The sequence below is a fragment of the Kitasatospora sp. NPDC057904 genome (assembly GCF_042887925.1).
Lineage (GTDB): Bacteria > Actinomycetota > Actinomycetes > Streptomycetales > Streptomycetaceae > Kitasatospora.
In genome coordinates, this window is the sequence record NZ_JBHVOL010000002.1 from 451,634 (window position 1) to 625,503 (window position 173,870).

General features: G+C 74.1%; 133 protein-coding genes and 1 riboswitch (1 of these 134 cut by a window edge). Of the genes, 72 read left to right on the forward strand and 61 right to left on the reverse strand.

The features are described 5' to 3' along the window. Positions 1–469, reverse strand: partial view of a LysR family transcriptional regulator gene (locus ACFVSN_RS07480; protein WP_387953913.1) — the 5' portion only. 437 nt of this gene lie to the left of the window's left edge; the window shows 469 of its 906 coding nt (coding positions 1–469); its start codon is at positions 467–469; its stop codon lies off the left edge, out of view. 133 nt (positions 470–602) lie between these two features. On the opposite strand from ACFVSN_RS07480, the gene ACFVSN_RS07485 reads away from it, so the two are divergent. Then, positions 603–1,316, forward strand: a complete 714-nt coding sequence (locus ACFVSN_RS07485) for a flavodoxin family protein (protein WP_380443946.1) — start codon at positions 603–605, stop codon at positions 1,314–1,316. Between the two features lie 96 nt (positions 1,317–1,412). Continuing rightward, positions 1,413–2,597, forward strand: a complete 1,185-nt coding sequence (locus ACFVSN_RS07490) for a HEAT repeat domain-containing protein (protein ID WP_387953915.1) — start codon at positions 1,413–1,415, stop codon at positions 2,595–2,597. Here ACFVSN_RS07490 and ACFVSN_RS07495 read toward each other — a convergent pair. After that, positions 2,587–3,678, reverse strand: coding sequence for a VWA domain-containing protein (locus tag ACFVSN_RS07495; protein ID WP_387953916.1), 1,092 nt, complete (start codon positions 3,676–3,678; stop codon positions 2,587–2,589). The two genes, ACFVSN_RS07490 and ACFVSN_RS07495, sit on opposite strands and share 11 nt — an antisense overlap. A 307-nt stretch (positions 3,679–3,985) precedes the next feature. On the opposite strand from ACFVSN_RS07495, the gene ACFVSN_RS07500 reads away from it, so the two are divergent. Next, positions 3,986–9,337 carry a glycosyl hydrolase family 18 protein gene (locus ACFVSN_RS07500; RefSeq protein ID WP_387953918.1) on the forward strand — a complete coding sequence of 1,784 codons (5,352 nt, stop codon included), beginning with the start codon at positions 3,986–3,988 and terminating at the stop codon, positions 9,335–9,337. 163 nt (positions 9,338–9,500) lie between these two features. Here the strand turns inward: ACFVSN_RS07500 and ACFVSN_RS07505 are convergent, their stop codons facing one another. After that, the gene (locus ACFVSN_RS07505) at positions 9,501–10,001 is read right to left on the reverse strand and encodes a DUF4265 domain-containing protein (protein WP_387953920.1); all 501 of its coding nucleotides are present in this window, start codon (positions 9,999–10,001) and stop codon (positions 9,501–9,503) included. Positions 10,002–10,138: 137 nt separating this feature from the next. Between ACFVSN_RS07505 and ACFVSN_RS07510 the strand changes: the two genes are divergently transcribed. Further along, entirely contained in the window at positions 10,139–10,747 is a 609-nt protein-coding gene (locus ACFVSN_RS07510; protein WP_387953922.1) for a hypothetical protein, read from the forward strand. Between the two features lie 49 nt (positions 10,748–10,796). On the opposite strand, the gene ACFVSN_RS07515 is transcribed toward ACFVSN_RS07510, so the two are convergent. Then, on the reverse strand, positions 10,797–12,272 hold the full coding sequence (locus ACFVSN_RS07515; protein ID WP_387953923.1) for an FAD-dependent monooxygenase: 1,476 nt from the start codon (positions 12,270–12,272) through the stop codon (positions 10,797–10,799). Next, positions 12,269–12,916, reverse strand: coding sequence for a PadR family transcriptional regulator (locus ACFVSN_RS07520; RefSeq protein WP_387953925.1), 648 nt, complete (start codon positions 12,914–12,916; stop codon positions 12,269–12,271). The genes ACFVSN_RS07515 and ACFVSN_RS07520 overlap by 4 nt, the downstream gene beginning before the upstream one ends. Before the next feature lie 154 nt (positions 12,917–13,070). On the opposite strand from ACFVSN_RS07520, the gene ACFVSN_RS07525 reads away from it, so the two are divergent. From ACFVSN_RS07525 to ACFVSN_RS07535, 3 genes are all read left to right on the forward strand, one after another. Continuing rightward, positions 13,071–14,012: a TIGR01777 family oxidoreductase gene (locus ACFVSN_RS07525; RefSeq protein WP_387953926.1), complete on the forward strand. Its 942-nt coding sequence runs from the start codon at positions 13,071–13,073 to the stop codon at positions 14,010–14,012. A 173-nt stretch (positions 14,013–14,185) separates the two neighbouring features. Then, positions 14,186–14,692, forward strand: a complete 507-nt coding sequence (locus tag ACFVSN_RS07530; RefSeq protein WP_387953927.1) for a DUF664 domain-containing protein — start codon at positions 14,186–14,188, stop codon at positions 14,690–14,692. 57 nt (positions 14,693–14,749) lie between these two features. After that, the gene (locus ACFVSN_RS07535) at positions 14,750–16,003 is read left to right on the forward strand and encodes a threonine/serine exporter family protein (protein WP_387953929.1); all 1,254 of its coding nucleotides are present in this window, start codon (positions 14,750–14,752) and stop codon (positions 16,001–16,003) included. Positions 16,004–16,065: 62 nt separating this feature from the next. On the opposite strand, the gene ACFVSN_RS07540 is transcribed toward ACFVSN_RS07535, so the two are convergent. Then, positions 16,066–16,779: an IclR family transcriptional regulator gene (locus tag ACFVSN_RS07540; protein ID WP_380446426.1), complete on the reverse strand. Its 714-nt coding sequence runs from the start codon at positions 16,777–16,779 to the stop codon at positions 16,066–16,068. 198 nt (positions 16,780–16,977) lie between these two features. Next, positions 16,978–17,120: riboswitch (SAM riboswitch) on the reverse strand. A 124-nt stretch (positions 17,121–17,244) separates the two neighbouring features. Between ACFVSN_RS07540 and ACFVSN_RS07545 the strand changes: the two genes are divergently transcribed. From ACFVSN_RS07545 to ACFVSN_RS07560, 4 genes are all read left to right on the forward strand, one after another. Then, entirely contained in the window at positions 17,245–17,541 is a 297-nt protein-coding gene (locus ACFVSN_RS07545) for a hypothetical protein (RefSeq protein WP_387593495.1), read from the forward strand. 219 nt (positions 17,542–17,760) lie between these two features. After that, positions 17,761–18,177 (forward strand): hypothetical protein, encoded by a 417-nt coding sequence (locus tag ACFVSN_RS07550; RefSeq protein WP_387953931.1) that lies wholly within the window; start codon positions 17,761–17,763, stop codon positions 18,175–18,177. Between the two features lie 5 nt (positions 18,178–18,182). Next, positions 18,183–18,857 (forward strand): hypothetical protein, encoded by a 675-nt coding sequence (locus ACFVSN_RS07555; protein ID WP_387953932.1) that lies wholly within the window; start codon positions 18,183–18,185, stop codon positions 18,855–18,857. Positions 18,858–18,883: 26 nt separating this feature from the next. Beyond that, positions 18,884–19,375, forward strand: coding sequence for a hypothetical protein (locus ACFVSN_RS07560; protein WP_387953934.1), 492 nt, complete (start codon positions 18,884–18,886; stop codon positions 19,373–19,375). Positions 19,376–19,959: 584 nt separating this feature from the next. Here the strand turns inward: ACFVSN_RS07560 and ACFVSN_RS07565 are convergent. Beyond that, on the reverse strand, positions 19,960–21,030 hold the full coding sequence (locus tag ACFVSN_RS07565; protein ID WP_387954206.1) for an NB-ARC domain-containing protein: 1,071 nt from the start codon (positions 21,028–21,030) through the stop codon (positions 19,960–19,962). A 61-nt stretch (positions 21,031–21,091) separates the two neighbouring features. Further along, complete coding sequence (locus ACFVSN_RS07570) at positions 21,092–22,492, reverse strand: amidase family protein (protein WP_387953935.1); 1,401 nt, start codon at positions 22,490–22,492, stop codon at positions 21,092–21,094. 176 nt (positions 22,493–22,668) lie between these two features. Between ACFVSN_RS07570 and ACFVSN_RS07575 the strand changes: the two genes are divergently transcribed. Further along, a complete protein-coding gene (locus tag ACFVSN_RS07575) occupies positions 22,669–23,265 on the forward strand; it encodes a hypothetical protein (protein WP_387953937.1) in 597 nt (198 codons plus the stop codon). On the opposite strand, the gene ACFVSN_RS07580 is transcribed toward ACFVSN_RS07575, so the two are convergent. The 7 genes from ACFVSN_RS07580 to ACFVSN_RS07610 are packed head-to-tail and all read right to left on the reverse strand — an operon-like array spanning position 23,238 to position 30,540. Then, positions 23,238–24,482 (reverse strand): acetyl-CoA carboxylase biotin carboxylase subunit family protein, encoded by a 1,245-nt coding sequence (locus ACFVSN_RS07580; RefSeq protein ID WP_387953938.1) that lies wholly within the window; start codon positions 24,480–24,482, stop codon positions 23,238–23,240. The two genes, ACFVSN_RS07575 and ACFVSN_RS07580, sit on opposite strands and share 28 nt — an antisense overlap. Further along, entirely contained in the window at positions 24,479–25,846 is a 1,368-nt protein-coding gene (locus ACFVSN_RS07585; RefSeq protein ID WP_387953939.1) for an acyl-CoA dehydrogenase family protein, read from the reverse strand. The genes ACFVSN_RS07580 and ACFVSN_RS07585 overlap by 4 nt, the downstream gene beginning before the upstream one ends. After that, positions 25,834–26,637 carry a tyrosine-protein phosphatase gene (locus tag ACFVSN_RS07590; RefSeq protein WP_387953941.1) on the reverse strand — a complete coding sequence of 268 codons (804 nt, stop codon included), beginning with the start codon at positions 26,635–26,637 and terminating at the stop codon, positions 25,834–25,836. Before ACFVSN_RS07590 ends, ACFVSN_RS07585 begins: the two co-directional genes overlap by 13 nt. Next, the gene (locus ACFVSN_RS07595; RefSeq protein WP_387953943.1) at positions 26,634–28,010 is read right to left on the reverse strand and encodes a B12-binding domain-containing radical SAM protein; all 1,377 of its coding nucleotides are present in this window, start codon (positions 28,008–28,010) and stop codon (positions 26,634–26,636) included. The genes ACFVSN_RS07590 and ACFVSN_RS07595 overlap by 4 nt, the downstream gene beginning before the upstream one ends. A 21-nt stretch (positions 28,011–28,031) precedes the next feature. Continuing rightward, entirely contained in the window at positions 28,032–28,751 is a 720-nt protein-coding gene (locus ACFVSN_RS07600; RefSeq protein WP_387953945.1) for a hypothetical protein, read from the reverse strand. A gap of 2 nt (positions 28,752–28,753) precedes the next feature. Continuing rightward, on the reverse strand, positions 28,754–29,380 hold the full coding sequence (locus ACFVSN_RS07605) for a 2OG-Fe(II) oxygenase family protein (protein ID WP_387953947.1): 627 nt from the start codon (positions 29,378–29,380) through the stop codon (positions 28,754–28,756). 41 nt (positions 29,381–29,421) lie between these two features. Further along, positions 29,422–30,540, reverse strand: a complete 1,119-nt coding sequence (locus ACFVSN_RS07610) for an aminotransferase class I/II-fold pyridoxal phosphate-dependent enzyme (protein ID WP_387953949.1) — start codon at positions 30,538–30,540, stop codon at positions 29,422–29,424. Between the two features lie 148 nt (positions 30,541–30,688). On the opposite strand from ACFVSN_RS07610, the gene ACFVSN_RS07615 reads away from it, so the two are divergent. Genes ACFVSN_RS07615 through ACFVSN_RS07650 form a run of 8 tightly spaced genes read left to right on the forward strand, consistent with a single transcriptional unit; the run spans position 30,689 to position 41,173 of the window. Then, positions 30,689–32,173 (forward strand): hypothetical protein, encoded by a 1,485-nt coding sequence (locus ACFVSN_RS07615; protein WP_387953950.1) that lies wholly within the window; start codon positions 30,689–30,691, stop codon positions 32,171–32,173. Continuing rightward, a complete protein-coding gene (truD, locus tag ACFVSN_RS07620) occupies positions 32,166–33,299 on the forward strand; it encodes a tRNA pseudouridine(13) synthase TruD (RefSeq protein WP_387953952.1) in 1,134 nt (377 codons plus the stop codon). Before ACFVSN_RS07615 ends, truD begins: the two co-directional genes overlap by 8 nt. Next, positions 33,296–33,940 (forward strand): 2OG-Fe(II) oxygenase family protein, encoded by a 645-nt coding sequence (locus ACFVSN_RS07625; RefSeq protein WP_387953953.1) that lies wholly within the window; start codon positions 33,296–33,298, stop codon positions 33,938–33,940. Before truD ends, ACFVSN_RS07625 begins: the two co-directional genes overlap by 4 nt. An 11-nt stretch (positions 33,941–33,951) precedes the next feature. Beyond that, positions 33,952–35,286 (forward strand): acetyl-CoA carboxylase biotin carboxylase subunit family protein, encoded by a 1,335-nt coding sequence (locus ACFVSN_RS07630; protein ID WP_387953954.1) that lies wholly within the window; start codon positions 33,952–33,954, stop codon positions 35,284–35,286. After that, entirely contained in the window at positions 35,283–36,626 is a 1,344-nt protein-coding gene (locus ACFVSN_RS07635; protein ID WP_387953955.1) for an MFS transporter, read from the forward strand. Before ACFVSN_RS07630 ends, ACFVSN_RS07635 begins: the two co-directional genes overlap by 4 nt. Beyond that, a complete protein-coding gene (locus tag ACFVSN_RS07640) occupies positions 36,623–38,002 on the forward strand; it encodes a hypothetical protein (protein WP_387953957.1) in 1,380 nt (459 codons plus the stop codon). The genes ACFVSN_RS07635 and ACFVSN_RS07640 overlap by 4 nt, the downstream gene beginning before the upstream one ends. Next, positions 37,999–40,011, forward strand: coding sequence for a methyltransferase domain-containing protein (locus tag ACFVSN_RS07645; RefSeq protein WP_387953959.1), 2,013 nt, complete (start codon positions 37,999–38,001; stop codon positions 40,009–40,011). Before ACFVSN_RS07640 ends, ACFVSN_RS07645 begins: the two co-directional genes overlap by 4 nt. 34 nt (positions 40,012–40,045) lie before the next feature. Continuing rightward, the gene (locus ACFVSN_RS07650) at positions 40,046–41,173 is read left to right on the forward strand and encodes a glycine amidinotransferase (RefSeq protein WP_380493804.1); all 1,128 of its coding nucleotides are present in this window, start codon (positions 40,046–40,048) and stop codon (positions 41,171–41,173) included. Positions 41,174–41,199: 26 nt separating this feature from the next. Here ACFVSN_RS07650 and ACFVSN_RS07655 read toward each other — a convergent pair whose 3' ends face one another. After that, the gene (locus tag ACFVSN_RS07655) at positions 41,200–41,934 is read right to left on the reverse strand and encodes an ArsR/SmtB family transcription factor (protein WP_387953961.1); all 735 of its coding nucleotides are present in this window, start codon (positions 41,932–41,934) and stop codon (positions 41,200–41,202) included. A gap of 64 nt (positions 41,935–41,998) precedes the next feature. Between ACFVSN_RS07655 and ACFVSN_RS07660 the strand changes: the two genes are divergently transcribed. Next, complete coding sequence (locus ACFVSN_RS07660; protein WP_387953963.1) at positions 41,999–43,492, forward strand: MFS transporter; 1,494 nt, start codon at positions 41,999–42,001, stop codon at positions 43,490–43,492. 152 nt (positions 43,493–43,644) lie between these two features. Here the strand turns inward: ACFVSN_RS07660 and ACFVSN_RS07665 are convergent, their stop codons facing one another. After that, positions 43,645–44,046 (reverse strand): nuclear transport factor 2 family protein, encoded by a 402-nt coding sequence (locus ACFVSN_RS07665; RefSeq protein ID WP_387953965.1) that lies wholly within the window; start codon positions 44,044–44,046, stop codon positions 43,645–43,647. Between the two features lie 114 nt (positions 44,047–44,160). Here ACFVSN_RS07665 and ACFVSN_RS07670 point away from each other — a divergent pair, with 114 nt between their 5' ends. The 4 genes from ACFVSN_RS07670 (at position 44,161) to ACFVSN_RS07685 (ending at position 46,535) form a co-directional block, all read left to right on the forward strand. Next, positions 44,161–45,033 (forward strand): LysR family transcriptional regulator, encoded by an 873-nt coding sequence (locus ACFVSN_RS07670; RefSeq protein ID WP_387953966.1) that lies wholly within the window; start codon positions 44,161–44,163, stop codon positions 45,031–45,033. A gap of 140 nt (positions 45,034–45,173) precedes the next feature. Further along, positions 45,174–45,656, forward strand: a complete 483-nt coding sequence (locus ACFVSN_RS07675) for an SRPBCC domain-containing protein (protein WP_387954208.1) — start codon at positions 45,174–45,176, stop codon at positions 45,654–45,656. Next, entirely contained in the window at positions 45,653–46,006 is a 354-nt protein-coding gene (locus ACFVSN_RS07680) for an ArsR/SmtB family transcription factor (protein ID WP_387953968.1), read from the forward strand. Before ACFVSN_RS07675 ends, ACFVSN_RS07680 begins: the two co-directional genes overlap by 4 nt. Before the next feature lie 55 nt (positions 46,007–46,061). After that, positions 46,062–46,535, forward strand: coding sequence for an SRPBCC family protein (locus ACFVSN_RS07685; protein WP_387953970.1), 474 nt, complete (start codon positions 46,062–46,064; stop codon positions 46,533–46,535). A 94-nt stretch (positions 46,536–46,629) separates the two neighbouring features. Here the strand turns inward: ACFVSN_RS07685 and ACFVSN_RS07690 are convergent, their stop codons facing one another. Further along, a complete protein-coding gene (locus ACFVSN_RS07690) occupies positions 46,630–48,972 on the reverse strand; it encodes an ATP-binding protein (RefSeq protein ID WP_387953972.1) in 2,343 nt (780 codons plus the stop codon). Between the two features lie 379 nt (positions 48,973–49,351). Between ACFVSN_RS07690 and ACFVSN_RS07695 the strand changes: the two genes are divergently transcribed. Both ACFVSN_RS07695 and ACFVSN_RS07700 read left to right on the forward strand, forming a co-directional pair. After that, positions 49,352–50,596 (forward strand): hypothetical protein, encoded by a 1,245-nt coding sequence (locus tag ACFVSN_RS07695; RefSeq protein WP_387954209.1) that lies wholly within the window; start codon positions 49,352–49,354, stop codon positions 50,594–50,596. Beyond that, positions 50,593–51,816, forward strand: coding sequence for a glycosyltransferase family 4 protein (locus tag ACFVSN_RS07700; RefSeq protein WP_387953973.1), 1,224 nt, complete (start codon positions 50,593–50,595; stop codon positions 51,814–51,816). Before ACFVSN_RS07695 ends, ACFVSN_RS07700 begins: the two co-directional genes overlap by 4 nt. Here ACFVSN_RS07700 and ACFVSN_RS07705 read toward each other — a convergent pair. Together ACFVSN_RS07705 and ACFVSN_RS07710 are read right to left on the reverse strand one after the other, a co-directional pair. Then, entirely contained in the window at positions 51,734–52,390 is a 657-nt protein-coding gene (locus ACFVSN_RS07705) for a response regulator (RefSeq protein WP_387953974.1), read from the reverse strand. The genes ACFVSN_RS07700 and ACFVSN_RS07705 overlap by 83 nt on opposite strands. Continuing rightward, on the reverse strand, positions 52,378–53,655 hold the full coding sequence (locus ACFVSN_RS07710; protein ID WP_387953975.1) for a sensor histidine kinase: 1,278 nt from the start codon (positions 53,653–53,655) through the stop codon (positions 52,378–52,380). Before ACFVSN_RS07710 ends, ACFVSN_RS07705 begins: the two co-directional genes overlap by 13 nt. A 217-nt stretch (positions 53,656–53,872) precedes the next feature. On the opposite strand from ACFVSN_RS07710, the gene ACFVSN_RS07715 reads away from it, so the two are divergent. The 4 genes from ACFVSN_RS07715 (at position 53,873) to ACFVSN_RS07730 (ending at position 58,334) form a co-directional block, all read left to right on the forward strand. Next, on the forward strand, positions 53,873–55,627 hold the full coding sequence (locus ACFVSN_RS07715; protein WP_387953976.1) for a ricin-type beta-trefoil lectin domain protein: 1,755 nt from the start codon (positions 53,873–53,875) through the stop codon (positions 55,625–55,627). Positions 55,628–55,815: 188 nt separating this feature from the next. Next, a complete protein-coding gene (locus ACFVSN_RS07720) occupies positions 55,816–56,607 on the forward strand; it encodes a hypothetical protein (RefSeq protein WP_387953978.1) in 792 nt (263 codons plus the stop codon). A gap of 167 nt (positions 56,608–56,774) precedes the next feature. Further along, positions 56,775–57,308 carry a SixA phosphatase family protein gene (locus ACFVSN_RS07725; RefSeq protein ID WP_387953979.1) on the forward strand — a complete coding sequence of 178 codons (534 nt, stop codon included), beginning with the start codon at positions 56,775–56,777 and terminating at the stop codon, positions 57,306–57,308. A 252-nt stretch (positions 57,309–57,560) separates the two neighbouring features. After that, entirely contained in the window at positions 57,561–58,334 is a 774-nt protein-coding gene (locus tag ACFVSN_RS07730) for an SDR family oxidoreductase (protein ID WP_380446449.1), read from the forward strand. 64 nt (positions 58,335–58,398) lie between these two features. On the opposite strand, the gene ACFVSN_RS07735 is transcribed toward ACFVSN_RS07730, so the two are convergent. After that, a complete protein-coding gene (locus ACFVSN_RS07735) occupies positions 58,399–59,313 on the reverse strand; it encodes a VOC family protein (protein ID WP_380493833.1) in 915 nt (304 codons plus the stop codon). An 836-nt stretch (positions 59,314–60,149) separates the two neighbouring features. Between ACFVSN_RS07735 and ACFVSN_RS07740 the strand changes: the two genes are divergently transcribed. Genes ACFVSN_RS07740 through ACFVSN_RS07750 form a run of 3 tightly spaced genes read left to right on the forward strand, consistent with a single transcriptional unit; the run spans position 60,150 to position 64,092 of the window. Then, a complete protein-coding gene (locus tag ACFVSN_RS07740; protein ID WP_380493835.1) occupies positions 60,150–61,205 on the forward strand; it encodes a ParB N-terminal domain-containing protein in 1,056 nt (351 codons plus the stop codon). Beyond that, the gene (locus ACFVSN_RS07745) at positions 61,202–62,440 is read left to right on the forward strand and encodes an NAD(P)/FAD-dependent oxidoreductase (RefSeq protein ID WP_387953980.1); all 1,239 of its coding nucleotides are present in this window, start codon (positions 61,202–61,204) and stop codon (positions 62,438–62,440) included. Before ACFVSN_RS07740 ends, ACFVSN_RS07745 begins: the two co-directional genes overlap by 4 nt. After that, complete coding sequence (locus tag ACFVSN_RS07750; protein WP_387953982.1) at positions 62,437–64,092, forward strand: AMP-binding protein; 1,656 nt, start codon at positions 62,437–62,439, stop codon at positions 64,090–64,092. The genes ACFVSN_RS07745 and ACFVSN_RS07750 overlap by 4 nt, the downstream gene beginning before the upstream one ends. Before the next feature lie 21 nt (positions 64,093–64,113). Here ACFVSN_RS07750 and ACFVSN_RS07755 read toward each other — a convergent pair whose 3' ends face one another. Continuing rightward, complete coding sequence (locus ACFVSN_RS07755) at positions 64,114–64,839, reverse strand: thioesterase II family protein (RefSeq protein ID WP_380448769.1); 726 nt, start codon at positions 64,837–64,839, stop codon at positions 64,114–64,116. 145 nt (positions 64,840–64,984) lie between these two features. Here ACFVSN_RS07755 and ACFVSN_RS07760 point away from each other — a divergent pair, with 145 nt between their 5' ends. Next, positions 64,985–66,862: a KedN5 family methylcobalamin-dependent radical SAM C-methyltransferase gene (locus tag ACFVSN_RS07760; RefSeq protein WP_387953984.1), complete on the forward strand. Its 1,878-nt coding sequence runs from the start codon at positions 64,985–64,987 to the stop codon at positions 66,860–66,862. A 75-nt stretch (positions 66,863–66,937) separates the two neighbouring features. Here the strand turns inward: ACFVSN_RS07760 and ACFVSN_RS07765 are convergent, their stop codons facing one another. Genes ACFVSN_RS07765 through ACFVSN_RS07815 form a run of 11 tightly spaced genes read right to left on the reverse strand, consistent with a single transcriptional unit; the run spans position 66,938 to position 84,042 of the window. Then, positions 66,938–69,277: an amino acid adenylation domain-containing protein gene (locus tag ACFVSN_RS07765; protein ID WP_387953985.1), complete on the reverse strand. Its 2,340-nt coding sequence runs from the start codon at positions 69,275–69,277 to the stop codon at positions 66,938–66,940. Continuing rightward, positions 69,274–69,564, reverse strand: a complete 291-nt coding sequence (locus ACFVSN_RS07770) for an acyl carrier protein (RefSeq protein WP_387588708.1) — start codon at positions 69,562–69,564, stop codon at positions 69,274–69,276. Before ACFVSN_RS07770 ends, ACFVSN_RS07765 begins: the two co-directional genes overlap by 4 nt. Beyond that, positions 69,564–76,055, reverse strand: a complete 6,492-nt coding sequence (locus ACFVSN_RS07775; RefSeq protein ID WP_387953986.1) for a condensation domain-containing protein — start codon at positions 76,053–76,055, stop codon at positions 69,564–69,566. The genes ACFVSN_RS07770 and ACFVSN_RS07775 overlap by 1 nt, the downstream gene beginning before the upstream one ends. Then, on the reverse strand, positions 76,052–76,333 hold the full coding sequence (locus ACFVSN_RS07780) for a hypothetical protein (RefSeq protein ID WP_380441052.1): 282 nt from the start codon (positions 76,331–76,333) through the stop codon (positions 76,052–76,054). Before ACFVSN_RS07780 ends, ACFVSN_RS07775 begins: the two co-directional genes overlap by 4 nt. A gap of 34 nt (positions 76,334–76,367) precedes the next feature. Further along, complete coding sequence (gene mdlC, locus ACFVSN_RS07785; protein ID WP_387953988.1) at positions 76,368–77,963, reverse strand: benzoylformate decarboxylase; 1,596 nt, start codon at positions 77,961–77,963, stop codon at positions 76,368–76,370. A 50-nt stretch (positions 77,964–78,013) separates the two neighbouring features. Next, positions 78,014–80,398: a xanthine dehydrogenase family protein molybdopterin-binding subunit gene (locus ACFVSN_RS07790; protein WP_380441056.1), complete on the reverse strand. Its 2,385-nt coding sequence runs from the start codon at positions 80,396–80,398 to the stop codon at positions 78,014–78,016. After that, on the reverse strand, positions 80,395–80,871 hold the full coding sequence (locus tag ACFVSN_RS07795) for a (2Fe-2S)-binding protein (protein WP_380441153.1): 477 nt from the start codon (positions 80,869–80,871) through the stop codon (positions 80,395–80,397). The genes ACFVSN_RS07790 and ACFVSN_RS07795 overlap by 4 nt, the downstream gene beginning before the upstream one ends. 18 nt (positions 80,872–80,889) lie before the next feature. Then, positions 80,890–81,759 (reverse strand): FAD binding domain-containing protein, encoded by an 870-nt coding sequence (locus tag ACFVSN_RS07800; protein WP_380441058.1) that lies wholly within the window; start codon positions 81,757–81,759, stop codon positions 80,890–80,892. Beyond that, positions 81,756–82,037 (reverse strand): hypothetical protein, encoded by a 282-nt coding sequence (locus tag ACFVSN_RS07805; RefSeq protein ID WP_380441061.1) that lies wholly within the window; start codon positions 82,035–82,037, stop codon positions 81,756–81,758. The genes ACFVSN_RS07800 and ACFVSN_RS07805 overlap by 4 nt, the downstream gene beginning before the upstream one ends. Positions 82,038–82,080: 43 nt before the next feature. Continuing rightward, positions 82,081–82,650: an aromatic-ring-hydroxylating dioxygenase subunit beta gene (locus ACFVSN_RS07810; protein WP_380441064.1), complete on the reverse strand. Its 570-nt coding sequence runs from the start codon at positions 82,648–82,650 to the stop codon at positions 82,081–82,083. Between the two features lie 30 nt (positions 82,651–82,680). Next, entirely contained in the window at positions 82,681–84,042 is a 1,362-nt protein-coding gene (locus ACFVSN_RS07815) for a Rieske 2Fe-2S domain-containing protein (protein WP_380493858.1), read from the reverse strand. 239 nt (positions 84,043–84,281) lie between these two features. Here ACFVSN_RS07815 and ACFVSN_RS07820 point away from each other — a divergent pair, with 239 nt between their 5' ends. Together ACFVSN_RS07820 and ACFVSN_RS07825 are read left to right on the forward strand one after the other, a co-directional pair. Further along, positions 84,282–85,526, forward strand: coding sequence for a cytochrome P450 (locus ACFVSN_RS07820; RefSeq protein WP_387588699.1), 1,245 nt, complete (start codon positions 84,282–84,284; stop codon positions 85,524–85,526). Positions 85,527–85,588: 62 nt separating this feature from the next. Then, positions 85,589–87,022 carry an aminobutyraldehyde dehydrogenase gene (locus tag ACFVSN_RS07825; RefSeq protein WP_387953990.1) on the forward strand — a complete coding sequence of 478 codons (1,434 nt, stop codon included), beginning with the start codon at positions 85,589–85,591 and terminating at the stop codon, positions 87,020–87,022. A 71-nt stretch (positions 87,023–87,093) separates the two neighbouring features. On the opposite strand, the gene ACFVSN_RS07830 is transcribed toward ACFVSN_RS07825, so the two are convergent. The 6 genes from ACFVSN_RS07830 to ACFVSN_RS07855 form a co-directional block, all read right to left on the reverse strand. Then, on the reverse strand, positions 87,094–88,428 hold the full coding sequence (locus ACFVSN_RS07830) for a condensation domain-containing protein (protein WP_387953992.1): 1,335 nt from the start codon (positions 88,426–88,428) through the stop codon (positions 87,094–87,096). A gap of 42 nt (positions 88,429–88,470) precedes the next feature. Then, positions 88,471–89,751, reverse strand: coding sequence for an MFS transporter (locus tag ACFVSN_RS07835; protein ID WP_380493865.1), 1,281 nt, complete (start codon positions 89,749–89,751; stop codon positions 88,471–88,473). Between the two features lie 97 nt (positions 89,752–89,848). Beyond that, complete coding sequence (locus ACFVSN_RS07840) at positions 89,849–90,934, reverse strand: diiron oxygenase (RefSeq protein WP_387953994.1); 1,086 nt, start codon at positions 90,932–90,934, stop codon at positions 89,849–89,851. Then, complete coding sequence (locus tag ACFVSN_RS07845; RefSeq protein ID WP_380441082.1) at positions 90,931–91,146, reverse strand: MbtH family protein; 216 nt, start codon at positions 91,144–91,146, stop codon at positions 90,931–90,933. The genes ACFVSN_RS07840 and ACFVSN_RS07845 overlap by 4 nt, the downstream gene beginning before the upstream one ends. A gap of 54 nt (positions 91,147–91,200) precedes the next feature. Continuing rightward, complete coding sequence (locus ACFVSN_RS07850) at positions 91,201–104,934, reverse strand: amino acid adenylation domain-containing protein (RefSeq protein ID WP_387953996.1); 13,734 nt, start codon at positions 104,932–104,934, stop codon at positions 91,201–91,203. 194 nt (positions 104,935–105,128) lie between these two features. Next, positions 105,129–106,589 carry a methyltransferase gene (locus ACFVSN_RS07855; RefSeq protein ID WP_387953997.1) on the reverse strand — a complete coding sequence of 487 codons (1,461 nt, stop codon included), beginning with the start codon at positions 106,587–106,589 and terminating at the stop codon, positions 105,129–105,131. Between the two features lie 319 nt (positions 106,590–106,908). Between ACFVSN_RS07855 and ACFVSN_RS07860 the strand changes: the two genes are divergently transcribed. From ACFVSN_RS07860 to ACFVSN_RS07880, 5 genes are all read left to right on the forward strand, one after another. Continuing rightward, entirely contained in the window at positions 106,909–107,382 is a 474-nt protein-coding gene (locus tag ACFVSN_RS07860) for a nucleoside deaminase (RefSeq protein ID WP_380441088.1), read from the forward strand. Positions 107,383–107,670: 288 nt separating this feature from the next. Further along, positions 107,671–108,201, forward strand: a complete 531-nt coding sequence (locus ACFVSN_RS07865) for a GNAT family N-acetyltransferase (RefSeq protein ID WP_387953999.1) — start codon at positions 107,671–107,673, stop codon at positions 108,199–108,201. A 185-nt stretch (positions 108,202–108,386) separates the two neighbouring features. After that, positions 108,387–109,331 (forward strand): ABC transporter ATP-binding protein, encoded by a 945-nt coding sequence (locus tag ACFVSN_RS07870; RefSeq protein WP_387588687.1) that lies wholly within the window; start codon positions 108,387–108,389, stop codon positions 109,329–109,331. Beyond that, complete coding sequence (locus ACFVSN_RS07875; RefSeq protein WP_387588685.1) at positions 109,328–110,686, forward strand: ABC transporter permease; 1,359 nt, start codon at positions 109,328–109,330, stop codon at positions 110,684–110,686. Before ACFVSN_RS07870 ends, ACFVSN_RS07875 begins: the two co-directional genes overlap by 4 nt. 57 nt (positions 110,687–110,743) lie before the next feature. Further along, the gene (locus tag ACFVSN_RS07880; RefSeq protein WP_387954001.1) at positions 110,744–113,587 is read left to right on the forward strand and encodes a bifunctional YncE family protein/alkaline phosphatase family protein; all 2,844 of its coding nucleotides are present in this window, start codon (positions 110,744–110,746) and stop codon (positions 113,585–113,587) included. Here the strand turns inward: ACFVSN_RS07880 and ACFVSN_RS07885 are convergent. Further along, entirely contained in the window at positions 113,577–115,019 is a 1,443-nt protein-coding gene (locus ACFVSN_RS07885; protein WP_387954003.1) for an aldehyde dehydrogenase, read from the reverse strand. The two genes, ACFVSN_RS07880 and ACFVSN_RS07885, sit on opposite strands and share 11 nt — an antisense overlap. Positions 115,020–115,302: 283 nt before the next feature. Between ACFVSN_RS07885 and ACFVSN_RS07890 the strand changes: the two genes are divergently transcribed. Continuing rightward, positions 115,303–115,728 (forward strand): Ohr family peroxiredoxin, encoded by a 426-nt coding sequence (locus ACFVSN_RS07890; protein ID WP_380493884.1) that lies wholly within the window; start codon positions 115,303–115,305, stop codon positions 115,726–115,728. A 108-nt stretch (positions 115,729–115,836) separates the two neighbouring features. Here ACFVSN_RS07890 and ACFVSN_RS07895 read toward each other — a convergent pair whose 3' ends face one another. Further along, positions 115,837–116,385, reverse strand: coding sequence for a CGNR zinc finger domain-containing protein (locus ACFVSN_RS07895; RefSeq protein WP_380448257.1), 549 nt, complete (start codon positions 116,383–116,385; stop codon positions 115,837–115,839). 237 nt (positions 116,386–116,622) lie between these two features. Here ACFVSN_RS07895 and ACFVSN_RS07900 point away from each other — a divergent pair, with 237 nt between their 5' ends. Further along, a complete protein-coding gene (locus ACFVSN_RS07900; RefSeq protein WP_387954004.1) occupies positions 116,623–117,678 on the forward strand; it encodes an alpha/beta fold hydrolase in 1,056 nt (351 codons plus the stop codon). A gap of 73 nt (positions 117,679–117,751) precedes the next feature. Here ACFVSN_RS07900 and ACFVSN_RS07905 read toward each other — a convergent pair whose 3' ends face one another. Next, positions 117,752–119,356 (reverse strand): tannase/feruloyl esterase family alpha/beta hydrolase, encoded by a 1,605-nt coding sequence (locus ACFVSN_RS07905; protein ID WP_387954006.1) that lies wholly within the window; start codon positions 119,354–119,356, stop codon positions 117,752–117,754. 365 nt (positions 119,357–119,721) lie between these two features. On the opposite strand from ACFVSN_RS07905, the gene ACFVSN_RS07910 reads away from it, so the two are divergent. Together ACFVSN_RS07910 and ACFVSN_RS07915 are read left to right on the forward strand one after the other, a co-directional pair. Beyond that, the gene (locus ACFVSN_RS07910; protein WP_387954008.1) at positions 119,722–121,356 is read left to right on the forward strand and encodes an ABC-F family ATP-binding cassette domain-containing protein; all 1,635 of its coding nucleotides are present in this window, start codon (positions 119,722–119,724) and stop codon (positions 121,354–121,356) included. A 162-nt stretch (positions 121,357–121,518) separates the two neighbouring features. After that, positions 121,519–122,181, forward strand: a complete 663-nt coding sequence (locus tag ACFVSN_RS07915; RefSeq protein ID WP_387954010.1) for a hypothetical protein — start codon at positions 121,519–121,521, stop codon at positions 122,179–122,181. Positions 122,182–122,336: 155 nt separating this feature from the next. Here ACFVSN_RS07915 and ACFVSN_RS07920 read toward each other — a convergent pair whose 3' ends face one another. The 3 genes from ACFVSN_RS07920 to ACFVSN_RS07930 form a co-directional block, all read right to left on the reverse strand. After that, a complete protein-coding gene (locus ACFVSN_RS07920; protein ID WP_380503443.1) occupies positions 122,337–122,663 on the reverse strand; it encodes a hypothetical protein in 327 nt (108 codons plus the stop codon). Between the two features lie 87 nt (positions 122,664–122,750). Further along, the gene (locus tag ACFVSN_RS07925) at positions 122,751–124,127 is read right to left on the reverse strand and encodes a DUF4331 domain-containing protein (RefSeq protein WP_380503440.1); all 1,377 of its coding nucleotides are present in this window, start codon (positions 124,125–124,127) and stop codon (positions 122,751–122,753) included. A 116-nt stretch (positions 124,128–124,243) separates the two neighbouring features. Continuing rightward, the gene (locus tag ACFVSN_RS07930; RefSeq protein ID WP_380503437.1) at positions 124,244–124,570 is read right to left on the reverse strand and encodes a hypothetical protein; all 327 of its coding nucleotides are present in this window, start codon (positions 124,568–124,570) and stop codon (positions 124,244–124,246) included. Between the two features lie 602 nt (positions 124,571–125,172). Between ACFVSN_RS07930 and ACFVSN_RS07935 the strand changes: the two genes are divergently transcribed. The 7 genes from ACFVSN_RS07935 (at position 125,173) to ACFVSN_RS07965 (ending at position 131,036) form a co-directional block, all read left to right on the forward strand. Then, entirely contained in the window at positions 125,173–125,904 is a 732-nt protein-coding gene (locus ACFVSN_RS07935) for a response regulator transcription factor (protein ID WP_380493896.1), read from the forward strand. Beyond that, on the forward strand, positions 125,901–127,436 hold the full coding sequence (locus ACFVSN_RS07940; protein ID WP_387954012.1) for a sensor histidine kinase: 1,536 nt from the start codon (positions 125,901–125,903) through the stop codon (positions 127,434–127,436). The genes ACFVSN_RS07935 and ACFVSN_RS07940 overlap by 4 nt, the downstream gene beginning before the upstream one ends. A gap of 132 nt (positions 127,437–127,568) precedes the next feature. Continuing rightward, positions 127,569–128,006 carry a hypothetical protein gene (locus tag ACFVSN_RS07945; protein ID WP_387954013.1) on the forward strand — a complete coding sequence of 146 codons (438 nt, stop codon included), beginning with the start codon at positions 127,569–127,571 and terminating at the stop codon, positions 128,004–128,006. Then, positions 128,003–128,344, forward strand: coding sequence for a hypothetical protein (locus ACFVSN_RS07950; RefSeq protein ID WP_387954014.1), 342 nt, complete (start codon positions 128,003–128,005; stop codon positions 128,342–128,344). The genes ACFVSN_RS07945 and ACFVSN_RS07950 overlap by 4 nt, the downstream gene beginning before the upstream one ends. Positions 128,345–128,609: 265 nt before the next feature. Further along, positions 128,610–129,263, forward strand: coding sequence for a serine aminopeptidase domain-containing protein (locus ACFVSN_RS07955; protein WP_387954015.1), 654 nt, complete (start codon positions 128,610–128,612; stop codon positions 129,261–129,263). A 157-nt stretch (positions 129,264–129,420) separates the two neighbouring features. Next, on the forward strand, positions 129,421–129,927 hold the full coding sequence (locus tag ACFVSN_RS07960) for an SRPBCC family protein (protein ID WP_380503424.1): 507 nt from the start codon (positions 129,421–129,423) through the stop codon (positions 129,925–129,927). 128 nt (positions 129,928–130,055) lie between these two features. Beyond that, positions 130,056–131,036, forward strand: coding sequence for a sulfotransferase (locus ACFVSN_RS07965; protein WP_387954017.1), 981 nt, complete (start codon positions 130,056–130,058; stop codon positions 131,034–131,036). Between the two features lie 106 nt (positions 131,037–131,142). Here ACFVSN_RS07965 and ACFVSN_RS07970 read toward each other — a convergent pair whose 3' ends face one another. Then, positions 131,143–131,577: a hypothetical protein gene (locus ACFVSN_RS07970; protein WP_387954018.1), complete on the reverse strand. Its 435-nt coding sequence runs from the start codon at positions 131,575–131,577 to the stop codon at positions 131,143–131,145. Positions 131,578–131,911: 334 nt separating this feature from the next. Between ACFVSN_RS07970 and ACFVSN_RS07975 the strand changes: the two genes are divergently transcribed. From ACFVSN_RS07975 to ACFVSN_RS07985, 3 genes are all read left to right on the forward strand, one after another. Next, the gene (locus ACFVSN_RS07975; RefSeq protein WP_380448557.1) at positions 131,912–132,334 is read left to right on the forward strand and encodes a BlaI/MecI/CopY family transcriptional regulator; all 423 of its coding nucleotides are present in this window, start codon (positions 131,912–131,914) and stop codon (positions 132,332–132,334) included. Beyond that, positions 132,331–133,281: a M48 family metalloprotease gene (locus tag ACFVSN_RS07980; RefSeq protein ID WP_387954020.1), complete on the forward strand. Its 951-nt coding sequence runs from the start codon at positions 132,331–132,333 to the stop codon at positions 133,279–133,281. The genes ACFVSN_RS07975 and ACFVSN_RS07980 overlap by 4 nt, the downstream gene beginning before the upstream one ends. 103 nt (positions 133,282–133,384) lie before the next feature. Continuing rightward, positions 133,385–133,960, forward strand: a complete 576-nt coding sequence (locus ACFVSN_RS07985) for a MarR family winged helix-turn-helix transcriptional regulator (protein ID WP_387954022.1) — start codon at positions 133,385–133,387, stop codon at positions 133,958–133,960. Positions 133,961–134,043: 83 nt separating this feature from the next. Here the strand turns inward: ACFVSN_RS07985 and ACFVSN_RS07990 are convergent, their stop codons facing one another. From ACFVSN_RS07990 to ACFVSN_RS08005, 4 genes are read right to left on the reverse strand one after another with little or no spacing between them, the layout of a single operon-like run. Next, the gene (locus ACFVSN_RS07990; RefSeq protein ID WP_387954024.1) at positions 134,044–135,501 is read right to left on the reverse strand and encodes an ABC transporter ATP-binding protein; all 1,458 of its coding nucleotides are present in this window, start codon (positions 135,499–135,501) and stop codon (positions 134,044–134,046) included. Continuing rightward, positions 135,498–136,349: an ABC transporter permease subunit gene (locus ACFVSN_RS07995; protein WP_387954026.1), complete on the reverse strand. Its 852-nt coding sequence runs from the start codon at positions 136,347–136,349 to the stop codon at positions 135,498–135,500. Before ACFVSN_RS07995 ends, ACFVSN_RS07990 begins: the two co-directional genes overlap by 4 nt. Continuing rightward, positions 136,346–137,344 (reverse strand): ABC transporter permease, encoded by a 999-nt coding sequence (locus ACFVSN_RS08000; protein WP_387954028.1) that lies wholly within the window; start codon positions 137,342–137,344, stop codon positions 136,346–136,348. The genes ACFVSN_RS07995 and ACFVSN_RS08000 overlap by 4 nt, the downstream gene beginning before the upstream one ends. Next, a complete protein-coding gene (locus ACFVSN_RS08005) occupies positions 137,341–138,900 on the reverse strand; it encodes an ABC transporter substrate-binding protein (RefSeq protein ID WP_387954030.1) in 1,560 nt (519 codons plus the stop codon). Before ACFVSN_RS08005 ends, ACFVSN_RS08000 begins: the two co-directional genes overlap by 4 nt. A 377-nt stretch (positions 138,901–139,277) precedes the next feature. Between ACFVSN_RS08005 and ACFVSN_RS08010 the strand changes: the two genes are divergently transcribed. The 7 genes from ACFVSN_RS08010 to ACFVSN_RS08040 all read left to right on the forward strand — a co-directional run bounded on the left by ACFVSN_RS08010 (position 139,278) and on the right by ACFVSN_RS08040 (position 147,250). After that, positions 139,278–140,267 carry a TauD/TfdA family dioxygenase gene (locus ACFVSN_RS08010; protein ID WP_387588648.1) on the forward strand — a complete coding sequence of 330 codons (990 nt, stop codon included), beginning with the start codon at positions 139,278–139,280 and terminating at the stop codon, positions 140,265–140,267. 63 nt (positions 140,268–140,330) lie between these two features. Next, complete coding sequence (locus ACFVSN_RS08015) at positions 140,331–141,320, forward strand: ornithine cyclodeaminase family protein (RefSeq protein WP_387954032.1); 990 nt, start codon at positions 140,331–140,333, stop codon at positions 141,318–141,320. After that, positions 141,311–142,651 (forward strand): Y4yA family PLP-dependent enzyme, encoded by a 1,341-nt coding sequence (locus tag ACFVSN_RS08020; protein WP_387954033.1) that lies wholly within the window; start codon positions 141,311–141,313, stop codon positions 142,649–142,651. The genes ACFVSN_RS08015 and ACFVSN_RS08020 overlap by 10 nt, the downstream gene beginning before the upstream one ends. 40 nt (positions 142,652–142,691) lie before the next feature. Further along, entirely contained in the window at positions 142,692–143,723 is a 1,032-nt protein-coding gene (locus ACFVSN_RS08025; RefSeq protein WP_387954035.1) for a cysteine synthase family protein, read from the forward strand. Between the two features lie 5 nt (positions 143,724–143,728). Further along, positions 143,729–145,150, forward strand: a complete 1,422-nt coding sequence (locus tag ACFVSN_RS08030; protein ID WP_387954037.1) for an MATE family efflux transporter — start codon at positions 143,729–143,731, stop codon at positions 145,148–145,150. A gap of 175 nt (positions 145,151–145,325) precedes the next feature. Next, positions 145,326–146,483, forward strand: coding sequence for a CopD family protein (locus ACFVSN_RS08035; RefSeq protein WP_387954039.1), 1,158 nt, complete (start codon positions 145,326–145,328; stop codon positions 146,481–146,483). Positions 146,484–146,524: 41 nt separating this feature from the next. Next, a complete protein-coding gene (locus ACFVSN_RS08040) occupies positions 146,525–147,250 on the forward strand; it encodes a siderophore-interacting protein (RefSeq protein WP_387954041.1) in 726 nt (241 codons plus the stop codon). Positions 147,251–147,369: 119 nt separating this feature from the next. On the opposite strand, the gene ACFVSN_RS08045 is transcribed toward ACFVSN_RS08040, so the two are convergent. Beyond that, the gene (locus ACFVSN_RS08045; protein ID WP_387954043.1) at positions 147,370–148,623 is read right to left on the reverse strand and encodes a hypothetical protein; all 1,254 of its coding nucleotides are present in this window, start codon (positions 148,621–148,623) and stop codon (positions 147,370–147,372) included. Positions 148,624–148,789: 166 nt separating this feature from the next. Between ACFVSN_RS08045 and ACFVSN_RS08050 the strand changes: the two genes are divergently transcribed. Genes ACFVSN_RS08050 through ACFVSN_RS08060 form a run of 3 tightly spaced genes read left to right on the forward strand, consistent with a single transcriptional unit; the run spans position 148,790 to position 151,231 of the window. Further along, entirely contained in the window at positions 148,790–149,455 is a 666-nt protein-coding gene (locus ACFVSN_RS08050) for a response regulator transcription factor (RefSeq protein ID WP_387588632.1), read from the forward strand. Continuing rightward, the gene (locus ACFVSN_RS08055) at positions 149,452–150,870 is read left to right on the forward strand and encodes a sensor histidine kinase (protein ID WP_387954045.1); all 1,419 of its coding nucleotides are present in this window, start codon (positions 149,452–149,454) and stop codon (positions 150,868–150,870) included. Before ACFVSN_RS08050 ends, ACFVSN_RS08055 begins: the two co-directional genes overlap by 4 nt. 34 nt (positions 150,871–150,904) lie before the next feature. Continuing rightward, the gene (locus ACFVSN_RS08060) at positions 150,905–151,231 is read left to right on the forward strand and encodes an SDR family NAD(P)-dependent oxidoreductase (RefSeq protein WP_387954046.1); all 327 of its coding nucleotides are present in this window, start codon (positions 150,905–150,907) and stop codon (positions 151,229–151,231) included. A 28-nt stretch (positions 151,232–151,259) separates the two neighbouring features. On the opposite strand, the gene ACFVSN_RS08065 is transcribed toward ACFVSN_RS08060, so the two are convergent. From ACFVSN_RS08065 to ACFVSN_RS08080, 4 genes are all read right to left on the reverse strand, one after another. Then, positions 151,260–151,850: a DUF3592 domain-containing protein gene (locus ACFVSN_RS08065; RefSeq protein WP_387954048.1), complete on the reverse strand. Its 591-nt coding sequence runs from the start codon at positions 151,848–151,850 to the stop codon at positions 151,260–151,262. 207 nt (positions 151,851–152,057) lie between these two features. Beyond that, positions 152,058–153,071, reverse strand: coding sequence for a LysR family transcriptional regulator (locus tag ACFVSN_RS08070; RefSeq protein ID WP_387954050.1), 1,014 nt, complete (start codon positions 153,069–153,071; stop codon positions 152,058–152,060). Between the two features lie 87 nt (positions 153,072–153,158). Further along, positions 153,159–153,512 carry a hypothetical protein gene (locus tag ACFVSN_RS08075; RefSeq protein WP_380503367.1) on the reverse strand — a complete coding sequence of 118 codons (354 nt, stop codon included), beginning with the start codon at positions 153,510–153,512 and terminating at the stop codon, positions 153,159–153,161. Positions 153,513–153,650: 138 nt separating this feature from the next. Next, positions 153,651–154,253, reverse strand: a complete 603-nt coding sequence (locus ACFVSN_RS08080) for a TetR family transcriptional regulator (RefSeq protein WP_387954051.1) — start codon at positions 154,251–154,253, stop codon at positions 153,651–153,653. Positions 154,254–154,322: 69 nt separating this feature from the next. Here ACFVSN_RS08080 and ACFVSN_RS08085 point away from each other — a divergent pair, with 69 nt between their 5' ends. From ACFVSN_RS08085 to ACFVSN_RS08095, 3 genes are all read left to right on the forward strand, one after another. Then, positions 154,323–155,057, forward strand: a complete 735-nt coding sequence (locus tag ACFVSN_RS08085) for an ABC transporter ATP-binding protein (RefSeq protein ID WP_387954053.1) — start codon at positions 154,323–154,325, stop codon at positions 155,055–155,057. Continuing rightward, entirely contained in the window at positions 155,054–155,824 is a 771-nt protein-coding gene (locus ACFVSN_RS08090) for an ABC transporter permease (protein ID WP_380446408.1), read from the forward strand. The genes ACFVSN_RS08085 and ACFVSN_RS08090 overlap by 4 nt, the downstream gene beginning before the upstream one ends. A 259-nt stretch (positions 155,825–156,083) precedes the next feature. Next, a complete protein-coding gene (locus ACFVSN_RS08095; protein WP_387954055.1) occupies positions 156,084–157,385 on the forward strand; it encodes a PQQ-binding-like beta-propeller repeat protein in 1,302 nt (433 codons plus the stop codon). Between the two features lie 111 nt (positions 157,386–157,496). On the opposite strand, the gene ACFVSN_RS08100 is transcribed toward ACFVSN_RS08095, so the two are convergent. Together ACFVSN_RS08100 and ACFVSN_RS08105 are read right to left on the reverse strand one after the other, a co-directional pair. Further along, complete coding sequence (locus tag ACFVSN_RS08100) at positions 157,497–158,279, reverse strand: S1 family peptidase (RefSeq protein ID WP_387954057.1); 783 nt, start codon at positions 158,277–158,279, stop codon at positions 157,497–157,499. A 242-nt stretch (positions 158,280–158,521) separates the two neighbouring features. Continuing rightward, positions 158,522–160,765: an RICIN domain-containing protein gene (locus ACFVSN_RS08105; RefSeq protein ID WP_387954059.1), complete on the reverse strand. Its 2,244-nt coding sequence runs from the start codon at positions 160,763–160,765 to the stop codon at positions 158,522–158,524. A gap of 448 nt (positions 160,766–161,213) precedes the next feature. Between ACFVSN_RS08105 and ACFVSN_RS08110 the strand changes: the two genes are divergently transcribed. Then, entirely contained in the window at positions 161,214–163,124 is a 1,911-nt protein-coding gene (locus tag ACFVSN_RS08110) for a putative Ig domain-containing protein (protein ID WP_380446404.1), read from the forward strand. Positions 163,125–163,201: 77 nt separating this feature from the next. Here ACFVSN_RS08110 and ACFVSN_RS08115 read toward each other — a convergent pair whose 3' ends face one another. After that, positions 163,202–164,176, reverse strand: a complete 975-nt coding sequence (locus tag ACFVSN_RS08115; protein WP_380444827.1) for a helix-turn-helix domain-containing protein — start codon at positions 164,174–164,176, stop codon at positions 163,202–163,204. 128 nt (positions 164,177–164,304) lie between these two features. On the opposite strand from ACFVSN_RS08115, the gene ACFVSN_RS08120 reads away from it, so the two are divergent. Together ACFVSN_RS08120 and ACFVSN_RS08125 are read left to right on the forward strand one after the other, a co-directional pair. Next, on the forward strand, positions 164,305–164,655 hold the full coding sequence (locus ACFVSN_RS08120; protein WP_380444828.1) for a hypothetical protein: 351 nt from the start codon (positions 164,305–164,307) through the stop codon (positions 164,653–164,655). A gap of 232 nt (positions 164,656–164,887) precedes the next feature. Continuing rightward, positions 164,888–165,799 (forward strand): phytoene/squalene synthase family protein, encoded by a 912-nt coding sequence (locus tag ACFVSN_RS08125; protein ID WP_387954061.1) that lies wholly within the window; start codon positions 164,888–164,890, stop codon positions 165,797–165,799. Between the two features lie 61 nt (positions 165,800–165,860). Here the strand turns inward: ACFVSN_RS08125 and ACFVSN_RS08130 are convergent, their stop codons facing one another. The 3 genes from ACFVSN_RS08130 to ACFVSN_RS08140 form a co-directional block, all read right to left on the reverse strand. Continuing rightward, positions 165,861–166,688 (reverse strand): NlpC/P60 family protein, encoded by an 828-nt coding sequence (locus ACFVSN_RS08130; RefSeq protein ID WP_387954062.1) that lies wholly within the window; start codon positions 166,686–166,688, stop codon positions 165,861–165,863. Positions 166,689–166,987: 299 nt separating this feature from the next. After that, positions 166,988–170,815, reverse strand: a complete 3,828-nt coding sequence (locus ACFVSN_RS08135) for a helix-turn-helix domain-containing protein (RefSeq protein WP_387954064.1) — start codon at positions 170,813–170,815, stop codon at positions 166,988–166,990. A gap of 44 nt (positions 170,816–170,859) precedes the next feature. Further along, on the reverse strand, positions 170,860–173,856 hold the full coding sequence (locus tag ACFVSN_RS08140; RefSeq protein WP_387954211.1) for a hypothetical protein: 2,997 nt from the start codon (positions 173,854–173,856) through the stop codon (positions 170,860–170,862). Between the last annotated feature and the right edge of the window lie 14 nt (positions 173,857–173,870).

Consider the following 173,870-nt stretch of genomic DNA (forward strand, 5'->3'; position numbering starts at 1 on the left):
CGCCGTTGATGCCACCGGCCGCCCAGCCGATGCCCAGGCCGATCGTCTCGGCGCGCAGGGCGGTGAGCTGGGCCGTGGTCGGCATGCACTCCGGCACGATCGTCACGTCGGGGAACCGGTCGCGCAGTTGCGGGAGGCAGCGCAACAGCAGCTGCTGGCCGGTGTATTCGGCGTGAGCGACGACGAGAGTGGTGCGGGCCCGGTCGCCGGCGGCCAGGGCGCGTCCGCGCTGCTGGAAGCGGCGCAGCTGGGCGAGGGTGGCCCGGGCGTCGGGCAGCAGCGCTTCGCCGAGGTCGGTCAGTGTCACCCGTCGGCTGGTGCGGTGGAAGAGCCGGCCGCCCAGAGCGCTCTCCAGCCGTCGGACGGCGTCGCTGACGGTGGGCTGCCCGCGGTGCAGGCGTGCGGCGGCGCGGCCGAAGTGGAGTTCTTCCGCGACCGCGACGAATGCTTCGAGTTCGATCCTGTCCACGGGGCCAGGCTAGCGCGATCGATCGGCGGGGCCGATCGCTGCATGCCGGAGTTCGGCGTTGATGCCGTGCCGCGGGCAGGCTGTGATGGTGGGGCAAGCAGGGCTTCCCCACGAACGGAAGTAGTGAACAGTCATGGCAGTCAACAGCGTTGACCGTGAGCACGATGCACCGACCGTCACCGTCACGGTGGTCTACCACTCGGTGCACGGGCACACCCGGGTGCTGGCCGAGCACCTCGCGGACGGGGCCCGGGTGGTGCCGGGCGCGCAGGTGCACGTCGTCGAGATCCGGGCGGAGGACGTCACGGCGGGCCGCTGGCGCGATCCGGAGGTGATGGCGCTGCTCGGCCGCTCCGACGCGATCGTCTTCGGCAGCCCGACCCTGATGGGCAGTGTGTCGGCGGTGTTCAAGGCGTTCATGGAGGCGGCGTTCACCCCGTTCACGACGCAGGCGTGGAAGGACAAGCTGGCCGGCGCGTTCACCATGTCCGCCTCGCAGAGCGGCGACAAGCTGACGGTCCTGGAGCAACTGGCGGTCTTCGGCGCCCAGATGGGCATGCAGTGGGTCGGCGTCGGCGACATGCCGGGCAACAACTGGAGCGGCGGCACCCGCGACGACGTCAACCGGCTGGGCTCGTGGCTCGGCCTGATGAGCCAGAGTCACGCCGACCTGGGCCCGGAGCAGGCCGGATCGCGTGGCGACCTGATCACGGCGGAGCGCTACGGCGAGCGGATCGCGCGGCTGGCGCAGCGCTGGGTCAACGCGGTGCCGTACGAGACGCCCCGGATGACCGAGCACGAGGCCCGCGACCTGTCGGCCGCCCTCCGGGCGACGGCCGCCGCCTGACCTGGTCGTTCCGCCCCTCGCCGGCTTCGGGGCGCGCCCGGCCCGCGGCCGTGAAAAGCCGTTGGCCGGGGGCGCCCCGCGTGGAACGATCACCGCATGACCGACGACAGCGCCGCCGTCCGCCGCCTGTGGGGCCGCCTCCTGTACGAGCAGCAGGCCGAACCGCTCGTGTGGGCGGAGGCGGTCCTGCGGGCCACCGGTCGCCCGCAGGCCGCCGTCGCCGCGGCGATGTCCGGCCGGATCGACGCCCTCGACGGGGCCGACCCCGCGTTCCTGCTGTTCCGTACGGTCGGCAAGCTCTCCGCCAACCTGTGCCGCAACGCGCTCTACGACGAGGACGTCGGCGAGCGGATCGGCCTGCTCGCCCTGCGGCTGGGCGGGCTCGAACCCTCGCTCGCGGGGCCGCTCGGGGACGCGCTCGGCCACATGCCCGACGGGCCGGCCTCCCTGGTCACCGTCCACGCCGCCGAGCTGCGGGCGGGCCGCACGGCCCGGATCCGGGCGATCGACGCGCTGCTGCAGTGGGCCGAACTCGGCCACCCGCAGGCCCTCGCGGCCCTGCACGACGTCGCCTCCGACCACCGCACGCAGGACGTCACCGTCTGGACGAAGGCCCTCAACCGGATCGCCCTCTTCGGTGACGCGGACCTCGAACCTGGCCTCCTGCGGGCCGTTGCCGACACCGGGCACCGCGGGGTGCGGTGGTCCGCGGTCGCCTGTGGCGAACTCGGGTTCCGGAGCGCCGTCCCACTGATCACCGCCCTGCTGGAACACCCCGACCCGCAAACCCGCGAGGGCGCCTGCGAGGCACTCGGCCTCCTCGGGGCCGGGACCGCCGTCCCCGCGCTCGCCACCCGGCTGAACGACGACAACGGGTGGGTCCGCACCGCGGCCGCCCGCGCCCTCGGCGACATCGGCGGCGACGACGCACTCGCCGCGCTCTGGCAGACCATGCTGGAGCGCCGGAACCCGAAGGCCGGTCACCTCGCCGCGGCCATAGCCGCCTTCGGCCCGGCAGTGGTCGACGACCTGATCGCCCTCACCGCCGACCCCGACCCGGACCTGCGCGCCCTGGCCTGTCGCGCCCTCGGCTCCACCGCCGACGACCGCGCGCTGCCGGTGCTGGAGCGCCTCGTGGCCCACGACCTCGCCAGGACCACGCTCGGCGGCCTGGTCGCGACCGCCGCCAAACAGGGCCTGCGCACCGCGCACCGCATGCGCCGGGCGGACTCGGCCGCCGGCCCGACCCCCGGCCCGACCACCGACCCGGCTACCGGATGACGAGCAGCCGGGTGCCCGGCACCAGCTTCCGGTTGACGGACGTCGACTGCACGAACACGGTGTACGACGGGTTCTCCCCCGGCTTCACCGTGACCTCCGACTGCGGCAGGCCCAGGAGCTGACGGGCCGCCGGGCCCGAGAACACCCGTCCCGTCATCTTGCCGGTGGCCGGGTCCTTCTCCGCCACGGCGAGTTGCTTGGAGCCCTGGATCTTCTCGCGCTTGGACAGCTCGTAGAAGGCGCAGCCGGTCTTGTACTCCTGCCCGGAGCGGGTGACGAACTCGCGGATCTGTACCTGCTCGTCGACCGGGATCAGCGTGTACTTGCCGGCGTCCAGGGCGTCGAGGCTGGCCTTCACGTCGGCCGTGCTCAGGTCCTGGCCCATGGTGAACAGGTTCTTCGTGCCGCGCACACCCTGCTCGCGCCCGCGCAGGAAGCTCGTGGCGGCCGACTTGACGGTGCCGATGGCCTCCTCGACGCCCTTGCTGGAGTCCGCGTCCCAGATCGCGATGTTGCCCGCCGGGAACCCGTACCCCTGGGCGGTGCGCTTGGCCAGGGAGTTCGGCACCAGGATCGCCGAGGTCCAGTGGTCGGGCAGGTCGTCCATGGCCTGCCGGATCCGGTCCGTCCACGAGCGCAGGACGGCGGCGCCCTCGGTGGCGTTCATGCGGATGTGCATCTGCCCGTTCTCCGAGCAGCCGGAGGCGTTCTCCTCGCCGTCGGTGACGACGACCTGGAGGAACGAGTGCTCGCCGTAGCCCTCCCAGATGTTCTTCAGGTCGTCGAAGGACTTCACGGCCGCCTCGATCAGCGCCGTCGCACCGTTGTCGACCTGGTAGAGCCCCTTGAGCGACGGCAGGTGCTTGACGTCCATGTCCCAGACCAGGTTCTGCACCTCGTGGTCGAACGCGTAGAGGCTGATCCGCGTCTCGTGCCCGAGCCGGTCCGACTCCTCCTGCAGCCCCTTCACGAACTCGTCCACCACCCGCACGAGTTGCCCCTCGTGCTGGCGCATCGAACCGGACTTGTCGACCACGAGCGACACGTGGTTGACCTTGTGCTTGATCCTGTTCACAGCCATGGTCCTACCCCTCTCCCAACGCCCGTCCGACGCCGTTCCGGCGCCCCCTCCGACGTTGGTTCCACACTATGGGGCGGCACTGACAATGACGCTCCGACCTGCGGTTCCACGGATTCTGACGACCCGTACACCCTGCGCCGGCGCCGCTGCCGACGCCCGCGTTGACGCGACGTCGACGTCCTGTGCACGTCAGCACGGTTTCCTCGCCCGGTCCGGTTCCCGTTCGGGAGCCGCCGGAAAGGACACGTCAGTGCACACCTCCGCACCACCACGGCCTCGGCGCCGACCACCGGGTCTGCTCCGCGGCATGGCCGTCCTCCTGTCGACGGCCCTGCTGTCCGCGGTCGCCCAGACCGTGGCGACGCCCGCGCAGTCCGCCGCGGCCGATCCCAACCCGGACGCCCATCCGGTGGTGATCTCGATGGGCGACAGCTTCATCTCCGGCGAGGGCGGGCGATGGGCCGGGAACGCGTTCACGGACGACGCGGGCGCCTGGGGAACGGACAGTTCCACCGCCGTCTACAAGAACATCCCCCGGGCGGACGGCAGCACCGTCGACACCTCGTACGACCCCGGGGGGAACAAGTGCGACCGTTCCAGCATGGCCGAGATCACCGGTGTCCAGATCCCGCACAGCCCTGATCCCGAGCGCATCAACCTCGCCTGCTCCGGCGCCACCACGGACAACATCACCTCGACGGTCCCGGGTTGGAAGGAGCCCACGTCGCAGGCCGACCAACTGGCCGCGATCGCGGCGGACAAGAGCCGCCGGATCAAGATGATCGTGGTGTCGATCGGCGGGAACGACATCCACTTCTCCGACATCATCGCGGCCTGCGCCGCTTCCTGGGGGGCGATCAACGGCGATCTCTGCAGCAAGGAGGGCGGCAACACCTCCAACACCTTCCGCCAGGACATAGCACGGGTCCAGGTCAAGATCGAGACGGCGCTGGCCGCGATCAGGAAGGCCATGACGGCCGGCAACAACTACACGCCGGACTCCTACCAACTCGTCCTCCAGTCCTACCCGAACGTCCTGCCGCCGTCGAGCCAGATGCGTTACTGGGAGTCGGTGTCCTACAAGCGCTGGACCTCGGGTCGCTGCCCCTTCAGGGACAAGGACATCGACTGGGCGCGGGAAACAGTCATCACGAGCCTGCGCGGGGCCCTGAAGCGCGCAGCGGCCGACCAGCAGGCCACGTTCCTGGATCTCGGCAAGCTCTTCCTCGGGCACGAACTGTGCAACACGGATGCCGCTCAGGCCACCAAGGACAACGCGACGAACCCCATCAAGCCGCGCGACGCCGAGTGGGTCCGGTGGATCCCGTTCAAGCCCGAGGACGCGAAGGCGAACTGGGGTGACATGCAGGAGGCCATCCATCCGAACGCGTTCGGACAGCGGGCGCAGCAGACGTGCCTCAACCTGCTCGCCGCCGTGATCACCGACCCCAGGCCGCAGGCCCCGGGGCCGAACTCGTTCGGGTGCACGTCGATGGGCAAGCTCGACGACCGGATCGCCTTCTACCGCGACACCCCCAACACCCCCGCGACGAACTCCTACGGCTGGCCTTACTACGAGAGCCTGAAGACCACCTCGAACCCGATGTGGATGAACAACGTCGAGGACTCCGCCCCGCTGGGCTCGCTGTCGATCCCCGGCACGCACGAGACCATGTCCCACTACGGCGGTGACGCCGTCACCACACAGGAGTGGGACAACGACCAGCAGACGTCCCTCGTCGACCAGTTGAACGCCGGCATCCGGTCGATCGACATCCGGGTCGACCCCGACGGCGACAGCGCGGACGACAAGCTCTGGTTGTGGCACGGGATCATGGGCCAGCACGCGGCGTTCGGCTTCGGCGTCCTCGACCCGCTGACCAAGTGGCTCGACGCGCACCCCACCGAGACGGTGCTGCTCAGCCTCAAGACCGAGAACACCGTCTACAAGACCGTGTGGCCGGACGTCCCGGACGACTGCGGCATCGTCGGCTCGCACCGGCCCTGCGGTCCGCGGCTGCCGCAGAAGACGGAGCTGTCCACCGCCGAGACGCAGCAGTTGATGGGTGACGAGTTCCAGAAGTACGTGGACCGCTACCAGCGGTACTTCTGGACGCCTTCGGTCACGCGCGGCCAGTCGGCCGACACGCCGCTGCTCGGCCAGGTGCGCGGGCGGATCGTGCTCAACTCCTTCCGCGGCCCGCACGGCGGCCTGTACGGCGAGTGGGGGCTGAAGACGGCCTCGGTGGACGCCCGCGTCCAGAACGACTACGACATCCCGACCGTCGCCGACATCAAGCCCAAGTGGGACAAGGTCCTCGCGCACCTGACCAAGACGCGCGCGGACACCGACGGCACCGCCCTCTACTTCAACTACCTGACCGGGGCCAGCGCCGGCGCCTACCCGTACAGCGTGGCCGGCGGCGCCGGGGGCACGTGGGGCGTCAACCACTGGGCCTGGGACTACTTCAAGAACTCCGACACCGGCGGCCGCACCGGCGTCATGATGATGGACTATCCCGGCGGCGAGCTGATCTCCCAGATCATCGGACACAACACGTCCGTCACGCTCACCCCCGCCGGCGGCGAGTCCGGTCGGCACAGCACGGACAACCGGGACTGGAGCGTCGGCCCCGGCGAGATCCGCAGCATGGTCACCAACAAGTGCCTGGACGTCGACCTGGGCAGCACCAACGGCCAGGCGGACGGGGCCAAGGTGCAGCAGTGGGGCTGCGGCGGCAGCAGGAACCAGCAGTGGACCCTGGACAACCAGTCCCGGGTGGTCAACGCCAACAGCGGCAAGTGCCTGGACGTCGACGTCCCCAGCGGCACCGTGCAGCAGTGGGGCTGCGGCCCGAACCCCAACCAGAAGTGGACCCACGCCGGGACGTGGCTGCGCAACCAGGCCACCCAGAAGTGCCTCGCCGTCACCGACGGCAACGACGGCTCGCGCGCCGTCCAGGTGGACTGCGGCGAGTCCCCGGTGGGCTCCGCCACGGACGCGGGTGACCCGTTCGACGCCACCCCGGACGACCGGCAGGCCAAGCCCGCCGCCTCCGGCGACTGCCGCCCGGACGGGATGACGCCCAGCCCGGGCGCCCGCTATTGCGACGTCTACGACACCAGCGGCCGGGAGTGGCTCGGCGGCCGGGACAAGCGCGTGGTCGGGTACTTCACCGGCTGGCGCACCGGCGCCAACGGCGAGCCGCGCTACCTCGTCAAGAACATCCCCTGGTCGAAGGTCAGCCACGTCAACTACGCCTTCGCCTCGGTAGGCCAGGACAACCGGATCGCCGTCGGTGACGAGGCGACCAAGACGACCTGGCCCGGTGTGGCGGGCGCCGAGATGGACCCGTCCCTCCCGTACCAGGGCCATTTCAACCTCCTGACCCGGTACAAGCGCCAGCACCCGCAGGTGAAGACGCTAATCTCGGTCGGCGGCTGGGCCCAGACCCAGGGCTTCTACACCATGGCCACCAACGCCGACGGCTCGGTCAACCAAGCCGGGATCAACACCTTCGCGGACTCCGTCGCCGCCTTCCTGAACCAGTACGGCTTCGACGGCGTCGACATCGACTACGAGTACCCGGCCTCGCTCCAGAACTCCGGCAACCCCAACGACCAGGGCATCGCCAATCCCCGCCGGGCCGGCCTCCAGGCGGGCTACGTCGCGCTGATGAAGACGCTGCGCGCCAAGCTCGACCAGTCCGGCGCCGCCAACAGCCGCTACTTCCTGCTGACCTCGGCGGCCTCGTCCTCCGGGTACCTGGTGCGCGGCGAGGAGAACCAGCAGGCCTTGCAGTACCAGGACTTCGTCAACGTGATGTCCTACGACCTGCACGGCTCGTGGAACAGTTACGTCGGCCCGCAGGCGCCGCTGTACGACAGCGGCCAGGACAACGAGATGGCCGCCGCCGGGATCTACAACGACACCGACCCGAACACCAAGGACTACCAGAAGACCGGCTACTTCAACACCGACTGGGCCTACCACTACTACCGGGGCGCGCTGCAGGCCGGCCGCATCAACATCGGCGTCCCGTACTACACCCGCGGCTGGCAGGGCGTCACGGGCGGCACCAAGGGCCTGTGGGGCACCGCCGAGGGCGACCAGTCCAAGTGCCAGCCGGGCACCGGGCTCGCCCAGAAGTGCGGCAACGGCGCCACCGGCATCGACAACGTGTGGCACGACACCGACGTCATGGGCAACGAGGTCGGGGCCGGCTCGAACCCGCTGTGGCACGCCAAGAACCTCCAGGACGGGATCCGGCCGGGCTACCTCCCGGACTACAGGGTGAACCCGAACCAGCAGGTCGGCGGTTACGAGCGGAACTTCGACCCGGCCACCCAGTCGACCTGGCTCTGGAACGACGCCAAGAAGGTCTTCATCTCCACCGAGGACGACCAGTCGATCAAGGCCAAGGCCCAGTACATCGCCGACAACGGCATCGGCGGCGCGATGATCTGGGAGCTCGGCGGCGACTACACCAAGCGCTCCAACGGAGAGTGGGGCATGGGCTACGACATGACCACCCTCGTCGACCAGACCCTGCGCGGCTCCGGCGCGCCCGGCGCGGTGCGCAGCGACCAGGCGCTCCCGCAGCAGACCCTGGACGTCAAGGCCGAGCTCGCGGACTTCCCGTCCGACAACGCGCAGCTGTGGCCGATGCAGCCCAAGCTGCGGATCACCAACAACACCGGCCAGACCCTCCCGGCCGGTACCGAGCTGTCCTTCGACATCCCGACCTCCACTCCCCCGCTGATCAAGGACGAGGCCTGGCACGAGATGACCGGCGCCGTGGCGCCCGGCCGGACCGGCCCGAACGTCGGCGGTCTGAAGGCGGACTTCCACCGGGTGACGATCAGGCTCGGGTACTGCGAGGACGTCCCGGCCGGGAAGGCGCGGGACATCGGGATCAAGTACTACCTGCCGATTACCGGCCCGGCCAACTTCAAGATCAAGGTGAACGGCACGGAGTACGGGCTCGCCCAGGACGCCCGCAAGGGCACCACCCCGGCCACACTGGGCGCCACCGGCGGCTCGTCCTGCCAGGCCGAGCCCTGGGACCCGGCCCGCACCTACAACCCGGCCTTCGCGCCGTTCGCCCTGTGGAAGACCGGCGACCTCTGGAAGATCCAGGACTTCAACAGCGGTAACGTGATCGACCACCCGGGCAGCTGGACCACCGCCCACCTGGTCGACTCGCAGAACGGCAACGCCAACCAGCTCTGGAACGTCAGCGAGGAGGGCGGCCCCGGCTGGTACCGGATCAAGAGCACGACCAGCGGCCACGAGCAGTGCCTCGGCGCAGACCAGCGCCTCGGCAGCCTCACGGTGCGCGACTGCGACTGGAGCAACGGCCAGTGGTGGCGCTTCCTCGACGCCCAGGGCAACGCCTTCAGCGGCGGCGTCCCGAAGGACGGCAGCGCGTACGGGCTGACCTCCTACGCGGGCTTCGTCGCCGAGCCCAGGAACAGCGGCGCGCAGCCCGGCACGGCCATCGTCGCGGGCGACCCGGACGGCGCCACGCGCACGGTGGTCTCGTACAACGGCTACTACTGGAAGGCGCGGTGGTGGACCAAGGGCCCCGACAACCACGGGACCCCGAACACCAGTGACCCGTCCGACAGCTGGTCGCGCCTCGGCCCGACGGGCTGAGCCCGACCCGCACGACCCGCACGACCTGCACGACCTGTGAGACCTGTGAGACCTGCGAGACCTGTGACCCGTGGGGCCGCATCCACCCGGATGCGGCCCCACGGCCTTTCGGAGGTCGGGGCGCAGCACGGTCCGTGCTCCGGCCGCTCGACCGGCCCCGCCGTCAGTCGTCGTCGGCGGCCCCGTCGTGCGCGGCCCAGGCGGCGGTGACGCAGCCTTCCTCCCAGTCCCACCGGCCCTCCGCGTCGCCGCGCTCCAGCAGGGCGCGGATGCCCGGCAGGTCGGCCGAGGGCGGGACGTCCAGCGCGACCATCCCGAACCGCTCGACGCCCTCGCCGGTCGCGCCGAGCCGCTGGAACTCGTCCAGCACGGACTGCCGGGCCCCGGCCGAGCCGCCGTCCTGCAGCACGATCAGCCGGATGGTGCAGTGGTCCGAGGCGTCGACGGTCTCCTCCGCCCAGCGCACGCCGTCGTCGTCGACCTCGACCCGGACGACGTCGCCGCTCGCGACGCCCTGCGCGAACCACGGGGCGTTGGCGACGCGGACCGTCCCGTCGCCGAGGTCCTCCGCCCACAGGCTCTCGACGCCCACCGGCGGCCAGCCGTTCTCGTCCACGTCCAGCGGGTAGTGGACCTTCACGTGGTTCTCTTTGCTGTTCGTCACGTCACCATCATGACCGTGCTCCGCGCGGGGTGAACGGCGCGACATCGGGTCCGCGGCCCCGAGCACCGATCCGAAGGTCGGGCAAGGTGCCGGGACACGATTGGTGCGTGGTCTTCGGGGCCTGGCAGGATCACCGGATGCACCGCTTCCACTTCCGCGGCTTCCGGACCTGGGCCTGGCTCCTGCTCCTGATCTGCGGGGCCGCTTTCGCCTTCGTGCAGGACGACCGGCCGCAGTACACGGCCGCGGCCGTGGGCGCCCTCTGTGCTGCCACCGTCCTGTTCGTCGTGTCCGAGCTCCGGCAGCCCGAGGATGCGCCGGCGACCACCGGTGCCACCCCGGTGGTGACACCGGATGCCGCTGCGGACGGAGGGATGTCCGGGTCGAAACGGCCTACGGGCCTTCAGGAGCCGGAGGTCTGCGCCTTCTGCGGCATCCGGGAGCCCCGGACCGCACTCGGCGAGAGGTTCGAACTGCCCGAGGGGTGGTTGGCCCTGGAGATCGATCGCCGGGCCGCCGAGGTGCTCGACCGTACGTACTGCTCCGAGGAGCACATGCGCCTGGATCTCGCCGGCCCGCTTCCCGCTCCGGTCCCCGCCCAGGACGAGGAGCCGTGGGACGGCGCCCCTCTGACCCTCGGTGACCGTCTGGGCGGCCTCGCGTTCGGCGCGGGACTGTGGCTCCTGGGCGGGTTCCTGTTGCTCGGCTGCGTGCTGGCGGTGCGGTTCCTGGTCGGGCTGCTGTAGCCGACGAACCGCTGTAGCGGACGGACCCACCTGCGGAGGCGGTCGACGATCAGGGTGTTCCGTACCAGTGCCGGAGCGCCTGCCGGAGCCCGTCGGTCTCGTCGTCATCCTCGGTGGTGCGTAGCCAGGCGGTGTGGCCGTCGGGGCGCAGGAGGACGGCGTCGAGGTCGGGGTGGTCGGGGCAGGTCGCGGTGACGAGGCCCACGCGGTCCGCCCATCCTGCGGCAGCCGCGCGGACATCCGTTCCCCCCGTCAGGTCGAGCAGGACGCCGCGCCCCGGGGCGAGCAGCTCGCTGAGGCGGGTGCGGCCGTGGCCGGTGGTCAGGGTGAGGTCGGGGGCGAGGCGGCCCAGCCAGGGGTGGCCGGTGTCGGGGCGCGTCTCGTAGCGGGTGTCCAGGCCGGTGACCGTCTCGGCGAGGGCGCGGTTGCCGTCGGGGTGGTGGGCGACGCGGGTGAGCAGGTCGGTGAGCGGGGCGAGCCGGTCGCCGAGCGCGCCCGGCTCGCCGAGCAGCACCTGGGCGCGGGTGTTCGCCAGCACGTGCGCTCCGGCGGCGTGGCGTTCGGCGTGGTAGCTGTCGAGCAGGTGGGCCGGGGCGGTGCCGCGGACGGTGGCGGCGAGCTTCCAGCCAAGGTTGAACGCGTCGTCCAGGGCGAGGTTGACGCCGATCGCCCCGGCCGGCGGGTGGATGTGCGCGGCGTCCCCGGCGAGGACGATCCTGCCCCGGACGTACTCGGCCGCCTGCCGGGCGGCGTCGCCGAAGCGGGTCAGCCAGCGCGGGGCCCGCAGTTCGACGTGACGGCCGAGCGCTTCGTCCACGGCGGTCTGCAGCAGGTCGAGGGTGACCGGGGTGTCCTGGTCGGCGGGCGGCCGGCGGTCGGTGGTGATGACCCGCACGTAGCCGGGGCGGGGTATCGCGAACACGCTGCCGCCGGGGCCGGTGGTCACGCCGAACGGCAGCGCCTGCGGGTCGGCGAGCTCGACGTCGCCGAGGAGGGAGAAGCGGGTCGCCGCCGTGCCGGGGAAGTCGATGCCGGCCCGTTTGCGGACGGTGCTGCGGCCGCCGTCGCACCCGACCAGGTACGCAGCCCGGATGCGGTACTCGCCTCCGTCGGCGGACACGGTGGCGGTGACGGACTCGAAGTCCTGTTCCAGCGCGAGCAGTTCGTGTCCGCGCCGGATGCCGGCGCCCAGGTCGAGGGCGTGCTGCTCCAGGACCTCCTCGACCCGGGTCTGCGGGATGCCCAGCGAGTACGGGTGGCCGGTGTGCGCGCCCGCGAGGGTGAGCGTCACGGGCAGGCCGGAGAACGCGGCGTGCGGAACCTGCCAGCCCTCGGCGATCAGCCGTTCGGCGAGGCCGCGCCGGGCCAGCAGGTCCAGGGCGCGGGCGTTGAGGTTGAAGCCGCGGCAGAAGTCCGGCCGCCGCGGGTGACGTTCGAGCACGACCGTGTCGACGCCGGCGAGCCGCAGTTCGCTCGCGAGTAACAGCCCGGCCGGGCCGGCTCCCACGATCAGCACCTCGGTCATCGGGTGGTGGTTCCCTTCTCGTCCGTCGGGTCGGACCAGGTCCAGCCCTGCTCGGTCCGTTCGGTCCGTTCGGCCCCGGGCCAGGCGAGGCTGCCGGCGCGGATCTCGGCGATCGTCCGCCGCGTCCAGGCCAGTTCGGCCTCCCAGGCGTGCAGCGCGCACTCGACCTCGATCATGAACAGCCGGGGGACGCCGCCGGAGCCGACCGTGTCGGCCAGCACCGCGCCCGTCTCCTCGATCCGCCGGGCCAGGTGCTCCGCCCGTTCGGCGAGCGCCTCCGCCGCCCCGTCCGGACCGAGCGCGCCGAGGTAGGACACCGCGGCCATGAACTTCGGGTACTCCGCGACGGGCGTGCGCAGCAGTTCGTCGATCCACTGGACGAACTCGTCCTGGCCCAGGCCGGTGACCGCGTACACGGTGCGCTCCGGCCGCCGGCCGTCGCGCGCCGTCTCGACCGGCTCGATCCAGCCGTGCCGCACGAGCGACTCGACCGTGTCGTACAGGGAGCCGGAGTTGACCTTGAAGCTGCTGTCCTTGTGCCGTCCCCGCAGGGTGGAGGCCATCTCGTACGGGTGCATCGGCTGTTCCTGCAGCAGGCCCAGCACGGCCAGCGCCAGCGTGTTGGAGATCTTTCGTTTCGCCATCGAGGTACTCGCCGATCTCTAGTCGGTCTCGGTTAGCCGGATCCAACTATACGGATCCGGCTAACCGATGTGAACCACCGATCGCGCGGCGCGAGATATTTGAACGCGTTCAATTGAGGCGCTAGGCTCGAAACCCGAAATGAGGGGGGAACCCATGAAGATCGTCATTCCCGGCGGCTCCGGCGCGCTCGGCACCCTGCTCGACCACCGCCTGACCGCCGCCGGCCACCGCGTCGTCGTCCTCAGCCGCCGGCCAGCCGGGCCCCGCCAGGTCTGGTGGGACGGTCAGCACCTCGGAGCCTGGGCGACCGAGGTCGACGGCAGCGACGTGGTGCTCAACCTCGCCGGGCGCAGCGTCAACTGCCGCTACACGGACGAGAACCGGCGGGCCATGATGGACTCCCGGGTGCTCTCCACCCGGGCCGTCGGCCGGGCCATCGCCGCCGCCCGGCGCCCGCCCGCCGTCTGGCTCCAGATGAGCACCGCGACCGTCTACGCCCACCGCCACGACGCGCCCAACGACGAACTCGACGGCGTGATCGGCGGCGCCGAGCCCGGCGCCCCGGCCTCCTGGCGGTACAGCATCGACATCGCCCGCGCGTGGGAGGACGCCCAGGCCGAGGCCGACACCCCGCACACCCGCCGCCTCGCGCTGCGCACCGCCGTCGTCCTCGGGCCGGAGCGCGGCGGGGCGTTCGACTCGCTCTCCTGGCTGGCCCGACTCGGCGCCGGCGGGCCGATCGCGGGCGGCGCGCAGTACGTGTCCTGGATCCACGAGCGGGACTTCGTCCGCGCCGTCGAGTTCCTCGCCACCCGGGACGACCTCGCCGGCCCGGTCAACCTCGCCGCCCCGCACCCGCTGCCCCAGCGCGAGTTCATGCGCGACCTGCGGGCGGCCTGGGGCATGCCGCTCGCCCTGCCCGCCACGCGCTGGATGGCCGAGCTCGGCGCCTTCGCGCTGCGCTCGGAGACCGAGCTGCTGCTGAAGAGCCGCCGCGTCGTGCCGACCAGACTGCTGGACGCGGGCTTCGCCTTCGAGCACCCGGACTGGCCGCAGGCCGCCCGCGACCTGGTGCGGCGGCTGCGCGGGCGGTGACGGCCTCCGTCGCCCAGGCCGCCCAGGCCGCCGGGGCCGCCAGGACAGGACTGCCGGGGCCGCCAGGGCCGCCGAGTGGCTGGGAGGTCTGCGGCGGGACATGCTCGTCGGGACATGCTCGTCGGGGCGGCCGAGCCCCGGACGACCCCGATCGGGAGGCGACAGTGACGGGTGTGACCAGCGCCGATCTCCTCGTGGACGCGTTCGGCCGGATCCGGGAGGAGGTCGCCGGCGTCGTCGACGGCCTCTCCCCCGAGCAGCTCGCCTTCCGGGTGCGGGATCCGGCCAACTCGATCGCCTGGCTGGTCTGGCACCTCACCAGGATCCAGGACGACCACGTCGCCGACGCGGCCGACCGCGAGCAGGTGTGGACCGCGGACGGCTGGGCCGAGCGCTTCGCCCTCCCGTTCGCCGCGGCGGCCACCGGCTACGGGCACCGGCCCGCCCAGGTCGCCGAGGTCACCGCCACCGCCGAGCTGCTGCTGGGCTACCACGAGGCCGTCCACGCCCGGACGGTCGACTTCGTGCGCAGGCTCAACGGCCCGTCCCTCGCGCGCGTCGTCGACGAGTCGTGGGACCCTCCGGTCACCCTGGGGGTGCGACTGGTCAGCGTGATCTCCGACGACCTCCAGCACGTCGGCCAGGCGGCCTACGTACGCGGGCTCCTGGGCGGGGGCTGACCGCCCGGAAGAAGGGCACGGTCGGACCGAATCGGGCGGGATGGGACGATACGTGCCATGTCACGCACGTCTCCCCCGGTCCGGGGCACCGCCGCCCCGCCCGACCCGCTCCGCCGCCTCCTGCTCGAACTGGGCGACGCCTTCCTGGGCGGTGGTCTGCCCGTCCATGACGTCGAGGAGGAACTCCACGGCCTGGGGCGGGCGCTGGGGGCTCCCGGGGTGCAGGTCGCCGCCCTGACCAACGGGCTGTTCGTCTCGCTGGGCACGGACGACGCCACCGCGTTCCGGCCCGTCGGCGCCGCGCTGCGCTTCGAGCAGACGGCCGACGTCCTCCACCTGGTGCACCGGCTGCGCGCCGGCGGGCTCGACGGGCCGCGGGCGCTCGCCGAGCTGGACGCGATCCGCCGGGCGCCGGCCCGCTGGCCGACGTGGGTGGCGGACCTCGGGGCGCTGCCGGTCGGGGTCGGGGTCTGCATGTTCCTGCAGCCGGCCGCGGCGAACGTGCTGGCGGCCGGGGCCGGCTCGCTGGTCGTCGCGGGACTGACCGTGCTCGCCCGGCGCCTGCCGTCCCTGCGGCCGCTGCTGCCCGTCACGGCCGGGTTCCTCGTCGCACTGCTCGTCCTGGCGCTCGCGCAGGCCTCGCTGCTGGACGGCCCGCTGCGGACGATCGTCGCCACGCTGGCGATCCTGCTGCCGGGCGGGCTGCTGGTCACCGGCCTGTCGGAGATCGCCGCGGGCTCGGCCAGCGCCGGGACGGCCCGGCTGGTGTCCGGCGCGGTGCAGCTCGCACTGTTCCTCGCCGGGGTGGCCGCCGCCACCACCGCGATCGGCATGCCCGCCTCGGCGCTGGCCAACGTGCAGGTGGCCAAGCCGAGTTGGTGGGTGATCGGGCTCGGTCTCGCGATCGCCGTCGCGGGCGTCGTGATCAACGTGAACACCCCGCCGAGCGCCGTTCCGTGGATCGTCGCGGTGATCGCGGTGAGCGTCACCGTCCAGGTCGTCATCGGCTCGGAGCACGGCGCGGCGATCGGCGGCCTGGCCGGGGCGGTCTCCGCCGCGGTCGCCGCCACCCTGGTGCACTGGCTGCCGGGCGGCCCGCTCTGGCAGGTGCTCTACCTGCCGGCGTTCTGGATCGTCGTGCCGGGCTCCTTCGGCCTGCTGAACACCGCCCAGATCGAGGTGGGCAACGGGGCCCAGTCGGTGCTGGCGGCCGTCTCGGCGGTCTTCGGGGTGTCGATCGGCACCCTGATCGGCTCGGTGATCAGCCGCATTCCCCGTCCGACGCTCCTCACGCCGGCGCCTCGGACCTGAGCCGACGCCCCGGGCCTGGGCCTCGGGCCTGAGCCGACGCCCCGGGCCCGGGGCCGGGCCGGTCACGGGTGGCGCAGCGCCTCGGTGAGGTGGTTCGCCGCCTCGATGACGGCCTGGGACAGGCGCGCGCCCGGGTGCCGGGTGAGCCGTTCGATCGGGCCGGAGACGGTGACCGCGGCCACCACCCGGTTGGACGGCCCGCGCACCGGCGCCGACACGGACGCGACTCCGAGCTCGCGCTCGCCGATGGACTGCGCCCAGCCCCGCCGCCGTACGCCGCTGAGGGCCGTGGCCGTGAAGCGCGCCCCCTGGAGCCCCCGGTGGAGGCGCTCCGGCTCCTCCCAGGCGAGCAGGATCTGGGCGGCGGCGCCGACCTTCATGGGGAGCGTGACCCCCACCGGCACCGTGTCGCGCAGACCGGAGAGCCGCTCCGCGACGGCCACGCAGATCCGGACCTCGCCCTGACGGCGGTACAGCTGGGCGCTCTCGCCGGTGACGTCGCGCAGGTGCACGAGCACCGACCCGGCGGCGGCCAGCAGCCGGTCCTCCCCCGCCGCCGCCGACAGCTCGGCGAGCCGGGGGCCGAGGACGAACCGGCCCTGCAGGTCCCTGGTCACCAGTCGGTGGTGTTCCAGCGCGACGGCCAGCCGGTGGGCGGTGGGGCGTGCCAGGCCGGTGGCGGCGGCGAGTCCGGCCAGGGTGATGGGCCCGGACTCCAGGGTGGCGAGGATCGCGGTGGCCTTGTCGAGCACGCCGACGCCGCTCGTGAGCTCCATGGATGGGTACTCCAGTCTCGAATCCGCGGCCGACGGGTGGGTTCGGCGCGCGGGGGCTCCCCGCGGGGAGCGCGGGGGTGGTCAGCGAGAACGGGCCGGAGAAGTCGGCCGGATGCCTGCGCCGGGCACGAGACGGGTACGCGGAAGGGCCGGGGCGGGAAGCGCCCGGGCGAAGGACAGCACAGAGAGCACCGTGTCTCCTCATCTTTCCCGCGCCACGTTGGCGACAGGCCGGAGTTGGCACTGATCCCGGACGGCACGGCGCGTACTTCGGACGCCGGGTCGAACGGGGAGTTGCCGGGGCTTCGTAGGGCCGGTCCCTCCACCCCTCTGGATGATTCGCGAGGAACGATACAAGACTCCCCGCCCCGCCCGCCAAACTCCCCCCACCCCGTACACCTCCGCTTCGTGGGAGCACGGCTCCCGCCGGGCCCGGTCGGCGGGGCTCTGGCATGATCACCAGCCATGACAGACCTCGCGTTCGACGCCCTGCTCTGCGACCTGGACGGCGTCATCCGCTTCTACGACGGCGACGAGGTGACGCGGCTCGAACGGGCCGCCGGCCTCGCCCCGGGCACGACGACGGAGATCGCGTTCGCCCCCGAGCGCGACCTCCCACTGCTGCTCGGGCGGATCACCCGCGCGCAGTGGGCCGCGTCCATCGCCGAGGCCCTGGCCGCCCACGTCCCCGCCCCGCAGGCCGCCGAACTCGGCCGGCTGGTGGCGCCCGTCCTGGGCGAGGGTGGCACGGCCGCCCCGTAGAGCGTCCGCCTGACCATTCGTCACATTCCGTTCCACTCAAGGAAGATCACCGAAACCTCCGTTCCGAATCGGGGCGCTCGCGTCGCGGATCCGGACATCTGTCACGGTTTCGAAGCGGCAGTGCCACGACTTCGCATATCCCTCACCGAGCCGCGACCGGAGCTCTACCGTTTTACCGACGGTCCCCTTCTCGACCGTCCCCGAGCGGAGGGCGAGCACATGAACGGTCGCCAGGGTCCGGTCGTGCGGTCGGGGGTGGTCGCCGTGGCGCTGTGCGCCGCCGCGGCCTGCTCGTCCGGCACGAGCCAGGCCCACGACGGCGTGCAGGACCTCGTGACCGGTACCGGGTTCGACACCGGGCAGCAGCGGGTCACCGGGGCCTCGACCACGTTCCCGGTCGGCCAGACCGCCTACGTGGCCTTCATCACCGACGCGGGCGGCGCGGGCGGGACGGTACAACTCGACCTGGTCCGCGGCGGGCAGTCCGAACCCGAGGCACGCAGCCTGCCGGTCACGGTCGCCCAGGGCCGGCACGTCTACACCAAGCGGATCGACCTCGCCATCGCGGGGAGCGTCCAGGTCCAGGCGCTCTACAACGGCGTGGTCGTCAAGTCCCTCTCCCTGAAGGTCGGGTGAGGACCATGACGATCCGACCGGCGGGCGGCGCGGCGCCGCTCCTCGTGACCGTCGCGCTCCTCACCCCCCTCGTCGGCTGCAGCAGCTCCGGCCACGCGGCCGCCCCTCCGCCGAAATGCGACACCTCCTACGTCTACACGAACGTCAAGGACGGCGGCACGGCACTGGAGGTCGTCGACGCCCAGATGTCGCAGAACCAGACCGGCTCGACGGAGACCTGGTCGGTGAGCACCACCCGCGAACAGACCCTCTCCATCCAGGAGTCGGAGAGCACGACGGTCAAGGCCCACGTCGCCGTGGCGGGCACCGCGCTCGTCACCGGCGCCTCGGCCTTCGTCCCCGCGGCCGAGGGCCAGGCGAACGCCGTCTTCGACTACGAGCACCGCACCGACTCGTCCGTCTCCCGCACCTCGTCCAAGTCCACCAACACCAAGGTCGCCATCCAGGTGCCGCCCGGCACCACCGCCTACGCCCTGTACGGGGTCGTCATGAAGTGGACGACGGGCACCGTGCGGACCGACGCCTGCGGCGGAAGCACCGGCGGCGGCGAGACGAAGACCTTCATCCTGCCCGAGGCCTACACGTGGTGCAGCTGGTTCGTCGGGCCCGATTCCTTCACCGACGGCAACCAGAGCCCGTGCGAAGTGGTACCCGGGCAAGGACCGCAGAGCCTCAACTGAACACCACCAGAGAAGGGTTCGGACCCGTGCAGCCCGTCAAGATCAGCGTCCAGTCCGGAGCGCTCGCCGCCATCGGCGTGATCGCGTTCATCGACAGCTTCCTCCCGTGGTACACCGTCTCCGAGAAGTCGGGCGCCACGGGCCTCCTCACCCAGTACGCGGCGAGCGGCAACGCCTGGGACGTCGGCGCCGGCGCCTGGATCCCGATGGTCGCCCTCGTGGCCGTCGGCGTCATGGCCGCCCTCCCCGCCATCGGCCGCGGCCTGCCCGCCCGCCAGGGCCACGCCACCAATCTCGTGCTCGCGGTGATCGCCACAGTGATCGTCCTGCTGCGCTGGCTCACCTACCCGTCGATCCCCGTCGGCCAGTCCGCCTTCATCGACGCCGGCGCCGACGTCGGCACCTACCTCGGTGTCCTCCTCGGCCTCGCCGCCACCGGCGCCGCCTACCTCGGCTTCACCGCCAACGGGGGCACCCTGGACAGCTTCACCAAGATCTTCCGCACCCCGCCCGCATAGGCGGTCCTCTCGCAGGCAGGCCGGGGAGTCCTCGACTCCCCGGCCTTTCCGCACGCCCGGGTCAGGCCGCGATCGCGCGCGCCGCCCGTCGGGTCTTGATGTCGCGGTCCAGCGCCTGCGTCGATCCGGTGTCCGGCCGTGGACGGGGGCTGCTCTCTCTGCGGGTGGGGGCCGGAGGCGGGAGCGGGGCCGTCGCTGTCGTGGAGGGGCGTCGGTCGGTCCGTCCTCCTGGGGGTGCGGGGCTTCCGGCAGGTTCGGAGGTGTCGTCGACGTCGCCGAGCTGCCGCACCAGCCGGTAGCGGTCCCCCAGGAGCTGGTCCCGCATCATCATGCCCCGCCCGCTTCGTCCGCCTCGTCGTCGAGGACCGTCCGGTCCTCCGCCGACTCGCCCATGCTCCCCGGCTGCCGGCCCTTGGCCCTCTCGGCCCCTTTGGCCCTTGGCCCTTGGCCCTGCATCATGCCGTACACGCCGGATTGACGCGGGCGAACGGCCGAAGATCGACCACTTGGGGGCGAGTGATCGTCACCGGAGGGGGTGGGCGGCCTCCGGCGGATCCGCCCTGCGACGGGAGGGGCCTTCCTGCCTATGGCGTGCCGACGGTCCGGTGGACACGTGGCGGGTGGTCTCCGGTCGAAGGGCGGCACAGGCGGCGTTCCAGGTCGGCGAGGTGCCAGGCCGGTCTCGACCGCAGGCGGGACGCGACGGCCGATACCGCTCCAGGGGCGTACCCGCAGGCTCTGAGGATCCGCCCGGCGGCCTCGGGCTCGGCGGCGACCCGGCCGGCGCCTACCACTCTGGTCAGGAGCAGCAGCGCCTCCTCCTCGGTGAAGGCGTCCAGTCGGTGCGGTTCGGCGCTCTCCAGGCCGGTCATGGTGTGCCGGCCGGTGATCAGCACCAGGCACGTCGGGGAGGCCGGCAGGAGCTCGCGGACCTGGGCGGTGGTGGCGGCATCGTCCAGCACGACGACGGCCCGCTTGCCGTGCATCCGCTCGCGGAACAGGGCGGCGCGCTCGGCCGGTCCGGTCGGGACGTGCTTCGCGGGGACCTCCAACTGCCGCAGGAACATGCCGAGTACGGCAGCCGGATCGGCCGGTGGGTGCTCGGGGTCGCTGCCGCGCAGGTTGACGTACAGCTGGACGTCGGCGCACCGGCCGTCGCGGACGAGGCGGTGTGCGGCGTGCAGGGCGAGTTGGGTCTTCCCGATCCCGGCCGGGCCCTCGATCGTCGATACCACGGCTGCCGCTCTGCCGAAGTGACCTATGAGCGCTGCGAGTTCGCGCTCGCGACCGGTGAACGTGGCGAGATCGGCGGGCAGTTGCCGCAGGACGCCGACCGGTCCGCCGGCCCGCGCGTCGGAGTGCACCCGCGTGCAGGCCGCCCGCCAGCGGGCCGCGTCGGCCTCCCCCACGCCGAGTGCCCGGACGACGGCCAGGACGAGGTCCTGGTCGAGCCGGCGGCGGTCCGGCTTGAAGACGTCGGCGACGGTGCTGTGGGAGACGGGCTGCGGTGGGCGCAGCAGCGGCCCGACCCGCTTGGCGAGCGTCCGGAGGGACGGCCCGCCCGCCCAGAGCCGCAGCCCTTCCAACGCCCGGATGAACTCGGCCAGATCGGCGGCGCCCGCCGGATCCGGCGCGCCCGTCCGCTCCTCCCGCATCACGGGGCGAGTGTAGGCGCCCGGTCCGACATCCGGGAGCGGGTGGGACCGGGGATGGCCTTCATCGGGCCTCCCCGTGACGACCGGTCGGATCGTGCCCGGTCGCCGGGTCCGCCGCCTCGGGCCGCAGGAGACCGTCGATCCGCGCCGCCACCGCGAGCAGGTCCCGGTCGGCCGTCCGCCGCCCGATGAGCTGGACGCCGACGGGGGCGGAGCCGGCGACCGGGAGCGGGACCGTCAGCGAGGGCAGGCCCGCGGTGGCCGCCGGAGAGGTGTTGCGGATCAGGGTGGGGAACGTCGGCACGTCACGGCCGTTGAGGGGCAGGGAATCCTCGTACCGGTGCAGCGGCCGGGCGCACACCGGTACGGTCGGGCTCAGGATCGCGTCCAGGCCGTGGGCGGTGACGAGCTCGTCGTACGCGGCCTGCATCGCCTGCCGCTCCGCAAGCGCGCCGCGCAGGACGGCGGGGCCCGGGTACCCGGGGGCGGTGGGCAGTGCGGTGGCCTTGAGCGTCTCCGCGATGACCGGGTCGGCGACCGCGTCGAGCACGTCGGCGGGTGTGAGCCCGGTGCGGTGCCCGTCGAGGTAGCGGCCGAGCGCGGCGCCGAACTCGCCGAAGACGAGCGGGAACCCGACCCGGGAGTCGTACGCGGCCAGGTGTGCCGTGTCCACCGGGACCCACTCCACCCCCGCCGCCGTCAGGCGGTCGACGGCCGCCTCCCAGGCGATGCGGACCGGGCCCTCCAGGTCCTCGGTGAACACGTGCCGCGGCAGGCCGAACCGGGGCGGGCGGCCCGGGTCCCGCGGGATTCCGCTCTCCCCGGTGACGAGGGTGTCCAGCGCGATGAGCCGGTCCAGGCTGCGGGCCAGCAGCCCGGGGGTGTCCCGGGTGGTGGACAGCGGCGTGACACCCGCCGAGGGGTAGCGCCCGGCACTGGGGCGCAGGCCGTAGATGCCGTTGAGCGCCGCCGGGATGGTGACGGAACCGCCGGTGTCCGTGCCGAGCCCGGCCTCGGCGACCCCCGCGGCCACCGCGGCCGCCGTCCCGCCGCTGCTGCCGCCCGCGAACAGGGCCGGGTCGGTGGCGTTGCCGACGGCGCCGAAGGTGTGGTTGCACGAGGTGGCCCCCAGGGAGAGCTCGTGCATGTTCGTCTTGCCCAGGACGATCGCCCCCGCGGCACGCAGCGCCGCGACGACGGGCGCGTCGGCTCCGGGGACGAAGCCCGCGAGCGCGGGTGTGCCCGCGGTGTTGGGCAGGCCGGCGACGTGGATGTTGTCCTTGACGACCAGGCACCAGGGCTCCCGGCTCCCGTGCGCGTCATGGCGGGCCGCCTCCGCGAGCGCCTTCCCGGCGTCCAGGGCGATGAACGCGTTGAGGTGCCCGACGGCGGCGGCCCGGCCGAGCGCGGCGGACACGACCTCGTGTGCGCGGCGCCGGCCCGCGGCTCCCGGTTCGGCCATGGGGTCGTCTCCTTCGCACTCGCACGTGTCGAAGGCCGTGCTACCCGCTCAAGCCGCGGTCATGCCCGGGACCACGGCGTAAGCCGTACCGCGACGCGCACCGGTGCACACGGGGAGCGCTGGTTCCACCGAGGCCTTTCGGTCCGAAATGGTCGAGGCCTTGGGACAATGGAGGCATGACGAATGATCAGTTGATGCGACAGCAGGACGAACTCCAGGTCGAGGCGGACGAGGTGAACAAGGATCTGGGGCTGGACGAGTTGCTCGGGCGGCTCGGGGACCCGGTGCGGGTGGGGAGTGCGGCGCTGGGGCTGATGGTGCGCCGGGACCTGGACGTCACGGTGGTGTGCCCCCGGCTCGACGCGGGTGTGCACGAGGCGGTGGCCGGGATCGGGGCGCGGCTGGCGATGCACGAGCGGGTGCGGCAGGTGCGGTTCCGCAATGACACCGGCGCCTGGAACACCGATCCCGGCTACCCGGACGGGCTGTACCTCGGACTGGACTACCGGTCGCCGCGGGGCCACAAGTGGTCCCTGGACATCTGGTTCGTCGACGAGCCCGAGCGCCAGCCGGACCTGGCGCACCTGCGGACGCTGCCGCAGCGGCTCACCGCCGAGGCCCGGGAGGCGATCCTGCTGATCAAGCACGCGTGGGCGGAGAGCCCCGAGTACGGCCGGAGCGTGCGCAGCTGGGACGTCTACCGGTCGGTGCTGGACGACGGGGTGCGCACGGTGGCCGGGTTCGATCAGTGGCGGGCGTCCTCTTCGGCGTAGCCGCTGTCGGCGCGGGTGTCGTCGTAGGCGATCGAGGTGTGCGTCCGGATGAAGTCGAGCCGGGCGCGCACCTCGGCCTCGTCGCGTCCGCCGACGGCGTAGGTGACCAGGCCGGCGCCGGAGTAGCCGGAGGCCTTGAGGAGGTCGCCGGGCTTCGCGGTGGCGCGCCGGCTGATCAGCCAGTCGCGCGGTACCGCCTCGTCGTCGATCGCGGCGAGGCGTCCCGGCCTGCTGTACAGGACGAATTCACCGCCGGCCCGGTGGGTACGCGGGTAGCCGGTGGTGGGGCGTTCGCCGAGGGCCAGGCGAACCATGGCCTCGTAGAGGTTGACGCCGGTGAGGGCCTCGACGACCGGGACGACGCCGGCTCCACCGTTGCGGGCGGCCACCTCGTTGAACACGAGTGCGCCGTCGGCGAGTTCGAAGACTTCGAGGTGGAGCACGGCGTCCGTGACGTCGAAGGCCTTGACCACCCGCCGGGTGAACTCGGTGGCCCGTTCGACCAGGTGCGGGTCGTCGACGGTGACCGAGAGCATCGGCTGGTTGTCGACGTGGGACAGCGTGCTGGTCAGGTAGCGGAAGACGACGCAGGCGAGGAGCTCGCCCCGGTGCACGGCGACGTCCACGTGCAGCATCCCACCGTCGACGAACTCCTCGGCCTGGTGCCCGCCGAGGTCGTGACCGTCCAGCGCGGCCAGCGCGGCCCGCGAGTCCACCAGGTGGATGCCGGCGGACCCGCTGCCGAGCCGGGGCTTGAGCACGATCCGTCCGTGGCGGTCGAGGAGGCCGGCAGCGTCGGCGGCACGGTCGACGGGCAGCCAGTCGCACACCGGCAGGCCGCCCTCGGCGGCGGTCCGCTTCATCTCGGACTTGTCGCGGAAGGGCAGGAGCCGGGCGGTGGACGGGCCGGGGACGCCGAGTCGCTCGCGCAGGCGGGCGCCGGGCAGCAGCAGGTTCTCGCTGAAGGCGAGCAGGTGGTCCAGGCCCGCCTCCTGGTGCACCGCCCGCACGAGCGCGTCACGCAGGGCGGTGTCGGACAGGCGGACGCCGAGGACCTCGGCGCACTCGCCGGGCCGCGCCTGGCCGACCAGGGCCGTCCGGGTGAGCAGGGTGACGCGGTAGCGGTCCGGGTCGAGGACGGGCGAGCCGTCGGGCAGCCTGAACCGGTCGTAGCCGACCCGGTCGAGCAGGAGGACGTTCTCCCGGCGGGCGGTCACGGGGTCCCCTCCGGCGCGGCGGCCGGGACCGCCACGGGCGGAGCCACGGGCGGAGCCACGGGCGGAGCGGCGTGCGAAGCAGTGGGCGGAGCGTCGGCGAGAGCCAGGTCGGCGAGCACGTCGGCCCACTCCTCCGCGGGGGCGTGGGGTCGCATGAACATCGTGGCCCGGACGTCCCTGGCGAGGCGTCCGAGCAGGTGCCCGGCGCGGTAACTGCCGCCCCCGCACAGCTGCATGGCGAGGTCGACGGCGTGCAGGGCGGCCCGTTCGACCACCGTGCCGGCCGCGATGCAGGCGCGCATGAGGTCGGGCCCGTGTGCGTCCGCGTCGTGGGCGTCCACGTCGAGCAGCAGGCAGCGCAGGACCCCGCGGGCCGAGACGAGGGCGGTCTCCAGCTCCGCCAGGGCCGCCGTCGTCCCTGCCGCGCCGGTTCGCCGACGGCCGGGTGTGCCGTCGCCCGCGCCGGAGGAGCCCTGGCCGTCCCCGGAGAGGGCGGCGAGGGCCGTCCGGTGCGCGGCCTCGGCGATCCCGAGCGGCACGCCCAGCAGCGGGGCGGCCACCCGCACCTTGCCGCCGAGGGCTCCGGTGCCCGGCCGTTCTCCCCAGCGACCGCGGAAGCCGACCGCCTCCCACGGCAGGCGCACCCGGTCGAACGCCACGGTGCCGCTGCCGGAGCCGCGCAGGCCGTGGCCGTCCCAGCTGTCGTGGACCTCGACTCCCTTGAGGTCGCCGGGGATCAGCACCGAGCCGATCATCGGACCGTCGGGGGTCTCCGCGCGTAGCCGGGTGTAGAAGTGGGTCGCCACGGGCGAGAGGGAGGCCATGGCCTTCCGCCCGGTGACGGTCCAGCCCCCGCCCTCGGGGACGGCGACGGTGGCGGGGAGCCAGGCGCTCGTCCCGGGTTCGGTGACGGTGGAGCAGACGATCATGCGGCGCTCGCCGATCGCCCGGGTCCAGCGGCGCTGCGGGGTGTCCCGGGCGGGCGCTGCCGCAGCGGTGCGGGCGAAGTGCATCGACAGGGCGAGGTGCATGAACACCGCGGTGGCCACGGAGGCGTCGGCCTCGGCGAGCCTGGCCGTGACGACGCCCAGGTCGTGCACCGAGTCCAGGCCGGCTCCGCCGTCCGCGACCGGCACGCAGGCGGCCAGCAGGCCGGCCTCCTCCAGGCGTCGCACGCTCGGCGCGGCGAAGCGGCCGGCCCGGTCGTTCTCGGCGGCCTGGTCGGCGAGGTGGCCGGCCAGGCCGTCGACGGCCGCGCACAGGCGCTGCCCGGCGTCGGTGACGGGTCGCGGGTGGGCCGTCAGCGTCGGTGAGTGGGCCGCCGGCGGGGAGACCGTCGGCGGAGGGGCCGTCAGTGGGGACATCGCTGTTCCTGTCCGTGTCGTGGGCGGGGTGTCAGTGGGGGGCACGGCTGTTCCTGTCCGTCCGGTGTCCGGGCGGTCGTGGTCAGCGCCGGGCGCACCGCGTCCAGCGCGTCGGCGATCCGCCGCAGTGCGGGATGCGGGCCGGGGCAGTCCGACCGGTCCGACTCGTCGAAGCGGTCCAGCCGGTCCAGGACGGCGGTGCAGACCCGAGCGGGCGCCTCGTTGACGGTGGCGGCCTCGCGCCAGCGCGCCGGGAGGTGGTGGCGGCCGGCGGCCAGCTGGTGGTTGCTCAGGGCGAAGTCGTCGACGATGGCGGGCCGGTCCACCCCGAGGGCCCGCAGCAACACGGCGACCACGACACCCGTCCGGTCCTTGCCCAGTGAGCAGCCGATGATCACGGGGCCGGCGGCGGGCAGCAGCCGTGCCACGCGTTCGGTGGCCTCCAGGTACCGGGGCAGTGTGCCGAGGTGGCGGCGCAGCTGGTCCTCGGGGGTGTCGCCGTGGTCACCGGGGGCCCGGTCGCGGACCGGGAGGCGGTGCCACGTCCAGCCGAGGGCGAGCAGGTGGTCGGGGCCTCCGTCGCGGTCGACCTCGGGGTCGGTGCGCAGGTCGACGCAGGCGCCCGGGCCGAGGAGCCCGGTGAGCGCCTCGGCGCCGGCCGGTGACAGGGCGGACAGGGCGGAGCTGCGCAGCAGGACGCCGGGGCGCAGCCGAGCGCCGCCGGTGGTGGGCAGCCCGCCGAGGTCGCGCAGGTTGGGCAGGTGGTCGGCGAGCAGCTGCCGGTCGCTCACCGGGGCCGTCCGGCGTCGGCGGCGGGCGGGCGTTCGACGACCCGGAGGCGCTCGGTGGTGGGGATCCGTTCCGTGGCCGGGGTCCGGTAGTCGTCGCCGCCGTAGAGCAGGGCGAGGAATTCGCCCGGCTCGCGGCCGGTGGTGGCGCGGACGGCGTCCGGGTCGACGAAGGTCTGCCGGTTGTAGGCGCTGAGCTGGGCTTCGGTCATGTCGGCGCGCATCAGCTCGTAGGGGGTGTAGAGGGTGGGGCGGACGCGTGCGCCGAGGTCCTTGACGGCGGCCATGGTGTGCCGGGCGCCTTCCGGGGTGGTGCCGGGGAGACCGACGATCACGAAGCAGTTCAGCTCGATCCCGTGGGTGCGGCACCAGCGGGCGACCTCCTCGGTGCGGGTCTCGGCCCGGCGCTTGACTCGGGGCAGTCCCGGTTCGGCGTTCTCCTCGAAGGTCTCGACGCCGACGCTGATCCGGATGCAGCCGGCGGCGGCCATGCGCCCGACGAGTTCCTCGTCGAGGTGGTGCAGGGTGGTCGCGCACTTCCACGGGTAGCGGCGCGGTTCGGCTTCGAGGGCGGTGCACAGGTCGAGGACCCAGGACCGGTTCAGGGTGAAGGTGGGCGCGTAGAAGGCGACGTACTCGAAGGGCAGCCGGGCGAAGCTGTCGCGGATGTAGTCGACGGTGCGCTCGACGGTCAGCCGGCGTTCGCGCAGCCCCTGCATGGGCGGGACGTCGCAGAAGCTGCAGCCGACGGGACAGCCGCGGGCGACCGGGGCGACGAGTTCGAGCCGTTCGGGGATGCCGCAGAACTTGTTCTCGTCGGTGCGGTAGAGGTTCTCGTACGCGGTGTAGGGGATCTCGGAGACGTCCGGCAGGGCCCACTCGTCGGCGGGCAGCCAGGTGCCGGGGGCGCTCGGCCCGTGCCACTCGCCGGTGTGGCGCAGGTGCACGCCCGGCAGGCCGTCGACCGGGGGGCGGCCGTCGCGCGCCCAGTCGAGTGCGGCGGCGGTGCCGGCCTCGTAGTCGCCGCTCGCGACGACGGCATCGAGGTCGAGCGTGTGGAAGAAGCCGGGGTTCTGGTAGCCGAGCCGGCCGACGGTGACGAGCAGGGCGTCGGGCAGCAGCGCGCGAGTGTAGTCGGCGGCCCGGCGCACGCCTTCGACGACGTCGTACTCGTTGACGATGACGACGGCCTCGTAGCGGCCCTGGTGGAGGCGGTCGGCCAGTTCCTTCCAGGTCCGGTTGAGCGCGCCGGCGTCGAGCGCGTCCACCTGGTGGCCCTTGGTGCGCAGGTAGGCGGCGACGGTGAAGACCGGCAGGTGGTGGCCGGCGTTGAAGTAGCTGGGGACGTGGGGTGGCCACAGGACCAGTACGCGCACGGTGGAGCTCCTTGTCGGGGTTCAGACCTCGCCGACGGCGTCGAGTTGACGGACCGTCAGAATCGTTGCGGACACGCCGGCCCGGCGCAGGTGCCGGCGCAGCCGGGCGCGGCGCCGGTGGGCGCGGCCCGGTCCGACGGCGATGACGAGGGCGGCGTGGGGGTTGTCGCGGGTGTGCTCGATCGCCGGCCACAGGGAGCGAGCCCGGAACCGGGCGATCTTCCACAGCAGCCGGGGGAAGTCCTGGGTGGCGGACACCGGGTGGCCCGCCTCGGCGCGGGCCCGGACCAGGGCGGGCAGGCCGTCGTGGTGGCCGCGGCGGATCGCCAGGGCGCGGCGCACGGCGCGGGCGGCGCAGGTGCGCGGCCGGACGTCGAGCAGCACGACGAGGTCGGCCCGGGCCATCCGCACGGGGATGGTCGGCAGGTGGTTGCCCTCGATGATCCAGCGGGGGCCGGCGGCGAGTCGGCGCTGCGTCCGCTCCCAGGCCCGCGGGTCGGGGCGGGTCCAGTCGGCCGCCCAGTACAGGTCGTCGAGGTGGTGCAGCGGCAGTCCGGTGGCGCGGGCCAGGCGGGCGGCCAGGGTGGTCTTGCCGGAGCCGGGGCTGCCGAGGACGAGGATCCGGGCGGACCGGTCGACCGTGGCGGGCCACGGCGGGTCCGTGGGGAGGGCCGGATGGTGGGTCGGCTCGTGGGCCGGACGGTGGCTCGGCTGGTGGGTTCGCCGGCGGGCCGCGGGCATGATCAACGGAGCCCGTGCAGGACGAGGGAGCGCCGCTCGCGGCCACGGCCGGCCGTCACCGCGCCGACCTGGTGCCAGGACCGGTCGGAGCGGACGAGCAGCGCGGAGGCGCCCAGCTGCGGCACCACGCGGTCGTGGACGGCGGTGGGGTCGTCCCCGTCGAGGATCTCCAGGCAGCCGCCCCAGCCGACCTGCCAGCCGGGGTTGAAGTACAGGACGTGGCTGAAGAGCTTGTCCGCCCGGTCGGTGTGCGGGCCGAGCCAGTCCGTGTCGGCGTGCCGCACCAGGCGGATCTCGACGGCGGCGGCGACCGGCTGGTCGAGCAGCGCGGCGACCTGGCGGCGGTAGGGCTCACCGGCCAGGTCGACGACCAGCCCGCGCCAGAGCGCGGGCAGGCCGGCCGGAACGTCCCGGCCGGGGCCGAGGAGCGGACGGGAGTAGTTGCGGTAGGTCTTGTCGCGGCCGGCCCCGGTGGCGTCGAGGCGCACGTAGTCGTCCTGCGGGAAGGTCGCGGCGAGCTCGGCCGCGGTGTCCTCTCCGTACAGCCGGCCGGGCGCGGTGGCGAGCCAGCGGTAGGGCGTGGTGCGGCAGGCGGCGGTGTCGGTCCAGTCGGGAGCGAGCACGGGCATGTCAGCGCTCCCGGCCGATGGCGGTCCTCGGCACGGACATCTCAACCCACCTGCTCGACGGCGGACTTCAGCACCGGAAGGAACCGCTCGATGGTGGCGGTGTCGGCGATGGTGAAGCGCAGCCAGCCGGCCAGGCCGGTGAGGTCGGACAGGTCGCGCACGCGGTAGCCCGCATCGGACAGTGCGCCGGTCGCGCGGCCGGCCGCGGCCGCGGACGGCAGGCGCAGCGACAGGAAGTTGCCCCCGGACGGGGCGACGGGCAGGCCCCAGGACCGCACCTCGGCCGCCGCGCCCGCGCGCACCTCGCGCAGTTCGCGCCAGACCGCCTCGAACCGGTCGTGCTGGTCGATGGCCACCCGGAGGGCCAGCAGGGCCGGTGCCGACACCGCGTGCTCCAGCGGAACGGCGGCCAGCTGGGCCAGCAGCCCGGTCTCGCCGCACAGGACCGCGACGCGGGCGCCGGCCAGGGCGTGCGACTTGGAGAGCGACTGGACCACCAGCACGTTCCCGCCGCGGCGGGCCAGCTGGGCCGTGAGCGGGCCGTCGAAGACCTGGTAACAGCTGTCGATCACCAGCAGGTGTCCGCGCTCGCGCGCCAACTCGGCCAGCCGGTCGAGCTGTTCACCGGTCAGGCGGCCGCCGATCGGGCCGTTGGGCACGCTGACCGCGATCAGCGCGCCACGGCTGGCGGCCGCCGCCTCGATCAGTGCGCCGGCCTGCGCGTCCAGGTCCAGGCCGGTGGTCGCCACCGGCCGGAGCGACAGGCCGAGCAGGTCCGCGGTCTCCGTCCACGCCGCGTAGTTGGGATGCTGGAGGATCACCTCGCCCCGGCCCGCGGTGCGGCGGGCGAAGTAGGCGCAGACCAGGCGCAGCGCGGTGTCCGAACCGGGCGTGACGAGCAATTCGTCGGAATCGCACTGCACGTACGCGGAAAGTGTGTCGATTGTGGACCTACTGTGCGGATACTGCCGCAACAGGTCCGGCGTGAACTCCCTGGCGACCGCGTCGAGAAGCCTTTCCGCGGCGGGATGGACCAGCTCGTTGCTGCTCAGATTGAGCCGGGCGTCGTGCCCCCGCCGGTCGAAGAACGCATGCCTTACCTTTTCACCGTCGACGACGGTCAATTGTCCCCCAAGTTGCCCGGCCGCATTCACGGCCATCCAACCGGACGCTTCCGTCCGATTCCCAGGCAAGCACAGCTTCACATCCAAGTCAACGCGCCTCCGGATCGCGTAACAGTGGTTCACAATCAGTGTGGGGATGGCCAGTTGACGACGCAGGATCCCTGTTGACGATCACCACGGGCACATGTCAAGCTCCGTTGCCGACCCAACGGGGGGAGTGCTTCAGTTGACCGCACCGCAGGCTCTGCTATCCGTCCGCAATAACGACGCTCTGGTCGCCGACGGAATATCCCGAATCGCCGGGGAAACCCTTGTGTCCGGATTCAAACATTCACTGGTGACGGTGGTGTCCGCGGCCCTGGCGGCCCGCGCTCCGGTACGCATCGACAACTGTCCGGACATCGCCGAGACCGAAGTGCTGGCCGAAATCGTCCGGCGGCTCGGCGGACGGGCCGACCGGACCGGCGGCTCCCTCACCGTGGACGCCGACGGTCTGCACACCGCCGAGCTGCCCGCCGACGCGGCGGCGATCCACGGCTCCGTGTACCTCCTGCCCGCGCTGCTGTCCCGGTTCGGGCGGGCGTCGGTCGCCGCCACCGGCGGCTGCCGCATCGGCGACGACCCCGGCGGGCAGCGACCCGTCGAGCAGTACGTCGGCGTGCTGGAACGCTTCGGCGCCCAGGCCGCCGTCCTCGCCGACGGTGGCCTGCGGGTGACCGCCGACAAGTTGCTCGGCTGCGAGATCGACCTGCTCGACCACACCGCCGACCGCGCGCTGCGCACCGGCCCGCACTACTCCGGGGCGACCAAGATGGCGGTCCTCACGGCGGCCGTCGCCGAGGGCGTCAGCATCCTGCGCAACCCGTACCCCAAGCCGGACGTCACCGATCTCGTGGACGTCCTGCGGAAGTCGGGCACGGACGTCACCGTGCGCGCCGACGGCGCCCTGGTCATCGCCGGGCGCGGCGGCCGCGGCCTCGACCGGCCGGCCCGCCATGTCCTCGTGCCGGACCTCATCGAGGTCGTCACCTGGGTGTGCGCCGGCACCCTGCTCGGCGCCGGTCCGCTCACCGTACGCGGCACCGGGATGCGACGGGCCGTCACGGCCCTGGCCCCCGAGCTGGAGGTGTTCGACCGGCTGGGCGTCGACCTGAGCCTCGGCCCCGGAGCCGACCGGGGCGCCGACCGCTCCGACGGCGGCGACGTGCTCACCGTGCGCCCGGCGCAGCGGCTGCGCCCGGTGGACGTCACCGTCGCCTCGCACGGCGTGTTCAGCGACAGTCAGCCCTTCCTCGCCCTGCTCGCGGCGCTCGCCGACGGCCCGTCCACCATCACCGAGACCGTCTGGAGCGGCCGTTTCGGCTACGCGCCCGGCCTCGCCGCGCTCGGCGTGCAGCTGCGCCAGGACGGCCGCACCCTCACCGTCGACGGCCCCTCGGCCCCGTCGCGCCCGGCACCCCCGGTGCACGCGCCGGACCTCCGGGCGGCGGCCGCCCTCCTCCTCGCGGCCCTCGCCGTGCCCGGCCCCACGGTCGTGACCGGCACCCACCACCTCCGGCGCGGCTACCCCGACCTCCCCGCCGCCCTGCGCCGGCTCGGCGCCCGCGTCCGCCCCGCCGATCTCACCGATCTCACCGGACCCGTCCAGAATGGAGACGCGCGTGCCTGACCAGGCCGTGCTCAAGCAACGCCCGCGCGACTTCCTCGTCCGCGAGGCCATGGTGGTCGAACACACCGGTCCCACCGACGCGCACTGGCGCTACCTGCTGCTACGCAAGAGCGGCTACACCACCATGGAGGCGATCCGCCTCGTCGCCGCCGAGCTCTCCCTGCCCACCGCCGACGTCACCTACGGCGGACTCAAGGACGAGGACGGCATCACCGAGCAGCTGATCGCCGTGCCCGCCGGGGTCCCGCTGCCTGGGCTCGGCCCCGAGGGCTGGCGCGTCGCCGGCCGCGCCGACGACTGGCTGGACCTGCACCACCACGGCTACGGCGCCGAGCCGCTCGCCATCGGCCGGCTGGAGGGCAACGGCTTCCGCATCACCGTGCGTAACCTCGCCCCCGAACGCGCCGAGCGGCTGGCCGAGTTGCGCAAGCACACCATGTTCTTCCTCAACTACTACGACACCCAGCGCTTCGGCGTGCCGGGCGGACCCAAGCGCACCCATCTCGTGGGACGGGCCATGCTCGCCGGCGACTGGGACACCGCCCTGCGCGAACTCGCCGGCCTGCGCGCGCCGGAGAGCCCGCAGGCCGCCCAATGGCGGGGACCGGCCGAGGAGTTCTTCCGGACCCTCGACCCGCGCAACGCCTCCTTCTACCTCGCCGCACACGCCTCCGCCGACTGGAACGCCGCACTGCGCCGGGTGGTCGACGACACCTGCGACCCGCACACCGTCACCGTCGAGCTCGACGGCCTGGAGTACCGCTACGCCGACCGGCCGCTCGCGGTGCTCGCGACGGCTCCCGAACTCCCCTACGCCAAATACACGTTCACCGACGGCATCCCGGCGGCCCGGACCTCCGCGCGCCCCACCGTCGTCCAGACCACCGTGTCCCTCTCCCCCGCGGCCCCCGACGAGCTCAACCCCGGACGCAGCCGGATCGGCCTCGGCTTCTTCCTCCCGTCGGGGAGCTACGCCACCGCCGCCGTCCGCCAGTTGCTGGCTCACCAGGCCACGGCCTCCGCCACTACGGCCTCCACCCCCACGGCCATCACCAGCACGGCCACCGCAACCACGGCCGCCACCAGCAGCACGGCCACCGAACCCAAGGCAGGAGAAGTCCGTTGATCAGGACCGAGCAGGAATTCGAGCAGATCACCGAGCCCTTCGCGATCCACCTCGCCCACGGGGTGCTGACCGACGACCGGATCCGCACGCTCTTCGCCACCGCCCCCGTCGACGGCTACGAGCCGGTCAAGGTCACCGACCCCGAGCACGACAAGCAGTACGCGATGAACCTGCTCTACCTCCAGGAGCACAACGAGCCGCGCCCCGCGGCCGCCGGTCTCTCCCCCGCCTGGGCCGAGCTCCTGGCGTCGCTGCGCAGCGAGGAGTTCGTCGGCTGGCTGGAGCGCGGCACCGGACTGCAGCTGCGTGAACTGCCCACCGACATCGCCATCTACACCTACCGGGCGGGCGACTTCATCTCCGTCCACAAGGACAAGCCGTACAAGGCCATCACCGCGATCCTCTACCTCAACCCCGAGTGGCCCGCCGACGGCGGCGGCGCGTACGAGGTGCGCACCAGCCCCGACCCGGCCGTTCCGCCGGTGCGCCGGATCCCGCCGACCGGCGGCCAGTTGCTCGCCTTCCCGCCGTCCGAGACCTCCTGGCACTCGGTGTCCGAGGTCGCCGCCGGTGTCACCCAGACCAGGCTCACCGTGCAGCTGGAGTACTGGCTGGTGGACAACCCCAAGCGCCGCTACTGATCGGACGGCCGATGACTCTCCTGCTGCTCAACCGACGGCCCCTGCTGGACCGCCTCGCGGCCTGGTTCCCCGACTGCGCCGAGGAGTTGGTCGTCGTGACCGACCCGTCGGCGCTCGGGGACGCCGGGCCGGCCGCGTGGTCCGGGCGCTTCCGGCACCTGGAGGTGGTCGACGACTACGCGGCACCGGAGACCGGGGAACTCGTCGAGCGCCTGGTCCGCGCGCACGCCGTCGAGCGCATCCTCACCACGGCCGAGAGCGACGTGCTGCGCGCCGCCCGTCTACGCCACCGCCTCGGCCTGCCGGGCCAGACCGAGGCGAGCGCGCTGGCGTACCGGGACAAGCACGTCATGAAGACCCTGGCCGGCGCGGCGGGCGTGCCGGTCGCCCCGATGCGGATGGTCCACGCCGGCGCCGAGCTCGCGGACTTCGCCGACGAGCACGGCCTTCCCGTGGTCGTCAAGGCCGTCGACGGCGTCGCCTGCCTGGGCCAGCGGGTCCTCACCGACCCGACGTCACTGCGGGAGCCGGCCGGCCCGTGGCCGGCGCCGCTGCTCGCCGAGGCCTGGATCGAGGGCGACACGTTCCACGTCGACGGCGTGATGGCCGGGGGCGCGGTGCTGTTCGGCCGCCCGTCCCGGTACCTGAACAGCCAGTGGCTCACCCACCACGGCAGCGCCCCGCTCGTGAGCGGCATGCTGGCCGCGGACGACCCGCTGTTCGCCCGGCTCCAGCGGGCCGTCCGCGACGTGGTGCGGGCGCTTCCCGCTCCGGAGGGGGCGTGCGCGTTCCACGCCGAGTTCTTCCGCACCGCCGACGACCGGATCGTCCTGTGCGAGATCGCCTGCCGGGCCGGCGGCGGCAGCATCGTCGAGGCGTTCGAGCTCGCCACCGGCGTCAACCTGCACGGCGCCTCCCTGCTCGGCCAGGCCGGACGCACCGCCGACCTCCCCCGACCGGGCACGGTCGTCCGGCACGGGTACGCGACGTGGTACCCGCCCGTCGAGACGGCCACCCTGCGGCGGCTGCCGCAACACTGCCCGCTGCCCGGCACCGTCAAGTACGTGCCGAGCGGGCGGGTCGGGCACCGCTACCACGGGCCCGACTCGCCCTCCCACCGCGTCGCCGACCTGTTCTTCCGGCTCCCTGACGACGGCCCTGACGACGGCCCGGGCGACCGCCTGGTCGGCGGCCCCGGCAGCACCACGGACGGCGTCCTGGGCAGCACCCCTGGCGACCGGCTGACCGATCGCCTGCGGGAGGTCGACCGCTGGTGGGCCGGCGCGGCGCGGTGGGACTTCGGGAACGCGGCCGAGGCCCCCGTGGACGGGCCGGGGCCGGCGTGAGCGGCGACGCGGCCCGCACGGCGGGCGCGGCGGGCCCGGACGGCGACGCGACGGCCGACGCACTCGTCAGCCCGGCCAGGACCCGCCTCTACCTCGCTGCCCGCAGCATCGACGCCGTGGGCAGCGGTCTGTGGATGCCGATCTCCCTGTTCTTCTTCGTCCAGGCGCAGGGTCTGCCCGTTGAGCAGGTCGGCGCCGCCCTCACCGCGGGAGCGGTGTTCGGCCTGGTCGCCGGCCCCTTCGGCGGCTCCCTGGTCGACCGCTTCGGGCCCGGTCCCGTGGTGCTGGCCAGCAACGTGGTGCGGGCGGTCGGCTTCCTGCTCTACCCGCTGGTCGGGGCGATCTGGCAGGTCGCCCTGATCGCGGCGGCAAACTCGGCGGGCGACCGCGTCTTCTGGACCGCGAACACGCCGCTGCTCGCCCGGCTGGCCGGGGAGCGCAAGCTCGTCGGGGCGCTCGGCACCATGAGCATCGTCCGGATCGCCGGGCTGGGCGTCGGCGCCGGGCTGGCCGGCCTGGTCGGGCGCAGTACCGCCGGGCTGCACGCGCTGGCGTGGGCCAACGGCGTGAGCTTCGCCCTGGCCGCCGTCCTGGTGTGCGCGGTACTGCGGGTGCGGGGGCCCGGGCCGGGTACTCCGCGAACCGACGACGAGAGCGGTGGCGACACCGCCGGCGGACCGGCGCGGAACTGGCGGACGGTGCTGCGGGACGGTCCGTACCTCGTGCTCTGCCTGATCCAGGTGCTGTTCACGTTCGCGGCCAACAGCCTGACGGTCGCGCTGCCCCTGGTGGCCGTCCGCACCCTGCGGGGGCCGGTGTGGCTGGCCGGCGCGTCCGTCCTGGTCGGCAACATCGTGCTGATGGCCGCGGTGAAGCCGGCGATCGCGTACGGCCGCCGCACCTCCCGCCTGCGCGCGCTGACCGCCGCCGCCGTCCTGTTCGCCGTCACGTTCCTGCTGATGGCACCCGCCCAACTGGCCGGGCCCGCGCTGGTGGTGCCGCTGGTGCTGCTCGTCTCCGCGCTCGGCGTGACCGCCGAGGCGCTGTTCGGGTCGGTGATGAGCGCCGCCGCTTACGAGGCCGCCCCGGCGGGTCTGAAGGGGCGGTACAACGCCCTCTTCCAGACCGCCTACGGCGCGTCCGGCGCGCTCGCACCGGCCGTCTTCACCGCCCTGCTCGCGGTGGGCAACCCGGTGCTGTGGCTGGCCCTGGTCGCCTCCAGCGCGCTCACCGTCCCGGTGCTGCGGGTCGCGGCCGCCCGGCTGCCCGGCGCCCACCTCACCCCGGCGCCGTCGTCCATCGTCCCACCGGCCCCCGCCCCACTCCCGGAGAGCACATGAGCGCCAAGAGGAAACACCGGCCGCAGCCCGTCGGGGAGGTGGCGACGAAGGCCCTGCGGGACTACTGGTCCGGCCGCTCGGCCGTCCTGCTGTGGCCGTCCTTCACCCGCACGGCCCGGACGGTGATGGACCAGCTCACCGCCTGCGGCGCCACGGTGGCCGGGATCGTCGTCGCGACCGACCCGGCAAAGGACACGCCGGTCGTCCCGGACGTCTTCAGCTGCGCGGAGCGGGGCCTCGACGTGCCGCCGGGCGACTTCTACGCCTGGCTGGCCGACTCGCCGCCGGCACTCGGCTCCTGGCTGGAAACGGTCGACCCCGGCCGCACCTGGACGGCGCTGGGCGACAACTTCCTGGAGACCGGCGACCTGTTCGGCCGCGCCGTGCACGGCTGGCGCCGGCCCGCCTGGTCCGAGTGGGAGGACAAGACCCGGATCGAGACCCTGTGGCAGGCGGCGGGCGTTCCGTCCCCGCGCCACGTCGTGACGGGGGCGGACGACCCGGCGCTGGCCGGTCACGCCCGGGACCTCGACCGGGGCTCGGGGGTCGTCGTCGCGATCGACTCCAGCCTGGCCCACTACGGCAACGCGACCGGGCTGCGGTGGGTCCGCGATCCGCAGGGCGATCCGCAGGCGCTCGCCGACGCGCTCCGCTGGGCGGGCAAGCGCGCCCGGACGGTCCGCGTGGCCGAGTTCGTCGAGGGCACGCCGTGCAGCGTCCTCGGCATGGTCCTGGCGGACGGGGTCGCGGTCTTCGACCCGATCGAGATCGTGACGCTGCGCGACCGGCACAGCGCGCGGCTGACCTTCTGCGGCTCCTCGACCCGATGGCGGCCGGAGCCCGCAGCAGTCGAGGGGATGCGAGAGCACGTCCGGCGGGCCGGGCGCCGGCTGGCCGCCGACGCCGGCTTCCGCGGGATGTTCAGCGTCGACGGCCTGCTCGGCGAACACGGCTTCCTCGCGACCGAGCTGAACCCGCGCCAGGCCTCCGGCCTGGGCCTGCGGGCGGCCTGGCCCCAGTTCCCGGGCTACCTGTTCCAGCGCGCCGCGCAGGAGGCCGTGCCCGGGGTGGCCGATCTGCCCTGGCAGGACGTGGAGACGACGTTCCGCGACGCCGTCCGCCGATACCCTTCGCACAGTGTGACCATTCCGCTGCCGATCGAAGCGGACGAGGCCCACTGCGCGAAGGTGGTCGCCCGCGGCCTGACGCAGACCGCGTTCTACCGGCCCGACGGGCGGGGCGTCCGCCTCACGAGCCTCGTACCGCTGCCCGCGGACGGCCTCATCGGCCCGGGTGCGGCCGCGCTCGCCGGGCTGCTCGGCCGACCCGAACTCGAAAGCCCCGCCGACCGATCCCCTCTTGGAGGCCCCCGATGACCGGGCTGCCGCACTCCGCGCACGTCGTGATCGTCAACCGCTGGTCGCGCGCGGACTTCGCCGACTACGCGCGCTACGTCGACCACCGAGAGCACCGCGTCGGTTACGTCACCACCGCGGCCGGACGGGCCGCGGTGCCCGCCGGCGCCGCCGAGGTCGTCCAGGTCGCCGACCTCGACGACCCGGCCGAGGTGCGGACGGCGGTCGCCGCCCTCGCGGAGCGGCACGGCGCACCGGACCGGATCGTGGCCATGCAGGAACTCGACCTGCTCACCGGCGCGGCCCTGCGGGAGGAGTGGGGCTGTCCGGGACCGCGCACCGACCAGGTGGTCCCGTTCCGGGACAAGTACACGATGGCGACCCGGGTTTCGCAGGCCGGTCTGGCGGTGCCCCGGTTCGAGCGGGTCACGCACGCCGCCCCGGTCCGCGCCTTCGCCGGGGCCGCGGGCTGGCCGGTCGTCCTCAAGCCGCTGGCCGGCCGCGGTGCCAGCGGGGTCCTGCGCCTGGAGAGGCCGGCCGACCTCGACGTCCTCACCCCCGCCGGATCCTTCGAAGAGCCCTACCTGGTCCAGGAGTTCAACCCGCACCCGACCTACCACGTGGACGGCCTCTTCACCGGCGAACGGCTCGCCGACCACCGCGTCTCCCGCTACGTCAACAACTGCCTCGCGTTCCGCGCCGACGGCGTCCCGCTCGGGTCCGTCGAGGAGGACGACCCGCGGCTCCTGCGGAGCGTCGCGGAGTTCACCACCAGGGCGCTGGCGGCGCTGACCGACCGGCCGACCGTGTTCCACCTGGAGCTCTTCGTCGACCGGGCCACCGGGGACTGCACCTTCCTGGAGGCCGCCGCCCGCGCCGGCGGGGCCGAGATCCCGGTCCTGTGGCGCGAGTCGCACCGGGGTGACCTGCTGGCGACGCTGGCCCGGACCCAGCTCGACCTGCCGGTCGCGGAGATCGAGAGCCTCGACGAGGGCGTGACCGTCGATGAGGGCGGAGACGTGGGCGGAGACGTGGGCGGAGACGTGGGCGGAGAAGGCGCCGGAGAAGTGGGCGGCTGGCTGATCGTGCCCGCCCCTCGGCTGCGCCCGTGCCGCATCACCGGCAGCAGCTCGATGCTCGACCGCAAGGACGGGCCGTACGCGGAAACGTTCCTGCCTGTCGGCCGCGTCCTGCCGTGGACCGCCCCCTACCACCAGCACGTTGGCGGCCGGTTCCGCTTCCGCGGCCCGTCGAGCGACGCCGTCGAGGCGGGCATCCGCGCCACCGCGGCGGACTTCCGGATGACCGTGGCACCCGAGGTGCCGCGAAGCCCCCGCGGCACGGGCCCCGGGACCATCGCCCCCGACGGCTCCGCCGTGGACTTCTTCGCCGCGCTGCCCCCCGGCACCGGGACGGCCGCGGTCGTCCACGGCGCGATCCCCGAGCGCGGCTCCGTCCTGGAACTCGGTGCCGGCGCCGGCCGCGTCACCCACCCGCTCGTCGCGCTGGGCCACCGGGTGGTCGCCGTGGACGAGTCCGCCGAGATGCTCGCCCGCCTGACCGGCGCCTACCCCGGCCCGGCCGGTGGGGCCGGCACGCGCGAGGTCGAAACCGTGCTGGCGCGCATCGAGGACCTCCGGCTCGACCGCACCTTCGACGCCGTCCTGCTCCTCTCCTCGCTCGTCAACTACGTGTCCCGCAAGCCGCTCCTGGACGCCTGCCGCCGCCACGTCGCGCCCCACGGCGCCGTCATCGTCCAACGCACCAACCCGGCCTTCTTCGAGGAGGTCGGCCCGGCCGAATGGGAGAACCGCGGCACCCGCTTCCGCAACTACGACGTCGAACGGCTCGACGACGGCATCGTCTCCTGCACCAAGGAGTACCGCATCGGCGAGCGGACCTGGACCTTCTCCGGCGTCTTCCACCACCTCGGCGACGACGAACTCCCCGACGTCCTCGGCGCCTCCGGGCTGCGCTTCGACCGCTTCCTCGACGAGCGGCGCACCTACGTCCTGGCCCGCCCGGCCTAGCGTGTCTTCATGAAAGGAACCAGGTAACACCTCCATGATCGTGAACTCGTGGAACGAGTGGGACCCGCTGCGCGAGATCGTGGTCGGCTCGGCCGACGGCGCGCACTTCGAACCCACCGAACCCGGCAACCGGCCCACCGTCCGCAACGCCCCCGCGGGCACTCCCTTCCCGACCGGCCCCAAGTCACCGGAGGCCATCGACCGGGCCAACGAGGAACTCGCCGGCCTCGCCGCCCTCCTCGAATCCCGCGGGATCACCGTCCGCCGCCCCGAACCGCACGACTTCGGCACCCCCGTGCGCACCCCCGACTTCGAGGTCCCCAACCAGTACTGCGCGGTCTGCCCCCGGGACGTGATGATCACGGTCGGCCACGAGATCATCGAGGCCACCATGTCCCGCCGCGCCCGCTACTTCGAGTACCGCCCCTTCCGCAAGCTCGTGTACGAGTACTGGAACGCCGACCCGCGCGTCACCTGGACCACCGCTCCCAAACCGTCCATGGACGACGACATGTACCGCCAGGAGTTCTGGGACTGGCCGATCGAGGAACGCCACCGCCGGATGCACTCCTTCGAGTTCTGCATCACCCAGGACGAGGTCGTCTTCGACGCCGCCGACATCAGCCGCTTCGGCCGCGACCTCATCGTCCAGGAGTCGATGACCACCAACCGCACCGGCATCACCTGGCTCAAGCGCCACCTCGAACCCCGCGGCTTCCGCGTCCACCCGGTTCACTTCCCCCTCGACTACTTCCCCTCCCACGTCGACTGCACCTTCGTCCCGCTGCGTCCCGGCCTCGTCCTGACCAACCCGGAACGCCCCCTCCTGGACCGGGACGCACGCCTGTTCCTCGACAACGACTGGGAACTGGTCGACGCCCCGCAGCCCACCACCGGCAACGACGAGATGCCCGACTTCTGCCAGTCCTCGAAGTGGCTCTCGATGAACGTCCTCAGCCTCTCCCCCACCACGGTGGTCTGCGAGGAGCAGGAGAAGCCGCTGCAGGACCTCCTCGACAAACTCGACTTCGAGGTCCTCACCGTCCCGTTCCGCAACGTCTTCGAGTACGGCGGCTCGCTCCACTGCGCCACGTGGGACATCCACCGCGAGGGCGCGCGGGAGGACTACTTCCCGAAAACCACCTACCGGCCGCTGGTCTGACGGCAGCACGCGCTGTGCTGCCGTCACTACCGACGGAACAGCCGGCTCGCCAGCGCCTCCTCCCCGGCCGGGGTCAGGCGCAGGGCGCGGGTGTTGGCGGCCAGGGTGATCCAGCCGGCGGTGGTGAAGGCGTCCAGGAGGTCGGCGCCGAGGCGGCCGGCCAGGTGGTGCCGCTGCTCGGTCCAGTCCACGCAGAAGCGCAGCAGCGGACGGCGCCGGTCGTCGGCGAGGTGGCTCTCCGGCACGCCGAGGCCGGTCAGCACCGGTACGGCGGCCGGGCCGAGCCGGTACGGGTGTTCCGCGTCCGCGGGCCCGTCCTGCGGCCCGCCCGCGGGGACGAGTGCGCCGCTGTCCAGCAGGGCCTCGGTGACGGCGACGCCGAACCGCCCGGCGGCGTGGTCGAAGCACACGCGTGCCCGGCGCAGCGCCTCGGCGCGGTTGCCGGCGCGGAGCGTGCGGGCCACGGGCTGGGCCGGGGCGAGGGCGGCCAGGCCCTCCATGAGTTCGGCGATCCGGCGGTCGGCGAGCTCGTAGTAGCGGTGGCGCCCCGCCTGGCGGACGGTGATCAGCCCGGCCGCGCTGAGCCGGTTGAGCTGGGCGCTGGCGGCCTGGGCCGTGACGCCCGCGTGCTCCGCCAGCGCGCCCGCGGGCAGGCTGCGGCCGCCGGCGAGCGCCATCAGGATGCGGGCGCGGGTGCCGTTGGCGAACAGGCCCGCCACGCGGGCGATGTCGGGTTCGCCGGTGCGCGCGGGGGAGGTCATGCGGTCATTGTGCCCCCGGCACGCTTCCACGGGCGTGGAAGCGGTTCGCTGCGATCGTCGGGGCATGAATCAGAGAGTCCTGGCCGTGCCGCTCGCTCCCCCGACGCCCGTCCGCGTACGGCGACGCGTGCTCGCCGCGACCGGAGCCGCCTACGTCGTCGTCCTGCTGGACGCGTCGATCGTGAACGTCGCGCTGCCGGGCGTCTCCGGCAGTCTCGGCGTCGGCGTCGACGGGTTGCAGTGGGTGGTGAACGCCTACACGCTCGCCTTCGCCGCCCTACTCCTGACCGGCGGCACTCTCGCAGACCGTTGGGGTGCCCAACAGGCCTACGTGGCGGGCCTGTTGCTGTTCACCGTCGCGTCCGCCGGCTGCGGCATGGCGGCCGCCTTCCCCGTGCTGGCCGCCGGACGGGCGGTGCAGGGCGCGGGCGCGGCCGTCCTCGTCCCGGCCGCGCTCAAGCTGATCGACCAGGCCCATCCGGAGCCCGGACCGCGGGCCCGGGCGATCGGGGTCTGGATGTCGCTCGGCGCCGTCGCGATGGCCGCGGGGCCGCTGGTCGGCGGCGGCCTGATCTCCTGGCTCGGCTGGCGCAGCGTCTTCTTCGTCAACCTGCCGATCGGCCTCGCCGGGGTGTGGCTGGCGCGGAGCGTCACGGGGAGGGCCGTAGAGCCCGTGTCACAACGCCTGGACGTGGCCGGGCAGGTGGCCGCCGCCGTCGCACTCGGTCTGCCGATCGCCGCCCTCATCCAGGGCCGGGGCTGGAGCGCGGTGGCGGTCCTGGCCGTCCTGGCGGTGTCCGCCGCAGCAGCCGTGGCGTTCGTCGTCGCGGAGGTCCGCAGCCCGCACCCGATGCTCCCGCTGTCGCTGTTCCGCAGCCGCGTCTTCGCGGGCTCGACCGTCGTCTCCGCGGCCTCGGCGCTGGTCTTCTACGGCCTGCTGTTCGTCTGCGGCCTCTACTTCCAGCAGGTGCGCGGCTATTCGCCCCTCCGGGCCGGGCTGGCGCTGCTGCCGCTCACCGCGACCGTCGCGGTCGGAGGCTTCGGCTCCGCCCGGGTGGCGCGGCTGCTCGGCCCGCGCTGGTCCATGTGCGCGGCCTTCGGTGCCTACGCGGCCGGGGCACTGGCCCTGCTCGCCGCCTCCCCCACCTCGCCCTACTGGCAGGCGGCGGCACCGATGGTGGCGATCGGGCTGGCCGGCGGCTTCATCTCCCCGGCCGCCACCGCCCCCGCCCTCGGCACCGTCGACAAGGCCCGCACGGGCATCGCCGCGGCCGCACTCAACACCGCCCGCCAATCCGGATCCGCCCTCGGCGTCGCCGCCTTCGGCAGCCTGATCACGACCGCCCACCCCTTCACCGGCGGCCTGCACGCCGTCCTCTACGTGATCGCCGCCGTCTCCGTCGCCGCGGCAGCCGTGTGGGCGGCCGCCTGGCGGCCGACGGCCCGAGCGGGTCGCGGGCTCACAGCCGGTGCAGCACCGCCGAGTTGTCCGACCAGTTCCGGTTCACCTGGTCGCACTGCTCCGTCATTGCGCTGCGGCCAGTCGCGTATGCCTTGAGGGCGGCCGCCCCGCCGGCGGGCAGGGCGTCGAGGCGGTCCGGGACGGGCACGCGCAGCCGCAGGTGCTTGCGGCGCTCCGGCGTATCGACGGGAGCCGGGCCACCACGACGTGCGTCCTGCCCGGGCGACGCGGAGTCGCGAAGAGCGCCGTCAGACGAAGAACGCGTTCATGCCCGGCACGTCCGAGACGTAGGTCTCGATCGCGCCGATCCGCTCGCCGCGCAGGAAGCACACCGTGGCCAGGTGCTCGTCGAGCGCCCGCCCGTCGCGCTCGGCGGTGTTGTGCAGAGACAGGGCGAGGTTGTCGCGGCTGAGCAGGGTGTGCCGGAAGTCGAAGTGCACGCCGTACGAGGCGATCAGCCGGATCCGCTCGATCACGGCGGCGGCACCGCGGACGGTGCCGGAGACGGTGTTGTCGCCGGGCAGCGTCCACACGACGTCGTCGGTGAGCAGCGAGCGGATCAGGTCCCAGTCGGCCGTGGTGAGGCCGAGGCGGAACCGGTCGGCGAGGGCGAGGCGCTGGTCGGCGCCGAGGGCGGTCGGGTCGGACATGGTGGTGAACCTCCGTCGCGGGGCGGGCTGTTGGTGGCGAGCCTCGCCGAGGGCCGCGGGGAACGGAAATGCCGTCCGCGACGGCGGACCATGCGCCGCGCGCATAATGGCGGGATGATCGCGGAAGAGCTGCGCTGGTTCCTGGCCGTCGCCGAGACCGAGCACGTCACCGATGCGGCCGCGCTCGTCGGCACCACCCAGCCGACGCTCTCCCGCGCGATCGTCCGGCTCGAACGGCGCCTCGGCACGCCCCTGTTCGACCGCGACCGCAACCGGCTGCGGCTCAACCAGGCGGGCCGGGTGTACCGGCGGCACGCCCAGCGCGCGCTCGACGAGCTGGAGTCGGCACAGGACCGGATCTCGGCGCTGCTCCCGGCGCCGGCCGAACCTCTGCGCCTGGCCTGTGCGCACTCGTTGGGCGCCTGGCTGCTGCCGGAGCTCCTCACGGCCTACCGGGAGCACGCGCCCGGCCACGCCGTCGACGTGCGCGAGGGCTCGGCGGCCGGCGTGCTCGACCTGCTGGCCGGCGGCGCGGTCGACCTCGCGGTCACGAGTCCGCAGCCGTCCCTGCCCGGGTACGGCTGGCTGCCGCTCGCCGAGGAGCGGCTGGTGCTCGCCGTCCCGGCCGGGCACCCGCTGGCCGGACGCACCGGGGTGGGCCTGTCCGAGCTGGCCGACGGGCGCTTCGTGATCATGCGCCAGGACGTCGGGCTGCGCGAGGTCACCTGCGCCGTCTTCCACCGGTCCGGCCTGACGGCGCCCGTCGCGGCGGAGGCGGACACCGTCACCGGGATCCTGGACCTGGTCGCCGCCGGTCAGGGGACGGCCCTCGTCCCGGCCAGGGCCGCGACCGGCCACCCGGGGGTCGAAGCGGTCCCGCTCACCGCCGCCGACGCCTACCGCTCCGTCGGCCTCACGTGGCGGCGCGGCCGCCCGCTGCCGCCGCACGCGCGCACGTTCCGCGTCCTCGCCGGTCGGGGGCGCTGAGCTCCCGGCCGACCGGGCGACTCCTCCCCTGACCCCGCGAGACCGGACCCGGTCGAGCCGCAACTCTCGGGTTGCACCCAGAGACGCAGCATGCAACTCTGGAGTTGCGTCCAATGCCGCCGATGAACGGGAGCCCCCTCATGAGCGAGGACCGGATCGAACGCGAAACCCTGATCGAAGCCTCCCTTGAGCGAGTCTGGTCGCTGGTGGCCGAGCCCGGTTTCTGGGTGGCCGACAAGGCGAGCCTGCCCGGCACCATGGCCAGGGAAGGCGAGGAAGTGGTGGCGAGGAACCCGGAGTACGGCGACTTCGCGGTGCGGGTGGAGAAGGTCGAACCGCCGACCTACCTGGCCTACCGCTGGGCCAGCGCGTTCCCCGGAGAAGAACTGCGCGAGGACAACAGCACCCTCGTGGAGTTCACGCTGACGCCGGAGGGCGGCAAGACGCGGCTGCGCGTGGTCGAGAGCGGGTTCGCGAAACTGGCCGGGTCCGAGGCACTGCGCGGCAAGGCGGTCGAGGACAACACCGGCGGCTGGCGCCAGGAGCTCGACGCGCTCAGGACGCGCGCCGAACAGCCCTCCGCCCAGTCGTCCGAACAGTCGTCCGAACAGTCCTCCGCGTGACCGACGAACCCGCCGGCGCCGCAGAGGCGGTCGACACCGTCCTCGCGGCCCTCGCCGACCCGACGCGGCGCCGACTGCTCGAACTGCTCGCCGCGCAGGGCGAGGCCACCGCGACGACGCTCGCCCGGCACCTTCCCGTCTCGCGCCAGGCCGTGGTCAAACACCTCGCCGTCCTGGACGCCGCCGGGCTGGTGACCGGCGGACGCATCGGGCGCGAGGTGCGCTACACGGTGCGGCCCGCGGCACTCGACGCGACGGCGCGGTGGATGGCCTCGCTCGCCGCCGACTGGGACCGGCGGCTGGCGCACATCAAACACCTCGCCGAAGCAGCGGAACAGGAAACGCCCTAGACGAGCCCTGACGGGTCACGTCCACCCGACGCGACCCCCGGAGAGGAGCATGATCATGTCCACGGAGAACCGACAGCTCACCCACGCCCCTGCCGCGTACGCCTGCATGGTGGTGCGCAAGCCCGCGGCGGAGGCGTTCCAGGCCTTCGCCGATCCGGCCGTCACGTCCCGGTTCTGGTTCAGCAAGAGCAGCGGGCCGATGGTCGCGGGAGCCGAGGTGCGCTGGGAGTGGGAGACCTACGGGGCATCGGCCGACGTCCGCGTCCAGGAGGTGCGGGAGGGACGTCTGATCCGGTTCGAGTGGGGCAACTACGAGCAGCCGACCACGGTCGAGCTGAGGTTCACCCCGCGCACGGCACAGGCCACCTTCGTCGAGGCCACCGAGACCGGCTTCCGGGGCTCGGGGGACGACACCGTCCGCTGGGTGAACGACACCGTCGGCGGTTTCACCACCGCCCTGTGCGCGATGAAGGCCCTGCTCGAACACGGCATCGAGCTGAACGCCGTCCCCGACCACCACCCGGCCTGACCACCCGGGCCGCGTACGTGAGCCGCGCACCCGGCGGCGGGGCGGGTCAGGACGTGGCCGGGGCGCGGAGGCCCTCCGCGCCCCGGCCCGGGGTTCAGCCGCCCCCGAGCCGCTCCCGGACCGCCGCGGCCTGCTCGCCGTCGCCGAGGTCCTCGAAGAGGGCCAGTGCCTCGGTCCACGCCTCCCGCGCCGCCGTCCCGTCGCCGGCCGCGAGCTGCGCGTCGCCCAATGAGCGCACGGCTTCGGCGAGGAGCTGCTTGTCGCCGAGGAAACGCAGGAGCTCGATCTGCTCCCGGTAGCCGCCGACCGCCCGCGCGGCCTCGCCCCTGGCCGCGTGCACCGTGGCCAGGTGGCCGAGCAGGATGGCCAGGCCGCGCCGGTTGCCGACCTTGGTGCTGTCGGCCTGGACGGCGGCGGCCACCGTCCGGTTGTCCTCCAGCGCGAGGAGGAAGTAGCGCTCGGCCTCGTCGAGGTCGCCCAGCGTCTGGTGGACGGTGCCGAGGCTCAGCCGGGCGGTCGCGCGGCCCCCGATCGCCCCGGACTTCTCGAACACCTCCAGCGATTCCTCGTACACCGCCAGGGCCTTCGGGTAGTCCTCGCGGAACTGGTGCACGCCCGCGATGTTGAGCAGGAGCGGTCCCATCCGCACCCAGTCCCCGAGTTCCCGCAGGATCGCGCTCGCCGCGCCGTAGCACCGCTCCGCGTCCTCCAGCCGCCCCAGCATCCGGTACGCCAGCCCCAGCCCGCCGGTGACGCGGGCCTCCACCGCCCGGTCGCCGAGCGCCCTGGCGGCCTCCACCGCGAGCTCGTGCCCGGCGGCGGAGTCCGGCAGGTGGTTGCGCAGCGCGGCGACGAACTTCCGCGCGACGGCCAGCTGCCAGACGGTGTCGTGGAGGCCGAGGTCCCGGGCCGCGAGCTGGACGGCCGTCAGGTTGTGCCACTCGCGGTCGAACCAGGCCAGCGCCTCGTCGTAGGAGTCGAACGTCGCCGGGCCGTGCTCGCTGGGCCTGGTGGGGAACGGGAGGTCGGGGGTGTCGACGGCCTTGGCCGCGTTGTACGCGGAGTGCAGGAACCACCGGCCGAGGCGTTCCACCGCCGCGTCGCCGTCGGCGCCCGGCTCCCGGGCCGCGGCCTCGGCGGCGTAGCTGCGCAGCAGGTCGTGCAGTTCGTACCGGCCGTAGGTCTTCTGCTGGAGCAGGTGCTCGTCCTGGAGCAGTTCCAGCAGCGCCTCCGCGTCCGGCTCCGGGAGGTCCGCCATGGCCGCGACGGCCGGGACGGTGTAGTCGACGCCGGGGTGGCGGCCCAGCAGGCGCAGCACGCGCTGCGCCGGGCCCGGCAGTCCGCGGTAGGAGAGGTCGAAGACGGGCCGCAGCGTCCTGCTGCCCGACCCGATCGCGTCCGGGGCCTGCCCGCGCAGCGCGTCCGCCAGGTCGGCCAGGCTCCAGGCGGGCCGTGAGCGCAGGCGTCCGGCGGCCAGGGCGACGGCGAGCGGCAGGTATCCGCACAGCTCGACGACCTCCCCGGCGGCCGCGGGCTCGGCGGCGACACGTCCGGCGCCGGTGATCCGCGCCAGCAGGGCCGTCCCCTCGTCGCGGCTGAACACGTCGAGCGGGAAGAGGGCGGCGCCGTCGAGCGCGGTGAGGCTGCGCCGGCTGGTGACCAGGACCAGGCACCTGGGGCTCGCCGGGATCAGGGCCCGCACCTGCTTCTCGTCGGCCGCGTTGTCGAGCAGCACCAGGGCGTCCCGGTCGGACATCCGGTCGCGGTACATCGCCGCGCGCTCGTCGAGGCCGTCCGGCACCTGCTTCGGGGGGACGCCCAGCCGGCGCAGGAAGCCGCCCAGGAGCTCGGCCGGGTCCGCGGGCGGGTGGTCGGGGTCGAAGCCGCGCAGGTTCGCGTACAGCTGGATCCCGGCGTACCGCCCGGCGGCGACGAGGCGGCGGGCGACGTGCACGGCCAGCGTGGTCTTGCCGACGCCGCCCATGCCCTCGATCGCCGAGATGACGACCGTCGGGGCGCCCCCGGCGGTGTCCGGCACGGCCGCGATGAGCGCGTTCACCTCGCGGGCGCGGCCGGTGAACGTCGCGAGGTCCGCGGGCAGGTGGCGCAGGACCGCGTCCGGTCCGCCCGCCCCGGCCTCCCCGTGCACGCGCACGCACGCGCGGCGCCACCGGTCGGCCTCGTCGTCCGGCAGGCCGAGCGCGCGGACGATCGCGACCACCAGGTCGAAGTCCAGGCGGCGGCGCTTCGGCCGGAAGACGTCGACCACCGTGGACGCGGCCACCGGCTGCGGCACGGGCAGCAGCCGGCCCACCGACCTCGCCAGCTCCCGGTACGACGGCGCGCCCGCCCACGACCGCAGCCGCCCGAGGGCGTCGATGAAGTCCGCGAGGTCGTACGCCTCGTCCGGGTCCGGCACCGCCTGCCCGCCAACCACACGTCACCTCCGCTGGGACACGGCCGAGGCTCCTCGGCAACGGCCCAGTGTACGGAGCGTGTTGACGTGCACACAGGGTTTCGGGGATGCCGGTCCGGAGGGCTGGAGCCGCGGACCCCGGTAGGGACATGCGGTAGGGACATGCGGTAGGGAAAACCCGACCGTCAGGTCTCCACCTGGCCGTCATGACCGCCGGGCTCCGGCTCGGTGGAATGGACGGGTGCTGATTCCCCAGGTCAAACCCCATCTCCGGTGGAACCGACGGCTGTTGTGGACGGTCGGCTGGCTCGCCGCCGCCGGGTGGGCGGCGGCCGTCGCCGCCGTCTCCGCCCTGGACACCCACCGGGTCTGGGGCGCGTTCGCCGCGGCCGGCTACCTCGTGGCGGCCGCCGTCTCCACCGGACCGGACCGGGACCGGACCCGTGCCGTCGCGGTGGGTGCGGCGCTGGCCGGGGCCGTGGTCGCGCCACTGCTGTACCTGCTGGCGACCGGCGCGGCGCAGAGCGAGGTCGAGGTGATCGAACGTTCCGGGCGGCTCCTGGTGGAGCACGCGACGCCGTACCTCGACGATCCGCGCTCGGTCGTGGAGGTGACCCCGTACCTGCCCGGCATGGCCCTGCTGGGGCTCCCGAGGGCGGTCCTCGGCGGCGACGGGCCGGTCGCCCGCGTGCTCGGCGACGCCCGGCCGTGGTGCGCGGCGGTGCTGCTCGGCTGCCTGTGGGCAAGCGGACGGGCCGTCACACCGGTGACGGGCGGTACATCGCGCGCCGTCACGCCGGCGACGGGCGGTACATCGCGCGCCGTCACGCCGGCGACGGGCGGTGGGTCCCGGGCCGTCACACCGGGGACGGGCGGTACATCGCGCGCCGTCACGCCGGCGACGGGCGGTGGGTCCCGGACCGTCCTCGGGGCCCTCGTCGCCTCCCCGGTGATCGCCCTGCCCTTCGCCGTCAGCGGTGTGGACCTGCCCCTCGCCGGGCTGCTGTGCCTGACCCTCGCGTTCGCGTCCCGGAATCGCCCGATCGGCGCCGGGCTGGCCCTGGCCGCCGCGTGCTCGATGAAGTGGACGGCCTGGCCCGCCGTTTGCGTCGTGTTCGCGCTGCTCGCCCACCGGGCCGGGCTGCGGGCCGCCGTCCGCGGGGGCATCACCACGCTGGCCGGAACGGCCGTGGCCGTCCTGCCCGGAGTCCTGCTCTCCCCACGGGCCATGGCCGAGCAGGTCTTCGCCTTCCCCACGGGCCGCGGGGAGTTCGCGACCCCGGCGAGCAGTCCGCTCCCCGGGCGGCTGCTCGCCGACCTGGGGCCCGCCGGGTGGTACGCGGCCGTCGGCCTGCTGCTGGCCGCCGGACTCGCGATCGGTGTCTCGCTCGTGCTGCGGCCGCCCGGCCACCTGGTAGGCGCGGCCGACCGGCTCGCCCTCGGGCTCTCCGCCGCGTTCCTGCTCGCCCCCGCCGGGCGTTTCGGCTACCTCGCCCTGCCGGTGCTGCTCGCCTGCTGGGCGCGGGCCGCCTCGCCCGCCCGTCCGCTCTCCGCGCCCGCCCTCGTCGCCCCGCCACGGATCCGCGTGCTGCCCGCCCCCGAGTTCACCGCCTCCAAGTTCACCGCCAAGGACGTCCCCGCATGACCACCCTGATCGTCACCAACGACTTCCCGCCCCGCCAGGGCGGCATCGAGACCTTCGTCCACGCGATGGCGATGCGGATGCCCGGCCACGACGTGGTGGTGTACACCTCCCGCGAACCCGGCGCGGACCGGTACGACGCCACGCTGCCCTTCCCCGTCGTACGGGACCCCTCGCGCATGCTGCTGCCTACCCCGCGCGTCACCCGACGGGCCCTGGCCATCGCCCGGGAGCACGGCGCGGACCGGGTGTGGTTCGGGGCCGCCGCCCCGCTCGCCGCCATGGCCCGCGACCTGCGCCGCGGCGGCATCCGCCGGACGGTGGCCACCACGCACGGCCACGAGATCTGGTGGGCCCGCACACCGGGGGCGCGGCGCCTGCTGCGCCACGTCGGTGACCACGTCGACGTCGTGACCTACCTCGGCGAGTACACCCGCAGCCGTATCGCCCCCGCCCTCGGCCCGCACGCCCGCCTGGAGCGGCTCGTCCCGGGCGTCGACGCCGAGGCCTTCCGGCCCGCCCACCCGGACGACGAGGGCGCCGAGCGGATACGCGCGCGGCACCGGCTGGCCGGCCGCAGCGTGATCCTGTGCGTCGCGCGGCTGGTGCCCCGCAAGGGGCAGGACGTGCTGATCAGGGCGATGCCCGCGATCCTGCGACGGGTGCCGGACGCGGTCCTCGTGATCGTCGGCCAAGGGCCGGACGCGGCCCGGCTGCGCCGGCTCGCCGCACGGTGCGCGCCGGGGAGGGTGGTGTTCGCCGGCGGGATCGACCACGCCGCGACCGCCGGCTACTACGCCGCCGCCGACGTGTTCGCCATGCCCTGCCGCACCCGGAGGGCCGGGCTGGAGGCGGAGGGCCTGGGCATCGTCTTCCTGGAGGCGTCCGCCGCCGGGCTGCCGGTCGTCGTCGGCGACTCCGGCGGCGCCCCGGACACGGTCCTGGACGGCGTCACCGGCCGGGTGGTCGACGGCCGCTCCCCGGCCGCCGTCGCCGCGGCCCTCGCCGAGACGCTGACCTCGCCGCAGGAGCGGGAGCGACGCGGCCCGGCGGGCCGCGAGTGGGTGGCCCGGCACTGGACCTGGGAGGGCTCGGCGCAGCGGCTGAGCCGCTTGCTGGACCCGGACCTGCCGCTCACCGTCACTGGCCGTGTCCTCGCAGGTAGGCAAGGACGGCGAGCACCCGCCGGTTCCCCTCGCTCGGGTCGAGGTCGAGCTTCATGAAGATGTTGCTCGCGTGCTTGACCACGGACGCCTCGGTGACCGTCAGCCGCCGGGCGACGGCCTGGTTGTTGAGGCCCTCCGCCATCAGCCCGAGCACCTCGCGCTCGCGCGGTGTCAGCCGCTGCAGCGGCGCGTCGGAGGCCTTCAGCAGCACCCGGATCACCTCCGGGTCGACGACGGTCTGCCCGCCGGCGACGCGGTCCAGCGCGTCGAGGAACTCGGTGACCTCCCCGACCCGGTCCTTGAGCAGGTAGCCGAGGCCGCCCCCGTCCGCCGCCGGGCCGGTGAACAGCTGCTTGGCGTAGGCGGTCGCCACGTACTGGGAGAGCACCAGCACCGGCAGGCCGGGGTGCCTGGCGCGCAGCTCCAGCGCGGCGCGCAGCCCCTCGTCGCGGAAGTCCGGCGGCATCCGGACGTCGGTGAGGACGACGTCGGGACGGTCCGCGTCCACCGCGCGCGCCAGCTCGGCGGCGTCGCCGACGGCGGCCACCACCTCGTGGCCCACCCGGGTGAGCACCTCCACCAGCCCGGCCCGGAGCAGGACGGCGTCCTCGGCGAGCACTACGCGGAGCACGGCACCTCCACCCGCAGCCGGGTCGGTCCGCCGACGGGACTGGTCACGATGAGCCTCCCCTTCAGGATCGCCACCCGGTCGGCCAGGCCTTGCAGCCCGGACCCGGCGGACGGGTCGGCGCCGCCGCGTCCGTCGTCGCCGACCTCCAGGACGAGCCGGTCGCCCACCAGGCGGCCGTGGACGGTGACCGCCGCGGCGCCGCTGTGCTTGGCCGCGTTGGCCAGGGCCTCGGTGACGGTGAAGTACGCCGTGCTCTCCACCGGGGCGGCCAGCCGGCGCGGCAGGTCGATGTCGACCGCGACGGGAACGGGGTTGCGCAGGGCGAGTTCCTCCACGGCCGCCGCCAGGCCGTGGTCGGTCAGCACCTGCGGGTGGATGTCACGGACGAGGCTGCGCAACTGCTCCAGCGCCTGGCGGGCCTCCCCGCGGGCCCGGGCGATCAGCGGCAGCGCGGCGGACTCCTGCCCGCGCAGCTCCAGTTCGGCCAGTCCCAGGGTCATGGTCAGGGCGACGAGCTGCTGCTGGGCGCCGTCGTGCAGATCGCGCTCGATGCGCCGCCGCTCGGCCTCGAACGCGTCGACCAGCCGGGCCCGGGAGCGGGTCAGCTCGATGATCCGCCTGCCGAGGTCCTCCTCCCGGGCGGAGAGCAGGAGTTGGGCCGCCTTGACCTGCGCCCCGGCGAGCAGCCCGCCCGCGTACGCGGCCAGCACCAGGCCGACGAGCCCCGCCGCCGTGCCGGGCAGACCGCCGACCGGGTCGGAGATCGACCGCCCCGGAATCAGCATCACCGTGTCGGGGGCGATCGCCCACACGATCACCGGGGTGACCAGCAGCATCGCCGAGAACGCGAGGAGGGCGGTGAAGCCGAGGCCCGCCGCCGTGAACACGACGGCGTGCAGCAGGGCGTAGGACAGCTCCCGCCAAGTGGCGCGCTCCTTGAGCCGGGTCCGCAGCCACGGCCACGCGCCGGCCCCGGGGAGCGAGGCGTGCGGGTCGGGCAGCGGCACCGGCTCCACGATCCGCAGCCGGCGGCGCTCCAGGGCGGCCACCGGGATGCCCACCACCGGGACGGCCGCCAGGACCAGCAGGCCCACCCCGACCACGGACAGCCCCAGCCCCACGGCCAGCAGCAGCGCGAGGACGACGAGCAGCAGGACACCGAGGACCGTGCCGCTCAGCAGGAACGCCCATGCGCGCAGCGGCCACAGGGACCGGAGGAAGCGGTCGGGGCGCCGGCGTACGGCTTCCCAGACGGCGACGGTCATCGTGAGGGCCCTCCCCGTGGGTTCGGGGAACGCCTCCCCGCATGCTCCGTACAAGATCCACTGTAACGGGTGGCGGCTCCCGCTCTTCAGGGGCCTGTCGCCACTTGCACTGCAAATGCTCAGAGTTGCAAATTCTGTCGCTCTTATTGACGCCAATGAGCAGGCACAGTGCACTGGTTGCGCACTCCTCCACAGCCCCCGACGCCAGGAGTCCGCCATGCAACCCTTACGCACGTCCTTCCGGACGGCCTTCCGCAGGCCCTTCCACAGGCCCTTCCGCACGTCCCGGCGCAGACTCGCGGCCGGCGCACTGTCAGCCGCGCTGCTCGCCCTGCCGTTGACCGCCACAACCGCCCACGCCTCCCCCACCGCCTCCCCCACCGCCACCTCCGGCGCCGGCCGGGCGCTCGCCGTCACCCCGCCGATGGGCTGGAACGACTGGGCCCACTACCAGTGCGGCATCGACGAACGAACCGTCACCGCCAACGCGGACGCCCTGGTCTCCACCGGCCTCGCCGCCAAGGGCTACACCACCGTCACCGTGGACGACTGCTGGATGTCCACCGCCCGGGACGCGAGCGGCAGCCTCACCGCCGATCCGGCCAAGTTCCCCCACGGCATGGCCTGGCTCGGCTCCTACCTCCACACCCGCGGCCTCGGGTTCGGCATCTACGAGGACGCCGGCTCCAGCACCTGCGGCGGCTACCCCGGCAGCGGCACCGGCGCGAACGGCGAACCCGACCACTTCGCGCAGGACGCCGCCACCTTCGCCGCGTGGGGCGTCGACTACCTCAAGCTGGACGGCTGCAACCTCCGCGTCGCCGCCGGCCAGACCCAGGAACAGGCCTACCGCCAGGCCTACGACGCCCAGTCCGCCGCCCTCCGGTCCGCCGGCCGCGACATCGTGTTCTCCGAATCCGCGCCCGCCTACTTCCAGAGCGGCGAGTGGGGCGACCGGAACTGGTACGACGTGCTCTCCTGGGTCGGCCAGGACGGCCAGCTCTGGCGCGAGGGCTACGACATCGCGACCTACGACGCCGCCCACCCCGCCGCGAGCCGCTGGTCCAGCGTGCTCGGCAACTACGGCTACAACCGCTGGATCGGCTCCTTCGCCTCCCCCGGCAACTGGAACGACCCCGACTTCCTCATCGCCGGCGACGGCGGCCTGACCGACGACGAGGCGCGCAGCCAGGTCGCCCTCTGGTCGATGACGGCCGCCCCGCTGATCCTCTCCTCCGACGTCTCCCAGCTCACCCCCGCGGGGCTGGGCGCGCTCGGCGACACCGACCTGATCGCCGTCGACCAGGACCCGCTCGGCCGGCAGGCGGGCGTGGTGTCCAGCACCTCCGCCGCCGACGTGCTGGCCCGGCCGCTGGCCGGCGGGGACCGCGCGGTCGCGGTGCTGAACCGCTCGAACAGCGCGCAGACCCTCACCGTCCCGCTGGCGACCATCGGCCTGCCCGGCTGCACGGCGACGGCCAAGGACCTCTGGACCGGCCGGACTTCGGCCGTCTCCACCACCCTGAGCCAGACCGTCCCGGCCCACGGCACCGCCGTCTGGCGGCTCACCCCCGGCACCGGCTGCGCCCCCACCGTCCCGACCGGCCAGGTCACCGGCAACGGCGCCAAGTGCATGGACGACACCGCCAGCGGCACCGCGGACGGCACCCCGGTGATCCTCTACGACTGCACCGGCAACGCCAACCAGCGCTGGACCAGGACCGCCGACGGCACCGTCCGCACCCTCGGCAAGTGCCTCACCGCCACCGGCCCGTCGGCCGGCAGCCGGGCGGTGCTCGCCACCTGCACCGGCAGCGCCCTCCAGCAGTGGACCCCGGCCCCGGACGGCACCCTCACCGACTCCGGCCTCTGCCTCGACGTGACGGGCGGCGCCACCGCCTCCGGCACCGCACTGGAACTCTGGACCTGCGGCAGCCACCAGGCCAACCAGTACTGGTCCCTCCCGGTCTGACGGACGCCCCCGGTCGGCCCGGCACCGATCGACCGGCGCTCCCGCGGGCGGCCCGGCCGCCCGCGGGGGCACTCGGCCCACCGACACACGCGGAGGCGTGTGTATTATCCTCCAACTCGCCCTACACCTGCTTGAACCACAGCTGCTGCGGGTCGTATTGGCCCGGTCGACGAGCATGGAGTGGTCGAATGTCAACACCGCGGTACAGCAGGGCTCTCATCGCGGTGTGCGCCATCAGCCTCCTCGCAGCCCTCTCGGCCACGCTCACGGCGGTGCGATCCAGCCGTGCCGACGCCGAGGCCCTCCTCGCCGGCCAGGTCCTTCTCAGTACCGACGGCCGCACGCTCACCGCACCGGTGATGTGGGCGCCGTGTCAGGAGGCGAAGCCGCGGGTATTCGCGCGCGAGACCTCGCAAACCGTCGCCGCGGACGAGAAGCGCGGGAACACGGCGGACCTGACGCACGAGTGCGCCACCGTCGGCTTTCAAAGCAGCTTCACGCTCCGCGCGCCCCTCGGGGACCGGAGGCTCACCGAGTTCAACACCGGCCTTCCCTTCCTTCCGTTCCCCGCCGCCCGGCTTGCCGACATCGGCTACCTGCCCCGGGGGTTCACCACGACGCAGGACGTCCCCCTGGACTTCGGCCCCGCAGGCGGATCGTGGAAGCCCTGGCCGTTCACCCGCAACGACACCATCGCGTCCTGGACGCGCTATTACGCGGCCGCCGACAAGCCCGCGTTGAGCGTCACCCAGGTCCTCACCCCAGTGGGCTCCCCGGGCCCGGCACCGGCCACCCACGCCGGTCCGCCGTTGTCCGTCAACGGCCACGACGCGTCCCTGCTGTGCGACACGGATACGGAACGTGCCATCACGTGGTCCGATGGCATCAGCGCCTTCACCGTGATGAGCTACGACCGGGCACACGCGGCGCTGTCCACCGAGGAGCTCCTTCGGGTGGCCGGCGGCGTGCACGAGCCCTGAGGACCACGGCAGCGTCACGCCCGCCGGCTTCCCGAGCTCGGGCGCCGACTTCCTGGACGACCTCGCGGCGCTCGCGCGGCGGGCCGTCGCGCGGGAGCAGCACCTCTGCTGCTGGATCCGCCCGTAGCCGAGGGTCGCGCCGGGCCGGTCTGTGGCAGCGTGGAGGCATGAGCGACACGACCACGCCCCCGCCGCCCCGCACGCTGATCGTGCTGCGCCACGCGAAGTCCGCGTGGCCGGCGGGCGTGCCCGACGAGAAGCGCCCGCTGGGCCCGCGCGGGCGGCGCGACGCGCCCGAGGCCGGCCGATGGCTGCGCGACCGGGGGCTGCTGCCGGACGCGGTCGTGTGCTCGCCGGCGCGGCGGGCGCGCGAGACGTGGGACCTGGCGGCCGCCGAGCTGCCGGGTGCGCCCTCCGCGACGGTCGACCCCCGGGTGTACACCGCCGACGCCGACGACCTCGTCGAGGTCCTGCGGGAACAGCCCCGCGACGCGACGACCGTCCTCCTGGTCGGCCACAACCCAGCGCTGGAGGACCTGATCCTCGACCTCGCCGCCGACCCGGGCGGCGAGGCCCTCGACCGCGTCCGGGAGAAGTACCCGACCAGCGGCCTCGCGGTACTGGAAATCGTCGGTGGGTGGGACGAGTTGGACTCGGCCCGCCTCCGCGACTTCGTCGTCCCCCGCGGGGCGCGCACCTGACCCGGTCCCGCCCACGCCGGTCAGCGATCGACCGCCGGAGCAGCCGGCGGTCCTGGCGAACGAACACGGCCCGGGCGAGGCTAGCGGGCCGTCCGGGGGTGGATCAACGGCTCGGGGTGGGCGGGGTGTTCGAGTGCTGACGGGGGGCGGTTGAACGCGGGCGCGGCGTTCGGGGCGGGGGTGGTGGGCGGGTGCGGGGGCGGTGTACTCGTTGCCGGGTCGGATCGGTGCGGACCTGGGGAGTTCTCCGTGGTGGGACAGCAGAGTGGGGTCCGGGTGGCCCTGGTGACCGGTGGGGTCTCGGGGATCGGGCGGGCGGTGGTGGAGGACCTGGTGCGGCACGGGCACCGGGTGGTGGTGCTGGACCGGGAGGAGCCCCGGGAGCCGCTGCCCGACGGGGCCGCCCTGGTGCTCGGGGACGTGCGCAGCGCGGCGGACAACGAGCGGGCGGTGCGCACCGCGGTGGAGGCCCACGGCGGGCTGGACGTGCTGGTGGGCAACGCCGGGATCCACGACGGCGGGGTCGGGCTGCGCGACCGGCCGGCCGCCGAACTGGCCGAGCTGGCGCGGCGGGTGCTGGACGTGGACGCGGTGGGCTACCTGCTGGCGGCCCGGGCGGCGGCGGAGCCGCTGCTGGAGCGGCGCGGCGCGATGGTGTTCACGCTGTCCGACGCCTCGTACGTGGTGCGCGGCAACGGTTCGGGGGTCGCCTACGCGATGGCCAAGCACGCCGCGGTCGGGCTGGTCCGGCACCTGGCGGCGGACCTCGCGCCCCGGGTGCGGGTGAACGCGGTGGCCCCGGGCGGCGTGGTGACGGGGCTGCGCGCGGCAGTGGGACCGGAGGGGTCCGCGGAGGTGTTCGGCGATCCGGACGGGATCAGCGCGGTGATCCGGGACTTCAATCCGCTGCGCGTGGTGCTGACGCCCGCGCAACTGGCGCCGCTGTACCGCTTCCTGGCCTCGGACGACGCGCACGGGATGACGGGCGAGGTGCTCCGCCCGGACGGCGGCCTGGACGTGCGCTGACGGGGGCGGGAGCACCGCCGTGGGGCCGGGCGCCGCAGGAGCGCCCGGCCCCGCGGGCGTGCCGTCACACCGGCGGGGGCGTCCAGGTGCCGGGGTCGGGGCGGCCGATCAGGGTCGCGGAGACGAGTTCGTCGCGCGCGTTGGCGGTGCCCCAGACGTCGGTGGTCTGGGCGTTGGCCGGATAGACCTTCGGGGTCCAGCCGTGCTCCTCGTCGATCACCTGGGCGGCGGTGGTGTACTCCAGTACGAAACCGGAGGACGGCTCCTGGAAATAGGAGAAGGTGTTCTGCCCGACGCCGTGCCGTCCCGGCCCCCAGACCGGGGCAATGCCCGAGCGCATCAGCGCGCCGGTGGCCCGCATGAACTCGTCGAGTCCGCGGACCTCGAAAGCCACGTGGTTGAGCGAGGTGTGCGGGGCGCGGGTGAAGGCGATGGTGTGGTGCACCGGGCCGGTGCGCAGAAAGCACATCACGTCCTCGACCCAGTCGGTCACCCGGAATCCCATGACCGTCTCGTAGAACTCGCGCGCCACCTGGATATCGGGCGTGTTGAGCACGACGTGGCCAATCCCCTTCGGGCGGGTCTCGCTCGCGGTCACGGGTGTGAACACCCGCCCCGCCACGTCGGCGGAGACCTCGACCGTCCGGCCGTCGCAGTCCAGGAACCGCACCGCGTGGCCCCCGCCGAGGTCCTGGCGCGGGCCGGGCTCGCCGAGCAGCCGACCGCGCGGGTGGGCGGCCACCCGCGCGGCGACGCGGTCCACCTCGGCCGCCGACTCGGCCGCGAGCGCGATCAGGTCGACCCTCGGCTCGTCGGTGGCGCGCAGCCGGAGCACGTGGCTCTCGGGGCAGCCCGCACCGAAATAGATCCGGTCGCCGTCGCGTTCGACGACCTCCAGTTGCCAGCGATTCTCGTAGAATTCCGCGGCGCTCCGGAGATCCGGTACGCCCAGACCGACATGCCGCACGTGCAGGACCATGCTGCTCCCTGAGGACATTTCGAGGATTCACGCCGTGGAATAGCGCGGGAAATCAATGGATGAACTCGAACGGAACGGCCGGAGTTCGACCCGCTTCGCACCCTAGGCGGATTTCCGGGGGAAGTCGACGGTGGCCGGGCGCCCGCTATTCGCACACGCATCCGCACGTACACCCGGCCGTGGATGCGCGCGGCCTGCACACCGCCGCCCTCCGCCGTGCGCGCATTCTCATGAGGATTCGCACGCACATTCGCAGCCGGCCGCGTACGGGCGCCGGGCCGCCCCGGCCGGATCCCGACGCCTCGGCGGCGAGTCGACGCCAGTGGCGGGATTCCGCCACCAGCCCTGTCACACGGGCATCTTGACGTCCCGCAGGGCGCTTGAGGCCCGCTCCGGGCGCGACGGACCGGGCCGCGCGCCCGCCGCCCCGGCGGCGCCCCACGGCCGCGAGCACACCGCGCACCCGATCAGCGCGAACCACGCCGACGTCGCTTTGGAATTGACCGAAGCTTTCCGTTGATTCGTCCGCCGCCGGCGCCCCCGGCGCCCGGGAACAGGATTGCCTACCCGGCCGCGGCCCGCCTCACACCCGGGGCCGGGAATTGTCCCGGGGCCGTCGGAGCCCTTGACTGTTCGCAGCTAAATCACGCATTGTCAGGAACATTGACGGGGGGCGACAACGGGATGCGGACGCACGGCGGGCGCCGATCCACGGGTCGCCCCAGAAATTGGAAAATCCGCTGAACCTCAACGACTTCGGGAACGTTACCGCCTGAGCCGACCCAGGCGCGCGTTCCCGGACAACGGTTCCGTCACACACGGGGAGTAGCGTCGAGATGAGCACGACTCAGCCTTTCTGTCACGTCGGCGATCCCACCTCACTGCTGTTGTCGCTCCGGCACGACAAGCTGCAGCGGTCCGCCGTCACCGTCGTGCCGATCCGGGTGCTCCTCGACGCCGACTCGCCCAGACTGGAGGGCGAGGACGGCGAGCACGTGCGGCTGCTCGCCGCCTCCGACGCCACCCACCCGCCGATCCTGGTGCACCAGCCGTCGATGCGGGTGGTCGACGGCATGCACCGGCTGCGGGCCGCGGAGCTGCGCGGCCAGCAGGAGATCGAGGTCCGCTTCTTCCAGGGCAGCGAGGCCGACGTCTTCCTGCTCTCGGTGGCCGCCAACATCAAGCACGGGCTGCCGCTCTCGCTGGCCGACCGCAGCTCGGCGGCCCGGCGGATCTTCGCCACCCACCCCGCCTGGTCGGACCGGATGGTCGCCTCCGTCGCCGGGCTGTCCGCCAAGAAGGTCGCCGAGCTGCGCCAGGAGCAGGTCTCCCACCTGCCCAAGCTCACCAGCCGGATCGGCCGCGACGGCCGCTCCCGGCCGCTGGACTGCTCCCAGGGGCGGGAACGCGCCGTCGAACTGATCGCCAGCAACCCCCAGGCCTCGCTGCGCCAGATAGCCAGGGAGGCCGGCATCTCCCCGGCCACCGCGGCCGACGTCCGCGACCGGCTGCGCCGCGGCGAGGACCCGGTGCCGGCCCGGCGCCGCGGCGGCGGCGCCGAGCGGAACGCACCGCCGCGCGAGCCCGCGGCGCAGCGCCAGGAGCCCAAGTCCCCGGCCGAGTTGGCCGGGCTGTTCGACCGGCTGCGCAAGGACCCGTCCCTGCGCTTCAACGAGACGGGCCGCACGCTGCTGCGGATGTTCGACGCCTGCCACGCGGTGGTCCGCGAGCAGCAGGAGATCGCCCAACGCCTGCCCGCGCACTGCCTGGTGTCCGTGGTCGAGCTCAGCCACGGCTGCGCCGGGATCCTCCAGTCGCTGGCCGACAGCCTCCAGCGGGGCGACGCACCGCGGGCCGCCGGGCCGGTTCAAGCGCGGACGAGCGTCAGTTGAACACCGCCGCGGCGCAGCCGCCGTCCCCCGGAACCGAGGTCGACGTGGTCGTGGTCGGCGCCCGCTGCACGGGCTCCCCGCTGGCCATGCTGCTCGCCCGGCAGGGCCACCGGGTCCTGGTGCTGGAGCGCGACCGCTTCCCCAGCGACACCATGTCCACCCACTGGGTGCAGCGGCCCGGGGTCGAACGCCTCGCCCGCTGGGGCCTGTTGGACGCCCTCGCCGACACCGGCTGCCCACCCCTGGAGCGGATCAGCCTGGACTTCGGCGGTCTCGCCCTGAGCGGCGCGCCGACCTCCGACGACGCGGCCACCGGCCCGGCCGTCACCTACGCGCCGCGCCGCACCGTCCTGGACCGGCTGCTCGCCGACGCGGCCCGGGCGGCCGGGGCCGAACTGCGCGAGGGCGTCACCGTGCTGGACGTGCTGCGCGAGGCGGACGACGGTCCCGTCACCGGCGTGCTCGCCGGGACCGCGGACGGCGGCCGGTTCACCGTCCGGGCGAAGGTCGTGGTCGGGGCCGACGGCCGCAACTCGACCGTCGCCCGCGCCGTCGACGCCCCCGTGCTAGTCGACCGCGGCCCGCTCGCCGCGACCGCCTACGCCTACTGGACCGGGCTTGCGGTGGACGGCGTCGAGGCGCACTTCCGGCCGGGCAGCGGCCTGTCCATGTGGCCCACCCACGAGGGCCGCACCGTCGTCGCGCTCAGCCTGCGCCGCGAGGCGTTCCGCGCCTGGGGGCGCGACCGGCGGCGCGGCTACCTCGACGCGCTCGCGGGCTTCCCCGGCGCCGCCGGACGGATCGCCGCGGCCCGCCTCGCCGGCCCGGTGCGCGGCGCCGCCGGCCTGCGCAACTACTACCGCCAGTCGCACGGCCCCGGTTGGGCCCTGGCCGGCGACGCCGGCCACCACAAGGACCCGATCGCCGCGCGCGGCATCTCCGACGCCTTCACCGACGCCGAGAACCTCGCCACCGCCCTGCACGACGCCCTCACCGGGAAGCTGCCGCCGGACCGCGCCCTCGCCCGCTACCAGGCCCGGCGGGACGCGGGCTCCGCCGCGATGTTCGAGTTCGCGTGCCGCCAGGCCGCGCTGACCGGGGCGGACGAGCACCTGACCTCGGCCGTGCGGCAGGCGAGGGAGGACCCGGTCGCGGCCGGCCGGCTGCTCGGCGTCTTCGCCGGGGCCCGCCGCCTGGACGAGCTCCTCCCCCGCACCGCCACGGGCACCCGGTGACGGCGCGCGGGCTGCTCGACTGGCTGGACGCACCGGACCCGGACCGCGGCATCCGCGTACTCCGGCCGGACGGCACGTGGACGCGGCACCCGTACCCCGAACTGGCGGCCGCCGCTCACGCGGTGGCCCGGCGGCTGCGGGCGGCCGGCGTGCGGCCCGGCCGGGCGGTGGCCCTGGTGCTCGGCTCCGGGCCGGAGTTCGTCGCGGCCTTCTTCGGCGCGCTGCTGTGCGGAGCGGTGCCGGCGCCGCTGGCGCCGCCGGCGACCTTCCAGGACGACGCCGCCTACCGCGACGGGCTGACCGCCCGACTCGCCGTCCTACGACCGGCGGTGATCCTGACCGGCGCCGAAACGGCGGGCCTCGGTCCGCCCACCACCGCCGCCCCCGTGCTCGACCTCGCCGCCGCATGGCCCGACGGGTGCGCCGCCGACGCTGCTCCTGTGGGGACGCCCGCGACCGCGCTCGTCCAGTTCACCTCCGGCTCCAGCGGGCCGGCCCGCGCGGTCGTGGTCTCCGCGCGGGCCCTGGAGGCGAACCTGGCCGCCGTCCGGCAGTGGCTGCGCATGGGACCGGACGACCCCACCGCCACCTGGCTGCCGTTCCACCACGACATGGGGCTCGTCGGCTGCCTGCTCACCCCGGTCACCACCGGCGCCGACCTGTGGGTGCTGCGCCCGGAGGACTTCGTCCGCTCACCGCTCGCCTGGCTGCGCTGCTTCGGCGAGCACGGCGCGCGGCTCACGGCGGCGCCCGCGTTCGGGCTGGCCCACGTGCTGCGCAGGGTCCGGCCGGAGGCGCTGGCGGGGCTGGACTTCGGGCGGTGGCGGGCGGTCATCACCGGTGCCGAGCGGATCGATCCGGCCATCCTGTCCGGCTTCGTGGAGCTGCTCGCGCCGCACGGGTTCCGCGCCGCGTCGATGCTGCCGGCCTACGGACTCGCCGAGGCCACCCTGGCCGTCACCGGCGTGCCGCTGGCCGAGGAGCCGACCACCCTGCGAGTGGACCGGAGCGCGCTGCGGACGGGCGAGCCGGTCCGGCCGGCCGCTCCCGGCACCCCGCCGGACCGACGCCTCGAACTCGTCGGCTGCGGAGGCCCGCTGCTGCCGGACGGCCGGATCCGCATCGTCGACCACCGGGGCGAGGAGCTGCCGCCGGGCCGGGTCGGCGAGATCGTCTGCGCCGGGTCCTCGATCGCCGACGGCTACCTCGGAGCCGCCGCCTTCGACCCCACCGGGCTCCGCACCGGGGACAGCGGCTTCCTGCACGAGGGCCGGCTCTACGTCCTCGGCCGCCTCGGGGACAGCCTGAAGCAGCGGGCCCGCACCGTCTTCGCCGAGGACCTGGAGGCGGTGCTGGCGGGCGTCGCGGAGCTGCGGCACCGCCGCCCGGCCGTGCTGCTGGGCGCCCTCGACGGCGTCGACACCGCCGTGGCGGTGGTCGAGGGCCGGGAGGGGGCCTGGGTGGCGACGGCCGTCGAGCGGCTGCGGCGCGGGCTCGACGGCGCCGAGGTCGTGGTGGTGGCCGGTCCGTCCGGGCTGATCCGCCGCACGTCCAGCGGCAAGCCCCGGCGACGGCCGATGTGGGAGGCCTTCGCGGCCGGCACGCTGGGCGGGCGGGTGGTGGGCGGCACAGCGGGCACCCGGCGCGCATGACCGGCCCACCACCTGCGCTCCTCAGCCGAGTTCGGCCCGCAGCACGGCCGCCACCGCGCCCGGGTCCTCCAGCAGCAGGTTGTGCCCGCCGGGCAGCAGGCCGAGCCGGAACCCGCCGGTGGTGAAGCGCGACCAGGCCGCCACGTCCTCCTCCGCCACCGAGTGGTCCGCCTCGCCGAGCAGCGCGAGCACCGGCGCCCCGATCGGGTCGACCGCGAACTCGTGCCGCTCGATGGCCTCGTAGTCGGCCCGCAGCGCGGGCAGGACCAGCTCCCGCAGCTCGGGCTGGCCGAGGACCGCCTCGGGCAGGTAGCCGTCCCGCGCCACCTGGGCCAGGAACTCGTCGTCGGGCAGCCGCCAGGTGTGCACCGGGGGGATCCGGTCCGGCGCCTGCTGGGCCGAGAGGACCAGCCCCGACAGCAGCCCCGGGGGCAGCCGGCGGGCCGTCTCGTAGGCGAACACCGCGCCGCCGCAGTGGCCGTAGAACACCACCCGGCGCCCGTCGGCGTGCGCGGCGACCTGCTCGGCGAGGCCGTCGCACAGGGGGCCGAGCTCGGTGTACGGCTCCTCGTCCATCCGCGACTCGCGCCCGGGCAGCCGCACCGCCACCGCCCGGCAGGCGTCGCCCAGCCCCCGGCACAGCGGCTTGACCGCGGCGGCGCCCGCACCGGCGTGCGGGAACGCGTACAGCACCGTCGCGGCGGAGTCCTGCCCGGATATCTCCACCAGCCATCGATATTTTGCCATGGACGGCATGATAGGCATCTCCGGCGCCCGCTGTCCGCGTTCCGGCCAAACGCCGCTTTACCCTTCCTCCGTGGACCGTCAGACTTTCTCCCGAACCATTCGACGTGGAGAATTGGAGCGCTGAATGCATGGTCCTCAGCTCAGGGTGGCACTCGTTCAGCAGGGCGTCTGGGACATGCCGCTGGAATCCATGCCGCTGGCCTCCGGATACCTGAAGGCGATGATTCTGGAGGACCCCGGACTCCGGTCCGGGACGGCGGTCGAGATCTGCAACTTCCGGGGCCGCGTGACGCACGGGGAGATGGCCCACCGGCTGTTCCGCGAGGAGCTCCCCGACCTCGTCGGCTTCTCCGTCCTGGGCTGGAACGTGCGGGCCTTCGGGGCGCTCGCCGCGACCTACCGCCAACTGCAGCCCGACGGCTGGACGGTGTTCGGCGGCACGCACGTCAGCGGCCAGGCGGAGCGGGTGTTCCGGCTCCACCCGGAGGTCGACGTGATCGTCAACGGCGAGGGCGAGCTGACCTTCCCCGAGCTGGTCAGGGCCCGCCGCGACGGCCGCTCCCGGCACGAGCTCGACGACATCGCCGGAATATCCTTCCGGCGCCCCGACGGCACCGTCGTGACCACGCCGGACCGGCCCCGGATCGAGAACCTCGACATCATTCCCTCGCCCTTCCTGACCGGCGCGATCGACCTGCTCGACGAGGCCGGGAACTTCCGTTACGACGTCGCCCTGATCGAGACCAACCGGGGCTGCCCGTACAAATGCGCCTTCTGCTACTGGGGCGGCGCCGTCGGCCAGCGCGTGCGGGCCTTCTCGCGCGAGCGGCTGCGCGCCGAACTCGAACTCTTCGGCAAACTCGGCGTGCACACCGTGGTGGCCTGCGACGCGAACTTCGGGATGCTGCCGATCGACCTCGAACTGGTCGAGGACCTCATTTCCATCAATCGCCGGCTGGGATTTCCCCGGGCCTTCGAGACCTCCTGGGCGAAGAACAAGTCGAAGGTGTTCTACGAGATCGTGCGGCGGATGAAGGAGGCCGGCCTGCGCAGTTCGTTCACCCTCGCCCTGCAGTCGCTCAGCCCGGACGCCCTGGACTCGATGCGCCGGCGCAACATGAAGGTCAACGACTGGCGGGAGCTCGTCGAGTGGCTCGGGCGCGAGGGCCTGGACTGCTACGCCGAGCTGATCTGGGGCGCACCGGGCGAGACCGTCGAGTCCTTCCTGCGCGGCTACGACGAACTCGCCGAGCACGTCTCGCGGATCGCCGTCTACCCGATCATGCTGCTGCCCAACACGGAGTACTCCGAGCAGAAGGAGGTCCACGGGATCGTCGCGCTGCGCGGCGACCACGACGACTTCGAGTACGTGCTGGCGCACCGCACCATGACCTTCGAGGACAACGCCCGGATGCAGCGGTTCCTGTTCTGGGCCCGGGTGGTGGCCGAGAACGCCGTGCTGCGGCACTGCTGGCTGCCGCTGCGGCGGCTGGCCGGGTGGACCCAGTCCGAGGTCCTCGACAGCCTGGCCGACTGGATCGACACCACCCCGGCCCCCGAGGCCGCGCCGCTGCGCGAGGCGGCCTCGCGGGCGCACGGCGGCGGCGCCCCCGCCTACGCGGCGGCGATCGGCTACCTGTTCACCGAGCAGGCGGGCCGCACGGCGCTCGAACGCTGGTGGGGCGAGGCGGTGAGCCCCCGGCTCGGCGCGGAGCACCGGGCGTTCCTGGACGAGGTGTTCCGCTACGACCTGCTGACCCAGCCGGTCGTGGCGGACCAGGAGGCGCTGGTCGAGGAGGTGGCGGACCGCGGCTACTTCCGGCGGGCCGGGGTGACGTTCAGCCACAACGTCCCGGCGGCGCTGGCCCTGATGCGGGCCGGGCAGGAGCCGGACCTCGGCCCGGACCCGACCTGCCTGGACCTCTACTACCGCAGCGGCGCGCTGAACGCGGTGCGCTCCACGAACCACGAGGAGATCGTCCACTTCATGGGCGAGCCCCGGCCGGCCGGGGCGGCGTTCTGACGGGCCCCGCACGACGGAACGGGCGGTGGCGGGGATCTCCCGCCACCGCCCGTTCCGGCGTTCCCGCTCAAGGCGTCAGAGCAGCCGCAGCAGCGCCGCCCGGTCCACCTTGCCGGTGTCGCGCACCGGGAACGCGTCCACCGCCAGCACCCGCGCGGGCACCAGGTGCGCGGGCAGCCGGGCGAGGAGGTGCGCCCTGGCCTCCTCGGGGGCCGGCCCGTCGGCCGCCGGCACGTAGAAGGCGACCAGGTCCCGGCCGCCGGGCCGGTCCACCGTGGTGACGAGCGCGGCGCGCACCCCCGGGCACTGGTGCAGGGCGTGCTGGACCTCGCCGAGTTCGATCCGGTGGCCGCGCACCTTCACCTGCTCGTCCAGCCGGCCGAGGAACTCCAGGTTGCCGTCGGCCAGCCAGCGGGCGCGGTCGCCGGTGCGGTACATCCGCCCGCCGGGCTCCGGCGAGCCGGGTTCGGGACGGAAGGACGCGGCGGTCAGCGCGGCCCGGCCCGCGTAGCCCGCCGCGACGCAGGCCCCGGCGATGTAGAGGTCGCCCGGCTCCCCCACGGGCAGGGGCCGCAGGGCGGCGTCCAGGACGTGGTAGCGGGCGTTGGCCATCGGACGGCCGTACGGGATGCTCGGCCAGGCCGGGTCCACCTCGCCCACCGGGAAGGCGTTGGACCAGACCGTGCACTCGGTGGCACCGCCGAGGGCCACGACCTCGGCGCGGGGGAAGGCCGTGCGGATCTCGTCGGGGAGCGTGAGCGGCACCCAGTCGCCGCTCAGCAGCACCAGGCGCAGCGAGCCGCGCGCCTCGGCGGGGAGGCCGTCGGCGGGCCGTCCGTCGAGGAAGGGGGTCAGCATCGCGAGCGCGGCCGGTGCCGAGTCCCACAGGGTGATCGGCTCGGCCTCCAGGAGGTCGATCAGGACCTCGGGTTCGGCGATCTCGGGCTGGGTCGCCAGGTGCACCGAGCCGCCCGCCGCGAGCACCCCGAAGAGGTCGTAGACGGACAGGTCGAAGCAGAAGGAGGCGACCGCGAGGATGCGGTCCCCGGGCCCGACCGCCCAGGTCCGGTTCAGCCAGTCGATCAGGTTGACGACCGGGCGGTGCTGGACCATGACGCCCTTGGGCTTGCCGGTGGAGCCGGACGTGAACACGGCGTACCCGAGGTCGTCCGCGGTGACGGTGCCGGGCGGCAGCGCTCCGGCGGGCCTGGCCTCGATGTCGGCGCCGGTCCACACCCGGCCGGGCCGCACGGCGGGTGCCGCGCCCTCCCCCACGGTGATGAACGCGTCGTAGCGGTGGGAGAGTTCGCCGGCGAAGTCCTCCGCGCGGCGGCGGCGCACCTCGACCCCGGCGACCGGCGGCAGGAACTGCGGGAGCCGCTCCAGCAGGGCGGGCGGGATCCGCAGGCCCGCGTGGGCCTCCAGGCCGGGGTCGATGAGGTCGGCCAGCAGCAGGGTGCCGCCGGGGCGGAGCATCGGCAGCAGGCCCCGGAGGGTCTCCAGGAAGTAGTCCAGGTCCGGGAGGAACTGGACGGTGCTCGCCATGATCGCCAGGTCGAAGGTTCCGGACACGGCCTGCGGCACCTCGTGGGCGTAGCAGACCGCGCCTTCCGCCGCGTAGCCGCCCGCGGCCGCCGCGGCCAGGTTGCGGGCGACGGCCACCGAGGACGGGTCGACCGCCACGTAGCGGGCGGCGGTGGGCGCCAGCGCCTCCGTGATCAGGCCGGAGCCGCAGCCGACCTCCAGGATCCGGGCGCCCTCGCCGGCCGCCTCGCGGCCCAGCCGCCCGACGTGGTCGCGGTAGCCGGTCACGTCGCCCGGCCGGTAGGGGCGTTCGGAGCGGCGGAGGTTGAAGCCGGCCGCCTCCAGCGGGTCGGGCTCGCCGGAGAGGAAGTCGAAGAACTCCTCGACCATCTCGCGGTCCAGCACCTCGGCCCAGGTGTCCTTCGCGGTGATCTCGGGGCAGATCACCTCGCGCACCGAGGGCGCGTCCCAGCGCAGTTCCTGGACGGCCTTGAGGCGGGCGCGGCCGGCGACGACGCAGCTCACGCCGAGGTCGGTGAGGAGTTCGAGGGCGCGGGCCCGGGGCCAGGCCGGGTCGATCGGCACGTACGCCGCGCCGGCCTTGAGCACCGCCACCAGGGAGGCGGCGGCCGACGGGGTGCGGTCGGCGTACAGCGCCACGTACGAGCCGCGGCCGATGCCGCGCTCGGCCAGCAGGCGGGCCAGCCGGTCCGTCCAGGCGTCGAGTTCGCCGTGGGTCAGGGCGGTGCCGTCGCTCGCCACCAGGGCGGGCCGGTCGGGGTGGGCCCGGGCGGCGGCCCGCAGCAGGTCGGGGACGGTCGCGGTGTCGGGGAACGGACGGGCGGTGGCGAACCACTGCGGCGGGGGCAGGAGGCGGTCCGGTCCGGTCATGACGCGCCGGCCCCCTTCTCCTCGCGGTCCTCGCCGGGGACGAGCCCCCGGGCCGTGAGCGCTCCGGCGAGGTCGGAGACGGTCGGGTGGTCGAAGAACATCCGCAGCGGCAGGCGGGTGCCGACCTGCCGGCCGATGCCGGCCATGATCCGGGCGACCAGCAGCGAGTGGCCGCCGACCGCGAAGAAGTCGTCCTCGTCACCGAAGTCGTCGCGCCCCAGCGCGGCCGCCCAGCCGGCCCGGACCAGGGCGGTGGCGGAGGGGAGAAGAGGGTGGGCTGTTGACACTACTGGCCTCCTGCGAGTGGGTGCGCGCGGTCCGCGGCGGGGACCGTCGCGAGCGTGGACACGATGGCCGTCAGGCCGGTCAGGACGCGGTCGAGCAGCCGCTGGACGTCGGTCTGCGGGTGAGCGACGGCGTTGTGGCGCACCCGCACCAGCAGCCGGTCGTCGACCAGCAGGGCGCTGACCTCCAGCGGGTAGGGGCGCGGGTTGTCGGGGCCGCGGTCGCCGGTGCCGGCGAGCGGCAGCGGGGTCAGCACCCGGCCCTCGGCGGGCGCGCCGCCGCCGACCAGACGGCCCGCGCGGCCCAGGTAGTTGACGTTGACGGTGGCGGGCGGGCGCGCGGCCAGCCGGGCGCGCACCGCGGGATCGCTCGCGGCGTGGCGGAGCAGGCCGTGGCCGAGGCCCTCGGCGGGCAGCCTGGCCAGCAGCGCGCGGACGGTGCGGTAGGTGGCGGCGGCGCCGGCCTCCCCAGTCTCCCCAGTCTCCCCAGTCTCCCCAGTCTCCCCAGTCTCCCTGGCCTCCCCGACCTCGCCGGCCTCCCCGGGCGACCGGTCCGGTGCGACCGTCACCGGGTGGACGGCGGTGAACCAGCCGACGGTGCGGCTGAGGTCGACCTCCGGGAACAGGTCGGCCCGGCCGTGCGTCTCGACGTCCAGCACCACCTCGCGCTCCCCCGTCCACTCGGCGACCGCCTGGGCGACGGCGGCGAGCAGCACGTCCTGCGCACGGTCGCGCCCGCGGCCGCCGGTCGCGGCCAGCAGCGCGGCCGTCGCCTCCGCGGGCAACGCGGCCTCGGCGAGCGCGGCCTGGCCCTCCGCGCCCGCGTCGGGGCGGGCGACCGGCCGGGCGGCCGGGCCGCTCCAGCGCTCCAGTTCGGCCCGGACGGCGGGCGAGTCGGCGTGGGCGTGCAGCCGGGTCGTCCACTCGGCGAAGGGGGTGGTGAGCGGGGGCAGGTGCACCTCCTCGCCCGCGAGCAGTTGCTCGCAGGCGCGGCCGAGGTCGTCCAGCAGGATCTGCCAGGAGACGAAGTCGACGACGAGGTGGTGCGCAGTGAGGAGGAGGCGCAGGCCGGGCTCCTCGCTCGCGGGAAGGAGCACGGCGGCGAACAACGGCCCGTCGGCCAGGTCCAGTTCGGCCTGCGCGCGGACGGCGGCGCTCTCCGGATCGGCGCCCGTGCCGGTCGCGTCGATGACGCGGACCGGCTCGGCGTCGGGCCGGGCGGTCTGGTGCCAGCCGTCCTCGTCGCGGTGGTAGCGGAAGCGCAGCGCCGGGTGGTGCGCGGCGACGGCGAGCAGGGCGCGGCGCAGCAGGTCCGCGTCCAGGCCTGGGGCGGCGCGCAGCAGCAGTGTCTGGTTCCAGTGCTGCGGCCGGACGAGCGGCAGGTCGAGGAACCACTGCTGGACGGGCGCGAGTGGCACCTCCGCAGGGCCGTCCGGCGACACCGGGGCGGCGGGCCCGGGTGCTGCCGCCCGTTCGGCCACGGCGGCGAGTTCGCGCACGGTGGGGTGGGTGAAGATCTGCCGGGGCGTGAGCCGCAGACCGGCCTCGGCGGCCCGGGAGACGATGCTCATGCTGGTGATCGAGTCGCCGTCGAGATCGAAGTAGTCGTCCTCGGGGCCGACTTCGGCGACGCCCAGCACCTCGGCCCAGATCGCGGCGAGGACGGCCTCCACCGGGTCCGTCGGGCCGGCCGGGCGGTCCGGCTCCTCGATCCGGGGCTCCTCGATCCGGGGCTGCGCGGCCGGCGCCGGGCCGGTGCGGGCGGTCTTGCCGTTCCGGGCGGCGGGCAGGCGGTCGGTCAGCAGCACCTCGGCGGGCAGCAGGTACTCGGGCAGGAGCTCGCGCAGCGCCTCCCGCAGACGGGGCGTCGACCGCCCGACGGCCACCCGGGCGACGAGGTCGGCGTCCTCCGTCACGGCGACGGCGCCCAGCACCCCGGGCAGCCCCAGCAAGGCGGCCTCCACCCGGCCGGGCGGAACCAGGTAGCCGTTGCGCCGGGTGAGATCGGCGGCGCGGCCCAGCACGACGATCCCGCCGTCGGGCAGTCGGCAGGCGAGGTCGCCGGTGCGGACGGGCTCGTCGCCCCCGAAGCGCGTCACCCACAACTCGCCGGACACCCCGGGCGGGGTCGGACGGCCGACGTCGTCGAGCACCCGGGCGGCCATCCCGTCCAGGGCCCGCCCGACCGGCAGCGGCCGGAAGGGGTCGGTCGCGGGCAGGTCGTCGGCGACGACCTCGCGGGCACAGACGACGGGCGCGGTCTCCGCACCGCCGTAGCCGTGCAGCAGCCGGGAACCGGGGCTCACCGCCCGCCACCGCGCGGCCACCGCGGGGGTGAGCGGCTCCCCGGTGACGAGGAGCGTGCGCACGGCCGGCTCGCGGCCGGACGCGGCGAGGCCGGGGAGGAGCGCGGAGAGCTCGGACGGGGTGACGGTGACGAGGTCGAAGGAATCGGTGCCGCACAGGAGCGGGGACAGCTCGCCGGAGGTGGCGACCACCACGGTGCCGCCCGCGGCGAGCGCCGCGAGCGACCTGGCCAGCACCTGGTCGGCGCCCGGCCCTCCGTGGACGAGGACGCGACCGCCGGGCCCGCACTGTCCGGCGAGCCAGTGCGCCCAGGCGGCCAGCGCGCCGTGCGGCTGCACCACGGCCCTGGGCTCGCCGGTCACGCCGGACGTGTTGAGCACCAGCGCGGGATCGCCCGGCCCGACGGGGACCGGTTCGACCCGGCCGGCTTCGCCCGGCGCCTCCGGGCAGAGCACCGGCACGGGCAGCGCGCCGAGTTCGGCACGGCCCTCCGCCGTGGTGATCAGCAGGGCCGCGTCCGCGCACGCCGCACGGACCTCGGCGGCCGTGTCGAGCGGCTCGGCGACCGCGCCGCACCACAGCACGGCCAGCCCGGCGGCCAGCAGGTCCGCGGGCCGCCCGGGAAGCCGGAGCAGGACGCGGGCGCCCGGAGCCAGGCCCAGCGCGGCGATCCGGGCGGCCAGCTCCCCGGCCCGGTCGGACACCTGCCCGTACGTCAGCGTGTCGGCGCCCGCCACCAGAGCGGTCCGGCCCGGATGGGCGCGCGCCAGGTCGCCGATCGCCTGCGGCAGCGCGGGCGGCGGGCCGGCCGGAGCGGTGCGATCGGGCCGAGGGCCGCGACCGGCGACCTGCCTGGCGGCGGGCGCGACCGGATCGTCGACCGGCCCTCCCTCCGGCGCGTCCCCCGCCGACGGCCGCACCGGCCGCACCGCCGGGCCACCCGTGGCCGGGGCTCCGGCGGCCGGGCCGGCGAACGGCGCCACCGCCCCGCCACCCGCGTCCAGCTCCGCCAGCGGCAGCTCCGGCCGCTCCAGGAGCCGCCCCACCCACTCCTCGAACCGGGCGGCGAACCGCTCGACCGTGGCCGCCTCGTAGAGGTCGGTGTTGTACTCCCAGGCGATCGCCACCGAGTCCGCGGACTCGTGGACCGCGCCGGAGAAGTCGTAGACGACACCGCGCCGTCGCAGCGGGAGCGACTCCAGCGCGAGCGAGCCCAGCCGCAGTTCCTGGCCGGCCCCGGACAGGAAGCGGCTCACCGCGAGCATCCCGCCGTCCTGGGCCTTGTTCTGGCCGAAGCCGATCTCCACCAGCGGCGTCCGGCTGCGGTCGCGCCGGCGGCCGGGGTGTTCGGCGGCCAGCTGCTCCACGACCGTCGCGAAGGGCAGTTGCTGGTGCTCCAGACCCGCCAGCAGCCCGCGGCCCGCCGAGGCGAGCAGGTCGGTGAACGGGAGCTGCGGGTCCACCTGCGTGCGGCACACCACCGGGTTGACGAAGTAGCCGAGCACGTCGGCGAATTCGGAGCGCTGGCGGTTGGTGGTGATGGTCGCGACGGCGATGTCGCGCTCGCCGGTCCAGGCGTGGAGGTAGCCCTGGAAGGCGGCGAGGAGGACGGTGTAGACGGTGCTGCCGTGGCGGCGGGCGAAGTCCTGCAGGGCCTTGACCCGCGGCTGGTCGAACTCGTGGACGTGGAGGGCGCCGCGCTGGCTCTGGACCACCGGGCGGGCCCGGTCGGCGGGGAGTTCGAGGGCGGGCGGCGGGTCGGCGAGGAGGTCGCGCCAGTACGCCCGGTCGCGTTCGGCCGCCGGGCCGGCGAGGGTCTCGGCCTGCCAGCGGACGTAGTCGGTGTAGCCGTGCCGGGGCGCGGGCCGGTACAGCTCGCCGTCGGCGGCGTGGGCGGCGGCGAGGTCGCGCAGGAGGGCGACGGTGGACCAGAAGTCGGTGGCGATGTGGTGCACCGTCACGAGCAGGACCGGGCCGTCGGCGGCGCCGAGGTGCAGCCGGACGCGCAGCGGAGTCTCGCGGTCGAGCTCGAAGGGGCGGAACGCCGTCGCGCTCAGCTGCTCCGTCCGGTCGGGCCAGTCGGCGGGGACGGTGAGCACCGCGAAGTCGACGTCCGCGTGCTCGGCGACGCGCTGGACCGGGCGGCCGTCGCGCAGCGCGAACGTGGTGCGCAGGGCGGGGTGGCGGTCGACGAGGGCCTGGAAGGCGCGGCGCAGGGCCGCGGGGTCGCAGTGCGAGGTGATCCGGGCCGCGAAGCTCTGGTTGTAGGCGGCGGCCTCCGGGACGAGCTGGTCGGCGTGCCAGATCGCGGACTGGTTGTGGGAGAGCGGGAACTCGCCGACGACGGGCCCGCGGACGACGAGCGCCTCGGTGGGCCCGGCGGTGTCCTCGGCGAGGCGGCGGGCGAGGGTGTCGAGGCTGGCGCCGCCGAGGAGTTCGGGCAGGCCGACGGTGCGGCGCAGGTCGTCCTGGACGGCCATCTTGAGGCGCAGCGCGGCCAGCGAGTCGAGGCCCTGGGCGTGCAGCGGCGCGGCCGGGTCGAGCCGCTCGGGCGGGACGGCCAGCAGGTCGGCGGCGCGTCGGCGGAGGTGTTCGGTGAGGAGGCGGGCGCGTCGGCGCGGGTCGGGTTCGTGCCGGATCCCGGCGGCCGGGCGGTCCGCGTCGGCGTCCACGAGGGCGGCGAGTTCGGCGGCCAGGCGGCCCCGGCGGAGCTTGCCGAGTTCGGTGCGCGGCAGGCCGTCGACGGTCTCGAAGCGCGCGGGGACCTTGTGCCCGGCGAGGCGGGCTCGGCAGTGCGCGCGCAACTCCTCGGCGGGGACCGGGCCGTCGTCGCCCGGTACGACGGCGGCGACGAGCAGGTCGCCGCCGCCGGCCAGGGGGACGCCCACCACGGCCGCCGCGCGGACCGCCGGGTGCGCCTCCAGGACCTCCTCGACCTCGACGGGGTTGACCTTGTGCCCGCCCGTGTCGACCAGGATCCGCTTGCGGCCGGTGAGGTGGAGGCGGCCGTCCTCGTCGAGCCGGCCCAGGTCGCCGGTGAGGTAGCGCCCGGGGCCGGGGCGCAGCAGGGTGCCGCCGGGGGCGAGTTCGCCGAGCATGACGGAGCGGCTGGTGACGGCGATCTCGCCGGTGCTGCCGGTCGGCAGGGCGCGGCCGTGCTCGTCCAGCACCTCGACGCGCACCCCGTGCAGGGGGCGGCCGACGGACTCGGGGACGAAGCCGTCGGGGTCGCAGTCCCAGCTGACGCTGCCGGCCTCGGAGCTGCCGTAGGTCTGGCGGACGGGGACGCCGAACCGGGCGAGGAAGCGCTCCCGGACGGCGGGCGGCAGGAAGTTGCTGCCGGAGAGGCAGAGCCGGACGGAGGAGAGGTCGGCGGGGCGGTCCTCGGGCCAGTCGGCGAGGGCGCCGAGCAGGTAGGGCACGGACGGGAGGACGGTGACGCGGTGGCGGGCGACGAGCGCGAGCAGGTCGGCGGGGTCGGGCCCGCCCGCTCCCGCCGCACCGGAGGGCTCGGGCAGGACGAGGGTGGCGCCCGCCAGCACGGCGACGATCATGCAGCAGAACTGGCCGAGCGCGTGGTACAGCGGCACGGGGCAGAGCAGGACGTCGTCGGGGGTGACGGCGGCGCTGGCGATGATGTGGTCGGCCTCGGCCAGCTGGTTGTCCTGGCTGCGGCAGATCCGCTTGGGCTCGCCGGTGGAGCCGGAGGAGTAGGTGAGCACCCACGCCCGGTCGGGGTCGGCCGGGCGGGCGGGCAGCGCGTCGGCGCGCGTCAGCTCGTCGAAGTCGAAGGAGTGCCCGGCCGCCGCCGGGCCGCCGACGACCACCAGGGCGGCGCCCGGGGCGAGTTCGGCCCAGCGGGGGGCGAGCGCCGCCGTGGTGACCACGACGTCGGGCCGGCCCTCGGCCAGCACCCGGCGGTACTCCGCCTCCGTCAGCCCCGGGTCCAGCGCGAGCACGCGGGCGCCGATGCCCGCCGTGGCGAAGTAACCGACCACGAACTCGGGGCAGTTGGGCAGCGCGAGCAGCAGCAGGCCGTCCGGTCCGAGGCCGAGCGCGTGCAGTCCGCCGCGCGCCCGGGCGATCCGGTCGGCGAGTTCGCCGTGGGAGATCCGGCGCTCGCCGCAGACCAGCGCCGCCCGTCCGGGCCCGCGGTCCGCCACGGCGCGCAGCCGTCCGTCGATCACGCCGCGCCCCCGCTCGCCTCGGCCCGGGCCAGTTCGGCGACCACGTACTCCTGGACGTCGCTGAGGCGGCGGATGAGCCGGGCCCGCTCGCGGTCGATCGCCGGCAGGCCGTACTCGTCCTCCAGCGCGAAGGCCAGTTCGAGCAACGCGAGGGAGTGGTAGCCGAGTTCCTCGACCAGCTCCGGGTCGGGCCGGTCGGCGAGGCCCTGGTCGGGCGCCATGCCGATCACGATGTCGCGGATGTCCTGCCGGATCTCTTCCGCGGTGCGCTGGGTCATGGAGGTTGTCTCTCCCTCTCGAAGGAAACGGGATTCAGTCGCCGACGCGGACGTCGAGCAGGTACGGCCGGGGCGAGGCCAGGGCGGTGCGCAGGGCCCTCGCCAGGCGGGCCGGGTGCTCGACCCGGCCGGCCGCGCAGCCCTGGGCGCGGGCGAGGGCGGCGAAGTCGAGGCCGCCGATCCGCGTGCCGACGGCCTTGCCGAGCCCGAAGCGGTCGGCGAAGCGGTCCACCGTGGCGTAGCGGCCGTTGTTCACAACGACGACGGTCAGCGGCAGGCCGAGTTCGGCGGCGGACCACAGGGCCTGGATCGAGTACATCGCGGAGCCGTCTCCGACCACCGCGATCACCCGCTCGTCGGGCCGGCCGAGGGCCATGCCGACGGCGGCCGGCAGCGAGTGGCCGAGCGAGCCGCTGGCGCACGTGTAGAAGCTCTCGGGCCGCTCGTTGGGCAGGTACTCGCACATCACCGGGCGGCTGCTCGGGGCTTCCTCGACGATGACGCTGCGGGCCGGGCGCAGGTCGGCGAGGGTGCGCATCAGCAGCGGCTGGGTGATGACGTCGCTGTCCGGGACGGGGGCCGGTGCGGGCCGCGGGGGCGGGAGTTCGCGGGGGACGGCCGGGTCGAAGGCGAGCAGGTCGCGCACGCCGAGGCGGAGGCCGGTGAGCAGCGCGTCGCCGACCGGGGTCCAGGCGGCGGTGGCCGGGTCGTCGGTGAGCTGGTGGAGCGCGGTACCGGGCGGCAGCACCGGACCGGCGCCCGCCACGTGGTAGGTGAAGACCGGTGCGCCCAGCGACAGCACGAGGTCGTGGCCGGTGAGCCGGGCCACGATCTCCTCGCGCACCGGGGGCAGGAAGCCCGCGAAGAGCGGGTGGGTCTCGGGGAAGGCGCAGCGCGAGGACATCGGCGCGGCCCAGACGGCGGCGCCGTGGCGCTCGGCCAGCTCCACCACGTCGGGAACCGCCCGGTCCTGGTCGACGGCGGCGCCCACCACGAAGGCGGGGCGGGCGGCGCCGGCCAGGGCGCGGCCGACGCGTTCCAGCGCCTCGGGGTCGGCGCGCAGCGTGGTGGAGACCGTCCGGGGTTCGACGGGTTCGCAGGGCCGGTCCCAGTCGTCGGCGGGCACCGAGACCAGGGTCGGGCCGTAGGGCGGTGACATGGCCAGGTAGCAGGCGCGGGCGATGGCGGCCGGGACGTCCTCGGCACGGGCCGGCTCGCGGCTCCACTTGACGTACGGTTTGGGCAGTTCGGCCGCCTGGTCGTTGAGCAGGTACGGTTCCCCGCCGAGCAGCGAGCGGGCCTGCTGGCCGGCCACGACCACGAGCGGGGTGCGGTTGCGCCAGGCGGTGAACAGGCTGCCCATCGCGTGGCCGACGCCGGCGGCGGAGTGCAGGTTGACCACGGCGGGGCGGTGGCCGGCCTGGGCGAAGCCGTCGGCCATGGCCAGCACCACGGACTCCTGGAGCCCGAGGACGTAGCGGAAGTCGGCGGGGAAGTCGCGGAACATCGGCAGCTCGGTCGAGCCGGGGTTGCCGAAGACCGTGGTCATGCCGAGGCTCCGCAGCAGCGCGAAGGTGGCCTCGCGGACGGTGGGCGGGCGGCCGGTCGGCTCGTCCTGACGGGCTGGCACGCTGGTGGTCCCTTCGGGGTCGGGGGTTGCGGCGGTACGGTCCGTACGGGTCAGTCCCGGTCGGCCTCCGAGAGCTCCTTGGCCTCCGACAGCGCCGCCCAGATCCGTTCCGGCTTGAGCGGTGTGGCCGTCAGCCGGTGGGCGATGTGCGGGACGGCGGCGGCGACGGCCCCGGCCACGGTGGCCGGGGCGGGGATGACCCCGCCCTCCCCGAGGCCCTTGAAGCCGCCGGGGATGACCGTGCTCGGCGTGCACCGGTGCTCCACCGTGACCGGCGGGACGTCGGCGCAGACCGGGAGCACGTAGTCGGTGAAGCCGGTGGCGAGCGGCCGTCCGGTGGCCGGGTCGTGCACGGCCTCCTCGACCAGGGCGATGCCCAGGCCCTGGACGACGCCGCCGACGATCTGCCCGTCGGCGATGGCCGGGTTCACCAGTACGCCGCTGTCGTTGACGGTCCAGTAGTCCTCGACGGTGACCTCCGCGGTCTCCAGGTCGACCGCGACGGCGGCGCCGTGCGCGCTGTAGGAGTAGGTGATGGCGGGCGGGTCGAAGTCGACGCTCTCCTCCAGCCGGATCCGGTCCGGGTCGGGCCGGCCCCAGCCCCGCCAGCCGCGGGCGGCGACCTCGGACCACGCGGTCGTGGCGTTCCCGGCCGGCCAGCGGAACTGGGCGCCGTCCAGCACCACTTCGTCCGGCGGGGCGCCGAGGTGGGCGGCGGCGAGGGCGTGCATCCGCTCGCGCATCCGCCCGGCGGCCCGCACGAGGGCCCCGCCGGCCAGCGTGACCGAGCGGCTGGCCTGCGAGGTGAGGTCCGAGTAGGGCGCGGTGGCGGTGTCGCCGAGCTCCACGGCGATCCAGTCCAGGGGCACGCCGAGCCGGTCCGCGACGATCTGGGCGAGGGTGGTCTCGATGCCCTGGCCCACCGGGATCACCCCGGCGAACACGGTGACGGTGCCGTCCTGGTTGACCCGCACCCGGGCGCTCTCCCAGCCGGCCCAGTCGATCCGGAACAGTTCCAGCAGCGCGGAGGGGGCGAAGCCGGTGATCTCCACGCTGGCCGTCACCGCGACCCCTCGGCGCACCGTCCCGGTGGACTCCCGGGCGCGCTCCCGGGCCAGTTCGGCGGCGCGGCGCAGCGCGGCGGGGTAGTCGCCGTTGTCGTAGGTGAGCCCGGTGCGCGTGGTGTACGGGAGTTCGTCCGGCCCGAGCAGGTTGTGCAGCCGCAGCCGGACGGGGTCGTGGCCGAGCTCGCGGGCGGCCTCGTCGATCAGCCGTTCGCGGATCCAGGCCGCCTCCTGCATGCCGTAGCCGCGGTAGGCGCCGGTCGGCACGGTGTTGGTGTGGACGGTGGTGATGGTGGCCCCGGCCTGCGGGAACCGGTACGGGCCCTCCAGAGCGAGCCCGGCGACCTGGAACGGGCCGCTGCCGGCCTGGATCGCGAACGCGCCGAGGTCCCCGGTGATCTCGGCGGCGAGCGCGAGGAAGCGCCCGTCCGCGTCCAGGGCGAGGCGGGCGCGGGCCCGCTGGCCGCGGCCCTGGTAGGAGGAGCTCAGGTTCTCGGTGCGGTCCTCGATCCACTTGACCCGGCGGCCGAGCCGCACGGCGGCCAGGCAGACCAGCGCCTCGTCGACGTACAGGGTGACCTTGCCGCCGAACGACCCGCCGACGTCCGGCGTCACCACCCGCACCTGGTCGACCCGCAGGCGCAGCGCGGTGGCGAGCTCCTGGCGGACGGCGTGCGGGGACTGGGTGCTGCTGTGGACCGTCAGGCGCCCGGTGGCGGGGATCCACTCGGCGAGCAGGCCGCGCGGCTCCATCGGGCTGTGGTTGATCCGCTGCACCGCGAACTCGCGCTCCACCACGTGCGGGGCGGCGGCGAGGACGGCGTCGAGCGCGGCCGGGTCGTCGCCGAAGTGGATCCGCCCGCCGATGTTGTCGGGGGCCTCCGGGTAGAGCCGCGGGGCGTCCGGCGCGAGCGCGGCGGCCAGGCCGATCGCGGCGGGCAGCGGGTCGATGTCGACGGCGACCAGCTCCGCGACGTCCTCGGCGAGCGCCCGGCTGCGCGCCACCACCAGGCCGATCGGCTGGCCGACGTAGCGGACGGTGCGGTCGCCGAGGGCCACGGTGCCGGTGAGCTGGCCGGGGATCCGCCAGGCGGTGGGGATCGGGTCGGTGAACCGCTCGATCTCGTCCGGGCCGAGCACCAGCAGCGCCTCGCCGCCGGCCAGCGCCGCCGCCGGGTCGAACCGGGTGATCCGGCCGTGCGCCACCCGGCTGCGCAGCACGACGGCGTGCAGGGCCCCGGCGTCGTCGATGTCGTCGACGAAGCGGCCCTGGCCGCGCACCAGCCGGGGCGCGTGCACGCGCGGGACGGCGCGCCCGATCATGCGGCCGGCGTCGGGACCGGCCCCGCGGCCGACGTCGGACGCGGTCATGCCGTCGCCCCCTCGCCCTGCCAGTGCCGCTCGATGGCGGCGCGGATGCCCGCGTAGCCGGTGCAGCGGCACAGGTGCCCGCGCAGCACCTCGGTCACCGCCTGGTCGGCGCTCAGGCCGGCCCGGTCGGCGTAGGTGAGGCCCATCAGCACGCCGGGCGTGCAGAAGCCGCACTGCAGGCCGTGCTCGTCGGTCATCGCCTGCTGCAGCGGCGCGGGCCGGCCGTCCTCGGCGAGGCCCTCGACCGTTTCCACCCGGCAGCCGTCGGCCTGGCGGGCGAGCATCAGGCAGGAGCGCACCGGTTCGCCGTCCACCAGCACGGTGCAGGCGCCGCACACGCCCTGCTCGCAGGCCACGTGGGTGCCGGTGAGGCCGAGGCCGTGGCGCAGGAAGTCGCTGAGCAGGGTGCGGTCCTCGGCCTCGGCGGTGTGTGCGGTGCCGTTGACGCTCAGGCTGATCGATGTGCCGCTCATCGGTGACGTGGGCACGGGCTAGCTCCCCTCGGTGAGCAGGTGGACGGCGGCCCGGCGGAGGACCGTGCGCAGCAGGTCGCCCCGGAACTCGGCGCTGCCGTGGAGGTCGGAGGGCGGGCGGGTGCCGGCGACGGCCGCGTCGGCGACCTCGCCCAGCGCGCCGTCCGCCGCGGCGGCGCCGTACCCGGCCAGGGCCTGTTCGGCCCCGGTGAGCCGCAGCGGGCGGTCGGCCACCCCGCAGGCGGCGATGCGGGCCTCGGCCACCGCGCCGGCCTCCAGCCGTACGCCCACGCACACGCCGACCAGGGGGAAGCCCGCCCCGCCGCGCCGGGTGACGGACTCGAAGCGGTAGCGGAAGCCGGGCCTGCGCGGGAAGGAGACGGCGGTCAGGAGTTCGTCCGGCCGACGGGCGGTGCGGTGCGGCCCGGTGAAGAACTCCTCGGCGGGCACGGTCCGTTCGCCGCCCGCCCGGCGCAGCCGCAGCGTCGCCCCGAGCGCGACCGCGGTGGCCGCGAGTTGCGCGGCGGGGTCGGCGTGGCAGAGCGAGCCGCCGAGGGTCGCGCGGTGGCGGATCTGCCGGTGCGCCACCCGGGCGGCGGTCTGCGGCACGACGGGCAGCGCTGCTCGCAGCCCCTCGTGCCGTTCCAGGTCGTGCAGCCGGGTCATCGCCCCGACCAGCACGGCCGTGCCGGTCACCTCGACGCCGGCCAGCTCGGTGAGCCGGTTGAGGTCGAGCACCACGGCGGGCCGCACCCGGCGCAGGTTGAGCAGCGGCACGAGGCTCTGCCCGCCGGCCAGCGGGGCGATGCTGTGCCCGGGCGGGTCGAGCAGGGCGAGGGCCTCGTCGAGCGTGCCGGCGGCCCGGTACTCGAAGGGTGCGGGTTTCACGGGGCGGCTCCTTCGACGGTGGCGTCCCCCTCGGCCGGGCCGGCGCCCTCGGTGCGCTCGCGGACCAGGTCGGCGGCGCGCTCCGGGGTCAGGTGGCACAGGGCGTCCAGCACGGTGGCGTCCAGGAGGACGGCCGCGCCGGAGCGTTCCGAGACGAGTTTGAGCCGGGTCCCGTTCCCGGTCGGGTAGCTCGACACCGTGACCGCCGCCGACTCGCAGCAGATCCGGCACAGTTCGGTCTCCCGGCGTTCCTCGGCCGTCCAGGCCAGCCCGTTCATGCCGCTGCCTCGCCTCCCGCGGGCCGGCGCGTGCCGGCCCGCGCTAGAAGATGATCGAGAGTTGCTGGTGCGTGGCGACCTCGGTGTCCAGCAGGACCCGGCGCCGCAGCAGCCGGTAGCCGGCGCCGGGCAGGCAGCGCACGATGTCGTGCCGGGCGGCGGTGGCGAGGGCGGCCTCGCCCCGGCCCCGCGTCCAGGAGGCGAGCACGTTGCACTCCACCCGCCAGGTGTCGGCCTCGGGCGCGGCGAACACCCGCACGCCGCTGATGAAGTGGCGCGTCACCCCGCCCGGGCGGTCGGACCACGCGTGCCGCAGGCCGGTGCGGCCGAGCTTCATCGCGAGGATGTGCTTGGTCGCCTCGAACAGCAGCGCCCGGTCGCTGTGCCGGGGCAGGGCCGGGTCCTCGCGCAGCAGCGGGACGGGCACCTGGTAGAGGAAGCGCTCGTCGAGGAGGTCCAGCCAGTCCTGGTGGCGGCCCTCGTCCAGGGCGGCCGACTCCTCGGTGAGGAACGCGCCGGCGGAGGCGTCGAGTTCGACCTGGCGGGCCCCGCGCGGCGGGAACGGCTGGAGCTCGTAGGCGGGTTGGTGGTCCGTGCGGACGGGCTCACTCATCGTCGCCCTCCGAACGCGGTGCGGGCGGCCTCACGCATCGTCGCCCTCCATCAGCTCGGCCCAGCGGCGGTAGAAGGCCCGCTGGTTCTGCTCGGACAGGGTCAGGTACTCGGCGCGGCCGGGGCCCGGGAAGTCCGGCACCGGTTCGCCGAGGCCGAGGCCGAGCGAGAGGTCCAGCGGGGCGCCGTCGGCCACCGTGCCGCCGATCGCGGCGTCGATCCGGGCGAAGTTCTCGAAGTCGTCCATCTCGAAGAGGATTCCGCCGGCCGACTGGGAGCGGGCCTGGAAGGCGTACGAGCGGCGCTTCCACTCCTCGTCCACGTGCCGCTTGGGCACCAGCGTCCAGTAGAGGCACTCGGTGTGCCGGGCGTCGATCGGGTTGTGCACGCGCCACACGAAGTACTTGGTCAGCGGATCGTCCTCGCGCCCGATCGCCCGGTCGTGCGAGACGCTCAGGAAGGCGGCGTTCGGGAACAGCACGCCGTGCACGACCTCGCAGTGCGAGTTGAAGCGCACCTGCTCGGGCGTCTGCCCGGCGGTGAACGCCTCCCACACCTCGCGCGGGTAGCCGATGTAGGCCGGGTCCTCGACCTTGGCCGGCAGGGTGCGCCGGCCCTTCTCGACGACGTAGCCGGCCCGCACCGCGTGCCCCTGCGGCGTGGGGACGTTGATCCCGATCAGCTCCAGTTCGCCCTTGCCGAGCGTGCCGTCGGCCAGGCTGGAGCCGTAGATGCCCTGCTCGAACGCGGCCTGGTGGGTGGTGCCCATGTGGTAGCCGTCGCCGGCGAAGTTGTCGGTGACGACCTTCCAGTTGCCGGTCGTCACCGAGCGCTGCGGCGGCCCGTACACCTCCCACTCGCCGCCCGCGAGGTCGAGCAGCGCGTCCAGGTACCAGCGGGCGTCGCCCAGGTACTCCTCCAGCGGCGGGGCGCTCTCGCTCCAGGTCGCGAAGACGAAGCCGCGGTAGCAGGTCACCCGGGCCCGGGGCAGGTCGTAGCGGTCCTTGCGGAAGTCCTCCGGGTAGTTGCTGCGCAGCGCGGGCACGCCCACCAGGCGGCCGTCGTTGGCGAACGTCCAGCCGTGGTAACTGCACCGGAAGTGCGCGGCGTTGCCGAACGTCGCCCGGCACAGCTGGGTGCCGCGGTGGCTGCACGAGTTGAGCAGCACGGTGAAGCGGCCCTGTTCGTCGCGGGCCACGATCACGCTGTCGTTGCCGAGCGTGCGGACCAGGTAGTCGCCGGCGTCGGGCAGTTCCGACGCGAACGCCAGTAACTGCCAGGACTCCCGGAACACCCGGCGCAGTTCCCGGTCGAGGACCGCTTCGTCGGAGAACGCCCGACGGTCCAGCGGATATCCGGGCAGGACTTCCTGCCAGGGCAGAGCTTCAGCCATCCGTACTCCACGGGCCGGTCGGCGAACGGGGGAAAACAACAGGGAAAGCGGGGGACGCGAAAACGCAGGTTAGGCCGTCCCGCCGCGCACTGGCCAGTGTCCAACCGCAGCCGCCCGAACACCGCGCTGACCTCGGGCGATGGCCCGATCGCCGTTCACCGGTGACGCCTTGTCAGGCGTTCGGCGCCTTTGGTCCACTGAGGCCGTCCACGACCCGAATCCCGCCCGGAGGAATTTCCTTGGCCACCCACGCGCTCGCCGCCGAAGATTTCTCGCACAACGACTTCGAGTACATTCCCGACCCTTTCTCCTTCTACGACCGAATGCGCGCCGAGCACCCGGCGTACCGCTCCGAGAAGATCTTCGGCGGGGCCTGGCTCTTCTTCGGCTACGCCGACTGCCTGGCCCTGATGAAGGACGAGCGGCTCTCCAACGCCCGGGCGGCCGTGCCGCTCTGGTTCCTGCCCGAGGAACAGCGCACCGACTACGCCGACATGCTCGGCGTCTACGAACGCTGGCTGGCCTTCCACGACGGCGCCGAGCACACCAAGAACCGCCGCCAGGCCAACCGCAGTTACGTCCCCTTCACGGACGCCGCGCTGGAGCCCCGGATACAGCGGCTGGTCGACGGGCTGCTCGACGCCGTCGACCCGGCCGGCTTCGACCTGATGACCGACTTCGCCTTCCCGCTGCCGGCCATGGTCATCGCCGACGTCCTCGGCGTGCCCGTCGAGGCGCACCCCGAACTGACCCGCTGGACCGACGACATCGCCTACCTCTTCGGCTCCACCAAGGTCACCGTCGAGCACCTCGACCGCACCCGCACCAGCACCCGCGAACTCGCCGAGTTCCTCGCCTCCCCCGAGTGCGCCAAGCTCTCCGAGGAGCAGAACGGCCTGCTGCACACGCTGCGCACCACCGAGGTCCACGGCCACCGCTTCAGCGACGAGGACGTCGTCGCCCAGGCCGCGCTCCTGCTGTTCGCCGGGGTCGCCTCGATCCGCTACCTCATCGGCAACAGCGTGCAGGCCCTGGAGGAACGCCCGCTGCACGAGCGCGACCTGCTGCTGGACCCGGCCACCGTCGGCCCGGCCGTCGAGGAGCTGCTGCGCTTCTGCACCCCGGTCCAGTTCGTCGGCCGGGTCGCCCGCGAGGACTTCGCCTACACCACCGCCGCCGGCCAGGAGATCGTGCTGCCGGCCCGCCGCCCGATGATGCTGTACGTCGGCTCCGCCAACCGCGACGCCGCCGCCTTCGACCGGGCCGACGAGCTCGTCCTCGACCGCCCGCTGCCCAACCGCCACCTCACCTTCGGCGCCGGCCGCCACCTGTGCTTCGGCGACCCGCTGGTGCGCCAGACCCTCCGGATCGCCCTCGCCACCCTGTACCGGCGCTGGCCCGCGCTGCGCGTCTCGCAGGACGGCTTCAACTGGAACAACAACCTCGGCTTCCACGGCTTCACGTCGCTGCGGGTGAGCGCCTGAACGGCGACGACCGCCCCCGGATCCGCCGACCCCGCCGCCACCGCCGACCCACAGGAGCGCTGATGACCCCTCCCCGCCTGCCCCGCCTCGGCAACTTCGTCGACGGCCGGTCCGCCGAACCCGCCGACGGCACGTACACCGAACTGCTCGACCCCTGCACCGGCACCCCGTACCTGCTGGCGCCCGACAGCGGCGAGGAGGACGTCGACCGGGCGATGCGGGCCGCCGCCACCGCCTTCGAGCAGTGGCGCTGGACCAGCCCCGCCGAGCGCCAGGACGCCCTCCTGCGCATCGCCGACGCCCTCGCGGGCCGGCTCGACGAGTTCGCCGCCGCCGAGGCCCGCAGCACCGGCAGCGCGGCGGCGGCCGGCGAGACCCCGCTGATGGTCGACCAGCTGCGCTTCTTCGCCGGCGCCGCCCGGGTGCTGGAGGGCCTGGCCGCGGGCGAGTACTCCCCCGGCCACACCTCCTACACCCGCCGGGAGCCGGTCGGCGTCTGCGCGCAGCTCGCGCCGTGGAACTTCCCGCTGCTGATGGCCGTGCTCAAGAGCGCGCCCGCCCTGGCCGCGGGCAACACCGTGGTGCTCAAGCCCGCCGAGACCACCCCCGAGACGGCCCTGCTGCTCGCCGAGCTGGCCGCCGAGGTGCTGCCGCCCGGGGTGCTCAACGTGGTCTGCGGCGGCCCGGACACCGGGCGGCTCATGGTGCGCCACCCCGTCCCGGCGCTGGTGTCGCTGACCGGATCGGTCGCGGCGGGCACGGAGGTCGCGCGGGACGCGGCGGCCGGGCTCAAGCGGGTCCACCTGGAACTGGGCGGCAAGACCCCGGTCGTGGTCTGCGCCGACGCCGACCTCCCGGCCGCCGCCGCGAAGATCGTCGAGGGGGCGTACGGCAACGCCGGCCAGGACTGCACGGCCGCCACCCGGGTGCTGGTCGACCGGGCGGTCCAGGAGGACCTGCTGGTGGCGCTCACCAAGGCCGCGCAGGCGGCCCGCCCCGGCCCGCCGGACGACGCCGGCGCGCTGTACGGGCCGCTCAACAACGCCGACCAGCTGGCCCGGGTCGACGGCTTCGTCCGCCGCCTGCCCACCCACGCGCGGGTCGTCACCGGCGGCCACCGGGTGGGCGAGGCCGGGTACTTCTACGCGCCGACGGTCATCGCCGACGTCCGCCAGGACGACGAGATCGTGCAGCGGGAGGTCTTCGGGCCGGTCATCACCGTGCAGCCGTTCGCCGACGAGGACGAGGCGGTCGCCCTCGCCAACGGCGTCGAGCAGGGCCTGGCCTCCGCGGTGTGGACCACCGACCACGCCCGCGCGATGCGGTTCACCCGCCGGCTGGACTTCGGCTGCGTCTGGGTCAACACCCACCTCGGCTTCCCGAGCGAGATGCCGCACGGCGGCTTCAAGCACTCCGGGTACGGCAAGGACCTGTCGGTGTACGGGTTCGAGGCCTACACCCGGGTGAAGCACGTGATGCACCACCTGGGCGAGTAGCCCGGCCGGCCGGAACACCGAAGGGGCCCGAGCGTTTCGACGCTCGGGCCCCTTCGGTGTCACGCCTGTGTTCAACTGCCGCCGCCGCGCACTCGGACAGCGTCCTGCGCGAGCTCCGCGACGAGCTCCGCCAGCGGCCGTCCGGGCTCGGCGACGGCCGCTTCCGCGAGCCGCCGGAAGTCGGCGGTCAGGCCCTCGACCCAGGCCGGGTCGAAGCGGCGGCGGTCGTACCAGACCTGCCCCTCGATCCGGTCCTCGGTGGGCATCAGCACGAACTCCAGGTCGAACCGGCTCGCCATGCCGCCCGGCGGGTGGACCTGGGTGACCTCCAGGCCGCTCAGCCTCAGCGCGTACTCGGGCCCGACCGCGACCTGGAACAGGATGTTCTCCAGCCCCTCGCCCCGCTCCCCCCGGCCCTGCGGCACGAGGTGGTACGGGACCTCCTGGTGGGCGAGCGAGTCCAGCACGGTGTCCCGGGTCGAGCGCAGCACCTCCAGGAAGCCCGCCTGCGGTTCCAGGTCCAGGCGCAGCACCAGCAGGTTGCACAGGAAGCCTACGGTGCCGGCCAGTTCGGGCCGCGTGCGGTTGGCGAACATCGAGGCGAGCGCGACGTCCCGCTGCCCCTCCCGGCCGTACAGCACGCCGGCGAACAGGGCCAGGGCGGCGACGAAGATCGTCGAGCGCTGCTTGCGGCACAGCGCCGTCAGGCCCGCCACCAGCTCCGGCTCCAGGGTGAGGGCGGCCAGTCCGGGCAGCTGGCCGACGCCGTCGCGGATCGCCGACGTGCCGGGCAGCCGGGGCGCCTCGGCCCCGGCCAGGGTGTCGCGCCAGTACTTCTGGCTCTCCGCCAGCACGCCGTCCTCGTAGCGCTGCCGCTGCCACTCGCTGAAGTCGGCGAACTGCCAGGCCGCCTTGCCGGGTTCCGCCGCCGGCTCGCCGCCGGGCCGGTACAGCCGCCCGAGCTCCTGGGAGAGCACCCCGCCCGACCAGCCGTCGGTGGACAGGTGGTGGATGTTCAGCACCAGCACGGACTCCTCCGGCCCGACCGTCAGCAGCGCAGCGTGCAGCGGGGTGACGGCCAGGTCGTGCCGGTGCCGGGCGTGCCGCAGCAGTGCCTCGGCCAGCGCCTCGGGCTCCGGCCCGACCTCCTCCTCGACCAGCGCGGCCGGCCGGGGCGTGTGGACGTGCTGGACGAGCCTGCGCCGCACCGACTCGTAGGTGGTGCGCAGCGCCTCGTGCCGTTCGACGAGCCGGTCCAGCGCGGTCCGCAGCGCGGGCCGGTCGAGCGGGCCGCGCAGCCGGTAGCAGGCGTTGACGTTCAGCGGGGTGTCGGCGCCGCGGTAGTGCTCCATCATCCAGAGCAGCCGCTGCCCGGGTGTGGCGTCGACGGTCCTCAGGACGGTCATGTGTGAGCCCTTCTGGTGGTGGCGGGGGCTTGGGGTCAGGCCCTAGGACTGGGCCGGCGCGGCCTCCGTGACCGGGGCCGGGCGGGCGGTCCCGGCGGAGTGGCGCACCGCGCGGTTGACGGTGGTCAGCACCGCGAGCAGGATCAGCCAGCCGCCGAAGATCACCGTGGTGGTGCGCGGGCCGAGGCCGTCGATCATCACGCCGCCGATCAGCGCGCCGAGGGACATCGCGCTCATGCCGAGGGTCTGCACCGCGCTGGAGACCCGCCCTCGCAGGTGGTCCGGGGTCGCCGCGAGCCGGTAGCTGGACAGCGCGACCATGTACACCGGCGCCAGCACCGACTCCGCGGCGGCCACCGCACCGAGCAGCCAGGCGTTCGGGGCGACGGCGTAGAGCGGGAACATCAGCGCCTCGACCCACAGCGTCACGGTGGCGATGCGGCCCAGCGGGAAGCGGTCGTTGACCCGGCTGGAGACCAGTGCCCCGACCATCGCACCGACGGCCGCCCCCGTGAAGACGAACCCGATCTCGGTGGGCGAGGCGCCGATCCGCTCGGCCAGCGTGATGATCACCAGGTAGCCGGCGCCGTAGCGGATCGCGTCCGCGGCCGAGATCAGCGCGAGGAAGCGGATCAGCGGCTGGCCCATCAGCCAGCTCAGGCCGGCCCGGACCTCCTTCAGCAGGCCGGCGGGGGTCTCCTCGCTGCGTTCCTCCTGGAACTTCGCCCGGGTGAAGCGCAGCGAGATCGCGGAGAGCACGAAGGAGACCGCGTCCACCACGAACGGCACCGCCCGCCCGAGCGAGTACAGCGCGCCGGCGACCATGCCGCCGCCGATCCGCACGGTGTTCGTCGCGGTCTCGAACCGGCCGAGCGCCGCCCCCAGTTGCCCGGCGCCGACGACGTTCGGCAGGGCCGCCGAGTTGGCCGACTCGAAGAGCGTCTCCAGCACCCCGTTGAGCACGGCCACCGCGCACAGCTGGGCGACCGTCAGGCCGTCCAGCCACATGGCGAGCGGCACGCTGACCGTCACCACGGCGCGGCCCAGGTCGCACAGGATCATCGTGGTCTTGCGGTCCCAGCGGTCCGCCAGCGCGCCCGCGAAGGGGCCGAAGAGCAGCCAGGACAGCGAGCTGAGGCCCATCACGAGCCCGGCCTGGGTCGGCGAGCCGGAGACCGCGAGCACCAGCAGCGGCAGCGCGAAGACCTGGACCTGGCTCCCCAGGAACGAGACCACCTGACCGCTGATCAGCAGCCCGAAGTCGCGGTTGCGCCAGAGCCCCTGGGGCTTCTCGGCAGGGTCGGTGTCTGGGGACTGGGCCATGTGGGACCTCTTGTTCGGGGCCGCCGCGGTGCGACGGCCGTGGTGGACCGGACACGGTCAGCGACCGTACTCAGGGCGGATCGTTCACGACAAGTGATCAGGTGTGCACACGGCCGGTCGGCGCACCGAGCGCCGCCCGTTGCCGCCGGACCCGGGCGACGGTGTCCGCGCTCAGGCGGCTCAGCAGGTCCATCGACTCCAGGCCGCGCATCACGCGCGGGGTGAGCAGCCCGATCCGGGCGAGCATGGGCACCACCCGGGAGAACAGCATCTGCCGGTAGCCGGCCAGGCCGGGGTCGGCCAGTGCGAAGGCCGTGCCCTCGGCGGCCGGGACCTCGAAGCGCTCCCACAGGTCGCCCAGCAGGAAGCGGCGGCGCATGAGTTCGACGGACGCCAGCAGGAAGTCCTCCCTCCGCGCCAGTTCGGCCGCCGACAGCCCGGGGACGACGTCGCGCAGCAGCAGCACCCCGAAGGAGACGTGGCGGGCCTCGTCCCGGGCCACCCGGGCGGTGATCTGCTTGATCAGCGGATCGTGGAAGGTGGCCTCCGCCAGCCGGAAGCCGGCCAGTGCCAGCGGCTCGACCAGGCACTGGACGGCCAGCGCGAGGAGGTCCCACTCGGTGGCCCCGAGCGCGTCCGCGAACAGCCGCCGCAGCCCCTCCGACACCGGGTACGGCTCGGGGACGTGCTCCCCGACGTAGCGCCCGAACGCCTCCGCGTGCCGGGCCTCGTCCCCGGCCTGGCTGACGGCGCACAGCTTCGCCTCGATGTCCGGCAGCACCTCGGCCAGCCGGGCGCCCGCGAGCATCGCCGCCTGCTCGCCGTGCAGGAACTGGCAGACCGTCCAGGCCTGGGTCTGCCAGCGGAAGTCGTCCCAGGCGCGGGGCCCGCGCCGGCCGATCGGCGAGGCGCGCAGCGAGTCCAGCGCGTACGCCGAGCCGGCGGGCAGCGGCTCGCCGAAGGGGACGTCCAGCGACCAGTCGATGTCGGTGGCCGCGTTCCACTGGGCGAGCTTGGCGCCCTCGTACAGCTGGGCGAGCCCCGAGCCGGCCGTGGAGCGCTCCCAGCTGAGGACGGCGGTCACCGGGGTGTCGACCCGGAGGTCGGCCAGCCCGGCGAGGGCGATCGGGAGCCGGGGCGCCGCCGGCCGGGGCGGCCGGTCGTCCCGGGGCGGGGGCGTCACGCCCGCCCGGCCTGCTCCGCCATCAGCCGGCGCAGACTGAGCGGGCGCAGGTCGGTCCAGACCCGGTCGATGTGCGCGGTGCACTCGTCGAGGGTGCCGGTGGTGCCCTCGGCGGTCCAGCCGGCCGGGATCTCCTGGTCCTCGGGCCAGACGGAGTACTGCTCCTCGTGGTTGAGGACGACGTGGAAGCGGGCGGTGTCGCTGTCGAACACGGTGTTTCCCTTCGGTGGTTTCGGTCGGGTGATCACGGGGGGACGGGGACGGGCTCAGCACCCGTCCAGGGCCTCGGCGACGAACCGGGCGATCGCGGCCAGCGGCTCGGGGCGGGTCAGGTCGAAGTGCTCGGCCGCAACCTCGTGCCGGTCGATCCCGCCGGCCGCGTACGGCTCCCAGGCCTCGGCGCCGGGCGCGTCCCCGGACCGGCCGAGGGTCGCGGTGACGTGCAGCACGCGGCCGTCGAACCGTCCGGTCGGGGCGTCCGCCACCGCCCGGACGACGGCCGTCGCGGTGGCGGCGAGGTGGTCGAGCGCGGCGGCGCCGGGGGCGAACCCGCCGCCCTCGCGGCCGAGCAGGTCGGCGACGAGCTCCGCGTCGACGTCCTCGGGTTCCGCACCCCAGTGTCCGCTCTCGACCGGGTAGGCGTCCAACACGGCCAGCAGGCGCACCTGTTCACCGGCGGCGCGCAGCGCGCAGGCCATGGCGTGCGCGATGTTCCCGCCGGTCGACCAGCCGAGCAGGTGGTAGGGGCCGGCCGGCTGCACCTCGCGGATCCGGTCCACGTAGTCCCCGACCATCGCCGCCAGGTCCGCGGGCCGCTCGGCGCGGCGGTCAAGGCCGCGGGCCTGGAGGCCGTAGACCGGGCGGTCCGGCAGCCCGTCGGCGAGGCCGGTGTAGCAGCGGCCGAGGCCGGTCACCGGGTGGACGCAGAACAGCGGCGGCCGGTCGCCCTCGCCGCCGAGCCGCACCAGCACCCCGGGGTCCGCGGCCGGGCCGCCGTCCAGCAGGGCGGCCAGTCCGGCCGGGCTCGGGGCGCGGAACAGGTCGGTCAGCTCGGCGGGTTCGCCGAGCTCGGCGCGGATCCGGGTGACGAGGCGGGTGGCCAGCAGGGAGTGGCCGCCGAGGTGGAAGAAGTCGTCCTCCACCCCGACCTCGGGCAGGCCGAGCGCCTCGGCGAACAGCCGGCAGAGCGCCTCCTCGCGGGGGCCCCGGGGCGCGCGGGTGACGCGCACCTCGGCCTCGGGGGCGGGCAGGGCGCCGCGGTCCACCTTGCCGTTGCCGGTCAGCGGCAGCGCCTCCAGCACCACGACGGCCGACGGGACGGCGTACTCCGGCAGGACGGTGCCCAGGTGGCGGCGCAGTTCGGCGCCCGTGACGGCCGCGCCCTCGCGCACCACCGCGTAGCCGACCAGCCTCCGGTCTCCCGGGCGGTCCTCCCGGACCACGGCGACGGCGCCGGTCACGTCCGCGCGGCGCTCCAGCGCCGCCGCCACCTCGCCCGGCTCGATCCGGACTCCACGGACCTTCACCTGGTCGTCCGCCCGGCCCACGAAGACGAGTCGGCCGTCCACCGTCCACCGCACGAGGTCTCCCGTGCGGTACATCCGCTCGCCCGGCCCCGCGAAGGGATCCGGGAGGAAGCGCGACGCCGTCAGCCCGGGACGCCCGAGGTAGCCGCGCGCCACCTGCGCCCCGGCGACGTACAGTTCGCCGGCCACGCCCGCCGGCACCGGCCGCAGCCCGGCGTCCAGCACGTAGACCCGGGTGCCGTCGAGCGGGCGGCCGATGGGCGCCCCGCCGTCCGGCCGCAGCGGCTCGCTGGCGGTCGCGCAGACGGTGGTCTCGGTCGGCCCGTAGGCGTTGATCAGCTCCCGGCCGGGTGCCCACCGCGCCACGAGCTCGCCGGGCAGGGCCTCGCCCGCGACGACCAGGACGGCCAGTCCGCCCAGGTCCGCCGCCGACCGCGCGGGCAGCGTCGCGAGGACGGCGGGCGTGATGACGGCGTGGGTGACACCGCGCTCCGCCAGCACCCGCGCGAGCGGCTCGCCGGACCGCGCGTCGGCGGGCGGCAGCACCAGCGCCGCTCCGGCCAACAGCGCGTTGGCCCACTCGTAGACGGCCGCGTCGAAGCCCGGCGAGGCCAGCTGGAGCAGCGAGCGGCCCGGGCCGAGGCGCAGCTTCGCCGCGGACGCGGCCACCAGGTTGGCGAGGCCGGCGTGCGGGACCTGGACGGCCTTCGGGGTGCCGGTGGAGCCGGACGTGTAGATCAGGTAGGCGGCGTTCTGCGGGTGGACCCGGCTAGGCAGGTCCTCGCTCGGATGTGCCGCCACGACGGCCGTCACCGTCGGGTCGTCCAGCAGCAGGCACGGCCCGTCGATCCCCGTCGCCGATGTCGTGAGCACCAGCGACGGACGGGCGTCGGCCAGCATGAACTCCACCCGCTGCCGCGGATACCCCGGATCCACCGGCAGGTACGTCCCACCGGCCTTCAGCACCGCCAGCACGGACACCACAGCGTCTGTGGAGCGAGGCAGCGCCACCGCCACCACCGACTCCGGCCCCACACCCCGCACCACCAGCTCCCGCGCCAACCGGTTCGCCCGCGCGTTCAGCTCACCGAAGCTCACCTCGCGGTCCCCGTCGACCAGCGCCGGCGCGCACGGCTGCTCCGCCGCCCTCGCCTCGAACACCTGGTGGGCGAGCAGGCCGGAGTCCGCAGCGCGCACGGCTCCCGTCCCGTGGGCCAGGAGGGCGGCCCGCTCGGCGGGCTCCAGGAGCTCCAGCGCGCCGACCCGGGCTTCCGGGTCCGCCACCATCCCGGACAACAGCCGGACGAACCGGCGGGCGAGCGTCTCCGCCGTCGTGCGGTCGAACAGGTCCGTCGCGAACTCCAGCTCGCCGCCGATCCCGCCCGGCCCGCCGTCGCCGGTCCGGCGCTCCCAGAGGCCGGCCGCGAGGTCGAACTTGGCGTTCGGCAGGTCGACCGGGACCTCCTCGACCTCAAGACCCGGCAGCCCGGCCTCGGACCACGCGTTGTTCTGCAGCACGAGCGCGGTCTGGAAGAGCGGGTGCCGGGCCGCCGACCGGACCGGGTTGAGCACCTCGACCAGCCGCTCGAACGGCACGTCCTGGCTGCCCAGCGCCTCCAGGTCCGCCTCCCGCACCCGGCGCACCAGCTCCCGGACGCTCGGGTCGCCGGAGACGTCGGTGCGCAGCACCAGGGTGTTGGCGAAGAACCCGACCAGGTCGTCGAGCGCCTCGTCCGAACGGCCCGCCACCACCGTGCCGACGGGGATGTCCGCCCCGGCCCCGAGGCGGGACAGCAGCAGCGCCCAGCCCGCCCGCAGCACCATGAACAGCGTCGCCCCGGACTCGCGCGCCAGCGCCACCAGTCCCGCGTGCACGTCGGCGGGCACCTCGACGTCCACCGTGTCGCCCGCGAAGGTCGCGACGGCGGGCCTCGGACGGTCCGACGGCAGCGCCAGCTCCTCCGGCAGGTCGCACAAACGGTCCTTCCAGAAGGCGAGCTGACGATCCATCACATCCGGCTCGCCGAGCACCCGGTGCTGCCAGAGCGCGTAGTCGCCGTACTGGACGGGGAGTTCGGCCCAGGCCGGAGCCCCGCCACTCGCACGGCGGGTCGTGTACGCGGCGGTCAGGTCGCGCAGCAGCGGGCCCATCGACCAGCCGTCGCACGCGATGTGGTGCACCACGAGCAGGAAAACGTGCTCGTCCGGTGCGACGCGGAACAGCGAGGCGCGCAGCGGAAGTTCGCGCGCCAGGTCGAACTCGTACCCGGCCGCGGCGGCGATCCGCCCGGGCAGGTCCTCCGGGGCGTAGTCGGCCGCCTCCCAGGGGACGAGCGGTTCGCCCGTCACCGGCACCACGTGCTGCCAGGGCGAGCCGTCCGCCACCGGGAAAACCGTCCGCAGGCTCTCGTGCCGGCCCACCACGTCCTCCAGCGCCGCCCGCAGCGCCCCCTCGTCCAGTGCCCCCTTCAGCCGCAGCGCGGTCGGCACCGTGTACGTCGAGGCGCTCCCGGTGCCCTCCCACTCGCGCAGGAACCAGAGGCGCTGCTGGGCGTACGAGAGCGGCGTCCGCTCGCCGCGCTCCACCGCGACCAGCGGCTCGTGCGGCGCTGCGGTCCGCGACTGCAGCAGCGCGGCGAGCCGGGCAGCCGTCGGCGCCTGGAAGAGGTCGCGGATGCCCAGCTCCACGCCGAGCGCCGCCCTGGCCCGGACGAGCAGGCGGATGGCCTGCAGGGAGTGCCCGCCCAGCGCGAAGAAGTCCTCGTCCACACCGACCCTGGGCACGCCCAGGATCTCCGCGAAGAGCCCGGCGAGGAGTTCCTCGCGGGCGTCGCGCGGGGCGTGCGCGACCTGCGCGACGACCGCGGGCGCGGGCAGGGCACGGCGGTCCACCTTGCCGTTGCCCGTCAGCGGCAGCGCCTCCAGCACCACGACGGCCGACGGCACCGCGTACTCCGGCAGCACCGACGCGACCTCGCTGCGCACGGCGGCGGCATCGGGTGAGGCTCCCGCGGCCGGGACGACGTAGCCGACGAGCCTCCGGTCCCCAGGGCGGTCCTCCCGGACCACCGCGACCGCGGCGACGACGTCCGCACAGCGCTCCAGCGCCGCCGACACCTCCCCCAGCTCGATCCGGTAGCCGCGCACCTTCACCTGATCGTCCGACCGCCCCACGAAGGCGAGTTGGCCGTCCGGCAGCCACCGCACCACATCGCCCGTGCGGTACATCCGCTCCCCCGGACCGGCGAAAGGATCCGGGAGGAAGCGCGACGCCGTCAGCCCGGGGCGGCCCAGGTAGCCGCGCGCCACCTGCACCCCGGCCAGGTACAACTCGCCCGCCACCCCCACCGGCACCGCACGCAGCCCCGCATCCAGCACGTAGGCCCGCGTGTTCGTCGTCGCCCGGCCCAGGACCGGCGAACCGGCCGCCGACAGCGGCGTCATCACCGTGTCGACGGTGCACTCGGCCGGTCCGTACGCGTTGTGCGCGACCAGGCCGGGCGTCGCGCGCAGCCGCTCCCACAGCGGTGCCGGGAGCGCCTCGCCGCCCAGGAGCAGGGTCCGCACGACGGGCAGGCCCTCGGCCGGGTCCGGCCGGAGCAGCCCCTCCTCGACCAGTTCCGCCGCGTAGGCGGGCGTGGTGTCCAGCAGGTCGACGCCCGCGCGGCGCAGGTCCGCCACGGCGGCGGCGGCGTCCCGGCGGGTCTCCTCGTCCAGCACGTACAGCTCGTGTCCGAGGAACAGCGCGCTCAGCGACTGCCAGCTCGCGTCGAAGGAGGACGACGACGTGCTCGCGACGCGGGCCCGGGAGCGGCCCGTCGCGGCGAGGTGGTCGGCCAGCACCGAGCGGTCGAGGTGCCGGGCGAGGTTGGCGAGGCCGGCGTGCGGGACCTGGACGGCCTTGGGGGTGCCGGTGGAGCCGGACGTGTAGATCAGGTAGGCGGCGTTCTGCGGGTGGACCCGGCTAGGCAGGTCCTCGCTTCCATGCGCCGCCACCGCGGCCGTCACCGTCGGGTCGTCCAGCAGCAGGCACGGCCCGTCGATCCCCAGCGCCGACGTCGTGAGCACCAGCGACGGACGGGCGTCCGCCAGCATGAACTCCACCCGCTGCCGCGGATACCCCGGATCCACCGGCAGATACGTCCCACCGGCCTTCAGCACCGCCAGCACGGACACCACAGCGTCTGCGGAGCGAGGCAGCGCCACCGCCACCACCGACTCCGGCCCCACACCCCGCACCACCAGCTCGCGAGCCAGCCGGTTCGCCCGCGCGTTCAGCTCACCGAAGCTCAGCTCGTGGTCGCCGAACACCAGAGCGCGTTCGGCCGGGCGCGTCCTCGCCTGCTGCTCGAAGAGCCGGTGCACCGGCTCGGCGCCGGGCTCGGGCGTCACGGCACCGGCCCACTCCTCCAACTGGTCTCGCTCCGAGTCCTCCAGGAGCCCCAGCGCGCCCACCCGGGTGTCCGGGTCCGCCACCATCCCGGACAACAGCCGGACGAACCGCCGGGCGAGCGTCTCCGCCGTCGAGCGGTCGAACAGGTCCGTCGCGAACTCCAGCTCGCCGCCGATCCCGCCCGGCCCGCCGGCCGCCGACGTCAGCTCCCAGCAGTCCACCGACAGGTCGAACTTGGCGATCCGGTGCTCGACCGGAACGTCCTCGGTCTCCAGTCCGGGCAGGTCCAGCTCGGACCAGGTGGTGTTCTGGAGGATCAGCAGCGTCTGGAAGAGCGGGTGCCGGGCCGCCGACCTGGCCGGGTTCAGGACCTCGACCAGGCGCTCGAACGGCACGTCCTGACTGCCCAGCGCGTCCAGGTCCGCCTCGCGGACCCGGCGCAGCAACTCGCGCACACTCGGATCGCCCGACAGGTCCGTCCGCAGCACCAGCGTGTTGACGAAGAACCCGATCAGCTCGTCCAACGCCTCGTCCGAACGGCCCGCCACCACCGTGCCCACGGGGATGTCGGTGCCGGCGCCCAGCCGCGAGAGCAGCAGCGCCCACCCCGCCCGCAGCACCATGAACAGCGTCGCACCACTCTCACGAGCCAGCGCCACCAGCCCGGCGTGCACGTCGGCGGGTATCGCGAGGTCCACGGTGTCGCCCGCGAAGGTCGCGACGGCGGGCCTCGGACGGTCCGACGGCAGCGCCAGCTCCTCCGGCAGGCCGGCCAGCCGCTCGCGCCAGAAGTCAAGTTGACGGTTCATCAGCGAATCGGAGTCATCCTCCTCGCCCAGCACGCCGCGCTGCCAGAGCGCGTAGTCGCCGTACTGAACGTCGAGTTCGGACCACGCCGGGGGCTCGCCCGTCCCGCTGCGGGCCGCGTACGCGGCGGTGAGGTCGCGCAGCAGCGGTTCCATCGACCAGCCGTCGCACGCGATGTGGTGCATCACCAGCAGGAACACGTGCTCATCGGGAGCGATCCGGAACAGCCAGGCCCGGAGCGGGAGTTCGCTCGCGAGGTCGAAGACGCCGTGCACGGCCCCGTCGATCAGGCCGGTGACGGCCTCCGCCGCACACGCCACGCTCTCCCAGGGCACGAGCGGTTCGCCCGTCACCGGCACCACGTGCTGCCACGGCACGCCGTCGACGACCGGGAACACCGTCCGCAGGCTCTCGTGCCGGCCCACCACGTCCTCCAGCGCCGCCCGCAAGGCGCCCTCGTCCAGCGCACCCCGCAGCCGGACGGTCAGCGGCATCGCGTACGTCGCCGTCCGGGCCTCGCTGTCCACGGTCCCGAGGAACCAGAGGCGCTGCTGGGCGTGCGACAGCGGGAGCCGCTCGGGGCGCTCGACGGGCCGCAGCGGCGGCCTCGGGGCCACCGCGCCACGCCGGTCGAGCAGGGCGGTCAGCCCGGCCACGGTCGGCGCCTGGAACAGGTCGCGGATGCCCAGCTCCACGCCGAGCACCGAGCGGACCCGGGCGACGAGGCGCATGGCCAGCAGCGAGTGCCCGCCGAGCGCGAAGAAGTCGTCCTCCACCCCGACCCGCGCACGGCCCAGCACCTGCTCGAACAGTCCGCACAGCACTTCCTCCCGCGCGTCCCGGGGCGCCCGCGTGACGTGCACCTCGGCCTCCGGCGCGGGCAACGCACGGCGGTCCACCTTGCCGTTGCCGGTCAGCGGCAGCGCCTCCAGCAGCACGACGGCCGACGGCACCGCATACTCCGGCAGGAGCGCGCCGAGCTCGCGCCGCACCTCGGCACCCGTCACGGCCGCGCCCTCGCGCGCCACCGCGTACCCGACGAGCCGCCGGTCTCCCGGGCGGTCCTCCCGGACCACCGCGACCGCGGTGACGACGTCCGCACAGCGCTCCAGCGCCGCCGACACCTCACCGAGCTCGATCCGGAACCCGCGCACCTTCACCTGGTCGTCCGCCCGTCCCAGGAAGGCGAGTTGGCCGTCCGGCAGCCACCGCACCACATCACCAGTCCGGTACATCCGCTCCCCCGGACCACCGAACGGGTCCGGCAGGAACCGCGACGCCGACAGCCCGGGGCGGCCCAGGTAGCCGCGCGCCACCTGCGCCCCGGCGAGGTACAACTCGCCTGCCACGCCCACCGGCACCGGACGCAGCCCCGCATCCAGCACGTAGGCCCGCGTGTTCGTCGTCGCCCGCCCGAGCAGCGGCCCGTCGGTGTCGCCGAACCACGCCGCCAGCGCGTCCACCGTGTTCTCCGTCGGGCCGTAGGTGTTCTGCCCGGTCCACCCCGGCGCGTCCAGCATCCGGCGCCACAGCGACTCCGGCAGCGCCTCGCCGCCGACCACGAGGGTCCGGGGCGAGCGCGGGTCCGCCTCCAGCAGGCCCTGCTCGACCAGTTCGGCGGCGTAGCCCGGCGTCGTCTCCAGCAGTTCGATGCCTTCCCGCCCGATGTACTCGGCCAGTCGGGCGGCGTCGCGGCGGTCGTCGTCGTCCGTCAGGTGCAGTTCGTGGCCGAGGAACAGCCCGAGCACCGGGGTCCAGCTGGAGTCGAAGGCCAGCGGCGCGGTCGAGATCATGCGGATCCGGGTGGCGCCCGAGCGGGCCCGGTGACCGGCGAAGGTCACGCGCTCGTAGTGGTGGCAGAGGTTGGCGAGGCTGCCGTGGTCGATCACGACGCCCTTGGGCCGGCCCGTCGAACCCGACGTATAGATGACGTACGCCGCGTGCCGCGGAGCCAGGGCCACCGCGAGGTCCCCATCGGCGTGCCGCGCCACCGCCTCATCATCGAACAGCAGTTGAGCGACGTGCGGATAACCGGCGCCCAGCTCCCGATCGGTGACCAGCACCTCCGGAGCCGCGTCCGCCAGCATGAACTCCACCCGCTCACGCGGATACTCCGCGTCGATCGGCAGATACGTACCACCCGCCTTCAGCACCGCCAGCAGCGCCACCACCGACTCCACCGACCGCGGCAACAGCACCGCGACCCGCACCTCCGGCCCCACACCCCGCGCCACCAGCTCACGCGCCACCCGGTTCGCCCGCGCGTTCAGCTCACCGAAGGTCCAGGCCCGACCGCCGAACACCAGCGCCCGCTCGTCCGGGCGGCTCCGGGCCTGCTCCTCGAAGAGCCGGTGCACCGGTTCGCGGTCCACGGCCGGCTCGACGACACCGGCCCACTCCTCCAGCAACCGGTGCCGCTCCGACGGCTCCAGCACCTCCAGCGACCCCATCCGGACGTCCGGCTCCGCCGCCATCGCCGCGAGCACCCGGACGAACCGGCGGGCCAGGTCCTCGGCGGTCGACCGGTCGAACAGGTCGCTAGCGTACTCCAACTGACCGCCGAGCCCGACCGGTTCACCCGTCGGGCCCGCCTTCTCCCAGAAGTCGACGGACAGGTCGAACTTCGCGATCCGGTGGTCCACCGGGATCTCGTCGACCCGCAGGCCCGACAGCCCCGGCTCGGACCACGCGTTGTTCTGCAGGATCAGCATGGTCTGGAAGAGCGGGTGGCGGGCCGCCGACCTGGCCGGGTTCAGCACCTCGACCAGCCGCTCGAACGGCACGTCCTGACTGCCCAGCGCATCCAGGTCCGCCTCCCGCACCCGGCGCAGCAACTCGCGCACGCTCGGATCGCCCGACAGATCCGTCCGCAGCACCAGCGTGTTGACGAAGAACCCGACCAGGTCGTCCAACGCCTCGTCCGAACGGCCCGCCACCACCGTGCCCACGGGGATGTCGGTGCCGGCCCCGAGGCGGGACAGCAGCAGCGCCCACCCCGCCCGCAGCACCATGAACAGCGTCGCCCCGGACTCCCGCGCCAGCGCCACCAACCCGGCGTGCACCTCCGCCGGCACCGCCACGTCGACCACGCCGCCGGCGAAGCCCGGTTCGAGGGGCCGCGGCCGGTCGGTGGGCAGCGTGAGCTCCTCCGGCAGGCCGGACAGCCGCGAGCGCCAGAAGTCGATCTGACGGTTCGTCAAGGACTCGGGATCGTCCTCCGCGCCCAGCACGCCGCGCTGCCACAGCGCGTAGTCGCCGTACTGCACCGGGAGTTCGGACCACCCCGGAGCGTCGCCGGTCGTGCTGCGGGTGGCGTGGGCGGCGGTGAGGTCGCGCAGCAGCGGTCCCATCGACCAGCCGTCGCACGCAATGTGGTGCACCACGAGGAGCAGCACGTGATCCTCCGGGGCGATCCTGAACAGCCAGGCCCGGAGCGGGAGTTCATTCGCGAGGTCGAAGCCGTGGCCGGACGCCGCCGCCAGCCGCTCGTCGAGCTCCTCCCGGCCGCACGCAGACACCTCCCACGGGACGAGCGGTTCGCCCTTCACCGGCACGACCTGCTGCCACGGCACGCCGTCGACGACCGGGAACACCGTCCGCAGGCTCTCGTGCCGGCCCACCACGTCCTCCAGCGCCGCCCGCAGCGCACCCTCGTCCAGCGCGCCCCGCAGCCGCAGTGCGGTCGGCACCGTGTACGTCGAGGCGCCGCTCGCCCGTTCCCACTCGCGCAGGAACCAGAGGCGCTGCTGGGCGTACGAGAGCGGGAGCCGCTCGGGCCGCTCGACGGGCCGCAGCGGCGGCCGCGGGGCCACCGCGCCGCGCTGGTCGAGCAGGGCGGTCAGCCCGGCCACGGTCGGCGCCTGGAACAGGTCGCGGATGCCCAGCTCCACGCCGAGCGCCGAACGGACCCGGCTGACCAGCCGCGTCGCCAGCAGGGAGTGCCCGCCCAGCTCGAAGAAGTCGTCCTCCACCCCGACCCGCGCACGGCCCAGCACCTGCTCGAACAGCCCGCACAGCACCTCCTCCCGCGCGTCCCGGGGCGCCCGCGTGACGTGCACCTCGGCCTCCGGCGCGGGCAACGCACGGCGGTCCACCTTGCCGTTGCCGGTCAGCGGCAGCGCCTCCAGCACCACCACCGCCGACGGCACCGCATACTCCGGCAGCGCCGACGCCGCTTCCCTGCGCACGGCGGCGGGATCCGGCGCGGCTCCGGCGGCGGGGACGACGTACGCCACGAGCCGGCGGTCCCCCGGGCGGTCCTCCCGGACCACGGTGACGGCGGCCGAGACCTCCGCGCAGCGCTCCAGCGCCGCCGACACCTCGCCCAGCTCGATCCGGAACCCGCGCACCTTCACCTGGTCGTCCGCCCGGCCCAGGAACACGAGTTGGCCGTCCGCCGTCCACCGCACCAGGTCCCCGGTACGGTACATCCGCTCCCCCGGACCGCCGAACGGATCCGGCAGGAAGCGCGACGCCGACAGCCCGGGACGCCCGAGGTAGCCGCGCGCCACCTGCGCCCCGGCCACGTACAGCTCCCCGATCACCCCGGCCGGCACCGGACGCAGCGCGGCGTCCAGCACGTAGGCCCGCGTGTTCGTCGTCGCCCGGCCCAGCACCGGCGACGGCGCGACGGCGAACCACGCCATCAGCGCGTCCACGGTGTTCTCCGTCGGGCCGTAGGTGTTCTGTCCGGTCCACCCCGGCGTCGCCAGCACGCGCCGCCAGAGCGACTCCGACACCGCCTCGCCGCCGACGTTCAGCATGCGCGCGAAGCCGGACTCCCCGTCCAGGAGCCCCTGTTCGACCAGTTCCGCCGCGTAGCCCGGAGTGGTGTCGAGGAACTCGACCCGGGCCCGCTCCAGGTACTCCACCAGCCGCGCGGCGTCGCGGCGGGTCTCGTCGTCCAGCAGGTGCAGCTCGTGGCCGACGAACATGGCCAGCAGCGCCACCCAGCACGAGTCGAACGCGAGCGGGGCCGTCGTGGCGAGGCTCGCCCGCTCCCGGCCGGTGGCGGCCAGCAGTTCGGCGTAGGTGGTGACCTCGTAGTGGTGGCAGAGGTTGGCGAGGCTGCCGTGGTCGATCACGACGCCCTTCGGCCGGCCCGTCGAACCCGACGTGTAGATGACGTACGCCGCGTGCCGCGGAGCCAGGGCCACCCCGAGGTCCTCATCAGCGTGCCGCGCCACCGCCTCGTCGTCGAGCAGAAGTCGAGCGACGTGCGGATAGCCGGCGCCCAGCTCCCGATCGGTGACCAGCACCTCCGGAGCCGCGTCCGCCAGCATGAACTCCACCCGCTCACGCGGATACTCCGCGTCGATCGGCAGATACGTACCACCCGCCTTCAGCACCGCCAGCAGCGCCACCACCGACTCCACCGACCGCGGCAACAGCACCGCGACCCGCACCTCCGGCCCCACACCCCGCGCCACCAGCTCACGCGCCACCCGGTTCGCCCGCGCATTCAGCTCGCCATAGCTCAGTTCCCGCTCTTCACAGACCAGAGCGCGCTCGTCCGGGCTCGTCCGCGCCTGCCGCTCGAACAGCCGGTGCACCGGCTCGGGGTCGGCCGCCGGCTCGACGACACCGGCCCACTCCTCCAGCAACCGGTGCCGCTCCGACGGCTCCAGCACCTCCAGCGCCCCCACCCGGACGTCCGGATCGGCCACCATCCCCGCCAGCACCCGGACGAACCGCTCCACCAACCCCTCGGCCGTCGGCCGGTCGAACAGGTCGCTCGCGTACTCCAACTGACCGCCGAGGCCGGCCGGCTGCCCATCCTCGGCGAAGTGCTCCCAGGCGTCCAGGGACAGGTCGAACTTGGAGATCCGGTGGTCCACCCGGAACTCCTCGGTCTCCAGGCCCGGCAGCCGCAAGGTCGTCCAGGAGTTGTTCTGCAGCACCACCATGGTCTGGAAGAGCGGGTGCCGGGCCGCCGACCTGACCGGGTTCACCACCTCGACCAGCCGCTCGAACGGCACCTCCTGGCACCCGAAGGCGTCCAGGTCCGCCTCGCGCACCCGGCGCAGCAGCTCGCGCACGCTCGGATCGCCCGACAGATCCGTCCGCAGCACCAGCGTGTTGACGAAGAACCCAATCAGCTCGTCCAACGCCTCGTCCGAACGGCCCGCCACCACCGTGCCGATCGGAATCTCCGCCCCGGCGCCCAGCCGCGACAGCAGCAGCGCCCACCCCGCCCGCAGCACCATGAACAGCGTCGCGCCGTACTCCCGCGCCAGCGCCACCAGCCCGGCGTGCACGTCGGCGGGTACCGCGAGGGCCACGGTGTCGCCCGCGAAGGTCGCGACGGCGGGCCTCGGACGGTCCGACGGCAGCGCCAGCTCCTCCGGCAAGCCGGACAACCGCGTGCGCCAGAAGTTGAGCTGACGGTCCATCAGTGATCCGGGATCGTCCTCCTCGCCCAACACCTCCCGCTGCCACAGCGCGTAGTCCCCGTACTGCACCGGGAGTCGCGACGACCAGACCGGCGCCTCGCCCGTCGCGCCACGCGCGTCGTACGCGGCGGCGAGGTCGCGCAGCAGCGGCCCCATCGACCAGCCGTCGCACGCGATGTGGTGCACGACGAGCAGGAACACGTGCTCCTGCGGCGCCGTCCGGAACAGCGAGGCCCGCAGGGGCAGTTCGCGTGCCAGGTCGAAGGCCCGGGCCACGGTCGCGTCGACCAGCCCGGTCAGCTCCCGCTCGGCACACTCCCGCACCTCCAGCGGCACCAGCGGCTCGCCCGTCACCGGCACGACCTGCTGCCACGGCACGCCGTCCACCGCGGGGAAGACCGTCCGGAGGCTCTCATGCCGCCCCACCACGTCCTCCAGCGCCGCCCGCAGCGCCCCCTCGTCCAGCGCACCCCGCAGCCGCACCGCGACGACCTCGTTGTAGACGGCCGCGCCCTCCTCCAACTCCCGGAGGAACCACAGGCGTTGCTGCGCGTACGAGAGCGGGAGCAGCTCGGGGCGCGCCATCGCCTGCAGCGGTGCCCGCTTCTCCGCCGCGCCGCTGTTGAGCAGTTCGGCGACGCCCGCGACGGTCGAGGCGTCGAAGAAGTCCCGGATGCCGATCTCCACCCCGAAGACCGCCCGGATCCGCCCGAGCAGCCAGGTGGCCAGCAGCGAGTGCCCGCCGAGGTCGAAGAAGTCGTCCTCCACCCCGACCCGCGGCCGCTCCAGCACCTGCTCGAACAGCCCGCACAGCACCTCCTCGCGCGCCGTCCGAGGCACTCGGGGCTCACTGGCGAAGGGCTGGTCGGGGTTGGTCGGCATGGCGTCACCTCAGCGGGATCGTGGGGCTTCGGGGCTCCCTGGCAGGCGGGCGCAGGGGCATCACAAGGGAGAAGGGCACTAGGGGGAAGGGCACGCGGCACAGCGCGCGCGGACGGACGGCCGGGCACCGCCGAAGCCGTCGCAGCGCATCATGGCCCGAGGGGCCGGGCGTCCACCAGGGCCGTGGCCGACGGTCAGCCGAGCGCCAGGACGAACTCGACCTCCGGCGGCTCACCGGCGTCCGGGGCGTGCCGGGCGAGCGCCTCGCACACCGCCCGCCGCCAGTCCTCCGAGACGGCGGGCGGCACCAGTTGCTGACGGCACCCCGCGCCCGGCGCCGCGGCGGGCACCGCGACCCGGTAGTGCGCCTGCTCGTCCGCGTCCAGGCCCGGGAACCACGCGTCGTAGTCCCCCGGCCGGCCGTCCAGGCTCCAGCGCAGCCGGACGGGCCGCCCGTGCCGTTCGGCCAGCCGGTGGACGGCCTCCGGGTCGAGGCCGGGCACGCCCGGCCCGTCGACCGGCTCCGCCCGGCGTGCCGCGTGCAGCCGGCGGGCCTCGCCCAGGCGGGCGTTGGCGATCCCGCTGACGCCGAACGCCGCGGCGTCGCCCGCCAGCAGCCAGTCGAGCTCGTCGAGCCCGATCCGGGCGGCGGGCCGCCACGGGCCGGCCTCCGCCGGGGCCGGGCAGCCCACGTGCAGGACGGCGTCGTAGCGGAACAGCGTCATCTCGGTGGGCGCCGCGCCCAGGCGCGGGGCGAGCTCGACCGCCGTGATCGCCGGGAAGCGCCGCGGCAGGTCCGCCAGGTAGCCGGGGTCGACGCTCAGCTCGACGTCACCGGCGAGTTCGACCGCCACGTGGTCCAGGCGCAGGCCGCTGCGCGGTCCCGGCTCCCGCCGCAGCTCGTGCTTGAGCACCGCGAAGTGCTCCAGCAGGCGGGAGTCCCGCAGGTCGCCGAGGAACACGTGCCCGCCGGGCGCCATCCGGGGCAGCGTCGCGGCGATCACCGACTCCAGGTACGCCACCGAAGGGAAGTACTGGACGACCGAGTTGACGACGGCGGTGTCGTACCCGCCCGGCGTCGCGGCCGGCGGGGCGGGCACGTCGGCCGCGGCCTCCGCCACCGTGATCACGGCCTCCGGCCGCCCCCGGCGCAGGTCGTCGCCCAGTCGGCGCAGCAGGCGCACCGCCTCGGCGGAGAAGTCCGTCGCGGTGTACTCGCGGACGCCGAGCCGCTCGACCAGCGGCCGCGCGAGCAGCCCGGTGCCGGCGCCGATCTCCAGGACGGCGCGGGGCCCGAGCCGGGCGAGCCGCTCCACCGTGGTGTCCACCCACTCGGCCATGTGCGCGGCGCCGATCGGCCGGCCGGTGAAGCTGTCCGTCCACCCCGCCAGCCGGCCCGCCTCCGGACCGTCGTCGTCCGCGACCAGCCCGTACGCGTCCTCGAACACGGCCTGCCAGGACTCGACCACGACGGCCTCGTCGTCCTCGTCACCCGCCGGCCCGGGTTCGGGCAGCACCTCGACGAGCAGCCGCCGTGCCCCGGCCCCGTCGGCCCGCACGGTCACCGCCCGCACCGGCACCAACGGGGCCAGCGCGGCGGCGACCACGCCGGACAGGTCCGGCCGGGCGTCGTTCTCGTGCTCACGCTCTCGCACTGACACAGCATCAACTCCGGGATCGGGGTGCCGGAAACGGAGGTCCGCCCGCGAACGGCGGGCCACTGCTGCGCCATTTACCTGGAGCCGCGAACGGTCTGTCAATCGATCACCGCACCCCCCGGTGTCCAACCGCAGACGCCCGCGGTTGGACACCCGGCCGCCCGTCCCCGGACACCCGCCCCGCGCTGCTACCCTCGCGGACCGGCCCCTTCCGCTCCGGGTCGACCGGCGGCCCCGGCGGTTTCGATCAACCCCCGACGGGCCCGCGCGCTATACGTTTGTCCTCGTCGCCCGCGCCGCCCCGAGGAGAACCGTCATGGCCGACCAGACCCGCGCCCACCTGCTCACGGCCATCGAGCTCGCGGCCTCCGCCCGGGCCCACGGCAACCACCCGTTCGGCGCCCTGCTGACCGACGGCGCCGGCGGCGTCCTGCTCACCGCCGAGAACACCGTGCTCACGGACCACGACGTCACCGCCCACGCCGAGACCAACCTCGTCCGCCAGGCCTCCCGCCACCTAGCCCCGACCCAGCTCACCGGCGCCACCCTGTACTCCAGCACCGAACCGTGCGCCATGTGCGCCGGAGCGATCTACTGGAGCGGCATCCGCCGGGTCGTCTACGCCCTCGCCGCCCCCGAGCTGAACGCCATCGCCGGCGTGGACCCGGACGAGCCCGTCCTCGCCCTCCCCTGCCGCGACGTCTTCGCCGCCGGCGGCAACACCGTCACCGTCTCGGGCCCCCACCTCTACGACGAGGCCGCCGCCGTCCACACGGGCTACTGGGGATAGCCGCCCGGTGCGGATCCGCGGCCGACAAACGACGTGACCTCACGACCGGGTCGGTGTTACGGTGGAGCGGTTCGTGTTCGACCGGATCGAGGAAGTGGGGAGGTGGGGTTGATGACCGCGCTCAAGGCCGTCGCCGTGCGCAGCGCCCGGGTCACCCTCACGTCCCGGGCGTCGGCCTGACCCCGCCCTCGAATCCCCCTTCCCCGCCGGGAGCGTGAGCTCGCGGGGCCGGGGACGCGTCGCCGTCCCCGGACGAACACACCACACCGGAACGGAACCTCGTTCATCATGACCATCTCCACCACCTCCACCCCGCGCTGGACCACCCGCACCGAGACCGCCGACGACGTCCCGGCCGTCCGGGAGATCGTCCTCGCCGCGTTCGGGTCGCCGTCGGAGGCCGACCTCGTCGACGCCCTGCGGATGGACGGGGCCTGGATCGACGAGCTGTCCGTGCTGGCCGTCACCCCCGACGGCCGCCGGGTCGGCCACGCGCTGCTCACACGCTGCCACATCGGCGACACCCCCGCCCTGTGCCTGGCCCCCTGCGCCGTCCTCCCGGAGTACCAGCGCACCGGCGCCGGCTCCGCCGCGATCCGCGCCGCGCTCGACGAGGCACGCCGCCTGGGCGAGCGCTTCGTCGTCGTCCTCGGGCACCCGGACTACTACCCGCGCTTCGGCTTCGGCCGGGCCTCCGCCCACGGGATCGGCCTGAGCATCGAGGTGCCGGACGAGGCGCTGATGGCGCTGGGCCTGGACCCGGAGCACCACCCGCTGCCGTCCGGCACGGTCCGGTACGCGGCTCCGTTCGGAATCTGACGGTCCAAACCCTCCGGCACAACCGTCCGACACAGCCCTCCGCGGCCGGGACAGACGCCCTGTTCCGGCCGCGGAGGCGTCCGCATACGGACATACCGACTGCTGTTCCATCCGAGTTCAACCGCGCGCTCCTGACGCCGCCCCGCGCACCCCCTACCTTCCGTGGGGGACTGCGAGAAGGGGCCATGAACGACAGACAACATGCCGTACGGGCACGCGGATTGACGAAGCACTTCGGTGACGTCGTGGCGCTCGACGGGGTCGGGCTCGACCTGGCGGCCGGGCGGATCCACGGGCTGGCCGGGCCGAACGGGGCCGGGAAGACGACGCTGCTCGGGCTGCTGCTGGGCCTGGCCGTCGCCGACGGGGGCGAGTTGGAGGTGCTGGGCAGACCCGTCGGACGGGCCCTCGCCGCACCGCCCGGCGTCGCCGGGTTCGTCGACGGCCCCGGCCTCTACCCGTCCCTCACCGCCCGCCGGAACCTGGCCGCCCTCGCGGCCCTGACCGGCCAGGACGCCCGCACCGGCCGCATCGACGGGGCCCTGGCCGAGGTCGGGCTGAGCGACGTCGCGGACGACCGCGTGCGCGGGTTCTCCCTCGGCATGCGCCAGCGCCTCGGACTGGCCGCCGCGCTGCTCACGGACCCGCGCCTGCTGGTGCTCGACGAGCCGTCCAACGGCCTCGACCCGGCGGGCAAGCAGCACGTGCACCGGGCGCTGCGCCGCCTCGCGGACGACGGCGTGACCGTCGTGCTCTCCAGCCACCGCATGGACGACCTGGAGGCGCTCTGCGACGAGGTCACGATCCTCGCGACGGGCCGGGTCCGCTTCTCCGGCCCGCTGGAGAAGCTCGCGGCCGACAGCCCCGAGCTCGACTACCGCCTGCTCACGTCCGATCCGTCGGCCGCCCGGGCCGTGGCCGCCGAGACCCCGGGCATCAGGGCCGTCACCGGGACCGGGCCCCGGCGCGCGGCCGGGACGCTCGTCGTGCGCGCTTCGGCGCCGGCCGTCGAGCAGTTCGTGGGTGCCCTGGTGCACGCGGGCATCGGGGTGCGGGAAGTCGCTCCCGTGGTCCCGCCGCTGGAGGCCGCGTTCCTCGCCCTGACCGACCAGCAGGAGGGCGCCCGATGAGCACCGCACTCGCATCCCCGAAGGCGGCCCCCGGAACGCGGCCGGTACCGGTCGCCCGGGTGTACCGCTTCGAGGTCGTCAAGCTCGTCTCCCAGTGGCGGATCCGCCTGCTGGTGCTGGCCTGCTGGACGCTGCCCGGCCTGTTCGTCGCCGCCGTGGCCCAGCAGGGCACGCTGCCGTCCGACACGCTGTTCGGCCGCTGGATGCACGCCACCGGCTGGGCCGGGCCCCTGGTGGTGCTGGGCTTCGCCGGCTCCTGGGCCCTGCCCCTCCTCACCTCCGTGGTCGCGGGCGACGTCTTCGCCGCCGAGGACCGCCTCGGCACCTGGCGCCACCTGCTGGTCGCGATCCGCTCCCCGCGGCGGATCTTCGCGGCCAAGGCGCTGGCGAGCGGCACCGTGATCGTGCTGCTGGTGGCCGGGCTGATGGCGTCCGCGACGGCCGGCGGGCTGGCGGCGGTCGGGAACCGGCCGCTGGTCGGCGTCGACGGGCACCAGCTGCCGCCGTCCGACGCGGCCGGCGGCGTCCTGCTCGCGTGGACCTGCGCACTGGCACCGACCCTGGCGCTGGCCGCGATCGGGCTGCTCGGATCCGTCCTCCTCGGCCGCTCGCCGATGGGCCTGCTCGTCCCCGCGCTGACCGCGGTCGCGATGCAGCTCGCGCAGATGCTGCCGCTGCCGGTGGCGCTGCGCCTCGCGCTGCCCGGCTACGCCTTCGTCTCGTGGAACGGGCTGTTCGCCGACCCGGCGCAGCTCGACGAGCTGCTGATCTCGGTCGCGGTCAGCCTGGTGTGGGCCGTGGTGGCGACCGCCGCGGCCTACCGGCTGTTCGTGCGGCGCGACTTCACCAACGGCAGCGAGGACGGCGCGGAGCGCCGCGCGCTCACCTCCGGCGTCCTGCCGCTGGCCGGGCTGCTCGCGCTGACGTTCGGCGCGGTGGCCGTGGCCGCGCCGTCGACGGGCTCGGGGATCACCCAGGCGAAGGTGCAGCAGTCGGTGTCGACCGTGTTCGCCCACCTGTACCGGCTCCAGACCGAACAGCTGCACCGCCCCGCCGTCACCGAGGAGCAGCTGCGGGTCACGGCGGCGTGCGACCGCGGGGACGGCCACGTCGACCCGGAGGGCCCCGGCAACGACTGGCGCTGCGTCGTCACCTGGCACCTGCCGGGCGTGGCCGCGCCGGGCACGGCGGTCTACCAGCTCGACGTCGCCTCGGACGGCCGGCTGATGGCCGACGGCGACGGGCCGAAGGAGGTCAACGGCTACTTCCTGGTGCAGACCCCGGACGGGGACGCGCCGAACCCGCTGTGGCAGTTCGACGGGCAGCTCCCGCTGCTCTCCTCCTCACCCCACTGAACGCACCGCACACGCACCTCGCCCCCAACCAGTCCCACTCACCGAAGGAATGACGCCATGCAGGTAACGCGTCGTCGTCGCGTCCCGAGAGAACACCCCGCCCTTCTCGGCCGGCGCATGGGCCGCCGTGCCACGCTCGCCACGGCGTGCATCACGGCGGTGGCCGTGGCCACGGGCACGGCTTTCGCGACCACCCACCAGTTCGGCACCGACCAGGTCGGCCAGGTCACGGTCAACGGCCAGGTGATCTCCAGCGACCAGTACATCGCCCCCTACGGCACTCGGTCGGTCGTCAACGACGGCAAGATCATGGGCTCCCGGGTCAGCCCGGACGGCGCCCACCTGGCCGCGGCGCTCGCCGACGGCGGCGCGTCGCTGGTCATCGTCGACCTCAAGACCGGGCAGGTGCAGCAGCGCGTCGGCACCGCGAAGGCGGACGACCTGCACCTGAGCGACGGCTCGGTCGGCCAGGAGGCCCCGGCCTACTCGCCGGACGGCAAGCAGCTGTGGCTGGGCCAGCTCGACGGCTACACCCGCTTCACCGTGAACGCCGACGGCACCCTGGCCAACCCGGTGAAGGTCGCGATCCCGGCCGACGGCGCCAAGCACGCGCTCGCCTCCGGCGCGGTGTTCTCCGCCGACGGCTCGACGGTCTACGCGGCCGTCAACGGCCAGAACCGGGTGGTCGCGATCGACGCGGCGAGCGGCACCGTCAAGCAGAGCTGGACGGTGGGCAACGCGCCGCGCGGCATCGCCCAGGTCGGCCACAAGCTGTACGTCGGCAACGAGGGCGGCCGCCCGGCCACCGAGGACGACGACACGCTCAACTCCTACGGCACGCAGGTGCCGGCCGACCAGGACACCGGCGCCACGACCTCCGGCACCGTCAGCGTGATCGACCTCGGGGACGCCTCCGCCGCCGTCGGCTCCATCGACGTCGGCCTGCACCCGACGGCGCTGTACGCCAAGAACGGCGTGCTGTTCGTCGCCGACACCGGCTCGGACACGGTGTCGGTCGTCGACACCGCGCACGACCGGGTCGTGCAGACCGTCTCCACCAAGCCGTGGCCGGAGGCCTCGGTCGGCTACGAGCCCACCGCGGTGACGCTCACCGACGACGGCCGCCTGCTGGTCACCCTGGGCCGCGCCGACGCGGTGGCCGTCTACCGGTTCACCGGTGCGCAGGAGCCGGTGAGCTACGTCGGCCTGCTGCCCACCGACTACTTCCCGGCCGAGATCACCACGGTCGGCTCGAAGGTCGTCGTCTCCAACACCCGCGGCATCGACGCCCGCCGCCCCAACGCCACCGGCGCGCACAACACCCACGACACGACGTCGAGCATCACGCAGTTCACGCTGCCGGGCGACCGCGAGATCCGGGACCAGACCGCCAAGGTCTTCCAGCAGAACGGCTGGACCGACGGCGCGGTCCGGACGGCCGACCACAAGAAGGCCAAGCCGGCACCGGTGCCCGCGCGGATCGGCGACCCGTCGCCGATCAAGCACGTCTTCATGATCGTCAAGGAGAACCGCACCTACGACCAGCTCTTCGGCGACATCGCCAAGGGCAACGGCGACCCGAAGCTCGCGCAGTTCGGCGCCAACGTCACCCCGAACCAGCACGCGCTGGCCCAGCAGTTCGGGCTCTACGACAACACCTACGACATCGGCACCAACTCCGCCGAGGGCCACAACTGGCTGATGCAGGCGGACAACCCGGAGTACACCGAGTCCTCGGCCGGCGAGTACCAGCGCAGCTACGACACCGAGGACGACGCCCTCGGCCACCAGCGCTCGGGCTTCCTGTGGACCGGCGCACAGGCCGCCGGGACGGACGTGCGCGACTTCGGCGAGTTCCACCAGTTCCTGACCAAGCCCGACGGCGCGAGCTGGCAGAACCTGTACTGCGACGCGAAGACGATGGACGCGACCGGGCAGGACACCGCCTACCCGCTCAACTCCTCGTCGCCGATCCCCTCGCTCAACGACGTGTCGGTGCCCGGCTTCCCGAAGTTCGACCTCGACGTGCCGGACCAGTACCGGTACCAGATCTGGAAGCAGGACTTCGAGCAGAACGGCCCGGCCGGCCTCAACATGCTGTGGCTGTCCAGCGACCACACCGGCGGCCCGGCGGGTCCGGCCGCGCAGGTCGCCGACAACGACCTCGCGGTGGGGAAGATCGTCGACGAGATCTCGCACAGCGAGTACTGGAAGGACTCCGCGATCTTCGTGGTCGAGGACGACTCCCAGGCCGGCCTCGACCACGTCGACGGCCACCGCGCCCCGATCCAGGTCATCAGCCCCTGGGCGCAGCACGGCACCGTCGACAGCCGCTACTACTCGCAGATCACCATGGTCCGCACCATCGAGCAGATCCTCGGGATCCACCCGATGAACCAGAAGGACAGCGCGGCCAGCCCGATGACCACGGCCTTCACCGACAAGCCGGACTTCACGCCGTTCACCGCGGTGCCCAACCGGACGTCGCTGACCGACGGCCTGAAGACGCCCCCGTCCTGCGGCGTCGACGTGCCCGGCGCGGTCCAGGACCGCGCGGCCGCCCCGGCCCCGACCACGGTCGCGCCGCCGGCGGCGGAGCAGGGCGTCGCGGCGCAGTGGGACTCCTGGAAGTCCAAGCAGCGCCTCACCGGCCCGAACGCCGCACCGGACCGCGCGAACCCGGCGCAGATGAACCACCTGACCTGGTACCAGACGCACAACTGGACGGCCCCGTACCCGGGCGAGTCCGAGATCCACGCCCCGAACGACGTCCCCGGCGCCTACATCCCGTCCGCCGGACACGCCCTCGGTCATTTGACCGCCACGCCCGGGCGCTTGCGAAGACATCCGGACTGCCCTGACCCCCGGCCCCGCCCCGGCAATCCGTCGGTCAGACGGTGATCGTCTTGTACTCGGTGTAGGTGCCGAGCCCGACGGCCCCGTACTCGCGGCCGATGCCACTGGCCTTGAACCCGCCGAACGGTCCGTCGAAGCCGACGGACGCGCCGTTGACGGTGACCGTCCCGGTGCGGATGCGGCGGGCCACGGCGAGCGCGTGCTCCTCGCTGGCGGACCAGACACCGCCGGACAGGCCGTACTCGGAGTCGTTGGCGATGCGGACGGCGTCGTCCTCGTCGTCGTAGGGGATGACGACCAGCACCGGCCCGAAGATCTCCTCCTGCGCGATGCGCATGGAGTTGTCGACGTCCGCGAAGAGCGTCGGGGTGACGTAGTTCCCGCGCTCCAGCCCCTCGGGGACCTGTGGGCCGCCGGTGACGAGCCGGGCGCCCTCCTCGACACCGAGGGCGATGTAGCGCCGGACCTGCTCCTGCTGGTCGCGCCGGATCATCGGCCCGATGAACGTCTCCGGGTCACCCGGGTCGCCCACCTTCAGGGACTCGATCACGTCCTTGAGCCCCGCCACGACCTCGTCGTAGCGCTCTCGCGGGGCGAGGATCCGGGTCTGCGCGATGCAGGACTCGCCGTTGTTGAGCAGGGAGGAGAACTTCAGCCCGTGAACCGCCGTCGCGATGTCCGCGTCGGGCAGGATCACCGCCGCCGACTTGCCGCCCAGTTCGAGGCTCACCCGCTTCAGCTGCTCGCCCGCGATCGCGGCGATGCGCCGGCCGGCCCGGGTCGAGCCGGTGAAGGCGATCTTGTCGACCCCGGGGTGGGAGACCAGGTGCTCGCTCGTCTCGCGGTCGGCGGGCAGGACGCTCACCACACCCCCGGGCAGGCCCGCCCGGTCGAGCAGCTCGGCGAGGAACCCCATGCTGAGCGAGTTCTCCGGACAGACCTTCAGGACCACCGAATTGCCCGCCAACAGGGCCGGGATGAGCTTCGACGTCGCCGAGGAGAACGGCGAGTTCCACGGAATGACCGCGGCCACGACCCCGACCACCTCGCGCCGCACGACGCTGCGCACCGGCGAGGCCGGGTCGGACGGGACCAGCGTCTCCTCCCAGCCGAACTCCTCCGCCGCCTTCAGGTAGGCGTTGGCCTGCCGGGTCAGCCCCGGCTGTCCGGCCCGGGTGAACCAGCCCGCCGAACCGTTCTCGGCCGCGATCAGCTCGGCGATCCGGTCGGCGTTCTCCTCCCGCAGCGCGTTGAAGCGCCGCAGCACCGCCACGCGCGCCGTCGGCGGCGTCTCCCGCCAGACGCCCCCGTCGAACGAGGCCCGGGCCGCGGCCACCGCCCGGTCCACGTCCGCCGGCCCGGCCTGCGCGGCCCGGCCGAGCAGCCTCCCGTCGTGCGGGGAGCGGATGTCCAGCAGCCCGGCCCGGCTCGGCTCGGTCCAGGCACCCGCGATGTAGAGCCGGTCGTACGTCAGCATGTTCCGCTTCCTCGTCCCTTGAGCGCGTCGTGGTCTCCGGACGAGTCTGATGCGTCATCAAATAACCTGTCAAGACAGTTACTCATGAAGCAGCAAGCGGCACCGGGACACACCGAATTCCAGCCGCACAACACCCAAATCTGCTGCATTCCAGCCAGATCAGCGGACAGGCTCCTTGACAGCCATCCCGGCCGGCGCGAATAGTCGTCACCAGTCAGACAGGTTACCGCGAGGGCGGTCCGCCGGACCGAAGAGCAAGAGAAGAGCGAGAGGAGACACGGCCATGGCAGTCAGCTACACCGGTGTGGTCACCGTGACCGGCGAGGGCCGCAACGGCGGGCAGGTCGTCGCCGACGACGGCAGCCTCACCACGGCGCTCGCCATCCCGAAGGAGTTCGGCGGCGCCGGCGGCGCGACCAACCCGGAGCAGCTGTTCGCGGCCGGCTGGGGCGCGTGCTTCCTGGGCGCCGTCCGCCGCGCGGCCGGCGAGCGCAAGGTCCGGCTGACGAGCACCGCCATCAGGGTCGAGGCGACCCTCACCCACGGCGACGACGGCGAGTTCGGCCTCGGCGCGGTCCTCGACCTCGAACTCGGCGGCGTGGACCAGGAGACGGCCGACGAACTGGCCGCCGCGGCCCACCGGCTGTGCCCCTACTCCAAGGCGACGCGCGGCAACATACCGGTCACCGTCACCGCGACCGCCGTCTGACGCCACCACAGACCCCGCCCGGGCCCGACTCCCCCGACGGGCCCGGGCGGACGCATGTCCCCGAGCGGTGACCACACGCCCCGCGGGGGTCCCGCTACAGAGCGGCCGTCAGCTCCCGGCGCCGCCGTGCTGACGCGCCCGGTAGGTCGCGGCCTTGACGCGGTTCCCGCACGTCCGCATGGCGCACCACTCGCGCCGGTAGCCGCGCGAGCGGTCGAGGTAGACCTGGGTGCACTCGGGCCGGGCGCACTCGCGCAGCAGCGCCGCGTCGTCGCCGCCGAGGATCTCGACGGCCTCGCGGGCGAGCGCGGCCAGCCCCTGTGCCACGGACCCGGTCCTGGTGGCACCCGAGGGGTGCAGGCGCAGCGTCACCGGCAGTCCCGCCGCGTGCCGGTTCACCTCGGCGATCGCCCGGGTCGGCATCGGCTGCCCGTCGAGCCGGGAGGCGACGAGCGCGTAGACCGCCTCGCGCAGGTCCACGGCGATGTCGAGGTCCGTGGCATCGGCGCCGGGCACGGTGTCGAACATCCCCGACTCGACGAACCAGGCGTCGAGTTGACCGGGCGTGGCCAGCTTCTCCACCGGCACCTCGTTGCGCCGCGCGCGGTAGGTGCCGACGAAGTCGAGGGGCAGGGTCCCACAGGGGAAGGCATGCATCACGTCACCATACTGACCAGTGACCGCTGGATGCGCAATGCCCGTGCCCCGGCCCCGGCCGTTGCCCCGGCCGCACCTTCATCACTGCCCAGACCGGTCACGACGTACGACGGCCCCTCCACACCGACCGTCAAGTGACCGATGTGACGCACGAAAGCGGAGCGGAAGAGTGACCCGCGCTCCGGACAGCCGCCTCCCCACCAAGGGACGCGTCCGCATTTCCCCGAGAGGAACCACATGATCGACAGGCGCAGCTTCACCAAGGCCGTCGGCCTCGGCGCCGGGGCGGCCACCGCCTCGCTCACCGGCCTGCAGGGCATCGCCGGTGCGGCGCCCGCCTCCGGCCCGGCCCCCGTCGTGCCGGACGTCGTCCCCGGCACGCACACCTCCTTCCCCGTCCTGAAGCAGGTCACCGCCGGCGTGCTCGACGTCGGCTACGCCGAACTCGGGCCCGCCGACGGGCCGGTGGTCCTGTTGCTGCACGGCTGGCCGTACGACATCCACAGCTACGTCGACGCGGCACCGCTCCTCGCCGACCTCGGCTACCGCGTGCTCGTCCCCTACCTCCGCGGCCACGGCACGACGCGCTTCCTGTCGTCCCGCACCCCCCGCAACGGCCAGCAGGCGGCCATCGCCCGCGACATCATCGCCTTCATGGACGCCCTCCGGATCGACCGCGCGGTCGTCGCCGGCTTCGACTGGGGCTCGCGCACCGGCGCCGTCATGGCGGCCCTGTGGCCCGAGCGGGTCAAGGCCCTGGTGCCGGTGAGCGGCTACCTCATCACCAACCGCGAGGCCCAGACGAAGCCGCTCGCGCCGGGCGCCGAGCGCACCTGGTGGTACCAGTTCTACTTCGCGACCGAGCGCGGCAAGGCCGCCATGCAGGACCGCACCCACCGGCGCGACCTGACCCGGTTCGTCTGGCAGACGGTCTCCCCGACGTGGCGCTTCGACGACGCCACCTTCGACCGCACCGCGGCCGCCTTCGACAACCCCGACTACGCGGCGATCGTCATCCACAACTACCGCTGGCGGCTGAGCATCGTCGAGGGCGAGCACCGCTACGACCACGACGAACACCTGCTGGCCCGCAGGCCCGCCATCGCCGTGCCGACCATCACCATGGACCCGGTCCTGGACCCGTTCACCGCCACCCCCGCCGACGGCTCCACGTACCGGGACATGTTCACCGGCCCCTACGAGCACCGCACCCTGACGGACGTGGGCCACAACCTCCCCCAGGAAGCCCCCACCCGCTTCGCCCAGGCCGTCGTCGACGTCGACCGGTTCTGACGACCGGGCACCACGCACCCCGGCCCGCACCCATCGGTGGGTGCGGGCCGGGGTGCGTCGCGCGGCGCCGGGGTCAGTCGCGGGTCGCCGGGGTGCAGCGGAAGCTGGTCGGGTCGGCCGGGTCGCCGTGGCCGTCGTAGCGGGAGACCTGCGGGTAGGGGCAGAGGTCGCGCTTCACCTGCCGGCCGGAGGCCGTCCCGAGGGTCGCCGGGAGCGTCTGCGGGGCCTTGCCCTGCTCGACCCAGGCGGTCAGGGCGCCGAGGTCGTCGGTGCGCCCGGTGAGGCCGCAGTGGGCCGTGCCGGGGGCGAGGAAGAGGCGGTAGAAGTCGTCGACCTCCTCCGGGCCGCCCATCTCCCGCTCGACCTGCTCGCGGTAGCGCACGGTGCCGTCGGCCGGGATGAACTCGTCCGCGAGCCCGTGCCAGGTGAGCAGCTTGCCGCCAGCGTCGCGGAAGGCGGAGAGGTCCGGGTCGGCCGTGCCGATGATGTCGTCGTACTCGGCCACCGACTGCCGGAACAGCCGCGCCAGGTCGCCGGAGGTGAGGGACGCGACCTGGAAGGACGGGTCCTTCTTCAGCCACGTCCCCACCCACGCCGCCGGCACCGGGAACGGCGCGCCGACGCGGTTGCCCGCGGCGTCGACCGTGCTGCCCGCGAGGCCGCTCAGGTCGGCGCCGACCGGGACGCCCGGCCAGAGTTTGCGGCCCGACGGCGTGCGCGGCCCGTCCCAGATCCGCCGCACCACCTCGGCGTCCGCCTCGCTGATGGTCACCTGCTTGCCCTCGCACTCCACGGTGGTGCCGATGAGCCGCCGCGGGTTGAACCCGCACTCGTCGGGTTTGCCGACGAGCCCGTCCACCGCCCCGTCGAGCCCGTCGCACGCCCGGACGGCGGCGTCCGTGAACGCCTTGAACTCGCACGCCGTCGGGTAGGTCTTCGCCTCGTTCATCACCACCTGCGGCCACAGCGTGGCGACTTCGAACCGCGTCCAGTCGATGGCGGGCGCGTTGGCGAGGATCCCGTTGTAGTCCTCGGGATACCTCTGGGCCTCCGCGTAGCCCTGACGGCCGCCGGTGGAACAGCCGTTGAAGTACGCGTAGGAGGCGGCGCGCCCGTAGTGGCCGGCGATGACGGCCTTGGCGACGACCGCCGCCTCGTGCTCGGACCGGGACGCGAAGTTCTCCAGCAGCGCCTTGTCGACCTGCCCCGAGCCGTCGAGCGCCCACTTGGTGTCGACGTACGAGCCGACGCCGGCGTCGGTCGTGGCGGCGGCGTAGCCGCTCTTGACGACGGCCGCGAGGTTGGCGCCGTAGTCGCCGGCGGCGTAGGCGAGTCCGCCGACGGTCTGCAAGCGGCCGTTCCAGTTCTGCTGGGGCAGCCAGACCCGCACCTTGGCGTGGTCGCCCTGGCCGGGGTGGGTGAGCGTGACGGTGACGTCGCAGAACGCCGGGACGTCGGGGATGTGCGCGTCGGACAGCGGGAACACCGCGGGCACGTCGACGGTGCCGGCGGCGTGGGCGACGGCGGTGACGCCCTCCACCCGCGTCCCGGGCGGGGCCTGCACGGCGGGGGCGACGCAGCTGTACGGGGTGCGGGTGTCCGCGACGGCGCTCGGCGCGTAGAGCGCGGCGGCGAGGGGCACGGCCGCCGCGAGGGCTGCCAGGAGTCGTCGGTTCATGGGTGTTCCCGTCCTTGGGTGTGAGCCTTGGCCCCGTCGGGCCGAAAAGTAACCGTTCTGAACGGTTACTATGCTGGCGGGTATCCGACGCTCCGTCAAGACGCCCGGACCGCACCGCACCGTCCGAAATCCGGAGGCCGCCGCCACCCCGAACTGGTACGGTGACGAACGACGAACCCTCGTGACCGACGCGTGGAGCAGACATGGCAGGCGACGACGACATCTCCGGGTGAATCCCGGACCAGAAGGCCGTAGCGGGTGCGTGGCACCCAGCGCTTCGGCCCGATGCGTCGCGCCCAGCGCCCCTGTCCCCCTGTCTTTTCGGGCCGGACGTGCCTCCGCCCGCTCACTCCCAGGTCGCCTTCATGTCCTCTGCCTCGATCGTCTGCTCCCACCTGTCCTTCTCCTGGCCGGACGACACCCCCGTCTTCCGCGACCTCTCCTTCGCCGTCGGCACCGGCCGCACCGGCCTCGTCGCCCCCAACGGCTCGGGCAAGTCCACGCTGCTCAAGCTGGTCGCCGGGCAACTGCGGCCCGCCGGGGGCACGGTGGCGACGGCCGGCACGGTCGCGTACCTCCCCCAGGACCTGCCGCTGACGGCGGGCCTCACGGTCGCCGAGGTGCTCGGCGTCGCCGCGGTGATCCGCGCCATCGACGCGGTGGAGTCCGGCGACGTCGCCGAGGAGCACTTCACGGCCATCGGCGACGACTGGGACATCGAGGAGCGCAGCCTCGCCCAGCTCGACCGCCTCGGCCTCGCGGGCCTCCACCTGGACCGGCCGCTGGGCACGCTCAGCGGCGGCCAGGTCGTGCGACTCGGCCTCGCCGCCCAACTGCTGCGCCGCCCGGACGTGTTGCTGCTCGACGAACCGACGAACAACCTCGACCTCGGCGCCCGGCAGCACCTCCACGACGCGCTGGACGACTTCTCCGGCTGCCTGCTGCTGGTCAGCCACGACCGCGCCCTGCTCGACCGGATGGACCGCATCGCCGAACTGGACTCACATGAACTCCGGCTGTACGGCGGCGATTTCACCGCCTACGAGGAGGCCGTGCAGGCCGAGCGCGAGGTCGCGGAGAAGAACGTCCGCAGCGCCGAGCAGGAGCTCAAGCGCGAGAAGCGCGAACTGCAGCAGGCCCGCGAACGCGCCGAGCGCCGCGCCGGCAACGCGGCCCGCACCCTCAAGAGCGCCGGCCTGCCCCGCATCTTCGCCGGGAACATGAAGCGCGGCGCCCAGGAGTCCGCGGGCCGCTCCGGACAGGTGCACGCGGCCCGCGTCGACGAGGCCAAGTCCCGTCTGGACCAGGCGGAACGCGCCATGCGCGACGACCAGCGCCTCACCCTGGACCTCACCGGCACCCGGGTGCCCGCCGGGCGCGACCTCTTCATCGGCGAACACCTGCAAGTGCTGCGCGACGGCACGCCCTTGTTCACCGGCGGCGGCGTCGGCCTGAGCGTCCGGGGCCCGGAGCGGATCGCCCTCCTCGGCCCCAACGGAGCCGGGAAGACGACCCTGCTGCGCCTGCTCGCCGGGGACCTCACCCCGGACGAGGGCCGGGTGAAGCGCGCCGACGGCCGCGTCGCCTACCTCTCCCAGCGCCTGGACCTCCTCGACCCGGACCTCACCGTCGCGCAGAACTTCGCCGCGGCCGCCCCGGAGCGGCCGGAGGCCGAGCGGATGAACCTCCTCGCCCGCTTCCTCTTCCGGGGCGCCCGGGCCCACCTGCCGGTGCGCGCTCTCTCCGGCGGCGAGCGTCTGCGCGCCACCCTGGCCTGCGTGTTGTGCGCCGAGCCCGCGCCGCACCTGCTGCTGCTCGACGAACCGACCAACAACCTCGACCTCATCAGCGTCGGGCAGCTCGAAGGCGCGCTCGACTCCTACCAGGGGGCGTTCCTCGTGGTGAGCCACGACGAGCGGTTCCTCGCCGGGATCGGGGTCGACCGCTGGCTGCGGCTGGCGGACGGGGTCCTGGAGGAGACGGGCCCTCCCGTGATCTGACGTTCCGTCAAGGAGCCCGGCGGCTGACACGTATGTTCTCCCGCGCGCTACCACGTGCGCGATCGTCACCTGACTGAAGGGTTATTTCACCTTCGACGCCGTGCGCGGGCCCTCGACACGGGTACCATGCGCAACAACGTCCACAGGCAGGAGTGACCGGTCGTGACCAGCCAATCAGCCGCCTCGCTCCGATCGCGGTACGCCGTACAGGCCGCGTCGGATCTCGCGGGGAACCGCCGCCGGCAGCAGGAGCTCGCCGACGAACTCACCAAGCTCCAGCAGGAGGAGGCGCTCCTCGTCGACATCATGTCGGTGGCCGAGCGCTACAGCGACGACACCGGGCCCGCTCCCGTCCAGGAGCAGGCCCCGGCGCCGACGCCCGCCCCGGAGCCGGCCCGCACCCAGGACGAGCCGGCCCCCGCCGACGCGTCCCCCGACACACCCACCGAGGCACCCGCCGAAGCGCCCGCCGCGAAGGCGCCGCGCCGCAAGAGGGCGCCGCGCACCCCGTCACCGCGGGCCGGCTCCACGGCCGCCCCCACGGTCAAGGCGGCCGCCAAGTCCCGCCGCGTCGCGAAGGTCCCGTCGCAGCGCCCGCTGCTGGGCGACGTCCTGACGCACCTGCTCGCCGGCCACGGCGAGCCCCGCACCGCCAAGGAACTGCGCGACGAGTTCCTGGTGGCGCACCCGGACCGCGAGCCCACCCCGCAGGTCGTGCGCAACGCGCTCGGCGCGCTCGTCGCGAAGGGCCGCATCGAGCGCCGCAAGGACCAGCGGTCGGTGATGTACAGCCTCGTCGAGGACAGCGGCACCCCGGCCGGCTGACCCCCTCGGGGAACACCAGCGGGGCGGCCCGGGAACCGACCACGTCGGTCTCCCGGGCCGCCCGCCGCCGTCCGGGGCGCGGGCCCGCCCCGGCTGTGCAGCGCATCGACCGCGCCGTCGCATGTTCTCGACCGCCTCCGGTGGCGGCCGATGCCCTACGTCCAGTGGTGCTCGGTGACTTCGCCGCCGCGGACCGCCAGGGTGGTGTCCGGAGTGTCCGCGGTGCGCCAGACCGTGTAGTCGCCCTCGGGCAGCGGTGAGATGACGGCGCAGTGGGTGGTGTGCCCGGCGAGGTGGCGCGGGCGGACGGCCGCGTGGGTGCGGGCGGTGTCGTCGCCGGTGGGGCTGACCTCGATCTCCAGGCCGTCCTCGGCCGGGCCGGTGTGGATGATCAGGGCGCCGAGGTGGCCGCCGATCTCCAGGACGACGCTGCCCTCGCGGGAAGGGGCGGGCAGTGGCGCGTGGGTGTGCTGCTGGGTCATGGGCTCGTTCTCCCTCGCCTGTCCGGGTGTGTGGGCCGCGACCGTGCCGCAGTGCGCCGGGGCGCCCGCACCGCGGCACGTGCCGGGTCAGCTGGACGGGTTGCTGTAGCCGTCGTAGGGCAGCCCCAGGTAGGGGAAGGCGGTGAGGTAGGGGTTCTTGACGTCGGCGGGGGTGAGACCGTCGGTGATCGCGCTGGTGGCCGCGTCGGGGGTGAAGGACGGGTCGACCAGCGGCAGGGTCAGGCCGGCCACGGCCCGCAGTTCGACGGTGACGACGTCGTCGAAGACGCGGCGACCGTTGGGGAAGCCGGCCGCGTCGCCGCCGACCAGACCGAGGATGTTGGGGCTGGTGGCCGGAGGGACGGCGACGTTCAGGCGCAGCATGTCGGCCTGGGTGTCACCGGTGTAGTTCTGGAAGCCGGGGACGACCCCACTGGGGATGCCGGTGAGCAGGATGGCGAGCAGGTCGGCGCGGGGCTTGGTGTAGGCGGCGAGACGGGGGAAGACGCCCGGGTACAGGACCGGGAGGAGCCTGGCCAGTTCGGGGGCGGCGACGTACTGGGCGAAGTTCTTGTCGTCGGCCGGCGGCTGGGAGTTCCAGAGGTCCTTCTTCCCCATGGGGACGATGACCTCGTTGAACAGCGGGTTGCCCAGCCGGGAGACCTGGACGAAGGGGCCGGACTCGGTGTCGTGCCCGGCGGGGTCGATGATGCGGGCCCGACGGCGGCTCGCGGTGGTCCAGACCCCGATGGTGGCGTGCGGGTCCATCACGTCGGCGGGCTTGCGTCCGCCCCGCGTCAGGTCGGTGATCGGGACCTGGAGGGCGATGCTGTGGACGTTGAGCGCCTTGGTCGTGTTCACGCCCGGGGCGGCCTGGGTGAACGCGGGCATGACGTGCAGCTGCTGGAAGGGGCGCAGCGTGCCGAGGTCGAAGATCGAGCCGAGGTCGACGTAGAAGCCCTCGGCGCGCTGGCCGGCGAAGACCGTGCGGCCGCCGTCCAGCCGGTGGGCGGCCGCCCCCGCGAGCGAGGCGTAGTCGGGGGTGGAGAGCGGACCGATGTTGCACGGCGGGCAGGTGAGGTTCTCGCCGAGGACGCGCCTGCGCTCGCCGGCCTCGACGCGGGTGACGGAGTAGGTCTGGCGGCGGTTCCAGTTCGGCGAGTCGAGCGAGGTGATCGGCCCGGTGTTGTAGAGGAAGGAGTCGGGGTTGCGGACCTCGACCTCGAAGCGGAACTCGTAGGTGACGTCGGGGCGGCCGTCGTTGTCGTTGTCGATGTGGATCGCGTAGAGGACGTCGTCGCCGAACTCGTAGAAGTTGGGCCCGCCGGCCGGTCCCTGGAGGGGGAGGTAGTTGGCGATCAGGGTGACGGTGTCGCAGTTGTCGGGGCTGACGAAGGCGTAGACGTCGGTGCTGTCGGCGACCGGGTCCTTGGAGATCTCGGGGGCTTCGCGGTGGGAGGACACAGGAACCTCGCTGCTGCTGGTGGGTGTGCGGGCGGGGGGGAGACGACCGGCCGGCCCTGCTGGGAGCGGTTGCCGGGGCCGGCCGGCGCCGAGGGGTCGGTCGGGCGAGGGGTCGGTCAGGCGAGGGCGCGGGCGAGTGCCGCGGCCAACTGCGGGTCCTCGATGCGCTGGTGGCGTTCGCCCCGGTACACGTCGAGGTGTCCGGAGCGGAGGTCGCGCACGTGCACGATCATCGGCTCGTCGTGGTCGGGCACCGTCGCGCCGCTCGGCTGCCCGGCGGGTGCGGCGTCGGCGGCGGCGTCCGGGGCAGCGGTGGCCGAGCCGGCGCCGGTGACCAGGGTCGCGGCGAGGCCGGCCGCGCCGACGGCCGCGGCCTGGCGCATCAGGTGGCGGCGCGACAGGCCCTCGGGCGGCGTGTCGGCCGCGGGGGTTTCCAGGGACATGGATTCTCCTGCGAGTTGGTGTGGACGGAGAAGGAAGGGCCGCCGGCTCGGCCTGATCTGCCGCCCACCCCGGTCGGGGAACCGGTCTCGGCGACGCGCAGAGTAGGAATGGACGATGGAAGTGACGGCCATGGCCCCAGGCACTCCCGGGCGGTCACCGGGAAGTGAAGTGGTCCTGGAATGCCAGGGTCAAGGCGGCACGCGAGCGCACCCGACCGCTTCCCACCCGGGCGGAGCAGCCGCGCCGCAGACCGGCACCCAACGGCTCACCCGCCCGAGTGAAAAGGGAAGTTGAGCCCTCCCGGACCCATCCCGCAGCCGCCCGGGCACGAAGACGGTGCGTGATGACGTTCCCGGCCGGTCGAGTACCTGCCCGCGCTTCCGATGGACCGGCGTACCGAACCCTGCGACGGCGCCGAGACCGCCCCGGGCGTTGCCGGGTGCAGCTTCACGGGGCGATCCCTGCACCCCCTGCCACGGGAGCGTGAGAACCGGGGACGCCGTGGGCCCCGCAGGGCGCGGGACTTCGATGAGAAAGCTCTCATCAGCCCGTGGCACTGTGGACGCCCCGGCGGCGGCCGGAAGGGAGCGAGGAGAACCCGATGGCGGTCGGTGACGGCACCGGGACGGTGCTGGTGGTGGACGACGACGACACGATCCGCAGGTCGCTGGAACGCGGCCTGCGGCTCGGCGGGTTCACGGTGCGGACCGCGGACGGCGGACGGGCGGCGCTGCGCCTGGTGGCCACCGAACCGCCGGACGTGCTGGTCCTCGACGTCTCGATGCCCGACGTGGACGGCACCGAGGTCTGCCGCCGGCTGCGCGACCAGGGCGTCGACACGCCCGTGCTGATGCTCTCCGCGCTGGACGAGCTCGCCGACCGGGTGGCCGGCCTGCAGGCGGGCGCCGACGACTACCTGGTCAAGCCGTTCGCGCTGGAGGAGCTGGTGCTGCGCCTGCACGCCCTGCTGCGCCGCCGGCCTCAGGCCGGCGCGTACGGCGGGCCCGCCGTGCCGGGCGGAGAGGTCCTCCGGTTCGGGCCGCTGGAGATCGAGCCCGCCGCTCGCGAGGTCCGCCGGGACGGACAGCCGCTGCGGCTGACCCGCCGCGAGTTCGAGCTGCTGGAGTACCTGGCCCGCAACGCCGGACTGGTGCTGACCCGCGACCAGTTGCTCGAACGGGTCTGGGGCTACGACTTCGAGGTCCGCACCGATGCCGTCGACACGTTCGTCAGCTACCTGCGCCGCAAACTGGAGGACGGCGGCCGGCCCCGGCTGATCCACACGGTGCGGGGCGTCGGCTTCGTGCTGCGGATGCCGGAGGCACACCCGTGAGCACCGGAGAGCAGCCCGTGACCGGCCCTGCCCCCGCCCGGCGCTCGATGAGCCTCGCTACCCGGATCGCGACCGGCGCGGCCCTGCTCGTCCCACTGCTCGTGCTGGGCACCGGCGCGCTGCTGCTCGGGCTGGTCACCCACGACCTGCGCTCCCAGCAGGACACCCGGCTGCGCGACCGCGCCGCCGCCGTGCTGCCCGCCACCAGGGCACTGCTGAGCGCCACCCGGCAGGACCGGCCCCGGGTCGAGCAGAACCAGCGCCGCAACCTGCTCGACGACGCGCTGGACGTCGGCATCCGGGTGGCGGACGCGAACGGAGACCGGATCACCGAGGGCGGCCCGGTGCCGGGCCCGGCCGCGGTGCTCCCGCAGCCCGCCCCCACGAGCCCCGGCGTCCTGGTCACCGTGCGGGCGCAGGGCCGCGCCTGGCGGGTGCTGGCCCGTCCGGTGACCGGCGCCGACCCCGGCACGCTCTGGGTCACCGCACCGGTATCGGCGACGAACCCGCAGGTGGACGTGGTGCGCGGGCGGATCCTGTGGGCCGCCGTCCTGGCCGCGCCGACCTCCGGCCTGCTCGCCTACGCGCTCGCCCGGCGCGCCACCGCGCCGCTCAGCCGCCTGGGCCGGCGGGCCGCCGCGCTCGACCCGCGCGCCGGCGCCGGCGGGTTCACCCACCGGCGCAGCGGGATCCGCGAGGTGGACGAGCTCGCACTCGCGCTGGAGAGCGCGCTCGCCCGGTACGACCACCAGGTCGCCCGGACCGGCCAGGCCCTGGAAACCGCCCGCTCGTTCTCCGCCGCCGCCTCGCACGAACTGCGCACACCGCTGATGAGCCTGCAGACCAACCTGGACGTGCTCGGCGCGCACCCGGACCTGCCGGCGGCGGACCGCGCGGAGATCCTGTCCGACCTCCGCAACGACCACCGGCGGTTGCTCGACCTGCTCACCGCCCTGCGCACGCTGGCCCGTGGTGACCTGGTCGAGGAGGAGGCGTTCGCGGTGATCGACCCGGCCGAACCGGCCGCGGCCGCCGTCGCCGAGTTGCGCCGACGACGGCCGGAGGTGACCGTCGACACGACCGGCCCCGGCCTCACCGGAGCGGACGTCGGCGGACTGCGGGTGCACGGGTGGGAGGCCGGACTGCGGATCGTCTGCGACAACCTGCTGGCCAACGCGGCCGTGCACGGACACCGGCCCGGGGAGGCGGCCCGGATCGCGCTCGGACTGCGCCGGGAGGCCGGGCAGGCCGTGCTGACCGTGGACGACGACGGTCCTGGCATCCCGGCGCAGGACCGGGCGGCGGTCTTCGACCGCTTCCACCGAGGACGCAACAGCCCCGGTTCGGGGCTGGGGCTGACCCTGGTCGCCCAGCAGGTGGCCTTGCACCGGGGCACCGTCATGGTCACCGAGTCGCCCGGCGGCACCGGCTGCCGCGTCGAGGTCCGGCTGCCCCTGGTCGGCCAGGACGCCCCGACGCTGCCCCTGCCGGCCCGCCGCGACTGGATCCGCGCCACCGGTGCGGGCCGCTGAGGCTCCTCGGGGCGCCGAACCGGTCGGCCGGCTCACAAGGAATCCACAAAGAGGCCCTCTACCGTCCTGCTCAGCCGGAGCGCCCGACGCTCCGGCCGGACCTGCCACCCGTGGCAACTGGAGGACTTCGCCATGCACACCCACCGTAAGGCGACCGCAGCGATCGGCGCTCTCGCTCTCGGCACTACCCTCATCGCCCTCGCCGGGCCGGCCCAGGCCGACGCTCCCGGCGCCACCCCGGTGGCCTCCTCGACGCCGAAGGTGCTCCCGACGCCCGAGGGCGACGGTGCGAAGGGCGTCTGCAAGCGGCTGCCGAAGGCCGAGCAGCGGGTCGAGAAGGCGCTGGAGCGCCTGAACGGCCCGGTCACCGAGGCCGGCTCGATCGCCCGTCTGGAACAGCGGGTGAACAACGCCAAGGCCGCCGGCCACACCGCGATCTACAACGACCTCAACGACCGGCTGACGTACCGCAAGAGCCTGGTGCCCACGCTGACCCAGCGGCAGAGCGACCTGAACGCCGTGGCCGGCTGGTGCTCCTCGCAGGGCCTCGGCACCCCGAACGCGCAGTGACCGTGCGCGCCGTGGCCGTGCGCGGCACGGCGTCCGCCCCGGTCGACGGCAGGTCGGTGGCGGCACCGGTACCGGTCGGCCGGCTGTCGCGGCGAGCCGTCGCGATGACGGCCGCCCTGCTCGCCGCGCTCGCCCTGACGGCGTGCGGCGCGAACGGGAGCACCACGGGGAAGGGCGGCGCACCTGCCGCCGGCGCACCGTCCGCGGGCGCCGGCGGATCGGCGGCGAGCGGCGACCAGCTCGGCCGGATGCGACAGAAGGTGGACGCCGCCGACAGCGCCGCCGCCGCTGCCGAATCGGACGCCGCCAAGGACGCCCAGGACACCGCAACCCCCTGACCCACGAGCGCTCCGGCTGTTCCCCGTCGAAGCACGGGGAACAGCCGAGCCACGGCCCCGACGCGTCGCTCACCAGCCGAAGGCGCCCGGCCCACCCCTGAACGGGCCGGTGATCTCCTGCGAGACCGGTGCCTTCGCGGGGCCCGACCGGCGGTAGCCGCAAGCCCGAGCCCGTCGACCACCATCGCTTCCCGAGAGCCATCCGCGCCGCCTGGCGCTACGAATACCCGGTGTACCGCGCACCCGGAAGCGAACGGAAGGACCCATGCCGCGCCCGTGCGAGCACCTACGGATCCACCAGCGGCCCGCCGTGCCCGACGCCGGGGTGCTCCTGCTGCCGGGCGGCCGCTCGGACGGCCTCGCGCCGCCCCGCCGCACGAACCTGCCGGCCCTGCGCATGCTCCTGCTCGCCAGGGCCCTGCGCCGCCCCCTCCCCCGTGCCGTCGTCGCGTCCGTCCGCTACCGCCACCGCGGCTGGAACGGGTCCCGCGCCGATCCCGTGGCCGACGCACAGGCCGCGATGGACGCGCTCGAAACACTCGCTCCGGACGCTCCGCTGCTGCTGGTCGGCCACTCCATGGGAGCCAGGGCCGCCGTGGCGGCGGCCGGCCGTCCTCCGGTCGTCGGGGTCGTCGCGCTGGCCCCGTGGTGCCCGCCAGGAGATCCGGTGGACCAGCTGAAGGGCCGGCGGGTGCTCCTCCTGCACGACCGGTCCGACCGCGTCACCTCGGCCGCCCTGGCATGGGAGTTCGCCCGCCGGGCTGCCGACGCGGGGGCCGTCGTCGAGGCCGTCCCCATGGCCCGGGGCGGTCACACGATGCTGCGCGGCGCAGGCGAATGGCACCGGCTGACCGCGGAGTTCGCGTCCGCGGTCCTGGACGTCACCGAGAACGCCTACCCGGCGCAGGACGCCGACTAGCGAGACCGGCCGGATCTGCTCCCCCGGGCGACGCGGCTCCCAGCCCGTTCCGTCGACGACAGCGACGGCACGCGGCCGGCGCTGTGACCCGGCGCACCTTGACGCGGGGAGCCCGCGCGCGGTGCGATGCCCGGAACACCCATGGGAGGAACTCCGCATGACCAGTGCCGGCCCCGAATCCGTCTCCGTCCGGACGGAGATCGCCGCCACGCCGGACATCGTCTGGGCCGCGGTCGCCGATGTGACGCGCATGGGCGAGTGGAGCCCCGAGTGCACCGGTGCCGCGTGGCGCGGCAGCCCGGCCGCTCCGGTGCCGGGCGCGCGCTTCCAGGGGCACAACCGCAAGGGCGGCATCCGCTGGAACACCGTCTGCCGGGTCGTCGAGGCCGAGCCGGGGCGCGTCTTCGCCTGGGACGTCGACTTCGGGCCGATCGCGGTCGCCCGCTGGGGATTCCGGCTCACCCGGAGCGAGGCGGACGGCGGCGTGACGGTGGTGGAGCAGTTCTGGCAGGACCGCCGCAACCGGGTCAGCGCCTGGACGACGGAGACCGTGCTGCGCACCGGTGACCGCGCGGAGTGGAACCGCCGGAACATGACGGTGACGCTCGCCGCGCTGAAGCGCTCGCTGGAGGCCGGCCCGACGGCAAGCGGAACGGACCGCTGAGGCCACCGCCCGAGCCGATGGCACCCTTTCGTCTCAAGTACCGCTACGGTTGGACCACTTCACCGGAAGGGGAGAGCGTGCGCCCGTTGACCTTCATCGTTGGGACAGGGCGCAGCGGGTCGACCGCATTGTCGCGTGTTCTCAACGTCCACCCCGACGTGCTCAGCCTCAACGAGTTGCTCGCGTCCGTCGGCGCCGAGGGGATTCCGGAACGGCCGCTGTCGGGCACGGAGTTCTGGCAGGTGCTCGCGGACCCGAACCCGGTCTTCGAGAAGATGATCCGCTCGGGCATCCCGCTGCCGGAGTTCCTCTACACGCGGCGGCCCGGGCGGTACTCGGCCGGGGCTCCGGGGATCCCGGCGATCCTGCTGATGGTGCTGCCGCACGTGTCGGACCGTCCGGACGACCTGTTCGACGACCTCGGACGAACGGTCCGGCGGTGGCCCCCGCGCCCCGCGGCCGACCAGTACCGGGCGTTGTTCGGTGAGTTGGGCGACCGTTTCGGCCGTACGGCCGTGGTGGAACGGTCGGGGTACTCGACGGGGTGGATCCCCCGCCTGCGGACGCTCTTCCCGGAGGCCCGGTTCGTCCACCTGGTCCGCTCCGGCCCCGACTGCGCCCTGTCCATGAGCCGGCACCCCGGCTACCGGACGATCCTGCTCCTGCGCGAGATCCTCCGACGCTCCGGTGTCACCGGGTTCTTCGAGCTCACCGAGGAACACGTCCGGGCACTGCCGCCCGACCTCGCCCCGCTGCTCGGCGAACGGTTCGATCCGGCACTGGTGCGGGACCGCGCCATCCCGCTCACCGCGTTCGGCGAGCTGTGGTCCCGCCTGGTCACGGAGGGCGTCGCCCACCTGGCGGCCGTGCCCCCGTCCATGCGGACCACGCTGGTCTACGAGGACCTACTGGACGCCCCCGACCAGGAGCTGTCCCGCCTGGCCGAGTTCATCGGCGTGGACCCGATCGCCGACTGGCTGACCACCGCGCGGAGCATGCTCGACGGCAGCCGCCGGGGCGCGTCCGGACGGCTGTCCCCCGAGGAGCGGCACGCGCTCCGGGACAGCTGCGCCGAAGGGCAGCTGTCCCCGGGGCTGCGCGCGGAGTGAGCTCGGGGCCCGGCGCGGCCCGTCGGAGACACGGAAGCCGGCGAGACGGTGACCCAGGCGATCCCCATCGCCGGCCGGCCGCCGTGACTCCCGGCCCGGGGCCTCCTCACAGCGCCGAGAGCCCCGCCTCCCGCAGGAAGCCGGTCGGGGCCGGCCGGAGCCTCACCGCGGGGTGCAGGTCCGGCTCCAGGGCGACCAGCACCTCGGCCGCCGGGTAGCCGAACAGGTCGACGTCCTGGAGGACCACCGGCACGGCGGAGGGCGCCGTCGGCGCGGAGTCGTGCCGCTGGACGTGGACGGACGCCAGCCCGTCCACGTCCCGCCCGGTGCGGCCCGACCGGTCGACGACGTCCCCGAAGGCGAGGAGCTCCAAGCCCTCGTAGCGGGCCGAGAAGGCCCAACCGGCCTGGCAGACCCAGTACTCGTGCACATCCGCCAGGGTCGCGACGGCCCACTGCGCCTCGCGCTCGGACATGCCGAACCGCAGCGCACCCGCCCCGCGGGGCAACACGAGACCGGTCTCCGGCAGCAGCTCGAACATCCCCCGATCCTGGCCCGGACTCCCCCGCCCGCGCAACGCGGTATCGGCGGGCACACCTACCCGAGCCTCACGGTCCTCAGCCTCAACCCCGGCGCGTAGCAGGCACCGAGAAGAACGACACCCCCACCGAACAGCTGCCGCTGGAGCGCCAAGCCGGCATCCGCCGCGAACAGGGCCAGGCCCCCTGCGGTGGGCAGTCGCCCTCCCAGTAAAGTTAGCTGAGGCACACCTAAGCTACGCAAGCCGTCCCCCTTCTCCACACACCCACCGGGCTCGGGCGGGCCGGTCGGCTCCCGGGATGTGCCGACCGGACGCATCGGAAGAGGGGGGAGAGATGGCGAGGGACCGCCAGGAGGCCAGGCGCCCGCACGGGGAGCTCGTCGCGGACGTGATGGCGGTGCTGTGGGCGGCCGACGAGCCGCTGACCGCTCAGCAGGTCAAGGGTGCCCTGCGCCAGGACCTCGCCCGTACGACGGTGGCGACGATCCTGACCCGCCTGCACGAGAAGGGAACCCTGGCCCGCACCCGGCCGGGGCGGTCCTTCGCTTACGCGCCCGTCGCCGACGCCGCCGGTCTGGCGGCCGGCCGGATGCGCCGGGAGCTGGAGAAGGAGCCGCACCGGGACCTCGTGCTGAAGCGGTTCGTGTCCTCGCTCTCCGCCGACGACGGGGACGCCCTGCGTCGCTTCCTCCTCGAAGCGGAGACCGAACGGCCCCCGGCCCTGGAGGGCGCGGTGGAGCCGGAGGGCGGGGCATGACACTTGTCCTGCTGACGGTCGCCCTCGCCGTCGCCCTCCCGTGGGCAGCGGTACCCGCGGCACGCCGCCTGGCCGGGCTGCTCCCTCCCCGCGAGGCCTCCTTCGCGCTCACCGGAACGGCGATGCTGCTCGCGGGTGGCACGGTCGCGGCGCTGATCAGCCTCTTCCACGTGCCGTTCCTCGCGGGGCTGGAGCGGCTTCCGCTCGCCCGCGTGGTCGCGCAGTGGCCTGCGGTGGTGCCGGTCTCCTGCGTCGCCGGGGTGCTGCTCACCACGCAGGTGGTCCGGGTTTCGCTGGCCGCGCGTCGGCATCGCGCGCTGCTGTCGCGCGCGTGGAGGCTGACCGGCGAGGGGACGGCAGACGGAGACCTCCTCGTCCTGCCGGGCGAGGAAGCGGAGGCCTTCGCCCTGCCCCGCCACCGCGGGCACGCCGGCCGCGTCGTCGTGACGGAGGGCATGCTCAGGGCCCTGCGACCGTCGGAGCGCGCGGTGCTGCTCGCGCACGAACGGGCCCATCTCAGCGGGCGGCACCATCTGCTCTCGGGCATCGCCGACCTCGCCGCCGCCGTGCATCCGGCCCTGGGGCGGCTGGGCAGCGCCCTGGAGTTCCAGCTGGAGCGGTGGGCGGACGAGGCCGCCGCCCGTGTGGTGGACGACCGGCGGACCGCCGCGACTGCCATCGCCCGTGCCGCACTGGCCGGCTCCGCCGCTCCCGGACGGCACGGCGAGGGTTTCCTCTCCGTGAGCACGGGACCGGTGCCCCGGCGAGTGGAAGCGCTCCTGGGCCCTGAGCCCGCCGGGCCGAAGGGGCGCGGGCCGCGCGCGGTCGCCGCCGCGCTCGTCACCGTGGTGCTGGTCTCGGCCCTGCTGGCGATGGGCCTCGCCTACAACCTGCACGAGCACGTGGAGCACGTGGCGGAGATGGTCACCGGCCGATCGCGGCAGTGACGACATCGATGTAGACCAACCATCGGAAGCGTGGGTATGGTGAGCCTCGACTTACCTCTTCGGCGCCCGGAGCGTCGCGCTCTTCCGACGATGGGGACATGGTGTGTACGACGGGCGGAACGAATCGTCGAGTCCGTTCGAGCAGACCGTCTACCTCCTCTCGGAGACCGGCAAGGCCGTCGACCGCCTGCTGACGGCGGGGCTGGCACGACGAGGGTTGTCCCCGGTCCACCACGCGCTGCTGTCGGCACTGGCCCGGCTGGGACCGCACGGCCGCCATGACCTCACCGCCCGCGTGACGGCACCCGCACCAGAGGTGGATCAGGCACTTGAGGACCTCCTGTCGGCACACCTGCTGCAGTCGATGGTCGTCCACGTCGGCGGGCGCCAGGAGGTGCTGACGGTCACCGCGTCGGGCCGGGCCGCACTGGACGTGCTCCACACCGATGCGTCGGCCGTGCAGGAGGACCTGCTGGCGTCCCTGACGAAGGGGCAGCGCGTCGAGCTCAACTCCCTGCTCCGGCGGGTGTGCGCCACCGCCGCCCGTGGCGCCGGCCGGCAGACGGACCCCCAGGGGAAGGGCGGATGGACGCTGACCCCGGGGCCCCGCCGGACCTGGACCCCGGTGCGTGAAGGCGCGGGTGCCACCGACGACCCGGACGCCGCCGAGGCCGGTTAGATCCGGCCCAGGTAGATCCGGCTCAGGACACCGGGCCGGCCGCGGCGGGGTTCGTGAGCCCCGGCATCAGCGGCCGGGCGCGTTCACTTCCGCACCGGGCTCGGGGCCGGCCGGTTGTCCGTGAGCGACGCTCCGTCGGAGCCCCCGAGGGTGAGGACGGCGTCGGCGTGGGCCGCCACCATCGGCAGGTCGTGGCTGACGAGGACGACGGCGAGGCCCCGGCCGTCGCGCAGGTCGCGCAGGAGGTCCATGATGCCGTCGGCGGTGTCGGCGTCGAGGGCGGACGTGATCTCGTCACAGAGCAGGACGTCGGGTTCGGCGGCCAGCGCGCGGGCGATGGAGACGCGCTGGCGCTGCCCGCCGGAGAGTTCGTGGGGGTACCGGGCGGCGTGGTCGGGTGCGAGGCCCACCGCGATGAGCAGTGCGGCGACGCGATCCCCGCGGCTGTCGGCGGGCGCGGCGAAGTGGAGCTTCAGCGGGCGGGCGAGGGTGGCGCCGACGGTGTGGGCGGGGTTGAGGGCGCCGAGCGGGTCCTGGGGGACGAGTTGGATGCGGCGGCGCTGGTCCCGGCTGCGGCGCCGGTAGGTGGCGGCCAGGTGTTCACCGCCGAGGGCGATTCGGCCTGCCTCGGGGCGGTGGAGTCCTGCGAGGGTGCGCAGCAGCGTGGTCTTGCCGCACCCCGACGGGCCGGTGATCCCGGTCAACGTGCCGGTCCGCAGGGTCAGGTCGAGACCGGTGAGGACCCGGCGGCGGCTGCGACCGGTGCCGACGTGGGCGTCGAGCGCCGTCACCTCCACGACCGGCACCGTGTCCGCGGAAGCGCGAGCCCGTGCGGGCGCCGGCGGCGTTGCCGGTGTCCCCGGGGTCGTTGCCGGACGTTCGGGCCGCAGGACGAGGACGTCGTCGGCACAGCGGGCCACGAAGTCCGGGTCGTGGCTGGTGAGGGCGATGGCGATGGCGTCGCCGGCGGCGATGGCGCGCAGGAGGTCGGCGATGTCGTCGCGCAGGGCGGCGTCGAGGCCGGCGGTGGGTTCGTCGAGGAGGAGGACGGCGGGCTGTCGGGCGAGCGCGCGGGCGAGGGCGACGCGTCGCTGCTGGCCGCCGGAGAGGTTCCCGGTTCGCCGGTGTTCGAGGCCTTCGCCGGCCGGCAGGTGGACCGCGCGCAGCAGGTCCGGCACGGAGGTGCCGCGGCGGTCGGTGGCGGTCTCGGTGACGAGGTGTGCGACGCGCATGCGGGGGTTGAGTGCGGAGCCCGGGTCCTGGCCGACGAAGGCGAGCTTGTGGCGGCGGAGGTCTCGCAGGTCCTCGGGCGGGAGGGCGAGGATGTCGTGGCCGAGGACCGTGAGGGTTCCGGCGGCGACGTGGGCGCCTGGTGGGAGTGCTCCGGCGAGGGCGCGCAGGAGGGTGGTCTTGCCGGCGCCGGAGGGTCCGGTGATCGCGGTGACGTGTCCCGGGGTGAGGGTGAGGGTGGCGTCGGTGAGCAGCGGAGTGCCGTCGAGGGTGATGGACAGCGCGGCAGCGTGGGCGGCGGTGGTGCTCACAGCGGGGTCTCCGGGGTGGGCCGGGCGGGGGCGAGGGCTTCGGCGGCGAGGTTGACGCTGATGGCGAGCAGGCCGATGGCCAGGCAGGGGGCGCCGACGGCCCAGGGGTTGAGGGTGAGGCCGGCCGCGTTCTCGCGGATCATCAACGCCCAGTCGGCTTCCGGGGGTTGGGGTCCGAGTTGGAGGAAGGCGGCGACGGAGACGATGTAGACGCCTTCGACGAAGCGCAGGCCGAACAGGGCGAGGACGGTGGAGCGCAGGTTGGGCAGGACCTCGCGCACGGTCAGGTGCCACAGGTTCTCGCCGCCTGCGGCTGCCGCTTCGACGTAGCCGGTGGTGGCGATCGGGGCGGCCGCGGCGGCGACGATGCGTACGGCATAGGGGATGCCGAGCAGGGTGGCGGCGGCCGCGACGGCGAGGCGGCCGCCGGCCGGCCAGGCGAGGGCGACGAGCATGATGGCCAGGACGGAAGGGAGGAGGATCGTCAGGTCGGCGGCGTGTTCGATCCACCGGCCCAGGGTGGGGCGCAGGGCGGCGGCGATGCCGATGGCGGTGGCGGCCGCGGTGACGACCAGGGCGATGGCCAGGGCGGTGGCGATCAGGGGTGCACCGCCGGTGAGGAGGCGGCTGAGGACGTCCCGGCCGAGCTGGTCGCCGCCGAGCGGTGCGTCGCCGCCCGCTCCGGCGTAGGGGAAGGTGACCGGGGTGTCGATCGGGTGCGGGGCGAGGAGCGGCCCGGCGAGCGCGAGGACGACGAGAACGAGTGCGGGCACGGCACGCGCGAGGACGCGTCGCTTCCGGCGGATGGGCGCGGTGGCCGGGGTCGTGGTCGTGGTCGGGAAGGTCATCGGCGCTCGTCTCCGAGGGCGGTGGCGCGGACGAGGTCGGCGAGCAGCAGGAGCAGGCTGACGGCGGCGCCGGCGGCGGCCACCACCCCGGCGATGAGCGGGGTGTCGCGGTCGGTGATGGCTCCGGCCAGGACGGCGCCGATGCCGGGGTAGTTGAAGAGGGTCTCGACGACGACGGTGCCGCCGAGCAGCATGCCGGCGGACGTGGCGATGCCCACGGCGATCGCGGGCAGGGCGCCGGGGAGAATGTGGCGGCCGAGGACGCGTCGGCGCGGCAGGCCGTCGAGGATCGCGGCCTGGACGTGCGGCAGGGCGGCCTGGTCGGCGAGCGCTCCGCGCACGATGCGGGTGTTCCAGCCGATCTGGGGGACCGCCAGGGAGAGCAGCGGCAGGACGGTCATCGTCCAGGACTCGGGGCTGCCGTCCGGGCCGGTGAGCGTGACGGCCGGCAGCCAGCCGGTCCACTGGGACAGCAGCAGGAGCAGGCCGACCGAGACGACGAACTCCGGCAGGGCGAACGCGGCGGTGGACAGCGCGTCGACGGCCCGGTCGGTGCGCCCGCCCGGGCGCAGCGCGGACCAACCGCCGAGGGCGAGCGCGCCCACGGTGCTGAGGACCAGCGCGAGGCCGCCGAGCAGGAGGGTGTTGGGGAACGGGCCGGCCAGGACATCGGTGACGTGCCGGCCGCGTGCGGTGGTGCCGAGGTCGCCGGTCGGCAGGCCGGTCATCCAGTCCCAGAACCGCTGCGCTACCGGGCGGTCGAGCCCGAGGGCGGCGCGGCGGGCGGCGAGGTCGGCGGCGGTGACACCCCGGTCCGAGGTCGCGCCCGCGGCGTCGCCCGGCAGGAGTTCGACGGCGGCGAAGACGGCGGCGAGCAGGACGACGAGCAGGACCAGGCGCCGCAGGGCCTGCCGGGCGACCCGGCCCGCACCGGGGAGGGTGCGGGCCGGGTGGCTCCGGGACGCTCGCGCGTCCGCGGGGTGAAGGGTGGTCAACGCGCCAGCCAGGTCTTCTCGAGCTGCACCCGGCCGTAGCCGGGGAGCTTGGGCAGGTCGCGCACGGCCGCTCCGGCGAGGTCGATGCCGTCGGCCATGCCCCACAGCAGGTAGCCGGACTCGGCGAACTCGGTCTCCTGGAGCTGGTGGAGGAGCTTGTCGCGCTCGGCGGCGTCGGCGGTGCCCATGGCCTTGCGGTAGGTCTCGTCGAAGGCGGGCTCGTTCCAGCCGGACTCGTTCTGGCCGGCGTCGGAGAGCATCGTCTTGGAGGCGAAGAAGACGACGGAGTCGTTGGTGCCCCAGTAGGTGGTGTAGAGCGTGCCCTTGAGCCAGGTGGCGTCCCAGAACACCTTGGAGTCCTGCTTCACGACGTTGATCTTCACCCCGGCCTCGCGGGCCTGGGTGGCGAACAGGGTCGCGGACTCGGCGAGGCCGGCGATGTCCTCGGTGGTGATCAGGTCGTAGGTCTTGGAGGTGTCGAAGGCGGCGTCGGCGAGCAGCTGCCTGGCCTTGGCGAGGTCGCGGGTGCGCTGCGGGATGTCCTTGGCGAAGGCGGGGTCGCCGGCGCCGAGGATGTCGTTGGCGACGCTGCCGTAGCCGGAGAGGACCTGCTTGACCATGGCGTCGCGGTCGACGGCGAGCCGCAGGGCCTCGCGCACCCGCACGTCGGCGAACGGGCCGTCGGCGGTGCGCATGACGATCGGCATCGCCATGTCGTTGGGCCGGCGCAGGATCCGGACGTCCTTGCGGGCCTCGGCGGTGCGGGCGGCGACGGCGCCGACGTTGGAGGCGACGTCGATCTGCCCGGCGAGCAGGGCGTTGGCCATGGCTTGGGGGCTCTCGAACAGCCGCACCTCGACGGCATCGAGGAGGACCTTGCCGCCGTACCAGGTGTCGTTGCGCACCAGGCGGGCGTTGCCGTCGCGGTACCAGTCGATCTTGAACGGGCCGGTGCCGGGGGCGCCGGCGATCGCGTCGTCCTTGGTGTCCTTCTTGAGGACGAAGGTGGTCAGGCGGGTCAGCAGCGGCAGGTCGGCGTTGGGGTAGTCGGAGACCAGGACGACGGTCCTGGCGTCCTCGGCCGTGATGCCCTCGGGCTGGATACCGGGCAGACGGCTCTTTCCCGCCGGGGTGTTGCGCAGGCGCTTGAGCGACCAGACCACGTCGTCGGCGGTGACGGGGGTGCCGTCGTGGAAGGTGGCGCCGTCGGCGAGGGTGAAGCGCCAGGTCTTCAGGTCCTCGGACGGCTTCCACGAAGCGGCCAGGCGCGGGGCCGTGTTGGTCCTGTCCCCGGGTATCGCGAGCGTGTCGTAGATCAGGCTGATGATCAGGTAGTCGCTCTCGTTGGCCTGGGTCCCGTGCGGGTCGCGGGTGACCGCCGAGGCCTTGCCGAGCGCGCCGACCTTCAACGTGCCGCCGGCGCGGGGCTGTTGGGAGGTGCCGTCAGAGGGAGCGGCGCTCGTGGATCCGCCCGCGCCACTGCTGCAGGCAGCGAGTGCCCCGGCCGCCCCGATACCGGCACCGGCCCACAGCAGCTGTCGTCTGGTGACGCCCACGTTCGTTCCTCGATTCGGGTCGCGCTCGATTTGCTTAGGTTTACCTACCCTAAGTTCGAGACGGGGCGCAAGCCGCCGAGCACGGCGCACCACACCTCGGACCGTGCGCCCTTCAACCGCAAGACAGGCCATGAGCTGGGGAGTTGAGCCCGTGCGCCGCCTGCGCCGCCACCCGAAACCGAGACTACGCACATGTAGACACCGGACCGGGTAAGGCTTGCCTTACTTCGGAGTCGTTGTTACGTTTCCTGTCGTCCGGCCGTTCGAGCCGCCCCGGACCACACCCCCACGCCCAGCTCCCGCCGCCGTCCCGCACCGGCGCGGTGATGCCACGTGCCCGCGCCATCTCTCCTCCCCTGTCCCCGGAAGGTCCCCCCGTGCCCACCTGCCCTGCCCCGGTACGCCGTCTCGACACCGCCACCGCCACGGAACTCACCACCACCGCCGCCAAGTTGCTGGCCTTCCACGGCTCCGCGACCAGCCCCTCCCTGCTGGCCGACCTGCCCGTCATGTGCGCGCAGCTCAGCGAGGCGCTGCGCCACCGGCTGCGCCCGGTCGACACCGCTGACGGCCTGTTCGTCCTGCGCGGCCTGACCGTCGACGACGCCGAGCTCGGCCCGACCCCGGGCCACTGGTCGACCGTCGCGGACGCCGGCGCGCTGTGGGACGTGACCCTGCTGCTCGTCTCCGCCCTGATGGGCACTCCGATCGCCTGGGACGGCCAGCAGGACGGCCGGTTCGTGCACAACATCGTCCCCTCGCCGGGCCACGAGAGCGAGCAGACCGGCGCGTCCAGCTCGGTCCTGCTCACCCCGCACACCGAGGACGCCTTCCACCCCGGCCGCGCCCACCTGCTGCTGCTGTGCTGCATGCGCAACCACGACGGCATCGCCACCACCGCCGCCAGTGTGCGCCTGGCCGAACTCGCGCAGGCCGACCTGGAACAGCTCAAGCGCCCCGTCGCGCCGATCCTGCCCGACGACGCCTACGAGCAGGCCCGGAAGTTCGGCGGCCGGCCGGCCCCGGTACCCACCCTCTTCGACGGTCCCGACGGCCTGACCATGCGCTACGACCCCGCCTACACCCCGCTGGAGAAGACCGACCGGGCGTGGCGGGAGGCGTACGAGCGCCTCGGTGAGGAGCTGGCCCGCGTCTCGGTCGCGGTGAGCCTGGAGCCGGGGGACGTCCTGGTCGTCGACAACGACCTCGTCGTCCACGGCCGCGTCCCCTTCCGGGCCCGCTACGACGGCACCGACCGCTGGCTCAAGCGCGCCTCCGTCCGCGTCGAGGACCGTCCCACCCGCCCGCTCGCCGAGCACGACGAACACGGCTACGGCCAGGCCGCCCTCACCGCCTGGGCCGCCTGACCCGTCTGACTCGTCTGAACCGCCATCACCGACGCCGCCCCACCACCTCGAAAGGGCACATCCATGGACCGGGACGACACCACCCTGCGCGTACTGTCCACCAGCGACCTCGCCGGCCTGGACATCGGCCTCGCCGACGTCGTCGACACCGTCGAACAGGCCTACCGCACCCTGGCCGCCGGCCAGTCCGACAACCCGCGCAAACTCACCGTCAAGCCCGCCGACGGCCACTCGGTGTCCTACGCCATGCTCGGACGCGACGGCGTGCGCAACGTCGTCGCCGTCAAGACCTCGTACAAGCACGGCCTCGACAAGGGCCGCGACGAGCAGCACTACTACACGACGCTGACCGTCTACGACGACGTCACCGGCCTACCCGTCGCGATGATGGACTGCTCGCGCATCGGCTCCCTGCGTACCCCGGCCGTCTCCGCGCTGCTGGCCCGCGAGTGCGCCGGCCCCGACGCCTCGACCGCACTGGTCATCGGCACCGGCACCCAGGGCCGCCTCGCCCTGCCGTTCCTGCTCACCACCCTGCCGAAGCTGGAGCGCCTGCTGCTGTCCGGCACCCACCCCGACGGCATCGCCGCCGTCCGCGCCGAACTCGCCCGCCACTTCCCCGATCGCGAGCTGGAACTGGTCACCGACCTCAAGGCCGCCGCCCGCGACGCCGACGTCATCGTCGCGACCGCCGGCGGCCACACCCCGGCCGCCGTCGAGGCCGACTGGCTCAAGCCCGACTCGGTGTCGATCCTCGTCGGTCACGGCCTCGCGCCGTCCACCCTCCACCGCGCGGACCGGGTGATCGCCACCAGCGAGGCCCAGATGCGCGTCACCGGCACCGACATGGCCGATGCCGACGGCAACCTGCCCGCCGTCGACCTGGAGCTGCCCGTCGTCATCTCCGGCGTCTCCAAGGCCCGCACCGCCCCCGGGCAGCGGATCTTCGCCTACAACAGCGGACTCGTCGTCACCGACATCGCGCTGGGCCACCGCTTCGCCCAGCTCGCCGCCGCCCAGGACCTCGGCACCGAGGTGGCCCTGTGGCGCTGACCCTGCCCGCCCACCCCGACCCGCTGACCGAACGTCTGCACGCGAGCGGCCTGCTCCACGAACTCGCCCACGGCCTCGGCGGCCCCTTCCACTACCTGCTGCCCGAACGCTTCGACACCAACCTGGCCGGCTTCCGCGCCGCACTCACCGATGCCGGAGTCGAAGGCCGCGTGTACTACGCCAAGAAGGCCAACAAGGCCGGCGTGTTCATCGACCGCTGTGCCGCCGCGGGCGCGGGCGTCGACGTCGCCTCCCTCGGCGAGCTGCGCGAGGCGCTGGGCCACGGAGTGCGCGGCGAGGACCTCGTCGTCACCGGGCCGGCCAAGTCCGAGCAACTGCTGAGCGTGGCCGTGCGGCAGGGTGCGCTGATCGCCGTCGACGCCCTCGACGAACTCGACCGGCTGCTCGCCCGCACGGGCGAGCGCCCGGCCCGGGTCCTGTTGCGCCGCCACCCGCCCTCGCAACGCCGCAGCCGCTTCGGCCTCGACGACGCACAGCTGCAGCAGGCGCTGGACCGGTGCGCCCGGGCCGGCGACACCGTCCGCATGGAAGGGTTCAGCTTCCACCTCTCCGGCTACGAGATCCAGGCCCGCGCCGACCTCGCCGGAGAACTCGTCGAACTCTGCCTCAAGGCGAGGATGTCGGGCCTGCAGGCGGACCGGATCAGCATCGGCGGCGGATTCCCCGTCGACTACGTCGCCGCCGACACCTGGGACGCCTTCCTCACCGAGCAGGGCCCCGCGCACTACCACGGCCAGAAGTCCTTCGCCGCAAGCGACTTCTACCCCTACCACTCCCCCGTCGCCGGATCCGACGCCCTGCGCGCGATCCTCGCCGCCCGGCCGGGCGGCACGGGTGCGAGCCTCGCGACCCGACTGCGCGAGGCCGGCGTCATGCTGCTGCTGGAGCCCGGCCGCGCCCTGCTGGACCGGGCCGGAGCCTCGGTCTTCCGCGTCCAGGGCGTCAAGGACCGCACCGGGTACGGCATTGTCACCGTCGACGGCACCAGCCTGAGCCTGTCCGAGCAGTGGTTCGACAGCGAGTACCTGCCCGAACCGCAGCTGCTCCCCGCGCGCTCGCCGGAGACGACGCCCGGGCCCTTCCCGGCGTGCGTCGGCGGCGCGAGCTGCCTGGACTCCGACCTGCTCACCTGGCGCAAAGTCCCCTTCCCCGCCCGGCCCCGGGTCGGCGACCTGCTCGTCTACCCCAACACCGCGGGCTACCAGATGGACTCCAACGAGTCCCCCTTCCACGAGCTGCCGCTGCCGCCGAAGGTCGTCATCGACCACCCCGACGGGGGCAGCCGGCCCCGCTGGCGCCTCGACCGCTGACCACCACCCCGCACACCGCATCCCGACGGAGCCTCACGCCATGACCGACGCCCTGACCCGCCCCCCGGTGGTCAGCCGGATCTCCGACCTCATCGGCTACACCCCGCTGTTCGAACTCGCCCGCGCCGACAACGGCGCCCGCCTGCTCCTCAAACTGGAGATGTTCAACCCCACCGGCAGCGCGAAGATCCGCATGGCCCGCCAGATGGTCCTCGACGCCGAACGGCGCGGCGACCTGCGCGAGGGCGGCCACATCATCGAGTCCACCTCCGGCAACACCGGCCTCGGACTCGCCGTCGTCGCCGCCGAACGCGGCTACCGCTTCACCGCCGTCGTCGACAACCACGCCGCCGCCGACAAGCTGCGCGGCATGAAGGCCATGGGCACCGAGCTCGTCCACGTCGACGCCGACACCGACGGCGAGGAACTCCACACCGCCGCTCGCGAGGAACTCGCCGAGGACATGGCCCGCGGCAAGGACAACACCTTCTTCACCGAACAGCACAACAACCCCAGCAACGCGGTCGGTTACTACGCGGTCGGCCGCGAGATCGCCCAGGCGCTCGACAACCGGGTCGACGTCCTGATCGGTGCCGTCGGCACCGGCGGCGGCCTGTGCGGCACCGCCCGCGAGCTCAAGAGGCACGTACCCGGCGTCGCGGTCGTCGGCGTCGAGCCCAAGGGCTCCGTCGCCTTCGGCCCACCCGCCCACGACTACTACCAGTCCGGCACCGGAACCCCCGAAGGCGCCACCATCGGCCTGCTCGTCGACTACGACCTCATCGACGAAGGCGTCAAGGTCGGCGACGTCGAGGCCTTCGCCACCGCCCGGACCGTCGCCCGCCGCACCGGCCTGCTCATCGGCGGCTCCGCGGGCGGCGTCGTGCACGAGGCCCTGGACCGGCTGACCCGCCTCGCCCCCGACGCCGTCATGGTCGCCTTCGTCAACGACGGCGGCGAGAAGTACATGGACACCGTCTTCAACGACGACTGGATGACCGCCCGCGACCTCCTCGACCCGGCGCTCGAAGCGGGGATCGACGAGACGCTGACCAAGCTCCGCAGGAACTGAAGACAATGCAGCAGCTGACCACCCTCGCCCGCGACGGCCGCGCCCTCGCCGCCCTCGCCGTCCCGCTCGTCCTCACCCAGCTCGCCCAGGTCGCCCTCACCACCACCGACACCATCATGATGGGCGCCCTCGGCACCGAGGCCCTGGCGGCCGGCGGCCTCGCCCTGGTCGTCTTCAACCAACTGCGCACCATGGGCGTCGGGCTCGTCACCTCCGTCGGCAACCAGGTCGCGGCCGCCGCCGCCCGCGCCGAACGGAGCGAGGGCGCAGCCGCCGAGGCCGGGAACGGGGACGAGGTGCGCGGCCTGGTGCGGGCGGCGATGGCCGTCGCCACCCTCACCGGCATCGCGGGCGCCATCCTCATGGTCCTCATCGGCCAGGCCGCGACCCGGCTCGGCCAGGACGCGGATGTCGCCCACCGCGCCCAGGGCATGCTCGCCGCGCTCGCCCCCGGCCTGGTGCCCTGCCTCTGGTTCCAGGCGATCCGCCAGTTCACCGTCGGCATGCGCCGCCCGCAGGCGCTGCTGCGGATCACCATCGCCTCCGTCGCCGTCAACGCCGCGCTCAACTGGGCGTTCATCCACGGCACCTGGGGCCTGCCCAAGCTCGGCCTCACCGGCATCGGGGTGGCCACCAGCAGCGTCCACCTGCTCTCCTTCCTCGCCCTCTACGCCTCCGCCCGCCGCGACTCCCGGCTCGCGCCCCTGCTGACCCCGGACTTCTGGCGCGCAGACCCCGGCACGGTGCGCCGCCTGCTCGGTCTCGGGGCCCCGATCGCCGCCACCTACGGATCCGAGGCCGGGTTCTTCTCCGTCACCGCCCTCCTCGCCGGCAGCTTCGGCGCCGCCGCGCTCGCCGCCCACACCGCCGTCAACCAGTTGATCTACATCGTCTTCCAGGTCGCCGTCGGCCTCTCCCACGCCGCCTCCATCAACGTCAGCCGCGAACTCGCCCTCGGCGCATACGCAGCCGCCCGCCGCATCAAGAACACCGCACTGGCCTGCGGTGCCGTCGTCACCACCCTGGTCGGCATCGCCTACCTCACCGTGCCCCGCCTCGTCCTGCGGCCCTATTTCGACCCCGGCACGGCTGCCGACCAGCAGGGCCTGCACATCGCCACCGGGCTCCTCGCTGTCGTCGCCGTCCTGCAGTTCTTCGACTGCGCCCAGAACATCGGCGTCGGCCTCCTGCGCGGCCTCGACGACACCAGGAGCGGCTTCCGCATCACCCTCATCGGCTACTGGGCCGTCGGCCTGCCCGCCGCCTGGCTCCTCGCCTACCCCCTCGGTGGCGAGACCCGCGGCCTGTGGCTCGGCCTGCTCATCGGCCTGGCCACCACGGCCGTCCTCCTGCTGCGCCGCTACGGCCTCGCCCTGACCGCGCGAGCCGGCACCACCACCGCCGAATCCGCTGCGGTCGGCACCTGAGCACCTGCCGCGGTCACCGCACCGGTCCGTCGTGTGAGCCGTGGGGCCGGTCAGGGCCAACGACCAGCCCTGATCGGCCCCACGGCCCACACGACGGTGACGGTCGGCAATTTCGCCCCCATGTCATGACCCCGAATAAGATTTAGGTTAGCCTTACCTTATGCACTATGCTTCGTTGGCCGCGAACACGGCCGGATACGCCATGCCCCAGCTCTGGCGGGTCCTCACCAAGACCGGCTACTTCCTCGGCCTCAGCGGGGCCGTCGGAGCCACCGTCACCTATGCGGCCACCGTGCGCCCGGCCCTGCGCGCCCCGGAAACGAGCACCGGGGACGCCGAGATCCTGCGCAGACGGTCCGCCGGCTACCTCGCCTGGGCCGGAGTGGTCCTGCTGGTCGCGGGCTACTTCCAGCTCGCCGCCCGCGTCGCCCGCGCCGGCAAGGGCATGCCCTTCGGCGACGCGCTCGCCCCTGGCCGGGTATGGGACTACCTGCAGGCGCCCGCGGCCAAGGGCGCCTGGATCGCCCAGGGCACGGTCTACCTCGTCCAGAACGCCGTCCTGGTCGTGACCGCCGCCGCCCTGATCGCCCTCTTCGCGCCGACCGCCCGCCGCCACGTGGACCGGATCGCCCTCGCCGCGCTGCCGCTCTCCCTCGCTGTCACCCTGATCGGCGCCGTGCCGGCCACCGCCCCCGCCGACCTCGACGGGTGGCTGAACCCGGTCTTCGACCAGGCCCACATCGTGTCCGGCACCGTCTGGCTCGGCGGCCTGGCCCTGCTCGTCGCCCTGGCCGGCACCCGCAAGAGCCTCGGCGACGGCGCCGGGCTGCTGTGGGCCGACATGTGGCGGCGCTTCGGCCTCGTCGCCATGGTCTGCGTCGGCGCGGTCACCGTCTCCGGCCTGTGGCTGAGCTGGAAGCACGTCGGCGGCATCTCGCAGCTGTGGACCACCGGCTACGGCGTCGCCCTGCTCGTCAAGATCCTCCTGGTCGCCGGGCTGGTCGTCGCGGGCGCCTTCAACCAGTTCTGGCTGATGCCCCGGATCGTCCGGGCGCGTGCCGCCGACGACACCACCTCGCTGCTGCACCTGACGCTCCGGCACTTCCCCAAGGTCGTCTGGGGCGAGGTCGTCCTCGGCGTCGCCGTGCTCGCCGTGATGCCGTTCATCTCCGGCTCGGCCCGCACCGAGGCCGGCAGCCCGAAGGCCGTCTCCTCCGGCACCGTCTTCGCCGGCGGCGCCGCCCTCACCATCGCGCTGGCCGTCTCCCTGTACGCGACGGCGAAGGCCTCCGACGCCCTGGCCCGCCGGCCGGCCACGCCTGCGACTGCCTGACCCACCGGTCGCTTTCACCATCCACGGGATCGAGGAGTGCCATGGGACGAGGTTGGGAGGGCCTGGCCCTCAAGGTGATGCGGGGCCGGGACTTCGCGTTCACGGTGACCGCCGCGGAGGACGTCACCACGGACTGCCGCCGGGTGCGCTTCGCGGACGGCGGCATGCTGGACGCCACCGGCGTGCACCCCACCATGTGGGTGCGGCTGTGGTTCCCGGAGGCGGGCCGCCCGCACCAGCGCGCCTACACCCTGGTCGACCCGGACCCCGCCGCGGGGACGTTCGGCATCGACTTCGCACTCCACGACGGCCCGGCCAGCCGCTGGGCGAGCGCGGCGGCGCCCGGCGACTCCATCCAGGCGACCGTCCAGGGATCCGCGTTCGCGGCCCCCGAGCCGACGCCCCGCCGGATGTTCCTCGTCGGCGACCGCGCCTCGGCCCCCGCGATCGGCTCCCTGCTGCGCGCACTGCCGGGCGTGCCGGCGACGATCTGGCTGGAGACCCAGCACGACAGCGACGAACGACTGCCGGTGTCGCGAAGCGGCCGTGACCACCACGACTTCCGGTTCGCCCCCCGGGAGGACGCCGGGGGACGACTGGCGGCCCAGGTCCGCACGGCCCTGCCCGGCCTGCTCGGCGACCCGGCCGAGGCGTACGTGTGGATCGCCTGCGACACCGTCACCACGCGTGAACTCGCCCGGTTCGTCCGCAAGGACCTCGGCGTCCCCAGGCCCCGCACCCACGCCCTCGGGTACTGGCGGCCCTGAAGACCCGTGGTGCCCGGCCGAGGGACGGTCCCCTCGACCGGGCACCACGTTGCTCCCGCCCTCCGCAGCGCCCGAGTTCGGCACTGCGCCGAGCGGCGGGCAGTCGGTGTCGCGGCCGGTCAGCCGAGCGAGGCGAGGAAGGTGTCGAGCGCCTGGACCTCGGCGGCCTTGTCCGGGTGCGAGGCGCGCAGCGACGTCAGGACGTGGTCGATCTCGCCGTCGAGGAAGTGCCAGGCCTGCCCGTTCTTGGGCTGGAGGCTGTCCTGGTCGTCGTCCCACGCCGTCTCCAGGTCCTTCACCCGGCTGGTCGCGGCCTTCTGGTCCCCGGCGTCGAGCTTGGCCAGGGTGTCGGACGCGATGGTGCGGAACTTCGCGATCTCCGCCGGGGGGAAGGAGGACGTCGCCTGCTGCGGCGTGAGGGAAGCGGCCACGGGTGCCGGGGCGTCGGCCTCGCCGGCCACGGCCGCGTGCGGTTGCTGGTTCGCCCACACGAGCAGCGCTCCGGCCGCCACCGCCACGAGGGCGAAGTAGCCGAGCATGACCCGCTCACGCGCCGGGTTCGCCGCCTGCGGCGTGCGGGCCTCGTCGTCGGCCTCGATGACGTCGCTGCGGCTCCGGGTGAGGTGGACGACCGTGGCGAGGATCGCGGCCAGGAAGATCACGCTGGTCACGGCGGTGCCCAGGCCCAGGCCCCCGTCGCTGCTCGGCGAGGCGAGCCAGTCGCCGAGGTTGGCGCCGAGCGGGCGGGTGAGGATGTAGGCCAGCCAGAAGGAGAGCACCGCGCCGGCGCCGAGGCGCCGACCGACGACGATCGCGGCGATCAGCCCGAGCGGAAGGAGCACCGACACGCCCGGGGCCCAGCCCGTCAGCTCCAGGGTCCAGTCGCCGACCGCGGTGCCGAGGGCGAAGGTCACCAGGACCGCGAGCCAGTAGAAGAGTTCACGGGAGCGGGTGACGATGCTGTGGATCGACAGCGTCCGCTCACGCGCGTACCAGATCCCGAAGACGACGGCGAGGACGCCGGCGAACACGCCGCTGCTCACCGCGAGGGGGACGCCCTGGCTGTCGGTGAGGATGTCGGTGTACAGGGTGCCGGTCACGCTCAGCACCACGACGGTGAGCCAGTACACGAACGGGACGTAGCGCTTGGTACCGAGCTGCCAGCCCAGGGCGCCGGCCAGCACGGCGGTGAAGATCAACGAGGTGTCGACCAGGCCGACGCCGAGGGTCGTGTTGATCCAGTCGGCGAAGCTCTCGCCGACCGTGGTGCAGAGGATCTTGATCACCCAGAACCAGATCGTGACCTCGGGCACCTTGTTGATCAACTGGCGGCCGAGCGACGCGGCCCCGGATCGCTCCATGGTGGATGTCATGACGCCGAGGCTGACACGCGCGACCTGAACACAACCTGAGCGCGTCACCGCGGGAATCCGCGAGGTCACCGCAGGGCACAGCGGCACGGGGCCACCTGCCGGGAGGCGGCCCCCGGCGTCCTGAGCCGCCCAGGCTGCTCTCATCCGGACGGGCGATACTGTGCCGATGACCGATCACCGGGTACTGGTCGTCGAGGACGACCACGGACTGCGCGAGGCCCTGGCCCGCGGCCTGCGCGAGGAACAGTTCGACGTGCTGACGGCCGCCGACGGCGCGAGTGCGCTGCGCGCGGTGCGGCAGCAGGTCGACGCCGTGGTGCTGGACATCGGCCTGCCCGACTCCGACGGCCGGGACGTGTGCCAGGCGATGCGCGCCCACGGCTTCGCCGTGCCCGTGGTGTTCCTGACCGCGCACGGCGGACTCACCGACCGGCTGTCCGGGTTCTCGGCCGGCGGTGACGACTACCTGGCCAAGCCCTTCCACATGGCCGAGCTCGCCGCGCGGCTGCGCGCCGCCATGCGCCGGTTCGGCTGCGAACCCGGCGGCGGGGGCTCGGAGCTGCGCCTCGACCCGGCCCGGCACGTCCTGGCCGGACGGGACTGCTCGGTCGCCCTGACCCCCACCGAGTTCCGGCTGCTGGCCTGCCTGATGGCCGTACCCGGAGCCGTCGTCCGCAGGCGGGCGCTGCTGCGCGCGGGCTGGCCGGAGGGCGCCATGGTCACCGACAACACCCTCGACCAGTACCTGGCGCGCCTGCGTCGCAAGCTGCGCCAGGTGGACGGCGCGCACGGCATCGCCACGGTGCGCGGCGTGGGCTACCGGTTCGAATGAGACCCTCCACCGGGCGGATCCGCCCCCACCGGCTGCCGACACGGCTGCGTTCGCTGCGTCCCCGCACTCTGCGCGGCCGCCTGGCACTGATCGCCCTGGTCAGCATCGCGATCTGGGTGGCCGTGCTGACGGCCGTCTTCCAAGGGCTGCTCACCGCACAACTGAACAGCCAGGCCGACGAACTGCTGCGCACCCGGGCCACGGCGGCGGCCGCCACCGTCCGCCCCTCCGCCGACGGCAGGCTCACCATCGACGAACCCGCCGACGACAGCGCCCTCGACGTCGGCGTCTGGATCTACCAGGACGACCAGGCCCTGGAACGCCCGACCGCCTCGCGCGCCCTCCAGAACACCGCCGACCGGCTCGCCGGCGGCCCCGCCGGGTTCAGCCGCAGCACCGGACCCGACCCCGCCCGCCTCTACGTCCTGCCCGTCCTCGCGGGCGACCGACGCGTCGGCGCCGTCGTGGCCGCCGTCGGACCGGACCCCGGAGAACCCACGGCCGAACTCGCCCTGACCGCGGCGGCGGCCCTCGCCGCCCTCATGCTCGCGGCCGTGTACCTCGTCACCCGGGCCGTGGTCGGAGGCGCGCTGCGCCCGGTGGCGGCGATGAGCGCCCAGGCGGCGGCCTGGAGCGCCGCCGACACCACCCGCCGCTTCGGCACCGCACGGCGCCCGGCCGAACTGTCCGCCCTCGCCGGCAACCTCGACGAACTGCTGGACCGGCTGGCCGCCGTCCTGCGGCACGAGCAGCAGCTCACCGCGGAGCTCTCGCACGAGCTCCGCACACCGCTGGCCCGGATCACGGCCGAGACGGACTGGCTGCTGGCGAGGCCCCGGGACGCCGCCGAACAACAGGCCGCCCACCGCGCCATCGCCGAGAGCTCGGCGCGGATGCGGGAGATCTGCGAGACGCTGCTCTCCCAGGCCCGCGACGGGATCGGCGCGGGCGGCGGACCCGGCGAGGCGCCGGGCCGCTGCCTGCTCGCGCCGCTGCTGGCCACGCTGGCCGAGCGCAGCGCCCAGGAGTTCCCGCACGCGCCGCCGGTTCGGGTACACGGGGGTGACGCACAGGTCGTGGCCGGAGTCTCGGCCCCGATCGTCGAGCGCATCCTGGCGCCGCTGCTCGACAACGCGCGCCGCTACGCCCGGACGTCGGTGACCATGGAGTGCGCGGGCCGGCCCGGCTCGGTCACGGTGGTGGTCAGCGACGACGGCCCGGGCATCCCCGAGGGGGTGGGCGAGGCGGTGTTCGAGCCAGGACGCCGGGCCGATCCCGGGGACGGCCACGACGGCGCCGGCCTCGGCCTGGCCCTGGCCCGCCGCCTCGCCCGCGCGGCAGGCGGCGACCTCACCCTCGGTCGGCCGGCCACCGGCGCCGGCGGCTGCTTCGAGCTCTCCCTGCCGACGGGATGAGCCTCCCGCGGCCGTCGCCGGGGCTCACGTCCCGGTGGGGCCTTCCTCGCCGTCCGGCCGGGTCGCCAACGCCGGCAGCGGCGTGTACGCGGCCACCAAGTTCGGCATCAACGGCTGGTCGGAGTCGCTGCGCAAGGAGCTGCTGCCCGACGTCCGCGTCACCGTCATCGAGCCCGGCGTCGTCGCCACCGAGCTGCCCACCCACATCACCCACGAAGCGACCCGCCAGGGCGCCCGGCAGCTCTACGACGTCGCCCAGGTCACCGCCGAGGACGTCGCCGAGGTCATCACCTTCGCCCTCCAGCGCCCCCGGCACCTGGCCATCCACGAGATCCTGCTGCGCCCCGCCGGCCAGGCCTGACCCGATCACCCCTCGCCCCCTTCCGGCTCTACTCCGTGGGCTCCTCCAGGAGGCACCAGGCACACAGGATGAACGGGGTGCCGAGCCCGCCCACGGCGACCATGATCCACAGCGGCCAGTAGCCGCCGCCGGTGACGGGAGCCCGCTGCGGGTGCACGGGGTCGATCCGTACGCCGACCCGGTGTCCGTCGGGCCACTGCTCGTCCGCGCCCTCGTCGGCGCGGTACTCGTGCCCGTCCGCCGTCCAGTGGTAGGTGCACTCGGTGCTGGTGTCGCCGCTGTCGTGGCAGCCGGTGACGGTGGCGGACACCCGGAGCGTGGCATGAACATCGCGGTCGTGCTGGTGGAACCAGCCGCTGAGGGAGAAGGCGAAACCGCCGGCGAACACGCAGAGCATCAGGGCGAGCAGGGCGCTGCGGAACAGGGCGCCGGCCACGGAGCCGGAGCGCGGGCTCTCGCCCAGGGCGACGCTCACCGGTCCGGCCAGCGCCGCGACTGCCGCCGCACCGGCCGCACCCCTCCAGCCGGCGTACCAGGGCGTCGAGCCCCACGGGGTGCAGGCCGTCGTCACCGCGCCGGCCAACACCGCGGCCCAGGCCGCGCGTTGGAGCAGGCGCACGGCGCCTCCCACCCGGCGGCGCGGGCCCCCGGCCCGGCTCGGGGCGGCGGGGGGCCGTCGGTCCTCGGGAGTCGGCGGAGTCGGAGGAGCGGGAGGAGTCGGAGGAGCGGGAGGTCGGTCGTCCGCGGTGGTGGTCACCCGGCCACGCTGGCAGAGGCGCGGAACCGGCACCAGAAAGCGGTGCTCACCCCCGGCGTTCAGCGATGCTTACGGCACAGGCGTGGCGGACGGCCCGCCGGGCGCGGTCCGCTCGCCGGGATCGACCAGGTGGCTGCTCACCCGCGGCTCACCGTCGGTCAGGCCCTGCGCCGCCAGCCGCTCGCCCGCCGTCAGCAGCGCGCTCTGGAGCGCCTCGCCCGCCGCCCGTACCGCCGGGGGCGCGCCCCACGGGCCGGTGCGCCGCAGCAGCCGCACCAGGTAGGAGCCGGGCACCGGCAGCGAGGTGACGGTGCCGGCGCCCGGGCCGATCAGGGCGGCGGCGTTCGCGGGCAGGATCGCGGCGCCGAGGCGCGCGGCGAGCATGGTGTAGACGGCGAAGCGGTAGCGGGCGGTGTGCTCCACCAGCGGCACGATGCTGTGCTCGGCAGCCAGGCGCTGGAAGGCCAGCTGCCGGGGGGAGCCGGCCGGGGCGGTGATCCAGGGGCGGCCGGACAGCTGGGCGGGGTCGGCGGGCGACGGCCAGTCGGCCGGAACGACCAGGCGGTAGGCGTCCTCGAACATGACGCTCGCCTCGACGCCGGGCGGCAGCGGGGTGGGCTCCTGCCGGTCGTCCTCGATGACGAGGACGTCCAGTTCGCCCAGGCGGAGTGCGCGCAGCCCCTCCTGCCGCCCGGTCTCCACCAGCCGGGGGACGAGGTCGGGGTGGGTGCGGGCGAGCAGGTGGACGGCGGTGGTGGCGAAGAACGTGATGGCGGGCGGCGGCACACCGATGGCGACCGGGCCGGCGGCGGCCCCGCCGAGTGCCCGCAGGTCGCGGGCCGCGTCCTGGAGCGCCTGGCCGATCCGGTCGCCGTAGCCGGCCAGCAGGCGTCCGGCGGTGGTCAGTTCGGCCCGTCCGCCGGTGCGGTCCACCAGCGGGACGCCGACCTCGCGTTCCAGCCGGCTCAGCTGCTGGGACACCGCGGAGGGCGTGTGGCCGAGGGCGCGCGAGGCGCCCGCCACGCTGCCGGAGTCGGCGATCTGGCGCAGGATCAGCAGTCTCTTCGGGTCGAGTTCCACCACTGCGCCGCCCTTTCGCACCGCCCGGGTCGAGGACGCCCATCCTGGCAGAGGCCGCGGCGCCGGTCCGGACCGCTCGTCCGAGCGTCCCTAGGACAGGTCCCAGACCTCGATCGTCAGTGCCCGGTCGGCCGGGCACGCGGCGATCCGTTCCGGATGCGTCTCCACGGCACGGGCCTGGACCCACGTTCCGGTACCGGAGCCGGGCACCGCACCGGCGGCGAGCAGGGGCAGGACGTGCTCCGCGCGGGCGGTGTAGCGGTTGGGGTACCCGCCGCGGATCAACTGCTCGGCCTTGCCCGCGGCCACCAGCTCCTCCACCCACGTGATCCCTGACGCCCCGATCTCCCACCTGGCGAGAACGAAGTCACGGCGCTGCTCGGGGATTGCCCGGTCGTATTCATCGGGGCTCAGTTCCGTGATGCCGATCCACCAGCCGAGCATGTTCCGCGTCCTCCCCGCCGACGTCACTGCTGCGGAAGCCTACTGGGAGGGCGGCGCGACGTCATCGGCTTACGTCGAGCTGTCGAGCCGTGCCCGAGAACGGTCCGGCGGCGCCGCCAGGCCCGGCGCCGCGCACCCTCAGGGCTCGGCCAGGTATCCCTGCACCGTCCGGGCCAGGAGCGGGGCGAGCCGTTCCGCGGGTGCCGACGCGAGCGGCTCCACCTGGATCACGTAGCGCGCCATCGCCAGCCCGACGATCTGCGAGAGCGTCAGCTCCACCCTCAACTCCGGCTCCTCCAGGTCGAGTTCGCCCGCCAGCCGGCCCACGAGTTCGGTCACCATGAAGCCCCGCACCAGCGCCGCCACATCCTCGCTGGCCGCCGCCGTGCGCAGCAGCGCCAGCAGCCGGTCCCGTACCGCCGGTTCCTCCCAGAGCCCGAGGACGAAGGCGGCCACGCGTTCGCCGACGCGCTCGCGTTCGCCCGCGAGCACGCGTTCCACGACGGCCCGCGGGTCGACCGGGAAGTCCAGTGCCGCCAGGAACAGCCGGTCCTTCGTCCCGAAGTAGTGGTGCAGCAGCGCCGCGTCCACACCGGCCGCGCGGGCGATCGCCCGCATGCTCGCCTTCTGGTACCCGCGGGCCCCGAACTCCGCCCGGGCCGCCTCCAGCACCGCGCCCCGGGTGTCCTCTCCCCCGGGGCGCCGTCCGACCCGCTTCTGCTGATTCCCCTCGCCACTCACGAGGCCATTGTCACCGGTGACACCTGCGCGCGACTTGACCGGCACCCCCGGCGGCGCAAAACTCATCACATGATGAATTCCATGGCGGGGCCGCCCGGCCCCGCGGTCCGCATCACCGGCCTGACCGTCGAACGCGGCGGCCGCCCGGTCCTCCACGGCCTCGACCTCGACATCGCCGCCGGCACCATCACCGGCCTGCTCGGCCCCAGCGGCTGCGGCAAGACCACCCTGCTGCGCTCGGTCGTCGGCGTGCAGCGCACCGCCGCCGGCCGCGTCGAGGTGCTCGGCCTCGACGCCGGCAGCCCCGCCCTGCGCCACCGCGTCGGATACGTCACCCAGGCTCCCTCGGTCTACGGCGACCTCAGCGTCGCCGAGAACCTCGACTACTTCGCCGCCGTCCTCGGCGCACCCGGGACCGACCCCGCCCGGGTGATCGCCCAGGTCGGCCTGACCGGCCACGAATGCGACATCGCCGACCGCCTGTCCGGCGGCCAGCGCGCCCGCGTCTCACTCGCCGCGGCCCTGCTCGGCACCCCCGAGCTGCTCATCCTCGACGAGCCGACCGTCGGCCTCGACCCGGTGCTCCGCCAGGACCTCTGGCGGCTCTTCCGCCGGCTCGCCGACGGCGGCGCCACCCTGCTGGTCTCCAGCCACGTCATGGACGAGGCCACCCGCTGCGACCGCCTGCTGCTGATGCGCGACGGCAGGCTGCTCGCCCACGACACCCCCGACGCGCTGCTCCGCGCCACCGGAGCCGCCGACATCGACAGCGCGTTCCTCGAACTGGTGGAGGCCGGCCGATGACCACCCCCCGCACCCGGCCGCGGACGGCGCACGCCCTGCGGCGCACCCTCGCCACCGCCCGTCGCGTCCTCACCCAGCTGCGCCATGACCCGCGCACCCTCGCCCTGCTCCTGGTCGTGCCCTGCCTGCTGCTCGTCCTGCTCAAGTACATGTTCGACGCCCAGCCCGCCACCTTCGACCGGACCGGCCCCGCCCTGCTCGGCGTCTTCCCGCTGCTCGTGATGTTCCTGGTCACCTCGGTCGCCATGCTCCGGGAACGCACCACCGGCACCCTGGAACGGCTGCTCACCATGCCGTTGGGCAAGCTCGACCTGCTCCTCGGGTACGCCCTGGCCTTCGGCGCCGTCGCCCTGCTCCAGGCGACCCTCGCCACCGCCCTCACCATCGGGCCGCTCGGCCTGCACATCGCCGGCCCCACCTGGCTGGTCTTCGCCGTCGCCGTCGCCGACGGACTGCTCGGCATGGCGCTCGGCCTCCTGGTCTCGGCGTTCGCGGCCACCGAGTTCCAGGCCGTCCAGTTCCTGCCCGCCGTCCTCCTCCCCCAGATGCTGCTGTGCGGGCTCTTCGTCCCGCGCGACGCCATGGCGACCGCGCTGCGCTGGGCCTCTGACGTCCTGCCGCTCTCCTACGCCGTCGACGCGATGACCCGGCTCACCACCACCGCCACCGCCGACTCCGCCGTGGCCCGCGATCTCGCCGTCGTCGCCGGCTCCGCCCTGCTCGCCCTCGCCCTGGGAGCCGCCACCCTCCGCCGCCGAACCGCCTGATACCGCCCTCGGTCCACATGGCCGTACCCTCCCGCCGGCAGCGCCGGACCACGGTGTGCGTGGTCCCGAGCCTGCCCGCCCGGCGGCCGGAGTGCGCGAAGGGCCATGCCGGACGGCGGCCGACAGGGCGCCGCCGACTGCCGGCGGATCCGAGACCCGGCCGGATCGCGCCGCCGCAATAGATCGGGGACGGATGTTCGGTAGTCTCCGTTGATCGGCGGCGGTGAGCGCTGCCTTGGGGGGACGAGGGAGCCGGTAGATGGAGTCGCCTTCGGCCGGGCAGCGGTCGGCGGAGCAGGGCTCGTGGCAGTGGGACGACGCGGGCGGTGCCGGCGGGACGCCCGGGGACGTGGTCGGCGGGGGCGGGGAGGGGCCGCGGCTCGGCCGGCGGGGACTGCTCGTCGGGGCCGGGGTGCTCGCGGGGGGCGCGGCGCTGTGGGCCTTCGGGCGCTCCGCCCGGACGGCGCCGCCGACGCCGCGGCCGACCGCGGCGGAGGGGCCCGTGCCGGCCTGGACGTACCGGGGGGCGGAGGCGATGGCGCCCGAACGGCTGGCGGACCGGCCGGACCGGCCGCTGTTCCCGTCCCGCACCAGGCTCGTGGTGCTGGATCCCGCGAGCGGCGCCCCGGCGCGGCTGATCGCCTTCGACCAGCCGCGCCCGTACCCGCCGAGCGGCCCGGACTCCATGGGGAGCGTGGTGTTCGGGCCGGACCGGCTGTTCACCACCTTCCAGGGCCGCATCGAGTCCCGCCATCTCACCGACCCCGGCGGCGACTGGAGCCTGCCGCTGCCCGAGGAGTCGGGCCGCGGCAGCGTCCAGCTGGCCGGTTGCGACGGCGGCACGCTGTACGGCTCGGTCCTCAACTACGGTTCGACCACGACCACGTCACCCGACACCAAGGTGTTCGCGATCCGGGTCTCGGACCGGTCGGTGCTCTGGTCGCTGCCCTTCGGGGCCGGCGAGAACCTGCTGGCCCCCGTGACGGCCGCCCCCGGCCTGCTGATGTGCAGGCGCAGAGCCGGCGAGCGCACCGAGGTGGTCGTCCGGGATGCCACCGACGCCCGGGAGCTGTGGAAGGCCCCCGCGGACGAGAACCTGCGCTGGTACACCCCCGGACCGGAGAACATCTACGTCCCCGACGGCACCGGGGGCGTCCGCGCGCTGGCGCCGAACGGCGAGTCGCGCTGGACGGCCGGTCCGGCCGCGGGAGAACAGTGGCGGGCGCTGCCGCCGGTCGCGGACGGCACCCGGGTCTACGTCCCGCGCGACAACGGCCTGCTCACGGGCCACGACGCAGCGACGGGCCGCCAGGTGTGGTCCTACCGGCTGCCGTTCCCGCTGGACGTCCGGAGCCAACCTTTGGTGGCCAAGGGCGTGCTGTACGTCCCCGGGCCGGCCGCCGGTGGCGTGTGGGCGATCGACGCCGCGACGGGCCGGCAGCTCTGGACCTTCCGCGACGGGATCCCCGGCAAGGACGTCTGGTCGCTGGCCGCCGACGACACCCACCTCTACGCGGGCCACGACGACGCCCTGCACGCACTGCCGCTGGGCGCGAGTTAGCTCACGCGGATCACAAGGTCCTGCGGCGTGCGGACCTCGGTCCGCACGCCGCAGGAGAGCGGTTCAGCAGGAATGCCGTTCAGCAGGAGAGCGGTTCGGCAGGAGTGCGGTTCAGCTCGCCATGGTGCTCTGGATGAAGTCCTTGAACGCGGTCACGTTGGTGTAGATCGACGGATCGACCGCACAGGTGGGCGAGGTGCCACCGGCGCGGCTGGTGGCGCCGAGCAGCCGCCACTCACCGTTGATCTGCGCGATCGCCGGGCCGCCCGAATCGCCGTAGCAGGCGCCCTGGTTGCTGCCGTCCGGGCCCTGCGGGTTGTTGACGCAGAGTTCGGAGGAGGCGTCGAAGCCCTCGGCGCAGCCGCTCGGGAGCAGGCTGGTGTCGAGTTCCTTGAGCTGGTCGGGGCCGTTGTCACCACCCGGCTGCGGCGTCTCCTGGCCCCAGCCGAGCAGCCGGGTGGCGGTGCCGGCCGGCGCGCTGTCGGCGATCGCGATCGGGGTGGCCTGGACGGGGGCCGCGAGCTGGAGCAGGGCGATGTCGTTGTTGGTGCTGTAGTTCGGGTGCGGGACGACCCGGGCGAGCGAGGCCACCTCGCCGCCCGAGGTCCGGTCGCTCGAACCGACCCGGACGGTGAACTGGTCGGCCGTGCCGCCGGCCACGCAGTGTGCCGCGGTGACCGCCCAGGTGGGCGAGATCAGCGAGGCGCCGCAGATGTGCTGGCCGCCCTGTTGCAGCGAGACGATGAAGGAGTAGTTCTGCGACGCGCTGCCACCGCCGATGATCGGCGGGCTCGGCACGGGCGCGGCCGAGGCGCCGGTCCCGGGCGCGGCGAGCGCGAGCGCGGTGGCCGCAGCGGCGGCGGCGAGGATCCTGGGCAGCGGGAAGTACCTCATGGTGTGTCCTTGTCCGGCGGTGTGGGGCCGCCTCGTGGGGGGGCGACATGGAACAGATATGGCATGTCCATGCCGAACTGCCCGCAAGGCTGGCCCCTGACGGCCCACCGGGGACACCCGCCGATCGGCGGGGAGAGCGCCGCTGATCGGAGTATTGCGCCGCCACGCCGCCACCCCGTCACGCGCGGCTCCCAGGGCCACCACCGGGCCCCGGGAGCCGCCGCCGTCCGACCGTCAGGGCCTCAGCCGATCACCCACCGCTGGAGCGCCGAGCCGGTGTCCGGCTGCTGCGTGACGAGCGCGCCGTCGCCCGTCGAAGCCGTGGTCAGCAGGAGGCCGCTCTTCTGCGACGCGAGCGTGTACCCGCCGCCCGCCACCTGCGTCGCGATCCAGCGCTGGTTGGCCGCGCCGGTGCACGGCCACTGGATCACCTGGGCCCCGGCCGCTGCCGAACCGCCGCTGACGTCGGCGCAGAGCTTCGACTCGCCGTTCGCGAGCTGGTAACTGCCGTCCGCCTGCCGAGTGAAGACCCAGTTCTGGTTCCGGCCGCCGTTGGGCGTCCAGGTGACGAGCCGGGTGCCCTGGCCGGTGGAGTGGGCCGGGTCGTCCAGCGCCTTGCCCGAGGCCACCACCGTGCGGGTGCCGTCGAGCCCGGTGCCGGCCGGGCCGAGGGCGGTGAGCGTCAGGGTCTGCTCCGCCGCCGTCCGCGCGCCGCCGACCGTGCTGCCGCTGCGGTCCGTCCAACTCCGGTTCGGGGTCGTCTCGGTGAGCCGGTAAGCGTTCGCCGAGAGTCCGAGGACGAGGCCGCTGTAACGGTTCACGATCCGCAGCGCGCCGGTCGCGGTGCCGTCCGCCGCCGTGCCGGGCACGAGCCACCACTGCTGCCCGACCGTCGGCCCGCCGGCCGGAGCCGCGCCGAGGACGGGCCGGGCTCCCCACGAACGCCCGCTCACCGAGCCCGAGTCGACCCCGAGCAGCTGCCCGGTCGAGCCGTTGGCGATCCGGTACGAGCCGTCGCCGTTCGCCGCGAAGGTCCAGGACTCCAGCGGCGAGCCGGTCGCCGCGACCAGCGAGGTGGTGTCCGGGCCGCCCGCGGCCTGCGCGAGGACCCGTCCGTCCGCGTTCGCGATCCGGTAGACCCGGCCGGGGTCGACCGGCGGCGCGGCGGGCGCCGACGGGTCGATCGTGACCGGCACGTACTCGCCGTCCGCCCCGCCGGAGCAGCCGAACGCGCAGTAGGCGCGGAAGGTCCGCCCGACGATCGCCGAGCTCGTCCGGTTGGCGCCGTCGAGGAACCAGCGGTACCAGGAGGCCGTGTGGTAGCCGCCGGTGTCGCCGATCGGCACCCACTTCTGGGTCGAGAGGTCGGCGGTGGCGTAGTAGTGCTGGGGCGCGTTGCCGCTCTGGTCGACGGCCTGCGGTTCGCCGATGTAGAGGCCGAGGTAGGCGTCGTAGGTGACGTCCATGACGAACAGCGGCGAGGTCGGGGGCATCGTCCCGGCGGCGATCTGCTGGGCCGAGGTCCCGGTGTTGGCCGGGTCGTACTCGTCGGCCGCCGCCGTGTACCCGGTGGAGTTGTCCGCGTCGACGGGCACCATGTTGCTCTCGCGGCCGCCGGTGCCGAGCTCGGTCCAGGCGCCGTCGTACCACTTCCGCCAGGAACCGGGCGCCATCTTGGAAGCGATCGGCGCGCGGGCCACGTGGGAGTGGAACGCCTTCCAGCCACCGCTCTTGTCGACGATCCGCGAGCCGTAGAAGACGTAGAAGTACCCAGAGGCGGTGTCGACGAGCAGCCGCTGGTCGCCGTCGCCGTAGGAGTAGGTCTCGTTGGGGAACTGCGCGGTGTCGCCCCGGCTCGTGCTGTACGGCGAGGTGATGACGTGGTCCCTGATCGACCAGGTGCGGCCCTGGTCGGTGGAGACGGCGTAGTCGATGGCGTCGTAGTGGAGCCCGTCCCCGAAGGGCTGCGGGGTGAACTCGTTGTGCACCAGCCCGTACCAGTCGCCGGTGTCGGGGTCGATCCACACGCCGGACAGGTCGCAGTAGTTCTTCTGCGCGTACCCGCTGGCGCCGCCGGCGAACGTCGCGCCGCGCCCGGTGGGGCTGTTGTTGCAGCGCGAGGTCGTGTCGTCGTTCCGGTCGGCGGGGTCGGCCGGGTTGACGGCGCCGCTGATCGCGGCGGACCGGGTGGCGGTGTCGAAGTCAGTGCCGGTGAAGAAGTCCCAGTAGCGCGGGTCGTTCTTGCCGTACAGCGCGGCGGATTGCTGGAAGTAGAAGGTGCCGTCCTTGTCGACGTACGGGACGGCGGGGGTGTCGGTGGGGTGGGTGAAGGGCGTCGGCGCCCCGACCGTGACGGTGTAGGCGGCCGAGCCGTCGGGCTCGTCGGCCGAGGCCGCGGACGGCAGCGCGGAAGCGGTGACCGTGGCCGCGAGCAGGACCGCGGCGGTCAACAGGGTGGCGAGTCTGCGGGACGGGTGAGGGAACACGGGCACTCCCTGGCTCACTCTTGCTCAACTCTGCTTCAGTTCAAGCAACTTCGAGCACGACAGTGGCAGCAAGCGTCAGCCCGGTCAAGACTGCCGACACACTCCGCGCCTCGACTTCACTGGATAAGTCCGGCCATCACTGAATAAGCGGCCCGTAATCTGTTGACGCGGGAAATCCGAGATCCCAACCGCACGCCCGCGTGCGGATTTTTCGAAAACGTTGTGTTCAGCTCAAAGCCCTTTACTCACCGGCCCGTTGACCCCCATTTCCGGGAGCTGCTTTGCTGTGGCGTGGCAGGCTGCACCGCCCCCATCCCCCTCGTAGATCCGTGACCGACGATCCGTCGGATCACGTGCCGGTGCCGCCTGTTCTCCTCCGTCCTCACCCCGCACAGCCCCGCTGCCAACAGGCAGGCGGGTGGTCGGCATGAGAGAGGCTCCCCCCACCATGGGTATTTCCCGCACGCCCCACAAGGCGGGCAGACCGACCCGCAAGGCGAGAACGACGGTCCTGTCCGGCGTCGCGGCGCTGGCCCTCGCGGCCGCCGGATTCGCCTCCACCGCCGCACAGGCCCAGCCCGAGGCGACGAACCGGCCGAGCGCGTCGGCGGCGAACCCGTTCAGCCCCCAGTACCAGCACCCGTACCGGCACGGCGCCATGCCGACCATCGCGCAGAACGCCAAGATGAAGGCCTGGGCGGACACCCACGCCGGCACCGCGGCGACCGGTCCGCAGACGCTGTCGTACGGCGGCGGCACCAACGGCGTCGGCGTCCTCGACGGCCACGCCAAGGTCTACCTGGTCTTCTACGGCAGCCAGTGGGGCAGCCAGGGCACCAACGGCAGCGGCGACGCGACCTTCTCCGGCGACCCGGACGGCGCCGCCGCCGTCGCCCAGGAGATGTTCAAGGACATCGGCACCGGCGGCGAGCTCTGGTCCGCCGACCTCACGCAGTGGTGCGACGGCCCCAACGTCGCGTCCGGCGCGGTCAGCTGCCCGTCCAACGCCAGCTTCGTCCCGTACCAGAGCGGCGGCGTCCTGTCCGGCGTCTGGTACGACAACTCAGGCGCCTCGCCGAGCGCCGCCAGCGGCAACCAGCTCGGCCAGGAGGCCGTCAACGCGGCCGGCCACTTCGGCAACACCACGGCCGCGTCCAACCGCGACGCGTACTACGTGATCCTCTCGCCGACCGGCACCAACCCGGACAACTACCAGAACCAGTACTGCGCCTGGCACGACTACACGGGTGACACCACGCTCACCGGCGGCGCGGTCAACTCGCCCTACGGCGACCTCGCGTTCTCCAACCAGCCGTACAACATGGACTCCGGCGCCGGCTGCGGGGTCGGATTCATCAACTCCGGCAGCGGCACCCTCGACGGCTGGACGATGACGCTCGGCCACGAGTGGCACGAGACGATGTCCGACCAGTTCCCGGCCGGTGGCTGGACCAACCACGTGTCCGGCAGCAGCTACAACGGCCAGGAGAACTCCGACGAGTGCGCCTGGCTCTCCCCCGGCACCACGGGCGGCGCGGCCATGATCACCATGGGCACCGGCTCCTTCGCCGAGCAGGCCAGCTGGTCCAACGACACCAACTCCTGCGCCATCTCGCACCCGATCGTCGGCGGCGGCACCGGCCAGAACACGGTGACCGTGACCAACCCGGGCAGCCAGAGCGGCACCGTCGGCACGGCGGCGAGCCTGCAGATCCACGCCACCGACTCGGCCTCCGGCCAGGCGCTCACCTACTCCGCCACCGGCCTGCCGGCCGGCCTGTCGATCAACTCCTCGACCGGCCTGATCTCCGGCACCCCGACCGCCGCCGGCACCTCGTCCGTCACCGTCACCGCCAAGGACAGCACCAACGCCTCCGGCAGCGCCTCCTTCGGCTGGACCGAGAGCACCGGCGGTGGCGGCGGCAACGCCATCACCAACGGCGGCTTCGAGACCGGCAACCTGTCCGGCTGGACCTCGGCCGGCTCCACCTCCGCCTCCGGCTCCGCGGCGCACAGCGGCGGGTACGGCGCGATGGTCGGCTCGGCCAACCCGAGCACCACCTCCTCGATCGCCCAGACGTTCACCGCCCCGGCCGGCTCCAGCAGGCTCTCCTTCTGGTACAGCAACACCTGCCCGGACACCGTGACCTACGACTGGGCCACCGCCACCCTGAAGGACAACACCACCGGCACCACCACGACGGTCCTCGCCAAGACCTGCGCCGCCACCTCCGCCTGGGTCAACAAGACCGCGGCCGTGACCCCGGGCCACAGCTACACCCTCACCCTGACGAACCGCGACGACAACTACCCGGGCGACCCGACCTACACCTACTACGACGACGTGACCGTCTCCTGACGCCCACCTGATCGTCCGCGCCACCGACCCTTGCCGGGGCGGGCCCCGAAGGCCCGCCCCGGCAAGGGCTTCGCTCCTCACCGCAACCGGCCCGCCGGATCCCCCACTGCCTCGTAGTACACCTCCCGCGACCGCCGGGTCCGCCGCACGAGCCCGCCCCGGTGGAGCGCCTGCAGGTGGTACGAAACCGTGCTCGGGCTGAGGCCGACGCGCGAGGCCACGTCGGCCGTCGTCCGAGCCCGCGTCAGCTCCGCCAGGATCGACGAGCGCGATCCGCCCAGCCGCTCCCCGGCCTCCCGCGCCAGGCCGAGCGCCGGGTAGACCACGACGGGCGTCCGTCTCCCCGCCGCAGGGTCGAAGGACAGCATCAGCCCCGGCGGAAAGGCGCCCGGCACGAAGATGACGCCCGGCCCGGTGATCCGCAGCCCCGGCTGCCGGTCCGGACGGCCGGGCCGTCGCACGGACAACGTCCCGTCGTGCCAGCCCACTTCGGGGTGCAGACCGGCGACCATCCCGCCCAGCCCGAGCCCCGCCGTGAGCTCCCCCCGACGGGCGATGTCGTGCTCCAGCCGCGCGGAGAGCCCCGCCCAGTGAGGCCCGAGGACACCTGACCAGAACGCGCCCAACTCCCCCGCCAGCCGCTCCGCGAAGCCGTCCTCCCCGCGGTCCAGCGCGTCCAGCACGAGGGCGCGCGGCCTGCGGGCCGGAATCCCGAGGTCCGCGAGCCCGGACAGCACCAGTCCCATCTCCGCCCGGACCCGCTCGACCGGCGCGGTGGCCACCAGGTGCAACTCGTCCTCGACGGCCGACCGGTAGGCCGCCGGCTCCGGCGTCAGGAAGTCGGGCGTGTAGCCGTCCGCACTGATCGCCAGCGCGGCGAGCAACCCCAGCCGCCGCCCGACGATGACGTCCCGCGCCCGCAGCCGCCACTCGTACGGCACCGCGCGAGGCTGCCGCCCGAGGGCGAAGAGCAGGTGCATGGCCTGGTAGAGCGGCGACACGGCGAAACGCGTGCGCGCCACCGCGGCCGCCGAGAGTTCGATCCGGATCACGTGATTCCCCCTTTTACGCGTGATCGTCTTCGAATTGTTTCGAATGATTCGACCGGCGATCCGTCATCCGATTTCCTGGTCCCACGGGCGAAACGACCGCCCACCGAAACTCGGGAAAGGAACGCTCAATGAAGCGTCTGAAGGCCGTACTCGGCACCGGCGCGGCCGCCCTCGCCGCCACCGCCTCCCTGCTCGCCGGCGCGGGCACAGCCCACGCCGACACCATCAACGGCTGCGCGGACGGGTACGTCTGCATCTACGCCAACGACGGCACGATCACCAACCGGTACTACAACTACGGGACGTACAACCTCTCCAACCAGTACGGCTACAAGTGGATCCTCAACAACCAGACCGGTGGCGCCAAGGTGTCGTTCTGCACCGGCTACAACGGCGTCGACTGCGGCCCCGCCTACACCGCCGTCTCCTGGCTCTACATCAACCTCACCCCCATCAACTCGATCGTCATCGCCGCATAGCACAAAAGCGGCCACGATATCGAGTTCGATGACGAATCAAGAATCATCGAAACCGGCCGCCCGTTTCCCCGTCCCCCCGGACGGAGGAAACGGGCGGCTCTCGTCTTTCGACCCTAAACGAACCCGCCTTACCGAACACTTACCAATCGCTCGCGCCCGGCCCTCGTATCACCACCCCCACGCCCACCGTCTAGGCTCGGGGACGATCGAACGAAGGACCGAAGGGAAGCACGTGGGCAGCTGGGAGCGCGCGCTGGACGCGGCCGGGATCGACGACCCCGGACTGCGCGGCGACTACGGCCGGCAGCGCGAGCAGGTCACCGCCTACCGCCGCGAGGCCGCCCTCGCCGCCGGGCTGCTGCTGCCGCCCCGGCTGGTGCCGCACGTGATCGCCGCCACCGCCTTCATGCACCGCACCGACACCCTGCTCGACAGCGGCCCGGTCGACGAGCGGCGGCCGGCCTACGCGCGCTGGGAGCAGGAGGTCGTCGAAGGACTCGCGACCGGCCGGACGGACAACCCCGAGCTGCGCCCGCTGCTCGCCTCCGCCGCCGCGCGTCCCGTCCTGCGCGAGCGCATCCCCGGCCATCTCGCCGGAGCCCTCGCGGACCTCGACTTCACCGGCTTCGCGACCGAGTCCGACTACCAGGCCTACCTCGACGGCTACGCACTGCCCGCGTTCATGGTGGTCGCCGCGCTGCTCGGCCCCGACGGCGACCAGAGCGCCTACGAGGCCGCCTGCCGCGTCTTCATCGACGCGAGCCAGCGCCTCGACTTCGTCAGCGACCTCGCCGAGGACCTCGCCGACGGCCGTCTGACGATCCCCGCCGATGCTCTCGACCGGCACGGCGTCACCCGCGCCGACCTCGAACAGGGCCGCGACACACCGGCCTTCCGCGCCCTGGTCGCCGAGCAGCTCGACCAGGTCGACCGCACCCTCGCCACCGCCCGCACGGTGGTCGACCTGGCCCCGCCGGCCCACCGGCCGATGGTCCGCTGCATGGTCGGCCTGGAGGCCCTCACCAGCGCCACCGCCCGCGCCGACGTCCCCGCTCTGCTCCGCCGTTCCGCCGGCCCGTCCAAGCTCGGCGCCCTGCGCCTCCTGGCCCGCGAGTACCTGCGGGCCCGCCGCGTGGCGCGCTGACGGCAGGGGGGCGACGCCCGGCCCCCGCCCGAGCGGGCGAGGGCCGGAGGGGTGTCGCCGGTCAGCAGGTGGGCACGTCCGGCAGCCAGGCCGGGCCCTGGAGGTAGATGTTGCTGATCCAGCCGTGGTAGTCCGGCAGGTAGGACCACGCGTCGTTGGTGTAGCCCTCCGCCGTCACCGACTCACCGTGGGTCTGGCACTGGACGCGCACGGTCGTCGGGCCGGGCAGGACGGCGACCGGCGGGCGCGAAGTGCCAGGCGTCGGGCGGATGTTGACGCCGTTGCTCCACGTCTGGTGGTTGGTGGTGGCCGCCGTGCCGGGGTCGTAGCGGACGGCACCCGCGTAGTCGGCCATGTTGTGGCTGGTCAGGTCGGACACCATGATGTGCGTGTCCGACTCCCGCGCCTCGACGATCTTGCCGCCGCCCAGGTAGATCGCCACGTGGTGGACCCACGACGTGCCCCAGAACACGAGGTCGCCGGGCTTCAGCACACCGGTGTCGGTGCCCAGGCGCTGCCCGGGGAGCTGGAACTCCTCGGCGGCGTCCTTCTGCCCGACGACGTCCGAGCCCGCGGCCTTGTACCAGGCCCAGCGGATGAACCCGGAGCAGTCGTAGCCCTGCCGGTAGGGATCGTTCCTGGACCGCTCGGGGTCGCTCGGGTCGACGCTGCCGTACGTGGCGCCCGGGGTCGGGCCGTGGCCGCCGCCCCACGTGTACCAGGTGCCGGCGGCGACCTCGTCGCACGCGGCGGCGATGGCGCGGGCGGCACCGTCGGATATCGGGGTGCCGCCCAGCCCGCACGCGGCGGTGGTGTCGGCGCGGGCCGGAGCGGCGAGGGTGATCGCGCTCAGGAGCCCGGCCAGGAGGGCAAGCAGCAGGCCTGCCACGGGAGTTCTACGGTGGTTCGCTCGCAAGGAAGGTCCCCTCTTCATGGAGGTGCGACGGAACGGGCGGCGGGCCGCTCAAGGGAGGAAGCACCCGGCCGTGCGGCCGTCCCCCGTACACCCCCATGGCCGCACGACATCTGACGCATCGTCGGACACCGAATGCGGTCGCGGACCGCCGCCCGTGCCCCGAGCCTGCCCACCCGACCCGGCAACCGTCCACCCGCCACCGGTCGCCCATCCCATCGGGAAACGGGAAACCTTCCGGGAAACCGCGGCCGACCTGCCTCGACGAGCCCCGGTCAACACCCCGCCCGGTACGGCTCCCCCGGCAGCAGCGCCGCCCATCGCGCCGCGTCGACCGGTCCGAGCAGCCCGCAGATCGCGGCCGAGCGCGCACCGGTGTCCTGGTTCCAGAACCGCACCGTCCCGTCGCTGCCGCCGCTCGCCAGCGAGCGCCCGTCCGGGCCGAAGTCGACCGACCAGACGGCGTTCCCGTGCCCGGCCAGCGCGGCGACCGGCGCGCCCGCCCGCGCGTCCCAGGTCCGGACCGTCCCGTCGTTCCCCCCGCTCGCCACCGTCCGTCCGTCCGGCGAGAACGCGACCGCCCGCACCGCCCCCGTGTGCCCGGTGAGCGTCGCCAGCGGCCGTCGCTCCCCGGCGTCCCACAGCCGGACGGACCCGTCGTTGCCGCCGCTCACGAGCGTCCGCCCGTCCGGCGAGAACGCGAGTCCGCGCACGGCCCCCGTGTGCCCGGTCAGCGTGCCGACCGGGCGCAGCTCACCGACGTCCCACAGCCGCACCGTGAGGTCGTCGCTCCCCGAGGCGAGCGTGCGCCCGTCCGGGGCGAAGGCGACGGCGTTGACGAAGTCCGTGTGCCCGATCAGCACTCCCTCGGCCCGCTGCCAGGGCACGTTCCAGAGCCGGACGGTACGGTCCTCGCCCGCCGAGGCGAGCAGCCGCCCGTCCGGGCCGAACGCCACCGCGAAGACCGAGCCCTGGTGCCCGGTGAACGCCGCCACCTGGCTCCGCGCGGCCACGTCCCACAGCCGGACCGTCGAATCGGCGCCGGCCGAGGCCAGCAGCCGCCCGTCCGGGCTGAACGCCACGCCCAGCACCTGGCCGCCGTGCCCGGTGAGCACCCCGGTCTGCCGCCGCGTCGCGACGTCCCACAGCCGCACCGTCCCGTCCGCACCCGCCGACGCGACCGTCCGCCCGTCCGGACTGAACACCGCCCGCCACACCTCCGCGAACGGATGGGCGACGAGTGCCGCCGCCCCCAGGTCCCACAGCACCACCGACTGGTCGAACCCGGCCGTGGCCAGCAGCGTGCCGTCCCGGCCGGCCGCGACGCCGAGGACGTAGTCGGTGTGGCCCGCGAGCGTCGCGGTCACCCGCCGCCCGGCGACGTCCCACAGCCGCACCGTCCCGTCCCCGCCCGCGCTCACCACGGTGGCGCCGCCGTCCAGGTACGCCACCGCGTTGACGTCGTCGCTGTGCCCGGTGAGGACCGCCGTCGTGGCGCCGCTCGCGACGTCCCACAGCCGCACGGTGCGGTCCGTCCCGGACGAGGCCACGCTCCGCCCGTCCGGGCTGAACGCGACCCCGAGCACCTGCCCGCCGTGCCCGCTCAGAACCGCCGTGGCGGCACCCGTCACGGCGTCCCACAGCCGCACCGTCCCGTCCGCGCCCGCCGACGCGACCGTCCGCCCGTCCGGTCCGGTGGCGACGGCCTGGACCTCACTCCGATGACCGGTGAGCGTCATCAGCGGCCGGGGCCCCGCCGACACGTCCCCCGTGCCCCCGATGTCCCCCTTCAGCTTCGCGCCCTCGTCCCACGCGGCCGCCGACCAGACCCGGACGGCGCCGTCGGCCCCGCCCGACACCACCTCCCGTCCGTCCGCACTGAACGCGACCGCCCGCACCGGCCCGTCGTGCCCGCCCAGTACGACCGGCGAGCGCCGCCCGGCCACGTCCCACAGCCGCACCCCGTCCGACCCCGCCGAGGCCAGCACCCGCCCGTCCGGGCTGAACGCGACACCCCTGACCGGCCCGGAATGCCCCACCAGCGTCCCGCTCGGCCGCCGGTCCGGCAGGCTCCACAGCCGCACCGTCCCGTCCGAACTCGCCGTCGCCAGCAGCTTCGCGTCGGGGCTGATCGCACACCCGTTCACCGGCCCCGTGTGCCCGACCAGCCGCCCCGCGAACGGCTGCGCCTGCGTGCTCAGCAGCGCGCTGCGCGCCTCGACGGTCGGCGCGAGCCGGAACGCCCGGTCGGCGAGCAGCATCGACGCCTCGGGCCGCCCGGCGGCGAGCCGGCCCGACTCGGCCGCCATCGCCCTGGACGTCGCCGTCCGCCCCTGGTCGACCGCCGAGGACCGCTGCTGGTAGGCGAAGGCCCCGGCGGTGAGCGTGATCACGAGCAACAGGACCAGCGAAACGATGAGTCGACGCTGCCGTCGCGCCTGCCGGCGGGCCACCCCCTGGCGCTCGTCCTCATGCTTCCGGCTCGCCCGCAGAAAGCCTGTTTGACCATCCGTCAATTCACCGTGATGGAGCGGATCCTGCGCCCACTGCCAAGCCGCCGCGAGCCGCGCACCGCCATAGAGCGCGGCAGGGTCCCGTCCGTCCCGGTCCCACTCCGCAGCAGCTTCACCGAGTTGACGACGGATCAGCAGGCCGGCCCGGTCCGCCTCCACCCAGTCCCGCAGCCGCGGCCAGGCCCGTAGCAGCGCCTCGTGCGTGATCGCGACCGTCTCGCGGTCCACGGTGAGCAGCCGGGCCCGGACGAAGGCGTCCAGCACCGCCCCGCCGTCCCCGCCCACCAGCAGCGACAGCAGCTCCGCTCGCGCCACCGGCCGCCGGAACTCCTCGCCCTCCGGGCCGACTTGCACCAACCGAAGCAGGAGCTGCCGAGCGAGCTCCCGCTGCCCGGCGCCCAGCCCCGAGAACACCCGCTCGGCACTCTCCGCGACCGCGCCGTGGATGCCGCCCGTGCCCAGGTAGCCCTCCACCGTCAGGGTCCGCCCGTCGCGCCGCTGCCAGGTCGCCAACAGCGCGTGCGACAGCAGCGGCAGCACCCCGGCGCTCTCCGCCGCCCCGGCCCGCTCCCCCAGGTCGCGCAGCAACACCTCCACCAGCCCCGGTTCCAGCCCCAGCCCCGCCTCGGCCGCCGGCCGCGTGATCGACTCCCGCAGTTGCGCCCCGGCCATCGGGCCGAGCGCGAGCAGCCCGTGGCTGAGCACGGGCACGAGCTCAGGGTGGTCGAGGCACCGTCCGCAGAAGTCCGCCCGCACACCCAGCACGACGAGCGCCGCCGGGCGCACCGTCGCGAGCCCGCACAGCGTCCGGACGAACGCCCGCCGCTCCTCCTCGTCCGCACACAGAGTGAACGTTTCCTCGAACTGGTCGACGATCAGTGCCAGTCCGGCGCCCGACGGCTCCTCCCGCGCCGCCTCCTCCAGCGCCTCCCGCAGCGCGGCCAACGGGTGCGCCGTCGGCGTGCACACCGCCACCCGCCACCCCGGCCTCCCCTCGGGAGCCAGCGCCCCACCGCGCAGCGCCGGCACCAGCCCGGCCATGAGCAGCGAGGACTTCCCGGCCCCGGACGGCGCGACGAGCGCGAGCGGTCCGTGCCCGGCCCGCTCGGCCAACCGGTCGATCAGCTCGGCGAGTTCGCCGTCCCGCCCGGCGAACCAGCGCGCCTCCCCCGGCCCGAACGACGCGAGCCCCGGGTACGGACACGGCTCGTCCCCACCGTCCGTCCCTCGCTCATCGGCCCGCGGGCACTCGACCAGCCGCACCAGCGCGCCGCCCGCCCGCAGCATGTCGTCACACCGCTGCGCGAGGTCGGGCGTCGCGGGCTTGCCGCCGTTCTCGATCTTGCTCAGGTAGCCCTTGCTGTAGTGGACGAGCCGCGACATCTCCGCGAGCGAGAGCCCCCGCACCTTCCGCAACCGCCGCAACTCGGCCCCGAACTCCGGAGGCCGTCCCCATTCGCGCTCGTCGAGCTCCGACCCCACCCCTGCCCCCCAACAGGTTGACGCAACGCCATCATCATGACGGCCCGGCGGCTGCCGGCACCCCCGAATCACCGAAACGCGGCGAAGCCCCTCCCGGGAACACGACACCGCCGGGCGGCCGGAGGACCCGGCCGCCCGGCGGTGTCCGCGGGTCAGCGCCGCGAGCGGCGGACCGCGATCAGACCGCCACCGAGCACCAGGAGCAGCACCGTGAGCAGCACGGCCGGCTTCGGGCTCCGGCTACCGGTGGGCGGCAGCGGGGGCTTGGTCGTCGGGCTGGGGCTGGGCATGACCTGGACCGTGGTGGTGGTCGAGCAGTTCCCGCTCACCGCCCGCCGTGCGCCGTTCCCTCCGCTGGCGCCGGAGCAGTTGGAGCCGTCGGCGCTCAGGCGGTTGACGAGCGTCGTGCCGCCCGCGTCCGGCTTCACGGTGACGGTGTACGTGAGCGTCTCCGTCGCTCCGGGCCGGATGTCCAGCGTCCACGTCAGCCGCGGCGCGGAGTAGGCCGTCCGCCCGCTGCTGGCATGGGCGTTGAGGTCGTACCCGGCGCCGTCCAGGACCCCGGACAGGTCGTCGGTGACGACGGCGCCGACGTACGTGCCGCCGGCCCGGTTGGTGGCGGTGACGGTGTACGTGACGGTGTCACCGGCCTTCGGGTCGGACGGGCTCGCGTGCTTGGCGAGGAGCAGGTCGTGCTTCACCGTGATCGGCTCCGTCGGGGTCGCCACCGCCGTGTGCGTCGGCGTCGTCGGGTCCGGACCGCCGGTCACCACCACGGTGTTGACCGGGACGGCCGTGGCGTTCGGGTCCAGCGTGCCGGTGAGCGTCCAGGAGACCGTCGCGCCGACCGGGACCTCGACGGCCGGGCAGGTCGCCAGGCCGTCCGTGACCGGGCACGGCGTCCCGTCCGCGTCGGCCGTCATCGAGGCCCCGTTCACCCCGGCGGGCACCTGGTCGGTCACGACCACGTTCCGGGCCAGCGAGGGCCCGTCGTTGGTCACCGTCACCCGCCACTGGATCTGCTGCCCGGCCACGACCGGGGAGGTCAGCAGGACCTTGGCGACGGTCAGCCGCGCCTGTGCCGAGGGCGAGCCGGACGGCGGGGCCACCGCCGTGTGCGTCGGCGTCGCCGGGTCCGGACCGCCGGTCACCACGGCCGTGTTGCCCGGGGTGCCGGTCGCGGCCGGATCGAGCGTGCCCGTCAGCGTCCAGGTCAAGGTGACGCCGACCGGGATCTCCACCGCCGGACAGGTCGCCACGCCATCCGAGATCGGGCAGGTGGCACCGCCGGGCCCGGTCATCGCGGCGCCGGTCACACCCGCCGGCACCCGGTCGCTCACCACGACGCCACGCGCCACGGAGGGCCCGTCGTTCGTGACGGTCACCCGCCACTCGATCGGCGCCCCGGCCACGACCGGGCTGGTGACGAGGACCTTCGCCACGCTCAGCCGCGCCTGCGCCGAGGGCGAGGACGTCGGCGAGGCCACCGCCGTGTGGGTCGGGGTGCCCGGGTCGGGCCCGCCCGTCACGGTGGCCGTGTTGGCCGGCGTGACGGTGGCACCGGCGTCCAGCGTGCCGCTCAGGATCCACGTCCGGGTCGCGTCCACCGCGATCCCCACGCCCGGGCAGGTCGCAGTGCCGTCGGCGATCGGACACGCGGTGCCGTCGTCGGCCGTCATCGAGGCGTTCGACACCCCGGTGGGCACCCGGTCGCTCACGACCACGTCACGGGCGGCGGACGGTCCGCGGTTGGTGACGGACACCTGCCACCGGACCTGCTGCCCGGGCACCACCGGATCGGTGAGCAGCACCTTCGAGACCGACAGCCGCGCGTCCGGCACCGGCCCGGCGGTGGGGCTCGCCACCGCCGTGTGCGCGGTCGTGCTCGGGTCCGGACCGCCCGTGACGATCACGGTGTTGGTCGGCGTGACGGTGGCGGCGGGGTCGAGCGTCCCCGTCAGGGTCCAGGTCAGCGTCACACCGACCGGGATCTCCACCGCCGGACAGGTCGCCACGCCACCGGCGATCGGGCAGTCGCTGCCGTCCTGGGCGCTCATCGACGCATTCAGCACGCCGTCCGGGACCTTGTCGGTCACGACCACGTTCCGGGCCCGCGAGGGACCGTTGTTGGTCACCGTCACCCGCCACTGGATCTGCTGGCCGGGCACCACGGCGTCCGTCGCCAGCACCTTCGACACCACCAGGCTCGCCTGCGGCTCGGGACTGCCGCTCGGGGAGGCGGTGGCGGTGTGCACCGAGGTGCTCGGGTCGGGCCCGCCCGTGACGGTCACCGAGTTGGTCGGCGTGGCCGTGGCGTTCGCGTCCAGTGTGCCGGACAACGTCCACGTCATCGTCTGCCCGGCCGGGATCTCCACCGCCGGACACGTCGCCACGCCACCGCTGATCGGACAGACGGTCCCATCCGAAGCCACCATCGAAGCGTCGTTCACACCCACCGGCACCCGGTCGGTCACAACCACGTTCCGAGCCCGCGAAGGACCGCTGTTCGTCACGCTGACCCGCCACTGGATCTGCTCCCCAGGCACCACCGGAGTCGTCACCAACACCTTGGCAACCACCAGATTCGCCTGCGGAGAAGGCGAGGACGTCGGCGAAGCCACCGCTGTGTGCGACGACGCCGACGGATCCGGACCACCCGTCACCGTCACCGAGTTGGTCGGCGTGACGGTCGCATTCGGGTCCAGCATGCCGGACAACGTCCACGTCATCGTCTGCCCGGCCGGGATCTCCACCGCCGGACACGTCGCCGTGCCACCGCTGACCGGACAGACGGTCCCGTCCGAAGCCACCATCGAGGCGCTGCTCACCCCCGACGGCACCCGGTCGGTCACGACCACGTTCCGAGCCCGCGAAGGCCCGTTGTTCGTCACGCTCACCCGCCACTGGATCTGCTCCCCAGGCACCACCGGGTTCGTCACCAACACCTTGGCAACCACCAGATTCGCCTGCAAAGAAGGCGAGCCCGACGGCGAAGCCACCGCCGTGTGCGAGGACGCCGTCGGATCCGGACCACCCGTCACCGTCACCGAGTTCGTCGGCGTCACCGTCGCGTTGGCATCCAGCGTGCCCGTCAGCGTCCAACTCGCCGAAGAACCCGCCGGGATCTCCACCGCCGGACACGTCGCCACACCACCGCTGACCG

What these genes read in the sequence shown, in the direction of transcription:
- ACFVSN_RS07575 (WP_387953937.1), top strand. Translation starts at nt 22,669, where the DNA reads ATGACGAATGATCAGTTGATGCGACAGCAGGACGAACTCCAGGTCGAG.
- ACFVSN_RS07545 (WP_387593495.1), top strand. Translation starts at nt 17,245, where the DNA reads ATGACAGACCTCGCGTTCGACGCCCTGCTCTGCGACCTGGACGGCGTC.
- ACFVSN_RS07735 (WP_380493833.1), bottom strand. Translation starts at nt 59,313, where the DNA reads ATGGTCCTGCACGTGCGGCATGTCGGTCTGGGCGTACCGGATCTCCGG.
- ACFVSN_RS07520 (WP_387953925.1), bottom strand. Translation starts at nt 12,916, where the DNA reads ATGGCGAAACGAAAGATCTCCAACACGCTGGCGCTGGCCGTGCTGGGC.
- ACFVSN_RS07570 (WP_387953935.1), bottom strand. Translation starts at nt 22,492, where the DNA reads ATGGCCGAACCGGGAGCCGCGGGCCGGCGCCGCGCACACGAGGTCGTG.
- ACFVSN_RS07835 (WP_380493865.1), bottom strand. Translation starts at nt 89,751, where the DNA reads ATGGCCCAGTCCCCAGACACCGACCCTGCCGAGAAGCCCCAGGGGCTC.
- ACFVSN_RS07890 (WP_380493884.1), top strand. Translation starts at nt 115,303, where the DNA reads ATGGCAGTCAGCTACACCGGTGTGGTCACCGTGACCGGCGAGGGCCGC.
- ACFVSN_RS07550 (WP_387953931.1), top strand. Translation starts at nt 17,761, where the DNA reads ATGAACGGTCGCCAGGGTCCGGTCGTGCGGTCGGGGGTGGTCGCCGTG.
- ACFVSN_RS07740 (WP_380493835.1), top strand. Translation starts at nt 60,150, where the DNA reads ATGAGCACGACTCAGCCTTTCTGTCACGTCGGCGATCCCACCTCACTG.
- ACFVSN_RS08045 (WP_387954043.1), bottom strand. Translation starts at nt 148,623, where the DNA reads ATGACATCCACCATGGAGCGATCCGGGGCCGCGTCGCTCGGCCGCCAG.
- ACFVSN_RS07910 (WP_387954008.1), top strand. Translation starts at nt 119,722, where the DNA reads ATGTCCTCTGCCTCGATCGTCTGCTCCCACCTGTCCTTCTCCTGGCCG.
- ACFVSN_RS07700 (WP_387953973.1), top strand. Translation starts at nt 50,593, where the DNA reads ATGACCACCCTGATCGTCACCAACGACTTCCCGCCCCGCCAGGGCGGC.
- ACFVSN_RS07515 (WP_387953923.1), bottom strand. Translation starts at nt 12,272, where the DNA reads ATGACCGAGGTGCTGATCGTGGGAGCCGGCCCGGCCGGGCTGTTACTC.
- ACFVSN_RS07670 (WP_387953966.1), top strand. Translation starts at nt 44,161, where the DNA reads ATGATCGCGGAAGAGCTGCGCTGGTTCCTGGCCGTCGCCGAGACCGAG.
- ACFVSN_RS07500 (WP_387953918.1), top strand. Translation starts at nt 3,986, where the DNA reads ATGGCCGTCCTCCTGTCGACGGCCCTGCTGTCCGCGGTCGCCCAGACC.
- ACFVSN_RS07600 (WP_387953945.1), bottom strand. Translation starts at nt 28,751, where the DNA reads ATGCCCGCGGCCCGCCGGCGAACCCACCAGCCGAGCCACCGTCCGGCC.
- ACFVSN_RS07685 (WP_387953970.1), top strand. Translation starts at nt 46,062, where the DNA reads ATGTCCACGGAGAACCGACAGCTCACCCACGCCCCTGCCGCGTACGCC.
- ACFVSN_RS07900 (WP_387954004.1), top strand. Translation starts at nt 116,623, where the DNA reads ATGATCGACAGGCGCAGCTTCACCAAGGCCGTCGGCCTCGGCGCCGGG.
- ACFVSN_RS07905 (WP_387954006.1), bottom strand. Translation starts at nt 119,356, where the DNA reads ATGAACCGACGACTCCTGGCAGCCCTCGCGGCGGCCGTGCCCCTCGCC.
- ACFVSN_RS07895 (WP_380448257.1), bottom strand. Translation starts at nt 116,385, where the DNA reads ATGCATGCCTTCCCCTGTGGGACCCTGCCCCTCGACTTCGTCGGCACC.
- ACFVSN_RS08030 (WP_387954037.1), top strand. Translation starts at nt 143,729, where the DNA reads ATGCAGCAGCTGACCACCCTCGCCCGCGACGGCCGCGCCCTCGCCGCC.
- ACFVSN_RS07865 (WP_387953999.1), top strand. Translation starts at nt 107,671, where the DNA reads ATGACCATCTCCACCACCTCCACCCCGCGCTGGACCACCCGCACCGAG.
- ACFVSN_RS08095 (WP_387954055.1), top strand. Translation starts at nt 156,084, where the DNA reads ATGGAGTCGCCTTCGGCCGGGCAGCGGTCGGCGGAGCAGGGCTCGTGG.
- ACFVSN_RS07655 (WP_387953961.1), bottom strand. Translation starts at nt 41,934, where the DNA reads ATGACCTCCCCCGCGCGCACCGGCGAACCCGACATCGCCCGCGTGGCG.
- ACFVSN_RS07880 (WP_387954001.1), top strand. Translation starts at nt 110,744, where the DNA reads ATGCAGGTAACGCGTCGTCGTCGCGTCCCGAGAGAACACCCCGCCCTT.
- ACFVSN_RS07930 (WP_380503437.1), bottom strand. Translation starts at nt 124,570, where the DNA reads ATGTCCCTGGAAACCCCCGCGGCCGACACGCCGCCCGAGGGCCTGTCG.
- ACFVSN_RS08120 (WP_380444828.1), top strand. Translation starts at nt 164,305, where the DNA reads ATGAAGCGTCTGAAGGCCGTACTCGGCACCGGCGCGGCCGCCCTCGCC.
- ACFVSN_RS07725 (WP_387953979.1), top strand. Translation starts at nt 56,775, where the DNA reads ATGAGCGACACGACCACGCCCCCGCCGCCCCGCACGCTGATCGTGCTG.
- ACFVSN_RS07980 (WP_387954020.1), top strand. Translation starts at nt 132,331, where the DNA reads ATGACACTTGTCCTGCTGACGGTCGCCCTCGCCGTCGCCCTCCCGTGG.
- ACFVSN_RS07645 (WP_387953959.1), top strand. Translation starts at nt 37,999, where the DNA reads ATGACCGGGCTGCCGCACTCCGCGCACGTCGTGATCGTCAACCGCTGG.
- ACFVSN_RS07765 (WP_387953985.1), bottom strand. Translation starts at nt 69,277, where the DNA reads ATGACCGGACCGGACCGCCTCCTGCCCCCGCCGCAGTGGTTCGCCACC.
- ACFVSN_RS07790 (WP_380441056.1), bottom strand. Translation starts at nt 80,398, where the DNA reads ATGACCGCGTCCGACGTCGGCCGCGGGGCCGGTCCCGACGCCGGCCGC.
- ACFVSN_RS07970 (WP_387954018.1), bottom strand. Translation starts at nt 131,577, where the DNA reads ATGTTCGAGCTGCTGCCGGAGACCGGTCTCGTGTTGCCCCGCGGGGCG.
- ACFVSN_RS07605 (WP_387953947.1), bottom strand. Translation starts at nt 29,380, where the DNA reads ATGCCCGTGCTCGCTCCCGACTGGACCGACACCGCCGCCTGCCGCACC.
- ACFVSN_RS07825 (WP_387953990.1), top strand. Translation starts at nt 85,589, where the DNA reads ATGACCCCTCCCCGCCTGCCCCGCCTCGGCAACTTCGTCGACGGCCGG.
- ACFVSN_RS07495 (WP_387953916.1), bottom strand. Translation starts at nt 3,678, where the DNA reads ATGGCTGTGAACAGGATCAAGCACAAGGTCAACCACGTGTCGCTCGTG.
- ACFVSN_RS08015 (WP_387954032.1), top strand. Translation starts at nt 140,331, where the DNA reads ATGGACCGGGACGACACCACCCTGCGCGTACTGTCCACCAGCGACCTC.
- ACFVSN_RS07640 (WP_387953957.1), top strand. Translation starts at nt 36,623, where the DNA reads ATGAGCGCCAAGAGGAAACACCGGCCGCAGCCCGTCGGGGAGGTGGCG.
- ACFVSN_RS08110 (WP_380446404.1), top strand. Translation starts at nt 161,214, where the DNA reads ATGGGTATTTCCCGCACGCCCCACAAGGCGGGCAGACCGACCCGCAAG.
- ACFVSN_RS07675 (WP_387954208.1), top strand. Translation starts at nt 45,174, where the DNA reads ATGAGCGAGGACCGGATCGAACGCGAAACCCTGATCGAAGCCTCCCTT.
- ACFVSN_RS08040 (WP_387954041.1), top strand. Translation starts at nt 146,525, where the DNA reads ATGGGACGAGGTTGGGAGGGCCTGGCCCTCAAGGTGATGCGGGGCCGG.
- ACFVSN_RS07755 (WP_380448769.1), bottom strand. Translation starts at nt 64,839, where the DNA reads ATGGCAAAATATCGATGGCTGGTGGAGATATCCGGGCAGGACTCCGCC.
- ACFVSN_RS07715 (WP_387953976.1), top strand. Translation starts at nt 53,873, where the DNA reads ATGCAACCCTTACGCACGTCCTTCCGGACGGCCTTCCGCAGGCCCTTC.
- ACFVSN_RS07665 (WP_387953965.1), bottom strand. Translation starts at nt 44,046, where the DNA reads ATGTCCGACCCGACCGCCCTCGGCGCCGACCAGCGCCTCGCCCTCGCC.
- ACFVSN_RS07860 (WP_380441088.1), top strand. Translation starts at nt 106,909, where the DNA reads ATGGCCGACCAGACCCGCGCCCACCTGCTCACGGCCATCGAGCTCGCG.
- ACFVSN_RS08025 (WP_387954035.1), top strand. Translation starts at nt 142,692, where the DNA reads ATGACCGACGCCCTGACCCGCCCCCCGGTGGTCAGCCGGATCTCCGAC.
- ACFVSN_RS08075 (WP_380503367.1), bottom strand. Translation starts at nt 153,512, where the DNA reads ATGCTCGGCTGGTGGATCGGCATCACGGAACTGAGCCCCGATGAATAC.
- ACFVSN_RS07960 (WP_380503424.1), top strand. Translation starts at nt 129,421, where the DNA reads ATGACCAGTGCCGGCCCCGAATCCGTCTCCGTCCGGACGGAGATCGCC.
- ACFVSN_RS07955 (WP_387954015.1), top strand. Translation starts at nt 128,610, where the DNA reads ATGCCGCGCCCGTGCGAGCACCTACGGATCCACCAGCGGCCCGCCGTG.
- ACFVSN_RS07885 (WP_387954003.1), bottom strand. Translation starts at nt 115,019, where the DNA reads ATGCTGACGTACGACCGGCTCTACATCGCGGGTGCCTGGACCGAGCCG.
- ACFVSN_RS07875 (WP_387588685.1), top strand. Translation starts at nt 109,328, where the DNA reads ATGAGCACCGCACTCGCATCCCCGAAGGCGGCCCCCGGAACGCGGCCG.
- ACFVSN_RS07935 (WP_380493896.1), top strand. Translation starts at nt 125,173, where the DNA reads ATGGCGGTCGGTGACGGCACCGGGACGGTGCTGGTGGTGGACGACGAC.
- ACFVSN_RS07630 (WP_387953954.1), top strand. Translation starts at nt 33,952, where the DNA reads ATGACTCTCCTGCTGCTCAACCGACGGCCCCTGCTGGACCGCCTCGCG.
- ACFVSN_RS07850 (WP_387953996.1), bottom strand. Translation starts at nt 104,934, where the DNA reads ATGCCGACCAACCCCGACCAGCCCTTCGCCAGTGAGCCCCGAGTGCCT.
- ACFVSN_RS07720 (WP_387953978.1), top strand. Translation starts at nt 55,816, where the DNA reads ATGTCAACACCGCGGTACAGCAGGGCTCTCATCGCGGTGTGCGCCATC.
- ACFVSN_RS08050 (WP_387588632.1), top strand. Translation starts at nt 148,790, where the DNA reads ATGACCGATCACCGGGTACTGGTCGTCGAGGACGACCACGGACTGCGC.
- ACFVSN_RS07815 (WP_380493858.1), bottom strand. Translation starts at nt 84,042, where the DNA reads ATGGCTGAAGCTCTGCCCTGGCAGGAAGTCCTGCCCGGATATCCGCTG.
- ACFVSN_RS07650 (WP_380493804.1), top strand. Translation starts at nt 40,046, where the DNA reads ATGATCGTGAACTCGTGGAACGAGTGGGACCCGCTGCGCGAGATCGTG.
- ACFVSN_RS07805 (WP_380441061.1), bottom strand. Translation starts at nt 82,037, where the DNA reads ATGAACGGGCTGGCCTGGACGGCCGAGGAACGCCGGGAGACCGAACTG.
- ACFVSN_RS08055 (WP_387954045.1), top strand. Translation starts at nt 149,452, where the DNA reads ATGAGACCCTCCACCGGGCGGATCCGCCCCCACCGGCTGCCGACACGG.
- ACFVSN_RS07510 (WP_387953922.1), top strand. Translation starts at nt 10,139, where the DNA reads ATGCACCGCTTCCACTTCCGCGGCTTCCGGACCTGGGCCTGGCTCCTG.
- ACFVSN_RS08090 (WP_380446408.1), top strand. Translation starts at nt 155,054, where the DNA reads ATGACCACCCCCCGCACCCGGCCGCGGACGGCGCACGCCCTGCGGCGC.
- ACFVSN_RS07610 (WP_387953949.1), bottom strand. Translation starts at nt 30,540, where the DNA reads ATGGCCGTGAATGCGGCCGGGCAACTTGGGGGACAATTGACCGTCGTC.
- ACFVSN_RS07780 (WP_380441052.1), bottom strand. Translation starts at nt 76,333, where the DNA reads ATGACCCAGCGCACCGCGGAAGAGATCCGGCAGGACATCCGCGACATC.
- ACFVSN_RS07920 (WP_380503443.1), bottom strand. Translation starts at nt 122,663, where the DNA reads ATGACCCAGCAGCACACCCACGCGCCACTGCCCGCCCCTTCCCGCGAG.
- ACFVSN_RS07710 (WP_387953975.1), bottom strand. Translation starts at nt 53,655, where the DNA reads ATGACCGTCGCCGTCTGGGAAGCCGTACGCCGGCGCCCCGACCGCTTC.
- ACFVSN_RS07810 (WP_380441064.1), bottom strand. Translation starts at nt 82,650, where the DNA reads ATGAGTGAGCCCGTCCGCACGGACCACCAACCCGCCTACGAGCTCCAG.
- ACFVSN_RS07995 (WP_387954026.1), bottom strand. Translation starts at nt 136,349, where the DNA reads ATGACCTTCCCGACCACGACCACGACCCCGGCCACCGCGCCCATCCGC.
- ACFVSN_RS07830 (WP_387953992.1), bottom strand. Translation starts at nt 88,428, where the DNA reads ATGACCGTCCTGAGGACCGTCGACGCCACACCCGGGCAGCGGCTGCTC.
- ACFVSN_RS08085 (WP_387954053.1), top strand. Translation starts at nt 154,323, where the DNA reads ATGATGAATTCCATGGCGGGGCCGCCCGGCCCCGCGGTCCGCATCACC.
- ACFVSN_RS07485 (WP_380443946.1), top strand. Translation starts at nt 603, where the DNA reads ATGGCAGTCAACAGCGTTGACCGTGAGCACGATGCACCGACCGTCACC.
- ACFVSN_RS07870 (WP_387588687.1), top strand. Translation starts at nt 108,387, where the DNA reads ATGAACGACAGACAACATGCCGTACGGGCACGCGGATTGACGAAGCAC.
- ACFVSN_RS07615 (WP_387953950.1), top strand. Translation starts at nt 30,689, where the DNA reads ATGTCAAGCTCCGTTGCCGACCCAACGGGGGGAGTGCTTCAGTTGACC.
- ACFVSN_RS07660 (WP_387953963.1), top strand. Translation starts at nt 41,999, where the DNA reads ATGAATCAGAGAGTCCTGGCCGTGCCGCTCGCTCCCCCGACGCCCGTC.
- ACFVSN_RS07490 (WP_387953915.1), top strand. Translation starts at nt 1,413, where the DNA reads ATGACCGACGACAGCGCCGCCGTCCGCCGCCTGTGGGGCCGCCTCCTG.
- ACFVSN_RS07945 (WP_387954013.1), top strand. Translation starts at nt 127,569, where the DNA reads ATGCACACCCACCGTAAGGCGACCGCAGCGATCGGCGCTCTCGCTCTC.
- ACFVSN_RS07565 (WP_387954206.1), bottom strand. Translation starts at nt 21,030, where the DNA reads ATGCGGGAGGAGCGGACGGGCGCGCCGGATCCGGCGGGCGCCGCCGAT.
- ACFVSN_RS07525 (WP_387953926.1), top strand. Translation starts at nt 13,071, where the DNA reads ATGAAGATCGTCATTCCCGGCGGCTCCGGCGCGCTCGGCACCCTGCTC.
- ACFVSN_RS07795 (WP_380441153.1), bottom strand. Translation starts at nt 80,871, where the DNA reads ATGAGCGGCACATCGATCAGCCTGAGCGTCAACGGCACCGCACACACC.
- ACFVSN_RS07555 (WP_387953932.1), top strand. Translation starts at nt 18,183, where the DNA reads ATGACGATCCGACCGGCGGGCGGCGCGGCGCCGCTCCTCGTGACCGTC.
- ACFVSN_RS07975 (WP_380448557.1), top strand. Translation starts at nt 131,912, where the DNA reads ATGGCGAGGGACCGCCAGGAGGCCAGGCGCCCGCACGGGGAGCTCGTC.
- ACFVSN_RS07585 (WP_387953939.1), bottom strand. Translation starts at nt 25,846, where the DNA reads ATGTCCCCACTGACGGCCCCTCCGCCGACGGTCTCCCCGCCGGCGGCC.
- ACFVSN_RS07535 (WP_387953929.1), top strand. Translation starts at nt 14,750, where the DNA reads ATGTCACGCACGTCTCCCCCGGTCCGGGGCACCGCCGCCCCGCCCGAC.
- ACFVSN_RS07540 (WP_380446426.1), bottom strand. Translation starts at nt 16,779, where the DNA reads ATGGAGCTCACGAGCGGCGTCGGCGTGCTCGACAAGGCCACCGCGATC.
- ACFVSN_RS08100 (WP_387954057.1), bottom strand. Translation starts at nt 158,279, where the DNA reads ATGAGGTACTTCCCGCTGCCCAGGATCCTCGCCGCCGCCGCTGCGGCC.